This window comes from Microcella indica (assembly GCF_013414345.1).
GTDB classification, from domain to species: Bacteria; Actinomycetota; Actinomycetes; order Actinomycetales; family Microbacteriaceae; genus Microcella; species Microcella indica.
Window position 1 is genome coordinate 841,908 of the sequence record NZ_CP058670.1, and the last position, 229,603, is coordinate 1,071,510.

A 229,603-nucleotide genomic window follows, 5' to 3' on the forward strand; every position below is an offset into this window, starting at 1 on the left:
CCCGGGGGCACTGAGCGGCGACGTCGGCGAGGTCGCCGAATGCCCGCAGGATGTTCTCCGGGTCGACGTGCCCGAGGCCGAAGGAACGCACGCCGGGGGTGTCGATGATCCAACCTCCCTCGGGAAGACGCAGCGAGACGGTGGAGGACGAGGTGTGCCGCCCGCGACCCGTGACGGCGTTGACGACTCCGACGGCCCGGTCGGCGCCCGGCACGAGGGCGTTGACGAGCGTCGATTTGCCGACGCCCGAATGTCCGACGGCGACGGTCGTGCGCCCGCGCAGTCGCTCGAGCAGGGCATCGACGGGGGGATGCTCGGGCGAGCTCGTGACGACCTGCAGGTCGAGGCCCGTGAAGTGGGCGAGGAAGGCGCTCGGGTCGGCGAGGTCGGTCTTGGTCATGACGAGCAGGGGAGTGATGCCCGCGTCGAACGCCGCGACGAGGTAGCGGTCGACGAGCCGGGGCCGCGGTTCGGGGTCGGCCGCGGCGACGACGATGAGCAGCTGGTCGGCGTTGGCGACGATGATGCGCTCGACGGCGTCGGTGTCGTCCGCGCTGCGGCGCAGGAGGGTTCGGCGCTCGTGCACGCGCACGATGCGCGAGAGCGAGCCCTCGTCACCGCTCACATCGCCGACGAGATCGACGCGATCTCCCGTGACGATCGACTGCTTCCGCAGCTCGCGGGCACGCGTCGCCGTGACCGTGCGCTCCTCGGGAGCGCCCTCGTCGACGAGCACGGTGTAGCGGCCGCGGTCGACCGTCGTGACGCGTGCGACGACCGCGTCGTCGTGGGCGGGCCGCTGCTTCGAGCGCGGACGGTTCGCCTTCGGGTTCGGCCGTGCGCGGTAGTCGGCCTCGTCGTATTCGTCGTACGGCTCGACCGAGTCGGGCGGCAGCCAGCTCACGGCGCGGCGACCTCGGAGCCAGCGCCGAGCATGCCGAGCCACAGCTCGGGGAACTGGGGGAGGGTCTTGGCGGTCGTGCCGATGTCGTCGATCTCGACGCCGTCGACGGCGAGGCCAATGATGGCGCCTGCCATCGCCATGCGGTGGTCCTCGTACGTCGACCACAGCCCGCCGTGCAGCGCTCCAGGAGTGAGCGCGAGCCCGTCGTCGAGCTCGTGGGCGCCGCCGCCGAGCGCGGTGATCTCCGCGACGAGAGCGGCGAGCCGATCCGTCTCGTGGCCGCGCAAGTGGCCGATGCCGTCGATCGTGCTCGGGGCGTCGGCGAGGGCCGCAAGTGCCACGAGTGCGGGCGCGAGCTCGCCTCCCGTCGTGAGGTCGAGGTCGACGCCCGGGACTGCGCGCCCTCCGCACAGGCCGAGGCCGCCGTCGACGACGAGCGCCCCCGCCTCGCGATGCACGCGAGCGCCGAAGCGCGGCAGCAGGTGCTCGAGGTCGGCGCCGACCTGTGTGGTGGTCTCGGGCCAGTCCTCGATCGCGACGGTCCCGCCGGCGACGAGCGCGGCGACCAGGAAGGGCGCGGCGTTCGACAGGTCGGGCTCGATCACTGTCTCGGTCGCGGCGATCGGGCCGGGCTCGACGATCCACACGCCGGGTTCGGGGCTCGTGACCTCGACGCCCCGGCGCCGCAGCGATTCGATCGTCATCGCGATGTGCGGCATCGACGGCAAGCGCTCGCCCGTGTGCCGCAGCTGCAGGCCCTGCTCGAAACGCGGTGCCGCGAGCAGCAGGCCCGAGACGAACTGGCTCGACGCCGAAGCGTCGATGGAGAGCTCGCCGCCCCGCACCGAGCCCGCGCCCGCGCCCCACAGGCTGAAGGGCAGCGCGCCTCGGCCGTCGTCGTTGACGTCGACGCCGAGGGAGCGGAGCGCCTCGATCGTCGTGCGCATGGGCCGCCGCCGTGCCGACTCGTCGCCGTCGAAGGCGACGGGGCCCAGCGCGAGCGCCGCGAGGGGCGGGAGGAAGCGCATGACCGTGCCCGCGAGACCGCAGTCGATCGTCGTGCTGCCCGTCAGATCCGCCGGCGGCGTGATGCGCAGGTCGGGTCCGAACGCGCCATCTCCATCCACTCGCTCGATCGAGACGCCGAGCGAGGCGAGCGCGTCGATCATGAGCATCGAGTCGCGCGAGAACAGCGGTCGCCTGAGCACGGAGGTGCCGTCGGCGAGTGCGGCGAGGACGAGCTCGCGATTCGTCAGGCTCTTCGAGCCGGGCAGGTTCACGCGCGCGTCGAGAGGGCTCGTCGCGCGGGGCGCGCGCCAGCCACCGGGCTCGACGGGGGAGTCGGATGCCTCGGATCGATCCTCGTCGCCGTAGGGAGAGAATCGCGGGCTGGAATAGGTGAAGACCTGCATCGGTTGTCTACAGTAACGGCACGCACGATCACTCACCGAAGGGAGCACGTGATGGCCACGAGCCTTCTCGAGGCACCCGCACGGCGCTCGACAGTAGAGTGGGCACCGATGAGCGACGAGTTGAGCGAGAGACGACGGCTGTTTCACGACCAGGCTCTGCCTCTCATGGATCAGCTCTACGGTGCCGCGATGCGCATGACGCGCAACCCGGCAGACGCCGCCGACCTGGTGCAGGAGACCTTCGTGAAGGCGTTCGCCGCCTTCGGGCAGTTCGAGCAGGGCACGAACATCAAGGCGTGGCTCTACCGGATCCTCACCAACACCTACATCAACATCTATCGCAAGAAGCAGCGCGACCCCTATCAGGGCACGATCGACGAGCTTGAGGACTGGCAGCTCGGTGGCGCCGAGTCGGCGACCACGACGGTCACGCGATCAGCGGAGGCCGAGGCGATCGACCGCATGCCGTCGAGCGCCGTCAAGGATGCTCTGCAATCGATCCCCGAAGATTTCCGCCTCGCGGTGTACCTCGCCGACGTGGAGGGGTTCGCGTACCAGGAGATCGCCGACATCATGAAAACGCCCGTCGGAACCGTCATGAGCCGCCTCCACCGCGGCCGACGGCTGCTGCGGGAGCTGCTGGCCGACTATGCCCGCGAGCGCGGCATGACCGCGTCGACGATTCCGGCGAGCACCGCGAGAAAGGGCACGACATGACGGACTGCGGTTGCGACAAGGCCAAGGCAGAGCTCGAGGAGTTTCTGCACAACGAGTTGAGTGCCGCCGAGTGCGCCGACATTCGCGAGCACCTCGCGAACTGCGACGACTGCTCGGCCGAGCACCTCGTGGGGCTCACCCTCAGCAGCAAGGTCAAGGAGGCGTGTCAGGAGACCGCCCCCGACGACCTCAAGGCGATGATTATGGGCTCGATCGAACGCCTCGACGCCTGAGTAACGCCGGGTCCCGGAGGCCGTGCATGAGCGATTGCCGGTTGTGGCTTTATGTGCCGGTTCTTCAGCGTTGTAGTCGCGAGCGTGTTGCACTCTGACAGATCCGCACGCGTCCGAGGGCGCGGCGGATCAGGAGCGAGAAGCCTTTGGCCGACTCTCCCGCAGCTGGTGTGAGGAATTCCACTGAGTCGACCGAGTACGTGTGCTGAGACACCGTTGTCACCCCAAAAACCGCAGAGGCGGAGACTACGACCACGATGAGCCGCGCGTTCTTCTCTGATATGACTGACTCGAGCCGGTGCGGACGCAAGGGTGGAACGTTTCGAGTGAGGTGTCGCTTCCACTGCACCTCACCCAAGAAAAGTTGAGGCGCCGCTGCCCAGCGAGTGGCGTCTTTCGAGCGCTTGACATCCAACCATGTGTCGCGCGAGAGCGGAACCGGGACGCTCGTCTGGCGACCCTCGGGGCCCATAAGGAGATGCGCGCTCACCCGCATCTCCGTTAGCCTCAGATACCTGTTGCGGGGGCGAACGTGGATGCCGTATCGCATGCTGCCGCTAGAATTCTCGGAAGCGAAGACGTGGTCGGCGAACTCAATGTTCGGTCGAGCGATGATGTAGACGACGAGAATGCCCAGCAGTGTCGCGACAACGCCGATTCCCAGATCAGCGAGCTTGTCCGCGGCAACTATGACGCTCGCGGGGAGACCCCAGTCAGTCGCGGGCAATGATCAGTCGATCAACTCAGCGCCGCGTCCATGATGTCGGCGTGCTCCTGCGCGCTGCGCTTGCTCGAGCCCGTCGCGGGTGACGCGGAAGCGTGCCGCGAGACGACGCGCACCGACTTCATGCCGCGCTTGGCGAGCTCGATCGTGAAGAACGGCCAGGCGCCCTGGTTCTCGGGCTCGTCCTGCACCCACACGAGCTCGGCGTTCGAGTAGCGCTCGATGACCGCGCGCAGGGCATCTTCGGGCAGCGGGTAGAACTGCTCGAGCCGCACGAGGGCGACGCCCTTCGTGCCGCGCTTCTCGATCTCGCCCTTGAGGTCGTAGTGGATCTTGCCCGCGTGCAGCAGCACGCGCCGCACCGAGCCGGGGTCGCTGATCGTCGCATCGTCGATCACGGGCTCGAAGCGACCGGAGGTGAAGTCGGAGACCTCGCTCGTCGCGCCACGCAGGCGCAGCATCGCCTTCGGCGTGAACACGATGAGCGGGCGGCGCGGGCGCGCGTAGGCCTGGCGGCGCAGCAGGTGGAAGTACGAGGCCGGCGTGGACGGCCGGGCGATGACCATGTTGTTCTCGGCGGCGAGCTGCAGGAACCGCTCGATGCGTGCCGAGGAGTGGTCGGGCCCCTGGCCCTCGTAGCCGTGCGGCAGGAGGAGCACGACGCTCGAGCGCTGTGCCCACTTCTGCTCGGCGGAGGAGATGAACTCGTCGATGATGGTCTGCGCACCGTTGGCGAAGTCGCCGAACTGCGCCTCCCACAGCACGAGCGCGTCGGGGCGCTCGACGGAGTAGCCGTACTCGAAGCCCATCGCGGCGTATTCGCTCAGGAGCGAGTCGTAGATCCAGAACTTCGCCTGGTTCTCGCTGAGGTTGGCGAGCGGCAGCCACTCCTGCCCGTTGGCCCGGTCGTGCAGGACGGCGTGGCGCTGCACGAAAGTGCCGCGTCGGGCGTCCTGGCCCGAGAGCCGCACGGGCGTGCCCTCCATGAGCACCGACCCGAGGGCGAGCAGCTCGCCGAAGCCCCAGTCGATGCCGCCGTTGCGGCTCATGTCGACGCGCTTCTTGAGCATGGCCTGCAGCTTGGAGTGCACGGTGAAGCCCGCGGGCGGGTTGTCGTGCGCGTCGCCGATGTGGGCGATGACCGCGGCATCGACCCCGGTGGACTCGGGCTCGCCGGCGGGCGAGCCCGCATCCTCACGCCCCGCGGTGCCGCCCACGACGGGAATGGTGCCCGTCTGCGCGGCGTGCGTCTCGGCGAAGGCGACCTCGAGGCGCTCCTGGAAGTCTTTGTGCGCGTTCTCGAACTCTTCCTCGGTGATGTCGCCGCGACCGACGAGGGCCTCCGTGTAGAGGGTGCGCACGCTGCGCTTGGCCTCGATGAGGTTGTACATGAGCGGCTGCGTCATCGACGGGTCGTCGCCCTCGTTGTGGCCGCGACGGCGGTAGCACACGAGGTCGATGACGATGTCGCGCTTGAACTCCTGCCGGTAGGCGAAGGCGAGAGCCGCGACACGCACGACGGCCTCCGGGTCGTCGCCGTTGACGTGCAGGATCGGGGCCTGGATGGTCTTCGCGACGTCGGTCGAGTAGATCGAGGAGCGGCCTTCGCCGGGGGGCGTCGTGAAGCCCACCTGGTTGTTGACGACGACGTGGATCGTGCCGCCCGTGCGGTAGCCGCGCAGCTGGCTGAGCTGCAGGGTCTCGAGCACGACGCCCTGGCCGGCCATGGCCGCGTCGCCGTGGATGAGCACGGGGAGGGTGCTGAAGGCGCCGTCGCCCTTGCGGTCCTGCTTGGCCCGCACGATGCCCTCGAGCACGCCGTCGACGGCTTCGAGGTGGGAGGGGTTCGCGGCGAGGGAGACCTCGATCTGCTGGCCGCTCGCCGAGGTGAAGACGCCCTCGGTGCCGAGGTGGTACTTGACGTCGCCGGAGCCCTGCACCGACTTCGGGTCCTGCGTGCCCTCGAACTCGCGGAAGATCTGACCGTAGGTCTTGCCCGCGATGTTGGCGAGAACGTTGAGACGGCCGCGGTGGGCCATGCCGATCGCGACCTCGTCGAGGCCCTGCTCGGCTGCCCCCTGGAGGATTTCGTCGAGGAGCGGGATGACGCTCTCGCCACCCTCGAGGCTGAACCGCTTCTGGCCGACGAACTTCGTCTGCAGGAACGTCTCGAAGGCCTCGGCCTGGTTGAGCTTGCCGAGGATGCGCATCTGCTCGTCGTGCGTCGGCTTCTCGTAGGGCTTCTCGAGGTGAGACTGGAACCAGCGGCGCTGCTGCGGCTCCTGGATGTGCATGTACTCGACGCCCACGGTGCGGCAGTAGGTGTCGCGCAGCACGCCGAGAATCTCGCGAAGGAGCGCGTTGCGGCGGCCGCCGAAGCCGCCCGCGACGAATTCGCGGTCGAGATCCCAGAAGGTGAGCCCGTGGCTCGCGATGTCGAGGTCGGGGTGCGAGCGCTGGCGGTACTCGAGCGGGTCGACGTCGGCCATCATGTGGCCGCGCACGCGGTACGAGTTGATGAGCTCCTGCACGCGAGCCGTCTTGTTGACGTCGTCGGCGAGGTCGACATGGATGTCCTGGGCCCAGTGGATCGGGTCGTAGGGGATTCTCAGGTCGGCGAAGATGCCCTCGTAGAAGTGGCGGTCGCCGATGAGCAGCTCGTGCACCTTCTTGAGGAACTCGCCGCTGCCCGCGCCCTGGATGACGCGGTGGTCGTACGTGCTCGTGAGCGTGATGGTCTTGCCGACGCCGAGCTCGGCGAGGGTCGCGGCCGACATGCCTTGGAACTCGGCCGGGTACTCGAGCGCTCCCGCGCCGATGATGGCGCCCTGACCGCGCATGAGTCGCGGCACAGAGTGCACCGTTCCGATGCCGCCCGGGTTGGTGAGGGAGATCGTGTTGCCCTGGAAGTCGTCGGCGGCGAGCTTGTTGTCGCGGGCCCGCTTGACGACGTCTTCATAGGCGGTGAGGAACTCGTGGAAGGAGAGCGACTCGCACTTCTTGATGCCGGGCACCATGAGGGCGCGCGTGCCGTCGGGCTTGGGCAGGTCGATCGCGATGCCGAGGTTGAGGTGCCCGGGAGTCACGACGACGGGCTTGCCGTCGACCTCGTCGTAGTAGACGTTCTGGCTCGGGAACTCCTTGAGCGCCTGGATCATGGCCCACGCGATGAGGTGCGTGAACGACACCTTGCCGCCGCGCGCGCGTTTGAGGTGGTTGTTGATGACGATGCGGTTGTCGATGAGGAGCTTCGCGGGGATGGTGCGCACGCTCGTCGCCGTGGGGACGGTGAGGCTCGCATCCATGTTCGTCGCGAGGGCCTTCGCCATGCCCTTGAGCGGCGTCACGGTGTCTTCGGTGGGCGCCTCCTGGTCGTCCGAGGCGACGGGGACCGACGCCGTCGAGGGCGCCTGGGCGGGAATCGGCTGCGGCTGCGGAGCGATCGAGGTGGTGCGCGCGACCGGCTGGCTGCCCGTGACGGGCACAGAGGCCGCGGGCACAGAGGCGGGTGCGGCGGTGGGCGTCGAGGCGGGCACCGGCACGTCGGGGATCGTGACCGTCGTGGTCGGCGTCGGCGGGGAGTCAGAGGTCGCCGACTGGTGGTAGCGCTCCAGAATGGGCCACCAGGAGGGGTCTACTGCGTTCTTGTCGTCCTTGTACTGCTCGTACAGCTCGTCCACGAGCCATTCGTTGGCACCGAACTCGCCCGAGGCTGTGCCGTCGGAGCTCGATCCGGTCACTTGGCTTGACACGGCCGACCGCCCACTTTCGCTTCGCTAGTTGTTGTCGCTGCGCGGTTCACCCGCTGAACCGCCGTGGTGACTAGCTTAACCGCTCACAGGCGGCGTCAGAGCCGCGCAGGCCGTGCCGCTAGCGTTAATATGTGCGATTCCTTACCGAGCGTCCTTCCCACGACCTGACCTACTCCGACGTCTTCCTCGTGCCTCAGCGCTCGAGCGTCGGCAGCAGGCTCTCCGTCGATCTCACGGGCGAGGATGCGTGCGGCCTGCGCATGCCGCTCGTCGCCGCCAACATGACCTCGGTCACGGGGCCGCGGCTCGCGGCCGCGATGGCGCGTCGCGGCGGGCTCGGCGTGCTGCCGCAGGATCTCGCTCTGCAGGATCTCGATGCGGCGGTCCAGCACGTGAAGAGCGCCCCCACCGTGTACGACCCGCTCGTGCCGGTCTCCGCCGAGGCGACGGTCGGGCAGGCCCTCGCGCGCGCCTACGACTCCCCGGGGGCGGTCGTGACGATTCTCGACGCCGAGGGGCGCCCCTCGCGGTGCCTCCCGGTGTCGGCCCTGCGCCACTGGCTGCCCGATGCGCCGATCAGCGACGTGGTGGCCGACGCGATCCCGGCGATCGACGATGAGGATGTCACCGACTCCCGCGCGGCGTTCGCCCTCATCGAGGCCGCGGGCGTCGAGGCGGTCGCGGTGCGGCACCACGGCGAGATCGTGGCGACGCTGAGCGCCCGCAGCGCCGTGCGGTCGACGATCTACCCTCCTGCGCTGGATGCTCACGGCAGGCTGCGCGTCGCCGCAGCGGTCGGCATCGCGCGTGACCCCGCCGAGCGGGCCGCGGCCCTCGTCGAGGCGGGTGTCGACGTGCTCGTGCTCGATACGGCGCACGGCCACCAGGAGCAGATGGTGCAGGCCATTCGCGAGGTGAGTGCGCGCTCGCTCGGCGTGCCGATCGTCGCGGGCAACGTCGTCACCGCCGAGGCGGCCGTCGAGCTCGCGCAAGCGGGGGCAGACGTCCTGAAGGTCGGCGTGGGGCCGGGGGCGATGTGCACGACGCGCATGATGACGGCGGTCGGGCGCCCGCAGTTCTCGGCGGTGCTCGAGACGGCGGAGGCGGCCCGTGAGCACGGCGCCCGGGTGTGGGCTGACGGGGGAGTGCGGTACCCGCGCGACGTAGCCCTGGCGCTCGCGGCCGGCGCCTCGGCCGTCATGATCGGCTCGTGGTTCGCCGGCACTCTCGAGTCGCCCGGCGACATCGAGCTCGACGACTCGGGGCGGGCTTTCAAGAGCAGCTGGGGCATGGCGTCGACGAAGGCGGTCGAGCAGAGGTTCCGGCGACTGGACGCCTTCGAGCGCGCCCGCAAGACCCTCTTCGCGGAGGGCATCTCGAGCTCGCGCATCTACCTCGACCCCGAGCGCCCCTCGCTCGACGACCTGCTCGACATGATCACGTCGGGCCTGCGCAGCTCGATGACGTATGCGGGGGCGTCGACCCTCGAGCAGTTCCGCGACCGCGCTGTCGTCGGCACGCAGTCGGCGGCAGGGTACGACGAGGGCAAGGCCCTGCCGGTCTCCTGGTAGGCGAACGTGCAGGGAGGCAGACTCGCAGGGGGCGAGCCCGTGCGTGGCCCTATACTGGCGCGATAATGGAACCCCCGTCAGCCCCTGCGGAGCCTCCTCATAGTCCGCACTCCCTGATCTCTGCCCGATGCGCGATGGGCCCCGCCCGTGGGCGCTGAGGTCTTCGGCGCCGCCCTCGCTGGCGGTGCGCTCCCGGGGGGCGAGTGGCTACTGCTCGGCATCGGCGTGCTGCTGACGATCGGCACCGGCCTGTTCGTCGCGAGCGAGTTCGCGCTCGTCAACCTCGACCGCTCCGAGCTCGAAGCCCGCCAGGCGCGGGGGGAGAAGCGGCTCGGGCCGACCATCTCGGCGCTCAAGATCACGTCGACGCACCTCTCGAGCGCGCAGTTGGGCATCACGCTCACGACGCTCCTCACGGGCTACACGATGGAGCCCGCGATCTCGAGCCTGCTCGCCGGGCCCCTCACGGCGATCGGCCTGCCCGAGGCCGCCGTGCGTCCGGTCGGCTCGGTGACGGCGATCGTCGCCGCGACGCTTCTGTCGATGATCGTCGGCGAGCTCGTGCCGAAGAACTTCGCGCTCTCACTGCCCCGGCAGACCGCCAAGCTCGTCATCCCGTTCCAGTGGGCCTTCACGACCGTGTTCCGGCCCGCGATCGTCTTCCTCAACAACTCGGCGAACACGCTCCTGCGGGCGATGGGCGTCGACCCGAAGGAGGAGCTGAGCGGGGCGCGCACGGCCGAGGAGCTCGCCTCGCTCGTGCGCCGCTCAGCGAGCGAGGGCAGCCTCGAGGCGGGCACGGCGACTCTGCTCTCCCGCACTCTCGCGTTCTCGCAGCACTCGGCGCAAGACGTCATGACGCCCCGCCCCCGCGTCGCGGCCGTCGAACGCGGCGACTCCGCGCAGGACGTCATCGATCTCGCGCGGCGCACGGGGCACTCGCGGTTCCCCGTCGTCGACGACTCCATCGACGACATCGTCGGCATCGTGCACGTCAAGCAGGCTGTCGCTGTGCCGCGAGAGCGGCGCGCGGATGTTCCCGCGAGCGCGCTGCAATCGGATGCTCTGCGCGTGCCCGAGACCATGAAGCTCGACACCCTGCTCGGTGAGCTGCGCGCCCAGGGCTACCAGATGGCGATCGTCGTCGACGAGTACGGCGGCACGGCGGGCGTCGCGACGCTCGAAGATCTCGTGGAGGAGCTCGTGGGCGAAGTGAGCGACGAGCACGATCGCGCGATCGTCGACGTCGTGCGCTCGCGCGACTGGCTGACCTTCCCCGGCATCCTGCGGCCCGACGAGCTGCGCGACCGCGCCGGGGTGACGGTGCCCGACGACGGGCCATGGGAGACCGTGGGCGGCTACCTCATGGCCGAGCTCGGGCGTCTCCCGCGCGTGGCCGACACGATCGAGATCCCGGAGGGGACCTTCCGCATCGAGCGGCTCGACGGGCGGCGCATCGACCGCGTGCGCTTCACACCGCGAGCCCGTGACGAGGCCGAGACCGTCGAGGCAGGTGAGGTGCGATGAGCGAATCAGACTGGTGGGGCATCGCGTGGCTCGTGATCCTGCTCGCGGGCAACGCCTTCTTCGTCGGCGCCGAGTTCGCCGTCATCTCCGCGAAGCGCTCCCAGATCGAGCCGCGCGCCGAGAAGGGCTCCCGGGCGGCGAAGACGGCGCTCTGGGCCATGGAGCACGCGACGCTCATGCTCGCGACGAGCCAGTTGGGCATCACGGTGTGCTCGCTCCTCATCCTCAACGTCTCCGAGCCCGCCATCAAGCACCTCCTCGAGGTGCCGCTCGAGCTCACAGGGCTGGGCCCGGAGTGGATCGCGGGCATCGCCTTCACGATCGCGCTGCTCTTCGTCTCCTACCTGCACGTCGTGCTCGGCGAGATGGTGCCCAAGAACCTCTCCTTCTCGCTGCCGACGCGCGCAGTGCTCATCCTCGCGCCGCCGCTCGTGACCGTCGCGCGCATCTTCGCCCCCATCATCTGGAGCCTCAACGGCATCGCCAACGGCGTGCTGCGGCTGTTCGGGGTCGAGCCGAAGGACGAGGCCACGAGCGCATTCACGCTCGAGGAGGTCGAGACGATCGTGCAGCAGTCCACGCGGGAGGGACTGCTCATGGACACCTCGGGGGCGCTCACGGCGGCGTTCGAGTTCACGACGAAGATCGTCGACGATGTCGCTCTGCCGCTCGACACGCTCGTGGCCCTGCCGGAGGACGCCTCGGCGATCGATCTGGAGCGCGCGGTCGCCCAGCGCGGCTTCAGCCGGTACCCGCTCGTGGACGAGCGCGGCGAGCCGACCGGCTACCTGCACCTCAAGGACGTCATCGATCTGCCCGAGGACGAGCAGGACGACCCGGTGCCGCCCAAGCGCATCCGTCGCCTCGTCTCGATCCTCGCGACGGCAGACCTCGAGGATGCCCTCGCGATCATGCGGCGCTCGGGTGCCCACCTCGCGCGCGCCGTCGACGCGGAAGGCCGCACGAGCGGCGTCCTCTTCCTCGAGGACATCATCGAGGAGCTCGTCGGCGAGGTGCAGGACGCCACGAGGCGTCGTTAGGGCACTGCTCGCTCCGCGTCGTCGTGAGGTCGCGGCGCAGCTAGGCCGGGTAGGGCCGCGCGCGCTCGTACTGCGGCGGCCAGGGCGCCAGGGCATCCTCGACGCCGAGCTGCTGCGCGAAGCGCATGCCCGCGTGCGGGTCGCGCATCCATTCGCGCCCCATCATGACCGCGTCCGCCTGGCCGCTTGCGACGATGTGCTCGGCCTGCTCGGCGCCGGTGATGAGCCCCACGGCGTTCACGAGTACTCCGCCCGCGGTGCGCACGTGCTCGGCGAGGGGAACCTGGTATCCGGGGCCGACGGGAATGCGGGCCCGCACGAGGCCGCCGCTCGAGATGTCGAACAGGTCGGCGCCCGCCTCGAGGGCCCACGCCGCGACCGTTGCTGTCTGCTGCTCGTCCCAGCCGCCCTCCGTCCAGTCGGTGCCGGAGAAGCGCACGAGCACGGGCAGGTCGGGGCCGACCTCGGCGCGCACGCCGCGCACGATGTCGAGCAGCAGCCGTGCACGGTTCTCGAGGCTGCCGCCCCACTCGTCGGTGCGCTCGTTGGAGAGGGGGGAGAGGAACTGGTGCAGGAGGTACCCGTGGGCGGCGTGCACCTCGACGAGGTCGAAGCCCGCGTCGGCGGCGCGGCGGGCGGCCGCGATGAAGGCGAGCCGAACATCCTCGATGCCCTGCACGTCGAGGGCGACGGGTGGCGCGTATCCTTCGAAGGCGATCGGCGAGGCCGAGACGGTCTGCCACCCGCCCTGCTCGATCGGCATCGTGCCGCTGCCGGAGTGCCCCGCGGCGGTCTGACCCCACTCGGGGTAGACGGAGGCCTTGCGCCCCGCGTGCGCGAGCTGCAGGCCCGCGGCGGCGCCCTGCGAGTGCACGAACTGCACGATGCGGCGCCAGGCGTCGCGCTGGTCGTCGGTCCAGATGCCCGTGTCGTGTGGGCTGATGCGGCCCTCGGGCGTCACGGCCGTGGCCTCCGCCATGACGAGGCCCGCGCCGCCGCGCGCGAAGGAGCCCAGGTGGGCGAGGTGCCAGTCGGTCGGCACGCCATCGGCCTCGGTGACGGAGTACTGGCACAGCGGGGCGACCCAGAGCCGGTTGCGGATCGTGAGCGAGCGGAGGGTCATGGGGCTGAAGAGAGCGGAGGTCACACTCTCATCCAAGCGCACGGAGACGGGGTGCATTCCCGATCGGCGACGCGCACCTGCTCGATAGGGTGGCCCGATGGAGCCGGAGGAGCAGAGCGCGACGAGCGACGACAGCGTCGAGTTCGGGTTGCGCGAGGCGGCCGATCACCTCGCCGAGCCGGGGCCGACCGACGACAAGTACTCCCGCGGCGTGCTCGGCGTCGTGAGCGGCAGCGCCGTGTACCCCGGTGCCGCTGTGCTCACCGTCGAGGCTGCGTTGCGCACGGGAGTCGGCATGCTGCGCTACCTGGGCCCGTCCCGGGCGGCCGAGTTCGTGCTGCATCGCCGGCCCGAGGTCGTCACCGCTCCCGGTCGCGTGCAGGCGTGGCTGCTCGGGTCGGGCATGCCGAGGCCCGACGAGGAGGGCGGGGCTGACTCCGAGGTGACCGAGCACGTGGATCGGGCTCTCAGCAGTGGACTGCCGATCGTTCTCGACGCGGGAGCGCTCGCACGCGCGGAGGGCCGCGTCGGCCCCATGGTGCTCACGCCGCACGCGGGCGAGCTCGCACGGCTGCTCGGGGTGGAGCGGGCGAGCGTCGAGGCCGACCCGGTCACGAGTGCGCGCACGGCCGCGCAGCGCTACGGCGCGACGGTGCTGCTCAAGGGCCACCGCACGACGGTCGTGGGGCCGACGGGCGCGCCGCTGCACGTGGAGCAAGCCCCCGCGTGGCTCGCGACCGCGGGGGCGGGGGACGCTCTCGCGGGCATCCTCGGGGCGCTCGTCGCGACCCACTCCCAGGCGGTGCTCGACGAGCCGGGCTTGCTGGGTCCGCTCGCGGCGACGGCCGCGGTCGTGCACGGTCGCGCTGCGCGAGCCGCCTCGGGCGGTGGCCCCTTCACGGTGCTCGATCTGTGCGGCCGGGTGGGCCCGGTGATCGCCGAGCTTCTCGTGCTGCGAGCGTGAGCATCCGGGGGCGAGGAGCTGAGGGGCTGAAGGGCTGAGCGCCTGAACCCTGCGGGCCTCAGCAGCTGAGCACGGTCGCTCCGGGAGCGGCACTACGCTGACGAGCATGCCGGCCGTCGCACGATTCCTCACGCTCGGGCGGCGCGCTCTCGTGCTGTGGGTGCTGTTCGCCCTCGTGCATGCCTGGCTGGGCATCCTGAATCTGATCGGGCCTGGCCAGCCGTTCGGCGACGTCCTGTACGTCTACCCGTTCTGGGTGGAGCGGGGACTTCTCGACGGCCAGTGGGTCGGCATCACCACCTCGTGGGTGTACCCGCTGCTCGCCCTCGTGCCGATGCTCGCCGCGTACGCTGCGGGGCCCGAGTGGTACGGCGCGGTGTGGCTCGGCATGGTGACGGCCCTCCACGCCGCCGCCTACCTCGCCCTTCTGGGCGCTCGGGCGCGTGTGCCGGCGTCGCGTGCCGCGATCGCCGCGGGCTGGATGCTCTTCCTCCTGCTCCTCGGTCCCGTCGCACTCGGGCGCATCGACGCCGTGACGGTCGCGCTCGCGATCGTGGCCATCGCGCTGCTGCCCGACCACCCCCGGTGGGCGGGCGCCCTGCTCGCGGTCGGTGCCTGGGTCAAGGTGTGGCCGGCGGCGGTGATCGTCGCTGCGCTCATCGCCGTGAAGCGCCGGGCAGCGGTGCTCGTGGGGGCGCTCGTCGTGAGTCTCGCCGTCGTCGGGGTCGGGCTCGCGCTGGGCGCGGGTGCCGCGCTGTTCAGCGCGGTCACCGAGCAGAGCGCACGCGGTCTGCAGGTCGAGTCTCCGGTCGCGACGCCGTGGCTGTGGGCAGCCCTCGCTGATCGGGGCGCGGCGCAGGTGTCGTACGATTCGGCGCTGCTGACCTTCCAGGTCCTGGGTGCGGGCACCGATCTCGCCGCGGCGCTCACGACGCCCGCCCTCGCACTCGTCGTCATCGCCGTCGCCGGTCTCGGAGTGCTCGCGGTGCGTCGCGGCGTCGCCGAGGCGCGGCTGCTGCCCGTGCTCGCCCTCGCCCTCGTGATGTCGCTCGTGCTCGTCAACAAGGTCGGGTCGCCGCAGCTCGCCTCGTGGGTCGTGGTGCCCGTCGTTCTCGGTCTCCTGCTGCAGCGTCGTGGGGGCGAGCCGTTCGTGGTGCCCTCGATCCTCGCGCTCGCGATCGCCGCCTCGACCCAGGTCGTCTACCCGGTGCTCTACGAGCGCCTGCTCGCGCTCGACCCGGCGCTCGTGCTCGTCCTCACCGTGCGCAACCTGCTCTATGTGGCCTTGTGGGCGTGGGCCGTCTCGCGTCTGGCGGGCCTGCTGCGCGACCCGCGCCGGTCGGGCGCGTACGATTCCCGCAAGCTCACGGAAGGAGCATCCTCATGATCGTGGCGTTCTCGGTCGCCCCCTCGGGCGGCACGCCGTCGGATTCCGTGCACGACGCCGTCGCGGCGGCCGTGCGCATCGTGCGCGAGTCGGGCCTGCCCAACCGCACCTCCTCGATGTTCACCGAGATCGAGGGGGAGTGGGACGAGGTCATGGAGGTCGTCAAGCGCGCGACCCTCGCCGTCGCGGAGCACGGCACGCGGGTCTCGCTCGTGCTCAAGGCCGACTACCGGCCCGGGCACACCGGCGAGCTCGACGGCAAGGTGAAGCGGCTCGAGGCTGCGCTCGATTCGCAGGGGAAGGGCTAGAGCCCGCTGCCTCGAGGCCGCACTCGATTCGCAGCGGAACGGCGAGAGCACGCTGCCTACGCCGGTCACTTTGTCGACTGAAGAATGTCGGTGGTCGATGGTGTGATTGCCTCATGAACGCACTCGGGCTCTCGCTTACTGAGCGCCCGCGCCCGTCGACGGTGCTCGACGATTCGCTCGCCGACCTTCTGCAGGCGGCCGCCACTCTGGAGAGTGTCATGGCGAGGGCGCAGGCGATGCGCGCCGAGGTGATCGACCGCGCGCGTCAACTCGCCGAGCTGACTGCCGCCGCAGAGTCTGCTGAGCTGCAGCGTGACGACTCGCCGTCGGCGCGTCGGCAGCTCGCGCACCGAGTCCTCGCGAGTGAGGTGGCGTGCGCGCTGCGCGTGCCTGAGCGCTCGGCCGAGCGGTTGATCGACGAGAGCGACAAGCTCGTTCGTCACCTGAGCGCGACCCACCGTGCTCTGGCCGAGGGCTCGATCAGCTATCGGCACGCCCAGGTGATCATTGACGAGGCTCGGTCCTTGCCTGAGGCGGCTCTCCCCGGCTTCGAGTCCGCCGTGCTGCCGGTGGCCGCGCGACTCACCGCCGCCCGTCTTCGCCCCCGTGCGCGCATCGAACGCGAGCGCTGCCACCCCGAGAGCATCGAGCAGCGTGTGAAGGCGGGTGAGGCGGAGCGGAACGTGAGTCTCGAGCCCGCGCACGACGGCATGGCCTGGTTGAGCGCCTTCTTGCCGGCAGCACGAGCTAGCGCCATCTACGAGCGACTCACGACGGTGGCGCTCGACGTCAAGCGCACGGCGTCGGGCAGCGACGACGATTCGCGCACTCTCTCGCAGCTGCGCGCCGACGTGTTCACCGACCTCCTCGTCGACGGGGTTGTCGATGCGACGGGATGCGGCACGGGGGTTCGCGCGACGGTGCACGTCACCGTGCCGGTCGAACGCCTGCTCGGCGCGGCGGCGACGAACACGTCGCCCGCGCCCACAACCTCAGCGCCCACAACCTCAGCGCCCACAACCTCAGTGCCCATCACCGCCGCGTTCATCCCGCAAGCGGAGCTCGAGGGTTACGGCCCGCTCGACGACGACACGGCTCGAGAACTGGCTGCGCGTGCGCCCTCCTTCACTCGACTGCTCAGGCATCCAGAGTCGGGCGCGGTGCTCTCGGTCGGGCGTGATCGCTATGCGGTGCCCGCTGACCTGACGGCGGCCCTGCGCATTCGCGATCGCACGTGCAGGTTTCCGGGGTGCGGTCGATCAGCACGTCGCAGCGACATCGATCACACGATCGACTGGCAGTTCGGCGGCACCACGTCGATCGACAATCTGGCGCACCTGTGCCCGGCGCACCATCAGTTGAAGCATCGCAGTGCGTGGCAGGTGTCGCAGCAGGGCGGCGGCGTCCTGCGCTGGCGATCACCGAGCGGGTCCACCTACGTGACCCATCCCGAGGGCGGCCCGGCACCGCCGAGAGCGCGAGAAAGCACCGACACCAGTTGAGTGCGCGGTGCTGCGCCCTGGCCTGGTGCATGCCGTTCGCAGCTGGGGTGACGGCTAGAGCCCGCCGCCTCCGCCCGGGGCGTCGACGAGAATGCCGTCGTTGATCGCCTGCTTGCGCAAGCCCACCTTGGTGCCGACGTCGATGCCCGCGATGCGGTACTTCTCGCGGATGCGCTTGAGGTAGCTCTTCGCCGTCTCTTCCGAGATGCCGAGCTGGTACGCGACCGACTTGACCGGTTCCCCGGCGCCGTACAGGGCCATCACACGGCGTTCCTGCGCGCTCAGGCGCGGAGACCCGCCGACGTCGGCGGCGTTGAGCGCGAGGTCGAGCTCGGCGGAGATGAACGACTCGCCCGCATGCGCGGCGCGGATCGCCTCGACGATCATGCCCGCGTCCTCGCTCTTGACGAGGTAGCCGAGCGCACCGGCATTGAGGGCCTCGCGCACGACGTTGGGCTCGCTGTAGGTGCTCATGAGCACGACGCGCACGCCCGTCGACTTGAGGGTCTGAATCTTCAGCGAGACGGGGATATTGTCTTTGAGGTCGAGGTCGAGCAGCACGACGTCGACGGGGAAGGCCGGGTGCGAGAGCAGGTCAGGCCATGTGGCGACCGCGGCGACCATGTCGATGTCGTCGGCTGCCTGGCGAATCCACTCGGTGAGTGCCCCGAGCAGCATGCGGTGGTCGTCGACCAGAGCCAGTCGAATGGGGGTGTCCGTCGCTGCCATCGGTTCCTCCTGCATAGCTCAGCTGGGTCGCGCTGCGTCGACCGGGTTCTCGACCGAGCAGTCCAGCTCGATGCGAAACCTGCCGTTCGCTGTGCTGTCACTGTATCGCCCGACCCGGTCGAGGGCCTCCCACACACCGGGGTCGACACGATTTCGCTTCACGCCCGCCACCGACAGCACGAGCGGGATGATCGTCTCCTGCTGCTCGGAGGCGCTATCCGGGTCGGGAGAGGAGAGCGGGCCGAGGGCCACATCGATGAGTCTCGGAGGCGCACCTGAGGCGGGGTCGGAGGCGAGCAGCCAGATCGCGGCGAGCAGGGCATCCCGCTGGGTGCTGTCGAGCAGTCCGGCGAGCGCGGCGGGGTCGCTCACGGTGACGCGGGGGCCGAGGTGCTCAGACTCGGTGACAGCGTGGAAGAGCCACGTCTCGCGTCGCCCTTCGATGAGGTGCAGCCGCAGCTCGGTGGCGAGCCCGGAGGCGCGTGCGGCGAGAGCCGGCGGCAGCGGCAGGGGGGCGGTGCCCGTCGCGACCGACTCGAGCAGCTCCTCGGCATCCTGGTCGAGTCGGGCGAGCTCTTCGGAGGCGAGCATGCCCACGGCGAGGCGCGGTGCGGTGACCGTCGACTGGACGAGCACGCGGTCGAGCTCGCGCTTGAGCATCCTCTCGAATCCGCTCACGAGCAGGACGCCCGTGAGGCCGGGGCCGACCGCGAGCGCGACGACGACCATCTGGGCGGGGAGCGTCGTGGGGGTGAGGGGCGTCGTGGTGAGGATCGCGACGATGAAGGCGACCGCGAGTGCGCCGGTGGCGAGCAGCACCTCCCACTGGGCGCGCAGCGTGACGATGATGAGCAGCACGAAGCCCGCCGAGATGGAGGCTGTCGCATAGGTGCCCACGTTCTGGAGCGGCGCAATCGCGACGAAGTCGAGCCAGACGACGGCGCCGAGTGCGGCGAGGAAGAAGAAGTAGAGCCAATCGGGCAGCCGCTCACCGGTCGCGGAGATCGTGATGGTGAGGCCGAGGAACGTGACCATGAGCAGCAGCCAGGCTCCGACGACCGGCAGCAGGGTCGGGTAGTCGCCGGCACGCGACATGAACAGGGCGATGCCGAGCATCGACTGCAGGGCGGCAATGATGGCGACGCCGATGCCGAGGAAGCCGGAGCCGAGCGCGGAGGCGTGCGTCGAGGTGGGGGAGCCGCGGCGGTTGGAGGAGCGCGCGCCAGCGGGGCGCACCGACCCGCCGAGAGTGGATTCTTCGGGCAGCTGGTGAGTGCTCATCGCGGCACCTCCAGAATCACGGTCGTGCCGGCGCCCGGGGTGGAGAACACGCGTGCGGAGCCGCCGACGTCGCGCAGGCGGGCGACGATCGACTCGGTGAAGCCGAGGCTGGAGGCGGCGATCTCTTCGGGCGAGAAGCCGACCCCGGCGTCGGTGATGACGGCGCGCAGGGAGTCGTCGGTCTGCGTAATGGTGACGTCGGCGTGCTCGACGCCGGCGTGACGGCGCACGTTCTCGAGCGACTCGGAGAGGGCGAGCAGGAAGGCGTCGAGCACGTCGCTCGGCAGCAGCACTTGGCCGGTGCCGTGCCAGCGCACATCGAGCCCCATGCGACCGAAGCGGTTCTTGACAGACTCGAGGGTCGTGCCGAGCGGCGTCTCGGCGACAGGTTCGAGGCTGTAGGAGCCCGAGAATCGCGGCATGGGGGTCGAGCCGAGCCGCAGCTGGCGCAGCAGCCGTGCGTCTTCCGCTGCCTGCTCGCGCATGGCCTCCTCGGTGACGCCGACGCCCGAGTGGGCGAGCAGGGTGAGGGTGGCGAGCACGGTGTCGTGCAGCAGTCGCGCGCTCTGCCGCCGCTGCGCTTCCGTCTCGCTCGCCTGCCGTTCGACGGTGTGCGCGCGGCCGATGCCGTCGATGCGGCGCAGTGCTCGCTCCACTCCCACGGTGACCCAGGTGCCGATGATGAGCATGATGACCCACGAGGCGAGCGTCGCGATGGCCGGGGTCGAGATGAGTCCGCCCGTTGGGCCCGCGGTTGCGACGAGCAGGCTGCTGCCGAGGGTTCCCGCGGCCCACACGAGCCAGCGCACCGTGCCCTCGCTGAGCACCATGCCGACGCCCGCGAGCCCCGCGGCGCCGAGCGGCGCGAGGGAGAGCGGGAGGGCGAGGGAGGAGCCCTGCCCCCAGGGCAGCTGCGCGAGGGCGAGCGCGCCGAAGCCGAGCAGGATCGTGAGTACGACCCAGCCGAGGTGAGAGCTGCGCCCCACCATGACGAGGGCGCCCGCCTGAGCGATGAGCAGAATGAGCACGCTCGGCAGCACGTCGGCGTCGACGACCCCCGGCAACGAGAGGCTCAACCCTGCGAGCAGCACGCCGCACAGCCCGAAGGCGCGTGCCGCGCGCTGCAGCAGCAGCTTGCGCTCGCGCTCGATCATCGCGGCGTCGCCCTGGTGACATACCTCATCGCGCTCAGTCTGGCACCAGCGTGGCCTGCGAACCGGGAGGCCGCACCGGGCAGGGCAGTGTCCGCGGAATGCTCGGGTCAGATAGGTCGCGATAACCTGGCTGCCATCCGGTCGTAGGTGGCGACAGGTGGACGGGAGTGCTGATGCTTCGGCCTCTCGCCGCGCTCGGGCTCGTGTTGGGCGCGGCTTCACTCTTCACCTCGTGCGGCGGAGTGCCCGCAGATCGAGGCCCGTTCGCTCTTGGCGAGGGAGACGAGGGTCTGGTGGTCGTTGCTTGCGAGGATCTCGAGTTGTCCGAGATGCTGATCTCGCAGGCGGTGGTCGTCGAGGGCGACAGGAAGTACCCAGAAACGATCGCCGAGTGGGACCCTTCGCAGAAGCTAAGCACCGGAGACCCTCTCGCGTACAACGCTGTCTCTCCCGGCAGTGGCTTCGGCGGGGTGGGTTCGATGGAGCCCGACGCAACATACTTTGTCGATTCCTTGGGGTCCGACGGCAACGGAGTCACCGCAACTTTCTACGTGCCCAGTGGCGGCCTTCCGCCCGGAATGTGGCTAGGTTCGGATCAGTCGATCAACGTTGCGCCGTGCGACTACTGGAGGCGTTGACGGGAGGGCCGTCTCCACTCCAGTAACCTCTGACGCACTTGGCCTGGGTCTGGTGCCGTCCTCCGATCCAGGAGGGTAGACCACTCCCAAGGCCTCGTCAGCCCGGGAGGCCGCATGCACGACGGACTGCGTCGTACAGCCCCGAGCGCACATCGTCATCCGCGGCGACGATCACGGTGATCGCGGGCCCGGCGCCACTGTCGAGCCGCACGGTGGCGGGGAACCGCGTGCCCTGCTTGTCCTCCGCGATCGCGTGCGGGTCGCATCGTGCGGGCGTCAGGTTCACGGGCACCACGGTGCGCTCGCCGGGCGAGACGCGCGCATCGATCGGGATGCTCGACCCCCGCAGCCCGTTGCCGTCGACGACGCTCAGCAGCACGGTGCCGCCGATCGACTCGATGATCACGGCATCGTCGGCGGTCTCCGTACCGACGACGATGAGATCGAGCCCGATCACGCTGCTCGCCCCTGCGTCGAGCACGTCGCGCTCGGGGGCACGACGCAGGGTGAGCTCCACGACGGCGTCGACGGCCGCTGCCTCGCACGCCGCTGCGAGCCACGCGGCCCACTGCCCGAGGCGGTCGATGGTCGGCTCGTCGACGACAGCGGTGGAGCCATCGGTGAGCAGAACTTCGAGCCGGGCATCCGGCGCCGCGGTTGTCGGGGCGGGGCAGCGGGCGCCCGCGAGCAGCAACGGCAGATCGCGTGTCGCTCCGGCGGGGATCGTCGTCTCGTCGTCGCGCGTGAGCGGGCCAGTGAGCGCGGGGGAGTCGAGGCTCGCACTCACGACCGTGACGGGCGTCGCACCGGCGTTGCGCACCGCGATCTGCATCGTGCCGCGCTCGGGGTCGAAGCGCGTGCGGTAGACCTCCACCACGAGATCGACCTCGTCACTCGACGCAGGCCCGACAGGGGGAGGCGGCGATTCGGGCGGGTCGGCACCCCGGGAGGTAGCGCACGAGGTGAGAAGGGCGACGAGCAGCACGAGCGCGGAGACGCGCAGGAAGCCCGCCCGGCCGCGCACGTCAGCTCGCGAGCAGCTCGGCGAGGTGGGGGCTCACGAGGTCGTCTTCGATGAGGAAGGAGTCGTGCCCGAACGGCGAGCTGATGACGACCGCCTCGGAGCCGTGGATCGTGCGCGGCAGGTGCGCCGAGAGCAGGTGCTGCGTCTCGACCGGGAACAGTCGGTCGCTGTCGATACCGAGCACGAGGCAGGTCGCGGTCACGCGCGCGAGCGTCTCGGCGAGCGGCCCGCGCCCGCGTGTCACGTCGTGCGAGTTCATGGCCTCCACGAGCGCGATGTAGCTGTTGGCGTCGAACCGGCGCGTGAACTTGTTGCCGTGGAAGTCGAGGTAGCTCTCCACGGCGAAGCGCCCGCCGTGGCCGAGCGGGTCGAGCGTGCCCTGCCAGCTGCGCTCGAAGCGCGCGTTGAGCTCGTCGGGCGAGCGGTAGTTGAGCAGCGCCATGCGCCGCGCGAGAGCCAGGCCGCGGTATGGCCCCTCCGGCTCGTCGTAATAGTCGCCCTCGCGAAAGAGCGGATCCATGCGAATCGCCTCGATCTGCACCGAGTTCAAGGCCAGCTGGTCGGCATTCGAGAACGCGGGCGCCGCGAGCACACCGACGCGAGCGACGCGATCAGGATGCTCCACCGCCCACTCGAGCGCGTGCATGCCCCCCATCGACCCGCCGATGACCGCCGCGAACCGCTCGATGCCGAGGGCATCGGCGAGCATGCGCTGCGCGGCCACCTGGTCACGGATGGTGAGGTACGGGAAGCGCGAGCCCCACTCGGAGCCGTCGGGGCTGAACGACGCCGGGCCGGTCGAGCCCTGGCAGCCACCGAGCACGTTCGGGGCGAGCACGAACCAGCGGTCGGTGTCGATCGCGAGCCCGGGGCCGACGATGCCGCCCCACCAGCCCGCCGTCGCGTGGCCGGGGCCGGGAGGCCCCATGAGGTGACTGTCGCCCGTGAGCGCGTGCGGCACGAGCACGACGTTGGAGTGGTCGGGGGCGAGCTCGCCCCAGCTCTCGTAGGCGAGGCGCACGTGCGGCAGCGAGCGACCCGACTCGAGTTCGAGCGGCCCGAGGTCGACGAAGCGGCGCTCGCCGGGGTCGTCCCCCTCGCGCCACGCGCCCGTCGTGGGAGGTGTGCCGCGCAGCGCGCGGCGGCTCGCCTCGGTGATGAACGCCGAGGGCACCGTGTCTTCGCTCGTCTGCCAGTCCATGCTCAGACCATTCTGTCGCAGTCGCGCCCGGCCACCCGTCGTATGACGACGTGAGACCGGGCGCGGTGCGAAACGGGGTGCTGCTAGCGGGCGCTCGCCGCCGAGACGGCGCGGGCGGCCGCGAATCCCGACTCGAGGTCGGCGATGATGTCGTCCAGGTTCTCGAGCCCCACGGAGAGGCGTACGAGGCCCGGAGTGACGCCCGCGGAGAGCTGCTGCTCGGGCGTGAGCTGCGAGTGCGTCGTCGAGGCCGGGTGAATGATGAGGCTGCGCACGTCGCCGATGTTGGCGACGTGGCTGAACAGGCTCACGCTGTCGACGAGCGCGCGGCCCGCGTCAACGCCGCCCTTGAGCTCGAAGGAGAGCACCGCGCCGACGCCCTTCGGGGCGTACTTCTGGCCGGCCTCGTACCAGGGGCTCGACGCGAGGCCCGAGTAGTCGACCGTCGCAACATCGTCGTGCTTCTCGAGCCATTCGGCCACCGCCTGAGCGTTCTGCACGTGGCGCTCGATGCGCAGGCTGAGCGTCTCGATGCCCTGAATGAGCTGCCAGGCGTTGTCGGGGGAGATGGCCGACCCGATGTCGCGCAGCAGCTGCACGCGCGCCTTGATGATGTACGCGATGCCGTCTCCGAGCACGCCCGTGTAGCTCGCACCGTGGTACGAGGGGTCGGGCTCGGTCAGACCGGGGAACCTCTCGACGTTTTTCGACCACGCGAACTTGCCGCCGTCGACGATGAACCCGCCGATGACGGTGCCGTGACCGCCGAGGAACTTCGTCGCCGAGTGCACGACGATGTCGGCGCCGTGCTCGAGGGGGCGAATGAGGTACGGGGTCGCGATGGTGTTGTCGACGATGAGCGGCAAGCCGGCCTCGTGGGCGACGCCGGCGACCTTCTCGATGTCGAGGATGTTGACCTTGGGGTTGCCGACCGTCTCGCCGAAGAGAAGCTTCGTGTTCGGGCGGATCGCCGCGCGCCATGCCTCCGCGTCGTCCTGGTCCTCCACGAAGGTGACCTCGATGCCGAGCTTCGCGAGCGTGTACGTGAAGAGGTTGTAGGTGCCGCCGTAGACGCTCGAGGAGGAGACGATGTGGTCGCCGGCGTTCGCGATGTTGAGCACCGCGTAGGTGGTCGCGGACTGGCCGGAGGACAGCAGGAGCGCCGCGGTGCCGCCCTCGAGGGCGGCGATGCGCTGCTCGGCGACATCCTGCGTGGGGTTCTGGATGCGCGTGTAGATGTTGCCGAACTCGGCGAGTGCGAAGAGGTTCTTGGCGTGCTCGGCGTCGTTGAAGACGTACGCCGTCGTGCGGTAGACCGGGGTCGCTCGCGCGTTCGTCACCGGGTCGGGCTGCGCCCCCGCGTGAATCTGCTGCGTTTCGAACTTCCAGGTGTCGGACATGGTGGAGCTCCCTCGGGTCTGCGGTACGTGCCGACGCGACGTGTCAGCGCTACGTGTCAGTGACGGTACGGCCACGCGCGCCCGCGGTCAACGGGCCCCGACACACGCCGTAACCTGCGGTGCGCTCGGCCCCGTCGCGACCCGGTGGGGTCGGTGCGCGAAGGACCGAGCCGCATGGGGCCCGTCGTCGTGTCGATCTCCCGGTGGAGCAGCCAGCGCGGGCGCGGCTCGACGAGGGGGCGTGTCGCCCACCGCACCCAAGGGCTCGCGAGGGCGAAGGAGATGCCGACGGAGATCACGGTCATGACGAGCAGCCACGGCCAGCCGGTGATCTCGTCGCCGATGATGCCCGACTCCCGGATCGGGTAGAGCGCGAAGGAGTGCAGCAGGTAGACGTACATGGTCGCCTGTCCGAGCGGCGTGATGACGAGGCGACGGCGCGGCACGAGAACGAAGACGCACGCCGAGAGCAGCACCGCGAGCGCGAGCAGGCTCAGGCGCACAGCACCCGCCCACCACTGGTTCTCGCCGAGCCCGTCGTAGGAGTCGTCGTAGAAGAACCAGAAGCGCAGGTCGGTCGCGCGCCACACGTCGATGAAGGCCCACAGGACGGCCGCCCAGATGGCGAGCACGGCGAGGGCGCCCATGCGCACGAGCGCGGCAGGAGCCTCGGCGAACCGCCATCTCTCGACGACGTCCCACTCACGCAGCTTCCAGCCGAGCACGAAGAAGGGAAGGATGCCGATGGCGCGGGAGAGCGAGAACGTCGAGTCGACGTTCGAGAAGTAGCCGACCCCGATCGAGGCGATCACGGCCCACAGGAGGGGCCAGCGCAGCAGCGCGAGGTAGGGCAGGATCAACCGGAAGATGCCGAGCGCGAGCAGGAACCACAGCGTCCACGACGGCGTCGTCGGGTTGACCGCGACGCGCCCCTCGACGACGTAGTGCAGGAGAGTCCAGATCGACTCGAAGATGACGTACGGCACGATGATGTCCGTGATGACGCGCCGCATCTGGCGAGCCGTCGGCGGCCCCGACTTCGAGAAGTAGCCGCTGATGATCGCGAAGAGCGGCATGTGGAACGCGTAGATGAACAGGTACGCGACGAGCCCGGCATCGGAGTCGTAGGTGAACCTCTGAATGCCGTGCCCGACGACGACGAACGTGATGGCGACGAACCGCGCGTTGTCCCAGACGGGCACGCGCGAGGTCGCGGTCGATGAAGCCCCCATGGGCAGGAAGGGTACGCCGCCCCGCTCGGAGTACCGTAGGCGCATGCACAGCAGACGCGCAGTCATCACGGGGGCGAGCTCGGGCATCGGCGCCGCGACGGTGCGCCGCCTGCGCGACGCGGGCTGGTCGGTGCTCGCCGTGGCCCGCCGAGAGGACCGCCTCGCGGCGCTCGCGGAGGAGACCGGATGCTCGGTGCGGGTCGTCGACGTCACGCGCGAGGACGACGTGGTCGCACTGCGGGCCGCGCTCGCGGACGACATCGCGGCGACGGGTCAGCCGCTCGACGCGCTCGTGCTCAACGCCGGCCTCGCGATCGGCGTCGACCCCGTCGAGGAGGCGGACCCCGCGGACTGGGCGCGCATGTTCGAGGTCAACGTGCTCGGAGCCCAGCGCGTCGCCGCCGCCCTGCTGCCGCTGCTGCGCGAGGGAGCCCTCGAGCGAGGGTTCGCCGATGTGATCGCCGTGACCTCCACGGCCGGTCGGCGCGCCTACGAGGGCGGCGGAGGCTACGCGGCCTCGAAGTTCGGCCTGCGGGCGCTCATGGACACCCTGCGTCTCGAGCTCGCGGGCGAGCCGATCCGGGTCATGCAGGTGGCCCCGGGCATGGTGCGCACCGACGAGTTCACTCTGCACCGACTCGGCGGCGACGCCGAGCGTGCTGCGGCGCTCTACGAGGGGGTCGAGCATCCCCTGACGGCCGACGATGTCGCCCTCGTCATCGCGCAGTCCCTCGCCCTGCCCGGCCACATCAATCTCGACGAGATCACGATGCGCCCGGTCGCGCAGGCCGCGCAGCACAAGCTCATTCGGGGTCCGCTGCGGCCGCGCGAGGCGCCGCGGGAGTGACCGGCGCTGCCTCGCCCGCGACGACCTCGTCGCTGAAGGCGAGCTTCGGCACGGCGAGAAGCAGGATCGCGCTCACGAGCGCCGTGCCGCCGCAGATGGCGAACACCGTGAGGTAGCCCGCGTAGGTTCCCACGGTCTCGAGAGCAGCCTGGCCGCCCGCGTAGATGAGCACGACGGCGAAGATCGCGGAGGCGAAGGAACCGCCGATCGTCTTCGTCGTGTTGGTGAGGCCCGCGGCGATGCCGGTCTGGCCGAGCGGCGCGGCGGCGGAGGCGGCTGCGGGGAGAGCGGCGACGAGCGCACCCGACCCGATGCCGGCGACGACCATGTTGAGGGTCACCTGCAGGGGCGTCGCGTTGAAGGGCAGGAACATGAGGTAGCCGACGGCGATGAAGGTCGTGCCCACGATGAGCGCGATGCGCGGGGTCGTGCGGTTCGACAGCACGGGGAAGAGCAGCGCCCCGACGATCATGGCGATGAGATACGCGCCGATGATGTTCGAGATCGCCGAGGAAGACAGCCCCAGGCCGTATCCGACGACGGGGTCAGTGCCCGCGTACAGGCTCAGAGGGGCCTGGGCGCCGAGGATGCTGATGCCGAGCAGCCCCGCGACGAGCTGGATGGGCCACATCGACGGCTGGCGCAGCACGCGCAGGTCGATCGCCGGGTCGGGGTGGCGCAGCACCCAGCGGCCGAAGGGGAGGAGCAGCAGGACCCCGACGGCCATGAGGAGGTAGACCCACCAGGCCTCCGGCCCGTTGATGCGCAGGAAGGTCAGGCCGCTCGTGATGGTCAGCAGCGCGATCGTGAGCAGCACGAAGCCGACGGTGTCGAGGCGTCGACCGGGGATGGGCGTCGACTCGGGCACGCCGAAGAGGATCGCGAAGAACGCGACCGTCGTCGCCGCGGCGGGCACCGACAGCGCGAGCGGGACGTTGCCGCCGACCGCTTCGAAGAAGCGACCGCCGCCGAGGGCTCCCGCGATGGCGCCCGCCTCGAGGGCGACGACGAGGAACCCGGCAGCGCGACGGGTCTGCGAGGCGCCACGCTTCTCGCTGCGGCCACGGTCGAAGATGAGGGCGACCTCGAGCGGTAGCCACACGACATAGAAGCCCTGCAGCGCCCACGCGAAGAGGAAGCTCCAGAAGTCGGCCGCGAACACGAGCCACCAGCTGGCTCCCGCCGTGAGCACGGTCGAGAGCAGCAGCACCTTCTTGTGCCCGATCATGTCGCCGAGCTTGGCGAGGATCGGCACGACGAGGGCGCTCAGCAGCAGCTGCGCGGCCTCGAACCAGTTGAAGTCGGGGTCGCGGATGCCCAGATACTCGACGATGTCGGGGATGAGCGGAATGTAGTACCCCTGCAGCACTCCACTCACGAACTCGACGAAGAACAGGTATCCCACGAGCCCGAGAGTGATCGCCCCAGACCGTCCGCGCAGCAGCTGTGCCATTCCGCGATGCTAGCGTGCGGCATCCTCAGGTCGGCGCCCGGCCCGCTAGCGTGATCGGATGAGCACGCCCCGACCGCTGAGCGACCTCGTGGCGGCCGACTGGGCGGATGCTCTCGCCCCTGTCGCCGGTCGCATCGAGGAGCTCGGGCAATGGCTGCGGGCCGAGGTCGCCGCGGGTCGTCCGTACCTGCCGGCGGGGCCCGCCGTGCTGCGGGCGTTCACCGCGCCGCGCGCCGAGGTGCGCGTGCTCGTCGTCGGCCAGGACCCGTACCCGACGCCCGGCCACCCGATCGGCCTGAGCTTCGCCGTCGAGCGCTCGGTGCGGCCTCTGCCGCGCAGCCTCGCGAACATCTACCGCGAGCTGCACGACGACCTCGGGGTGACGCCCGCCGAGCATGGCGACCTCTCGGCGTGGCAGAGCCAGGGCGTGCTGCTGCTCAACCGCGTGCTCACCGTGCGCGCGGGTGCGAGCGGCTCGCATCGCGGTCGTGGGTGGGAGGAGGTCACCGAGCACGCGGTGCGGTCGCTCGTCGAGCGCGGCGGCCCCCTCGTCGCGGTGCTCTGGGGGCGGCAGGCCCAGTCGCTCGCGCCGGCGCTCGACGGCATCCCGATCGTCGCGACCGCGCACCCGAGCCCCCTCTCGGCGCACGCCGGGTTCTTCGGGTCGCGCCCCTTCAGTCGCGTCAACGAGCTTCTCGACTCCCAGGGTTCCCCGGGCATCGACTGGCACCTGCCGTCGTAGGCTGGGAGCGTGCTGGAGGAGGAGTACCAACCGCGTCGGCGATTGCCGCGCCACTTGCGCCCCTCACCGCCGCCCGAGCCGACCTTCAGCTTCAGCGTGCGACCCGCGACGGAGGCAGACCTTCCGTACATCCGCGAGATCTACAACCACTACGTCGCCAACAGCACCGTGACCTTCGATGAGAAGAGCTGGACTCTGCGCGGCCTGCGCGCGAAGTTCGCGCACGTGCAGAAGCTCGGGTACCCCTTCATCGTGGCGGTGTCACCGACCGACCAGGTGCTCGGCTTCGCCTACGTCTACCCGTGGAAGGAGAAGGCGGCGTACCGCTACACCGTCGAGAACTCCATCTACCTCGGGCCGGCCTCGACCGGCAAGGGGCTCGGCACGGCACTTCTCGAGGAGCTGATGGAGCGCTCCCGCGAGGCGGGAGTCAAGGAGATCATCGCGGTGATCGCCGACCGAGGCGCGGACGCGTCGATTCGACTGCACGAGAAGTTCGGCTTCCGCCAGACCGGCGCCATGGGGCGCGTGGGCTACAAGTTCGACCGTTGGCTGGGCATCGTGCTGCTGCAGAAGTCGCTCGGGCCGTCGAAGAGCCAGCCGGCGGACGCACGCCGTTGAGCGCCCGCCGACCGCGCTACTGGTAGACCTCGCCGCGAATCTCCTCGACGAACACCACGGCCTCGTCGTAGAAGACCTGACCGCCGAAGGCGCTGATGACCGAGATCCAGCTGTCGATGCGCACCTCGTTGTAGATGGCGGGGGCACCCTGCTCGTCGCCGAGCAGGCCGTAGGTGATCGTGCCGTCCTCGAGGGTGCTCTCGTTGAGACCCTGCGCTGTGAGGTCGTCGACCACGCCGGCGCGCGTCGACGGGGTCAGCGGTGCGACGCTGATGAGCAGGTCGGCGATCTCACCATCGGGGTTCGCCCAGATGCAGCTGATGCCGCCCACCCGCTGCTCGGGGGTGGGGTCGACGAAGACGTCGTTGCCCTCCGTGCTGCCGGGGCCACCGCGCAGCACGAGGTTCTGGCCCTCGAGGTTGTCGAGTCGCTCCTGCGGGAAGATCTCCGTGCAGTCCGCGGGCAGGGCGAAGGCCTCCGGCTCGGGCTCGGTCGTCGGCTCCGGCTCGGGCTCCGACGTCTCGGTGGGCACGACCTCGGGCTCGTCGACCGGCTCCTCCTCGGCGGCGCACGCGCTGAGGCCCGCAACCAGCACGAGGGCGGCGGCGCCGCTCAGCACGCGGTGGCGCAAGAGGGGGCGTCGCTCGAGCATGGATCTCCTTGCGGTTCTCGGTGGTGCCGGGGCCTCGGTGGTGCCGGGCTGATGGGCGAGAATCTATCAGCCGAGCTGTGCCATGAGTGCTCCGATCGGGGGTGCAGGGCGGGGCATCCCGCGTTCGTTGCGCAATCGATACGAAGCCGCCCCGCGTAGGCTCGACGGCGTGTTCGAACTCCACCATCTGACCGCGCTCGAGCAGTGGCAGTGGCTGCACGAGGGCCGTCTCGAGCCCCGCGACCTCGTCGAGCACTACCTCGCGCGCATCGAGCGGATCAACGACGATGTCGGGGCGTTCACCGTCGTGGAGGCGCAGCGCGCTCGGGAGGCCGCGCAGCGCGTGGTGCGGGAGGTTCCCCGCACGGCGCCGCTCTGGGGTCTGCCGATCGCCGACAAGGAGCTCGTGCCGCGCGCGGGCCAGCGCACGACCTTCGGTTCGCGCCTGTTCGCCGAGCACGTTCCCGAGCAGTCCGACGAGCTCGTGCGCCACCTCGACGATGCCGGTGCGATCAGCCTGGGCGCCACGGCGGCGCCCGAGTTCGGTCTGCCCTCCTACACCGAGAGCCTCGTGGCACCTCCCGCGCGCACCCCCTTCGCGCTCGATCGTGGCGCCGGTGGATCGAGCGGCGGGGCGGCGGTCGCGGTCGCGGCCGGACTGTTGCCCTTCGCCCCGGGCTCCGACGGGGGAGGGAGCATCCGCATTCCCGCCGCCGCGTGCGGCCTCGTCGGCCTCAAGCCGTCTCGCGGGCGCATCCCCGCCGGCAGCGGTCTCGACCGGCCCGCCGGCCTCGTCGTGCCCGGTCCCCTCGCCCGCACGGTCGCGGACGCCGCGCTCATGCTGGACGCGCTCGTCTCCGCGGCACCGTGGGAGTTCGCGACGCGCGCGCCGTCCCCGCACGACGGCCCCTTCCTCGGCGCCGCCGTGCGCGGCGAGGGGCGGTTCCAGCTCGGCGTCATGACGAGCACGCCCTGGGAGGGCTTCACCGACATCACGATCGCTCCCGAGGCTCGGGATGCCCTCACGACGGCCATCGCGGGCTTCGAGCGCCTCGGCCACGGCGTGGACGATCTCACGCTGCCCGCCGAGCCCGACTACGCCCGGCACTTCCGCACGGTGTGGATGGCGGGGGCCGCGGGCATCCCCGCCCGGACGGACGAGGAGCTCGCCCTGCTCGAGCCGCTCACAGCGTGGCTCGTCGGCCAGGGCCGGGCGCTGCCCGCTACGGCGCTCGCGGAGGCGCTCGCCTGGCTCACGGGGTTCGAGCGCCGCGTTATCCGCCATCTCGGCACGGTCGACATCGTGGTCACGCCCGCGCTCGCGATGACGCCCCGCCCCCTCGGCTGGTTCGACGCGCAGGACCCGGAGCGCAACTTCGCGCAGCAGGTGCAGTACACGCCGTGGACGAGCTTCGTCAACGTCGCCGGGCTGCCCGCGCTCACTCTGCCGATCGGCCTCACGGGTGCCGACTCCGAGGTGCCGGGCGTGCCCATGGGCGTGCAGCTCATCGGGCGCCCGGGCGGGGAGGCCGATCTTCTCGCGCTGGGGGCGCAGTGGGAGCGGGCGCATCCGGAGCGTCTGCACCCGCCGCAGTGGTAGGCGGCGCTGCGGTGGGCGCCGCACCGGAAGGCGCCGCGGTGGCAGCGCGGCGGCGGTAGCCGCCATCCTCGAGCCCTGCCTCGATCTCGAAGCGGTTGCGCAGCGGGTCGCGGCCCGCCGCGACGTACAGCACGATGAACGCGAGGCCGTACCGCCGCCACTGCTGCCGGTGCACGGCCTCGTGCCGCAGCACGGCCTCGCCCACGCTGCCGTGCGTGAGGTACACGGCGCCGATGGTCGTGCCGCCCCGACCGAAGGCCCACCGCGGCAGTCCCGCGCACACGAGCAGGTCGCCGTGGCGCGCGACGTGGAATCGCGCGAGCGGTGCGCCCCAGACGAGGGCGAGCGCGGTCGCGAGCCAGTACCCGGGCAGCGCGAACACGGCACGCACGAACCGCACGGGCTAGCCCGTCGCGCTCGCGCGGCCGTACTGCTCGAGCAGCCGCAGCCAGATCTCGCTCATGGTCGGGTAGGAGGGCACGGCGTGCCACAGTCGGTCGAGGGTGACCTCGCCGACGACGGCGATCGTCGCGGCGTGCAGCAGCTCGGCGACGTCGTCGCCCACGATCGTGAACCCCACGATCACGCGGCGGTCCTCGTCGACGACCATGCGGGCGGTGCCGCGGTAGTCGTCGGCGTGCACGCTCGCGCCGGCGACGTACCCGAGCTCGTAGTCGACGGCGCGCACGTGCAGTCCGCGCTCGGTCGCCTCGGCGAGAGTGAGGCCGACGCTCGCGACCTCGGGCGCCGTGAACGTCACCTGGGGTACGGCGGCGTGGTCGGCGGTCGCGACGTGCGCGCCCCACGCGGCCTCCTGGCGGGATGCTCCGCTCGCGCGCGCCGCCATCCCGTCGCCCGCGGCGCGCGCCTGATACTTGCCCTGGTGCGTGAGGAGCGCACGGTGGTTGACGTCTCCCACGGCGTAGAGCCACTCGCTCGCGCGCCCGTCGGCGTCGAGGGCGCGCAGGGTGTCGTCGACGTCGATCCACTCGCCGGGGGCGAGCCCGACCGTCTCGAGCCCGAGGTCGTGCGTGGCGGCCCGGCGGCCGGTGGCGACGACGACCTCGTCGACGACGAGCTCGCGGCCCTCGGGTAGCGCGAGGCGCACGGTGCCGTCGGCGAGCCGGTCGACGCGCTCGGGCGTCGTGCCGATGAGCACCTCGGCGCCGTCCGCGCGCAGACGCTCGGCGACGGCATCACCTGCGAACTCCTCGACGCCGGAGAGCAGCCGCCCGCGGCTGAGGAGCGTCACGCGACTGCCGAGCGAGGTGAACGCGGTCGCCATCTCGCAGCCGACGACCCCGCCGCCGATGATCGCGAGCCGGTCTGGCACGGTCTCGGTGCTCGTGATCTCGCGGGAGGTCCACGGGCTCGCCTCCGCGAGGCCGTCGATGGGCGGCACCGCGGCCTCGCTGCCCGTGCAGATCGCGACCGCGTGGCGGGCGAGCACGGTGCGCTGATCGCCGTCGTCCCCCGTGATGATGACGCGGCGGTCGCCGTCGAGCCGAGCCCGGCCACGGGCGAGCTCGATGCCCGCCTTCTCGAGCCACCGCACCTGGCCGCTGTCGTCCCAGTGGCTCGTGAACGTGTCGCGCCGCGCGAGCACGGCGGCGGTGTCGAGCCTGCCCGTGACGGCTTCGCGCGCACCGCCCACGGCGTGCGCCGCGCGCAGCACGCTGCCGGAGCGCAAGAGTGCCTTGGAGGGCATGCACGCCCAGTACGAGCACTCGCCGCCGACGAGCTCGCTCTCGACGATGAGCACGCTCAGGCCGCCCTGCACGGCGCGGTCGGCGACGTTCTCGCCCACGGCTCCGGCGCCGATCACGACCACGTCGTACGACTCTGGCTCGTTCTGGTTGCCGTCCACGGCCGCTGTCGACACCACGCCTCTACCGCCCCACGAACGCGGGGTCGGTGCGGGTGAGGAAGGCCTGCATGCCGATACGTGCATCCTCCGTCTGCGCGAGCCGCACGAGCTCGTGCGGCAGACGCGCCTCCGCTGCCGCGGCTCCTTCGCGCACGGCGAGGCGGGCGTTGGCGAGAGTCGCCTGCACGGCGAGCGGCGCCTGGGCGGCAATGCGCTCGGCGAGTTCGCGCGCTCGCTCGAGCTGCTGGCCCGGCTCGACGACCTCCTGCACGAGACCCATGCGGTGCGCCTCGGCGGCGTCGAAGCGGTCGCCCGTGAGCATCCAACGCATCGCGTCGCCCCAGCCGGCCGTCGCGGCGAACCGGGTCGTCGCCCCGCCGAAGGGCAGGATCGCCCGCGCCACCTCGAGCTGAGCGAACACGGTGTCGGAGGCCGCGATCGTGATGTCGGAGGCGAGAGCGAGCTCGACGCCGAGGGTGAGGCACGTGCCCTGCACGGCGAGAACGACGGGCTTGCTCACGCGTGAGCCGTCCATGCCCCAGGGATGAATGCCGCCCTCGGGCACCATCGAGAGGCCCTCGGGCCCGATGCGGGGGGCCACGTCGGCGAGGTCGAGACCTCCCGTGAAGTGGTCGCCGTGCGCGTAGACGACCCCGACGCGGGCCTCGTCGTCGCGGTCGAGCTCGCCGTAGGCGAGCGCGAGCTGCTCGAGCATCGCGACATCGGCGGCGTTGCGCTTCTCGGGGCGGTTGAGGCCGATGAGCAGGAGGGGGCCGTCGCGGTCGACGGTGACGCGCTTCTCAGTCATGCACGCCAGGGTACTGAGGCAGGGCGCTCAGCGGGTGAAAGCGCCGATGATCCGCAGGATGGCGGCGCTGTCGTCGCCCGCCTCGTCATCGCGCGCTCCCTCGGGCGGGGCGTACTCGCACAACCCTGCACCGCCGAGCGGCAGCGCGCCGCGCGCCGCCCGCAGGGCGTCGCACAACTCCCCGAGCCCGAGCCCGAACGGGGCGGGGAAGCCGACGCCCGCGAAGACGCCGGGGTCGAGAACGTCGAGGTCGACGTGCAGGTAGAGCAGGGCATCCGCTCCGTCGCTCGCGCGCTCCGCGACCGCATCGGCCACCTCGTCAGCGGTTACTCGGCGCAGGCCGACCCGCTCGATCGCGTCCGCCTCCGCGTCGTCGAGGTCGCGCACGCCCAGCAGCAGAACGTCCTCGGGCGCCACGACGCCGTCGTCGAGGAGCGCGCGCAGCACCATGCCGTGGAACGCGCCGCTCGGGGAGGTCTCGGGCGAGTTGAGGTCGGCGTGCGCGTCGGCCCACAGCAGCACGGGTCGTGCACGAGCGGCGACCGCGTCGATGCTCGCGTACTCGACGCCGCAGTCGCCGCCGACGACGATGACGGGCGGCTCGTGCTCGGCGAGGGCGCGGCCGAGGCGCTCGCGCACGAGGCGGATCGAGCTCCAGCGGTGGATGCCCGTGCCCTCGTGGTCGCCGGCCTCGAGCGGCACCTCCACGCGCTCGGTCGCGCCGGCGGGCAGGTCGGCGAGGATCGCCTCGGCCCCTTCCACGAGGCGCATGGCGCGGTCGGAGCCGGAGCCCTGCCACTGCGGGACGACGAGGAAGCGAGCGGCCATGCCGTCAGTCTCGCACCGTGGGCGGCGCGGGCGGTAGCGCCGCGCGGCCGACAGCGGTGGCTGCGGAGCCGAGGAGTGCTTCGAGCGGTCCACGGCGCCCGAGCGCCGAGCACGCAAGACCGAACAGGATGCCCGCCACGACGAGCACGACCACGAGGGTCTCCCCGACCGGGCTCGTGAAGCGCCCCGCGGGCCCGAGCCCGGCGAGGGCCGCGATGACGATGACCTGGCCGACGTAGACCGTGAGGGCGACGCGACCGAGTGCGGTGAGCGGGGCGAGCGCGACGCGTCGCGACCGCGACGGCGTGCCGGGGTCGAGCACGACGAGCAGCAGCCCGATGATCGCGAACGCGAGACCGCCCGAGCCGATGAGCTCGGCGGTCGTGCCGCTGTGCGCCTCGGCCGAGATGCCCGGCAGGAGGGCAGCGGCACCGTAGCCGCCGAGCACGGCGGTGGCGCCTCCGCCGATGAGAACGGCGCGCGTGCGAGCGCGATCGAGCCCCGAGCGCGTCGCGAGCAGACCGAGACCCACGAGCGGCAGCCACAGCACGGCGGGATAGTAGCCCGTGAACAGGTAGTCGACGACGGGTTCGAGCGGGCTCTCGCCGGGCACCCCCGCCGTCACGAGCGCGTCACGGGCGAGTGGCGCGGCGACGAGCAGTGCGAGGCTCATGATGGCGAGCAGCCACCGCGCCGCGAACAGCAGCGGCAGGGCGAGCACGAACAGCACCCCGTAGTAGTCGAGGATGATCGCGATACCGCTGGGGAGCATCCAGAGCAGCAGGCCGATCACGAGCAGGATCGCCGCGCGCACGAGCAGGCGGATGCGCTGCTCCCTCCGCCCATCCGCGGGCGCGCTCGGCTGGGCGGCGCGCGCGGTCACGAGACCCAGGGCGACACCCGCGACGACGACGAACAGCACCGAGGGGCGCCCGTCGACGAGCAGCTCGCCGTCATCCTGCCGCGGCCACGCGTGCGCGGCGATCATGCCGATGATCGCCAGCCCGCGCGCCGCATCGACGCCGTGCCATCGAGCGCCGTCCCCGCCGCGGGTGCGATCGGGGACGGCGACGTCGGATGCTCTACTGATCGATCGCCTGCGGGGCGTTGCCCTGCTTGAGCGCGGCGAGCCGCGCGTCGACCTCGGCCTGCACGCCGACGTCCTCGAGCGCCTCGAACTGCGCGTCGAGGCTCGATGAGGCGAGCTCCTGCTGGCCGAGCACCTTCGCCTCCTCGCGGCGGATCTTCTCCTCGAAGCGGCCGAGCTCGCTCGTCGGGTCGAGGATGTCGATGCTCTTCACGGCGTCGAGGACTTGCGACTGCGCGTCGGCGATCTTCGAGCGCGCGACGAGCTGGTCGCGCTTGGCGCGCAGCTCGCCGAGCTTGCCCTTCATGCCCTCGAGCCCGCTCTTGAGCTTCTCGACGACCTCGGTCTGCGAGGCGATCGTGGGCTCGGCGGCCTTCGCCTGCGACTCGGCCGCAAGCTGCTTGCCGAGCGCGACCTTCGCGAGGTTGTCGAACTTGTCGGCGTCAGCGGTGTTGCCGCCCTCGCGCAGCTCGTCGGCCTTGGCGCTCGCGGCGACGGCTTTGCGGCCCCAGTCCTGCGCCGAGGCGACGTCCTCGGCGTAGTCCTGCTCGAGCAGGCGCAGGTTGCCGATGGTCTGCGCGATCGCCGCCTCGGCCTCCTGGATGCTCGCGGTGTAGTCGCGCACCATCTGGTCGAGCATCTTCTGCGGGTCCTCCGCGGAATCGAGCAGGGCGTTGATGTTGGCCTTCGCGAGCTGCGCGATGCGGCCGAAGATGGACTGCTTGGTCATGACGAGTGGTGCCTTTCTGTGGGGATGTTCCAAGGAGAGCGTCGGTGGTGCGGGGTCAGAAGCGGCCGCCGCGGCTGCGGCCGGAGCGGGAACGGGAGGAGCGGGTCGGGCGTGCGGAGCGCGTGGAGGATCGCGACGTCGAACGGGCGGCCGACCCCGAGGAGCGGGAGCTGGACGAGCGTCGCGAGCCCGAGGAGCCGAAGCGCGGGCGGGAGGGTGCGCCGCCCGAGCCGAGGAGACCGCCGAGCAGCCCTCCGACGAGCGCGCCGCCTCCGCCGGACGAGCCTGATCCGTTCAGGCCACCGATGGCTCCTCGCGGTTCGAGGGCCCCGCGCACGTCGCGTTCCGCTGCCTCGAGGGCGCGTCGGGCGAGATCATGGGCGCCCTGCGCGGTCTCGAGAGCGGAGACCGGGTCGCTCGCGCGCGCGTCGAGAGCCACGTCGAGCTGCGCTTGCGCCTCGGCGAGGCGGGCGCGAGCACTCGCGTCGACGGCGCCGCGGTGGGAGGCGATGTACTCTGCCGCGCTGAGGATCGCACTGCGCGTGGAGGCGAGCGTGCGCTCGAGGGCGGCCTCAGCGGCAGCTCGGCGCTCTGACTCCTCGCGCGCGTCGGCGAGCTCGGCATCGAGTGCCCGATCCGCGGCCACGAGGCGCGTGAGAGTCGCGACCGGGTCACGGTCGTCGACCGCGTCGAGGGCGGACTGCGCGACGGCGACCGCCGCCGTGAGCTCGGGGGAGCCCGCGGAGGTCGACGGGATCGCACGGGCGGCCTCGATACCCGAGGCGAGGTCGGAGCGCTGATCGGCGACCGCCGACCGTGCTTCGCCGAGCTCGGCCGCTCGGCGGTCCACCGCCGCTGCCGTGCTGTGCAGCTGGGCGAGGACGAGCTGGGCAGAGCGCACCTCGACCGCCGCCGCGGAGGGCTCCTGGCGCTCGTGGGCGGCGAGGGCCGCCTGCAGCTCGGCCTCGGCGAGCTGCAGCAGCCGCGGCAGCTGCTCGGGAGCATCCGCGATATCGCTCATGGCGCTCGCCGCGTACTCCTCGCGGAGCCGATCGAGGGTCGCCGTCGCCGCCTCGACGGCCGAGGCGGCCGCGTCGAGGGCACCGCGGGCCGTCGTGATCGAGCCCGAGAGGTCTTGCTCGACCTCGCGCAGCGCCTCGAAGGCGTCCTCCTGGGCCGCGAGCAGAGCGTCCGCCTCGTCGCACTGGGCGATGATGCTCAGCAGAGCCTCGCGTCGCGGGCCCGCCTCGACGGTCGCGTCCTCGAGCGCGCCGCGCGCTCGGAACGCCTCGGTGACGAGCGCGCGTGCGCGGGTGAGGGCGTCGCGGAAGCCCGCCGTGGGCTCGGCGCCGAACTGCGCCTCGGCGAATCCGAGCTCCTGCTCGCTCGTCGCGAGCGCGTCATCGAGCTCCACGAGCCGACGCGACGCCGACTGGTCGAGCTGCTCGAGGGACTGCTTCTCGGGCGCGCGCGTCGCGCTCGCGCCGCGCCGACGCGAGCGCACGACCAGGACGGCGATGACGATGACGACGGCGACGACGAGGGCGCCGATGAGGAGGGGGAGCAGTGAGCCGCCCGGCGAGGCGAGCCGTTCGGCGTAGTCGACGATCGCGTCCGCCCAGCGGTCGTCGCGGAGCGCGGGGATGAGCGCCTCGGCCTCCGCACTCGCGAGGGCGTCGTCGCTCACCGGGAAGTCGAGCCCTGGCGAGATACCGAATGAGCGATCCTGCACGGCGATCGCGAGCAGGGCATCCCGCTCGCCGAGGCCCGAGGCGATCGCTGCGGCGTCGGCCCACTCGGCGCCGTTCTGCGGCGCCTCGAACGTGTCGACGATGACGACGACGAGGGGCGCGCCGATCTCGTCGACGAGGCTCTCGAGGGCCGCCTCGACGCGCGGTGCGTCGTCGCCGAGCACGCCGGCCTCGTCGAGCACGTAGGCGCCGCCGATGTCGAGGGGCTCGGCGGCGTGAGCGGGGCCGGCGCCGACGAGGAGCGAGCCCCCGAGGAGCGCGGCGAGCAGAAGGGAGGCGGGGGTGCGTCGCCGCGTCATCGTCGGCATGGTCGGGCGTGTCCTGATCGATTGCGCGTGCATCGCACCGTCTCTCTCGGCTGGTGCCGTGATTCTAGCCATCGAGTGTGGCGCGGTGTCGAGACATCGTGCGTGGCCGGCGCCTCCGTTAGCCCGTCGGCTCGATGAGCCGGAGGGGTTCGGGCTCGGAGACCAGGGGCACGCGTGCCGCGGAGTCGTCATCAAGAGTGATGTCGAGGACGGCCGACACGGCGTACTCGCCGGGTCGCAGTGGATCGAGATCCTCGTCACCTCCTCGGCCCTCGTCACCGGTCGTGCAGTCGAGCGCGCGCAGCTCGGCATCGACAGTTCGAGACTCACCGGGGTCGAGCGCGATCGCCTGGGGGCCGCGGTCGGACCGCACCGAGGTGTGCCAGACCGTCACGCCCTGCGAGGCGAGGGTGATCGCGGGCGTTGCCGAGAGGAGTCCGCTCACCGGGTCCTCCCCGGTGTTGGTGATGCGCACGGTGCCAGCGATCGCCCCGGTGCCGGTGGGGGCGGCGGTGGGGAAGTCGACCTCCAGCCGCACGTCGATGTCGGGAACATCGGCGGGCGTGATGGGCGCCGCACCGCAGCGGTTCTGCAGCCAGTCGGGTTCGAGTGCGGACTCCCCCTCGGCCATCGTGCCCCCGCCCGTGTCATCGGCGCCACCCTGCTCGATCGCAGACTCCTCCGCGGTCGAGGCGCTGTCTGCCGCAGTGAAATCGTTCGGCACCAGTCCGCTGAGCGCGCCGATCCCGAGCCCACCGATGCCGACGATCACGACGGTGGCGAGCACTCCGGCACCGAGAAGGGCGGGGCGGCGTCGCGCCCGGCTGCGGCGCACGAGGGAGTCGACGTCGAAGCGGGGGTGCGGGGCCGAGCGCTCCGCCTCCTCGGCGAGGCGTGCCGCGAGGTCATCATGCGGGGTCATACACGTCTCCTTCGTGGCGTGCGAGCGCGTCGGCGAGCTTCGCGTGCGCGTCGCTGAGGTACCGCTTCACCGCGCCAGCGCTGATGCCGAGGCGATCGGCGATGTCGTCGACCTTGAGGTCCTCGTAGTAGCGCAGCACGATGCAGGCGCGCTCGCGGGGGCTCAGCGCGTCGAGCTGGGCCCGCACGTCGAGGTGCAGGTCGACAGTGCGGTCTGACGAGTCGACGCTCTCGGGGCGCGCCTGGAGGTGGGCGATCCGCCGCCAGCGCGTCGCGCGCCGACCCCGATCGAGGTAGGCCGAGGCGATCGCCCGGCGCACGTACGACTCGGCACGCTCGAGCGCGAAGCCGTTGCGCAGGCGGCCGAAGGTCGCCACGAGGCCCGATTGCACGAGGTCGGCCGCGTCGTCAGGGTCGCCGCACAGCAGGTAGGCGTAGCGCACGAGGGCGTCGCCGCGCTCGGCGACGAGCGCTTCGAGCACGCCCTCCCAGCCGGCCCGAGCCGTCTCCTGCACGTGTGCCTCCCGATCCCGCACGATCCTGGCGCGCGGCGCCGTCGTGCGCCCCTACCCTCTCAGACGCTCATCGCGCGGTGAGCGTTGGGGTGAGGCGCGAGCAGTCTGCGCCCCGGCTCTATCCGCGCGAGCGAATCCCTGGCACGCTGTGCCCGGACGCCGATCCACCCCCGCGTCGGCGCCATCGTGATCGAAGGAGATATCGATATGGCACGCGTCACCAAGAATTCTGCCAACTGGAGGCTCTTCGGCGGTGGAGGAATGCTCCTCGGGGCGCTGCTCTGGCTCATCGCGCTGCTCGTGGAGGGAGCGGGGTCCGGCGGCGAGCTCACGAGCTGGCTCACGATCATCGGCTTCCTGCTGCTCGGAGCCGGCGGCTTCTTCCTCGCCTTCGGCCAGACCGGATCGAACGGCGTCGTGGGCGGCTCGGTGCTCGGCAAGATCGGCTTCGTCGCCTTCGGCATCGGCTTCCTGCTGCTCGGACTCGTCCCGCTGCTCGGGGTGTTCGGCGTATCGCTGCCCGGGGAGCTTCTGACCGTCGGCGCCGTACTGCTCGCCATCGGCGGCATCGTGGGTGCGATCGTGATCTACCAGAAGGGCGTGGCGCGCGGGGTCGCCCGCTGGTTCTTCTTCGTGCCCGCGGTGCTCGCGCTCGTGTGGGTCGCCACGACGCTGGGATGGATCGCGATCGGCGGCAACATCCTCGTGACGCTCGTCGCAATCGCCTACGCGATCGCAGGGCTCCTGTTCCTCCTCAACCGCCGCTGACCGCGGCCGTGCGAGGCTCCCTCGGCGCCGAGTCGTCTACGCGGCGCCGAGGCGGGCCCGCAGCAGCTCGAGCTGACGGTACAGCTCTGTCGGCAGCCGGTGGCCGAAGGTGTCGAAGAACTCCTCGATGTCGTGCGTCTCGAGATCGAGGGCGCGAGGGTCGATGCGGAACAGCTCGCTGAGCTGCTCCTCGGCGATGTCGAGCCCCTCCAGGTTGAGGCCCGTCGTCGTCGGGACGAGCCCGAGAGGGGTCTCGACGGCGCGCTGAGTGCCCTCGAGCCGCTCGATCATCCACTGCAGCACTCGGGCGTTCTCGCCGAAGCCGGGCCACAGGAACGAGCCGTCGTCGCCCTTGCGGAACCAGTTCACCTGGAACACGCGCGGCACACGGGCGGAGGTGCGCAGTCGGGCGCCGAAGTCGAGCCAGTGGGCGAAGTAGTCCGCCATGTTGTAGCCCGTGAAGGGCAGCATCGCGAAGGGGTCGCGGCGAAGCTCTCCCACAGTGCCCTCGGCGGCCGCCGTCTGCTCGGAAGCGATCGTGGCGCCCATGAAGACGCCGTGATCCCAGTCGCGCGCCTCTACCACCAAGGGCACGTTGCTGGCTCGGCGGCCGCCGAAGATGATGGCGTCGATGACGACGCCCTCCGGGTCCTCCCAATCGTCCGAGATGCTCGGACACTGTCGGGCGGACACGGTGAAGCGTGAATTGGGGTGCGCGGCGGGACGCCCCGACTGCGGGGTCCACGACTCGCCCTGCCAGTCGGTGAGATTCGCGGGCGGCGTCGGGGTGAGCCCCTCCCACCACACGTCGCCGTCCTCGCGCAGGGCGACGTTCGTGAAGATCGTGTTGCCCCACAGGGTGTCGATGGCCGTGCGATTGGTCTCGGGGCCGGTGCCGGGAGCCACGCCGAAGAAGCCGGCCTCGGGGTTGATGGCGCGCAGGCGCCCATCCCGGCCGATGCGCAGCCAGGCGATGTCGTCTCCGACGGTCTCGACCTTCCAGCCGGGGATCGTGGGGGCGAGCATGGCGAGGTTCGTCTTGCCGCACGCGCTGGGGAAGGCCGCCGCCAGGTGGTACGACTTGCCCGAGGGCGCTGTCACCTTGATGAGCAGCATGTGCTCGGCGAGCCAGCCCTCATCCCGCGCGATGACCGAGGCGATGCGCAAGGCGAAGGCCTTCTTCGGCAGGATGGCGTTGCCGCCGTAGGCCGAGCCGTACGACCAGATCTCCCGCGTCTCGGGGTAGTGCACGATGTACTTCGTGTCGTTGCACGGCCAGGGCACGTCCGTCTCGCCCGGCGCGAGCGGAGCGCCGACGCTGTGCACGGCGGGAACCCAGTCGGCGCCGCGGGCGATCATCGCGAGCGCCGCATCGCCCATGCGGGTCATCGTGCCCATGCTCACGACGACGTACGGGGAGTCGGTGATCTGCACTCCGTACTTCGTCATGGGCGACCCGAGGGGGCCCATGGCGAAGGGCACGACGTAGAGCGTGCGGCCGCGCATGCTGCCGGCGAAGAGCTCGCCCAGTTCGGCACGCATCTCTGCGGGGTCGCGCCAGTTGTTGGTGGGGCCGGCGTCGTCCTTCTCGACGGAGCAGATGAAGGTGCGCGACTCGATGCGGGCGACATCGCTCGCGTCCGAGCGGGCGAGGAAGCTGTACGGTCGCAGATCGGGGTTCAGCTGCTGGATGGTTCCGCTCGCGACAAGCCCCTGCAGCAGGGCGTGACGCTCGCGGGCCGAGCCGTCGACCCAGTGGATGGCGTCGGGCTCCATGAGTGCCGCGAGCTCGTCGACCCACGCATCCACGTCCTGCGGCCGGTCCATGCCGATGCCGATGGCGCCCGATTCGGGCGAGGAGGGATCGGGGGTGCGCGGGGTCGAGTCGTCGTCGGAGATCGTTCGCGTGCGCTGGTCGATGAGCGTCATGGTCTTCTCCCGTGTGCGGCGGTGTCGGCGTGTGAGGATCGGCCGCTGTCACCATCTTGAGCGCGAGGGAGGGGTATCTTGCCGGGAAAATGGTGGAAAGAATGGCCATTCTTTCGATATGGTGAATCCATGAACGATCTCATGACCCTCGGCCAGCGCCTGCGGCACTTCCGCAACGCGGCCGGTCTGACCCTCGATGCGCTCGGCGAGCGCGTGGGCGTTGCGGGCAGCCAGCTCTCCCTCATGGAGAACGGTCGTCGAGAGCCGCGGGTGACACTCCTGAGCGCGCTCGCCGAGACTCTCGATGTGACCGTCGCCGACCTGCTCGACGACACCCCTCCGACCCCGCGCGCAGCGCTCGAGATCGAACTGGACCGCGCCCAGCGCAGCGCGCACTATGCGGCTCTGGGTCTGCCCATGGTCCGCGCATCCCGCTCGATGCCGGACGACGTGCTCGAGTCGCTCGTGGGCCTGCATCGGGCGCTCATCGAACGCCAGCGCCAAGCGATCGCCACGCCAGAAGAGGCACGGCGCGCGAACACGGCTCAGCGGCTGCACATGCGCACGCTCGACAACCATCTGCCGGAGATCGAGGAGCTCGCCGAGCGGATGGTCGCCGAGACCGGCCACCTGAGCGGCGCCCTCACGCACCGCGAGGTGGGCCTCATGGCGACGCGCCTCGGCTTCGAGCTCGTCTACGTGAACGATCTGCCGCACTCGGCGCGCTCCGTCACCGACCTCGAGAACGGGCGCATCTACCTGCCGCCGGCGTCGATTCCCGGCGGGCACGGGCTGCGGTCGATGGCTCTGCAGGCGATCGCGCACCGGCTGCTCGAGCACCGCGTGCCGGCGACCTACGCCGAGTTCCTGCGCCAGCGGCTCGAGATCAACTACTTCGCCGCCGCCTGCCTCATGCCGCGTGAGCAGTCTGTCGCCTTCCTCACGCAGGCGAAGGCCGACCGCAACATCGCGGTCGAGGACTTCCGCGACGCCTTCGGCGTCACGCACGAGGCGGCGGCACTGCGCTTCACGAACCTCGCGACGACCTACCTCGACCTGTCCTTGCACTTCCTCCGCGTCGGCGATGACGGCGCGGTGTACAAGGCCTACGAGAATGACGGGCTGAGGCTGCCTGTCGACGTCACCGGTTCGACGGAAGGGCAGCTCGTGTGCCGCAAGTGGAGTGCGCGCGTGGCCATGACGCGCACGAACCGCACGACCGAGTACTACCAGTACACCGACACTCCCGAGGGCACGTTCTGGGAGTCGACGCAGACCGGTACGACGAGCGCGAACGACGAGTTCTCGATCACGGTGGGGGTGCCGTTCGCCGATGCGAAGTGGTTCCGCGGTCGCGAGACGAGCAACCGCGAGCACTCTACGTGCCCCGACCCGGTGTGCTGCAAGCACCCGCCGAGCGATCTCGCGCAGCGCTGGCGGGGCAAGGCGTGGACGAGCGCGAAGCTGCACGCGCACATCCTGTCGCCGCTGCCGAGCGGAACCTTCCCCGGCGTGGACGATCAGGAGCTTTACGCGTTCCTCGACGAGCACGCGGGCGACGGCGAGAGCTGACGACGCCCCGGGGGCGAGCTCAGGAGGAGATCGGGGGCTGCTTGGGGAGCTTGCGCACCGAGGCCCGGCGTCGCCGGCGCGACGGCGTCATCGACCGCATCTCCTCCATCTTGCCGAAGCACAGCAGTCGGTCTCCGGCTTCCAGAACCTGCTTCATGCGGGGGTTCGGAATGACCGTCGCGCCGCGATTGAGGGTCAGCACCGTGATGTCCTTGTCGAGGATGCCCGACTCACCCAGCGTGCGACCCACGACGTCGGCTCCAGCGTGCACGAGAAGCTCGGCCACGCCGTAACCCGTCGACACCGCGAGTCGCTGCCGCACGTCGATGTCGGGGAAGGCGACCTCGTGCGAGATGTAGTCGATGATGGCGCCCGCGATGTCGAGCTTCGTCGCCGACTCGATGCCCTGCAGCCCTGGGGAGGAGTTGACCTCCATGACGAGCGGCCCGTCGTTGCCCTCGAGCATGTCGACGCCCGCGACCCGCAGGCCCATGATCTGGGCGGAGCGCACCGCGGTGCGCACGTACTCGGGGCTCAGGTCGACGGCCTCGACGCTGCCGCCGCGGTGGACGTTGGAGCGGAACTCGTCGCCCTCCGCGGTGCGGCGCATCGCCGCGACGACCCGGTCGCCGACGACGAGGGCGCGGATGTCGCGACCGCGGCTCTCGGCGATGAACTGCTGGATGAGCACGTTCTGGTTGGTCGAGTGCAGCGTCTCGATGATCGCCTCGGCGACCTTCACCTGGGGGGCGAGGATCACGCCGATGCCCTGGGTGCCTTCGAGGAGCTTGATGACGACGGGGGCTCCTCCGACGTGCTCGATGGCGGGGCGCACGTCGGCGCGGTTCCGCACGAAGGCCGTCGCGGGCATCCCGATGCCGTGGCGGGAGAGCACCTGCGTGGCACGCAGCTTGTCGCGCGCGGTGCTGATGCCGTTCGCGGTGTTGGGCGTGAAGACGTCCATCTGCTCGAACTGGCGCACGACCGCGGTGCCGAAGTAGGTGATCGAGTTGCCGATGCGCGGCAGCACGGCGTCGTAGGTCGAGAGGGGACGGCCGCGGAACTGCAGGTCCGGCTCGTCCTGGGAGAGGTCGATGGCGAACCGCAGCGTGTTGAGCACCTTGACGTCGTGCCCGCGCTCGACGGCCGCGGCGCGCAGCCGCTGCGTGGAGTATGACTTCGGTGCGCGCGACAGGATGCCGAGTTTCATGAACTTCCCTGGGATGATGGTCGAGTGACGGACAAGGCCCAGTCAAGCATCGTCGCGGGGTGGCGCGAGTGGGTCAGCCTGCCGGGTGCCGGGGTGCCGTGGATCAAGGCGAAGCTCGATACGGGCGCCCGCAGTTCCTCTGTGCACGCCTACGATGTCACGCTCACCGGGGAGGGCGCTTCCGAGCGGGTGAGGTTCCGGCTGCAGCCGTGGCAGGAGTCGCGCGAGGATGCGGTCGTCGTCGAGTGCCCGATCCATGATCGTCGCCACGTGCGCTCGTCGTCGGGGCATGTCGAGGAGCGCATCGTCGTCATCATGCGGATCGCCCTGCTGGGCCGCGAGATCGAGACCGAGATGACGCTGTCGAACCGCGATGAGATGGGGTTCCGGATGCTCATCGGGCGGCAGGCACTGCGTCAGGGCTTCCTCGTGGACCCCGCCAAGTCGTTCCTCGGCGGCCGTGCCCCGCGCGAGATCCGCCGCCGCAACCGCGACCGCTGACCGCGCTCGCAGCGCCAGCGGCCGCGTAGCAATACGGACAGCCAAGAAGGAATCGGCACAGCGCCCCCGACAGGAATCGAACCTGCGACCTTCAGTACCGGAAACTGGCGCTCTATCCCCTGAGCTACGGAGGCGGGATGCGTCGATCCTACCGGCTTCCGTGCCAGCATGTGCGCATGACGATCCCGGTGAGCGGCTCTGACCACCGCGCGGTGGGCTGCTCGTTGCGCGCGTCGGTGGGGGAGCCGACGAGCATCGTTCTGGCGGTCGCGGTGGCCCGATCGCCGGGTCTGCGGGTGGTCGAGTCGCTCTCGGTCGAGGTCGATGGCCGCCCCGTGGAGCTGCGTGAGCTGGAGGGTCGCGCGGGCACGCGCTGGCATCGGGCGACGGTGCCGGCCGGCGAGCTGGAGGTGCGGTACGGGGCGGAGGTGGAGGGTCGTGCGACTCCGGCGGTGGTCGTGGAGCGGGATCTGGTGGAGGACGTTCGGCCGAGCCGCTACGTGCAATCCGATCTGCTGCCCGGTGCTCTGATGGACGCGGAGGAGGTGGCGGCGTTGGGAGCGCTGGACCCGGCTGCGCGCATCGCTGCGGCGCGCGCGATGGTGGGCGAGCTGCTCGACTATTCGCTGGGGTCGTCCGCGGCGACGGATGGTCTGCCGGAGGTTCTCGCGACGGGCAAGGGCGTGTGTCGTGATTTCGCGCACCTGATGGCCGGTCTGCTGCGGGCGACGGATCTGCCGGCGCGGCTCGTCTCGGTCTATGCGCCGGAGCTGTCTCCTATGGATTTTCATGCGGTCGTCGAGGTCGCGATCGAGGGTCGGTGGTGGGTTGTCGATGCGACGGGGCTCGCGCCCCGCGAGGGCATGCTGCGCATCGCGACGGGTCGCGATGCGGCGGACACGGCGTTTCTGGCGAACGACGGCTCGGCGCTCATGCTGCGGGGATTAAGTGTGCGAGCCGCCGGGGCGTGGGGTGACGCCGTGCAGCCGACGGTCGACGACCCGCACGCGCTGGTCGCGCTCGGCTGAGCTGTCGCCCCGCTGAGGTCGAGCGGGGAGGAGGGTCGTCGGGACCTTGGTCCTCATTCTGGGTCGGGCTCTTGCGGCGGGCTCTTCCCGGTGACAGCGTAAGCATTCGTGTTCGAGCAGGAGATCGCCCCGTTGTTCGGTTCGCTCGCGCTGTCGGCGATCGCGGCGGCTCTGCCGCTACTTTTGCTGTTCGTGCTCCTCGGCGCCCTCAAGGTGCGCGCGCCCTTCGCGGCTCTCGCGGCGCTCGCCCTGTCGATCGTGCTGGCTGTCGTGGCGTGGCGCATGCCGCCCGTGCAGGCGCTGAGCGCGGCGGCCGAGGGCGTGTTCTACGGGCTCTTCCCGATCCTGTGGATCCTGGTGAATGCGCTCTGGATCTACCGGCTGACCGTGGTGACGCCCTGGTTCGAGGTGTTCAGCCGCACGATCCGCTCGGTGAGCGACGACCTGCGCATCCTCTCGATCCTCATCGCGTTCTGCTTCGGTGCGCTCCTGGAATCTTTGGCGGGCTTCGGCGCACCGGTGGCCATCTCGGCGGCGATGCTGCTCGCGGCGGGCATGGCACCGCTCAAGGCGGCACTCGTATCCCTGCTCGCGAACACGGCGCCGGTCGCCTTCGGGGCGCTCGCGGCGCCCGTCATCGCTCTCGCGGGCGTCACGGGCCTGCCGCTCGCCGACATCGCAGCGATGACGGGCCGTCAGACGCCGTTCATCGCGGTTCTCGTACCGCTCATCCTCGTGTTCCTCGTGGATGGCCGACGCGGGATTCGTCAGACCTGGCCGGTCGCTCTCGTGGCGGGCCTCGTGTTCGGGGCCGCGCAGTTCGTGACCGCGAACTTCTTCGCGGTCGAGTTGACCGACGTCGTCGCGGCGGTGCTCACGATCATTGCCGTGCTCCTGATGCTGCGCGTGTGGCAGCCCGTCGAACTCGTCGGCATGAACGGGGCGGTGGAGGTCGGCGCGGTCGCGATCGAGCGGCCCCCGGCGCGCGAGGTGCTCATGGCGGTCGCGCCGTACGCGGTCGTGATCGGCGTGTTCTCGCTGGTTCAGGTTCCGGTCATCGCGCAGTGGCTCGCGGAGATCGGCACCGTCGCCTTCGCCTGGCCCGGGCTCGACGTCGTGACAGCAGCCGGCGAGCCGGCGAGCGCGCAGACGATGCACCTCGACACGCTGCGCGCCACTGGCACGCTGCTGCTGCTCTCGGGCCTGATCACGGTGGGGCTCTACCGCCTGGCGCCTCGCACGGCGCTGCGCGCGTACGGTGCGACGCTGCATCAGCTGCGGTGGACGATCGTGACGGTCACGGCGGTGCTCGGGCTGTCCTTCGTCATGAATCTCTCCGGCCAGGCGACGTCGATCGGGGTGGCGCTGGCGTCTGCCGGCGGCTTCTTCGTGGTGCTGTCGCCGATCATCGGCTGGATCGGTGTGGCTCTGACGGGCTCGGACACGTCGTCGAACGTGCTGTTCGGCCCGGTGCAGGTCGCCGCGGCCGAGCAGGTGGGGCTGCCGCCGGTGCTCATGGCGGCCGCGAACTCCTCGGCGGGTGTTCTGGGCAAGATGCTCTCGGTGCAGAATCTGGCGGTCGGTGCGGCGGCCGTCGGTCAGCCCGGCTCGGAGGGTGCCCTGCTGCGCAAGCTCCTGCCGTGGAGCCTGGGGCTGCTCGCGCTCATCACGGTGCTCATCGTGCTGCAGTCGACGCCCGTGCTCGGCTGGATGGTGCCCTGAGCAGCGCGATGGGCGCGTCGCCCGCCCGATAGGATCGGCAGTCGTGAATCCCGCCGACCTCGCCTCCGCTCTGCTCGCCGTCGTCCAGGGCGCGGTCGAGCGACGAGACGCCGGTCAGGCGACCTCGCTCACGGTCGACGACATCGCTCTGGAGCGCCCGCGCAATCGCGATCACGGCGACTGGGCGACCTCGATCGCTCTCAAGTGGGCGAAACGACTCGGGATGCCCCCGCGCGCGTTCGCCGAGGAGCTCGAGCCGGGCATCCTCGCGATCGAGGGCGTCGCCGCTGTCGAGATCGCCGGCCCCGGGTTCCTCAACATCCGCCTGGAGGCGGGTGCCGCCGGTGAGCTCGCGCGGGCCATCGTCGAGCAGGGAGAGGCCTACGGCCGCAACGACGCGCTCGCGGGCGAGGTCATCAACCTCGAGTTCGTATCGGCGAACCCGACGGGGCCGCTCCACATCGGCCACACCCGCTGGGCGGCCCTCGGCGACTCGCTCCGTCGCGTGCTCGCCGCGGCGGGCGCCGCCGTGACGAGCGAGTTCTACATCAACGACGCGGGAGCGCAGATCGACACCTTCGGCGAGTCGGTGCTCGCCGCGGCGCTCGGCGAGCCGGCGCCGGAGGGCGCATACCCCGGCACCTACATCGCCGAGCTCGGAGCCCGTGCTCTCGTGGAGCGCCCCGATCTGGGCGACCTGCCGCGCGCGGAGGCGATCCTCGTCGCGCGCGAGCTCGCCTACGCGTGGCAGCTGGCCGAGATCCAGTCGTCGCTCGAGCTCTTCAACGTGCACTTCGACGTGTGGTTCAGCGAGCGGACTCTGCACGCTCCCGACCCGGCATCCGGTGCGAGCCCCATCGACGAGGCCGTCGACCGCCTGCGGGTGCAGGGGCACGTCTTCGACGAGGACGACGCGATCTGGGTGCGCACGACCGACTTCGGCGACGACAAGGATCGCGTGATCCGGCGGGGCAACGGCGTCTACACCTACTTCGCCGCCGACGCCGCCTACTACCTGTCGAAGCGCGATCGCGGCTTCGGCCTCACGATCTACCTGCTGGGCGCCGACCACCACGGCTACGTGCACCGCCTCAAGGCGCTCGCGGGCGCGGCGGGTGACGACCCCGAGCGCGACATCGAGGTGCTCATCGGGCAGCTCGTGAGCATCAACGGCGCACGGCTGTCGAAGCGTGCGGGCAACATCATCGAGCTCGACGACCTGCGGGAGTGGCTGGGTACGGATGCTCTGCGCTACTCGCTCGGGCGCTACCCGGCCGACTCCCCGCTCACGCTGGACCCCGAGCTGCTGCGCAAGCGCACGAACGACAACCCCGTGTTCTACGTGCAGTACGCGCACGCCCGCACCCACCAGGTCGCCCGCAACGCGGCGGCAGCGGGGGTCGACGCCGCGAGCTTCGATGCGAGCCTGCTCACCCACGAGACGGAGAGCATTCTGCTCGGAGCGCTCGCCGAGTTTCCGCGCATCGTCGCGCAGGCCGCGTCGCTACGCGAACCGCACCGCGTCGCGCGGTACCTCGAGGAGCTCGCCGCGGCCTTCCACCGCTGGTACGACTCGTGCCGCGTGACGCCGCAGGGCGATCACCCCGTCGAGGCCGTGCACGGCACGCGGCTCGTCCTGAGCGATGCGACCGGCCAGGTGCTGCGCAACGGCCTGACCCTGCTGGGCGTCTCCGCCCCGGAGAGGATGTAACCGTGAGCGACCCGGCGAGGGAGCAGCAGCACGGGCAGCAGGAGCTCGTGGAGCAGGAGCCCGCGGCGCAGGAGCAGTCCGCGGGCGAGACCTCGCCGCACGATCGCCGCCGACGGCGGCGCATCCTCATCGCAGTCGCGGTCGTCCTCGCGCTCCTCGGCGCCCTCGTCGTCGCGGCCGTCGTGGGCGAGTCCATCGCGCGCCAGCAGGGCACGCTGCTCATCGCGACGGAGGTGCGGGAGGCCTTCGATCTCGAGGAGGACCACCCGGTCGAGGTGGGGTTCGTCGGGTTCTCGGTGCTCGCGCAACTGGCCGGCGGTGAGCTCGACGGCGTCACGGTCGACGTGCCCGGCCTCCCGGTGGGGGAGCTGCGCGGCGATCTCGAGATCATCGCATCGGGGGTGCCGCTCGACCTCGAGCAGCCCACCGAGAAGCTCCAGGCCGTCTACCGCGTCGCGGAGGGCGACCTCGCGGGGCTCTCCGGCTTCCTCGCCGGCACTGTCGTCAACGACATCGCGCTCGACGACCGCCTGATCAGATTCGGCACCGGGTTCGAGATCTTCGGTGCGAGCTTCGACCTCGCGATCGGCGTCGAGCCCTCCGTCGACGAGGGCCGCCTCGCGTTCACGCCGCGCAGCATCGACTTCAACGGCCAGAGCATCGACGTCGAGGCGCTGCGCTCGCAGTTCGGAGCCATCGTGGACCCGCTCCTCGACTCCCGTGACTTCTGCGTCGCCGAGCTTCTGCCCGCCGCACTGACCCTCACGTCGGTGCAGGTGGGCGACGAGCAGCTCGTCATCGTGCTCGCGGCCGAGGAGACCGCTCTGGGCGGCCCGGGGTTCGCCGAGCTCGGCTCCTGCGGCTGACGTGCGGGCCGCGCCCGGTGCGACGCGGCTAGACTGGCGGCGGCTTCAGGGACCAAGCCGGGTTCGCTCGCCTCACAACACATGCAGATTTCCCCCGTGAGGTGTTTACCGTGCTCGACAACGCGCTCGCTCCGCCGTGGCTGATCCGCCCCGGTGACGCGAACGCGCTCGACTCGCCGCTCTGGCCGGCTACCGCGCGGCGCACGTCCTCCGGCGAGCTCGAGATCGGGGGAGTCGCGGCGAGCCGCCTCGCCGCCGACCACGGCACGCCCCTCTACATCGTCGATGAGACGGATGCCCGTGCCCGCGCCGCGCGCACGCGCGAGGCATTCGTCTCGGCCTTCGCGGCGCACGGCTCGCGCGCGACCGTCTACTACGCCTCCAAGGCTCTCCTGACGACCGAGGTCGCCCGGTGGATGGTCGAGGCGGGCCTCCGCCTCGATGTCGCGAGCGGCGGCGAGCTCGCGGTCGCGCTCGCAGCGGGGGTGGACCCCGCGCTGCTCGGCCTGCACGGCAACAACAAGTCGCTCGCCGAGATCGACCGTGCGGTCGCCGCGGGCGTGGGCACGATCGTGCTCGACAGCCTCGAGGAGGTCGAGCGCGTCGCCGACGCCGCGCAGCGCCACGACCGCACCCAGTCGGTGCGGTTGCGCATCAACTCTGGTGTGCACGCGCACACCCACGAGTACCTCGCGACGGCGCGGGAGGACCAGAAGTTCGGCATCCCGCTCGTCGACGCGGTCGCGGCGGTCACCGCGATCCGCGCGCGGCCGTCGCTGCGCTTCCTCGGCCTGCACTCCCACATCGGCTCGCAGATCTTCGTCGTCGACGGCTTTCTCGAAGCTGCCCGGCGCTTGCTCGCCGTGCACGCCGAGCTGCTCGCCGGGGGCGACGTTCCCGAGCTCAACCTCGGCGGCGGCTTCGGCATCGCCTACGTCGTCGGCGACGCACCGCCCGCGATCGAGGACATCGCGACGGGGCTCGCCGAGGCGGTGGCGGGCGTGTGCCGCGAGCTGAGCATCCCGATGCCGGCCGTCGCGGTCGAGCCGGGGCGCACGATCGTCGGGCCCGCGGGCGTCACCCTCTACGAGGTCGGCACGACGAAGGATGTCACCGTCGCGCTCGACGACGGCGGCAGCGCCGTGCGCCGCTACGTGAGCGTCGACGGCGGCATGAGCGACAACGCGCGGCCCGCACTGTACGGCGCCGACTACTCGGTGCGGCTCGCGAGCCGCAGCTCGGCCGTCGACCCCGTGCTCGTGCGCCTCGCCGGCAAGCACTGCGAGAGTGGCGACATCGTCGTGCACGCCGACTGGCTGCCGGGCGACGTCGGGGCGGGCGACCTCGTCGCGGTACCCGCGACGGGCGCCTACTGCTTCTCGCTCGCCAGCAACTACAACTACCTCACCCGCCCCGCGGTTGTCGCCGTGCGCGACGGCACGGCCCGCACTCTCGTGCGCCGCGAGACCGAGCACGATCTGCTGCGCCGGGACACCGGCTACGAACTGAACGACTCCGTCGACCCCGCGCGCTGGAGCTCAGAGTGACGCCCATTTCTGGGCGTCACCGCGACGCCAGCGCAGACGACCGTCCCGGTCGTCTAACCCACGATCAAGGAGAGACCGAGTGATCGAGTACCGCAACCTCCGCATCGCCCTCCTGGGGGCCGGCAGCGTCGGCGCCCAGGTCGCCGACCAGCTTCTGACCCACGCCGACGAGCTCGCCGCCCGCATCGGCGCCGGCGTCGAGCTCACGGGCATCGCGGTGCGCGATGTGGATGCTCCGCGCGACGTCGAGCTGCCGCGCGAGCTGCTCACGACCGACGCCGAGTCGCTCATCCTCGGCTCCGACATCGTCGTCGAGCTCATGGGCGGCCTCGAGCCGGCCCGCACGCTCATCCTCCAGGCGCTAGCCTCGGGCGCGGACGTCGTGACGGCGAACAAGGCGCTCATGGCCACGCACGGCCCCGAGCTGTTCGAGGCGGCCGGCCAGGTCGGCGCGCAGCTCTACTACGAGGCCGCCGTCGGCGGGGCGATCCCGATCATCCGGCCGCTGCGCGACTCGCTCGCGGGCGACCGCGTCGAGCGCATCCTCGGCATCGTCAACGGCACGACGAACTTCATCCTCGACCGCATGGACACGCGGGGCGAGTCGCTCGAGCAGGCGCTCGCGATCGCGGGCGAGCTCGGCTACGCCGAGGCCGACCCGACGGCCGACATCGAGGGCTACGACGCCGCGCAGAAGGCCGGCATCCTCGCGAGCCTCGCCTTCCACACGCTCGTGCCGATCGAGTCGGTGCACCGCGAGGGCATCACGGGCGTCACCCTCGACCAGGTGGTCGCCGCGCGCAAGGCCGGCTACGTCGTCAAGCTGCTCGCGATCTGCGAGCGCCTGAGCGATGCCGACGGGGTCGACGGCGTCTCGGCCCGCGTCTACCCCGCGCTCGTACCAGACACCCACCCGCTTGCGGCCGTGCACGGCGCGAACAATGCCGTCTTCGTCGAGGCGGAGGCGGCCGGGCCCCTCATGTTCTACGGGGCCGGAGCGGGCGGCATCCAGACGGCTTCGGCCGTCCTGGGCGACGTCGTCTCGGCTGCGCGCCGGCACGTCGTCGGAGGCCCCGGCGTTGCCGAGAGCACGCACGCCGACCTCCCCGTGCTGCCGATCTCCTCCATCACGACCCGCTATCAGATCACCGTCGAGGTGCTCGACGAGCCGGGCGTGCTCGCCGCGATCGCCGCGGTGTTCCTCGAGCACGGCGTCTCGGTCGAGACGCTCGAGCAGACGGTGCCCGAGACCGAGCCTGGTTCGGAGCCGTCAGCCGCCGCCGCTACCCTGGTGATCGGTACTCACCGGGCCGCAGAGGCCGATCTCGCCGCAACGGTCGCGGCACTGACCAGCAGCAGCGTGGTGCACCGCATCGCGAGCGTGCTGCGAGTAGAAGGGCTCTCATGAGCAGGCAGTGGAAGGGCGTGCTGCGCGAGTACGCCGATCGTCTCGACATCAGCGAGGCGACCCCCATCATCACGCTCGGGGAGGGCGGCACGCCCCTCATTCCGGCGCGGTACCTCTCGGAGCGCACGGGCGCGAAGGTCTTCGTCAAATACGAGGGCATGAACCCCACCGGGTCGTTCAAGGATCGCGGCATGACGATGGCGATCTCGAAGGCCGTCGAGCACGGTGCCAAGGCCGTCATCTGCGCGTCGACCGGCAACACCTCCGCCTCCGCCGCCGCGTACGCGACGCACGCGGGTATCACCGCCGCCGTGCTCGTGCCCGACGGCAAGATCGCGATGGGCAAGCTCAGCCAGGCCGTCGCCCACAAGGCCGAACTCATCCAGATTCAGGGCAACTTCGACGACTGCCTCGACATTGCGCGCGACCTTGCCGCGAACTACCCCGTGCACCTCGTCAACTCGGTCAACCCCGATCGCATCGAGGGCCAGAAGACGGCGGCGTTCGAGGTCGTCGAGGTGCTCGAGGACGCCCCCGACTTCCACATCGTGCCCGTCGGCAACGCGGGCAACTACACGGCCTACCACCGCGGCTACCGCGAGGAGCTCGAGCGCGGCACGACGACCAAGATGCCGCGCATGCTCGGCTTCCAGGCCGCGGGCAGCGCGCCCATCGTGCTCGGCGAGCCCGTCAAGCACCCCGAGACGATCGCGAGCGCGATCCGCATCGGCAACCCGGCATCGTGGGAGCTCGCTCTCACGGCGCGGGATGACAGCCGGGGCTACTTCGGCGCGATCGACGACGCCGGCATCCTCGAGGCGCACCGTCTGCTCTCGCGCGAGGTCGGCATCTTCGTCGAACCCGCGAGCGCCATCTCGGTGGCCGGGTTGCTCGAGCGCGCCGAGGCGGGAGCGATCCCGGCCGGCTCGACGGTCGTGCTCACGGTCACGGGCCACGGGCTCAAAGACCCGCAGTGGGCGCTCAAGGGCCCCGACGGCGTCGACGTGCAGCCCACGGTCGTCGGTGTCGACACCGCCGAGGTCGCCTCGGTGCTCGGCCTGCAGCGGGTGAGCGCGTGACCGCGGTCGACCCCCGGCTCGCGGGGCGCAGCGTGCACGTCAAGGTGCCGGCGACGACCGCGAACCTCGGCCCAGGCTTCGACACGCTCGGTCTCGCGCTCTCCGTCTACGACGAGCTCGAGGTGACGGTGCGTCAGGCGCCCGGCGCGACCGTCGACGTGCGCGGCGTCGGTGCGGGAGAGGTGTCCACCGATGACACGAACCTCGTCGTGCGCGCGATCCGCCACACCTTCGACCACTACGAGTTGCCCATGCCCGGGCTCGACCTCGTGGCGAACAACGTGATTCCGCACGGGCGCGGCATGGGCTCCTCCGGCGCCGCGATCGTCGCGGGCGTCATGGCCGCCAAGGGGCTCCTCGCCGGCATCGTCGACCTCGACTCCGACGCGCTGCTCGCGCGCGCGACCGAGCTCGAGGGCCACCCCGACAACGTGGCCCCCGCGCTCTTCGGCGGCCTCACGATCGCGTGGGTGACTCCCGAGGGGCCGCAGCACAAGCGCCTCACCGTCCACCGCGGGGTCTCCCTCCTCGTATGCGTGCCCGAGTCGAGCACGATGTCCACGGCGCTCGCCCGCTCGCTCCAGCCCGAGTCGGTGCCGCACCAGGACGCCATCTTCAACGTCTCGCGCTCCGCCCTCCTCATCGCGGCCCTCATCCAGAGCCCCGAACTGCTCCACGCCGCCACGGAGGACCGCCTGCACCAGAGCTATCGGGCGAGCGCCATGCCCGAGACGGATGCTCTCATCCAGCTCCTGCGCACCGCGGGCTTCGCGGCCGTCGTCTCGGGTGCTGGACCCTCGATCCTCGTCCTGTGCAGCGATCCGGCGCAGCGGCTGAAGGCCGCCGAGCTCGTACGGAGCCACGCCACCACGCCGTGGGAGTCGCACATGCTGGCCGTCGATTTCAAGGGTGCTACAGTTATCGAACGTCCGGCGGACGCTGCGGCCTAGCCCACGATCCGACCGGAATTCACCCTCAGCTCTGAGTTTCCCCGTCTCGTACGCGCCACGCGTGAACGACACCGTCACCGGTTTCTTCCTCGCGTCGCGTCTCGATCGAGGGGGCTCAATGCAGAGCATCCTCCCTGAGCGCTTCCTCGCCAGTGGAGACGAAAGGAACCTGAACCCCGTGACCGATTCCACAGCACCGTCGTCTGCGACGGGCACCCCCACCGATCTGACCACGCTCAAGCTCGCCGACCTTCAGCGTCTGGCGACCGAGCGAGGCATCCCCGGTGTGTCCAAACTGCGCAAGGGAGACCTCGTGGCCGCCATCCAGAACAGCTCGCCGAACGACTCCGCTAGCGGCGCGTCAACCGAGGCCGCTCAGGCGGCCGACCAGTCGACGCAGGCCGCGCCCGCGGCCAACCAGCCGGAGCAGACCGCACCAGCGGCGGAGACGTCCGAGCAGGCGGCAACGAGCGCGCCGGCAGCCGAGGAGGCCGCACCGCGGCGTCGCTCCTCGCGCCGCGCGACGACCGACACGGTCACGCCGCAGGCGGCCGCCGAGCAGCCCGCGAAGGCCGAGCAGTCTGACAAGAGCCAGCAGTCCGCGAAGGCCGAGCAGTCCGACAAGGCCGAGCAGTCCGACAAGACCCAGCAGTCCGCGAAGGCCGAGCAGTCCGACAAGACCCAGGGCGACGATGCCGACGGCGAGGACTCCTCGCAGGGCGGTCGCGGTCGCGGCCGTGGCCGCAGCCGCAATCGCGGTGGCGAGCGCTCCGAGGGCGACGGCGCCGATGGCGGCGCGCGCGGCGGCCGTGGTCGCGGCGGCAACCAGGGCAACCAGAACCAGGCTGCCAAGGGCGGCCAGGGCGACGGCGGCCAGGACGACGGCAACCAGGGCCGCGGCAACCAGGGCAACCAGAACAACCAGGGCAACCAGAACCAGGGCGGCACCAAGGGCCCCGAGCGCTCTGAGCGTGCCGACCAGGACTCCGAGGGCCGCGGTCGCGGTCGCGGGCGTGACCGCAAGCGCGGTCGCGGCCCGGGTGGCGACGACGCCGAGCCCGAGGTGAGTGACGACGACGTGCTCATCCCCGTGGCGGGCATCCTCGACGTTCTCGACAACTACGCGTTCGTGCGCACGACCGGCTACCTGCCGGGCCCGAGCGACGTCTACGTCTCGCTCGGCCAGGTCAAGAAGTACCAGCTGCGCAAGGGCGACGCCGTCGTCGGCGCCATCCGCCAGCCGCGCGAGGGTGAGAACCAGGGGCGTCAGAAGTACAACGCGCTCGTGCGCGTCGATTCGATCAACGGCCAGACGATCGAGGAGGCCGGTGCGCGCGTCGAGTTCAGCAAGCTCACTCCGCTGTACCCGACCGAGCGACTGCGTCTCGAGACCGACCCGACGATGCTCTCCACGCGCATCATCGACCTCGTCGCACCCATCGGCAAGGGCCAGCGCGGCCTCATCGTCTCGCCCCCCAAGGCGGGTAAGACGCTCGTGCTGCAGGCCATCGCCAACGCGATCGCGAAGAACAACCCCGAGGCGCACCTCATGGTCGTGCTCGTCGACGAGCGGCCCGAAGAGGTCACCGACATGCAGCGCTCGGTCAAGGGCGAGGTCATCGCCTCGACCTTCGATCGGCCCGCCGAGGATCACACGACGGTCGCCGAGCTCGCGATCGAGCGCGCCAAGCGCCTCGTCGAGCTGGGCCACGACGTCGTCGTGCTGCTCGACTCGATCACCCGCCTGGGCCGCGCGTACAACGTGACGGCGCCGACGAGCGGGCGCATCCTCTCGGGCGGCGTCGACTCGGCCGCGCTGTACCCGCCGAAGCGCTTCTTCGGCGCCGCGCGCAACATCGAGGACGGCGGTTCGCTCACGATCCTCGCGACCGCACTCGTCGAGACCGGCTCGAAGATGGACGAAGTGATCTTCGAGGAGTTCAAGGGCACCGGCAACATGGAGCTGCGCCTCTCGCGTCAGCTCGCCGACAAGCGCATCTTCCCGGCCGTCGACATCTCGGCCTCGGGGACGCGCCGCGAGGAGATGCTCCTCGGCGCCGACGAGGTCAAGGTCACGTGGCAGTTGCGCCGCGCGCTCGCGAGCCTCGACACCCAGCAGTCGCTCGACATGGTGCTCGGCAAGCTGCGCGAGACGGGCTCGAACGTCGAGTTCCTCGTCGCCGTGCAGAAGTCTCTGCCGGCGGCGGGCGCGCACAAGGTCGACTAAGCCGTGTTCGAATCCGTCGACGCGCTCATCGCCGAGCACCGCGAGCTACAGAACCAGCTCGCGGACCCGGCGGTGCACGCCGACCCGTCGCGCTCGAAGAAGCTCAACCGCCGGTACGCCGAGCTCAGCCGCATCGTGTCGGCGCACGAGCACTGGCAGCAGGCGGGGGAGGACCTCGCCGCGGCCCGCGAGCTCGCGAAGGACGACGAGGCCTTCGCTGCCGAGGTTCCCGCGCTCGAGACGGAGCTCGTCGACCGCACCGAGAACCTGCGCCGCCTGCTCATCCCCCGCGACCCCGACGACGGGCGCGACGTGATCATGGAGATCAAGGGCGGCGAGGGCGGCGAGGAGTCGGCGCTCTTCGCGGCCGACCTCCTGCGCATGTACACGTACTACGCGGAGTCGCGCGGCTGGAAGGTCGAGCTGCTCGACTCGACGTCGAGCGACATGGGCGGGTACAAGAACGTGCAGGCGGCGATCAAGTCGACCTCGACCGATCCGGCCCAGGGCGTGTGGGCGAGCATGAAGTACGAGGGCGGCGTGCACCGGGTTCAGCGCGTGCCCGCGACGGAGTCGCAGGGCCGCATCCACACGTCGACGACGGGCGTGCTCGTCTTCCCCGAGGTGGATGAGCCCGAAGAGGTCGACATCAACCAGAACGACCTGAAGATCGACGTCTTCCGCTCCTCCGGCCCCGGCGGCCAGTCGGTCAACACGACCGACTCGGCCGTGCGCATCACGCACCTGCCGACGGGCATCGTCGTGTCGATGCAGAACGAGAAGAGCCAGATCCAGAACCGCGAGGCCGCCATGCGCGTCCTGCGCGCGCGCATCCTCGCGAAGCAGCAGGAGGAGCGGGATGCTCTCGCGAGCGACGCCCGCAAGAGCCAGATTCGCGGCATGGACCGCTCGGAGCGCATCCGCACCTACAACTTCCCCGAGAACCGCATCGCCGACCACCGCACGGGGTTCAAGGCCTACAATCTCGACGCCGTCATGAACGGTGCCCTCGGCCCCGTCATCGAGTCGTGCATCGCCGCTGATGAGGAGGCCCGCCTGGCCGCTCTCGGCGACGAGACGGCGTGAGCGATCGCGACGTGAGCACGACCGCCGGGCCGGCGCTGGCCCCCGATCTCGCCGCTGTGCGTGCCGACGCGATCGACCGCTTGCGCGAGGCGGGCATCCCGACTCCGGAGGCTGACGCCGACCTGCTCATCGGCCATGTGCTCGGGTTCAGTCGCGGCCAGGTGCAGGCGAAGGCGCTCATCGCCGCGCCCCTCGACGCCGAGCAGCGCATGATCATCGCCGAGTCGATCGAGCGCCGTGCGAGCCGCGAGCCCGTGCAGCACATCACGGGTCGCGCGGGCTTCCGCACCCTCGAGCTCGAGGTTGGCCCCGGTGTCTTCGTGCCGCGGCCCGAGACCGAGCAGGTCGTGCAGCACGCGATCGACGCCCTCGTGACAGTTGCCTCCCCGCTGCCGCTCGCCGTCGACCTCGGCTCGGGCAGCGGAGCGATCGCCCTCGCCCTCGCGGTCGAGGTGCCGCACGCGCGCGTCGTCGCCGTCGAGAACTCGCCCGCCGCCTTCGTCTGGACGAACCGCAATGTGCGCCGCTGGGGAGACGACCGCGTGCGCACGGTCTTCGCCGACCTCGCGGATGCTCTGCCGGAGCTCGACGGCACCGTCGACGTCGTCGCCTCCAACCCCCCGTACATTCCCCGCGACGCGGTGCCGCGCGACCCCGAGGTGCGCCTGTTCGACCCCGCGCACGCGCTGTACGGGGGAGAGGACGGGCTGGATGCTGTGCGCGCGGTCTCGACGACGGCCCGTCGCCTGCTGCACCCCGGCGGCACGCTCGTGCTCGAGCACGGCGAGCTGCAGGCCGCCGACATCGCCGCGCTCCTGCGCGCCGACGGCTGGAGCGCGATCGCCCACCACCGCGACCTCCTCGGCCGCGACCGCGCCACGACCGCCACCCGCTGAGCAGGGCATCCTCTTTTCGGAGATATAGCGCGGTGATATATTCACCGTATGGCTCGCTTCTTCACGACTCAGCCGGGCGAGCTCATTCGTCGGGCTCGACTCGACGCTGGGCTCACCCAGAGCGAGCTGGCGCGCCGCGCCGGTATCAGCCAGCCGAGTCTCGCGCAGATGGAGAAGGGCACGCGTGCGGCGTCAGACGAGATGCTCGAGAGAGTGCTGCGTGCGGCCGACTATCGCCCGTCACTGCCCCTTGCCGACTTCGCCGATCAGATCACCGCGATCGCGGCACGGCGGGGGATCGAGAGGGTTCGGGTGTTCGGCTCGACTGTCCGCGGAGAAGACCACTTCGACAGCGACATCGACCTCCTCGTGTCGCCTGGCCCGCGCGTCGACCTCTTCGACCTGGCGCTGTTCGGCGAGGAGGTGCGCGCCTTGACCGGGTTCCCGGTCGACGTGGTCACGGACACTGCGGGCTCTCCTCAGGCCGCCGAGGCGACGCTCGAGGCCGTTGCACTATGAGCGACGCGGGCGACTCGCGCCGCTTCGAGCCGCGGCCACGAAGCGACACTGATCGACGCTCGCGCACGGACGCGCAGAATGTTCGCGACGAGCTGCAGCGCATCCAGCAACGATGCGAGTCCGTCATCAAGGCGGGTCGCGAGTCGTTCGCGGAGGGAGCGCCCCACTACGACGTGGCGAGCATGGTCGTCATCCGTCTCGCGGCGCTGCTCGAGCGGTCCGAGTTCGCGGCACTCGCCGAGCGGCTGACTCCGGACGAAGTCACTGCGATCAAGGCGACGCGGATCATTGCCGCGCACGCAGGCTATGTCGGCATGAACGACGACCTCTTCTGGGCGGCAGTCACTGTTCGCATCCCCGAGATCGTCACGCGACTACTCGACTCTGCATCGCCCTGACGTGGGTGGGGACGCCCTCAGGCTGTCGGGTACGGGTATTCCGTCGACCGCCCCTGGAACGTCAGGATCGCCTCGTTGCGCACGCGGCCATCCTCGATCTCGATCGCGCGTCGGATGGTGTCGGACTCGGCCCACGACGCCGGCCCCTCCATCACGGTTCGGAGGAACGGCATGAGCGCCTCGCTGATCTCCCAGGTCGCCGAGTTCCAGAGCAGCGTGGGGGTGTGGTCCACCGCGTAGTAGTTCGTCGAGTCGCCGACCGTGAACATCGGGTCGGCGAAGGACGTCGGCCTCGCCCAGCTGAATCCCATGCCCTCGTCGATCGAGACGTCGACGATGAGGCTCCCGGGGCGAAAGGCGCCGAGATCGTCGAGGCGCAGGTACGTCAGCGGTGCATTCGGGTCCTGCAGCGTGCAGTTGACGACGATGTCGTTCTTCGCCAGGTACTCGGGCAGGGCGACCGGCCCCTCATCGGTGTTCACGGTGCTCGCGGAGGGGGAGGCGTCGTCATGCTCGAACTGCACGATGTCGACCGACGGGATCGGTGAGCTGACGGCGGCGATGTCGCGATTCGTGAGCACGCGCACATCGTGGACGCCGTGCGCATTGAGCGCGGTCACGGCACCGCGTGCGGTCGCCCCGAAGCCGATCACGATCGCGGTCAGGCGGCGGCCGTAGTCGCCCGTCGAGCCGCACAGCTGCAGGGCGTGGATGACGGAGCAGTACCCGGCGAGCTCGTTGTTCTTGTGGAAGACGTGCAGGCCGAAGCTGCCGTCGCTGCGCCAGTGGTTCATGGCCTCCCACGCGATGAGGGTGAGGCTCTTGTCGATGGCGAGCTGCGTGATCTCGGGATCCTGCACACAGTGCGGCCAGCCCCACAGCACCTGGCCCTCGCGCAAGGCCTGCACGTCGGAGGCCTGCGGCTTGGGTAGCAGAACGACGTCGGCCCGATCGAAGATCTCCGCCCGATCGAGCATGCCGCCCACGAGGGGCTCGAGCTCGGCATCGGCGACACCGAAGCGGGCGCCGTAGCCGCGCTCGAGAAACATGCGCGCCCGCAGGTCGGCATCGATGCGCTCGACGTGCGCGGGGTGGATCGGCAGGCGTCGCTCATCGGCCTTGCGCGATGTCGCCATCACACCGAGGCGCAGCAGCTCGGAGGAGGCATCGGGAGGGGTCATGCCTGAAGCCTAGGCTCCGCCGTAAGGGCCCCGCGCCAGAGCCCCGAGCCAGAGCCCCGAGCCACGGCCCCAAGTCAGGGCCGACGCTCGGCGGCGGCTTCGCGCTCCGCGGCGAAGGCCTCGATGGCCGCGAGCAGGCCGGCCGCATCGCGGTAGTGGTGCGCGGTGATGCCGAGCGACTGGGCGCCCTCGACGTTCTCGAGCCGGTCATCCGTGAAGAAGGTGCTCTCGGCGACCGCGCCGTAGTGCGCCATCGCGCGCTCGAAGACGACCGGGTCGGGCTTGCGCGCGCCGAAGAAGGCGCTCGCGTGCAGGTTGTCGCCGCCCATGATGTCGACGAGCTCGGCGGCGACCTCGTGCAGGTGCTCGTGGATGAGGATGCCGTTGTTGGTCAGCAGCGCGACTGTGCCGAGCTCGGCGGCGCGCCGCACGGCGTCGAGCTCGTCGGGCCGCGCTGTCGTCGCCTCGGCGCGGTAGCGCACCCAGTCCTCGCGCGACACCTCCGCGCCGATCGCGGCGCACACGCTCGACAGGTACTCGTGCGCATCGGCGGGGTCGCCCGCCTCGGCCCGCCACTCGAGCCCGTTGATCCACCAGCGCCGGCGCAGCTCGGCGAGGTCGTGCCCGCTGCGCTCCGTGAGCGACGCCATGCGCGCCCGCCAGTCGTAGTCGTACAGAACGTCGTCCATGTCGAAGAGGAACAGCAGGCTCATGAGAGCGCCAGTCTGCCCTACTACGATGAGAGGCATCATGGCCACGGTGTACGACTGCTCGAACGAGAGCGAACTCCTCGAGGGTCTGCGGGCCGCGCGCGGCGCCATCGGACGCGGCGAGCTCGTCGTCCTGCCGACCGACACGGTCTACGGGGTCGCCGCCGACGCCTTCCGCGCTGAAGCCGTGCAGCGCCTCCTCGACGCCAAGGAGCGCGGGCGGGACGCCCCGCCTCCCGTCCTCATCCCGGGCATCCCGACTCTCGCAGCTCTCGCCGAGACGGTGCCCGACGAGGTGACCGCGCTCGTCAAGGAGTTCTGGCCCGGCGGCCTCACCGTCATCGTCGAGGCGCGCGAATCGCTCGCGTGGGATCTGGGCGAGACACGCGGAACGGTCGCCTTGAGGATGCCCGACAATCGCTACACCCTGAATCTGCTCGCCGACACGGGCCCGCTGGCCGTCTCGAGCGCCAACATCAGCGGTGAACCGGCTGCCCGCACCGCTGCCGAGGCACAGGCCATGCTCGGCGATCGCGTGAGCGTCTACCTCGACGCCGGCGAGGTCGGGGCGCCGCCCGCTGACGGTGCTGACCCCGGGTCGACCATTGTCGACGCGACGAGCCTCCACCTGCCCGAGGGCAGGCTGCGCATCCTGCGGCAGGGCGTCATCTCCGCCGAGGAGATCGCGCGCGTCGTCGGCACGGAGCGCCTGGCGTGACCTTCTACGTGCTCGTCGGGCTCATCGCGGCCGTCGTGAGCTTCGGGGCCTCGTGGGCGGTGCTGCGGCTGGGCCATCGCTTCAAGATCTATCCGGGCATCCGCGATCGGGATGTGCACACGACGCCCACCCCCCGACTCGGCGGCATCGCCATCGTCGTCGGCATTCTCGTCGCCCTCGCCGCCGCCTCCCAGATCAGCTGGTTCCGCCTCGTCTACGCCGACCCCTTCCCGCTGCTCGCGATTGTGGTCGGCGCTCTCGTCATGCTCACCATCGGCGTCGTCGACGACCTCTACGATCTCGACTGGCTCACCAAGCTCGCCGGGCAGCTGCTCGTCGGCGGGTTCCTCGCCTGGGCGGGCGTGCAGATCCTCTCCCTGCCCATCGGCGGCATCACGATCCTCTCGCCCAACCTCTCCCTCATCATCACCGTGCTCGCCGTCGTGCTCGTCATGAACGCCGTCAACTTCATCGACGGTCTCGACGGCCTCGTCGCCGGCGTCACGCTCCTCGCCGGTGGCGTCTTCTTCATCTACAGCTACCTGCTGGCGATCAACACTTCGCAGACCGCGTTCAACCTCGCCTCGCTGCTCATGGCCGTGCTGCTGGGGGCCGTCGCCGGGTTCCTGCCCTTCAACTGGCACCCCGCGAAGATCTTCATGGGCGACGGGGGAGCGCTCGTGGTCGGGCTCCTGCTCGCCGTCTCCACCGTCACCGTGACGGGCCAGATCAACCCTGCCGCGGTCGACGCAGGTCAGCTGCTGCCCGCCTTCATCCCGATCCTGCTGCCGTTCGCCGTGCTCGTCGTGCCGCTGCTCGACTTCGGCCTCGCCGTGCTGCGCCGCCTGCGCGCCGGCAAGTCGCCGTTCAGCGCCGACCGCAAGCACCTTCACCATCGGCTGCTCGACATGGGCCACTCGCACCTGCACGCCGTCCTCATCTTCTACGCGTGGACGGCAGTCGTGGCGATCGGCACCCTCCTGTTCATGTTCGTCGCCTGGTGGTGGGCGCTCACCGCGATCATCGTGGGCCTCATCGCGTGCGCCTTCGTGACGCTCGCCCCCCTCACGCGTGAGAAGCGGCGCGCCGTGGAGTCCTACGACGCCGACTCGCTCGACGCGGATGCGATGACCGACGATGACACCACGACCACCACGACCCCCGCGGAGACACCCCGATGACCACGACACCTCCTCGCTCGAGCGCCGCGCCCGTCCTGCGGCTCTCCCTCGTCTACGGCGCGAGCCTGTTCGCGGCGATCGCCGTCGTCGGCAGCGTGGTCGGCGCACTCGTGAGCGAGCTGCCCGGCCTCCTGAGCGCGCTCATCGGCGCCGGCATGGGGTTCGTCTTCCTCGCCGTGACGGCCGTGAGCATCCTGCTGGCCGACCGGATCACGAAGGGCGACCTGCTCTCGCCCGTGTTCTTCGCCCTCGTGCTCGGCGCCTGGCTGCTCAAGTTCGTCGTCTTCCTGGTGCTCGTGTTCACCCTGCGCGAGGCCTCCTTCATCGACCCCGTCGTGCTCTTCGTGACCCTCGTGATCGCCGTGCTCGGCGGTCTCGTGACCGACCTCGTGGCTGTGTCGCGCGGTCGCGTACCCTACGTGAGCGACATCACCCTGCCGGGTTCCTCGGAGCGCTGACCTCGATTCGGCTGGGCGCTCCAACTGTTGGTAGGGTGGAGCTATCGATGCCGATCGCCGCGTCATGACCCCGTGATGCCCCGATTCTGGAGACTCCCCTGAGCGCTGCCGCCCTGATCCCGTTCCTGCCAGTGACGACCGTTGACGGTTCGGACGGGCCGGAGTTCAGTGGTCCCTCGATCGGTGACTTCTTCCCTCCGGCCATCTTCTTCGAAGGCAACGAGTTCTTCCAGATCGACCGCATCATGCTGCTGCGGCTCGTCATCGCGGGGCTCCTCATCCTCATGTTCTGGCTCGGCACGCGCCGCATGAGCATCGTGCCCGGCCGCTTCCAGGGCACGATCGAGATGGCGCTCGACTTCGTGCGCATCAACATCGCGGAAGACCTGCTCGGCAAGGTCGACGGCAAGCGGTTCCTGCCGCTTCTCACGACGATCTTCTTCCTCGTGCTGTTCCTCAACCTCACCGGCATCGTGCCGGGCATCAACATCGCGGGAACCTCCGTGATCGGCCTGCCGCTCGTGCTCGCCGCGGCCTCGTACATCGCTTTCGTCTACGCGGGGCTGCGCAAGCATCCCGTGGCGTTCTTCCGCAACGCGCTCTTCCCGCCCGGCGTGCCGTGGCCGCTCTACATCATCGTGACGCCCATCGAGCTCGTCTCCATGTTCGTGCTGCGCCCCGTCACGCTCACGCTGCGACTGCTCATGAACATGGTCGTGGGTCACCTGCTGCTCGTGCTGTTCTTCTCGGCCTCCGCCTTCTTCATGGTCGACCTCGGTGGGTGGTGGATCATCGCGGGCGTCGGAACGCAGGCATTCGGCATCGTGTTCACGTTCTTCGAGATCCTCGTCTCGCTGCTCCAGGCCTACGTCTTCACTCTTCTCACCGCTGTCTACCTCCAGCTCGCGCTGGCGGACGAGCACTAACAACGCAAGAGCCGGGCAGCCGCTCGGCTCGTCCCTCACCGGAAGGAAACACCCCTCGTGGACGCAAACACCGTTCTCGCCGAGATTAACGGCAACATCGCGACCGTCGGCTACGGCCTGGCCGCCATCGGCCCGGCCATCGGCGTGGGCATCGTCGTCGGCAAGACGATCGAGTCGGTCGCCCGCCAGCCCGAGCTGCAGGGTCGCCTGACCGTGCTCATGTACATCGGTATCGCCTTCACCGAGGCGCTCGCGTTCATCGGCATCGCGACCTACTTCATCTTCGTCTAAGGCTCACTTCATGCTCACTGAACTCGTCATTGCGGCGGAACCGGGGGAGGACGTCAACCCCCTCATCCCGGCGTGGTACGACATCGTCTACTCGATCATTCCGTTCGCGCTCGTCCTGCTGCTGTTCTGGAAGGTCGTCCTTCCGCGCATGCAGAAGATGCTCGACGAGCGCGCCGCCAAGATCGAGGGCGGCATCGAGCAGGCGGAGTCGGCCCAGGCCGAGGCCAAGGAAGCACTCGAGAAGTACAACGCGATGCTCGCCGAAGCGCGCGCCGAGGCCGCGAAGATTCGCGAGCAGGCCCGCGTCGACGGCGGCGCGATCCTCGCCGAGCTCAAGGAGCAGGCCTCGACCGAGGCCGCGCGCATCACCGCGACGGCGCAGGCCCAGATCGAGGCCGAGCGCCAGGCGGCACTCGTCTCGCTGCGCTCAGAGGTCGGCTCGCTCGCGATCGACCTTGCGAGCGGTGTCATCGGGGAGTCCCTCGCGGACGACAAGAAGGCCACGGCGCTCGTGGACCGCTTCCTCGCCGACCTCGAGCAGTCAGAGAAGGCGGCGAAGTAGCGATGGGCTCTGCGACGCGAAGCGCACTCGAGGCGGCACGCTCGGCACTCGCCGCCACGAAGGGCGTCGATCTGACGACGGGCGAGCAGCTGCTCGCGGCGTCGCGCACGATCGGCACATCGACGCAGTTGCAGAGTGCGCTCACCGACCCCTCGGCATCGCCGGAGGACAAGGGAGCACTGCTCTCGGCCCTCTTCGGCAACCTTTCGCCCGCGGCGCTCGCCCTCCTCACCGCCATGGCCCAGCAGCGCTGGTCCACTGCCGAGGAGTTCCTCGCCGGCCTCGAAGAGATCGGCATCCGCGCGGTGGCGTCGTCGACGTCGGCTGATGCGGGCCTCGAGGCGGAGCTGTTCTCGTTCGGTTCCGCTGTCGCGTCGGATGCTGAGCTCGAGCTCGCGCTCGGCAGCAAGCGCGGCTCGGCCGAGGGCAAGCAGTCGCTCGTGGAGAGCCTGCTCGCCGGCGGTGCGAGCGCGCAGGCCGTCGCGATCGCCGGCCACCTCGTGCAGCAGCCCCGCGGCCGCCGCATCGGGGAGCTCGTGCGCACGGGCGCGGCGATCGTCGCCGACTCGTTCGGCAAGGGCATCGCCACGGTGAGCGTGGCTCGTCCGTTGAGCGATGAGCAGCGCGCATCTGTCGGAGCCATGCTGCGAGAGCGCTACGGCCGCGACCACACCCTCAACCAGGTCATCGATCCCGCGCTCGTCGGCGGGGTCCGCGTTCAGGTCGGCGACGACGTGATCGACGGCAGCGTCGCTGCACGCCTGGCAGAACTCACACTTCGACTGGCCGGCTAGGTCCGCTCGAGAACACCAGACGGAGCCCCGCAGAGTCGGGGCTGCGAACGAAAAGGGAAGAACATGGCAGAACTTTCGATCAGCCCGGACGAGATCCGCGACGCGCTCAAGAAGTTCGCGCGCGACTACGCTCCCGGAGCCGCCGCTGCGACCGAGGTCGGCCGCGTGGTCGATGCCGCTGACGGCATCGCGCACGTCGAGGGGCTGCCCGGCGTGATGGCCAACGAGCTCATCCGCTTCTCGGACGGCACGCTCGGTCTCGCGCAGAACCTCGACGAGAGCGAGATCGGTGTCGTCGTCCTCGGCGAGTTCTCCGGCATCGTCGAAGGCATGGAGGTCACCCGCACGGGCGAGGTCCTCTCCGTCCCCGTTGGCGACGGCTACCTCGGCCGCGTCGTCGATCCGCTCGGTGCCCCCATCGACGGCCTCGGCGACATCGCCGACGAGGGCCGTCGCGCGCTCGAGCTGCAGGCTCCCGGCGTCATGCAGCGCAAGAGCGTGCACGAGCCCCTGCAGACCGGCATCAAGGCGATCGACGCCATGATCCCCGTGGGTCGTGGCCAGCGTCAGCTCATCATCGGCGACCGGCAGACCGGCAAGACGGCGATCGCGGTCGACACGATCATCAACCAGAAGGCCAACTGGGAGTCGGGCGACACGAACAAGCAGGTGCGCTGCATCTACGTCGCGATCGGCCAGAAGGGCTCCACGATCGCCGCCGTCAAGGGCGCGCTCGAAGAGGCCGGCGCGATGGAGTACACGACGATCGTCGCGGCTCCTGCCTCCGACCCCGCCGGCTTCAAGTACCTCGCCCCCTACACGGGCTCGGCCATCGGCCAGCACTGGATGTACGGCGGCAAGCACGTCCTCATCATTTTCGACGACCTCTCGAAGCAGGCCGAGGCCTACCGCGCGGTCTCGCTCCTCCTGCGTCGCCCGCCGGGTCGCGAGGCGTACCCCGGTGACGTCTTCTACTTGCACTCCCGTCTGCTCGAGCGCTGCGCGAAGCTCTCGGACGAGCTCGGTGCAGGGTCGATGACGGGGCTCCCGATCATCGAGACGAAGGCGAACGACGTCTCGGCCTACATCCCCACCAACGTCATCTCGATCACGGACGGTCAGATCTTCCTGCAGTCCGACCTCTTCAACTCGAACCAGCGCCCCGCGGTCGACGTCGGCATCTCGGTGTCGCGCGTCGGTGGTGACGCTCAGGTCAAGAGCATCAAGAAAGTCTCCGGCACGCTCAAGCTCGAGCTCGCGCAGTACCGCTCGCTCGAGGCCTTCGCGATGTTCGCCTCCGACCTCGACGCGACGAGCCGCCGCCAGCTGTCTCGCGGCGCGCGACTCACCGAGCTGCTCAAGCAGCCGCAGTACTCGCCGTACCCCGTCGAGGAGCAGGTCGTCTCGATCTGGGCCGGCACGAAGGGCAAGCTCGACTCGATCGCGCTCACCGACGTTCTGCGCTTCGAGCGCGAGCTGCTCGACCACCTGCAGCGGAACACCGAAATCCTCACGACCCTGCGCGAGTCCAACGTGCTCGACGAGAAGACCGAGGGCGAGCTCGAGAAGGCCATCGATTCCTTCCTCGAAGAGTTCCAGGGCGGCGGCGCCGACGGCGTGCAGGCCGGCTCCGAGGAGTTCGACGAGACCGAGGAAGCCGACATCAACCAGGAGAAGATCGTGCGGAGGAAGCGCTAGAGCCCCTGCTCGAGACGCGACCGGCCACACGACGACACCTAAGGAAAGACGACACACATGGGAGCGCAACTTCGGGTCTACCGGCAGAAGATTCGTTCTGCCCAGACGACCAAGAAGATCACGCGCGCGATGGAGCTCATCTCCGCCTCGCGGATTCAGAAGGCTCAGGCGCGCATGGCCGCCTCGGCGCCGTACGCCCGCGCGGTGACGCGCGCCGTCTCGGCCGTCGCGACGTACTCGAACGTCGACCACGTGCTCACGACGGAGCGCGAGAAGCCGACGCGCGCTGCCGTGGTCGTGTTCTCCTCCGACCGCGGACTGGCCGGGGCGTTCTCCTCGCAGGTGATCCGCGAGGCGAACGAGCTGCGCACCCTTCTCGAGGATGAGGGCAAAGAGGTCGTCAACTACCTCGTGGGGCGCAAGGCCGTGCAGTACTTCGCGTTCCGCCGCCGTGCCGCGGCCAAGGAGTGGACGGGCAACACCGATCAACCCGAGTTCTCGACGGCCAAGGACATCGCCGACACTCTTGTCGACGCGTTCATCGCCGGCGGCGAGGGCGGCGAGGGCGTGGACGAGATCCACATCGTCTACAACCGCTTCGTCAATCTCGTCTCGCAGGTGCCCGAGATCGTCCGCGTGCTCCCGCTCGAGGTCGTCGACGGCGTCGACGAGCCCGGCGACGCCGAGATCCTCCCGCTCTACGAGTTCGAGCCCGAGGTCGACCAGGTGCTCGACGGCCTCCTGCCGGTCTACATCGAGAGCCGCATCTTCAACGCCATGCTGCAGTCGGCCGCCTCGGAGCACGCCGCCCGCCAGAAGGCGATGAAGTCGGCGAGCGACAACGCCGACAAGCTCATCCTCGACTACACCCGACTGGCGAACAACGCGCGCCAGGCGGAGATCACCCAGCAGATTTCCGAGATCGTGGGCGGCGCAGACGCCCTGAGCTCGGCTAAGTGAACGCGGCGAGGACGCGTTCACCAGACAGCACAGTGCACTAGACACTATTCGTACAGAAAGAGAGCTCATGGCTACCGCAACCAAGAAGAAGCCCGCCGGAGACACCGCCGTGCACGGCGTCGGCCGCGTCGCCCGCGTGACGGGCCCCGTCGTCGACATCGAGTTCCCCCACGACGCGATCCCGGGCATCTACCACGCCCTCAAGACCGACATCACGATCGGCGAGGAGACCACGACGCTGACCCTCGAGGTCGCGCAGCACCTGGGTGACGACCTGATCCGTGCGATCGCGCTCAAGCCGACCGACGGTCTCGTCCGCGGCCAGGAGGTGCGCGACACGGGAGCCCCGATTTCGGTGCCCGTGGGCGACGTGACCAAGGGCAAGGTCTTCAACGTCATCGGCGAGGTGCTCAATGCTGAGCCCGGCGAGACCATCGAGGTCACGGAGCGCTGGCCGATCCACCGCAAGCCCCCGGCCTTCGACCAGCTCGAGTCGAAGACGCAGCTCTTCGAGACCGGCATCAAGGTCATCGACCTCCTCACCCCCTACGTGCAGGGTGGAAAGATCGGCCTCTTCGGCGGTGCGGGCGTCGGCAAGACCGTCCTCATCCAGGAGATGATCCAGCGCGTCGCGCAGGACCACGGTGGTGTCTCCGTGTTCGCGGGCGTCGGCGAGCGCACCCGTGAGGGCAACGACCTCATCATGGAGATGGAGGAGGCGGGCGTCTTCGACAAGACCGCCCTCGTCTTCGGCCAGATGGACGAGCCGCCGGGAACGCGACTCCGCGTCGCCCTCTCGGCCCTCACGATGGCCGAGTACTTCCGCGACGTGCAGAAGCAGGACGTCCTCCTGTTCATCGACAACATCTTCCGCTTCACGCAGGCCGGCTCCGAGGTGTCGACGCTCCTCGGCCGCATGCCCTCGGCGGTGGGCTACCAGCCGAACCTCGCAGACGAGATGGGCATCCTCCAGGAGCGCATCACCTCGACGCGCGGCCACTCGATCACCTCGCTCCAGGCGATCTACGTGCCCGCCGACGACTACACCGACCCGGCGCCGGCGACGACCTTCGCGCACCTCGACGCGACGACGGAGCTGAGCCGCGAGATCGCCTCGAAGGGTCTCTATCCCGCGGTCGACCCGCTCACGTCGACGAGCCGCATCCTCGACCCGCTCTACATCGGTGAGGACCACTACCGCGTTGCGACGACCGTCAAGCAGATCCTCCAGAAGAACAAGGAGCTGCAGGAGATCATCGCGATCCTCGGTGTCGACGAGCTCAGCGAAGAGGACAAGATCACGGTGTCCCGTGCTCGCCGCATCCAGCAGTTCCTCTCGCAGAACACCTACATGGCGAAGAAGTTCACGGGCGTCGAGGGCTCCACGGTGCCGCTCAAGGACACGATCGAGTCCTTCGACGCGATCGCCAAGGGCGAGTACGACCACGTGGCCGAGCAGGCCTTCTTCAACGTCGGCACCATCAGCGACGTCGAGGAGCGCTGGGCGCAGATCCAGAAGGAGAACGATTAGTCGTGGCCGAGCTCACGGTGAGCGTCGTCGCCGCCGACCGCGAAGTGTGGTCGGGCGTCGCGAAGCAGATCGTCGCGCGCACGACCGAGGGCGAGATCGGCATCCTGCCCGGTCACGAGCCGCTGCTGGGAATTCTCGGCGCCGGTGAGGTGCGCATCACGCCGACGGAGGGCGCTGTCGTCACGGCGCGCGCCGAGGATGGTTTTCTCTCGGTCGAGAACAACACCGTGACGATCGTCGCGGGCGCCGCCGAACTGCTCTAGTGCTCATCGCCATGGCCGGGCTGCCCGGCTCCGGCAAGAGCACTGTCGCGGAAGCACTCGGGGCGCACCTGCGCACCCCCGTGGTCTCGGTGGATCCGCTCGAGTCGGCGATTCTGCGGTCGGGTATCGAGAGCTATCAACCCACGGGCCTAGCCGCGTACCTGGTCGCGGAGACGATCGCCGAATCCGTGCTGCGTGCGGGCCAGGGCATCATCGTCGATGCCGTCAACGCGGTCTCGCCCGCACGTGACCAGTGGGTGCTGCTCGCCGACCGCGTGGGCGTCGAGGTTCGCTTCATCGAGACCGTGTGCAGCGACCCCGCGCTGCATCGGCGTCGTCTCGACGAGCGCAGACGCGATCTCGAGCACCTCGCCGAACCCACCTGGCACGCTGTCGAGCAGCGACTGGACGAGTACGCCTCCTGGTCGGGTGCGGCCGATGCATGCCCCAGGCTCACTCTCGACACCGTCTCCGAGCTCGACGCGCTCGTGGCCGAAGCGATCGCCTTCCTGCGCTCGTGACCCTTCTCCTCCTGCCGCCGTCGGAGACCAAGCGGGACGGGGGAGTGCCGCGCTCGCGCCTCGCCCTCTCGCGATTGGGCTATCCGGTGCTGACCGAGCTGCGCGCGTCGATGCTCGACCAGCTCGCGGCGGTGTCCGCCGACGACGAGACGGGTACCCGGGCCCTGCGGATCAGCGCCCGAGCGGCCTCGATCGAGCTCGAGCGCAACCGGCAGGTGCGCAGTTCGGCCACCTTGCCGGCGCTGGAGCGGTACACCGGCGTGCTCTACGACGCCCTCGCGGTGGAGGCGTGGAGCGAGGACGCTCGCCGTCGCGCTGCCGAGCACGTCGTGATCCAGTCAGCGCTGTTCGGGCTGCTGCGTGCGGACGACCCGATTCCGGCATACCGCCTCTCGCACGATTCCCGGCTGCCCGACGTCAGGCTGGCGCGCCACTGGGCGGACCCCATTGCGCGAATCCTCGCTCGGCGCCACGGCCCCGTTCTCGACCTGCGCTCGGAGGCCTACTCGGCTCTCGGGCCGATTCCCGAGCGCGATGACGCCCGCTTCGTGCGCGTGGTCGCTGCCGGCGACGATGGCGTCACGCGCGCCCTCTCTCACGCGAACAAGTCGGCCAAGGGACGCTATCTGCGCGCGCTCCTCGAGTCCGGCTCGATGCCCACGACCCTCGACGGCCTCGTTGCACGCTCCGCCGACCTCGGGTGGATTCTGCGGCCGGGCGCTCCAGGCGAGCTCGACCTCGTGGTGCCGCGAGCCTGAGAGCCTGCAGGGCAGCAGATCTCGCAGCAGTGCCCGCAGGGCAGAGCCTGCACATCAGGGGCGCGGTGCCGCGGCGCGCCAGCAGCCGACGATGTGGTCGTCGACGAGACCGGCCGACTGCATGAGCGCGTAGGCCGTGGTCGGGCCCACGAAGCGCCAGCCGACGGCCTTGAGAGCCCGCGCGAGGGCGACCGACTCGGGGGTGGTCGCGGGCAGATCGGCGAGCTGGGCCGGGCGCGTCGAGCGCGGCGCGGGGGCGTGCTGCCAGACGAGCTCGTCGAGCCCGCCCGGGTGGAGGGCGATGCGGGTCACGAGCAGCCGCGCGTTCGCGATCGTGGCCTCGATCTTCGCCCGATTGCGGATGATCGACTCGTCGGCGAGCAGGCGCTCCACGTCGTCCTCGCCGAAGCCGGCGACCGTCTCGGGGTCGAAGCCCGCGAAGGCGTGCCGCAAGCCCTCTCTGCGTCGCAGGATCGTGATCCACGAGAGCCCCGACTGGAAGGCCTCGAGGGAGAGCTTCTCGAAGAGTGCGCGGTCGCCGTGCAGGGCCACGCCCCACTCCTCGTCGTGGTACCGGCGGTACTCGGCATCGTCGCCCACCCAGCCGCACCGCGCGAGCCCGTCGTCGGCGATGCGCACATCGCGTGCCGGGCTCATCGGTGCGCGATGCCCTCGTGGTCGAGCAGCCACACCTTGGTCGGCACGCCATCTCCGGCGCTGTAGCCGGTGATGCGCTGATCGCTCGCGAGGACGCGGTGGCACGGCACGATGAGCGGCACGGGGTTGGCGCCCACGGCGCCGCCCACCGCCCGCCCGGCTGTGGCGCGCCCGGTGTCACGACCGAGCTCGCCGTAGCTGCGGGTTGCACCGAAAGGGATGGCGCGCAGGCCCTCCCAGATGGCGCGCTGGAACGGCGTGCCGGTCAGCCGCACGGGCACGTCGATGTCGTGCCGCGACCCCGAGAAGTACTCGCCGAGCTGGTCGACCGCGCGGCGAGTGAGGTCGTCGGGCGCATCGGGCAGGCCGTCGGTGGAGAGCGCACCCGCGCGCTCGATCTCGAGGCGCGTGATCGCCGAGCCGTCGCCCTCGACGACGATGCGCCCGAGCGGTGAGGCCGTCGTGAGGCGGGCGACGGCGCTCGCGGCGGGAGGCTCTGCGACGGAGGGTTCAGCGGGGGAGAGGCGGGCGGGCGCGGTGTCGAGCTGGGTCATACCGAGCAGACTACGGCCCCGAGCATCCCGAGACCGGCGGAAAACAGACACGGGGATCGCTGCCGATGCGCGCTCGGCTGAGGAGGGAGCGCGGAGGCTCGTGCGCGAGGATGGGGGCATGACGACCATGACGTATCGCACCCTGGGGCGCAGCGGACTGCGCGTCTCCGCCGTCGGCCTCGGCTGCAACAACTTCGGCCGACCGGGCACCGCGACCGAGCCCCAGGACGGCACCGAGCGTGTTCTGCACGCCGCGCTCGACCACGGCATCACGCTGCTCGACGGTGCCGACATCTACGGGTACGAGTACGGACGCAGCGAGACCATGATGGGTCGGGCGCTGCAGGGCCGCCGCGACGAGGTCGTGCTCGCGAGCAAGTTCGGGCACGCCGACTACGAGAGCCCGATCCCGCACTGGGGTGCCAAGGGCGCGCGCCGCTACGTCCGCCTCGCCGTCGAGGGCAGCCTTCGACGCCTGCAGACGGACACGATCGACCTGTACCAGTTCCACACCCCCGACCCGCTCACGCCGCTCGAGGAGACCCTCGCGGCGCTGCACGAGCTCATCGACGCGGGCAAGGTGCGCTACATCGGCCACTCCAACTTCGCGGGCTGGCAGCTGGCACGCGCCGACCTGCTCGCCGAGCTGCACGGCCACCCGCGCTTCATCTCGGCCCAGAACGAGTACAGCCTGCTGCGACGGGGCGCCGACTGCGAGCTGCTTCCCGCCGCCGCGGAGCTCGGCGTCGGCTTCCTGCCGTACTTCCCGCTCTACAACGGCCTCTTCACGGGCAAGTTCTCCCGCGAGGGCGGGCCCGCCGACACACGCATCATGCGGCAGCGCCCGCACCTCGTGGAGCACGCGCCGTGGGACCGCATCGAGGCTTTCGAGGTCTTCTGCGCTGCGCGCGGCATCGGGATGCTCGAGGCGACGATCGGCTGGCTGCTGAGCCGCCCGGCTCTCGCGAGCGTCATCGCCGGCGCGACGACCGTCGAGCAGGTCGCGCAGAACGCCGCAGCCGCTCAGGCCTGGACCCCGACGGCCGAGGACCTCGCCGAGATCGACGAGCTCTTCCCGCCCGGGGTCGACCACTCGGCGCCCTCCTCGTAGCCCGGGAGCGCGCCTCTCAGTCGGCGAGGTCGTCGTCGGAGCCCTGCGAGGGCGGCAGCGGCTCGGCGTCGACGTTGATCGCCCGGTTGAGCTCGGCGGCCTCGGCGTTGAGCTCCTCGAGCTCCTCCAGCAGCGCGTTGTAGTCGTCGACGGCCGCGTTGAGGCTCTCCCGCTCGATCTCGAGCGCTGCCTGGCGGTCGAGGAGGGCCTGGCGGTCGGCCTCGAACGCCGACTGGCTCGTGTAGCCGCCGGGTCGCGAGGCCCGCTCGTTGAACGCCGTGATGTCGGCCTCGAGCGCCGCCGCCGCGTCGGCGTACTCCGCCTGATCGGCCTCGAGCGCGGCGAAGCGCGCGTCGAGCTCGTCGCTGAGCTGCTGCAGCCTCTCCTCGAGGCTGTCGAACACGGCGGCGACCCGCGCGTAGAGGTCGGTAGTGAGAGAGCGATCGTCGAAGTAGCGGGCATAGTGCTGCTCGAGCTCGGCCGCGAGGGTCGGTATCTCGGTGCCGAGGATCGCGTAGAGCTCGGGGATGCGCGACGTGGGGTCGAGCGCCTCGTACTCCGCGATGCGCTCGACGAGCTCGTGCTCGGGCCCGAGGGCGGCGAAGTCCGCTTCGAGGAGCACGGCGAGGGCATCCTGCTCCTCGGCGCTCAGGCGGTCCCAGGCGGCGTGCAGCATCTCGTGCGCCGCGACGACGACCTCGTAGCCGTCGAGGTCGTCGTTCGTGACGTCGTAGAGGAAGATGCGGCCGTCGGCGAGCGTGTAGCAGCCGAGCACCCCCAGGCCCGTCTCCTCGAAGGAGCAGAACAGGTCGAAGCGCTCAGGAGGCAGGACCTCGGGCACGCTCGCGTAGAAGAGGAACCGCCCGTGCTCGCTCAGTCCTGCCTGGTCGGCGTACCGCACGATGGTGGGCTCGGGCTCGTAGCTCCAGACCGTGAGCTGGTCATCCACCTGGCGCGGATTCGCCGCCGCCCAGCCGGCGCCCGCGAGGACGAGCCCCTGGCCGACGATGCAGACGGCCGCGACCGCCTGAAGGGCGCCGCGGCCCACCCGCGCGCCCCGATCGCGCCGCGCGTGCCTCGGCTCGGTCGAGAAGTGGCTCATGCCTTCACGCTACTGTCGCGACCGCCCTCAGGCCGCGAGCACGGCGATCGCGGCGTTCAGTGTCGTCGCGAAGAGGGTCCAGAACCAGTAGGGGATCAGCAGGGCGGCGGCGGGCTTGCTGATGTCGGCGAAGCGGATGATCGTGGCGAGGATCGCGAAGTCGAGCGCGACGATGATGCCGAGCGCGATCCACAGACCACTGGCGCCGACGAGCGAGCCGAGCCCGAAGAAGACCGGGGTCCAGAGACCGTTGAGCACGAGCTGCACGACGTACGCGACGAGCGCGCGGCGACGAGCGGTCGACGCAGGGTGGCGCCAGACTAGCCAGGTTGCGACGGCCATGCTCGAATAGAGCACGGTCCAGACGGGCCCGAACAGGGCGTCGGGCGGTGTCCACATCGGCTTGGCCAGATCGTCGTACCACCCGGAGATCGCGGGCGCCGAGAGAGCGCCGCCGATGACGGCGACGAGGAAGGAGGCCGCGAGGAATCCGGTGAGCGCGAAGGCGGACCGAACAGCGGAGTGGTCGCCGGACGCCGCGATAGCGGACTCCTGCGTCCGTGCTCGGATCATGCTCACCTCCCGGCCCCCGATCCTTCTGGACGACGATGCTCCTGGACCAGGTCGAGAGTAGGCGCGAAGGCTCCGAACATCCTGCGCAAATGGCGTGCTCGCGCCGTGCTCGCGACGCGACCGCGCTCAGTGCCCGATGAGCGGCGCCATGACCCGTGCCACGACGGACGAGCGGCCGGTGGCGCGCTCCTCGGCATCCGCCGCCGTCATCGCGAGCAGGCCGGCGTTCGCGCCGAGGAAGCGCAGCGGCTCGGGCTCCCACCGCGGCGAGCGGTGGCCGACCCACGGCAGGCGTGTGAGCTCGGAGTCGGCCCCCGTCACGAGGTCCGCGAGCGTGCGCCCCGCGAGGTTGGTCGTGGCGAGGCCGTCGCCGACGTACCCTCCGGCCCGCCCGAGCCCCGTGCTCGAGTCGTAGTGCACGCTCGCGTGCCAATCGCGGGGCACGCCGAGCGGGCCGCCCCACGCGTGCTCGATGGAGAGCTCGGGCAGCACGGGGAAGAGCTCGCGCAGCGTCGCCGCCAGGTGTGCGAAGACCCCGTCGACGCGGTCGTACTGAGGCCGGATCGCGCTGCCCCAGTGGTAGCGGGCGCCCCGCCCGCCGAACGCGATGCGGTTGTCGGCGGTGCGCTGACCGTAGATGACGAGGTGCCGCCCATCCGAGAACGTCTGACCGTGCTCGATGCCGAGCTGCTGCCAGACCTCCTCACTCAGCGGCTGCGTCGCGATCATGAGCGAGTACAGGGGCAGCACCCGCCGGCGCAGGGGTGCCAGCCGGGCGCCGTAGCCCTCGAGCGCGGCGATCACGTGGCGGGCGCGCACGGCACCGCGCGTGGTCTCGACCCGACCAGGCGACCACGTCGTGACCTCCGTCTGCTCGTGGATGACGGCACCGCGCGACTCAATGATGCGCGCGAGGGCGCGCGTGAGCGCCGCGGGGTGCACGCGCGCGCACGCCGGGTCGTACACCGCGCCGTGCGCGCCTGCTGCGCGAACGCGCTCGGCGCTCCACAGCTCGAGGGCATCGATGTCGAACTCGCGCGCCTCGGCGACCTGGGAACGAGCATCCGCCCACTGCGCGTCCGAACGCGCGTAGACGACCGTGCCGCCGCGGGCGTAGTCGCAGTCGATGCCCTCCCGCTCGACGACCGCGCCAACCTCGTCGACCGTCGCGATCATCGCCCGTCGCATGGCGAGCGCCGCCTCACGGCCGTGCTGCGCGGCGAGGGACGCAGTCGACCGCGGGAAGAGCGCCGAGACCCAGCCGCCGTTGCGGCCGGAGGCGCCGAACCCCGCGATCTCCTTCTCGAGCAGCGCGATGCGCAGACCAGGGTCGCGTCGCTGCAGCTCGTAGGCTGTCCACAGCCCCGTGAGCCCCGCGCCGATGATCGCCACATCGACCTCGGTGTCGCCCTCCAGGGGAGGGCGCGGGGTCAGATCATCGTCGACCGTCGCATGCCAGAAGCTCAGGCCGCGATGGTCCGACCCGGTCACAGTCGGTTCGAGGCCTCGGTGAGCACGCTGCGCAGGATGCCCTCGATCTCGTCGAACTCGGCAGGCCCGATCGTGAGCGGGGGAGCGAGCTGGATGACGGGGTCGCCGCGATCGTCGGCCCGGCAGTAGAGCCCGGCCTCGAAGAGGGCCTTGGAGAGGAAGCCGCGCAGCAGGCGCTCCGCCTCGTCCTCCGAGAAGGTCTCCTTGGTCTCCTTGTTCTTGACGAGCTCGATGCCGAAGAAGTAGCCCTCGCCGCGCACGTCGCCGACGATGGGGAGATCCTTCAGTCGCTCGAGCGCCGCACGGAACTTCGGCGAATTCTCGCGCACGTGCTCGAGGATGCCCTCCTCCTCCATGATGTCGAGGTTCTCGAGGGCGACGGCGGCCGAGACGGGATGCCCGGCGAAGGTGTATCCGTGGTAGAACGCCGTCTGACCGTGGGTGAAGGGCTCGTAGAGCTTCTCGCGCACGATCATCGCGCCGAGGGGGGAGTACCCGCTCGTGAGCCCCTTGGCGGAGGTGATGATGTCGGGCACGTAGTCGAACGCGGTGCACGCGAACATCTCGCCCAGGCGGCCGTAGGCGCAGATGACCTCGTCGCTCACGAGGAGCACGTCGTACTGGTCGCAGATCTCGCGCACGCGCTGGAAGTAACCGGGGGGCGGCGGGAAGCAGCCGCCCGAGTTCTGCACGGGCTCGAGGAACACCGCGGCGACCGTGTCGGGGCCCTCGAAGAGGATCATCTCCTCGATGCGGTTGGCGGCCCACTGCCCGAACTCCTCGAGCGAGCCGTGGAAGCCCATCTCCTCAGCGCGGTAGTAGTTCGTGTTGGGCACGCGGAACCCGCCGGGAGTGAGCGGCTCGAACATCTCCTTCATGCCCGGGATGCCGGTGATCGCGAGGGCGCCCTGCGGGGTGCCGTGGTACGCGACGGCGCGCGAGATGACCTTGTGCTTCATCGGCTTGCCGACGAGCTTCCAGTACTGCTTGGCGAGCTTCCACGCCGACTCGACGGCTTCGCCGCCGCCGGTCGTGAAGAACACGCGGTTGAGGTCGCCGGGGGCGTAGTCCGCGAGCCGGTCGGCGAGCTCGATGGCCTTCGGGTGGGCGTAGGACCACAGCGGGAAGAACGCGAGCTCCTCGGCCTGCTTGCGCGCCGCCTCGGCGAGGCGCTCCCGGCCGTGCCCGACCTGCACGACGAAGAGACCCGAGAGCCCGTCGATGTACTTGCGGCCGTGCGAGTCGTAGATGTGGTGCCCCTCACCGCGCACGATGATGGGCACGCCCTCCCCGGCGGCCATGCCCGACTGGCGGGCGAAGTGCATCCACAGGTGGTCCTTCGCCTTGCGCTGCAGCTCGGCCTCGGCACGCGCCTCGGCGCCGCTCAGGGCGGGCGGCGCGGCGTCGGTGTGGTGCACGGTGGCGTCGGCCTTCTGCTTCTTCTGCTTCTTCTTCAAGAGTGTCATCGTGTTCCCCAGTTGTAGAACTGCTTCTGCAGTCGTAGATAGACGAACGTCTCGGTGGAGTGGACGCCGTCGATGGCGCGGATGCGCCGGTTCAGCAGGTCGATGAGGTCATCGTCGTTCTCGCACACGACCTCGGCGAGAATGTCGAAGCTGCCCGCGGTCAGCACGAGGTAGTCGACGGCGCTGAGCGAGGCGAGCTCGTCGGCGACCGCGGTCGTGTCGCCGGAGACGCGGATGCCGATCATCGCCTGCCGGTAGAAACCCAGCTGCATCGGGTCAGTCACCGCGACGACCTGCATGACGCCCGACTCGGTGAGCTTCTGCACGCGCTGGCGCACGGCTGCTTCGCTCAGCCCGACCGCCTTGCCGATCTCGGCGTAGGAGCGTCGACCGTCGGTCTGCAGCTGCTCGATGATCGCCTTGGAGACATCATCGAGCTGAACGGGCTTCGGGCGGGCGACCATGCCTCGATTCTGGCAGTCTCGAAGGCCGATCACAAGCGGATCCGCAGGAAAAGCGGATTCTCAGCGACGAAATCCGTCGAAATCGACCGGGATGCTCCGCGCGAGCCGCGATACAGTGGACACATGAGCACGCGCATCCTGCAGAACTTCATCGATGGCCAGTACGTCGGGAGCACGGCGGAGGCCCACACCGAGCTCGTGGACCCGGCGACGGAGGAGGTGTACGCCCACTCCCCGGTGAGCACGCCCGGCGAGATCGACGCAGCCTACGCCGCCGCCGAGCGGGCGTTCGCCGCGTGGGGTCGCACGACGCCGGGGGAGCGTCAGCTCGCGCTCTTCCGCCTCGCCGATGCTGTCGAGAGGCGGGCTGACGAGTTCGCCGACCTCGAGTCCCACGACACCGGCAAGCCTCGTGCGAGCCTCGTCGCCGACGAGATCGACCAGTCGGTCGACCAGCTGCGCTTCTTCGCCGGTGCCGCGCGCGACCTCGAGGGCCGTTCGGCCGGGGAGTACCTCGCGGGCCACACCTCGTGGGTGCGCCGCGAGCCGATCGGCGTCGTCGGGCAGGTCACGCCGTGGAACTACCCGCTCAACATGGCGGTGTGGAAGATCGCCCCGGCGATCGCGGCGGGCAACACGGTCGTGCTCAAGCCCTCCGACACGACACCCCAGTCGACGCTCCTGCTCGCCGAGGTCGCGGCCGAGTTCCTGCCGGCAGGTGTGCTCAACGTCGTCGTGGGCGACCGCGGCACGGGTGCGGCTCTCGTCGAGCATCCGACGCCTCAGATGGTTGCGATCACGGGATCGGTGCGCGCCGGCATGGCCGTTGCCCAGTCCGCTGCGCAGAACCTCAAGCGCGTGCACCTCGAGCTCGGCGGCAAGGCGCCCGCGATCGTCTTCCCCGACGCGGACCCCGAGGCGGTCGCGGAGGGCCTCGTGCTCGCCGGCTACTTCAACGCTGGCCAGGACTGCACCGCGGCGACGCGCGTGATCGTGCACGAGTCCGTGCACGACGCCGTCGTCGAAGCCCTCGCCGCCCGCGCGCGGTCGCACGCCCGCACCGGCGCGCCCCACGAGGAAGGCATCCTCTACGGCCCCCTCAACAACGCGAACCAGCTCGCCCAGGTCGCCGGCGTCGTCGACCGTCTGCCCCGCCACGCCGACATCGTCACGGGCGGCCGTCGGCAGGGCGAGAAGGGCTACTTCTACGAGGCGACGATCGTCACCGGCATGCGGCAGGAGGACGAAGCGGTGCAGGAGGAGATCTTCGGCCCCGTGCTCACCGTGCAGACCTTCCGGGACGAGGCCGAGGCCCTCGCGCTTGCCAACGGCGTGCGCTATGCGCTCGCCGCCTCCGTGTGGACGAGCGACCACGCGCGCGCCCTTCGGCTGTCGCGCGACCTCGACTTCGGCTGCGTGTGGATCAACACTCACATCCCCTTCGTCTCCGACATGCCGCACGGCGGTTTCAAGCACTCCGGATACGGCAAGGACCTCTCGCAGTACGGCTTCGAGGACTACACGCGGCTCAAGCACGTCATGAGCTTCCTCGGGGAATAGACCCGTGGCGTCCACGATCGAGCCCGAGGACGAGGACACCGTCCTGCGGGAGCGCCCCCCAGCACTCGGAGCGGGAGGCGCAGCCGCGGAGCATCCCGTCGCCGACGTCGAGGACACCGTGATCGGGCTCATCCAGCCGCACGCCCCGGCCCGCGACCGATCGATGCTCTCCTCGCCGGCGCCGACCGCACCTCTGCCCTCTCACGATCTCCCGCCCGAGCCCGCCGGACCCGAGCCCGAGCGCACGCCCACGATCTGGGCGGTGCGCATCCGCGGCACCGACCTCACGATCCCCCTCGACCGACCGGCGATCATCGGTCGTCACCCGAGCGCGGCACGCATCGACGAGATTCCGCAGCCTCGTCGCGTGCAGATCCCGGCGGAGCACCGGGATGTCTCGGCGCGCCACGCCCGCATTGAGCAGCTCGGCGACACCCTCGTCGTGACCGACCTCGGTTCGACGAACGGCATCGACGTACACTGGTCGGAGGGGCCGGTGCGCCGGCTCCGCCCGGGCGAGACGAGTGTCGTCCTGCCCGACGCCGTCGTCGCGATCGGCGATGCCGTCGTCGTCGACTTCGTGGCCGCGGCGACTCCCTGACGCCGCGCGGCGCCAGCACCCTCGATCGACCGGAGTACCCGTGACCGCCCTCGGACGCAGCAGCGTGCGCCACACCGTGGCCCTGCCCGGCCACGGTGGAACGGTCGAGCTCTCCTGGCACGGTGTGACCCACACGGGCTACCGGCGAGCGGCCAACGAAGACAGCTATCTCGCCGATGTGCCGCTCTTCGCCGTCGCGGACGGCATGGGCGGCCACTCGCACGGCGACCGGGCGAGCGACGCCGTCGTGCGTCGGCTGCAGGCGTGCGTCGAGGGCGACTTCGTGGGCATCGAGCGCGTGCAGCAGGCGCTGCACCTCGCGACGTGGGACATCCACCACCTCGACGAGGAGGAGCGCGGCATCGGCACGACCGTCACGGGCGCCGGTCTCGATGTGCTCGACGGCGGCGCGGTGTTCCGCGTCTTCAACGTCGGCGACTCGCGCGTCTACCGCTTCCAGGGCAATGAACTCACGCAGGTCACGCGCGATCACTCGGTCGTGCAGGAGCTCGTGGACGCCGGGCAGATTCTCGCGGCGGACGCAGAGGCGCATCCCGAATCTAACGTCATCACGCGCGCCGTCGGCTTCTCCCTCGAACCGGAGGCCGATCTCACGACCGTGCCCCTCGCGCCGGGCCTGCGGCTCCTGCTGTGCTCTGACGGGCTCACGAAGGAGCTTCCCGCCGAGCGGATCCGCCTGCACCTCGCCGCACGCCTGAGCGCCCGCGAGACCGCCAACGCGCTCCTGGATGCCGCACTCGCGCAGGGCGGACGGGACAACATCACCATCATCGTCATCGACGTCGTGCACGCTCCGACGTCATCCCCGTCGGAATCCCTAGACTGACGTACGCGCCGTACTGCGGCGAGGGCCGTCTGGGGAGGGGGTAGTCATGGTTCGACGTCGACCGTCCGACCCTCCGATCCTGCCCGGGTTCAGCCACGTGCGCGTACTCGGCTCGGGTGGCTTCGCCGATGTCTTCCTGTACGAGCAGAACATGCCCAGGAGGCAGGTCGCCGTGAAGGTGCTGCTCTCGGACGTCGTGACGGAGCATGTGCGGCAGATGTTCCAGGTCGAGGCGAACCTCATGGCGCAGCTCTCGAGCCACCCGAGCATCCTCACCGTCTACCAGGCCAGCATCTCCGCCGACGGCCGGCCGTACCTCGTCATGGAGCTGTGCTCGGCGCAGCTCGCCACCCGGTATCGCGCCGAGCGCATTCCCGTGGCCGAGGTGCTCGGCATCGGGGTGCGCATCGGCGGCGCGATCGAGACCGCGCATCGCCAGGGCGTCCTGCACCGCGACATCAAGCCCTCCAACATCATGCTCACCGCCTACGGCCACCCCGTGCTGAGCGACTTCGGCATCGCCTCCTCGCTCAGCGCCGCCTCCACGCAGGAGAGCGTGGGAATGTCGATTCCATGGTCGGCTCCCGAGGTGCTGCTCGACGAGACGACCGGCTCGGTGCAGAGCGAGGTCTGGTCGCTCGCCGCGACGCTCTACACGCTCCTGGCGGGCCGCTCGCCCTTCGAGGTCGTGGACGGCTCGAACGCCTCCGAGGCTCTCATCGGTCGCATCAGTCGGGCACGCGTGCCCGCCCTCGACCGCGACGACGTGCCGGAGTCGCTCGAGGCAGTGCTGCGGCGCGCGATGAACCGGGCCCCGGCGCGACGCCACTCGACCGTGCTGGAGCTCGTGCGCGACCTCCAGCGCATCGAGGCGGAGCTCGGTCTCACGCCCACGCAGGCCGACGTCGCGATGGATGACTGGGCGATCGCGAGTGCGGGCAACCCCCATGACCGCACGATCGTGCGAGCGGCGGCGGGCAAGCCTGCCGGGGGTACGCGCGGTCGCCGCCTGCGTCGGCGTCGAGCTGTCGCCGCAGCCGTCTCCGAGCCGGAAGGCGCCTCACCGCGCACCGCGGGGGCACGGCGCGCGCGCCAGTCGCGCATGATCGCGGCGGCGCTGCTCGTCATCGCGATCGTCGTGGTCGGCCTCGGCGCCACCGCGACGCTCTCGGCGCTCCAGGCTGCCGACGGCGGTCTGCCGCGGGTGAGCAACGTCGAGGCAGAGCGCTCGGGGTCGACCATCATCTTCTCCTGGAACGACCCGGGCCTGTCCGAGGGAGACGCGTATCAGGTGCGGGTCGACGGTGGTGCCACGACCCTGCAGCGCACCGCCGAGTTCGCGGTCGCCGTCGTCGAGGGCGACACCGTGTGCGTCACCGTGAGCGTCGCGCGCGAGGGGCGCGTGGGCGCGCCGAGCGACGAGAAGTGCGCGGTCGCGGAGTGATCACCCCATGCGACTGAGAGTGCCGGTTCGACGCTCGACCCTCATCACCGGGGTCGGCGCATCCCTCGTCGCCGCGCTCGTCGCGACGCTCGCCGTCATCGCCCCCGGTTTCGAGACCCAGCGCGTCGACCTCGACGACGGCTCTCTGTGGATCGCGAGCGGTGAGCGCCAGACGGTGGGTCGCGCCAACCTGCAGATCGGCCTTCTCGACTCCGTCGTCGAGAGCGGCGGGTCGCAGCTCGACATCCTGCAGGACAACGACGAGGTGATCGTCGTGGACGCGGTGAACGCGACGGCCGACATCCTCGACGTCGCCAGGTCCGAGGTGCGCGAGACGGTGCCGCTGCCGCCGGACGGCGCCTCGGTGCGCGCGGTCGCGGATTCCATGGTCGTGCACAGTGCGAGCACCGGGGAGACCTGGGTCGTTCCCCGCCTCGGCTTCGACGAGTTCGATGCCGCCTCGAGCGCGTCGTTCGTGTTCGGCGCTGGATCGGCGCTCGCCGAGGAGGAGGGGTACGGCGTCGTCGTCGTGGCTCCGGAGGCGGGAGAGGTCTACCGCCTTCTGCCCGATCGCACCGATCGGGTCGAGCAGACCTGGGCGATCGACATCGACGCATCCGCTGACGCCGCGATCACGATCGTCGGAGACTCGTGGGTCGTGCTGGATCGCGACGAGCGGGTGCTCATCACGGCGGATCGCCGCATCCCTCTCGATGGCGTCGTGCCGCCGGGGTCGACCCTCGCACTGCCGGCGCCGACGCCGCAGGGCCCGGGGCTTCTGCTCGCGCACGACGGCGGCCTGGTCGAGGTGCTGCTCGACTCGGGCGAGTCGCGCTCGCTCGCGGCCGACCGATCCGGTGCTCCTGCCTCGCCCGTGAGGGTGGGCGAGTGCTCCTATGCCGCGTGGACGGATGGCAGCGCCTGGCGGCGCTGCGGCTCGGTGGCCGATGCGCTCGCCCTGCAGGGGATGAGCCCCGCCGCCTTGCTGCGGTTCGAGGTGCGCGACGACCGTCTCGTGCTGAGCGACGCGGCCTCCGGCTCGGCGTGGGCGGTGCAGTCGAACGGCGCGCTCATCGACAACTGGGACGAGCTCATCGTGCAGGACGAGGACGAGCGCGAAGAGCAGCTCGACGACCTCGATGTGCCCCCGGAGCTCGAGCGCGTGCAGGCTCCGCCCGTCGCCGTGGACGACGAGTTCGGGGCCCGCCCCGGACGCTCGACCGTGCTGCCGGTTCTGCTCAACGACAGCGACCCGAACGGCGACGTCCTCGCGATCAGCGCCGTCACGCCGATCGAGCCGGGCATCGGGCGCATCGATCTCGTATCGGAGGGGCAGCAGCTCCAACTCACCCTCGAGCCCTCGGCCGCGGGGCAGATCGAGTTCGACTACACGATCACCGACGGCCGCGGCGGCGCCGACTCGGCGCGAGTGACGGTCAGCGTGCGGTCTCCGGATCAGAACGCTCCGCCCGTGCAGGTGCGTGCCTCCCGCACGACCGTCGCGCAAGGGGGCACGACGACCGCGGCCGTGCTCGGGGAATGGTACGACCCGGACGGCGACCCGATCTACCTCGAGTCGGCCTTCGCACTCGCTCCCGACACGGCGACCTTCCGGCCGGACGGCCGGGTGACCTTCTCGGAGGCGGGCGGGGCCGGCGAGGTGCGCGCGGTCGCGCTCTCCGTCTCCGACGGCACTGCGTCGAGCTCGGGCGAGCTCGCGGTGACGGTGCGCCCCTCCGGTCAGGTGCCCATCATCGCGGAGCCCTTCATGGTGCTCGCGTACGCCGATCAGGAGGTGCGCGTCGAGCCTCTCATCCACGTGCGAGGAGGCTCCGGCACCATCCGGCTCAGCGCGGTGCCCGACAAGGCGGGCGCGACGATCACGACGAGCCTCGACCGCGGCACCTTCCGGTTCCGCAGCACCGAGGTGCGCACCCACTACCTCGAGTACGTGGTCACCGACGGCGCGACGACGGCGACGGGGCTCGTGCGCATCGACGTCGCCGCGCCGCCCGAATCAGGCTTAGCGCCCATCACCGTTCCGAAGACCGCCTTCGTGCGCACCCTCAGCAACAGCACGGTCGCCGTCGCGACGACCGACATCGACCCGACGGGCGGCGTCCTCATCGTCACGGGCATCGTCGACGTGCCCTCCGGGTCGGGCATCCGTGCCGAGATCATCGACCAGCGCGACGTGCGCGTCACCCTCACGCGTCCGCTCGACACGCCGCAGAGCATCCGCTATCGCATCAGCAACGGCGCCTCAGAGTCGGTCGGCACGATCACGGTCATCGAGATTCCCCGCCCCGACCGCCAGCAGCCCCCGATCGCGGTCGACGACAGCATCTCGGTGCGCGTCGGCGACGCGGTGTCGATTCCCGTGCTCGACAACGACGAGCATCCCGACAATGAGCCCATCACGCTCGCCCCCGACCTCATCAGCGGCCTCGACGGCGAATCGGGCCTGCTGTTCGTCGCGGGCGACCGGCTCCGCTACCTCGCTCCCGACCAGCCCGGCGACTTCACCGCCGTGTACGAGGTGCTCGGCCCGCTCGGTCAGGAGCGCGCGCAGGCGACCGTCAGCATCCGAGTGCGGGAGGCGAACGAGGCCACCAACGAGGCTCCCGTCACGAGCACGGTGACCGCGCGCGTCATCGCGGGCGACACCGTCCGCATCCGCATCCCCGTCGACACCATGGACCCGGATGGCGACTCGGTGCAGCTGATCGGCCCGGAGACGAGTCCCGAGCGCGGCTCGATCGTCGAGAGCGGGCAGGACTACATCGACTACGAGGCCGGCAGCTACTCCGCGGGCACCGACAGCTTCCGGTACACCGTCGTCGACGCGCTCGGCGCTCGGGCGAGCGGCACGATCCGGGTCGGCATCAGCCCGCGGCTCGAGGGGGCCCGCAACCCCGTCGCCAACGACGATGCGGTCGTCGTGCGCCCCGGCGTGACGGTGCTCGTGCCCGTACTCGACAACGACACCGATCCTGACGGCTCGCCGCTCGCGGTCGTCGGTGTCGAGCCCAACGACCCCGCGCTCGACGCCGAGGTCGTCGAGGGACGCTTCGTGCGCGTCACGCCGCCTACAGCGCAGGGGACCTACGGCCTCGTCTACACGATCGAGAACCCGCTCGCGGGCCGCTCGCAGGCCTTCGTGACGGTCACGGTCGATCCGGATGCCCCGCTCACGCCGCCCGTCGCGCGCGACACCGTGCTCTCCCTGACCGACATCCTCGAGCAGGAGTCCGTCGCCGTCGACGTGCTCGCGCGCGTCTTCTTCTCCGAGGGGGAGACCGCCGACCTCGGTCTCGAGCTCGTGCCGGGATACGAGTCGGGAGCGGTCATCCAGCCCGACCGCCGCATCCTCGTCGAGGTGCGGGAGGAGCGGCAGATCATCCCGTTCCAGGTGGTGCACCCCGACGACCCCGCCGTGCGCTCGACCGCCTTTGTGTGGGTGCCCGGCACCGACGACGCGCTCCCGCAGCTCGACCGGCGCGCGGAGCGCATCGAGGTCGTGAGCGAGGAGTCGATCCTCATCGACATCAACGACTACGTGATCGCGGTCGGCGGCCAGCCCGTGCGTCTCACCGACACCGCGACCGTGCAGGCCTCGCGCTCCAATGGGGAGGACCCGGTCGTCGACGAGGACACGCTGCGGTTCACTTCCTCCGACCTGTACTTCGGCCCCGCCTCGCTCTCGTTCGAGGTCACCGACGGCGACTCGGCGACCGACCCCGACGGGCGCGTCGCGACGATCGTGCTGCCCATCACGGTCACGCCGCGCGAGAACCAGCCGCCCGTCCTCGTGGGCGCGCGCATCGAGCTCGAGCCTGGCCAGGAGGCCGAGCTCGACCTCGTCCGGGTCACGAGCTACCCGTACCCCGACGACATCGACGAGCTCGCCTACGGCATCATCGACGGCCCGACGCCGGGACTCGAGGCCGACCTGCTCGGGCAGCGGCTGCGCGTGAGCGTGCCGGCGAGCACGCCTCGCGGCACCACGACCGGGGTCACGCTCAGTGTGCGCGATGATGCCGCGCCGGGAACCCCGGGGCGCATCCAGGTGAGCGTCGTGCCCTCCACGCGCCCCCTCGCCGCCCCCGCGACCGATGCGGCCATCGCGCCACGAGGCGAGACCACCATCATCGACGTGCTCGCGAACGACCAGGCGACGAATCCGTTCCCCGGGCAGCCGCTGAGCGTGGTGGGCGTGCGCGGCCTCGACGGCGGTCTGCCTGCCGGCGTGCAGATCGAGCCGGTCAACGACGGTCAGAGTCTCGCCGTCACGGTCGGCGACTCTGCCGCGCCCATCGACACCAACCTCGAGTACCAGGTCGCCGACGCCACCGATGACCCGGAGCGCTACGTGTGGGGGTCGGTGCGCATCTCGGTGCAGGATGTGCCCGACCCCGTGACGAACCTCCGCGTGCAGAGCTACGGCGACCGGCAGCTCACGCTCGCGTGGGCGCCGGGATCATCCAACAACGCACCCATCGAGGGCTTCGAGGCGACCGTGACGACCGTCGAGTCCGGCTCATCGACCGTGGTGACGTGCGCGACCTCGCCGTGCACGGTGCCGACGGAGGGCAACGGCTCGTCGAACCGAGTGCGCGTGAGCGTCGTCGCGGTCAACGCGCAGGGCGACTCCGACCCGACCTCCCTCGCCGACCCGGTGTGGTCGGATCTCGTGCCGCCTGCCCCCTCGCTCCTCGGCGTCGCGCCGCTCGACGGCGGCCTGCGCATCGGCTGGACCAAGCCAGACCAGAGCGCGGGGGCCTCCCCCATTCGCAGCTACCGCATCACCGTGGGCTCCGTGTCGCGCACGCAGACGGTGTCGGCCTCGGACGCGGTCGGCACCGAGTACTGGCTCAACGTCGTGGACGCGGGCGCACTCGCCAACGGAACGTCCTACAGCGTGAGCGTGAGCGCACGCAACGACGCCTTCGGCGCCCTCACGAGCTGGAACTCGGCGCAGACGACCGGCACTCCGGCCGGGCCGCCGATCCCGACCGCGGCACCGACGGCCTCGGGATCGACCTCGGGCATGGGTATCGACGACCACGAGGTGACGGTCGCCTGGCCCTCGGCGTTCGCGGGCAACGGTCGCAGCGTGCAGGCCTACTACGTGTGGCTCGACGACTCGGGCTCCGCACCTGCCTGCACCGTCACGGGGGTCTCCGAGGGCTCGCCGAGCCACAGTGCTCCAGCCGGTGTGCGCGTGCTCGATGCCGGCACCAGCTCGACGGTCTTCACGGGCCTCTCCGCCGGCACCGAGTACCGTGCGGTCGTCTACGCCTACAACGGGCAGGGATGCACGGCGAGCGTCGAGGTCACGGCCGTGCCGCGCGCCACGCCCTCGCAAGTGGTCGCCGCATCGATCACTCCGGGCGTCGAGACCGACACCGGTCGGTGGAACTCCCGCGTGACGGGCGTGACGACCGAGGGCGGCGATCCCGTCGACCGCGTGCGCTATCGACTCGTGGGCGAGGGCGTCGATCCGGCGGAGTCGGCTCCTCTCGAATTGCCGATCGCGCTGACCGCGGGGTCGACCCACTACGGCGCCGTGCTGCAGGTGCAGTTCAGCGGGTGCCGGGTGTACCCCGAGATCACCGTGTGCGGCGAGTGGTCGGAGGCCGTGCCGCTCGAGACCGCGGTGCGCATCGACGCGACCGCGGAGTTCGCCGATATCTCGACCGGACCGCCCGACCGCAGCGTCGACGTCACCTGGTCGACGATCACGCCCGGTGCCGCGTACACGGCGGTGCAGTACGAGTGCCTGGGCGGTGAGGTCACGACCGACCCCGACGCGCCGGGCCAGTGCACCATCACGGCTGCGGCACCCGACGACCCCAGACTGGTCATCACCGTGACCGTCGGTTCCACCATCTACACCCGGGAGTACAGGCCATGACGATGACCGCCGAGCAGGCGCGCTGGTTCGCCGACATCACCGAGCGCGTCATCGCGAACGTCGAGAGAGCGGTTCTCGGCAAGAGCTACGTGATTCGCTTGAGCCTCACGGCGATGCTCAGCGAAGGCCACCTGCTGCTCGAGGATGTACCCGGCACGGGGAAGACCTCGCTCGCGAGGGCGCTCGCGCAGAGCGTGCGAGGCACGACGACGCGCGTGCAGTTCACCCCGGACCTCCTGCCCGGCGATATCACGGGCATCACGGTGTTCGACCAGCGCAGCGGCGACTTCAGCTTCCACCGCGGCCCGGTGTTCGCGACGATCGTGCTCGCCGACGAGATCAACCGAGCGAGCCCCAAGACGCAGTCAGCGCTGCTCGAGGTCATGGAGGAGGGCCAGGTCACGATCGACGGCGTCTCGCACGACGTCGAAGCTCCCTTCCTCGTCATCGCCACCCAGAACCCCATCGAGCAGGCCGGTACCTACCGCCTCCCCGAAGCTCAGCTCGATCGGTTCCTCATGAAGACCGCGATCGGCTACCCCGACCACGCGGCGACCGTGCGCATCCTCGAAGGCGCAGGCGGCCCTCGAGCGCTCGTCGTCGACCCCGTCGTCGAACTGGAGACCGTACGCGACCTCATCTCCGTGGCGCGCACCGTGCACGTCGACCCGACGATCACCGACTACGTCGCACGCCTCGTCGAGGCGACGCGCGCGCACGACGACGTGCGTCTCGGCGCGAGCGTGCGCGGCGCACTCGCTCTCGTGCGCTGCGCGAAGACCTTCGCGGCGACCGAGGGGCGCCACTACGTCATCCCCGACGACGTCAAGGCGCTCGCGGAGCCTGTGCTCGCGCACCGTCTCGGTCTCGACCCCGAGTCGGAGTTCGATGGCGTGACCCCCTCCGCGGTGATCAGCGAGGTGCTCGTCGAGACGCCGCCGCCGAGCGAGCGGATCGCCGTGTGACGTCCCCTCCCTCCGTGCGGCACTCGCGCGGCCGCAGCTCGGAGCCCGGCCGCCGCGGGCCCGAGGAGCACTCGCTCGGTGCCACGGTCACGACGGCCCGCACGCGCATCGTCGGCGCTCGCACGGGCCCCGCGGCGGATGCCGTCGTGGCCATCGTGCGGGTATGGCGCACGGCGCGCGCCGGAGTCTCGCGGGCGATCGCCGCGACGTCCTCCGTCGTCACGCCGCTCGGCTGGGTCGTTGCCGCGCTCGTTCCGCTCGCGCTGCTCGGGGGCTATGCCTGGGGCTGGCAGGAGCTCGTCGTCGCGGGTGTCGTCGGCGCCTCGCTCGCGCTCGTCGCACTTCTCTACGTCGTCGGCAGTCGTCGATGGACGGTCGCGCTCACCCCTCCACCTCAGCGCGTCGCCGTCGGCGATCCGGCGCAGGCGGGCATCCTGGTGCGCAATGACAGCGCGCGGCGCTCCTTCGGCACGATCGTCGACCTGCCCGTCGGCACCTCCGTCATCCCGGTGCCCGTGCCCGGTCTTCCCGCGCACGGGCAGGCCCTGCGCAGCGTCGACATCCCCACCGACCGCCGCGGGCGGCTCACTCTCGGCCCGGTGCGCACGGTGCGCGCCGACCCCATCGGCCTCGTTCGGCGCGAGCGGCTCTGGACGGAGGCGGCGGAATTCGTCGTGCACCCTCGCACGATCGACATCCCCTCCACCTCGAGCGGGCTCGTGCGCGACCTCGAAGGCCAACCGACGCGCGATCTGACGTCGAGCGACCTCGCCTTCCATGCGCTGCGTGAGTACGTGCCCGGCGACGAGCGCCGACACATCCACTGGAAGTCGACGGCGAAGACGGGCACCTTCATGGTGCGGCAGTTCGAGCAGACCAGGCGCAGCCACCTCGTGGTGGCGCTGAGCATCGCCAGCATCGACTTCGGCTCCGACGCCGAGTTCGAACTCGCCGTAAGCGTCACGGGCAGCCTCGGTGCTCGCGCCATCCGCGATGCGCGCGAAGTCTCCGTCGTGGTGAGCGCGATCACTCCGGAGTTCGCCAAGCGCGCGGTGCTCGCCGTCGACACCCTTCCGACCCTCACGCCGAACCGTCTGCTCGACTCCCTCGCCGTCGTCGAGCACAGCCCCTCGGCGCTCGGAATCCTCGACACCTCTCGGCTCGCGGGCGAGAGCGCGCGCGGCATCTCCGTCGCGTTCCTCGTCGTCGGCTCGACCGTCACCGCATCGCGACTGCGCACCGCGGCGGCGAGCTTCCCGCCGGCAGTGGAGGTCGTCGCGCTCCAGTGCGACCCCGATCATGTGCCCGGTCGTCGTCGACTCGGAGCCTTCACGGTGCTCACGCTCGGCTCGCTGAACGACCTGCGCCACGCCATGCGGGGTGGAGACTCGTGACGGCCACGCGCCCGACCCCGGCCATGCCGCGTCCGGCGGTCCTCGTGAGTGCAACGATCTTCACGGTGCTCGCCTGGGCGATCATCACGGTCGCCCTCTGGCCCCTCTACCGCTCCGGCGAGCTCGCGACCCTGGCCGTCATCGCGATCACGGCCGCCACGACGATCGCCCTCGCCTCGACGCTCGGCCGGTGGCCGGCCTGGGGAGTGCTCGGCGCGACCGTCGCGGTGTTCACCGTCGTGGGGGTGCCGCTCGCGGTGCCGGGGCGCACGGTGTACGGGGTGCTGCCCGAACCGCAGGGGCTCGCCGAGCTCTTCGCCGGCGTCGTGCTCGGGTGGCGGCAGCTCGTGACGATCGACCTGCCCGTGGGCGCCTACGAGGCCCTGCTCGTCCCCGCCCTCGTGCTGCTCCTCGTCGGCCCCCTCCTGACGCTCCTCGTCGCACTCCGCGGCCGCCGCCCCGCGCTCGCCGCTCTCGTGCCCATCGTCGGGTACCTCATCGTGATCGCGATCGGCCCGCAGTCACCGCTGCTGCCCATCAGCACGACCATCGCCCTCTCGACGACGCTCCTGCTCTGGATGGCGGCGCGGGCGCGCCACCGCCGCCGGGACGAGCTCGCGGCCTCCGCCGTCGAGACCCGCGGCGCCGGAGCCCGCACCCTTGCTGCGGCGACCGCGCTCCTCCTCCTCGCAGGGGGCGCCGGCGCGGCCGTCGCCGGCCTCATCGCCCCTCCCGAGGACCGCACGGTGCTGCGCACGTCCGCTGAGCGTCCCTTCTCGCCGCTCGAGCAACCGAGCCCCCTCGCGGCCTATCGTGCGGTGTTCGACCCGGCCGTGGCGGAGCTGCCGGCGCTGCGCGTGGAGGGTGCACCCGCGGGCGCGCGCATCCGCATCGCCGCTCTCGACAGCTACGACGGCGTCGTCTTCGCCGTCGGCAGCGACGCGGTCGACTCTGCCTCGGGCAGCTTCGTGCGCATCCCGACCGAGCGCCCGCCCGACATCCTGCCCGGTGAGCGCACGACGGTGACCCTCACCCTCGAGCGAGACCACGGGGTCTGGTTGCCCACCCTGGGTCAGGTCGCGGCGGTGCGCATTCTCGCCGACGACGCCGACGACCTTCGCGACAGCTTCGTGTACAACGCGACGACGGACACCGCGGCACTCGTGGGCGGGGCTCCGACCGGTCTCACGTACGAGCTCGACGTGGTGCTCGACGCGACGGAGTCCGCTGCGGGACTGCGCGCCGCGGCACCGGGACCCGCGGCCGTACCGGGCATCGCGCAGGTGCCCGAGGCCCTCGCCGACTGGGTGGCCGAGGTGACCGAGGGCATCGACGAGCCGGGAGCGCAGCTCGAGACGGCGCTCGAGAGGCTGCGCGAGGAAGGGTATCTCTCCCACGGCGTCGACGAGGACGAGGCGCCGAGCCGCCCGGGGCATTCGCTCGCGCGGCTCGAGGACTTCATCGGCAGCGCGCCCATCGTCGGCGATGCCGAGCAGTACGCCGCGGCGGCGGCGCTCATCGCCCGCGAGCTGGGATTCCCCTCGCGCATCGTGCTCGGCTACGGCCCGCTCGCTCAGGCCGGCCCGACGACCCTGCTCGCGAGTGATCGCACGGCATGGATCGAGGTCTCCACGAACGCGGGCTGGCAGGCCGTCGACGTCGTCTCCGAGCGGCGCGAGCTGCCCCCGGTCGAGCCCGAGGAGCCCGTGCCCGTCGTGCGACCGCAGAACCCCGCGCAGGCTCCCGTCGAGGAGCCGCCTGCGATCGAGGACCAAGCACCGCCGGAGATCGAGCAGAGCGACGACGAGCAGCTCGATCCGTTCTGGGCGACGGTGCTCGCCGTGCTCCGCGTGCTCGGGCCCCTCGCACTCGTCCTGGGCCTGCTCGCCTCGCCCCTCATCGCCATCGCACTGCTCAAGCGGCGCCGGCGTCTGCGGCGCCGGCGGCAGGGCGATCCCGCGCTGCGCATCCTCGGAGGGTGGCGCGACGTGACGGACACGGCGCGCGACCTCGGCCTCGCCCTTCCCGCCACGGGCACCCGGCGCGAGGTCGCCGGCGTCATCGGCCGACCGCAAGCGCTCGTGCTCGCGCGCGTCGCCGATCGTGCGGTCTACGCGCCCGAGGAGCCCGACCACGAGGAGGCGGACCGCGTCTGGGCCGCCGCCGACGGAGTACGGGCGTCGCTGCTGCAGCCGCTCACCCGGCGGCAGCGCTGGGGGGCGGCGCTCTCCACGCGCTCCCTGCGGCGGTATCCTGACCGCATGCGGGTCGAGGCGGGGGTTCGAGAGCCGTGACGTGCCAGCACTGCGGCGCGGCGCTGCCGCCCATCGCGATGTTCTGCGGCGAGTGCGGCCGCTCGGTCACGGCCGCCCAGCCGCCGCCCCTCGTGCGCCCCACCATCCCGCCCGCGCCGCAGCGCGAGGAGGCTCGCCCGGAGCCGGAGCCGGAGCCGCGGGTCTCGGCTGAACCTGAGCGTGCGGCGGAGCCCGCGTCGGAGCCGGATTCCCCATCCTTCCTCGAGGAGTCTCACGAGCGATGCTCCCGGTGCGGCACTCCTGCAGAGCCGGAGGACCTCTACTGCGCCGAGTGCGGCACCTCTCTCGCCTCGCGCACACGCGTCATCGAGCCGGTGAGCTTCCCGCCTCCCGAGCCGGCGGCGCCGCGCGAGCTGGCAGCGCCGCCCGAACCAGCTGCGCCGTCCGAGCCTGCAGCGGAGTCCGGGCGGGAGCTCGAACCGGAGCTCGAACCGGAGCTTGAACCGGAGCTCGCACCGGCGGAGGACACCGAGGCGACGCGCATGGTGCCGCGCACCGCGGAGGGGCACCGCTTCGTGCTGCAGTTCAGCACGGGCGAGAGCGTCACGGTCACGGGTTCGGGGCTGGCCGGCCGGCATCCGCGCGCCGAGCCCGGCGAGTTCGTCGACCACCTCGTGACGATCCTCGACCCGGGCCGTTCTGTCTCGAAGACGCACTTCGAGTTCGGGCACGAGCATGGCACCTTCTGGTTCAGCGACCGTCACTCGGGCAACGGCTCGGTCATCCGGGAGCCGGGAGCCGCGCCGCGACTGTGCGAGCCCGGCCGCCGCTACCGCATCGTGCGCGGCACCCGCATCGATATCGGCGAGCAGTTCGTCGTGGTGAGCTGAGCAGACTCCTCCCCACCCTTCCTCACCTCGTCCGAGACCACGAGATGGCGCTCTCGCGCCCACGCGCGCGGGCGACTCTGCTGTGCTCGGGGCGTGAGCCGCCTCCCGCCCCCGCCCGCCGAGCCGGCCCCGCCGCAGTCACCGTCGTTCCCGTTGCTCGCCGTGATCGCGCCGCTGGGCGGCGCGATCCTCATCGGGGCCATCACGGGCTCGCCCTACGTCCTGGTCTTCGCGGCGCTGAGCCCCGTCATCGCGGTCGCGAGCATGCTCGACGGCCGGCGCACGGCACGTCGGCGCGCTCGCGAGGACGCGTCGCGGTTCGAGGAGGAGTGCCGCGCCTACGCGCGACTCATCGACGAGGCCCACCGGGCTGAGCGTGCCGAGCGGGATGCCCTGACTCCCGCTCGGCCGACCGAGGTCGCCCCGACGGGGAGCGGGGGCGTGCGCGTGGGGGTCGCGCGCGCGCCGAGCGACCGGGCTCCCGAGCGTGCGTCCGCGCACATCGAGGGGTCGCGACCCGACGCGCACGCACACGAGCGGGAGGTGCTTCTCGCCCGCGCGAGCTGGCACCCCGCGCTGCCGGTGCTCGTGCCGCGCGGCGCTATCGCCGTCCGCGGCGACGGGCCCGCTGCGCGTGCCATGGTCGCCCGCCTGCGACTCGAGCCCGGCGTCACGGTGCTCGCCGCGCTCGACGGCCCTCACGACGACTCCGGTGTCGACGCGGATGCTCGCGCTCCCCGCCCCGACGTCGAGATCGAGGTGCACGCGGCGAGCAGCATGACCGTGCGCATCGCGGGGCAGGCTCCCGTGCGGGCTCGGCCCGAGTTCTGGAGCGCGCCCGAGCGCGAGCGCCGCCGTCGAGCGATCGAGGCGCACTCGGCGCGCCTGCCCGATCACGTGGCGTGGTCGAGTCTCGAGCCCGCGCGCGAGTCGTCGTCGGGCATCCCGGTCGGATGCTCCGAGGCCGGGCAGTGCGCGATCGACCCCCTCGCGCAGGGGCCCCACATCCTCATCGGCGGCACGACCGGCAGCGGCAAGAGCGAGTTCCTGCGCACCCTCGTGCTGGGCTGGGCGCACCGGTCGTCGCCCGCCGAGCTCTCCCTGCTCTTCGTCGACTTCAAGGGCGGGGCGAGCTTCCCCGACCTCGCCGAGCTCCCGCACGCACTCGAGGTCATCACCGACCTCGACGAGTCCACCGCGTCGCGGGCGATCACCTCGCTGCGCGCTGAGATCCAGCGCCGCGAGCGATGGCTGCGCGATCGTGGCGCGCGCGACGTCCGCGATCCCGCAGCGTCGCTCGACCGACTCGTGATCGTCATCGACGAGTACGCGGCGCTGCTGGCGGCCCTCCCCGAGCTGCACTCCACGATCATCGACCTGTCGGCGCGGGGCCGTTCGCTCGGCATCCACCTCGTGCTGTGCACGCAGCACCCCGGCAGCGCCGTGCGCGATGCGATCGCGGCGAACTGCGCGATCCGCGTCTCCTTCCGCATCGCCGACAACGCCGATGCGGGGATGCTCGGGGCAGGCCTCGCCCCCCGCCTGCGCGCTCTGCCGCCCGGGAGAGCACTCGTCACCGACGCCGAGGGCACGCGCGAGCTGCAGACCGCGCTCATCGCGCCCGAAGATGTCCGGGCGGTGCGCGAGCGCTGGCGAGACTCTCCCGCCGTGGAGCGCCTCTGGCAGCCGCCCCTGCCGACCATCGTGACACCGCGCGAGGTCGCCCGGGAGAGTGCCGACGACGCGGTCGAGGCCGGGTGGGCGTTCGGGGTAGCGGATCGACCAGAGCAGCTGCGGCGTACTCGCGCCGTCTGGTGGCCCGAGCGCGACGGCGCGCTCGCCGTCGTCGGCGCACCCGGCAGCGGACGCACGAGCGCCCTCGCCGCGATCGCCGAGGCGGCCCAGGAGGACGGGAGCGCCATCGTGACGCTCCCGGCAGACTGGGTGGACGCCGAGGCGACGCTCCTCGCGCTCCGCGATCGAACCCCCGATCGCACGATCCTGCTCGCTGACGACCTCGACGACGTGCTGCGGCAGTGCGGCGATGAGCGTGCGGAACTCCTGAGGCTGTGGGACGACGTCGCGAGTGCCCTGCGGCGGCGCGGGGGAGCGGTCGTCGCCGCGCTCGCGTCGGGCGGTCTGCAGCAGGGCCTGACCGGCGGGCGCTTCCCGAGCTCGCTCGAGCTCGGCACCGAGAGCAGCAGCGCGACCTCCCCCTCCAGGGTCTCCGCGGTCTCGGAGCGTCGCGCGCCTCCCGGCCGCGCTCACTGGCGCGGTGCGGCGGTGCAGATCATGGCTTCGCGCCCGCTGCCCGCGCCGCAGCCGCCCCCCGTGCCCGACATCGTCGCCCCGGGTCCCCGGCCGTGCGTCGTCATCGCTCGACGACCGCGCTGGGTCGGCGATCGACTGCGCCGTGCTCACCCCGACCTCGTCCTCCACTCGGCCGAGGAGGCTGCGGGGCTGGGCAGTGCCGCGGTTCTCGAGCCGCGCGTCATCCTCGACGATGTCGAGGGTTGGACGACCCGCTGGAGCGCTCTGCAGGAGCTGCGGCGCACCTGCTCGGTCATCCTGGCCGAGGTCGGCCCGTCTGAGCTGCGAGCCCTGCTCGGCCTGCGCGAGCGGCCCCCCTCGCTGCACGCGCACGGGGGAGAGGTGTGGCTCCTGCAGCCCGAGGCGCCCCTCGTCCGCGCGCGGTGGCGAGAGCTCGCCGACGACGCGGCCGGCGCATCCGAGCCCTAGGCGAGGATCGCCGAGAGCTCCACCGACTCGAGGCCGTGCGCGGCGCCGATGGCCTCGTTGGTCACGAGGCCCCCTTGCGTGTTGAGACCGAGCGCGAGGGCCCCATCGGCGCGCAGGGCGTCTCGCCAGCCGTGGTTCGCGATCGCCCGCACGTACGGCATCGTCGCGTTCGTCAGCGCATTGGTGGAGGTCGCCGCGACGGCACCCGGCATGTTCGCGACGCAGTAGAACGTGCTCTCGTGCACCGTGAAGGTGGGCTCGGCGTGGGTCGTCGGCCGGGAGTCCTCGAAGCAGCCGCCCTGATCGACCGCGATGTCGACGAGCACGCTGCCGGGCTTCATGCGCGAGACGAGGTCGTTGCTGACGAGCTTCGGCGCGCGCGCACCCGGGATGAGCACCGACCCGATGAGCATGTCGGCCTCGACGGCGGCCCGCTCGATCTCGTAGCCGTTCGACACGATCGTGCGGATGCGCCCGGCGTACAGCGCGTCGAGCTCGCGAAGGCGCTGCAGGTTCGTGTCCAGCACGGTCACCTCGGCTCCGAGTCCGACCGCCATGGCGACAGCGTTCGTCCCGGCGACGCCGCCGCCGAGCACGACGATGTTCGCGGGGTCGGTGCCAGGAACACCGGGCACGAGGAGCCCGGGGCCGCCGTAGGGCCGCAGCATGGCGTTCGCGCCGACGATGGGCGCGAGGCGACCTGCGACCTCGCTCATCGGCGCGAGCAGGGGAAGGCTGCGCGTGGGAAGCTGCACGGTCTCGTAGGCGATGCCCGTCACGCGGGCATCGAGCAGGGCCCGGGTGAGCGCCTCCTCGGCGGCGAGGTGCAGGTAGGTGAAGAGAACGAGATCCTCACGGAAGTACGGGTACTCCGCGGCGACCGGCTCCTTGACCTTGAGCAACAGCTCCGCCTCGCCCCACGCGGCCGCGGCGTCCGGCACGATGCGCGCGCCCTGCTCGGCGTACGCATCGTCGGTGATGCGCGACCCGAGGCCGGCGCCGGCTTGCACCAGCACCTCGTGCCCGTGGGAGACGAGATCGTGCACTCCCGCGGGGGTGATGGCCACGCGGTACTCGTTGTTCTTGACCTCGGCCGGAACGGCGATTCTCATCAGTTCTCCTCGCGACGGTATCGGTGCGCGCGTCGCGCGGGGAGCATCCCGACGCCACGCTGCGCTGCGGCACCACTGTAGCGGCCCAGAACGATGGATTCCGCACTCATCTTTGCCGATATGTGCTGATTTCGTGACAATCGTGTTTCAGAATAGACGAATCCCGCGTCGGGTAGTGCAGTGAGCGCGGTCCATATGTCAGTATCGACCTGTCACAGCACGCAAGGACACCGACGTACCTGACCGCGAATGCAAGGAGCAGAGCCATGAACCGTCCGCTTCCCGAAGACCCGATGATCCGCACCCTCATCCAGCAGGCCAAGCGCGCCCAGGTCAGCCGACGCGCGATGCTCGCCGGTGCGGGTGCCGGTGCCACCGCTTTCGCCCTCGCCGCCTGCTCGACCGATGCGGGCGGGGAGCTCACTCCCGCCGAGGACACCTCCGCCGACGACAAGACGCTCAACTGGGCGAACTGGCCCTTCTACATCGACGAGGATGACGACGGCAACTACCCGACTCTCCTCGCGTTCCAGGAGCAGACGGGCATCGACGTCAACTACCTCGTCACGGTGGACGACAACAACTCCTACTTCGCGACGGTGCGCGATCAGCTCGCGCTCGGCCAGGACATCGGGGCGGACACGGTCTGCCTCACCGACTGGATGGTGAGCCGCTGGATCCAGCTCGGCTACACGCAGCCCCTCAACAAGAGCAACATCTCCAACGCCAGCAACCTCACGCCCAGCCTGCAGAACCCGGCATTCGACCCGGGCCGCGAGCACTCGCTCCCGTGGCAGTCGGGCTTCGCCGGCATCGCCTACAACACCGAGCAGACCGACCCCGTCGGCGCGGTGAGCGACCTCTGGCGCCCCGATCTCGCGGGTCGCGTGGGTGTGCTCTCCGAGATGCGCGACACGATCGGCGTGATCATGCTCGAGAACGGCGTCGACATCTCCGGCGACTTCACGGCCGAGGAGTTCAACGCCGCCCTCGACGTCTTCCGCGAGCAGGTCGAGTCCGGCCAGATCCGCAACGTGCGCGGCAACGCCTACACCGAGGACCTCGTGAACGAGGACACCCTCGCCGCGATCTGCTGGTCAGGCGACATCACGGTCCTCAACTTCGAGGCCGGCTACGAGAAGTGGAAGTTCGTCCTGCCCGAGGGAGGCGCCACGCTGTGGAGCGACAACTTCCTCATCCCGATCGGCTCGCCGCGCAAGACGAACGCCGAGACGCTCATCGACTACTACTACCAGCCGGAGGTGGCTGCTGAAGTCGCCGCGTGGGTGAACTACATCACCCCCGTCGTGGGCGCTCGCGAGGCGATGTTCGACATCGACGCCGACCTCGCCAACGACCCGCTCATCTTCCCGGATGAGGCGACTCTCGCGCAGACCAAGATCTTCCGCGGCCTGTCGGCCCAGGAGGAGAACGAGTACCAGGCGGCCTTCCAGGCGATCCTGCTCGGCGCCTGACGACCACCCCCGCGCAACATTCCCCAAGGAGCACCACCGACGTGACGAACAACGAGGTTCCGCAGGGTGGATTCGCTGAGGCTGGTGCCGACCTCGAGCTGGTCGGCATCAGCAAGCGATTCCCCGGGTTCACTGCCATCGAGGAGCTCGATCTGACCATCCCGGCCGGATCGTTCTTCGCTCTGCTGGGCCCGTCCGGCTGCGGCAAGACGACCACCCTGCGGCTCATCGCCGGGCTCGAGGAGCCGACGACCGGTCGCATCCTCATCGGCGGTCGGGACGTGACGAGCATTCGGGCCTACCAGCGGCCGGTCAACACGGTGTTCCAGAGCTACGCGCTCTTCCCGCACATGACGATCATCGAGAACGTCGCGTTCGGGCTCAAGCGCCGCGGGATCAAGAACGCCGATCCGCTCGCGCACGAGGCGCTCCAGCTCGTCGAGCTCGACCACGTCGCGAACCGCAAGCCCGCGCAGCTCTCTGGTGGTCAGCAGCAGCGCGTCGCTCTCGCCCGCGCTGTCGTCAACCGCCCCGCTCTGCTCCTGCTGGACGAGCCGCTCGGGGCGCTCGACCTCAAGCTGCGCCGCCAGATGCAGATCGAGCTCAAGGACATCCAGAGCGAGGTCGGTCTCACCTTCCTGCACGTGACACACGACCAGGAAGAGGCCATGACCATGGCCGACACGGTCGCGGTCATGAACAAGGGCCGCATCGAGCAGATGGGCAACCCGCAGGAGCTCTACGAGCTTCCGCACACGGCCTTCGTCGCCACCTTCCTCGGGCAGTCCAACCTGTTCACCGGTGAGGTGACGTCGAGCGGCTCATCCTCGATCTCCGTCGACGTCTCCGGCACGACGATCGACGTGCGCTCCGATCGAGCGCAGCGGCACCGCGGGCGCATCACCGTGGGCGTGCGCCCGGAGAAGGTCACGCTGCACGACAGCGCTCCGAAGCAGTCCAGCGACCGCAACGTCGTCGGGCCCGGCCGGGTGACGGATGTCTCCTTCAGCGGCGTGAGCACGCAGTACGAGGTGACGCTGCCCACGCACGGGGTCGTGACCGTGTTCTCCCAGAACACGAGCATCACCGCGATGCACCACGATGGCGATGAGGTCTGGCTCAGCTGGGACGTCGGCCACACCTTCGGGCTCGCGGACGAGTCCTACACGGCAGCCGGCTCGCGCTTCCAGGACGACACCGACACCTCGATGATCGCCACCCAGTCGCGCGAGAAGCTCGAGGCAGAGCTCGGGGCGGACTGAGCCGTGGCCTTCACCGCCTTCTCCGCTCAGACGAGCGCGGCCGAGCCCGCGGCGAAGCGGCGCAGCCCCATCGCGCTCTTCCTGCTTCTGCCCGGTGTGCTCTATCTCGTGCTCTTCTTCGTCACGCCGCTCATCTCGCTCATCATCACGAGCTTCCAGGCGCCCGACCCGCTGCAGTTCGGGATCTACACGAACGCGTTCCGGTGGGAGAACTACGTCACGGTGCTCGAGACCTACGGCGAGCAGTCACTGCGGTCGGCGGGCTACGCGGCGCTGGCGACCCTCTTCGCGCTCCTCATCGGCTTCCCTCTCGGGTACTTCATCGGCATCACGCTGCGGCCGTACCCGTTGCTGCAGGGTCTCGCCCTCGTGCTCGTGATCGCGCCGTTCTTCATCTCCTTCCTGCTGCGCACGCTCGCGTGGAAGCAGATCTTCTCCGATGAAGGCCCCATCGCGGGTGTCCTCGGCGCTCTCGCGATCCTGCCGCCGGGGCAGGCGATCACCGGCACGGCGTTCTCCGTCATCTTCGGGCTCACCTACAACTTCGTGCCGTTCATGACCCTGCCGATCTACGCGACGCTCGCGAGCCTCGACCTGCGTCTGCTCGAGGCCGGCAACGACCTCTACGGCAGCCCCGCGGTGACCTTCCGCACGGTGACCCTTCCGCTCTCGGCGGCGGGCGTCATGTCGGGCACGCTCCTGACGTTCATCCCCGCCGCTGGTGACTACATCAATGCCTCCCGCGAGTTCCTCGGATCATCCGAGACGACGATGATCGGCAACGTGATCGAGACGAACTTCCTCGTGCTGCAGAACTTCCCCGCCGCCGCGGCGCTCTCGATCGTGCTCATGGCCGCGATCCTCATCCTCGTGAGCCTCTACGTGAAGCGCTCGGGAACGGAGGAGCTGCTGTGAGAGGCTTCGGCAAGTGGGCCATCTGGGTCTACGCGGGCATGGCGTTCGTCTTCCTGCTCATCCCGATCGTGTACACGATCGTGTTCTCGTTCAACGACGCGCGACGCACGAACATCATCTGGCGCGGGTTCACGCTCGACAACTGGCTCACGGTGTGCGAGGCGCAGACCGTGTGCCAGGCGTTCGGCAACAGCATCCTCATCGGTGTCGTCGCGACCGTGCTCGCCACGACCCTCGGCACCATGATCGCGATCGCGCTCGTGCGGTACCGCTTCCGGTTCCGCAACACCACGACCCTGCTGATCTTCCTGCCCATGACGACGCCGGAGGTCGTGCTCGGAGCCGGTCTCGCCGCGCAGTTCCTCCAGGCGGGCGTGCCCAAGGGGCTCGGCACGATCATCCTCGCGCACACCCTGTTCTGCCTGAGCTTCGTCGTCGTGACCGTGCGCGCCCGCGTGGCGAGCATCGACCCGGCGCTCGAGGAGGCGGGCCGCGATCTGTACGGCAACCCGCGGCAGGTGTTCTGGCGCATCACGTTCCCGATGCTCCTGCCCGGCGTCGTGGCCGCTGCGCTGCTGTCGTTCGCCCTGAGCTTCGACGACTTCATCATCACGAACTTCAACCGGGGTGCCGAGGTGACCTTCCCGAGCTTCGTCTACACCGCGGCCGCGCGAGGGATCCCGCCTGAGGCGAACGTCATCGCATCCGGCGTGTTCTTCCTCGCGATCGCGCTCGTGCTCATCGCTCAGCTGAGCGCGGCCGCGCGGCGGCGCAAGCTCGCCACGACCACGTAGGACGGCCGGACGGCGCTAGACGCTCACGACGAGGCCGCCGACGACCTCGCCGCCGCCCAGCACGGGCGGCGCGAGCGAGGCGACGACCTCCTCGGCTGCCTCGGCGTCGACGACGCCCTCTGCCACGAGGAGCGCCAGCGCCACGGGCGTCGTGGCGCGCATGCCGCCGTCGAGCACCTTGACGGCGACGGCGACCCCCTCGGGGGTCGCGAGCACGACGAGCCCTTCCGCACCGATCTTCGCGAGCAGCCCGAGTTGCTCGATGACGACAGTGTTGGCGCGCCCGACACCGTCGATGGCCCAAGGCTGCGCCCGCACGGCGGCCATGAACGCGGCGGCGTGCGCCGACTCTCCTGCCGCGACGCGGGCGATGCCCCGCGCGAGAGCCGCGAGGGAGGTCGCGTGCAGGGGAGCCCCGCAGCCGTCGACGGCCGTGCGGTGCACGGCCTCACCGGTCCACTGCGCGATCGTCTCGACCACGCGCCGCTGCACCGGATGCTCGACGTGCAGGTAGTGCCGGGCATCCGCCCCGAGGGCGTCGCTCGCGCGCAGGAAGCCCGCGTGCTTGCCGGAGCAGTTCATCGTGACGCGCGTGGCAGCCAGCCCCGCCGCGCGTCGTTCCGCGCGCTCGCGGGAGCCGAGCGGCGGCTCGACCGGGCACTGCAGGTCGTCGGGCGACCGGCCGTCCTCGGCGAGCATGCCCTCCACGACGGCGAGGTGCGCGGGCGACCCGCAGTGGCTCGCGGTCGCGAGCACGAGCTGCTCGTCGGTGAAGCGCGCTCCCGCCTCGAGCATCGCGATCGCCTGCAGCGGCTTCAGCGTCGAGCGCGGGTAGATCGTCGCGCGCACGTCGCCGACGGCGCGCAGTACGCGTCCGGAGGCGTCGACGACGGCTGCTGCGCCGAGGTGGCGCGACTCGACGAGCCCCGATCTCTCGAGCCGCGCGAGCTCCACGCAGCCCGCGGGCTCGAGAGCGCGCTCGGTGCCGGCCATCCCGCTCAGGAAGCGGAGAGCGCCGCGTCGAGCACGCCGACCGCGTCGAGCAGCAGCGCGTCGCTGATGACGAGGCTCGGGAGGAAGCGGATCACGTTGCCGTACGTGCCCGCCGTGAGGGCGAGCACACCCTGCTCGGCGGCGGCGGCGGCCACGCGCGCGACCGTGGCCGCATCCGGCTCGCCCGTCTCGGGGTCGGTGAACTCGATCGCGAGCATCGCGCCCATGCCGCGCACATCGCCGATGACGGGATGCTGGCGCTGCAGCTCGAGCAGGGCGGGCTTGAGCACTCCCTCGATGCGGCGCGCCTCGGCCAGCAGGTCGCGGCTGACGATCTGCTCGAGCACGGCGACGGCGGCCGCGCACGCGACGGGGTTCCCGCCGAACGTGCCGCCGAGCCCTCCCGCGTGGGCCGAGTCCATGATCTCCGCACGCCCCACGACTCCCGCGAGCGGCATACCGCCCGCGATGCCCTTCGCGGTCGTGATGAGGTCGGGCACGATGCCGAAGTGCTCGCTCGCGTAGAACGCACCGGTGCGCGCGACACCGCTCTGCACCTCGTCGGCGACGAACACGATGCCGTGGGCGCGGCACCACTCGACGAGCGCCGGGAGGTAGCCATCGGCGGGGACCATGAACCCGCCCTCGCCCTGGATCGGCTCGACGACGAGGCACGCGAGGTCGGCGGCGCCGACGCGCTTCTCGAGGTAGCTGATCGTGCGCTTCGCGGCCTCGGGGCCCGAGAGCTTGTCGAGATACGGGTAGGAGCTCGGGGCGTGGTGCACATCGCCCGCGAAGGGCCCGAAGCCCGTGTTGTACGGAGCGGCCTTGAAGTTCATCGCCATCGTGAGGTTCGTGCGCCCGTGGTAGCCGTGGTCGAGCACCGCGACGCCGTTGCGCCCCGTGTGCTTGCGCGCGATCTTGACGGCGTTCTCGAGAGCCTCAGCGCCCGAGTTGACGAGCACGACCTTCTTCGCGTGGTCGCCGGGGGAGTGCTGCACGAGCAGCTCGGCGACGCGCACGTACGGCTCGTACGGTGTCACGGTGAAGAGCGTGTGGGTGAGACGGCCCACCTGCTCGCGCACGGCCTCGACGACGGCATCGTCGGTGTGGCCGACCGTCGTGACACCGATGCCGCCGCCCAGGTCGATGAAGTGGTTGCCGTCGACATCGACGGCGATGGCGCCGTGCGCCCGGTCGATGTAGACGGGCAGCGTCGTGCCGACGCCGGCGGAGACGACGGCCAGCCGGCGCTCGTGCAGCTCGCGCGAGCGCGGGCCCGGAATCTCGGTGACGACGCGGCGCTCCTGGGCGATGTCGGTGCCCGGCGCGAGGCTCGCGGAGGAGGCGGAGAGGGTGTCTGTCATGGTGGGATGAGTGTACTCCGCGACACTGATCGACCGAAGGGGCGCGACATGGGCAGCGAGCACGGCTACGCGGTGAGCATCCAGTGGACGGGCAATCGGGGCGAGGGCACGGCCACGTACCGTTCCTACGGTCGCGACCACCGCATCCTCGCCGAAGGCAAGACCCACGAGATCGAGGGGTCGAGCGATCGCACCTTCCGCGGTGATGCCGAGCGCTGGAACCCCGAGGAGCTCGTCATCGCAGCCCTCAGCCAGTGCCACCTGCTGAGCTACCTGCATGTCGCCGCGAGCAACGGCCTCGTCGTCGTCGACTACCGCGACGAGGCGAGCGGGACGCTCGAGCAGGAGGGTGAGGGCGGCCGGCTCGTCGAGGCGACGCTGCGCCCGCGCGTGACGCTCGCCGCCCATCACAGCGAAGAGGATGCGCGCCGGGCCGCGCACCTGCACGAGCGGGCGAGCGAGCTGTGCTTCATCGCCAACTCGGTGAGCTTCCCCGTCGCGCACGAGCCGGTCACGCTCGTCGCCGGCGCGCAGGGGGCACCAAGACTCTGATGGCAGGATGGAGACTTCGTGCCCGTCCCCGACCGCTACCGGAGCTTCCTCGTGCGCCGTACTCCCTTCGCCCTGCTGACCGCGGGCCTTCTCGTCTCCCTCGCCGCGTGCACCCCCGGCGACGGTTCACCGGACGCCGCCCTCGAGGGCTGCGTCGAGGCCGGTGACGCCTCGCAGGCCGTCGCGGTCGACGGCGCTGCCGGGTCGGCGCCCGAGATCAGCTTCGAGGCTCCGCTCGTGGCCGAGTCGACGCAGCGATCACTGCTGACCGAGGGCGAGGGCGATCGCGCCGAGAACGGCGACACCGTCCTCATCGAGTACTCCGTGTTCAACGGGGAGACCGGCGACGAGCTCGCGTCGACGGGCTTCACGGGCGAGAACGCCGAGGCCTTCCCCATCGACACCGCGAGCGAGCAGCTCGTCGGCTTCTCGCTCCTCCTCGAGTGCGCCGCACCCGGCGCCCGCATCGCGGGCGTCATCCCACCCGCTGAGGGCTTCGGCGAGGCGGGTATCCCCGAGCTGCAGCTCGCGGGCACCGAGTCCCTCGTCTTCGTGATCGACGTCGTCGAGATCCTCGACGCGCCCCTCGACCGCGCCGAGGGCGCGGCGGGCGAGGCGCCCGACGGCTTCCCCGAGGTCACGCTCGACGACGACGGCGCGCCGACGATCGTCATCCCCGACGAGGCGCCGCCCGCCGAGTTCGGCCTCGCCGTGCTCATCGAGGGAGAGGGCCCCGTCGTCGAGGAGGGCGCCGAGGTGACCGTGCACTACACGGGCATCAACTGGAACACGGGCGACGTCTTCGACTCCAGCTGGCAGCGCGGCGCCCCCGCCACGTTCCCCACCGACGGCGTCATCCAGGGCTTCCGCGATGCGCTCGTCGGCCAGGCCGTCGGCTCCCAGGTCATCGCGATCATCCCGCCCGACCTCGGCTACGGCCCGCAGGGCGGCACGCCAGACGGCTCGATTGGCGCGGAGGACACGATCGTCTTCGTCGTCGACATCCTCGGCACGCGCTGAGCGCACGCGGCAGGATAGGGCGCATGCGCGACATCATCGTCCTCGGCTCCACGGGCTCCATCGGGGTCCAGGCCCTCGAGGTCATCGCCGCGAACCCGGAGCGCTTCCGCGTCGTCGGGCTCGCAGCCGGCCGCAATCGCGAGCTCGTGGAGCAGCAGGCACGAGACCACTCCGTGCAGCACGTCGCCCTCGGCGCCGAGGCCGCAGCCGAGCTCGTGCGGGATGTCGCCTGCGACGTCGTGCTCAACGGCATCACCGGGTCGGTCGGTCTCGCGCCGACGCTCGCGGCGCTGCGCGCGGGGCGCATCCTGGCCCTTGCCAACAAGGAGAGCCTCATCGTCGGCGGGTCCCTCGTGACGGACCTCGCGGCGCCCGGCCAGATCGTGCCAGTCGACAGCGAGCACTCCGCGATCGCGCAGTCTCTGCTCGCGGGCGAGCACCACGAGGTGCGCCGGCTCGTGCTCACGGCGAGCGGCGGCCCGTTCCGCGGGCGAACGCGTGCCGAGCTCGCCGACGTCACGCCCGCGCAAGCGCTTGCGCACCCGACGTGGGATATGGGGCGCGTCATCACGACCAACTCGGCCACGCTCGTCAACAAGGGCCTCGAGGTCATCGAGGCGCACCTGCTCTTCGACGTCCCCTACGAGCGCATCGACGTGACCGTGCACCCGCAGTCGATCGTGCACTCGATGGTCGAGTTCGTCGACGGCTCGACGATCGCGCAGTGCTCGCCGCCCGACATGCGCCTGCCGATCTCCCTGGGCCTCGACTGGCCGCATCGCGTCGCCGGTGTCGGTGCGCCACTCGACTGGAGCACGGCGAGCACGTGGACTTTCGAGCCGCTCGACGAGGTGGCCTTCCCGGCCGTCGCGCTCGCCAAGCAGGTGGGTGCTGCGGGGGCGACGTTCCCGGCGGTGTTCAACGCGGCCAACGAGCAGGCCGTGCACGCCTTCCATGACGGGGCGCTCGGCTACCTCGAGATCCTCGATACCGTGCGCGCGGTCGTCGATCGGCACGAGCCGCACGCCATGACCCTCGACGGCGTGCTCGACGCCGAGCGCTGGGCGCGCGCCGAGGCCGACGCGCTCATCGGCTCACGCTGAGCGCGCGGCACTAGAGTTACCGCTCGTGGAGACCGTGCTGCTGTACATCGTCGGCATCCTCGTCGTCGTCGTCGGCCTCGTGGTGTCGATCGCCCTGCACGAGCTCGGCCACTTCGTGCCCGCGAAGCTCTTCGGCGTGCGCGTGGGCCAGTTCATGGTCGGCTTCGGGCGCACGATCGTGTCGTGGCGGCGTGGCGGCACCGAGTACGGGTTCAAGTGGATCCCGCTCGGCGGCTACATCTCGATGGCGGGCATGTATCCGCCCGCCGCCGGCTCGGCGGAGCGCTATGCGACAACGGGCTTCTTCCAGACCCTCGTGCAGGACGCCCGCTCGGCTTCCGCCGACACGATCGTCGAGGGGGAGGAGCACCGTTCCTTCTACCGGCTGGCGGTGTGGAAGCGCGTCATCGTCATGCTCGGCGGCCCGCTCATGAACCTCGTCATCGCGGTCGTGCTCTACGCGGTCGTGCTCATGGGCTTCGGCCTCGCGCAGCCCTCGACGACGATCGGCAGCGTCAACGAGTGCGTGCTGCCGGCGACGAGCGAGCGCCAGGAGTGCGCGCCGGGCGATCCGCTCGCGCCGGGTGCGGAGGCAGGGCTGCTGCCGGGGGATCGCATCGTCGCGATCGACGGCGCCCCGATCGATGAGTGGGATGCCGTGCTCACGACGGTGCGCGACGCAGCCGGCGAGCCCCTCGACTTCACCCTCGACCGCGGAGGCTCGGCGGTGTCGACCACGCTCACACCGCTGCTCACGGAGCGCTACGTGATCGACGAGCGCGGTCAGCTCGTGGAGGGCGCGGACGGCGAGCTGCTCACGCAGCAGGTCGGGTTCATCGGCATCGGCGCAGCCTTCGAGACGGCCCAGCAGCCCGCGAGCGAGGTTCTCCCCGCCGTGGGCGACAACATCGTGCGGGTGGGCGAGATCATCCTGACGCTGCCCCAGCGCATGATCGACGTCGCCGAGGCCGCCTTCGGCCCGGGGGAGCGCGACCCCAACGGCCCGATCAGCGTGGTGGGCGTCGGCCGTATCGCGGGCGAGATCGCGAGCATCGACACGCTGCCCGTCGTCGAGCGCATCTCCGCGCTCACGGGTCTCCTCGCCTCGCTCAACGTCGCCCTCTTCGTGTTCAACCTCATCCCGCTCCTGCCGCTCGACGGCGGGCACATCGCCGGGGCATTGTTCGAGGGTGCGCGCCGTCGTCTGTGGGCGCTCTTCGGCAAGCCCGACCCCGGGCCGGTCGACACGGCCAAGCTCGTGCCGATCACGCTTGCCGTGGTGGTGGTGCTCGGCGTCATGAGCGCTCTGCTCATCTACGCCGACATCGTCAAGCCGATCACCCTGTTCTAGGTGTAGTGCCCAGGGACGTTGTTTGATCTGGACGTCCTGACATGGCGAGAACCTCCGAGGCAGAGTGGAGCTGCTTACTGCATCCGCTCTGAACCAAGGAGGTTCTCGTGTCCCACGGTAATGCCGCCCTGACGCCTCGCCAACGTCTTCGCCTTGCCCGGCAGGTTGTCGATGATGGCTGGTCGATCTCGGCCGCGGCTGACTACTTTCGCGTGTCCTATCCGACGGCAGCGAAATGGGCCAAACGGTATCTCGAGCTCGGCCCTGAAGGCATGGCCGATCGCTCCAGCCGACCCCACACGCATCCCAACAAGACGCCGCAGGCGGTGGTGAAGAAGATCGTGCATTTGCGGATCAAGAAGCGTCTCGGGCCGGTTCAGATCGCTGGCCTGCTGGGCGTGCCCTCCTCGACCGTGCACGCGGTGCTGGTGCGCTGCAAACTCAACCGCCTCTCCCACGTGGACGTGAAGACCGGAGAGCCGGCTCGCCGCTACGAGCATGACAGGCCGGAGGCGATGATCCACGTCGACGTGAAGAAGCTGGGCAACATTCCCAACGGCGGAGGGTGGCGGTTCGTGGGCCGCGAACAGGGCAGACGAAATCGTCAGTCAACACCCGGTCTCGCACGCAGCAGACATCACAACGAGCTGATGCGGCACGCCTTCGTTCACACCGTCATCGATGACAACTCTCGCGTGGCCTACGCCGAGATCCACGACGACGAGACCGCAGCCACCGCAATCGGGGTGCTCCGGCGAGCAACGTCCTGGTTCGCCGATCGTGGCGTCACCGTCGAGCGCGTGCTCTCTGACAATGGCTCCGCCTACCGATCCCATGCATGGAGGGCCGCCTGCCGTGAGTTGGGGATCACGCCGAAGCGAACCCGCCCCTACCGGCCGCAGACCAACGGAAAGATCGAACGGTTCCACCGCACCATGGCCGACGGATGGGCATTCACGAAGCACTACAACTCCGAGTCAGCCCGCCGAGCAGCCCTCCCGGCATGGCTCCATCACTACAATCACCATCGGCTGCACACGGCCATCGGCAAGGTCCCACCCATCAGCCGGCTAAACAACCTGCCTGGGCACTACAACTAGGGCACCGCCGCGCGCTGCTCGCTCGTCAGCGGGCGGGGCGAACCGCCGTGTCGCGTTGACATCGTCGTGACACGCACGATACGTTTCCTGAAACCTGAACCACCTGTCAGGTCACAGCCCCGAATCCTTCTACGGCAGCAGGAAAGGCACGCACATGCGCACCCAGAAGTTCTTCGTCCCGGCGATCCTCGCGATCGCCGGCCTCACGCTCGCGGGCTGTGCGCCCACGGCGAGCGATCCCGGCACCGACGGTGAGGCGCAGCCCGCCGTTCCCGTCGCGGTCATCACCTCCGAGACCGGCCCGCTCGCCGCCTACGGCGGCGCATACCTCGCCGGCTTCGAAGCCGGTCTCGACTACGCGACCGACGGCACGGGAGCCGTCGACGGCCGAGAGATCGACGTCACGGTCTACGATGACGCCGGTGACACCGACACCGCCGTCAACCTCGCTCGCGACGTCATCGGTCAGGGTGTCCAGATCCTCGCCGGCACCGTGTCCTCGGGCATCGCCCTCTCGCTCGCGGAGCAGGCCGAGCAGAACCAGATCCTCTACATCGCGGGCCCCTCGGCGGCAGACGCCGTGACGGGCATCAACGACTACACCTTCCGCTCGGGACGCCAGACCTACCAGGACGTCGCCACGGCGGGAACGTTCATCGGCGACCCGGCCGGTCAGAAGGTCGTCGTCTTCGCGCAGGACACCGCATTCGGTCAGGGCAACCTCGCCGGCGTCGACGCGGTACTCGGCGGAGCGGGAGCGGAGGTCGAGGGAATTCTCGTCCCCGAGGACGCGACCGAGTTCACTCCCTTCGCCCAGCAGATCCTCTCCGCCGACGCCGACCTGGTCTTCGTGGCCTGGGCCGGTGCGACGAGCGCGGCCATGTGGCAGGCGCTCGACCAGCAGGGCGTGTTCGACGCGATCCCCGTCGTCACCGGTCTCGGTGACGTCGCCACCTACGGCGCCTACGCCGAGGCGAGCGACCAGATCAGCTTCCTCAACCACTACTTCGGCGGGGCCGCGGGCACCGAGGTCGAGGCGGCCATGATCGAGCGCCTCGAGGCCGCGGGCGCCACGCCGGACCTGTTCTCCCCCGACGGCTTCGTCGCCGCGCAGATGGTCGTGCAGGCGATCCGCGAGGGCGGCGATGACGTCGACGGCATGATCGCGGCGCTCGAGGGCTGGACCTTCGAGGGGCCGAAGGGCACGACGACGATTCGAGCCGAGGACCACGCTGTGCTGCAGCCGATGTTCCAGGCCCGCCTGGTGGAGCAGGACGGCTCGTGGGTGCCGGAGCTCATCGAGATCGTCGAGGCCGACACGGTCGCCCCGCCGGTCGTCGGCTAGTCGCCCGGCCCACGGCACAGAGAGAGTTCGCACCATGACCGACCAGCCCGTGCTCGCCGTCGAGCACCTCGAGCTGCAGATCGGGGGCGCACGCATCATCGATGACGTGACGCTCTCGGTCGGCCGCGGCGAGATGCTCGGCGTCATCGGCCCCAACGGCGCCGGCAAGACGACACTGTTCAACCTCATGAGCGGCATCATGACCCCCACCGGGGGCCGGGTGCTGCTGCGCGGGGACGACGTGACGCGCCTGACCGTGCAGCGCCGCGCACGGGCTGGTCTCGGTCGCACTTTCCAGACCTCGAGTCTCTTCACGGGGCTCTCTGCGCTCGAGAACGTTCGCCTCTCCGCTCAGGTGTCGATCGGGCACGAGCTCTCGGTGCTCGCCCGTCCGAGGCGGGGTGACGCCGCGACGAGCGCGGCCGAGGAGAGGCTCGAGGAGGTCGGGCTCACGCACCACGCCGAGACGACGGCTGGCGTGCTCTCGCACGGCGACAAGCGCAAGCTCGAGATCGCCATGCTGCTCGCGACCGAGCCGAGTGTCATCCTCCTCGACGAGCCCATGGCAGGAGTCGCCTCCGGCGATGTGCCCGAGCTCGTCGAGGTCATCCGCCGGGTCCACCGCAGCGGCCGCACGGTGCTCATGGTCGAGCACCACATGGACGTCGTGCTCGGGCTCGTCGACACTGTCGCGGTCATGCACCACGGCCAGGTGCTCGCGTGGGATACCCCGCAGGCCGTCATGGCCGACCCGACCGTGCAGTCCGCCTATCTGGGAGAGAGCCTGTGAGCGCCCCGTCCAGCACCGCACCGCTTCTCCGCGTGAGCGGCCTGAGCGCCCTCATCGACGGCCAGCAGGTCGTCGAGTCCGTCGACTTCGAGGTGCCTCCCACCGGCGTGACGGCCGTCCTCGGTCGCAACGGCGTCGGCAAGACGAGCACCTTGCGCGCGATCATGGGTCTGATCACCCGCTCCGGCACGGTCGAGTTCGAGGGCGAGCGCATCGACGGCCTGCCCACGCACCGCATCGTGCAGCGCGGGGTCGGCTACGTGCCGGAAGACCGGGAGGTCTTCTCGCAGCTCACGGTCGCCGAGAACCTCAGGCTCGCCACGCGCGGCGGCGCGCCTCATCGCGACCTCGTCGACGAGCTCTTCCCCGACCTCGTGCAGCGCAGTGCTCAACGGGCCGGGTCGCTCTCCGGCGGCCAGCAGCAGATGCTGTCCCTGGCTCGCACGCTTCTCAACGACAACCGCATCCTGCTCGTCGACGAGCCCACCAAGGGCCTCGCGCCGATGATCGTGCAGGATGTCGCCGCCGCGCTCGAGCGCGCCGCGGCCACGACTCCCATCCTGCTCGTCGAGCAGAACCTGCCGATCGTGCGCCGCCTGGCGGACACCGTCGTCGTGATCGAGGGCGGCCGCGTGGTGCACACGGGAGACGCGGGCGAGCTCCTCGACGACGACGAGCGCACCCAGCGCCTCCTCGGCGTCCACACGACGGGCGACGACGACGACGCGCGTACCGACTCGGAGGTCGACCGATGAGCACCGTGATCCTTCTTCTCATCACGGGTCTCGGGCTCGGGGCGCTGTACTTCCTCGTGGCGAGCGGCCTCTCGCTCATCTACGGCCTCATGGGCGTGCTCAACTTCGCTCACGGCTCCTTCCTCACCCTCGGCGCGTTCCTCGGCTGGGAGTTCGCGCGCCGCATGGACGACGGGTCGTGGGGCACCTTCCTGCTCTCGATCCTCGTGGGCGCGATCGTCGGTGCGACCGTCGCGGCGCTCACCGAGCTGCTGCTCATCAGACCGCTCTATCTGCGGCACATCGAGCAGGTGCTCGTGACCGTCGGCCTCTCGCTGGCGACCGTCGCGCTCTTCGAGGGAATCTGGGGCGTCGACCCGATCTTCATCGTCGGGCCCGAGTGGCTCGCGCAGACCACCGACATCGGGGGTGCGCTCATCCCCAACGACCGGTTCATCCTCATCGCGGCGGCACTGCTCGTGCTTCTCGCGCTCGTGCTCTTCCTTAAGTTCACGCGCTACGGGCTCATCATCCGCGCGGGCGTCGAGAACCGTGCGATGGTGACGGCGCTCGGCATCGACGTGCGCAAAGCCTTCACCCTGGTCTTCGCGATCGGCGGCGCGGCGGCGGGCATCGGCGGCGTTCTCGCCTCGCACTACTTCGGCTACGTCTCCCCGCTCATCGGCGGATCGCTGCTCATCTTCGCCTTCATCGTCACGGTGATCGGCGGCCTCGGCTCGCTCACGGGGGCGGCCATCGCCTCGGTCGTCGTCGCCGTGCTGCAGCAGTTCGCCAACTTCTATCTGGGGGGAACGGGGGACTTCATGGTCGTGGTGCTCTTGGCCGTCGTCCTGCTCGTCCGCCCCACGGGACTCCTCGGGAGCAAGGCATCATGACCCTCATCGACCGCATCCGCACCGCTCGCGCGACCCCGTGGGTCATCGGCGGGGCGCTCATCCTGGTGTTCGCGCTCCTCCCGGTGCTCAACCTGAGCCTGCCCGGCATCCTGCCCGGTGCGACGTACACGCCGGGCACCCTGCAGCTGCTCGCCTTCGCGATGGTCTTCGCGACCCTCGCCCTCAGCTACCACCTGCTGTTCGGAGTCGCCGGCCTGCTCTCGTTCGGCCACGCGCTCTACTTCGCGGTCGGCGCCTACGGCCTCGGGATCGTGCTGCGGGACACGCAGCTCGCCCTCGTGCCCGCCATGGGCGTCGTGCTGCTCGGCGCGGTCGTGCTCGCCGCGGCACTCGGCGCGCTGAGTCTGCGCGTCACGGGTATCGCGTTCGCGATGGTGACGCTCGCCTTCGCCCAGGCCGGCTCGGTGCTCGTGCGCCGCAACGCGGCGATCACGAACGGCGAAGAGGGGCTGCCTCTCGAGGTGGCGAACATCCCGACCGAGCTCGTGGGCGTCATCAATACGCGCAACCTGTATTGGATCGCACTCGGGATGCTCGTGGTCGTGTTCCTCATCGTCACGTGGTTCGAGCGCTCCCGCGCCGGCCACGTCGTCGTCGCGGCACGGGAGAACGACCTGCGGGTGCGCGTGCTGGGCATGACGCCGTTCACCGTTCGACTCATCACCGTCGTGCTCGCCGGCTCGCTCGCGGCGCTCGTGGGCATGGTCTACCTGCTCCTGCAGAGCGGCGTCACGCCGGCCGTGACGACGCCCGACTTCACGCTCACCCTGCTCGTGATCGTCGTGCTCGGCGGTGTCGGGTCCCGCTGGGGAGCGGTCGTCGGTGGCCTCATCTACACGCTCCTCGACCAGCGCCTCACGGCCCTCTCGCGCTCCGAGACGATCGCCGACCTGCCCGATGTGTTGCGCATTCCGCTGAGCGAGCCGCTGTTCATTCTCGGCACCCTCTTTATCCTGGTGGTGGTGCTTCTGCCCGGTGGCCTGGCGGGCCTCGCGCGTCGGGCGACCGCGCGCCTGGCGCGACGGCGTCCTGAGCCGGAGCGCCCGCTCGAGGAGGCGCGATGACCGAGACCCACCCGCTCGACCCCCACCCGCACGACACCCAGCACGACGGCCTGCACACTCTCGGCCGCTGGACGGGGGATCGTGCCAGGGCGACCCCGGAGCGCATCGCGATCGACGACCGCGGTGTCGAGTTGAGCTATCGCGAGCTGCACGATCGAGCATCCCGACTCGCCCGTCTGCTGCGCAGCGCCGGGTACGGCGTCGGCGACCGCATCGCGACCCTCACGGGCAACAGCGCCGACCACGTCGTGCTGTTCTTCGCGTGCGCGCAGGCCGGGCTCGTGCTCGTGCCCATCTCGTGGCGCCTGTCGCCCCGCGAGATCGCGCAGCAGCTCGAGCTCTCCGACCCCGCCCTGCTGGTCGTGGAGGACGAGTTCGCCTCCCTCGCCTCCGCGTCGCTCGAGCGGCTTCTCGCCCCGCCGCCCCGCGCGAGCGTCGGTTCTCGAGGCGTCGAGCGCGCGGTGCCTGCGCCGCTGCGCGGCCGCCTCGCGGATGCCCCGCCGCAGCGCCCCGTGGGCGACGACGACGCCCTGCTCCTCATGTTCACCTCGGGCACCCTCGCCGCCCCGAAGGGCGTCATCCTCACCCACGCGAACTGCTTCTGGACGAACCTCGCGCTCTCGCGCACCGCCGAGATCACGAGCCAGGACACCGTGCTCGCCGTCATGCCGCAGTACCACGTGGGCGGCTGGAACGTGCAGCCGCTGCTCGCCTGGTGGATGGGGGCCACCGTCGTGCTCGAGCGCACCTTCGACCCCGGTCGAGTGCTGCACCTCATCGCCGACCGCGGCATCACGACGACCATGGGTGTGCCCGCGAACTACCTGCTGCTCGCCGAGCACCCCGACTTCGCGAGCACCGACCTGTCGACGTTGCGGCACGCGATCGCGGGCGGCGCTCCCATGCCCGAGCCGCTCCTGCGCACCTGGCACGCTCGCGGCGTCGCGCTCACGCAGGGCTACGGCCTCACCGAAGCCTCGCCGAACGTGCTGTGCCTGCCCGATGAGGACGCTCGGCGTCGGGTCGGGTCTGCGGGGCGGCCGTACCCCCACGTCGAGGTGCTGCTCGTCGACCCGGTGACGAGCGAGCCGATCGAGGGCGCCGGCACGGGAGAGCTGCTCGTGCGGGGGCCGAGCGTCTTCACGGGGTACTTCCGCGATGCGGCGCAGACCGCGGCGACGCTCACCGACGGCTGGCTGCGCACCGGCGACCTCATGGCGCGCGATGACGACGGCTACTACCGCGTGATCGATCGCATCAAGGACATCTTCATCACGGGTGGGGAGTCGGTCGCGCCCGCCGAGATCGAGGCGGTGTTGTTCGAGCACCCCGCGGTCTCCGACGTCGCCGTCATCGGCGTGCCGGACGAGCGATGGGGCGAGGTGCCGGTCGCCTACATCGTGCCGCGCTCGGGCGTCCCTCGGGACGAGACGGCGCTGCGCGAGCACTGCGCGGCGCGACTGGCACGGTTCAAGGTGCCCACGCGCATCCTCGAGATCGAGTCCATTCCCCGGTCGGGCGCCGACAAGGTGCGCCGCCGCGACCTGCTCGAGGCCTGGGGCGGCGCCCAGCTCGCCGCGACGGGCGGTGCCTCGTGAGCGCGGCACCGCGCACGGCGCGCGGCGAGCGCACCCGCCGGGCGATCCTCGACGCCGCCGAGCATGTCTTCGCCGAGCTCGGCTACGCCGAGTCGTCGATCGTGCGCATCACGGAGCGCGCAGGCGTCGGGCAGGGCACGTTCTACCTCTACTTCGACTCGAAGCTGCAGGTCTTCGAAGAGCTCGTCGACGACCTCAACCGCCGCGTGCGGCACGCGATGACGGAGCACGCGACCGACGACATGAGCCGCATCGAGCGCGAGCGCGAGGGCTTTCGCGGCTTCTTCCGCTTCACGGCCGAGCATCCGGCGCTGTACCGCATCGTGCGCGAGGCGGAGTTCGTCTCCCCGCGGTCTCTGCGCCTGCACTACTCGCGCATCGTCGACGGCTACATCGAGGGCCTCACGGCTGCACGCGAGCGTGGCGAAGTGGGCGACATCGATCCGACGGTCGCGGCCTGGGCGCTCATGGGCGTCGGCGAGATGATCGGCATGCGCTGGGTGCTGTGGGGCGAGGAGGGGGCGAGCGGGGCGAGCGCGGATCCGCTCGCGAGCGGCACGACCGACGTGCCCGACGCCGTCTTCGACAGCATGATGCGCTTCATCGAGAACGCGCTCGCAGCGCGCGGAACCCAGGAGGGGGCACCATGACGCAGGTCGTGCAGGGAGAGCTCGACGGTCGCAGGGCGGTCGTCACGGGCGGCGCGAGCGGCATCGGAGAGGCGTGCTCGCGCGCGCTCGCCGCGGCCGGGGCGCACGTCGTCATCGCCGACCGCGACGGCGAGGGCGCCGCGCGCGTCGCTGCGGCGATCGGCGGCGAGGCGTGGGAGGTCGATCTGAGCGATCTGGATGCTCTCGCCGAAGTCGAGCTGCGCGCCGACATCCTCGTCAACAACGCGGGGGTGCAGACGGTGAGCCCGATCGCCGAGTTCGACCCGGCGCGCTTCCGCTTCATCGTCGACCTCATGCTCGTCTCGCCGTTCCTCCTCACGCGCGCCGCCCTGCCGGGCATGTACGAGCGCGGCTGGGGTCGCATCATCAACATCAGCTCGGTGCACGGGCTGCGCGCGAGCGCCTTCAAGTCTGCGTACGTCTCGGCGAAGCACGGTCTCGAGGGCCTGTCAAAGGTCACCGCGCTCGAGGGCGGCCCGCACGGCGTCACGAGCAACTGCATCAACCCCGGCTACGTGCGCACGCCGCTCGTCGAGAAGCAGATCGCCGACCAGGCGCGCGTGCACGGCATTCCCGAGGACGAGGTCGTCGAGCGCATCATGCTCACCGAGAGCGCCGTCAAGCGGCTCGTCGAGCCCGACGAGGTCGCCTCTCTCGCGGTGTGGCTGTGCGGCGCGGCGGCGGGCATGGTCACGGGCTCCTCGTACTCGATGGACGGCGGGTGGAGCGCACGATGACCGAGTTCGCCCCCGCCACGATCGCGGTCCCCGTCCTCGGGGGAGCGCTCACGGTCGGCATCTGGAACGACTCTCCGGATGCGCCCGCGGTGCTCGCGATCCACGGCATCACCGCGAATCACCGGTGCTGGCCGCTCCTGGCAGACCATCTCCCCGGCGTGCGGCTCATCGCTCCCGACCTGCGCGGTCGCGGCCGATCACGCGACCTCGGGGGTCCATACGGCCTCGAGCAGCACGCCCGCGACCTTGTCGCCGTGCTCGACCACCTGGGGCTCGAGAGCGTCGCCGTCGTCGCCCACTCGATGGGGGCGTTCGTCGCGGTGCTGCTCGCGGCGCGCTTCCCCGACCGCGTCTCCTCCCTGACCCTCGTGGACGGCGGGCTGCCGCTCGACCCGCCCGAGCGCGCGGGGTCGGGCGACGAGGCGCACGGTGCTGCGGTACCGGACGGCACGGCTGTGCTCGGGCCAGCCGCGCGGCGCCTCTCGATGACGTTCGCCTCGGTCGAGGAGTACCGCGACTTCTGGCGTGAGCATCCCGCCTTCCGCGACCGCTGGTCGCGCGCTGTCGAGGCCTACGTCGACTACGACCTGCACGGTGAGCCCCCGGCCCTGAAGCCCTCGGGCGACCTGGCGGCGGTCGGCGCCGATGTCGCTGAGCTGTACGGCGGGGAGAGCTACCGCCGGGCGCTCGAGAGCGTGCGCCAGCCGACGACCTTCCTGCGCGCACCGCGCGGCCTCCTCGATGAGCCCGAGGCGCTCTACCGCCCCGAGCGCACGAGCGAGCAGCCGACGATCTCGGGCATGCGCGTCATCGAGGTCGACGACGTCAACCACTACACGATCGTGCTCGCCGAGCCGGGTGCGCGCCGCGTCGCGCGCGCGGTGAGCGACGCACTGCACGTCCCCTCCGCTGCGGCGCCCGCCGCGACCGTCCACGACTGAAAGGCCCGATCATGACCGAGATGCTTCTGCCGGGCATCGTTGCCCACTCCGTGCCTGCACCGCGACTCACCGCGGCGGTGCTCGAGCGCCCCGCCGAGGGAGAGCCCGTCGGCACCGTCGTCTTCGTGCACGGCAACGTGTCCTCCTCGCACTCCTACCAGCCGACGATGCTCGCGCTCCCGCCGCAGTGGCGCGCGCTCGCGGTCGACCTGCGCGGCTTCGGCGGCTCCGAGGTCAAGCCGGTCGACGCGACCCGCGGGCTGCGCGACTTCTCCGACGACGTCGCGAGCGTGCTCGAGACGCTCGGCACGGGCGCCGTGCACCTCGTGGGCTGGAGCATGGGCGCGGGTGTCGTGCTGCAGTACCTTCTCGACAATCCCGACGCCGTGCTGAGCGTCACGCTCGAATCGCCCGTCTCGCCATACGGCTTCGGCGGCACCGCCCTCGATGGCTCGCTCCTGACCCCCGACGCCGCCGGCACGGGCGGGGGCGGCGGCAACCCCGACTTCATCGCACGGCTCGCCGCGGGCGACCTCGGCGGCGAGGAGCAGACGTCTCCGCGGTCTGTCTACCGCACCGCCTATGTGGCGCAGCCCGATGGCCTGCCCCACGAGGATCTCTGGGTCGCGTCGATGCTCACGACGGCGACGGGGGAGGACAACTACCCCGGTGACAGCGTCCCGTCGGAGAACTGGCCGGGATTCGCTCCAGGGCCGCGCGGCGTGCTCAACACGATGGCGCCCACGCACCTGAACCTGTCCGGCATCACCGAGCTCGAGACGAAGCCCGCGATCCTGTGGATCCGCGGCGACGCCGACGCGATCGTCTCCGACACCTCGGCCTTCGACCTGAACTTCCTCGGCCAGCTCGGGGCGATCCCCGGGTGGCCCGGCGCCGAGGTCGCACCTCCGCAGCCGATGGTGAGCCAGACGCGGGCCGTGCTCGAGCGCTACGCGAGTGCCGGGGGATCCCTGCGCGAGGTCGTGTTCGAGGGGTGCGGTCACTCGCCCCACCTCGAGCAGGCCGAGAGCTTCGTGGCCGCCCTCCTCGAGCACCTCGACGCTGCGGGCTGACCGGGTGGCGCGAGGGTTCGGTGGGCGAGGGTTCTCTGCTCAGCCTCGATGCGTACACTGAGCATCGTGCCTGCTGTGAACCTCGGAATGCCCAAGATTCCCGAAACCCTCGCCCCCCGCCGCGTCAGCCGCCAGATCAAGGTCGGCAAGGTGCTCGTCGGTGGTGACGCCCCGGTCAGCGTGCAGTCGATGACGACGACGCCGACGACGGACATCAACGCGACGCTCCAGCAGATCGCCGAGCTCACCGCGACGGGCTGCGACATCGTGCGCGTCGCGGTACCGACGCAGGACGACGCCGACGTGCTGCACATCATCGCGAAGAAGAGCCAGATCCCCGTCATCGCCGACATCCACTTCCAGCCGAAGTACGTCTTCCAGGCGATCGACGCCGGCTGCGCCGCAGTGCGCGTCAACCCGGGCAACATCAAGAAGTTCGACGACAAAGTCGGCGAGATCGCGAAGGCGGCCAAGGATGCGGGCGTGAGCCTGCGCATCGGCGTCAACGCCGGCTCGCTCGACCCCCGCTTGCTGCAGAAGTACGGCAAGCCGACGCCCGAGGCGCTCGTCGAGAGCGCGGTGTGGGAGGCGAGCCTGTTCGAGGAGCACGACTTCCACGACTTCAAGATCTCGGTCAAGCACAACGACCCCATCGTCATGGTCAAGGCCTACCGCCAGCTCGCCGAGCGCGGCGACTGGCCGCTGCACCTCGGCGTGACCGAAGCAGGCCCCGCCTTCCAGGGCACGATCAAGAGCGCGACGGCCTTCGGCATCCTACTCGGCGAGGGCATCGGCGACACCATCCGCGTCTCCCTCTCGGCGCCGCCGGCGGAGGAGATCAAGGTGGGCCTCAAGATTCTCGAGTCGCTCAACCTGCGCGAGCGCAAGCTCGAGATCGTCTCCTGCCCCTCGTGCGGTCGCGCGCAGGTCGACGTGTACACGCTCGCCGACGACGTGACGGCGGGGCTCGAGGGCATGACCGTGCCTCTGCGCGTCGCCGTCATGGGCTGCGTCGTGAACGGTCCAGGCGAGGCCCGCGAGGCCGACCTCGGCGTCGCGAGCGGCAACGGCAAGGGCCAGATCTTCGTCAAGGGCGAGGTCATCAAGACGGTGCCGGAGTCGGAGATCGTCGCGACCCTCATCGAGGAGGCGAACCGCATCGCGGCCTCGATGCCGGATGCCCCGGTCGGCGAACCGCAGGTGCTCACGAGCTGATCGCGCCTCCGAGGGGCCGATGCGAGAGAAGTGACCCCACATCGGGGGACTGACCGCGACGTGCCCCCGGTCAGTAGGCTCAAGTCATCGACTGGGGGAGTCGACACTGAGAAGCACCGGGGGGCGGTGCACGTTTCGCACGAGGCGATCAGGGGAATCTTCCGTCGTGCAGGTTTCCCTCTCACGCCGCATCGCGGGTGGGCGGGAAGGGCCTGCGAGCGACCCAAGCCCCCCTTGCCGCCGCTCGCAGGCCTATTTTCTATTCTGGCCCCCGAACGGGGGGTTCGGCCAGCGCATCCGGCGCGACGCGCCGAGGCCAGTAGTCTGAACCGGTGACGACGCGACTGACCCAGCTCTTCCTCCGTACACTTCGCGACGATCCCGCCGACGCTGAGGTGGCCAGCCACCGCCTCCTCGTGCGCGCCGGGTACATCCGGCGCCAGGCGCCGGGCGTCTTCGCCTGGCTGCCGCTCGGCCTGCGCGTTCGGCGCCGGGTCGAGGCCGTCATCCGGGAGGAGATGCACGCGATCGGCTGCCAGGAAGTGCACTTCCCCGCCCTCCTGCCGCGCGAACCCTACGAGGCGAGCGGCCGCTGGGAGGAGTACGGCGACGGCATCTTCCGTCTCAAGGACCGCAAGGGCGCCGACTACCTCCTCGCGCCCACGCACGAAGAGGTCTTCACGCTCACGGTCAAGGACCTCTACGGCAGCTACAAAGATCTTCCGCTGTCGATCTACCAGATCCAGGACAAGTACCGGGATGAGGCGCGCCCGCGCGCTGGCCTGCTGCGCGGCCGCGAGTTCTCCATGAAGGACGCATACTCCTTCGACGTGACCGATGAGGGTCTGGATGCCTCGTACCAGGCGCAGCGCGACGCCTACGAGCGCATCTTCTCCCGCCTGGGGCTCGAGTACGTCATCGTGCAGGCGGATGCCGGGGCCATGGGCGGCTCGCGCAGCGAGGAGTTCCTGCACCCGACGCCCATCGGTGAGGACACCTTCGTGCGATCGGCCGGGGGCTACGCGGCGAACGTCGAGGCCTACCGCTCCGTCTCGCCCGCCCCCCAGCTGATCGACGGACACCCCGCTGCAGAGATCATCGACTCACCGCAGACGCCGACGATCGCGACGCTCGTCGCGCTCGCGAACGAGAAGCACCCGCGCGAGGACCGCCCGTGGACGGCGGCGGACACACTCAAGAACGTCGTGCTGCGGCTCACGGCGCTCGACGGCACGAAGGAGCTCGTGGTCGTCGGCCTGCCCGGCGACCGGGAGGTCGACCTCAAGCGCGCCGAGGTGGCCTTCGCTCCCGCCGAAGTCGCGGCGGCGACCGAAGAGGACTTCGCCGCGCATCGCGGCCTCGTCAAGGGCTACATCGGCCCCTGGGCGCCGAGCGGCGCCGTTCTCGGGAAGGGCTCGAGCACGGGCATCCGGTACCTGGTCGATCCTCGCGTCGTCGACGGCACCGCCTGGGTGACCGGCGCGAACGAGCACGAGAAGCACGTACTGGGCCTCATCGCGGGTCGCGACTTCACCGCCGACGGCCTCGCCGACATCGCTGAGGTGCGCGAGGGGGATCCCGCCCCCGACGGCTCCGGGCCGATCGAGACCGCGCGCGGCATGGAGATCGGGCACGTCTTCCAGCTCGGCCGCAAGTACGCCGAGGCGCTCGGGCTGCAGGTTCTCGACGAGAACGGCAAGCTCGTGACCGTCACAATGGGCTCGTACGGCATCGGCGTGACGCGCATCCTCGGCGTCATCGCGGAGGCCAACCACGACGAGCGCGGTCTCGTGTGGCCGCGCAACGTGGCCCCCTTCGACGTGCACATCGTGGCGACGGGCAAGGATGCCGCGGTATTCGAGGTCGCCGAGACGCTCGTGAGCGAGCTGGACGGAGCGGGGTTCGACACGCTCTTCGACGACCGGCCGAAGGTCTCGCCCGGCGTCAAGTTCGGCGATGCCGAGCTCATCGGTGTGCCACTGATCGTCATCGTCGGTCGTGGCGCTGCCGAGGGACGCGTCGAGTTCCGGGATCGCCGCACGGGCGAGCGCGAGGAGATCGCGCTGCACGAGGTGCTCGACCGCCTGCGCGACGCACCGCAGTGAGAGCGCGTCGCTTTCTGCGCTCGTCCGGGTTAGGGTGAAGAGTCGCCGGGTCGGTTGACCTGTCGCGGCCGCGAGCGCCTTCCCACCCCTCCCGAGCCCCTGGAGCACCATGTTGTCCACCCCCGCCCCTGCCCTCCGACGCACGGTCATGGCGGGCGGTGTGGCCCTCGTCTTCGCGCTCGGTGCGGTGGCCCCCGCGACTGCCGCCGACATCGTCGAGGGCGACACTCCCGTCGTCCTCAGCAGCGACCAGAGCACCTTCGGGGCGATTCCGGAGGTCTTCCCCGCGGACGGCGACGAGGGGCCCCCGCCGGAGATCGAGCTGCAGCTGTTCGGCGGCCCGACGACGCCGGAGATCACGCCGTGGACGACGACGGCGCTGAGCTTCGACTCAGAGGACCGCGTCTACGTGGCGCTCCTCTCCGCAGGGCAGATCTTCGGCGAGAGCGTGCAGTACCTGTGCGCGATTCGGGTGTACGACGAAGACGGCGTGCCCTTGGGGTCGCCGCTGCCGGTGGCGAACCCTGACGGTGGCGAGACCGGCCTGTGGCCGGTGGCGTGCACGGGCCTCGCTCTGCTCGACGTGCTCAGCGCGTACGGTCTCGATCTCGATTTCGAGAGCGGCGTCAGCCAGGAGGCTGCGCCGAGCACGGCGGCGTTCGTGTACTTCAGCGACGGAACAGCCGTTCGCATCGACGCGCGTACCGGAACCGTGACGGAAGTCTTCACGGGCTCCTCCGGGTCCTTCGGCGATTTCGAGTCGCTCGCGATCTCGGCCGGTCCGGCCGAACTGCTGGATCCGGAGCGCAGCGGTATCGCTGTCATCGTCGCCGGATTCACCGACGAGGCCCTCATCGTGAGCGTGCTCTGGGAGGGCGGCGAGACCGAGTCGCGGTTGGCGTTCTTCCCCGTGACGGTGAACGGTGCAGAGTTCGACAGCGAACTCAACCTCTGGATCGTGTCGCCCGACATCGAGCAAGGTCAGATGGCCGTCTTCAGCTTCGGCTATACCGACCTGAGTGAGTTCGGCACGCAGCCCACCTCGGCCTCGGAGCCCGGTGTCGATCTGCTGGCCCCTCTGGACGCGGCGGGCGACCTCTCCGCGGTGACGCAGGATTCGCCGCAGGGGGGATTCGACGCAGCCGCGATCAGCGGAGGTTACCTGGTGAGCGGCCTTGGGACGTTCACCGCCGGCGGCATCGCGATCGAACGCGCCGCCGTCGAGCTCGCCGGAGACGCGGAAGAGCAGCTCGCGGCGACCGGTGCCGACGACCAGCTCGTCCTCGCGATCGGGGTCATCGCCGGTGCGCTCCTCCTCGGCGGCGTCGTCATCACCGCGGTCGGTGCCTCGCGGCGTCGCATGCGCCGCGACTAGCGCCGGGCACCCCGCGTGCCGCGCACGAGCGGAATCGGGCCCGTCACCGAGTCCTCGTCGACCCACAGCTCGATGCCGGAGACGTCGGGCAGCTGGTCGCGCGTGAAGACCGGGTCCTTCCCCGCCGCGCGCTGGTCCTGGTAGTTCGTGAGCACGCGGAAGGCGACGCCGCCGAGCAACGCGATGGCGACGAGATTGATGATCGCCATGATGCCCATCACGCCGTCCGCGGTCGTCCACACGAGCGTGGTCGAGGCCACAGAGCCGCCGAGGACGGCGAGCACGACGAGACTGCGGTAGACGATGAGCGCGGGCCGGCTCGTCGTGATGAACTCCAGATTCGATTCCCCGTAGTAGTAGTTGCCGAGGATCGAGCTGAAGGCGAGCAGCAGGATCACGACCGCGAGCAGCACTCCGGCCCACTCGCCGAGGGAGGAGACGACGGCCTCTTGCGTGAGGTCGACGCCGCGCTCGGCGGCCGCGAGGTCGGGATTCGTCACGAGGATGATGAAGGCTGTGATCGAGCAGACGAGGAAGGTGTCGAAGTAGACGCCGAGCGTCTGCACGAGGCCCTGCTTCGCCGGGTGCGTGACCGCGGCAGCTGCGCCGGCGTTCGGCGCCGAGCCGAGACCTGCCTCGTTCGAGAACATGCCGCGCTGGATGCCGACGAGGATGATCGTGCCCACCGCGCCACCCGCGATCGACTGGAACCCGAAGGCGCCGGCGTAGATCTGCGCGAACACGCGCGGCACCTCCTCGATGTTCATCGCGACGATGACGATGCCGATGAGGAGGTAGAGCAGCGCCATCGCGGGCACGAGCGACTGGGTCACGCTCGCGATGCGACGGATGCCGCCGAAGATGACGAGGCCGGTCGCGAGGGCGAGAACGCCGCCGATAGCCCAGGGGAGCATCCCCGGGTCCTCCAGGCCGGCTGCGCCCCCGACGGCGCTCACGATCGTGTTCGCCTGCAGGCTCGAGAAGGCGAAGGGAAACACGACGATGAGGACGACGGCGAAGAGGATGCCCATCCACCGCTTCCCGAGGCCGCGCTGCATGTAGTACGCGGGGCCACCCCGAAAGCCGTCCCTGTCCTTCGTCTTGTAGACCTGCCCGAGCGTCGACTCCACGAAGGAGGACGCGCCGCCGATGAAGGCCATCGTCCACATCCAGAAGATCGCGCCGGGGCCGCCGAGGGCGAGCGCCGTCGCCACACCCGCGATGTTGCCGACGCCGACGCGGGAGGCGGCCGAGACGGTGAACGCCTGGAACGCCGAGACCGACTGCGGCTTGCCGCCGGCATCGCGCGGCGTCACATCGGTGAGAGTGCGGAACATCGCGGGAATGAGCCTCAACTGCACGACCCTCGTGCGCACCGTGAAATACAGGCCGAGCCCGATGACGATCGGCAGCACGATCCACTGCCAGAGCGAGCCGCCGAGAGAGGCGATGAGGTCGTTGACAGCGTCGATGGCGTCCATTCAGACACACTAGCGATGTCCGGTACCGTGGGGGTCTGCAATCGAATAGAGGAGCGACACCGTGGACATCGACCTGACCGTCTTGAGGATGATGGAGCGCGAGCGGGAGATCCCGTTCGACGAGCTCGTGCAGATCATCGAGCAGGCCATCCTCACCGCCTACCTCAAGCACACGGAGCAGGACGATCACCGCGGCTCCGACCGCCCGCAGCCTCGTGCCGAGCTCGATCGCAAGTCGGGCCACGTCACGATCTACGTGCCCGAGTTCGATGAGGAGGAGAACCTCATCGGCGAGGCCGTCGACAGCCCCGACGACTTCGGCCGTATCGCCGCGTTCGCGGCCAAGCAGGTCATCAACCAGCGCCTGCGCGACATCGGCGACGACCGTGTTCTCGGCGAGTTCAAGGGGCGCGAGGGCGACATCGTCGCCGGCGTCATCCAGCAGGGACCCAACCCGCGCATGATCCACATCGATCTCGGCACGGTCGAGGCGATCCTCCCGCCCGAGGAGCAGGTGCCGGGGGAGGACTACGCGCACGGCCGTCGCATCCGCGTGTACGTGACGAGCGTCTCGAAGGGTCTCAAGGGTCCGTCGATCACCGTCAGCCGCACCCACCCCTCGCTCGTGCGCAAGCTCTTCACCCTCGAGGTGCCCGAGATCGCGAGCGGGCTCGTCGAGATCACCGCGATCGCACGCGAGGCGGGGCACCGCAGCAAGATCGCCGTGCGCTCGCTCGAGCCCGGCGTCAACGCGAAGGGCGCGTGCATCGGCGAGCTCGGGCAGCGCGTGCGCGCGGTGACGGCCGAGCTCGGTCAGGAGAAGATCGACATCGTCGACCACTCCGACGACCTCGCGACCTTCGTGAAGAATGCGCTGTCGCCCGCGAAGGTCTCCGACGCCTTCGTCATCGACGCCGACACGAAGGCCGTGCGGGCCCTCGTGCCCGACTACCAGCTCTCCCTCGCCATCGGCAAGGAGGGCCAGAACGCCCGCTTGGCGGCCAAGCTGACTGGCGCCAAGATCGACATTCAGCCCGACTCCGTCATGGAGGAGTAGGCCAGGGGCTACAATGGAACCCGTCAGAACCTGCATCGGCTGTCGCCAGCGTGCTTCCCGCTCCTCACTTCTGAGGGTCGTGGCGCGCGAGGGGAGGGTCGAGGCGGATGCCCTGGCCCGCTTGCCGGGACGGGGCGCGTGGGTGCATGCCACCCTCGACTGCGTCGAAGCCGCCTCGCAGCGGCGGGCATGGGCGCGCGCACTGCGCGTGAGCGGTCCGCTCGACGCAGACCACGTACGACACACCATCGGAGCAACCGGCTCCACGAGAGAACAGGCTGATCGGCCAATGGACAACTAATGAGCGGCTCGAAATGAGACCCGTCCACCACTAGTGATCCGCCCCTGTCTGGGTGCGGATCCAGACAGGAGAATTGTGGCTGCAAAACCACGCGTGCACGAGATCGCGAGCGAACTCGGCATCGAAAGCAAGGTCGCCCTCGAGAAGCTCAAAGAGCTCGGCGAATTCGTCAAGGGGCCGTCGTCGACGATCGAGCCCCCCGTCGCCCGCAAGCTGCGCAAGGCGGTCGAAGAAGCAGGCCTCGGCGCGCCGAAGGCGGAAGAGAAGCCCGCGGCGAAGGCTCCCGCAAAGGCCGCGCCCAAGCCGGCTCCGAAGCCCGCCGAGACGGTCGAGACGGCTCCCGAGTCGGCCGAGAAGCCGGCTCCTGAGGCGCCGGCTGCTGAGGCTCCGGCTGCTCCGCAGCAGCCCGCCGAGGGCGACGCGCCCGCGCGCCCGGCGGCATCCGGAGGCCCCCGGCCCGGCAACAACCCCTTCGCTTCCCAGCAGGGCATGTCGCGCCCCGGCGCGCCGCGGCCCGGCAACAACCCGTACTCGTCCTCCCAGGGCATGCCCCGCCCCGGTGGCGTGGGCGGCGCCGTTCCGCGCCCGCCGCGCCCCGGCGCACCCCGCCCGGGAGCGCCTCGCCCCGAGGGCGGCCCCGGCCGTCCCGGCGGCGGTCGCGGCAACGCGCCGTTCCAGACGCGCCAGGGCGGCCCCGGTCGTCCTGGAGGTGCCGGTGGACCCGGTGGCGCGCCCGGCGGCTTCCGCCCCGGTGGCGGCTTCAGCGGCCCGCGCCCCGGTGGCGGTGGCCGTGGTCGCGGCCCCGGCGGCGGCACCGCAGGTGCCTTCGGTCGTGGCGGCGGCAAGTCGCGCGCGCGCAAGTCGAAGCGCACGAAGCGGCAAGAGTTCGAGATGCGCGAGGCGCCGTCGGTCGGCGGCGTCAGCGTTCCCCGCGGCGATGGCAAGAAGGTCATCCGTCTGCGTCAGGGCGCATCGATCAGCGACTTCGCCGACAAGCTCGAGCAGGTCAGCGGCATGAGCGTGCCTCCCGGCAACCTCGTGACCGTGCTGTTCCACCTCGGTGAGATGGCGACGGCGACCGAGTCGCTCGACGGCGCGACCTTCGAGGTGCTCGGCGAGGAGCTCGGGTGGAAGATCGAGATCGTCTCCCCGGAGGACGAGGACAAGGAGCTCCTCGAAGCCTTCGACATCGACCTCGAGCAGGAGGACGACGAGGAGGACCTCGTCATCCGCCCGCCGGTCGTGACCGTCATGGGCCACGTCGACCACGGTAAGACCAAGCTGCTCGACGCGATTCGCGAGGCGAACGTCGTCGCGGGCGAGTCCGGTGGCATCACGCAGCACATCGGCGCTTACCAGGTGTGGACGGAGCACGAGGAGATCGAGCGCGCCATCACCTTCATCGACACCCCGGGTCACGAGGCGTTCACCGCCATGCGTGCTCGTGGTGCGCAGGTGACGGACGTCGCGATCCTCGTGGTCGCCGCGGACGACGGCATCATGCCGCAGACCGTGGAGGCGCTCAACCACGCCCAGGCGGCGAACGTGCCGATCGTCGTCGCGGTCAACAAGATCGACTCCGAGGGCGCGAACCCGGCGAAGGTGCGCCAGCAGCTCACCGAGTACGGGCTCATCGCCGAGGAGTACGGCGGAGACACGATGTTCATGGACGTCTCGGCGCTCAAGAACATCGGCATCACCGAGCTGCTCGACGCCGTGCTGCTCACCGCCGACGCGGGTCTCGACCTGCGCGCGAACCCGCAGCGCGACGCCCGCGGTGTCGCCATCGAGGCGAAGCTCGACAAGGGCCGCGGCTCGGTCGCGACCGTGCTCATCCAGGCGGGAACCCTGCGCGTCGGCGACCCGATCGTCGCGGGCACGGCCTACGGCCGCGTGCGCGCCATGACGGACGAGAACGGCGAGAAGGTCGACGAGGCCTACCCGTCGCGCCCCGTGCAGGTGCAGGGCCTCTCGAGCGTTCCGCGCGCCGGAGACACCTTCATCGTCACGGAGGACGACCGCACGGCGCGTCAGATCGCGGAGAAGCGCGAGGCCGCCGAGCGCAACGCCCTCCTGGCGAAGGCGCGCAAGCGCATCAGCCTCGAGGACTTCACGAAGGCGCTCGAAGACGGCAAGGTCGAATCGCTCAACCTCATCATCAAGGGTGACGTCTCGGGTGCCGTCGAGGCGCTCGAGGAGGCCCTGCTCAAGATCGAGGTGGACGACAGCGTGCAGCTGCGCATCATCCACCGCGGTGTGGGTGCGGTGACCGAGAGCGACGTGAACCTCGCGACGATCGACAACGCGATCATCGTGGGCTTCAACGTGCGCCCCGACACGAAGGCGCGCGAGCGCGCTCAGCGCGAGGGCGTCGACATCCGCTTCTACTCGGTCATCTACGCGGCTCTCGAGGAGATCGAGGGCTCGCTCAAGGGGATGCTCAAGCCCGAGTTCGAAGAGGTGCAGTCGGGCGTCGCCGAGATCCGCGAGATCTTCCGCTCGTCGAAGTTCGGCAACATCGCCGGTGTCATCGTGCGCAGCGGAACGATCACGCGCAACGTGAAGGCCCGCGTCATCCGCGACGGCGTCGTGGTCGGCGACGGTCTGGCGATCGAGTCGCTGCGCCGCTTCAAGGACGACGTCACCGAGGTGCGCACGGACTTCGAGGCCGGTATCGGTCTCGGCAAGTTCAACGACATCCAGATCGGCGACGAGATCGAGACGATCGAGATGAAGGAGAAGCCGCGCGAGTAGCGCGCGCCAGCTCCCTCAACCCCGGGGTGCCCGCCCGCACGGGCGGGCACCCCATCCCTCTTCTTTCGAAGGAGACAGCACCATGGCGAACCCTCGCGCACGCAAGGTGGCCGACCGCATCAAGGAGGTCGTCGCGAAGCGCCTCGACAAGGGGCTGCGGGATCCGCGTCTCGGCTTCGTGACGATTACCGACGTGCAGGTGACGGGCGATCTGCAGCACGCCTCCATCTTCTACACGGTGTACGGCACCGATCAGGAGCGCGCGGACAGCGCTGCCGCCCTCACGGCGGCGACGGGGATGCTGCGCACCGAGGTGGGGCGCAACCTCAACACGCGCCTCACGCCGTCTCTCGAGTTCATCCCCGACGGGGTGCCCGAGAACGCCGCCTCGATCGAAGCCCTTCTGCGCGAGGCACGGGAGCGCGACGAGCTCACACTCAGCTCAGCGGCCACCGCGCAGTACGCGGGCGACCCGGACCCGTACGTCAAGCCGCGGGAGCACGTCGACGAGGTCGATGAGGACGAAGAGCTCGAGGTCGACGAGGAGACGGACGCCCCCGACGCCGACGCCGACCGGGGCTGACCGCCCTGGCCGCTCGTGGCCGAGTTCGCTAGTGACCGAGGTCGATCGCGCCGGTCGCCACGATGGAGACGACCGACAGCAGCAGTGCGCCGCCAATGATGAGCGCGCCCATGGCGACGATCACGGCGAGGCCGAGCTTGCCGACGATGTCGGTGAACCGATTGCGGGGGGCTGACTGCATCTCGCTCATGAGCACAGTCTCGCAGTATTCGCTGACGGTCGGGTAGTCGCGCCTCAGGCTCCGCCGCGGCGGTTCATGCGCTGCACCTCGGCGTCGATCGCCGACTCGGTGATGACCGTGCCCGGTCCGAAGGCGTCGATCGCCATGAACATGGCGGCGATGCCCATGCCGCCGATCGGGAAGAGCGGCCAGAAGAAGGTGTTCGGCGTCGCGAGCGCCCACACGGCGATGACGATCGCCGAGACGGCCGCCCAGACGAGCAGGAAGCGGAAGAAGTCGCGCTTGGCCCGAAGGCGACGGTAGGCCTGCTTGCGGACTCGTTCCGACTCGGTCGCGGGATCTTTCATGCTCATGGGGTCGAGAGTACGCCCGCGACGCGTGGTTGTGCATCCACCGACCGATGGACGCGCGAGGACAGTGCGGACCGGCGACTGTGCGGCAGGGCGTCAGTGCGGCAGGGCGTAGCCCGCGCGCGGGTCGCCGAGCGCGAGCCCGTCGGCGAGGAGGCTCGCGAGGGCGCGCTCGCGCTGCACGGCCACCGGCCAGAGCGACTCGACCACCTCGGCGGGAACAGGGGTGTCGCTCTGCCGCAGCTCGCGCATGATGAGCCCCCGCACCTGGCGGTCGCTGCCCGCGAAGCGTGCCTGCCGTGGGGCCGTGGGGCCGTCGTACTCGGGGTAGCCCGCCGCGCGCCACGCGCACAGCCGCGCGAGGGGGCAGCTCGCGCAGCGCGGGGTGCTCGCCGTGCACACCGTCTGGCCGAGCTCCATCGCGCCCGCGTTGAACCGCTGCGCCTCGGCCGGGTCGCTCGGCAGCAGCGCCTCCATCGCGGCGAGGTCGGCGCGCGTGCGCGCGGGCCCCGCCTCGCCCTGACCCGCGACCGCGCGGGCCAGCACCCGACGGGTGTTCACGTCGACCACCGGGGTGCGCACCCCGAAGGCGAAGGCTGCCACGGCGCGGGCCGTGTACTCGCCGATGCCGGGGAGGGCGAGCAGAGCATCCACGTCGCGGGGCACCTCGCCGCCGTGCCGCTCGCTGATCGCCACGGCGGCGGCGTGCAGGCGCAGGGCGCGGCGGGGGTAGCCGAGGCGGTCCCAGGCCCGCACCGCTTCGGCGGGGGAGTCGGCGGCGAGAGCGTCGGGGCTCGGCCAGCGCGCGAGCCACTGCTCGAGCCGCGGAATGACGCGCGCGACGGGCGTCTGCTGCAGCATTATCTCGCTCACGAGCGTGCCCCACGGCGTGAAGCCGGCTCGCCGCCACGGCAGATCACGAGCGTGCTCCTCGAACCACAGGCCCACGCTCCGCGCAATGTCACTCACCCTCCCCAGAGTAGGCGGCCCCGTTGGTGCCAGATCTGGCGCGAATGGGCGCTTGGGTTCACTCGTAACCCACATGTGCGGCAAGTCTGGGCCGTGCCGCGCATCGCCGTGGCGTGGCGCGGCGCATGCCGCGGCACGGGATGGCGCGGCGTGGCGCATGGCGCGCGGCACGGGTTGGCGCGGCCCGGCGCGGCTCGCGCCCAGCAACGCGACCTAGCGTGGCTGCATGCGCATTCTCGTCACAGGAGCGACCGGATACATCGGCGGACGACTCGTGCCGCGCCTGCTCGAAGCGGGCCACGAGGTGCGCGTGATCGTGCGCGACCCCGCGCGCTTGCGCGACGTGCCGTGGGCGGGCGACGTCGAGGTCGTGCAGGGCGACCTCGCGAACCCCGGCGAGGTGCGCAGCGCGGTCGAGGGCGTCGAGGTGCTCTACTACCTCGTGCACTCGATGAGCGGCAAGGGCGACTTCGAGGCCGTGGAACGGCACGTGGCGACGACGGTCGCCACCGCGGCGAAGGATGCTGGGGTCGCCAGGATCGTGTATCTGGGCGGTCTGCATCCCGACGGCCCTCTCTCGCGGCACCTGGCCTCCCGCAAGGAGGTGGGCGACATTCTGCTCGCCTCCGGTGTGCCGACGGCCGCGCTGCAGGCCGGGGTCGTCATCGGCTCAGGGTCGGCGAGTTTCGAGATGATCCGACACCTGACCGAGGCGCTGCCGTACATGCCCGCGCCGAAGTGGGTGCGCAACTACATTCAGCCGATCGCGGTGCGCGACGTGCTGCACTACCTCATCGGTGCGGCAAGCCTGCCTCCCGAGGTGAATCGCGCCTTCGACATCGGAGGGCCCGACGTGCTGCGCTACGGGCAGATGATGAACGGCTACGCGGTCGAGGCGGGCCTCAAGCAGCGTCCCATCGCGAGCCTGCCCGTGCTCACGCCGTACCTCGCGAGCCAGTGGGTGAACGTCGTGACGCCGATTCCGCGCTCGCTCGCGGTGCCGATCATCTCGAGCCTCCAGTACGACGCGGTCGTCGGCGAGTCCGACATCGACGAGCACATCCCGCCGCCCGAGGGCGGCCTCACCCGCTACCGCACGGCGGTGCGGTACGCGCTCGCGAAGATGCGCGAGGGCGAGGTCGAGACGAGCTGGCGCAACGGCGCCGTCGAGGGGGCGCCGAGCGACCCCCTGCCGACCGACCCGCAGTGGAGCGGCGCGACAGTGTTCACCGACCTGCGCGAGGTGGAGTCGGAGGCCGAGCCTGAGGATTTGTGGCGCATCGTGGAGAGCATCGGCGGTGACAACGGCTGGTACTCGCTGCCGATGGCGTGGGCCGCTCGTGGGCTGCTCGACAAGCTCGTCGGGGGAGTGGGGCTGCGCCGCGGGCGCCGCCACCCTGAGATGCTCGCCCCGGGCGACGCGCTCGACTTCTGGCGCGTCGAGCAGCGCGACCGTGGTCGATTCCTGCGCCTGCGAGCCGAGATGAAGGTGCCGGGCCGCGCCTGGTTGGAGTTCACCGTGGAGCCTCGCGAGGGCGGCGGATCGCGCCTGCTGCAGCGCGCGATCTTCTTCCCCTCTGGTCTCGGCGGGCGCCTCTACTGGTTCGCGATCCTGCCGTTCCACGGCGTCATCTTCGCGGGCATGGCCGCCTCCATGGCCGCAAAGGCCGCGGCGACACGGGTCGACGAGAAAGCAACGAAACGGTAACGACTGCGCTAGGGTGGGGAGACCGCAATGAGGCGGCACCCATGAGACTCACCCGAAAGCGATGTCGATGGCGCACCCCAGCAGGACCCACCCCGCGGGCTACTCCGCGCGTCGCATCGCCGCCTGCTTCACCGCCACGGTCGCCCTCGTCGCCGTGCTCGCGATCGACCACACCGCGGCGACCGTGCACGCCGCGCAGCCTCTCGGCTCTGCCCGCCTGAACGACGGCATGCCGCTCACGATCGCCCACCGCGGCGACCCGGCGAGCGCGCCGGAGAACACCCTGCCCGCGCTCGAGGCGGCGCTCGCGAGCGGAGCCGACATCGTCGAGCTCGACGTGCGCCTCACGCTCGACGGCCACGCCGTCATCGTGCACGACGAGCTGCTCGACCGCACGACGAACGGCGCGGGCTCCGTCGCCGAGCACACGCTCGCCGAACTGCGCGCCCTCGATGCGGGCACCTGGTACGGCAGCGCGTGGAGCGGCACGGGCATCCCGACCCTCGGCGAGTTCCTCCCGCTCCTGCAGCGCTCCGCCGCGCGTGCGCTCATCGAGCTCAAGGGAGTGTGGCCCGAGGAGGGCCTCGCGCCGCTCGCGGCGCAGATCTACCGGCACGGCGTGCAGGATCGCGTCGTGATCGGCAGCTTCGAGGAGGAGACGCTCCTGGAGCTCTGGCGCACGGCGCCCAGTCTGGCCCGGGCGGCGGTCGTAAGGAGACTTCCCGCCGACCCGGTGCGCTTCGCCGAGCGCGTGGGCGCCTCGACCGTCGTGACGAGCCTGCGCTCGTTCGAGGTCGAGCCGCACGCGGTCGACGCCCTGCACGACGCCGGCATCACGGTCGTCGTCTACACCCTCAACAACCCGCGGCTGTGGCAGCGCGCGATCGCGCTGGGAGTCGACGCCGTGGTCACGGATGCTCCGCGCCGGCATGCCCACTGGCAGCCCTCCCCGGCCGAGGCCTGAGCGCGCGGCACGGCGCGAGCGTCACCGCCGCGCGAGCAGCGCCCGGTACACCTCGATGCCGTCGAGGAAGGCGGTCACGCGCATCCTCTCGTCCTTCGCGTGGAGGCAGGCGCGCTCCTCGCCGCTCATGCGGAACGGCGCGAACCGGTACACGTGGTCGCTGACGGCCGTGAACCAGCGCGCGTCGCTCGCCTGCATCATGACGTAGGGCGTCACGAGCAGACCGGGGTGCACGGCGCGGATCGCCGCGACGAGGTCGTCCCACGCAGCACCGCGGTCGGGGGAGACGGGGGAGGGCTCGCTCGCCTCGACCACGTCGATCTGCACGGTGTCGTCGTTGATCGCTCGGCGCACCTCCTCGACGGCCTCCTCGACGCTCGACCAGGGGGCGATGCGCATGTTGAGGGTCGCCTCGGCGAACTCGGCGAGGGCATTGTGGGCGTGCCCGGCGCGCAGCTCGGTGACGGCGCGCGTGGTGCGCGTGAGGGCGGCGGTCTCGGCGCCGCGCCGCACGAAGACGCGCGTGAGCAGGGGGGCGAGCACGTCGACGGCGCCGAACACGGCGCGCAGCGGCTGCCGTGCTCGCGCACCGAGGGTGCGGATCATGGTGCGCGTCGTCGTGCCGAGCCGCGCCGTCGAGGGCCGGCGGTTCAGGCGCAGGATGGCGCGCGCGAGCCGCTCGGTCGCCGCGAACGCTGGAGGGCTCGCCGCGTGGCCGCCGTGTTCGTCGACCCGCAGCCGCAGGGTCGTGATGCCTTTCTCGGTGACGCCGATCACGGCGTAGTCCTCGTCGACGCCGGGGAAGATCTCACGCACGATCGCGCCACCCTCGTCGAGCACGAGGGAGGGCCGGATGCTCCGCTCCCGCAGCACGTCGACGATGCTGCGCGCCCCGGTGCCGAAGACCTCCTCGTCGTTGCCGAAGCACAGCAGCACGTCGCGCCGGGGCGTGTGCCCGGCGACGAGGAGGCGCTCGACGGCGCTGAGAATCGCGACGACGCAGCCCTTGTCGTCGAGCGTGCCGCGCCCCCACAGCACGGCCGCGTCGCCGGCGCCGACGATCTCGGCGGCGAACGGCAGATGCTGCCAGCCCTCGTCGGTCGCCGGCACGACGTCGTAGTGCGCCATGAGCACGGTGGGTTCGGCCGCGCCGGCTGGGTCGGTGCCGCGCCACCGGTAGAGCAGCGCGTAGCCGGGGTCTCCGCCGACGCGCTCGAGCTCGAGCGTCGCGTGCACGTGGGGGAAGAGCCCGGGCAGCGCGGCGATGAACTGCTCGAAGGGGGCTGGGTCGGTGCGCGGCCCCGGCCCGGTGGCGGGGCGGGAGATGGTGGGGATGCGCAGCAGCTGTCGCAGTGCCTCGAGAGCCTGGTCGTCGCTGAACCCGGCGGTGACCCCGGCGCTGACCCGGTCTGGGTACTCGTCGCGCGAACGGTTTGCGGATACGGTCGAAGCCATGCGCACCATCGTCGCACTCCTCTGCCTCGGAATCCTCACGCCGCTCGCGGCGGCCGGCCCCGCGCAGGCGGCGCCCCCGCCGCTGGGGAGCCCCGCGAGCACCGCAACGGCACCGCTCGCCGCGGTCGGCGGTGCGATGCTCCCGGCCGACGTCAACGACTTCGGGTTCGACAGCTTCGAGGCGCAGTACGTGCTCGGGCGGGACGACGACGGCCACTCGACGCTCACGACGACGGAGACGATCGTCGCCCGGTTCCCCGAGTTCGACCAGAACCGCGGCATCCGCCGCGCCATCCCGGCCACCTACCAGGGGCACACGACGAGCCTCGAGGTGGTCTCCGTCACCGACGAGTCGGGCGATCCGCGACCATACAGCGTCGACGCCGATTCGGGCATCGTGACGGTCACCTCCGCCGTGCCGGAGGGCAGTTTCGTGCGCGGCGTGCAGACCTACGTGATCACGTACACGCAGCGCGACGTGGTCGACTACTTCACGACCACGACGGCCGAGGAGTTCTACTGGAACATCAACGGCACCGACTGGCAGCAGCCCTTCGGCGTGGTGCGCGGCACGCTGCTGCTCGAGGACGGCCTCGAGGGTGCTCTCATCGAGGGCCAGCTCGCGTGCTACCAGGGCTACAGCGGGTCGCGCGACACGTGCTCGATCACCACAGACGGCGACACGATCGTGGCGGAGGGTCGCGACCTGCTCCCGTTCCAGAACGTGACGCTCGCGGTCGCCTTCGAGCCGGGCACGTTCACCCTCTTCGACGATTCGCCGCTCGCCTCGCCGTGGGCGTGGGTGCAGTTCGCGGCCGTGGCGATTGCCCTGGCGGCGGCGATCGCGGCCATCATCCTGCGGCGCACCCGCTTTCGGGATGCTCCGGGCCGACCCGTGATCGTGCCCGAGTACCTCCCGCCGAAGGGAGTGTCGCTGCTCGATGCCGCGGTCCTCACGCACCGCAAGTCGCGCGGCGTCGCCTCGCAGCTCGTCGACTTCGCAGTGCGCGGCGTCATCACGATCATGGAGGTCGACAAGGGCGGCCTCTTCAAACGGCAGCAGTGGCGCCTGCGGCTCGAGTCGTCGCTCGGCGTCGAGGGGGAGGAGCGCCGGCTGCTCACCTACTTCTTCGGCGGCGGGCTCGTCGGAGGCACCGAGCACACTCTGAAGGCGCAGAACACGACGCTCAGCACGAAGATTCAGAAGCAGCTCGCGCGCGTCGCGAAGTCGGTGCTGTCGCGCGGCTGGAGGCGGAGCATCCCGGCCAAGTACTCGTTCGGGCTCACGTCCCTCACGGTGGGGGCGATCGTGCTGTCGTTCATCGGCGCGGTCTCGCTCGACGACGAGGGACGCGCGGGTCTCGTGACGTTCGCGCTCATCGTCCTGACGATCCTGTGCTTCTTTATCGTCGGCGGCAACCTGTGGAAGCAGCCGCTCACGGCCGAAGGCTCGGAGATCGTCGACCATCTCAAGGGCCTCGACGACTACCTGGAGCTCGCGGAGGCCGATCGCATGCGCGTGCTGCAATCGCCCGAGGGGGCGCTGCGCGAGCCCGTGAACGCGGCCGACAGCGGCGAGCGGCTCAAGCTCTACGAGCGCCTGCTGCCGTGGGCGGTGCTCGGCAAGCACGAGAAGGAGTGGGCCGAGGTCATCGGCGAGTACTACGGCGAGGGTCAGCAGCCGGGCTGGTACACGAGCTCGCGCGCGTTCAGCGTGGGCGCCTTCGCGGCGGGGGTCTCCTCGGTGAGCACGACGCTGTCGTCGAGCTACTCGGGCTCGAGTTCGAGCGGTGGTTCGGGCGGCGGCGGGTCGTCCGGCGGCGGCGGTGGCGGCGGAGGCGGCGGCGGGGTGTAAACTCTTCCTCACGGCATTCCGCTCACCGATCGTTCCTCGATCGGGTCAGGGCGTCGGAGTGCTGCATCACGTTCGGCGGTACCGCAGCTTCAGTGGGCGGTATCGCGCAGTCACCGTTCGGCTGGCACGCACGCCGTGTTCCAGCCTTGTCGAGGAGGGGCATGGCCCAGACCGGCCAGCGTCAGAGGAAGAGCTCGTCCAAGTCGAGCGGCAACGGTTCGCGCCGTCGTCGCCCGCTCGATGAGCAGGGGATCATCCCGATCCTCGCCCGCGCCGTGCGCGAGGTGGAGAACGCCGCCGAGCGCGGCAAGGCGAGCCCCTCGAACCGCACGAAGTTCCAGGTCGCGGCGCTGCTCGTGCGCGAGGAGCGGGCCCGCGTCAAGCAGGATGCCGAGGTCGGCGACAGCGAGCGCGCCGAAGTGCTCAAGCGCCTCGACGGGCTCGCGAGCATCATGGCGAAGACCGCCGCCCGCGACACCTCCCTCATCGCCCTGCTCGCTCCCGAGGCGAAGGTCTCCGACGCCGCGAGGGCGCTGCGGCGCGACATGCTTCTCGCGTCGGGTGCTGAGCTGGAGCCGGATGACCTGCTCATCGTGAGCGAGCCCACGCCCGTCACGGCCGAGGTGGCGAAGCAGGTCGTGCCGCCGAGCGTCAAGCAGGCGCAGCTCGCGAACCCCTTCCTCGCCCCCGATCTGAGCGCGCTCTCGGCGGCGGCGTCGTCGACGGGCTCGCGGCTGTCGAACTGGGAGCTCATCGACCCGCTGTTCCGCTCGTTCGAGTACGGCGCGGGCGGCCAGGCCGCGTCGATGGAGCTGCCCGAGGCGGGCTCGCTCGTCACCCCCGGCGGCATGGAGCTCATGCGCCACCAGGCTCGCCTCATCGAGGCCGTGCGCGCGGGTCACCGCTCCTTCCTGCTCGCCGACGAGCCGGGGCTCGGCAAGACCGCGCAGGCGCTCATGGCGGCGAACGTCGCCGGTGCCTTCCCGCTCCTCGTGGTCGTGCCCAACGTCGTGAAGACGAACTGGGCACGCGAGGTGCAGCGGTGGATCCCGCAGCGCACCGCGACGGTCGTGCACGGCGACGGCGACGACCTCGACGCGTTCAGCGACGTCGTCATCGTCAACTACGAGATTCTCGATCGTCACGTCGGCTGGCTCGGCCGATTCGGCTTCAAGGGCATGGTCGTCGACGAGGCGCACTTCATCAAGAACGCCACCTCGCAGCGCACGCGCCACGTGCAGTCCCTCGCGGCCGCGCTGCGCGTGCTGCACCCGAAGGCGCTCATGATGGCGCTCACGGGTACGCCGCTCATCAACCAGATCGAAGACTTCCGCATGATCTGGAAGTTCCTCGGCTGGATCGACGACAAGAAGCCCACGGGCCGCCTCATGGCCGCGCTCGAGGAGACCGAGCTGACGCCGGCCGACCCGGGCTTCTTCGCCGCCGCTCGGCAGTGCGTCATCGACATGGGCATCGTGCGGCGCAAGAAGGTCGACGTCGCCTCCGACATTCCGGCCCGTCGCATCGCCGATATCCCCGTCGAGCTCGACGATGATCTCGGGCGGTCGATCCGCGCCTCCGAGGCCGCGCTGCTCGCCCGGCTCGTCGACCGCTACCGCCGCGTCGTCGCGGCGCGCGACGTGCCGCCGATCGGCATCGACCACGATCTCGTGCGGCTCGTGGCGCACGCCGAGCTGGAGGAGTCGAAGGGCGCCTCGAACGGCGACAACGTCTTCACGATGGTGCGCCAGATCGGTACGGCGAAGGCCGTCCTCGCGGCGGACTACACCGCACAGCTCGCCCGCAACGTGGGCAAGGTCGTGTTCTTCGCCAAGCACATCGACGTCATGGACGCGGCCGAGCGGCACTTCGCCTCGGTCGGCATGCGCTCGGTGAGCATCCGCGGCGACCAGAGCCCGAAGGCGCGCCAGGAGGCGATCGACGGGTTCACGAACGACCCTGACGTGAGCGTCATCGTGTGCTCGCTCTCGGCGGCGGGCGTGGGTATCAACCTGCAGGCCGCGTCGAACGTCGTCCTCGCCGAGCTGTCGTGGACCTCGGCCGAGCAGACGCAGGCGATCGACCGCGTGCACCGCATCGGCCAGGAACTGCCCGTCACGGCATGGCGCATCCTCGCCGCGCAGACGATCGACCTGCGCATCGCCGACCTCATCGACGCCAAGGCGGGCCTCGCGGCGCGCGCGCTCGACGGCAGCGACGTCGAGGTGACGGCGGAGGGCACCGTGCAGGTGCAGGCGCTCAGCCAGATGCTCGCCGAGGAGCTCGAGAAGAGCCTCTAGCGCGCACCTTGCCCGCGTCGCCCCCCCCCGTGACCCGGGTGGCCAGTCACGCCGTGTGTGACGACTCACGCCGAACGTTTCGCGTGATGTGTCACGAATGGAGTGACTCGGGCGACGTCGTGCGTCAGCGACGGGCGGCGAGCCGCTCTTCCGAGACGAGGTAGCGGATGCCCGCGAGCGGGATCGGCAGCCAGGCCGGGCGGTTGCGCGCCTCGTACATGGCCTCGTAGACGGCCTTGTCGAGCTCGAAGGCGTCGAGCAGCTGCCGGTGCGCGCGCAGGTCGACCTCGCTCTCGGCGATGTATCCGTCGAGGAACCCCGCGCGCGCGGCACGCGCCCACTCGGGGTCGACCGCGTCACGCGCTGCCTCATCGGCCGCCGTGTTGCGCCGCGCGCCCACGACGTAGTCGAACGAGCGCAGCATGCCCGCGACGTCGCGCAGGGGGGAGTCGGCGCGCGTGCGCTCCGAGAGGGGTCGCAACGGCTCGCCCTCGAAGTCGACGAGCAACCACTCGCCGCTCGGCCGCCGCAGCACCTGCCCGAGGTGGTAGTCGCCGTGGATGCGCTGCAGCTTGGGCCACGGCGCGTCCTGCGCCGAGTCGTACACGGCCTCGATCGCGGGCCGCAGGGCGCGCAGCTCGGGCACGTCGGAGGTCGCGATCGCGAGGCGCTGGTGCCACCCCGCGACGAAGCCCACGATGTCGCCGAGGGTCGCCTCGCGCGTCGGCAGGCATGCTGCGAGACCCGTGTGCACCTCCGCGGTCGTGCGGCCGAGGCGCTCGGCGTGCGCGGTGAAGTCTTCACCGTCGGCCGACGACTGCAGGGCGATCTGCCAGCCGTCCTGCACGCCCGGGATGAACTCCTGCGCGAACGCGAGGTGGCCGACCGACCGCTCCTCGTGCTCGTAGGGGTCGTGCCAGGCGCCGGACAGGTAGCCGAGCATCCGCGGAACCGAGCGATAGCCGGCGCTCGTGAGAGCGGTCTGCAACGTGACATCCGGGTTCTCGCCCGTGTGCACGAGGCGGAAGATCTTCGCGACGACCGCGGCCTCCGAGCCCTGGTCGTAGATGATCGACGTGTTCGACTGCTCGCCGCCGTGCACGCGCGACCGCGTGTCGGCGCGCGTCACCGACAGGCGGTGCAGCAGCTCGGTCGTGTAGAGCGGGTCGAAGGCGCCATCGAAGAGGTAGCGGTCGTCATCGGTGCGCCCGATGAGGTACGGGCCCGCACCCTTCGGAATGGTCGAGCGCTCGACCATCGGCACGTGATAGAGCGAGGGCGGATTGTTGGCGAGGTCGCGCACGAGGAGCACGATGATGCGGGCGTCCTCATTATCGGAGGCCTGGGACGTGGCAGGTGCTGCGGGCTCGCTCGACGGGTCGCCGTCGTGCGGCGTCACTGCGCGTGCCTGCCATTCCTCACGGAAGACCTCGACGAGCTGCGGGATGCGCCCTTTGCCGGCGTACCACCGCTGTCGCGTCATCCAGTCGGTGAGGCACTCCGTCGTGCTGTCCATGCGACCCACCGTACAAGCCCCGCCTAGGAGAGTCGTGCGTGGAGGTACCCGTTCCAGGCGGCACTCAGGCTCGCGTCGATCGGCCGCTCGACGCCGTCGACCGCGCGGATCGGCGTCACGTGCCGAACGCTGGAGACGATCCACGCCGCCTCGGCGGCGTGGAGGTCGTCGGGTGTGAGCGGTTCCATGACCGCCTGCAGGCCCCACTCAGGTGCCGCGGCGAAGAGGTCGCCCTGCGTCGTGCCGGGCAGAATGCCGAAGTCGACCGGCGGGGTCGAGAGGGTGTCGCCGCGCCGCAGCACGACGGTCGAGTTGGGCCCTTCGAGCAGGAAGCCGTCGGTCGAGACGAACACGACATCGTCGGCCCCGCGCCGCTGCGCCTCCCGCACGGCGGCGCGGTTCACCGCGTAGGAGAGGGTTTTGGCTCCCGCGAGCAGCCAGGGGCTCGTCTGCGCGACGTCGCTGCGCAGCCCGCGGTCGAGCAGGACGACGCGCAGGCCCTCCGTGCGCTCGCGCCGGTAGTCGGGCGAGGGGCGGCCCTGCGCCCAGCCGGTGAGCATGTCGTGCCCTTCGATGCCGCGCGTGAGGATCGTGCGCACCCACGCCTCCTCGTGGTCGGCGAGGCGCTGGCCGATCTCGAGCACCGCGTCGCGCCAGACTCCCAGGTCGGGCTGAGGCAGGTCGAGCATGCGCGCCGAGCGGGCGAAGCGCTCCAGGTGGGCATCGAGCGCCTGCACGTGGCCGCGGCCGATGCTGTAGGTCTCGAAGATGCCGTCACCGCGCGTGACCCCGAGATCGTGCACGTTCAGGTGCGGATGCTCGGCATCGGCCTCCACGAAGCCCGTCGCCGCACCCGAGCCGTCGTGGGTGATGAGCAGGAGCGGGTGGTTCGCGCTCGAAGGCGGGGTCCAACTCGAGGGCGGGGTCGAACTCGAAGGCTGTGTCGCGCCGTGGGTCATGCCCTCGATGATGGCAGGTCGATGGGCCCTGTGCCTCGGCGCCCGTGGGTCACTCCGCGCACGCCGCGCGTGTGCACGCGGTTGATCGTGACCGCGATGATCGCGAGCACGATGATCGCGGCGGCGATCGCGACGACGTACACGACGACGCCGAGTACACCCGCGGGCCCGTCGGGGTTGAGGAACGGGTAGGGGAACCACCCGTCGAGAAACTTGATGCGCAGCAGCGTCACGGCGACCCAGATGAGCGGGTAGCTCACGGCCAGCCACAGCGTCGACCAGCCGATGCGCACGCGGCCGGGCGTCAGCAGCCAGTCGAGTGCGAAGTAGATCGGCACCCACACGTGCAGAGCCTGGTTGGCCCACACGGGCCCGACGTAGCCGTCGGCGTTGAGGACGTCGCGCAGTAGCAGGTTGTAGACGGCGCCCGTGACGAGCGCGTAGGTGAAGGCGGAGGCGCGAATCGCCGTGTAGAGGCGCGTATCGCGCTCCACGGCGAAGGCGAGCACCCCGCCGGTGATGAGCACGACGACGTTGATCATCGCCGTCTGAATCGTGAAGTAGGCGAAGTACTCGGTCGGCTCGAACCGACCGAACTCGAGTTGGTCGGTGATCTGGGTGATGAGCGCGACCAGCACGAGCAACCCGACGATGATGCTGATGACACCCGCGATGTGGCGGAGGGTATGGAGTCGGGCTGACGCTGCGGCCTCGCCGAGGGGGGACGACGGAGTCACCCGACCGACGTTACCAACCCGTGACCTGACATATCCAGATGCATGGTTGACAATTCGGGGTACATACCGACCTGTCTGCGTGTCGGGATGCTCAGGCACGGGTCGATAGCCTGGGTGGATGACGTCTTCCGCATCCTCTGAGTTCGGCCCTCTCGTGCTGGGAGGCAACGTCTTCGGGTGGACGGCCGACGAGTCGGCGAGCTTCGCGGTGCTCGACGCGTTCGTCGAGGCGGGCGGCACGGCCATCGACACGGCCGACTCGTACTCGATCTGGGTGGACGGGCACGTCGGCGGGGAGTCGGAGCGCGTCATCGGCGCCTGGTTGAGCGCGCGCCCCGGCATGCGCGAGCGGGTCAGCATCGCGACCAAGGTGTTCGCCAAGCCCGACCGGCCCGGGCTCGCGCCGGCGAACGTGCGCGCGGCGCTGAACGAGTCGCTCGAGCGCCTGCAGACCGACTACGTGGACCTGTACTACGCCCACCGCGACGACCCCGAGGTGCCGCAGGATGACGTCGTCATGACCTTCGGCGAGCTCGTCGCGGAGGGCCTCGTGAGCCGCATCGGCGCGAGCAACTTCTCGGCCGATCGCCTGCACTCCGCGGTCGATGTGGCCAAGGCGCACGGCGTGGAGCCCTTCACCGTCTCGCAGGACGGCTACAGCCTCGTGCACCGCGATATCGAGTCGGGTCTCGTGCCGACCCTGAAGCAGCTCGACATCATCGAGCTGCCCTATGGCGCGCTGCAGGGCGGGTTTCTCACCGGCAAGTACCGGGCGGGTGCGACGGTCGACTCGCCGTGCGCCGGCGCTGCCTCACGGCTGCTCGAGACGCCGCGCAACGTCGAACTGCTCGACGCGCTCGAATCGGTCGCGTCGGACCGCGGCGTGAGCATGGCGGCCGTCGCTCTCGCCTGGCTGCGGCAGCAGCGACGCGTGGCCGCCCCGATCGCGAGCGCGCGCAGCGTCGAGCAGCTGCAGAGCCTCATCGAGTCCTTCGATCTCGTCCTGAGCGAGGACGAGCTCGCGCGCCTGGCCTAGCCAGGCTCGCGCCTCGCCGGCTCGTCTGTTTGCCTGCTCGGCTACTCCGCGGGGTCCGCGGGGTCGGCGGAGTCGGCGAGGCCGAGCACGTCGAGCATCCACGCGAGCTCGATGGCGCGCTGCGTCCACGCCGCGTATCGGCCGCTCACGCCGCCATGGCCTGCCTCCATCTCGCAGCGCAGGAGCGCATCCGCCCCCACCTCGCGCAGGCGGGCCACCCACTTCGCCGGCTCGACGTACAGCACGCGCGTGTCGTTGAGCGAGGTGACGGCGAGGATGCGCGGGTACCGCTGCTCGGTCACGTTCTCGTAGGGCGAGTAAGCCTTCATGTACTCGTACACCTCGGGATCCTCGAGCGGGTTGCCCCACTCGTCCCACTCGATGACGGTGAGCGGCAGCTCGGGCATGAGGATGCTCGTGAGCGGGTCCACGAAGGGAACGTCGGCGAGTATGCCGGCGAAGAGGTCGCCCGCAAGGTTCGCGACCGCGCCCATGAGGAGGCCGCCAGCGCTGCCGCCTTCGGCGACGAGACGCTCGGGCACCGTCACGCCCGAGTCGACGAGGTGCTGTGCGCACGCGACGAAGTCGGTGAAGGTGTTCGTCTTGGACGTCGTCTTGCCCTGCTCGTACCAGGCGCGGCCCAGCTCGCCGCCGCCGCGCACGTGCGCGATCGCGAACACGACGCCGCGGTCCAGGAGCGACAGGCGGGGGATCGAGAAGCCAGGGTCCATGCTCGCCTCGTAGGAGCCGTAGCCGTACAGCAGCACCGGGGCGGGTTCGACGCTCACCTCGGCGCGAGACGACCCGGCGGCCGAATCGACGTCGAGGGCGGGGACGAGACCGCGCTTCCACACGAGCGAGATCGGCACGAGCGTGCCGTCGTCGGCGCGCGCCCAGTCGCGGCGCTCCTCGTACTCCTCCGTCGCGAAGTCACCCAGCACGGGCTGCCGCTTGAGCACCGTGATCGCTCCGGTTGCCACGTCGAGCTGGCCGATGGTCGTCGGCTCGATGAAGCTCACCCAGCCGATGCGCAGCGTCGGCTGGTGCCATTCCGGGTTGCCGCGGGTGCCGACACTCGCGAGCGCGTCGGGGCCGCCGTGCACGGGCACGACGAGCTCGTCCCAGTGCAGCTGCTCGGCCAGCGAGCGGTGCGGCTGCACGTCGGCGAGGCGCGCGATCGCGGTGCGCGGCAACCCCTCGCGGCGGTAGTCGAGGGTGAGGAACGCCGCGTAGGCGTCGACGCCCTCGACCCGGCGACCCGGCTCGTGCGGGATGAGCGTCTCGGGCTCGCTGAGCGGAGCATCCACGGGTACGGAGACGACCGTGAAGTCGGGCGCCTCGCGGTTGTGGGTGATGAGCCAGCGGTCCTCCCCGCCGATCACCGCGTGGTCGAGGTCGTAATCGACGCCGTGCTCGCGCGCCCACACGACGGTGAACTCGCCGGTGGGGTCGGCGGCGTCGAGCACGCGCGCCTCGCTCGTGATGCTGCTCGAGGCCTCGATGACGAGCCAGCGCTTCGAGCGGGAGCGCCCTGCGCCCACCCAGTAGCCGTCGTCCGGTTCGTGGAAGACGCTCACGTCGTCGGCGGTCGGCGTGCCGACCTCGTGCCGCCACACGGTGTCGGGGCGCCAGGACTCGTCGACGGTCGAGTAGAAGACGTAACGCCCGCTGGGGTCGAAGAAGGCGCCGGCCGCGGTGCCGGGAATCTCGTCGGCGAGCTGCTCGCCGGTCGCCAGGTCGCGGATGCGCAGCGTGTACCGCTCGTCGCCGACCGTGTCGACGCCGAACAGCAGCATCGTGCCGTCGTCGCTCACGTCGAAGGAGCCCATCGAGAAGAAGTCGTGCCCCTGGGCCTCCACGTTCGCGTCGAGCAGGAGCTGCTCGCCTTCGCGCGGCTGGGAGGGGTCGTCGAGGGGCGGCGGGGGAGCCCACACTGCCGGGTCGAGCGGGTTGGCGGGGTCGATCGGGGCGGCGGGCACGCGGCACTGCAGCCCGTACTGCTGACCCTCGATGGTGCGCCCGTAGTACCACCAGTCGCCGTCGCGCACGGGGATGCCCATGTCGGTCTCCTGCGTGCGCGACCTGATCTCCTCCACGATGCGGTCGCGCAGCGGGTCGAGGTGCCGCATGCGCTCGTCGGCGTAGGCGTTCTCGGCGTCGAGGTGCGCGACGACCTCGGCGCTGTCCTTGTCGCGCAGCCACTCGTAGTGGTCGACCACCACATCGCCGTGGTGGCGGCGCTCATGCGGCTTGCGGGCGGCGACAGGTGCGGGGGTGGGGGCGGGTGCAGGAGGCGTAGTCATCGCCTCCAGGGTAGGGCGGCGGGCTGACAGCGGGAGTCCGTGAGGGGCCTGACTCGCGCCGACCGCTGTTTATGGGGGGCTGGCGGGGAGGTGCAAACCGTGTCATGCTCTCGCCATCGTCTGATGCTTCCGTTGTCTGGTGGCTCTCAGACGTGAGGGTGCGTATCGAGCACCCCGTCCCCAGACCCCGGGCGAACGCACTGAGTGCGTGACGCAGCTCGTCGGCTGCGGAGAGTCGAGTGTCGTCTCTCCGCCGATCGTGGGTAGGGGAGGGGATATGTGGTGATGCGCAGTGTTGCCGTGATGAACAGTGTCGCAGGACGGCTTCTCGGGTCACGGAGTTTTCGGTGAAGCCCCCGCATCGCGTGTGGGAACACGTGCTCGCGGTCGTGAGCATCCTCGTGTTCCTGTGCGCGGCGGTGTCGGTCGTCATCATGCTGGGGCTGCTGCCGGCGGATGAGGTCGAGCGGTTGCGAACCCTCGTGGAGTAGGGCTCACACTCATGGCCGCCCGGGTAGCCTGGGACGGCTATGTCAGAGTCCCCCCTTGCCGCCGGCCCGTACGAGGTGCTCGGCGTGAGCCCGACGGCGAGCGATGAGGAGCTGAAGCGCGCGTATCGGGCGCGGCTGCGTGCCGCGCATCCGGATACCGGGGGGTCGGCGGCGGAGTTCGATCGCGTGCAGCAGGCCTGGCAGCGTGTCGGCACGCCCGCGGCGCGGCGCGCCTACGATCTGGGCGCCGATGCGGAAGCGGGCTCGCCAGGGTCGACGTGGGCGCAGTCGTCGTCGGGTGGCGGCATGCGGCGCGGCGACACGCGCCCGGGCGCGAAGGCGCACGGCCACCCGGGCGGCTGGTACCGCGAGCAGTTCCTCGATCTCATGAACGAGTGGATCGGCCGCGGCGACGGCGACGTCGACCCGTTCGACCCGCAGCTGGTGCGGCGCGCGCCCCGCGAGATTCGCCACCTGCTGGCGGCGGCGATCGCGGAGGAGAAGTCGGCGACGGCGCTCACGACGCTCGGCATGGGCTTCACGATCTGGCACGACGTGCTGGCGGGGGCGACGCGCGACGACAAGCTCGACCACATCGTGCTGGGCCCGACGGGCCTGTGGGCGGTGTTGAGCGAGGACTGGGGCGAGCCGGTGCGCGTCAAGCGCGGCGAGCTGATCGGCGAGGGCCTCGCCTCGGGCGAGCGGCCCCTGCACCTGCTGGCGCAGCGGGCGAAGGTGGTGGCGCGGGCGGCGAAGGTCAAGTTCTCAGCGCTCGTGATCGTGGTCGAGGATGCTCAGGCTCCTGCTTCTCTCACCGAACTCAGCTCGATCCGCGGGGCGCAGGGGCTGCTCGTGCAGCGGTCGCGCCTCGTGAACCTCATCCGCACGGGCCTGCCGGGTGTCGGGGTGGGCGGCACCGACCTGTTCGAGGTGCGCACGCGCCTGCAGCAGACTGTGCGCTTCGTGTAGCGGCGTCTCCACCCACGGCGCAACCCCCTTCCGTGGCGGCACGGTTCGCGCCACGGTGGAGTCATGCCTCGATTCCGCGCGCCTGCAGACCGTTCCCGCTCCGCCGACCGCGCCTTCGATCGCGCTACCGCGCGGGCGGGCTCGCCGAGTCTCGTCGCGGAGCCTGGTCGTCGTCGCCTGGTACTGCCGGCGTGGGTGGGGCGCGCTGACCGCGCGATCGTCAAGCGCCTGAACCGCGGGCAGTACCACCCGCGGGTCGACACCGGTCTGCGCGCCCTGTCGCGCGCCGCCGATCGCGGACTGCAGTGGTTCGGCATCGCGTTCTCGCTCGCGGCGGCGGGGCGCTGGCGCGCCGGGATTCGCGGGGTCGGCAGTCTGCTGACGGCGAGCGCGGTGGCGAACCTCATCGGCAAGCGACTGTTCGGCGGGCAGCGCCCCGACCACACGCTGCTGCCGGCGGCGCGGCGCATCCGCCGGCTGCCGACGTCGCCGTCGTTCCCCTCCGGCCATTCGGCGAGTGCTGCGGCGTTCGCGGCGGGGGTCGCGATCGAGCGCCCGGTGGCGGGCGCGGTCATCGCGCCGGTCGCGGCGGCGGTGGCGTACTCGCGCGTGCACACGGGAGCGCACTGGCCGTCCGACGTGGTGGGCGGCACGCTCATCGGTCTCGGTGCGGCGGGGGCGTCGGCGGCGGTCGCGCGGTCGGCGCGCTCGGGTCGGCGGGCGGTCGGGCCGGCGGCCCCGAGCATCCCGTTGCCGGCTCTGCCGCAGGGGCGCGGTCTCATCGTCATCGTGAACCCGGCGGCGGGGCTCGGCGGCGATGCTGGGCGCGAGATCGAGCGCCGGCTGCCGCGGGCGCACGTGGTGCGCACGACGCCCGACAGCGATGTGGCGGCGCTCGCGCGGCGGGCGCTGCGGCGGCGCGGCTGGTCGCACGCCGTGCACGCGCTCGGCGTGGCGGGTGGCGACGGCACGGTGTCGGCGGTCGCGCAGGTGGCGCGCGAGCACGGCGTGCCGCTCGCGGTGTTTCCGGCGGGCACGCGCAACGCGTTCGCGCGCACGGCGGGCGTGGCGTCCATCGCGGATGCTGCGCGCGCGATCGTCGAGGGCGCGGGCCTGCTGACCGATGTCGCCGAGGTGCGCATCGGGGGTGGGCCGTGGTCGACGGCGCTCAACACGGTGTCGCTGGGGGTGTATCCGCAGCTGGTGGAGGAGCGCTCGCGTCTGGCGAAGCGGGTGGGCAAGCCGCTCGGGGCGGTGCTCGCGGCGCGGCGGGTGCTGCGCCGGTCGACGCCGTTCACGGTGTCGGTGAACGGCGAGTCTGCGCGTGTGTGGTCGGTGTTCGTGGGGGTGAGCGACTACGGCACCCTCGAGCAGGGGCCGCTGTGGCGGGGCCGGCTCGATGATGGCGCGCTCGATGTTCGCATCCTGCACGCGGGGCGGCGGCCGCGGATGGCCATGCAGTCGTTCCACGCCGATGAGGTGCGCATCGCGCTGCACGACCGGTCGACGAAGCCGGGCTTCGCGTGCGACGGCGAGGCGTCGGTGGAGCAGCTGGCCGGTGTCGTGGAGGTGGCGATGCGGCGGGGCGGGTTGCGCGTGTACGCGCCGGGCGGTGCAGCAGCGCGCTGACGGGCCGGGGCGGGCCGGACGTTCGGGTGGGCGCGGTAGCCTGGGGTGACGGGCCGCGGCATTCGCGCCGGCCCGGTAAAGGAGTGCAGTGCCTGAGGAGTGCGTCCACGGTTTCGAGCCCGGCATGTGCGCCACGTGCTATCCGCCGCCTGAGCCGGAGAAGCCGCTTGTGACTCGTCGGTCGCCGCGCACGGCGGCGAAGAGTCTGCGCAGTCCCGCGCCGGGCGCGACGGGCAAGGCGGCGGAGGTGCGGCCGCCGAATCTGCCGCACCGCATGTTCCACGTCACGCACGTGTCGAACCTGCCGGCGATTCTGGAGGCGGGGGAGCTGCGACCGTCGTCGGCCGCGACACCGGCGCTCAAGCTGGCGAGTGCGATCACGGATGAGCTGCGCTCGACCGCGCCGGTCGATGATTCGGTGTCGGTGGCGGACTGCGTGCCGTTCTCCTTGAGCCCGCTCGCGACCTGGTGGGGCGAGGTGCAGGACGGCGCTGCGGGCCCGACGTGGAGTGATGAGGCGCGGGCCGCATCCACGGTCGATTTCGTCGTGCTGGGTGTCGACCTGTCGTCGGTCGATGACGACCTGGTGGTCTCTGACGGTGATGCGGCTGCGGTGGTGACGTCGCTGGCGCGGTCGCCGGAGGATCGTAAGCGGATGCTCGCCCGCGCGGCCTCGGATGCCGCAGTCTTGCAGGCCGCGGAGGCGCTCGTGCCCGGCTCGGTGCCGCTGTCGTCGGTGGCGCTCGTCGCCGTGGCGAACGACCCGCGCCGCGATCAGGTGCGCGCGCTGCTGAAGTCGGCCGGAGTGTCGATCAAGGTCGCCGTCTACCCGCCGTGGTTCGTGCCGGTCGTCGCCGAGTAGGTCGCGCAGCACCGCCAGTTTCCTGACAATTGCTTGCGCCTGGGCGCGCTCTTGGGGAAAGTATGTCGTGTACGCATAGCGACATGTCTGTACTCGGGAGGGTGTCTGATGACGGTGAAGGACGTTTCTGAGCGGCTGGTGCCTGGCTTCGTGCCGCTCATGGTGGGGGCGCTCGTGGTCGCCCTGGCGGGGTGCGCCGGCGGTGCGGGTGAGGCTGAGGCTCCGGCTGCGGGCGAGGAGGTCGAGGCGCCGGCCGAGGCTGATGGCGGCGAGTCGGAATCGTCTGAGGGTGATGCTGAGGCCGGCGCTGGTGCCGATCTGGGCACGATCACGGTGGGCACGACGAGCTACCGCGTGATCGAGGCCGTGAACTGCGAGCCGGTGCAGTCGAATGAGCTCACGACCGAGGTCTTCAACTCGATCGCGTTCGGTCAGTCTGCGGAGGGCGAGGATGTTCTGTTCTTCGCGTACACGCAGGAGCAGTCGGGTGCGCGAGCGAACTTCATCGACTATCAGGGGCCGGAGGGCACATGGTCGACGCAAGAGGGCAACGCGACGTTCACCTACGACGGTGGCGTGCTGTCGGGGGCGAGCGCCCTCGTCAACGATGACCTCTCGGAGTCGATCATGATCCAGTTCACCTTCGATCTGCCGGAGGAGCTCGTCGGGTGCTAATGGTGGGCCGCCTCGGTGGGTGGCCGGGGTAACGCGGCGCAGGGCGCGTGCGTTCGCGCTGTGTGCCTCCCACGGCACATGCCTCGAGAGGCACACTGCGTTGTCGTCACTTCGTATCGCCGGCGCCCTCCACTGCCCGCACCATACGCTGGCAGCACTGGTCTCCTCTCACGCCGAGTAGCTCTACACGCGGCTGCGCGGCAGCAGCTCCACCGAGGTGGGCGAGTCTGCTCCGACTCGGCCGACGGTGATCTCGGCGGTGCGCTGCGCCCACGAGCCGGCGCGGCGCAGGATGTGCGGGGCGAGCGTGCTCAGGGTGTCGCGCCCGGTGGCGCGGAAGAGGCCGACGACGTCGAGCCCGGCGATGAGGCCGGCCATGAACGCGTCCCCGCCGCCGATCGTGTCGACGACTCTCGGGTGGTGGCCGGGAATGTGCAGCTTGCACTGCGCGGTGGCCATGTCGATGCCGTGCTCGGCGCGGGTGATGACGACGAGCGAGGTGCCGGCGGCGAGCCAGCGCGCGATGGTCGACTCGATCATGGCTTCGCGCACGTCGTCGGCGATGTCTGCCGGGTCGGCGACGAGTTCGGGGTGCAGGTAGGCGAGGTCTTCGTCGCTCGCTTTGACGATGTCGCTGAGCGCGGCGTGCCGGTCGACGCGCGCGCGGGCGGCGTCGCGGTCGGGGTCGATGCGCGGGCGGATGTTGGGGTCGTAGGTGACGAGGGCGTCGCCACGGTACTGGGCGACGAGCTCGTCGACTTGGTCGGCGCCGGGCTGCAGGGCCGAGCCGAGTGAGCCGAAGTGCACGACGTCGGGCACTCCTGCGGGAGTGTCGGTGTGGTCGAGCATCCACGTGAGGTCGAAGTCGTAGCTGGGTGTTCCTCGGTCGTCGAGCGTGGCCGTGGCAGTGCAGGTGCGGCCGGCGCGCCGAGGCGTGTACACGTCGACGCCTTCGTGCACGAGTCGGCGCTCGATGGTGTCGGCGTGCCGGTCGGCGCCGAGCGACGTGATGAAGGCGACGTCGATGCCTTGGCGAGCGAGGCCGATGCTGAGGTTCATGGGGCTGCCGCCGGGCACCTCGGTGCGCGTGTGGCCGTCGACGATGATGTCGATGAGCGATTCGCCGAGCACGAGCGCGCGTGTCGCCCGCCGTCGTTCTTCGGTCATTAGCGCCCCCTCATGTGCTGGCGCATCCCCGAGCGCCGTTGACTTCCACCGTATCCGGGTATTCGTAGCCGTGCTTCGACTCGGAGTGACGTTGTCGGGGCAGTCCGCCGATGGCTACACGCTGAAGGCGGCGTACCGCTCGGCGACGAACTCGCGGTCGGGCGCGTCGTCCCGCCGCGACGGCAGCTCGAGCCGCTTGCCGTCCATCGCCTGCAGCCCGTACTCCAGCATGGGCCCGTCGCGGTCGGCGAGCAGCCGCTCGTTGATGTGCACGGTGTAGTCGGGGCTGACACCGAGGAAGTTCTGGTCGTAGGCGCGGTGGTGAATCGTGCACATTGCCATGCCGTTCGTCACGACCGGAAGGCCGCGCTCGTCACTGTCGGGCAGGATGTGCGCAGCATCCAGAAGCTCGGCGTATTTGAGGGTGCAGATGGCGCACCGCTTGCCGTACGCGTTGAGGACGCGCGCGCGGAACACGGGCTGGTGCACGCGCTGCCGCACGAGGCGCTCGACGTAGCGCTTGTCGAGGGTCGTGGTCGGGGATGCTCGCACTCCGCTGTCGTCGAGGTCGATGACGAACTGCCGCTGGTCGGGCAGCACGTCGATACTGCATCGCCTAAGGCGCGAGCACCCCGATCGCGGGCACGTACACGCTCGGGGTCAATCGCTCGGAGGTGGGCAGCCTAGCTGGTGGGTGCGACGCCTCCGAAGCGTTGCTGCGCCGCTTGCTTGCTGATGCCGAGCACGATGCCGATGTGACCCCAGCTGCGGCCAGAAGTTCGAGCGGCCGCAACCGCGGCCCGGAGCTCGGCCTCCGCGTCGTGCACCGCTTGCTTCGCGCGCCCGATTCGCCTGAGGTCGACAGGGTCGTCGACCGGCAGCTGACTGAGGTCGAGTGCGTCGAGTCGCGCTTCGATGTCGTCCGGGGTCGTGGTGGACTTCATGGCTGTTCTCTTCCCTTCAGGTATCGAGCGAACGTTGCCCGCAAGGGCATCGCGTGGATGATGCGCGCGTCTCCTTCCGGTTCCGCAACGACGACTTCGAGGAGCGCTCCTCGACTGTCGGGGCCGATCACGAGCACCTCATCCTCATCGAGCGGGTAGTGACGTAACGGAAACTCGATCGCGTGCACAATGTCGGCATCTCGCACCCTGTGCTTGCGCGCCGAGGCGATGATCCGTGGCAACACTGTAGATGTCGTCCCTTCGATCGTCAACCTATGATTGACGCGCTCCGTGAAGTCTCAGTGTCGTCACACCTGCGAGCCTGCAGTGGTTGTATCGCGAAACCCGGGAAGGTCGGCTGGCTGGGGGCGGTGTGGAGGAGCGCCCTAGGTCCGGTCGAGCAACGCCCTGAGCGCGACGAAGTCGTGCGCGACGGTCTGCCACAGCAGGTCGGTGTCAATGCGGTGGTAGTGGTGAGCGACGATGTCACGGTTGCGGGCCGCCGCCGACCAGATGGGTGCGCTGAAGCGGTCGGGGTCGAGTGCGATAAGACGCTTGGCGAGGTCGCCCACGCGGTTGCTGAGCGCTTCGAAGGCGAGTCGCAGGGCTGGGTCGTCGTCGTAGGCGGCGCGGCCCCGCGCGGCGAGCTGTGCGGCAGTGTCGAGGGTGGAACGCAGCTCGGTCATCCACCGCTCGATCTGGCTGCGTGGGTCGCCCTTCACAGCGGTACGGCGTCGGTGAGCACGTGGGCGTCGGTGACGGGGTCGAGGGATCGTGAGCTGAGTACGTCGACGGGATGGCCGAGCAGCTGCTCGAGGTCGTCGCCGAACTGAGCAAGGTCGAGAAGGCTGGCGCCGGCCTGTGGGTCGACGATGAGGTCGATGTCGCTGTGAGCCTCCGCCGTGCCTCGTGCCACCGATCCGGTGACGCGAACGCCGTCGAGGTGGGCCACCTCGGCGAGCCGCATGATGAGGCGCCTCTTGCTGCGAAGGCTTTCGAGCGTGGGGGTGGGCGAATCGGTGGCAGCTACTCGGTACGTCGCATACGGCAGGATGACCGCCTCGGGCTTGCGGTGCGAGCCGAGCACGACCGGCTCAAGATCTCCGCCGCGAAATCGGCGCAGGGTGCGGCTGAGCTCGTCGCGCGCGAGCGCCACGGTCGTGACGGTGCCGGTAGCGGTCATGACTGCAGGGTAGCCCACCTCGGGCAAAAATTGTACGTAAACATGTACAGATTTCTCAGGGTTCGCGCACGTGACAGAAGGTGCGTGGCGAGATCGCTCTCTCAGCTGGCGACTTTGGCGCTGACGAGGCGATTGAGGCTCACGCCTTGCTCGGCCGCTTCGAGGGCGAGGGCGCGGTGCAACTCGGGTGGAATGCGCAGGCGGAACTCGCCGCTGTATGTCCGGTCTGAGATGGGCTCGGGCACCGGGTCTCCGGCTGCGCGCAGATCTTCGACGACCTCGGCGACCAGTGCGCGCAGCCCGAGCAAGGCGCCCGCGGGATCAGGTGCGAGCCAGGAGAGTGACGTGAACTCGACGACCGAAGCGACGAACTCGCTGTCTTCGGGCGACCACGAGATGCGATAGGTGTAGTGGTCGTCACGCATCGTTGTCTTCCTTCTCGTTCTCGGTGTCGTGAGCTCCAAGGCGTTCGACTGCCGCGAGCACTTGACGAACCTGGTACGGCTTGGCTGAGCCACGGTTGTTCTGAATGTTCACGCGCGGGTCCCCTCGCCAGGGTGTCGCGTAGATCCGGTGGCTTCCCGACGACACCCGAGGCGGCCCGAAGTGGTGACGGCACACCGCCTCGAGATCGCGGAACGACACGGAGGCCGGCGAGGAGCGCATCAAGGCGATGACGTGATCGATCTTTCGTTGTGGTGTCACTAATGGTACCGCCTTGTGGCTCGCATTGCCACAATCTGCCAGTGGCCCCAAGGACACCCGCCCCAGAACGCACCGTCGTGGAGAGACGGCGGGCACTCCTCTCGTGGGGAGGAGACCGAGGGCCCTCAGGTCACGGGGCCAGGGGATGCAAAGCACACCGCGCACAACGCCCACATGAGGTAGCTTCACTCGGAACACGAGGAGGCCCCATGCCCGGTCCCGGATTCGCCGTCGTCGACCTGGAGACGACAGGCCTCTCACCTGGCGCCCACGAGCGCGTCGTCGAGATCGCCATCGTGCACGCCGACAAGTACGGCAGCGTGACGGGCCAGTGGGAGACCTTGGTGAACCCGCAGCGCCACGTCGGTGCCGAGCACATCCACGGCATCCGTGCGGGCGACCTCATCGATGCCCCCGCCTTCGCCGACATCGCCGATGACGTCATGGACCTGTTGAGCGGTCGGGTGATGGTGGCGCACAATGCGCGATTCGATCGCGGCTTCCTCACCGCCGAGTTCGGCCGCGCCTCGCGCGCCTTGCCCGACGACGCTCCGACCCTGTGCACGATGCAACTCGCCCGCGAGCTCATTCCCGGCGCGGGCCGCAGTCTGGCGGACTGCTGCGCGGCCTTCGACATCGCGCTCGAGGAAGCCCACCGAGCCGCCGTCGACGCTCGCGCGACGGCCGAACTCCTCGGCGGCTACATCGCGAGTACCGCCCGCGAGTTCTGGTTCTCCCACATCGATCGGGCTCTCAGCGTTGCGTGGCCGTCGCCGGCGAGCTCCGGGGCGAGCGCCCTCGCGCGGTGGGTGGCGCGCGGCTCGAGCGCAGCATCCGTTCCGTTCTTGCAGCGCATTGCCGACCGCATGCCCGACTTCTCGGGGCCAGCCGAGCACGTCGAGTACGTGGCGTTGCTGGATCGCTGCCTCATCGACCGGCACCTCTCTGAGCACGAGTCGCGCCAGCTGGTGGCGCTCGCCGAGGAGCTGGGAATCGGCCGCGACACGGCGGCCGGCCTGCACGCGCAGTACTTCGACCAGTTCGCCGCGGTCGCCTGGGCTGACGGGGTGCTGACGTCGACGGAGGTGGCAGATCTCGCCGCCGTCGCATCGCTGCTGCACATTCCGGACACACGGCTCACGGCAGCTCTCGCCCCGCCCGCCGCAACGGCGGCGGCCCAAGCGGCGACGACGGATGCTCCGCCGCCGCCCGGCGCGTTCGTGCTGTCGCCCGGCGACACGGTGGTGCTGACCGGCGACATGTCGCGCCCCCGAGCCGACCTCGAGGCTGAATTGGTCGCGGCGGGGTTCCGCGTGGCATCGGCCATCTCGAAGAAGGTTGCGCTCTTGGTCGCCGCCGACCCGGACTCGCTGTCGGGCAAGGCCCGCAAGGCGCGAGAGTACGGCATTCCGGTGGTGGGTGAGGAGTACCTTCAGCGGATGCTCTAGTGATCTAGCCGCTCACAAGGTTGCTCCCTAGCCTCGCCGTCCAGCGCTGTCGGTGTTCACTCTTCTAGACGATCTCAGCACGGCTCGGTACACTAAACGCGTCGCCCGATACGTCGGGAGTGAAAGTGAACCCCGGGAGATCCTGTGTTGCCACAGGGCCCGGGGTTTCGCGCATCACGGGGCGAGGGTGATGAGCGTGTATCGCGTGAGTTGCTCGATGTACCGCTCCTCGCCCTTGATGCTCGCGGCTACAGCACCCACCACAGCGTCGGCAGACCACAGCGCGGGATCCTGCGGGCCTGGCTTGTGATGAATGCGAATTGTCGCGCCGGGGAGTTGTCGTGATTGCATCCTCACGAAGTGCTCAACGTCTCTCTTGTCGTCAGCTCGCCCTCGAGACTCAGCAATGATCTCTTCGACTCGGAGCTCGTGGAGCGTCTGCACGAGCCGTTCCATGCACTTGCGTCGTTGGCGTTCTGGGCGTTCGTTGGCGTTGCCCGCTCTCGCCACCACCACGCTCATGAGCGACAGAGTGTTGAGCGCTGCGAGCCAGTGCGCTCTTCTCGCGGGTTGCCGCGAGAGGCCGTGCCAGTGGAGCTTGCGAGCGCCCCGAGGCTGAAGGTTCTGCATAACCTGCCGCAACTCGTCAAGCTGACTTCGGTTGCACACGACCGCGCACAGCAGGTAAGTACCTGGACCCTTCTCGTCGGAGATCGCCGATTCGTCGAGGAAGGCGAAGATCTGTGATGGCTCAGTCATTCGCCTCCCGTTCGTTGCGTGATGCTGGTGATGCAGGTCCATCAGAGTGTCAGAAGTCGAACGTCGCCTTGTGAAACTGCTCACGTTGCGCGTCGCGACACTGCGCGGCACTCGTGAGTGACATTCCGTTCTGCCGCACCCGCCGATAGCGTCAAGTCATGCCCCGCATGCACCCCACCCATCTGCCCGAGAAGGCGAACCGCAGCGAGCGCCAGCTCTTCACCGCATTCGAAGGCCTCCAAGACCGGGACGACTGGGTCGTCATGACCGGGCTCACGGTCGGGCAGCATGTGGCCGGCCTGAGCGGCGAGGTCGACGCGGTCGTCATTGCGCCCGGGAGGGGCATCCTGCTCATCGAGGCGAAGACGGCGGAGCATGTGGAGTACCGCGACGGGCAGTGGTTCCTCGCCAAGAATCCGCGGCCCACGAAGAACCCGCTCGTGCAGCTGGACGGTGCTCGCCGCAGCATTCGCGGCTTCCTGCGCCAACGAGACCTACTCAAAGGCGACGAGCCAATCGCCCGCCTGGTGTGGTTCACGAACCTGGGGCGCTGGCAGTTCGACAACGGCACGCCGCACGATCTGACGTTCTTCGAGTGGGAGCTGGCGTGGAGCGACGACCTGGCGAAGCCGGCCGAGACGGTCGAGCGCGTGCTGGCCGAGCACAGCGCGTGGTTCGGTGAGGCGGAAGGGGTGAGCGTCGACCCGGCATCCCTGACGGCTGAGCACGCGACCGACATCGCGGATGCCCTGCTCGCCTCCTTCACCGCCGCCAGCAGCGCGGCCGACCGTCGGCGTGCCCGGCTGATCGACGAGCGCGCCCTGCTGGAGGACCAGGAGCTCGTACTCGACCTGCTCGAGACCAACCCGCACCTGTACTTCGACGGCCCGGCGGGCTGCGGCAAGAGCTGGCTCGTCGCCGTGGCCGCGCGGCGGGCGGCGCGCGCGGGCCGCCGAACCCTGCTGACGTGCTGGAACATGCTCATGGCCGAGTCGCTGCGCGAGCTCGTCGGCGAGAGCCCGTTCGACATCGAGGTCGCCGACCTCAACGCGGTCATGCTGCGCGTCTGCGGGCTGGAGGAGAACCCGGCGGGTGCCGACGACAGCTGGTACCGGCACGAGCTGCCCGAGTTGACGCTGCAGGCTCTGGCGGAGCATCCGCAGCGGGGCGGTTTCGCCACCATCTGCGTCGACGAGTTCCAAGACGTGGCGGGCGTGCCCTTGCTCATGGACGTGCTGCGCGCCCTCGCGGTGGGCGGCGACCCGGCGCAGGCCCGCTTCGTGCTCGCGGGCGATGCCGGCCAGCAGATCATGCGGGCGGCGGGGGAGCGCGCCGAGCCGCTGCCGGCGGCGCGCGAGCTGGCGCCGGGGCTCGTACACGTGCGGGTGCGCCGCAACTGCCGGGTGGCGCCGCGTCTGCTGCGCGCGGTGAGCGGCCAGCTGGGGCGCCCCCTCGATCATGCGGGCGACCGGATGCCCGACTCGACCCCCGGCGCGCTCGACGTGGTTCCCGTGGCGGAGGGGCGCGAGTTGCCCGCCCTGCTCACCGCGCTCAAGGCCCAGCTGGAGCACTTCGGCCCCGACGAGGTAGTCGTGCTGAGCCCGTTCGGCGCGCAGTCGTCGCTAGTGGGCCGCTTTCTGGCCCGCGAGCCGGCGAACAGGGAGGAGCGGCAGTTGCGAGACCTGCTTTCGGGGGAGCGCGCGGTCGCGTGGCGGTCCATCTTCAAGGGCAAGGGCTTGGATGCTGCTGCCGTGGTGCTGACCGACATCACGCCCGACGCCGCGGCCTGGGCTGATGAGCGCCGTCTCAGTTGGAACGACATGCTCTACGTCGGCATGACGCGGGCGCAGTACGGCTGCACGGTGCTGAGGTCGGAGGGTGCGCCGTGGAGCGGCGAGCTCGACGCCGAGCTCGGGGCGGCGCGCGTCGAGGCCGCGCGGCCAGGGGTGCGGGTGGTGGGTGGCGCGCAGAACGCTGGCGCCGCTGCCGCGATGGTCGCGATGGCCGGTCGGTCTGGAGGTGGCAACTCTAAGGGTTAGGCGCTGCCGGAGGTGGCGTACAATGTTCTCAGCCGGCGACTTTGGCGCTGACGAGGCGGTTGAGGCTCACCCCTTGTTCGGCTGCTTCGATGGCCAGGGCACGGTGTAACTCTGGCGGAATGCGGAGGCGGAATTCGCCGCTGTACTGCCGGTCGGAGAGGGGCTCGGGCACGGGGTTGCCCGACGCGTGCAGGTCATCGACGACGTCGGCGACGAGCGCGCGCAGCCCGAGCAAGGCGGCTGCGGGGTCGGGTGCGAGCCAGGAGAGTGACCTGAACTCGACGACGGAAGCGACGTACTCACTGTCTTCCGGGGACCACGAGACCCGATAGGTGTAGTGGTCGTCACGCATCGTTGTCGCCCTCCTCGTTCGTGTTGTCGTGAGCTCTCAGTCGCTCGAGTGCGGCCAACACTTGGCGCACCTGGTACGGCTTGGCCGACCCGCGGTTGTTCTGAATGTTCACGCGCGGGTCTCCTTGCCAGGGTGTTGCGTAGATTCGGTGGCTCCCCGACGAGACTCGAGGTGGGCCGAAGTAGTGCTGGCACACGCGCTCGAGGTCCCAAAACGACACCGAGACCGGCGAGGCGTGCATCGTGCCGATGAGGCGATCGATCTTCCGTTGTGGTGTCACTAATGGTACCGCCAAGTCGCTCGCATGGCGTTACAGTGCACGTTCGGGTTTTGCGCACGTGCCCGTCGTGGCCTGGCGGTGAGCAGACACCTCCAGTTCGGCTCCTGGGGAGGAGGCACTCTCGCGTGCGGTCTGCGGTCGGCTTGGCGGCGGTCGCGCGGAGGGTTAGGCGCTGCCCGAGATCTGGTCGAGCAACTCTTTGAGCGTGACGAAGTCGTGGGCGACGGTCTGCCACAGCAGGTCGGTGTCGATGCGGTGATAGTGGTGGGCAACGACGTCTCGGTTGCGAGCTGCGGCCGACCAGATCGGTGCGCTGAATCGCTCGGGGTCGAGCGCAACGAGTCGCTTGGCGAGGTCGCCGACGCGGTTGCTGAGCGCTTCGAAGGCGAGCTGCAGGGCCGGGTCGTTGTCGTAGGCGGCGCGGCCCCGGTCGGCGAGCCGTGCGGCGGTCTCGAGGGTGGTGCGCAACTCGGTCGTCCACCGGGCTATCTGCTCGCGCGGGTCGCCTTTCACAACGGCACAGCGTCGGCGAGCAGTTCGGAGTCGGTGTCGCGGTCGAGGGATCGTGCGCTGAGCACGTCGACGGGGTGGCCGAGCAGCTGTTCGAGGTCGTCAGCGAACTGGGCGAGGTCGAGCAGGCTGGCGCCAGCCTGGGGGTCGACGATGAGGTCGATGTCGCTGTCAGCCTCCGCGGTGCCTCGCGCGACGGATCCCGTGACGCGAACGCCGTCGAGGTGGGCCGCCTCGGCGAGCCGCAGGATGAGACGTCTCTTGCTGCGAAGCGTTTCGAGAGTGGGGGCGGGTGTATCGGTGGCTGTCGCCCGGTATGTCGTGTAGGGCAGGATGACCGCCTCAGGCTTGCGGTGTGAGCCGAGCACGACCGGCTCGAGGTCTCCGCTGCGAAATCGGCGCAGGGTACGGCTGAGGTCGTCGCGTGCGAGCGTCACGGTCGTCACGGTACTGGTAGCGGCCATGGCCGCAGGATAACCCACTGAGCAGAGAAAACGTACGCATTCATGTACATAAATGGATATCACGTCTCACCGTCAGTTCGCGCAGGGGGCGGGCCGGCTCGATCACATGAGCGTTGCGCACGCAGGGCGCTGATATGAGGTAGCTTCACCCCCAACATGAGGAGGCCTCCATGACCGGACCCGGTTTCGCCATCATCGATTTGGAGACGACAGGGCTCCTGCCCAGCGCGCACGAGCGCGTCGTCGAGATCGCGATCGTGCATGCCGATCAGTACGGCACCGTGACGGGCCAGTGGGAGACCCTGGTGAACCCGCAGCGCCACGTCGGCGCCGAGCACATTCATGGCATCCGCGCCGCCGACCTCATCGATGCCCCCGCCTTCTCCGACATCGCCGACGACGTCATGGAATTGTTGAGCGGTCGGGTAATGGTGGCGCACAATGCGCGGTTCGATCGCGGCTTCCTCACCGCAGAGTTCGGCCGCACTTCGCGCGCACTGCCCGACGATGCTCCGACGCTGTGCACGATGCAACTCGCCCGCGAGCTGATCCCCGGTGCGGGCCGCAGCCTGGCGGACTGCTGCGCGGCGTTCGACATTGCCCTCGAGGATGCGCACCGTGCCGCAGTCGACGCTCGCGCGACGGCGGAACTGCTGGGCGGATACATCGCGAGTACCGACCGCGAGTTCTGGTTCTCCCACATCGAAAGGGCTCTCAGCGTCGCGTGGCCGTCGCCGGTGAGCCCCGGGGCGAGTGCTCTGGCGCGGTGGGTGGCGCGCGGCTCGAGCGCAGCATCCGTGCCGTTCTTGCAGCGCATTGCGGAGCGCATGCCCGACTTCTCGGGGCCCGCCGAGCATGTCGAGTACGTGGCGTTGTTGGATCGCTGCCTCATCGACAGGCACCTCTCTGAGCACGAGTCGCGCCAACTGGTGGCGCTCGCCGAGGAGCTGGGCATCGGCCGCGACACTGCTGCCAGCCTGCACGCGCAGTACTTCGACCAGTTCGCCGCGGTCGCCTGGGCTGACGGCGTGCTGACGTCGACGGAGGTGGCCGATCTTGCCGCCGTCGCCTCCCTGCTGCAGGTGCCGGACGCACGCTTGACCGCGGCTCTCGCCCCGCCCGTCGCGCCGGCGGCGCACGCGGCGTCGACGGATGCTCCGCCCACGCCCGGCGCGTTCACACTGTCACCCGGCGACGCGGTGGTGCTCACCGGCGAGATGTCGCGCCCGCGAGCCGACCTCGAGGCGGCGCTGGTCGCGGCGGGTTTCCGCGTGGCATCGGCCATCTCGAAGAAGGTCGCGCTCTTGGTCGCCGCTGACCCTGACTCGCTGTCGGGCAAGGCCCGCAAGGCGCGGGAGTATGGCATCCCGGTCGTGGGGGAGGAGTACCTTCAGCAGTTGCTCTAGGAACCCGCCGAACGGCTGCCCGCAGCACGGGGCAGTCGGCGCTCAAGAACCGTTTCCTTCTCTCATGACATCAGCGCACTGTGGAGGTCTTGGGCGGTGCGCTGTGCCAGGCGCAGGGTGTCCTGCGGGGCTTGAGCGCCGACCAGCGGCCGTTCTTCGAAGGCCCGGAGCATGTGAACGAGCCTTTTCCGGTCGGAGCCTCGCAGGTCGGTCACGATGGGTTCGACGTCGATGATGCAGGCGAGCAGCGTTGCGGCATCCAGCAGATGCCGGCCGCGATCACGCGAGTCGACCATGTACGCAGCTGCTTTGAGAACGAGAGCGCCGTGAAGAGTGGGCACGGGCACGGCAACTTGTGCGCCGTCGTGATGGAAGTGCATGAGCTGCAGCCTGCCCATTGCCTGTTGCCCCGCCGTCACCCGCATGACGTCCCGGCGTGCGTGGCGCGGCACCGGTCGCTCGTGATCGGGGACCATCAGGTCGACGACGTGGGTTCCGCGCGTGAAGCGGTAAGCAAGAGTCGTCGACTGGTCGAGTTCGTATCCGAGTCGCACGAGCACCGCGGCCGCTTCCGCGTAGTTGAACGCACCTGCTTCGACTCGCACTGCGGCGTCGACGTCGACGGTGACGCGGGTGGTCTCAACCTCTGCGGCCAGTGCGTGCGCCTGCACCATGAGTCCGCCGACGAGTGCCCAACGCTCGATGGGCAGCACGCTGGCCAGCTCGAACACTCTGGGCCAGGGTTCGCGCCACCCACCAATCGGCTCCGCGACTGTGGGGTTGTCACTCACGAGAGTGCCGCCTGTCTGGCCTGGATCCGCTGCCGGGCCGCGCTGCTCGTGCGCTCATCCCCGTAGGCGTACAGCGCGATGTCGGTGACGACGGCGGGTGCATCCGTGTCGAGCTCGATGAGGAGTGTCTCGCCGTCGGCGTCCTCCAGCAGGCGTAGTCGCCTGGCGAGCGTGGCGGCGTCTCGGCTCACCTTGATGTCGAGACCTTCGCCGGTCGAGCTCAGGCCGTCGGCTACCTGGCTGCCCGAGTTCACGTTGCGCCGGGTGCTGCGCCAGAGCGTCGCCCGATTACCGAGCACCTGGTACGCGAGTTCGGCGACAGTCATGGCCCGCAGTCGGCCTCTCAGTCGGCTCCGTTGACTGCCGTCGATCAACTGGGTCGAGCCGCGGTCGAGCAGCTCGCAGGCGGCCCGGACCGTCTGTTCATCCCAGCGACGGCCGCGGGCGGCTGATCGGCTCACGGCGATCAGCGAGCGTCCGGAGACGACCGTCCGCCCGGCCACTGCGCGATGGATGACGCGCCCGTTCTGCGCCAGACGCTGAACTTGCCGCTGACTCAGACCGAGCTGCGTCGCAGCCGAGCGGGTCTCGATCTCCATGACGTATATAGTCGCGTGAGCGACCATATCTGTCAATAGGCCCGCTTCGTGCTCGCGGGCGATGCCGGCCAGCAGATCATGCGGGCGACCGGATGCCCGACTCGACCCCCGGTGCTCTCGAGGTGGTGCCCGTGGCGGAGGGTCGCGAGCTGCCCGCCCTGCTCACGGCTCTCAAGGCCCACCTGGAGCACTTCGGCCCCGACGAGGTGGTCGTGCTGAGCCCGTTCGGCGATCAGTCGTCGCTCGTGGGGCGCTTTCTCGCTCGTGAGCCCGCGAACAAGGAGGAGCGGCAGCTGCGCGAGCTGCTGTCGGGGGAGCGCGCGGTCGCGTGGCGTTCCATCTTCAAAGGCAAGGGTCTGGATGCTGCTGCCGTAGTGCTGACCGACATCACGCCCGACGCCGCGGCCTGGGCCGACGAGCGCCGCCTCAGCTGGAACGACCTGCTCTACGTCGGCATGACGCGCGCGCAGTACGGCTGCACGGTGCTGAGGTCGCAGGGCGCGCCGTGGAGTGGCGAGCTCGACGCCGAGCTCGGGGCGGCGCGCGTCGAGGCCGCGCGGCCCGGCGTGCGCGAGGGGATGCGAACCGTCGGCGGTGCGTCGAGTGCTGGCACCGCGGCGGCGATGGCTCGGATGGTGGCGCGCACGGGCTGAGTCACGGCGGGCGAGCTACCTCGACGTGCTCGACGCGCTGCTCGTGGTCGGGCTGGCGCAGTCTCCGGTCTTCATCACCGGAGACTTGGACCACCAGGTGATCTACCGCCGCCACGAAGGCACCGATGAGGCGACGGATGCTCCGTCCGCCCCGCGCGCAACCATCCTGTGCCGCGTGCCGGGCCTCATGCAGCTGCGCCTGACCTCGAACGTGCGCACGACTCACGAGGTGGCGCGCTTCGTGGCCGAGCTCATCGGCGAGCCGACCCTCTGCAGCGAGCACTGTCGCAGCGACGACGATCAGGTCTCGGTCGAGCGTCACACCTTCGCGACCATGGATGAGCAGCAGCGTCTGCTCGCCGACGCCGTCGAGCGCATCCTGTCGGAGCCGTTCACGGTGCGCGAGCTGGTGATTCTGTCGCCCTACGCCCGCGAGCGGTCGGCTGCCGGCCAGGCGCTCGCTGACCCGACGGCGGATGCCCGCCTCACCTCACGCCTCGGTACGAGCATCGACGACGCGACGCGCATTCGGTGGGGGAGCATCCACGAGTTCAAGGGTCTCGAGGCGCCCGCGGTGATTCTCACGGACGTCGACCTGTCGAAGGGCTACCACCACGATCTGCTCTATGTGGGGGCGTCGCGCGCGACCGATCGGCTGGTGATGCTGGAGGAGCCACTATCCTGACACTTCAGATGCGTTCAGGCATCTCGTTCTTGACGTAGACCGGGTTGGCATTCGTTGCGTAGTACGCCAACCACGCATCACGGAGAGCCTCGTCCTCCACGTCGCGACCAACAAAGATGTACCCATTGCCGCTGTGAGTCTCGATCGCGCCCCACCCGCCATGTGCGTCCGCGAACGCCTGCGTCAGCTCGCCCCAGGTGGGTTTGAGGTGCTGGGTGTCTGCCTGGTGCTTTTGATTGATCAGTTCACCAGTTCGCGCGCAGTACACGGGAGGCATGCCATCAGCGAAGTCTGCATCTCGCCGTCGAATACGCCCCGAGTCGAGGGCAAAGGCGAGCGCGCTCTTCACATTCGCCGCCTCCGAGGGGCTGTCGATAACGTGGCGATAGCTCCAGTCTCGTTCCGTGCCATCAGACCGAACCACGATGATCGCTCTTTGGCTCCGAGACACCGCCTCCTTGCCCGGCAGGCGCCAGGTCTCTTCGACATAGAAGTGGTCGATCCCAGGGCCGATCTTCTCCGCAGCATCAGAATGAAGTTCCAGCACCTCACGAAGGACCTGGTCATTCGTCCCTGATGGGATGGGCGTCCTCACCGGGTAAGTGTGGAGGATTTCGTCCCGAATGTAGTTCTTCGCCTCGGTTCGGCTTCGAAACGTTCTCGACGGAATCACGAACGGTATTGCCATCAGGCCCTCATTTCATTGCTCGAAGGTGGGTGTTCTTGGGCTCGGGAAGTCGCGGCAAACTTAGTTCGAATCGCGCAGAGAACTCGTCTTGATTCAGTGCAACCACTCGCGCAAGTTCGTCGAACGAGTAGCCATGTTCAGTGAGATGGACAGTAATCAGCGACGACATCACTGTGGGATGGTCGTGCGGCACGTCCACAGGCTCCGCCTTTCGCCAGCCCTTTTGGGACATAGAGACCATCAGACTCTTGTAACGATTTTCATCAATCACGCCTAGATCTCGAGCACGCCGGATCAATGCACTGATGGCAACGCGCCAGACGACCTTCAATTGCGCGGCGCGCGCGAGAGTGATTCCCTTCAACGCGGTACGAATCTCCGCAGCAGGCATCAAGAATTCGGCAGCGAATGAATCCGCCTCTCGCTCGGCCTCGTCGGTTGTCACCAGCACGGAGTGCATGACGAGGTGACCGAGTTCATGGGCAAGCGTGAATCGCTCGCGATCGGCTGGCAGTCCCTTGTTCAGGATGATGAGCGCAGGATAAGTCCCGACGTTGTCGAGGCTTATCGCGGCAATCTTGGGGGATTCAAGATTGCCGCGAACCACGATGACTCCGGCAAGTTCCAGCGCAGCCGCCATGTCGCGAATAGGCCCCATTGGCAGACGCCACAGTGCACGAACCGCCCGAGCGACCTCGGCCGGGCTACCGTGCTCCTCGACGTCAAGCGACGGCACCACATACTGGGAGTCGATCTCAATCGAGCGCAGCAGCCTATCGAGGCGCATCCGGGTGAGATTCACCTGCGCCTGGATCTTCCGAAGCGTGGTCTGCGGAAGCGCCTGCTGTTTGCGGTGGTAGAAGGCGGCACTCCCGAAGCCGTAAATCGGGTCTGTCCAGCTGAACGCTTCCAAGGGGTAGTCCAGCGCATCGGCGAGCTTCTGAAGCCTGGCCTCGTCAATCGCTGCCAATCCATTCTCCATCTTGGAGAGGGTCGGCTGCGGTATTCCAGCCAGCTTCGCGAGCTGCGCTCCGCTGTATCCCCGTGATTCGCGCAGAAGAGTCAACATCTGCGGATTCATTGGTCCTACCCTTCGACTTCTTCGCGTGCTGCGGGTCGCGTGCTGCGGACCGGGGGGCCCTGTGGCTGGTCAACGCGAACCGGCAAGACCGGCGCGAGACCCTCATCCCGCAGGTCGATCTGCCAGATGACACGTCCGTCGTAGGTACAGGCGATCGCGAGCACATCGAGACCGATGCCGAGTTCGTCGGGGAGATACCCGGCGACGATGTAGGTAGCAGCGGTCCCATCGAGAACGACCTGCTGTAACTCGAACTCGAGGCGCTGCTGGGTCGGGATGCCGGCCGTCCCGAGCTTTCGGCTGCGGAATTTCTTGAAACGAAGGATCAGGCGTCCATCGTCTAGTGAGACAGTAAGCATCTGCCCCTTGCGGACGGCGGGGATATTCTGTGCGTCGAAGTATGCCTCGGCGTGGAAAGTGATCCGGTCGTAGACCATGTTCGCTCGGGTGGTTGCTCGCGACGTCGCGAGCATAGGCGCAGCAGCAACCGACTCGTGCCAGTCGACCCAGCCCTGTTCGAGGAAACCACGGAGGGCGCCGAGGTGAGGCGCGAGGATGGCTTCGGCATCCTGTCGGGAGAGAAGTTCGTCGATCACGGTCCGATTCTGGTGTATAAATTCTTGCCTGTCAAATATTCGTGAAGTATTCGGGTGTGTCCAGGACCTGGTTCACCGTTGGTGGGCCGAACTATGAGGGGAGCGCCGCGCCGACGGAATCTGGAACAGGCGCATTAGCAATCAGGGCCGGCGCGGGTTGTTGCCAAAGTGCTTACAGGACAGCGATCCGCGGGTCGGACTCGTCGATCGATGAAGCTCGCGCGAAGAAATTTGAGCCCTTGTCGTTGAATAGCCCCGCTTCGGCGCCACACCAAGGTAGGTTCGAATCCAACTAGCTGCACCAGAGGAGAAGTGATGGCTCGTATTCATGAGCTACTGGCCCAGCTTCGGGCACAAGCCCCAGCCCTCGCGCAAGATATCCAGCGGGAGGTTGATGCCCTGCAGGATCGTCGTGCATTCGGACTGAATTTCGAGCGGCACGCTCCGGAAGCGGTTGAGCTACCCGGGCGGCGGGTGCGGGTGGGGGACAAGGTTCGAGTGCTCTCGCCACGCGGTGAGACACCGACCGCCGCCAACCGGTCACTGTTCCGGGTCACCTCGATCGGACGGAGCGAACGCGGACGGCTTGCGTCGCTAGTGCCTCTTGGTCCCGAGTTCGAGGGCTTGGACGAGGCTGAGATCAAACATGCTGTGGCTGTCGATGACCTCGTCGTCGTCGCGGAGTTCCGTGATCCTATCTACCCAGGACTGGTCTCGACCGGCAAGGTCGAGCGCGGAGGTGGGTCCCAGGGCGAACCCGGCAACAAGCCTTACCACGCGGTCATCAGCGCCGAGAACTTTCACGCCCTTCAGTCGCTGCTATTTACCCACCGGGGCAAGGTTGATGCAATCTATATCGACCCGCCGTATAACACCGGCGCGCGCGACTGGAAGTACAACAACGACTATGTCGAGGGTGATGACCTTTACCGTCACTCCAAGTGGCTTGCGTTCATCGAGCGTCGCCTACTTCTTGCCAAAGAGCTGCTGAACCCAGACGACTCGGTTCTCATAGTGACCATCGACGAGAAGGAGTACCTCCGTCTAGGACTCTTGCTGGAACAGGTGTTCCCCGAAGCTCGAATCCAAATGGCCACAGACGTCATCAATCCGCGCGCGGGTGTCGCGAGACCGGGGGCCTTCACTCGGACCGAAGAGTACGTTTACTACGTCTTGGTTGGCGAGCAGTCTGCCGTGGTTCCGGCCATTCAGAGCACGGGGGAGCCGCTCCCGCAAAGAAACACGGCACCAATCTGGTTCTCGCTTATGCGCACTGGATCTAACAGTGCAAGACGAGACCGACCCAATCTGTTCTATCCCGTGTGGGTTCGTGGAGATGGCTCACTGCATTCAGTAGGTGACTCCACCCCTCTATCAGTCGAACGAGACTCGGTAACCAAGCCAGACGCTGAAGAAAGTCTTACTGCGGTGTGGCCCATCCGGCCAAGTGGTGACGAGAACACTTGGCAGCTTGGGCCAGCGGCACTGCGCCTTGCGCTTGCCGAAGGCACCGCGCGCATCAACGCTTCCGGCTCCCGGTTCACGATCAACTATCTCCGAACCGCGGAGAAGAAGCGGATTGAGGCCGGTGAAATCGAGGTTCTTGGGAAGGACGAACGGGGTGCACTCATTCTTCGTCACAAGGAAGGTGTTGTGCGAATGACTGCACCGCGATCCGTATGGCAACTCCGCTCTCACGATGCGGGCCTATACGGGTCGTCCCTTCTTTCGGCTCTCATCCCAGGACGGAAGTTTCCATACCCGAAGTCCCTCTACGCAACCGAGGACGCTCTGAGGTTCGTCATTGGTGCGAAGCCTGAAGCGATAGTTGTGGACTTCTTCTCCGGCTCTGGCACGACTGCCCATGCGGTTATGCGCCTAAATCAGCAGGACGAGGGCCGCCGCGTTTCAATCTCGATCACGAACAACGAGGTCAGTGCCGACGAACAGGCGGATCTGACGAAAGAGGGCTTCCGTCCTGGGGACCCAGAGTGGGAGCGCTGGGGCATCTGCGATTACGTGACCAAGCCGCGAATCCGCGCAGCGATAACTGGAACCACCCCCGATGGCCGCGATGTATCGGGCGACTACAAGTTCGCACATGAGGCCCCGATGGCCGACGGCTTCGAGGAGAATGTGGAGTTCTTCACCCTCACATATGAGACCCCGATGCGGGTGCAGTCGAATCGAGAGTTCTCGCGGATCGCTCCCTTCCTATGGCTACGCGCCGGGTCGCGTGGCAGACGAATCGACTCACTTGTCAACGGGTGGGACGTCACTGACGCGTACGGGGTGCTTGAAGATCTCGACAGGGCCGACGAGTTCCTCGAGGCGATGAACTCCGCGCCAGACGCGCGTATCGCGTACATCGTCACTGATGAAGATCGGCTATTCGAAGCAGTTACCCGCGACTTGCCTATTGGGGTCGAGCCCGTCCGTATGTACCAGTCCTAGCTTTCCAACTTTGAGATCGACGCGATGCGGAGAGTCCGATGAAATTCTCGCTGAAGGACTATCAGCGCGACGCGGTTATTCAGGTGCTTGACAACCTTGAGCGCGCGAAGAGGAAGTACCACGAGGACCACAAAGAGACCTCTTTCACGCTTACCGCGACGACGGGCGCGGGCAAGACCGTGATGGCCGCCGCGGCGATCGAGGCGCTCTTCTATGGAAACGACGAGCTTGATTTCGACCCCGACCCGGGCGCTGTAGTCATCTGGTTCTCGGACGACCCGAACCTCAACGATCAGACCCGCATGCGGCTCATGCAGGCCTCCGAGAAGCTCGACCACAGCCGACTCGTGACTATCGAGTATCCCTTTTCCATGCCGCAGCTCGAGGCGGGCAAGGTGTACTTCTTGAACACCGGAAAGCTCACCGCAAACTCGAGACTCACGCAGAAAGCTGCCCGAGCTCGCGCTGTTGAGGCGACCGGGCAGTCGTCCTTCCTCGCCCCTGACGACCTTGCGTGGACGATTTGGGAGACTCTCGCGAACACGATCGACGATGACGGGCTGTCTGTCTACTTGGTCATCGACGAAGCACACCGCGGCTTCAACACAAGGGCTAGCAGGGACAAGCCGACGATCGTCAAGGGCCTCGTCGACGGCACCGAGACCGGTCTGCCAATCCCGGTCGTTTGGGGCATCTCTGCAACGAGCAAGCACTTCGACGAGGCAATGAGCGAGGCAGACCTGGCCGCCGAACGGGAACAGCTGCCAGCCGTCACCGTCGACCCGGCCCGCGTCCAAGCGTCCGGCCTCATCAAGGACAAGATCGTCCTCGATATCCCAGCTGAAGCCGGCAACCTTGCGACCGCGCTCGCGAGTCACGCCGCCCAGAAGCTTAAGCACTCAGCCGACCGCTGGGGGAAGTACCTCGAGGCGCAGGCGAAGCTGCCGGGCGAAAAGTCGCCCGAGGCGGTCGTGCCGCTCCTTGTCATGCAGATCCCGAACGACGCTGCCGAGGAGCATCTCGACGAGGTCGGCCTCTGGCTCGACACGATCGCAGCTGGCCTCGGTGACATCAGCTCGATCCATGTCCGCCACGTGCTCGGCGACCACAGGACGATGACGTTTGGCTCCTGGGACGTTGAGTGGATTGAGCCACAGCGAGTTCAGGAGGCCACCCAGGTTCGTGTCCTCATCGCGAAGGACGCGATCTCGACTGGCTGGGACTGCCCGCGGGCCGAAGTTCTGCTGTCGTTCCGGCCGGCGAGGGACCACACACACATCGCGCAGCTCCTCGGCCGGATGGTCCGCACCCCGCTCGCACGCCGCATCCCCGGTGACGAACGACTCAATTCCGTCGACTGCATCCTGCCGCATTTCGACCGCACCACCGCGGGCAATGTTGCGAAGTTCCTGACAGGCCTCATCGACGAGATGCCCGGAGGGCCAACGATTGAGGTGTTGCTCGATGGGCGCGAGCTCGCGCCGAATCCGCACGTGCCCGCCGCGGTTTGGGAGCGCCTCGACGCTCTGCCGTCGTACGTCGTACCGCAGCGCGGCGCACGGCCTGTCAAGCAGTTGGTGAGCCTCGCGCAGGCGCTCGCTGCCGATGGGCTGAAGGGCGGCGCGATCAAGTCGGTGGAGAAGCAGATGCATATCACCCTTGATGGCTTCGCCGAGCGCTACGACGGACAGCTGCGAAATGCCGAGGTTGAAGTGCGCACCGTCCGAGGAATGTCGATCGCCGGACGATTCGGCGGCGACAAGCTCACTTACGCCGACTTCACGATTCGGGCAGACGAGCGGGCGATCCGCGTCGCATTTGAGGATGCAAAGCGTGCCTTCGGTGCGGACATTGCACAGTCGTACGTTGACCACCTCGCTGGCGAAGATGACCCGGACGCGGACGACGATGGCCTTCGCGGCGCCTACGTGAGGGCCGCGGCACTAGCGACTATCGCGATCGTGCGCGAGAAAGTGGACGTCGCAGCGAAGGACCTCGTCGACGAGTGGTTCGCCGACCATCGCGTGGCACTTCTTGGCCTCTCCGACGAGAGACGAGAGGTGTACGACGAAATTCGCGCACAGGCTGTCGAACCGCAGTTGCAGCCTCTCCACCGGCCACGAAACCGTATGGCCGACTTCAAGGAGCTCGATGGCGACCAGATACGTGACGCGGATACGATAGACAAGCATCTGATGTCGGACGAGGCTGGCTGGTACCCGATCACGAAGCTGAACGACTGGGAGAAGGCGGTCATCCAGAAGGAGGTTGCCCGCCTCGATTGCGTCGGCTGGTACCGAAACCCTTCTGTCTCCTCCGCCGATTCCCTCGGCGTCACATACCGCGACGGGGTCGGCAACTGGCGTGCCATGCATCCAGACTTCATGCTCTTCAACGACGTAAATGGTCAGATCAAGCCGTCCATCGTTGACCCTCACAGCACCCACCTCGATGACGCGTTAGTGAAGCTGAGAGGCCTCGCGGGATACGCGCAGACGCACGCCAACGACTTTCATCGGATCGACTCAATCGCAAACGGGACAGGTGGCGAACTCCGCGTCCTCGACCTGAAGGACGAGGCAGTCCGAGACTCGGTCATGCACTCGAAGCTCTCCGCCGCCGAAATCTTCGCCGCCCAAGGGAGGAAGTACGCGTGACCATGCCAGCTTCGATTGGATTCACGACTGCCCAGGCGGACGCAATATCTGAGGTGTCGAACCCCCTGCAGCTCATCGCCTGCGCCGGATCTGGGAAGACCGAGGTGCTCGCCCAACGGATCGCGAACATCCTCCAGCAGCCGGGCGTTCAGCCAAGGAACGTCATCGCCTTCACGTTCACCGAAAAAGCCGCGGCAGAGTTGAAGGAGCGCATTCACCGCACGGTTAACGCGGCGATTCCGGACATAGTCGGCATGGCCGAAATGTACGTCGGCACCATGCACGGCTATTGCCTCGACATGCTCCAGACGTACATACCAGAGACATTCAAGTACGGAGTGCTCACCGACATTACGCAGCAGCTGCTCATCGATCGGATGAGTGTGAAGTCTGGGCTCACCACCTGCACAAAGGCCGTCGGCGGTACCGTCTCCACATTGTCCCGATTCAAGGACACCCGCTACTACAAGGGCGCACTATCTATCCTTCAGGAAGACGACGTCACCTTCGGGCTAGTACCTGACGCGGTCAAAGCTTCGCTCGCGTCGTATCAGAATCTGCTGACTGAGCAGCGCTACTTCGACTACACGTCGATGATGGTCGAGGCCGTCCGGTTTCTGGAACGATCTCAGACTGGCCCGATTCTTGACACAGCAGAGCAGTCTTTGCGGGATCACATTGAGCGCGACGTCAAGTTTGTGATCGTTGACGAGTACCAGGACGTAAATCCGATCCAAGAGAAACTCGTCCAACGACTCGTTCACTTTGGCGCGAACCTCTGTGTCGTTGGTGATGATGACCAGACGATCTATCAATGGCGTGGATCCGAGGTGCGCAACATCATTGACTTCACCTCCCGATATGCGGGCGTGCGGTCCATCCGACTCGAAGAGAACTTCCGCTCCTCGAAGGGCGTTGTCGAGCTCGGCCGCTCGGTGGCCGAGAGGCTTGACTCTGCCGAGCGGCTGCCGAAGAAGATGCTTTACGCCTCTCACCAGACCTGGGAACGCGGGGACATGCTTGCCCTCCAGTTCGAGGACGCCCGCGAGGAGGCTGCCTGGATCGCCGAGCGGATCCAGGACCTTCAGGGGCTGCCGTTTCAGGATCGCCCCACCAGCGAACCTCGTGGCCTCTCATGGTCCGATTGTGCGGTCCTGTTCCGGTCGGTGAAGGACGCCGACGCACTAGTTGACGAGTTCCGCCGACTGAATGTTCCCTTCATCATCAAAGGTCTTGCGCGGCTCTTCGATGGAGTCGAGATTCAAGCCTGCGTGGGGATCTTCCGTTACGTGCTCGGGAAGATTGGCGAGCCTGAGCTGCGTGACCTGTGGGATGCGGCATCGCTCATTCCGGGCCCGTCTCTCTGGCCAGGCGCCATGAAAGTTCTCGATGACGGCGCCGACTTCACAAGGAGCACCGCGTGGGGCGCCTACAACATCCAGCGGCTGTTCCTGAAGTTCCTGGAAGCTCTCGACCTTCACGAAGGAACGATCGCTCCTGCGGACTCGAGACGGGCCGAGCTTGTCATGTACCAGCTCGGCAAGTTTTCGCAGGTGATTTCCGATTTCGAGGCAATCCATTTCTCCTCAGACCCCGCGCGCAAGTACGAGTCCTTCGAGGGATTCCTGACCTACCAAGCCCCGAACGTCTACGAGGAGTCGGACGAAGACGCCGGCTATGTCGCTCCCGACGCCGTAGTGATCTCCACCGTTCACCGCGCCAAGGGACTCCAATGGCCAGCTGTCTTCGTGCCGTTTCTTCGCGCCAACCGCTTCCCAATGAAGGCGCCCGGCGGAACGCAAACGATCCCACACATCATTCCGATCGAAGCGGTTCCGAACGGTGCTCGATACAAGACGAACCGGTCGGACGAGACGCGACTCTTCTACGTCGCGGTGACCAGGGCCCAGAAGTACCTTTACTGCACCTACTCTCCAGGCGACTCGGCCATGTATCGACGAGCCTCTGAGTTCTACCTTCACTGCACCGCTTCAGCTTGGATGTCCACAACTGACGAGGGGCTTCCCACCGCGGTTCGACTCGACCCGACGCCCAAGAGGGATACCCCCAACATCGGGGTGTCGTTCTCCGAACTGAAGTACTTGATCGAATGTCCCTACCAGTTCAAGCTCCGATTCATGTACGGCTTCAATCCGCCAATTCATGAGGCACTCGGCTACGGCAAGGGGCTCCATGACGCTCTTGCCGAGATGCACAAGAGGGCGCTTGCTGGCGATGTTCCTGACCGGTCAGAGGCGGAGTCGCTCGTTGACCGACACCTGCACACTCCGTATGCCTACCCGACGCTTCGAGCGGAGCTCCGACGCGCAGCAGTCGATGCCGTCGAGCGTTACTTCGACCGGCATGGTGCAGATCTCACGCGAACAATCCACTCTGAGAAGGTCATCGAGGTCGAGATTTCTCCCGGCGTCACCGTCAACGGTCGTATCGACCTGATCAAGTCACTTGAGACCGGTGAGACTGCAATCGTGGATTTCAAGTCCACGAAGGATTCGCAGTCAGAGAGTGTGACAAGGGACCAGCTGTCGATCTACGCGCTTGGCTACCAACAGCTCACTGGAGAGGACGCTGATCGCGTTCAGATCCTGAACCTCGATGATCAGGGCAAATCCACCAACGATCCCGTGAGCCCTGACCTCGTAGCTGCCATCAAGGCGAAGGTTGATGGTGTCGCCGAGGACATCCGAGCAAATCACTTTGCCTGTGATCACGATCACGCGAAGGAGGCCGCCTTTGACGACTTGGTGTGGCTCACGGCAGGTGGTCAGTCCTTCTGACGCTCACGGAATGGACGGTCAGCGCGGAGGATTCATCATTTGCCTGGGGCTGGCAGGGCCCCCGGCTCTCGCGGTACTTCATGAGTCTCTCGATCAGCGCTATCCCAGCCCGGTCTGGCGTCACGGTGGCAGCCTCCAGCGGTTCAAAGACATCAAGGCGCGGTTGTCGACCAAGATGGACGACGATGGCTTGAGCAGCACTGCGAGACGGAGTTCGACCGCATTCGGGGCTCTTCGCAATCAAGCGGGTAGGTGGGGTCTGAATCCGCCGCTTTCGAGCAGGCTGCGGGCGATGTAGTTGCTGAGGTTGCGGAAGCCGAGCGCACTGCCGCGGAGGTGTTCGAGTCGGCCGTTGATCGCCTCGGTTGGACCGTTCGAGGTGCCGGGCAGGTCGAAATAGGCCAGCACGTCGCCGGCGCGGCGATGCAGGGTGCGGCCGAGCTTGCCCAGCTCGACGAGGACTTCGGGAACGCCGTGACGCAGCGAGTCGATCACCGCTTGCAGGGCTCGGCGCCCGGCGGCTCGGTCGGGGTGCCGGTAGGCGGCGACGATGCTCTGGTAGACGGCCCAGGTGGTCTCGACCTCGACATGCTCGTCGATGGCGAACACCGCCTCGATGCGGGCGCGCTGTCGGTCGGTGAGGAACGCTTCCCCGGTGTGCAGGGCGCGGCGAACACCATAGAGCGGATCGCCGGCGTGGCCGCGGTGGCCGAGGGTGTGCTGTTGGACGCGTTGCCGGGTGCGGTCGAGGGCGTCGCCGGCGAGCTGGACGACGTGGAACGGGTCCATCACCTCGATCGCGTCGGGGAGGGCTTCGGCGGCGGCGGTCTTGAAGCCGGTGAACCCATCCATCGCGACCACCTCGATCCCGGCCCGGAACGCCGGGGACTGCTGCTCGAGCCAGGTCTTGAACACCGGCTTCGATCGGCCCTCGACCATGTCCAGCAGCCGCGCCGGACCCGTCCCGTCACGCACCGGGGTCAGGTCGATGACCACGGTCACGTAGCGGTCCCCGAACCTCGTGTGCCGCCAGACGTGTTCATCGACACCGATCACGGTGACCCCATCGAAGCGGGCCGGATCGCCGATCAGCCTCCGACGGCCTTCCTCCAAAACAGCACTGTTGGCCGTGTGCCAGGACACCCCGAGCCGAGCTGCGACTCGGCTGATCGTGAGATGGTCCACGACGAGCGCGGTGAGCGCCCAGGTGAGCGCTCCACGGGACAGCTTCGACCTCGGCTCAGCCGCCGCGGTGCTGTCCTGCCGCCACGACCTGCCGCATCCCGAGCACCGGTAGCGGCGCACCCGCACCAGCAACGTCGTCGGCCGCTCGCCGAACGGGACATGCGCGAGCCGTCTCGCCTCGGTGCCGCGCGAGACACCCTCCGCCCCGCACCACCGGCACCACTGGTCCGGCTCCACGATCCGGCACTCCAACACCGCCCGATGTGCCTCGATCCGCTGCCCGGCGACCACGAGTCCGAGCTCCTCGAGACGGCAGAAGACAGTCAGATCGGCGGGGTCGAAGGTAGCGTTGAGCACGTCGAGGTCTTTCTCGGATGGTGAGCCTGAAGAACTTCCATCCTGGAAGACCTCGACCCTGTCTCCAGACCCCGACGCGCTACCGACCTACCCCCTCAACTGCGAAGAGCCGCATTCGGGTATAGGGCTTTTCCGCGGGCGTGCTCCGGGTGAGCCAGCGGCGCCTAGAACCCGCGCCCGATCTGCTGCAGCCGCTCAACTCGCTCCGCCACCGGCGGGTGCGAGCCGAGCCACTGCGCCAGCACACCCGAGCCGATCGTGTTGACGAAGAACAGCCCGCGCACCTCGAACGACGCGGCCTGCGCCGTCGTCGGGTGCGCCTGAATCGGGCTCATCCCAATCGGGGGTGTAGGAGTTGGGGTCTGAAGCCGCCGGTCTCGAGCAGGCTTCGGGCGATGTAGTTGGTCAGGTTGCGGAACCCGAGTGCGGAGCCGCGCAGGTGTTCGAGCCGTCCGTTGAGCGCCTCGGTCGGCCCGTTGCTGGTGCCGGGTCGTTCGAAGTAGGCGAGCACGTCAGCGGCTCGCTTCTTCAGGGTCCGGCCCAGGGTGGTGAGCTCGGTGAGCACCTTGGGGACGCCGGCGCTGAGGTCGGTGATCAGCTTCTCCATGAGCTCGCGGCCACGTTGCCGGTCCTCGTGGCGATAGGCGGCGATCATGCGCTGGTAGACACCCCAGCTCGCCTCGACCTCGACGTGAGCGTCATCAATGAACAGCGCGCGTAGCCTGTCGCTCTGCTTGTCGGTGAGCAGGTCCGCGCCGGTGTGCAGCGTGCGCCGCGACTTGTAGAGCGGATCGTCCCTGAACCCACGGTGCCCGTGGATCGCGAGTTGGACCCGGCGCCGGCACCTGTCGAGGGCGTCACCGGCCAGGCGCACGACGTGGAAGGGATCCATCACCGTGACCGCGTCCGGGATCTCCTCCGCAGCGGCGGTCTTGAACCCGGTGAAGCCGTCCATCGCGACCACCTCGACCGCGTCACGGAAGGCGTCGTCGCGGTCGGCGAGCCAGGTCTTGAACGCCGCCTTCGACCGGCCCTCGACCATGTCCAGCAGCCTTGCTGGGCCGGCGCCATCGCGGACCGGGGTGAGGTCGATGATCACGGTGACGTACTTGTCGCCACGCCTGGTGTGGCGCCAGACGTGCTCATCGACGCCAATCACCTTCACGCCCGCGAACCGCGTGGGGTCGTTGATCAGCAGCCGCTTGCCTTCGGCCAGGACCGCGTTGTTGGCGGTGTCCCACGCGACCCCGAGTCCCTCGGCGACACGGGCGACGGTGAGGTGTGCGACCACGATCCCTTCCAGCGCCCACCGCAGCCCGGTGCGCGAGAGCTTCGCGCGTGGCTCCGCCGCGGCGCTGGTGTCTTGGCGCCACACGTGTCCGCAGTCTGCACAGCGGTAGCGGCGCACTACAACTTCCAGCACGGTCGGTCGCCAGCCCAGCGGCTCGTGGGCCAACCGCCGGATCACGGTGTCACGAGCGGCGCCTTCGCTGCCGCACCGCCGGCACCACTGATCTGGTTCCACCACGCGGCACGCGAGGACCGCACGATCCGGTTCAAGTCGTTGCCCGATCACGCTCAGACCGAGGCCGTCGAGTCGAGCGAAGGCGGTCAGGTCAGGGCGGCCGAAGCCGGGCGGCGGGGTAGCGTCGGGCACGTCGAGGTCTTTCCGATGGATGGCGTAGGAACCTCCATCGTCGGGAGACCTCGACGTCTATCTGCGGACCGACGCGCCCGGCCGACCTACACCGTCATCTGAGAAGACCCCTGAATCGTCGTAAGCGCCCGCACGAGCCCCTCCGGAAAGCGCGTGAGCTCGACGCCGCTCGCGTCGGCGAGAAACTCGCGGCGACGCGACACCGCCGAGCTGATGAGGGGGCCGAGCACGAAGGCCACGACCGCGAAGGCGGTGCCGATGACGATCATCACGAGGCCGAGCATCCCGAGAATGAGACCCAGGCCGAACTTGAACTCGCTGATCACCGACTGCACCATTGCCCAGCCGAGCATGAGCAACACGCCGGCGAGCGAGGCGATTGAGCCGACGAGGGCGAAGGTCGTGAGGGTGACGCGTCCGTCGTGGTTGACGATGTGCGCCACCTCGTGTGCCACCACCGCCTCGAGCTCGCTGTCGTCGAGCAGGTCGAGGGCTCCGGTCGTGACGCCGATGACCGCGTTCTTCGGGCTGAGCGACGCGGCGAAGGCGTTGGGGGCGGGGTCGTCGATCACTCCGACGCGCGGCATCGGGATGCCCGCTCGAATCGCTGTCGTCTCCACCACCCGGTGCGGCCGGGGTTGTTGCTCGGCGTCCGCGGCCGCCCACCCGGCGGTGCTCGCGGCCGACGTCGTCGCGGTGCTGAGCGCCCACCACGCGTAGAGGGGACAGAAGATCAGCAGCAGCCAGAACGGCCACACCTCGCCGACCACCCACGCGCTGAACAGCCCGAGCCCGACCACGGCGACGCAGTAGAGCGCGATGAGCAGGATGCTCCACCGCTTGTTGCGCGCGATCTGCCGGTACATGGGATGAATCTACTTCGCTAGTGAGGTGGGGGCCGTGTCGAACCCCGCACGGATCACCGAACTCCCGTCTGGTGCTCGCCTCCAGCAGCCAATGTCTGGGGACAGCCGTAGCCTGGGCACAGCCCTTCCCGAGGAGAACCCGTGTACCTGACCATGAACGAGCACGGCGAGCGACTGCTCGTCACTTCGGCGAGCGACCTCAGTCGCGCCGCCGAGTGCGAGTTTGCCGTCGCGCGCGACCTGGACGCGCGGCTCGGGCGACTGCCCGCCGTCGAGCAGCCGCACGACGCGATGCTCGAGCGCACCTCCACTATGGGCGACGCACACGAAGCCGCGATCATCGCCGACTACCGCGCTCGCGCCGACCACCCCGACGACGTGCTCGAGATCGACCGCGCCGACAGCGCCGAGCTCGACGCCATCGAGCCCTACGCCGAACAGACCCTCGACGCGCTGCGGCGCGGCGTTCCCGTCATCGTGCAGGCCACCTTCGTCGACCGCGATCACAACACGGGGGAGTCGGGCGACCTGCCGATCGCCTTCGTCGGGTACGCCGACTTCCTCGTGCGGATGCCCGACGGCGCCTACCGCGTGCAAGACAGCAAACTCGCACGCCGCGCCAAAGTGACCGCACTGCTGCAGCTCGCCGCCTACGCCGAGCAGCTCGAGCGGCTCGGCATCCCCGTCGACCGGGAGGTGGAGCTGATCCTCGGCAACCGTGAGCGGAGCATCCACCGCCTCGACGACATCGCTCCAGTACTGCGCGCCCGACGCGCCCGCCTGCACCAGCTGCTGCGCGACCGCCACGCCGCCGACGCGCCCATCGCGTGGCGCGACCCCAGCGTCACCTACTGCCGCAGCTGCGCCTGGTGCGAGCACGAGATCGCCGCCTACGACGACGTCAGCCAGGTCGCCGGGCTCAACGGAGCCCAGTGGACCAAGCTCGGCACCGCCGGCATCGAGACCCTCGCGCAGCTCGCCGAGAGCCGTGGCCCAGTAGAGGGCATCGCCGCGAGCACGCTCGACACCCTGCGTCTGCAAGCCGAACTGCAGCGCCACGCCGCCGGAGCCGAGCCCGGCACCGCCCCGCCCGTGCGCGTGCGCGACCCCGCCGTGCTGCACGCCCTGCCCGCGCCCAGCGCCGGCGACCTCTACTTCGACTTCGAAGGCGACCCGCTCTACGCCGAGCACGACCCCGCCCGCTGGGGCCTCGACTACCTCTTCGGCATGGTCGACACCGAGAGTCAGTTCACCGCGTATTGGGCGCACAGCTTCGCCGACGAACGGGATGTCCTGCTCGACTTCCTCGCCGACGTGCAAGCCCTCCGCGCCCTCCACCCCGACCTGCATGTCTACCACTACGCCGCCTACGAGCGCACGCACCTGCGGTCGCTCAGCGCCCGGCACGGGGTGGGGGAAGAGGTCGTCGACGAGTGGCTGCGCAGCGGCCTGCTCGTCGACCTGTACCCGGTCGTGCGCAAAGCCCTGCGTGTGGGCAGCCCCAGCTACTCCATCAAGTACCTCGAACCCATCTACTGGCCCGAAGCACGCGAAGGTGCAGCCGTCGCGCGGGGCGACGACTCCGTCGCCGAGTACGTGCGCTCGCGCGAGCTGCGGGCCGCGGGCGACACCGCCGCCGCGCAGCAGATACTCGACGACATCGGCGACTACAACCGCGTCGACTGCGTCAGCACGCTGCGGCTCGCCTCGTGGCTGCGCGAGCTCGCGGCCGAGCATCCCGCGCCGGCACCCGCCCTGCTCGATGACGACGCCGTCGACGACGGGCCCGACATCGACGACTCGCCTTTGCGCAGCGCCCTGCTCGAGCTCGCCGCCAACGCCGACGGCACCCCCGCGACCGAGCCCGACCGTAGCCCCGAGCAGCGCGCCCTCGCCTACGCGGCGGCCGCCATCGACTACCACCGCCGCGAGCACAAGACCTACTGGTGGGAGCACTTCGACCGCCTCGTAGCACCCCTCGACGACTGGGCCGACGTGCGCGACGTCTTCACCGTGGCGCCGGATGCTCCGCACGAGTCCACCCCGTGGAGCAAGACCGGCAAGCAGCGGTCGCTGCGCCGCACGCTCACGCTCTACGGAACGTGGGCCCCCGGCTCCCGCCCGACCGTCGGCGGCATGAGCGGCCCGTTCGCCGTGTACGACCAGCCCGCGCCGATGCCGTCGAGCAACCGCGACCGGCTCGCGCGCTCCACCCGCAGCGTCTCGATCGCGGCAGTCGCCGACGACCACGTCGTCGTCACCGAGACACTCTCCGACGGAGTCGACGAGTACGACGACCTGCCCGTCGCCCTCACGCCCGGGCCGCCCCCGCCCGCCGGGCAGCAGAAGCCCGCCATCGAGGAGTGGGGAGCCGCGCTTCTCGATGCGGCCTCGACGACGCTCCCGGAAGAGTGGCCGCGCGATGCTGCGACCGATCTCCTCCGCCGCGTACGGCCGCGCATCCAGGACGCGCCCGAAGGCACCGTCTTCGACTGCCGGTGGCCGGGCATGGCGGCCCGACCAGCCGAGGGTCACTACATGATCGCGACCGTCGTCGCGCACCTGCTCGACCTCGACCGCTCCTACCTCGCCGTGCAAGGCCCGCCCGGCACCGGCAAGACCTACCTCGGCTCCCACGTCATTGCCACCCTCGTGCGAGAGCACGGCTGGAAGGTCGGCGTCGTCGCGCAGAGCCACACGACCGTCGAGCACGTGCTCACCGGCGTCGTGCAGGCCGGGCTCGACGGGCGACGCGTCGGCAAGGCGCCCAAGGGTGGCGGCGACCCCGCCGACTACGCGACCGCGCGCTGGACGGTACTCGGCAAGGCCGACCAGCTCGCCTCCTTCACCGCCGACCGCGCTGTTGACGGACACGGGGGCTACGTGATCGGCGGCACCGCGTGGGACTTCGCCAACCCCAAGCGCGCCGGCCGCCGCAGCCTCGACCTGCTCGTGATCGACGAAGCTGGCCAGTTCTCCCTCGCCGCCACCATCGCCGCGAGCATGAGTGCGAAGAATCTGCTGCTGCTCGGCGACCCCCAGCAGCTGCCCCAGGTCAGCCAGGGCACGCACCCTGAACCGATCGACGGCAGCGCCCTCGGCTACCTCAGCGAGGGGCACGACGTGCTGCCCGAGGAGTTCGGCTACTTTCTTGCCGAGACCCGCCGACTGCATCCCGCCCTCGTCGAACCCGTGTCGCTGCTCAGCTACGAAGGCCAGTTGTTCGCGCACGAGAGCACCTCAGAGCGACGGCTCGAGGGCGTCGCGCCCGGGCTGCACCCCGTGCCCGTCGAGCACCACGGCAACGCCACCGAGTCGGTCGACGAAGCCGACGAGGTCGTGCGCCTCGTGCAGCAGCACCTCGGCGCAGCGTGGTTCGACGGCGAGCAAGTGGGTGCACCCACACGGCCCCTCGAGAGCCGCGACATCATCGTCGTCACCCCCTACAACGCGCAGCAGCAGACCATCCGCGAACGGCTCGACGCCGCCGGGCTGCACGACACGCGCGTCGGCACCGTCGACAAGTTCCAGGGGCAGGAAGCCGTCATCGCGATCGTCTCGCTCGCCGCCTCGAACTCACGTGACGCACCCCGCGGCATGGAGTTCCTCCTCAACCGCAACCGCCTCAACGTCGCTATCTCGCGGGCCCAGTGGGCGGCCTACCTCGTGTACTCACCCGGGCTGCTCGACTCGCTGCCCGCCACACCAGGGGGAGTCGCCGAGCTCAGCGCCTTCATCCGCCTCACCGAGGAACGGCCCGATTGACCGGCACCGGGAGTGCCACCAACCTCTCCTCCCCGTGAAGCTGTCGACGTAGCGAGTCCACGGTCGCCCCTCGAGCATGCGCACGAAGTGACTTAGTAAGGCACTCTTCCTCGAATGATCTCCACTTCATCCACCCGCGATTGATTCGGCCACTTCTGTGAACTATGGTTGGCGACAGATAGAGGTGAGAAAGACGGCCATCTTCGACCGGTGGTTGTCGAATGTCAAGGACATGCGCGCCGTCGCACGCATCCTGGTGCGCATCGATCGACTCGCACAGGGGAACGCAGGCGACGCTCGATCGATAGGTTCAGGACTATGGGAACTGCGCATCGACTGCGGGCCCGGGTACCGGGTCTACTACCTGCGACGCGGAAAGGCTCTCGTGCTTCTGTTGTGCGGCGGTGACAAGTCGACGCAGTCGCGTGACATCGAGCGGGCGTACGAGTTGGCGAGCGAGTGGAGAGGGCGGCACCATGAAAGCTGAGACGGTGAGTCGCTTTGATGCGGCCGACTACCTACCGGACGTGGAAACGGCGGCGGCGTACCTGGAAGCCGCGATCGAAGAAGCCGGAGACGACCCGGCTGTGATCGCTACGGCTCTTGGCGCCATCGCGCGTTCCGGCAACCTCAGCGAGTTGTCACGTCGAACAGGGATAAGCCGCGAAGGTCTGTACAAGGCGCTCTCCGCCGAGGGCAATCCCAGCTTTGCGACGATCGTCAAGGTAGCTAGGGCTCTCGGGCTCTCCATCGAGTTCCACGCCAGCGCACCGTAGGACGCATGCACACAGCCTGTGCCATGGCTTCAGACAGTCAACTATCGCCGTCGCGGCGCGGGTAATTTCGTCATACGATAATGCGCATGGAGAGAGGCGAGACGGTCGTTGGCGAACCGGTCGCCGACGAGCAGATCGTTGCATGGGCCGCCGAGGCTGAGTCCGGCTACGGTGTGGACGCTCTCAAGAAACGTGGCCGCGGTCGACCCGGTCGCGGGGCGGTTGCCTCGCAAGTAGTCGCACTGCGCCTCACCGAGGAGGAACTCGCCGACATCGATGCGCGTGCCGCGCGTGATGGAAAGACGCGCTCTGACGTGATTCGAGAGGCATTGCACAACGCAGTCACGTGAGATCCAGGCTCGCTGCGTCTCTCGCTACCGTGGAGCCATGCGCGTACGACTCCGCCTCGCAGACTCCGCGCCCTTAATCTGGCGCACGCTCGACATCGATCCGAGCACACCCCTCGACGTCATGCACCTCGTGCTGCAGCGGCTCTTCGACTGGCAGAACGTGCACCTGCACCAGTGGCGCACCCTCGACCCCTGCTCTCGCGCCCACGACGGCGTCGACCTCGCGTGGCTGCCCGCCAACCTGCTCGACGAGATGGACGGACTGCCCGACACCGACGAGACGATCGGCGACGCGCTCGCCCTCGCCGACGGCACGCTCCACTACGAGTACGACTTCGGCGACAGCTGGCACGTCGCGATCGAACGGCTCGACGACGAGAGCGACGACATCAAACGCAGCAACGATGCCCGGCCCATGCCCGCGGTCGACGGCGCAAGGCGCGGCCCGCTCGACGACGTCGGAGGTATCCACGCCTGGAACGAGGCCGTCGCCATCCCGCAACGTTCTCGCATGCCCGTCGACCCGGCGCAGTTCGACCCGGCAACGGCGACCGCGTCGGTGCGCCGACTGCTCGACGTCACGACCGAGCTGCCCGCGCTGCGGCCACTGCTGACGCGCGTGAACTCCGAAGTGGGACAGAAGTGGCTCGAGCGCGCTGCGGCGGCGGCCGAACATCCACCGATTGCCACCGACGCCGCAATCGAGGCGAGCATCGCGCCCGTCCGCTGGATGCTCCGCCGTATCGGCCCCGAGGGCACAGCCCTCACCGCTGCAGGCTGGTTGCCGCCCGCCCTCGTGCGCGAGGCCATGCGCGAGCTCGGCGGGGAGCACCGCGATGTCGGGAAGATGAACCGGGAAGATCTCACTCCCGACATCTCCGACCTGCGTGCCCGGATGCGCTGGCTCGGGCTGCTGCGCGTTGCGAAGGGCCGCATCGCGTTGACGGCGGTCGCGCGGCGCCTTGTCGGCGACCCGGGCGGGCTGTGGCGGCACGTCGCCGAGAACCTCGTTTCCCGGCAGACGAGCGACGTCAGCCGCGACCTCATGCTGCTGCTAGCCCTGCACCTGGTCACGGGCCGAACGCTCGACGAGCGGCAGCTCGCGGCGCAACTCGCGCTCGACCTCACCGCTCTCGGCTGGCGCGATCCGGGTAGGGGAGTCCCCGGCGATCAGCTGGAAGGCACCGTGTCGACAGACTCGGTGCGGTACATGCTCTACGAGGTGCTCCCGGCGCTGCACGACCTCGGCGCGTTCGCAGAAGGCCGCAAGCGCTGGGAGTGGAGTGGCGAGCTGACCTCTACTGGTCGTGCGCTGGGCTGGCAGATGCTTGGCAGAATGCTGCCCGCCTAGAGCCGCCTCCTCGGGTTGCTCCTCCCCAGCAGGTCGGGCGGGTTGCCACCGCACGGATGTTGGCACGATCGACATGCGGAGTCGACTCGCGCGGCATCCTTCACGGCATGACCGGCGCCTTCCGCACCTACCGCCCCGTGGCCGCCGACGACCTTGAGCGACTCGAAGCGCGCATCGCCTCCGTGCTCGGCCCCGCCATCCGCTGGCAGCTGTGGTTGTTCTTCCCGCCCAGCGCGTTCGGCGGCGACGGGCTCAGCATGCCGTGCAACGACCTGCCGCGGCGCCCGCCCGCCGACGCGGCCGACATGCTGTTCACGGCGATCGATGAGATCGCCCGCCACACCGCGCACACCGAGCTTATTCTCGCGCTCGAGCGGCGCGGGTCGCCCGACCCCGGTCGCCTCGACCGCGACTGGATGCGCGTCGTCGCCGACGCCTGCGACCGGGCGGGCGTGCACCTGCGGTCCGTCCTCATCAGTCACACGCGCGGCGTACGCGAGCACGCGCCGCCCGAGTCGACCCTCGTCGAAGCCTGATCCGTGAAAGTTATACCCGGTTATACTTTCGGCATGAAGACCGCGATCTCGGTTCCCGACCCGCTGTTCGAGAAGGTGGAACGTGCGCGGCCCGATCTCGGCATGAGCCGCTCGCAGTTCTACGCGACCGCGGCGAAGCACTACCTCGACAGCGTCGAGCGTGAGGCTCTCACGAGCGAGATCGACGCGGCACTGCAGACCGTGCGCGGCGACTCCCACGCGCAGGCTGCGGAGGAGCACGAGCGCGCCGACCTCTCGCAACAGTCGCTGCGTCGGCTGGAGCTCCTCACTGAGGATGACGACTGGTGATCGCACGCGGCGACGTGTGCTGGGTCGATCTCGGGCCCATCGTCGATCGGGGCCCGGCAAAGCACCGCCCCGTCGTCATCGTCCAGAGCGACGACTACACGCGCTCCCGACTCGGCACGGTCGTCGTCGCGGCGATCTCGAGCAGCACAGCGCGTGCGGGCATCCCCGGGAACGTTTTCGTCCCTACGAGCGCGAGCGGGTTGCCGAAAGACTCCGTCGTGATCGCCACTGAGGTGCTGACGCTCGACCGAGACCACATCGGCGAGCCGATCGGCCGGCTGCCGACGCCCCTCATGCGGGAGATCGACTCGGGGCTGCGGCGCGTGCTCAGTCTGTAGGGCGGCTCGGCTCGCGCTGAGCATCCCGAACCGCATCATGACCGGGCTTCGCCTGCCACGGCCAGCGGCCCGTGATCTCCAGCTCGAGCACGAAGCTCAAGCCGGTGCGCACGAGCACGATGATGGCGAGCACTCCCACGTTCTCGAGGGTCGGCTCGACCGCGACCGTGCGCACGATGTCGCCCGCGACGAGGAACTCGAGGCCCAGCAGGATCGACCGGCCCAGGTGTCGGCGCAGCGACTCGAAGACGTCACCTGACCGTCGCACCAGGTTGGGCACCGCGAGGGCCGCCGAGACCAGTACGCCCACGAGGACGGCGACGATGCCGACCCCCTCGAGCACGTTTGCGGCCAAAGATGCCCATTCGCGAAACTGTTCATCGATCAGCATGCCGACAGCCTAGGTGTACTCGGTCATGACGTTGGTGACACTCGGGTGATCGGGGGTTTGCCTCCGCAGGCGGTGTGGGCTCGAGTGTAGTTGTAGTGCTCCAGCCAGGGCTCCAGGGCGTCGTGGCGGGCCTGGTTCGAGGTGAAGGGGTGCCGGTATGCCCAGCTCTTTTGCATGGTCCGGTTGAAGCGCTCGGCCTTGCCGTTCTGCCACGGGCAGTGCGGTTTGGTCAGCACGTGGCGTGCGCCAAGCACCGTCAGAACGTCTTGGAAATCGCGGGAGCGGCGGTAGTTCCACGCGTTGTCGGTCATCACTCGGCGGATGGTGATGCCGTGGGCGGCGAAGAACTCGGCTGCGGCTTTCAGGAACGCCGCGCAGGTGGCGCCGGTCTCATCGGGCAGGATCTGCGCGAACGCCAGCCGGGAGTGGTCATCGACGGCGACGTGGACGTAGTCGAACCCGAGGCGGCGTTGCCGCCGACCGTGATGATCGATCGTGTCGGGCCCCTCGATGCGCCACCCGCCGCCGAAGGGGATACGGCCCAGCTTCTTCACATCGATATGGATCAGGTCCCCAGGCTTGTCGTGTTCGTAACGGTGCGAGCTGCGGCGGGATGCTCGGATCTGCACCCCGGTGACGGGGTCGAGCTCAAACAGTTTCGGCAGACCGGCGCGGGCGACGATGCGGGAGGCGGTGGAGGCACTCACCCCGCAGGTGACAGCCAGATCGGTCGGCCCCACGCGTTGCGCTACGCGCACCGCTATCACCGCTGCCGCCTGCGAAACCGGTGTTCTGGTCGGCGACCGTCGCGGCCGTGAAGACCTGTCGTTCAGGCCTGCGAGGCCCTCGGACCGGTATCGAGTAACCCAACGGTGAGCGCACTGCCGGGACACGCCCAGCTCTTTAGCGACATGCGCCACGGGGCGTCCGTCGAGCACGCGTTGAGCGAGAAGGTGACGACCACGAGGAGTGATGTCGACAACGCTCGAAAATTGGACAGTATCGACGCTTGAAATGTGAACACTCGACGATTGGAGAGTGATCACTTTGGAAGATTGGGCATTGATTCGGAGGTTGGCTGCGGAGGGCGTGCCGAAGGCGCGGATCGCGGCGCGGTTGGGGATATCGCGGACCACGGTGGTGAAGGCGGTGCAGTCAGATTCCCCGCCGAGGTATCAGCGCAAACCTGCCTCGTCGTCCTTCAGCCCCGTCGAGGCGCGGGTGCGGCAACTGTTGGAAGACAATCCCGAGTTGCCGGCTGTGGTGCTCGCGGAGCGGGTCGAGTGGACGGGGTCGATGAGCTGGTTCCGTCAGAACGTGAAGCGGCTGAGGCCGGATCATCGCCGGATTGATCCCGCGGACCGGCTCACCTGGGAGCCAGGAGATGCTGCGCAGTGTGATCTGTGGTTCCCGCCGCGGAAGATCCTGTTGGAGGACGGCACGCTGAAGCTGCTGCCGGTGCTGGTGATCACCGCCGCCCATTCCCGGTTCACCGTCGCCACGATGATCCCGACTCGCAAGACGGAGGATCTCTTGTTGGCATCGTGGGAGCTGATCCAGCAGTTGGGTCGCGTGCCGCGCAGACTGATCTGGGATAACGAGCCTGGCATCGGCCGGGGTCGGTCTGGCGCCGATGGTGTTGCCTCCTTCATGGGCACGTTGGCGACGAGGTTGGTGTTGTTGCCGCCCAGAGATCCGGAGTCCAAGGGCATCGTGGAGCGACGCAACGGCTGGTTCGAGACCTCATTCATGCCCGGCCGTTCCTTCATCTCCCCGGCGGACTTCAACACTCAGTTCTCCGACTGGCTCACTCGCGCGAACTCGCGGGTGGTGCGCACGATCAAGGCGCGCCCGATCGAGAGGATCGATGCTGATCGTGCCGCGATGCTGCCCCTGCCGCCAATCCCGTTGCATTTGGGGTGGCGCTCCAGGATCCGGTTGGGACGCGACTACTACGTTCGGTTGGACACCAACGACTACTCCGTCGATCCGAGCGTGATCGGTCAACTCGTCGATGTCACCGCGGACCTGCACCGCGTCCGGGTTCGCGCCGCGGGACGCTTGGTCGCCGATCACCCCCGAGCGTGGGCGCGGGGGATGACGATCACCGATCCGGTCCACGTTGAGCGTGCGGCACGCTTGCGTCAACAGTTTCAGCAGCCACGCCCGGTTCGCGTTGCTGATGATCTGGCCCGCGACCTTGGCGACTACGACCGCGCATTCGGCCTGACCGGTGAGGTCAGCTGATGGCAACCTCGAAGACGTCCTCGGAGTCGGTGAAGCAGATCACCTATCTCGCCGCCGCGCTCAAAGCGCCCCGGATCGTGGAGGCCGCCACGCGCCTGGCTGACCAAGCCCGAGATGCCAGCTGGACGCACGAGGACTACCTCGCCGCCGTGCTGGAGCGCGAGGTGTCCGCTCGGAACGCCTCCGGAGCAGAGCTGAGGATCAAAGCCGCAGCCTTGCCGACCCGCAAGACGTTGGAAGACTTCGACTGGGACGCTCAACCGGCAACACGTCAGCAGATCGCAGCACTGGCCTCGGGGGCCTTCCTCACCGAGGCTCGCAACGTGGTGCTGTTGGGCCCGCCCGGCACCGGCAAAACGCACCTCGCGACAGCGCTCGGGATCGTCGCGGCCCGCGCCGGGCATCGCGTGCTCTTCGCGACAGCGACGGACTGGGTCACCCGCCTCACCGACGCCCACCGGCAAGGTCGCCTCCCGCAAGAGCTCGCGCGGTTGCGGCGTTACGGGCTGATCATCGTCGATGAGGTCGGCTACCTCCCCATCGAGCAAGACGCCGCGAACCTGTTCTTCCAACTCGTCTCTTCCCGCTACGAACACGCCTCGCTCATCTTGACCAGCAACCTGCCGTTCTCCAGCTGGGGCAACGTCTTCGGCGACCAAGCCGTCGCCGCGGCGATGATCGACCGCATCGTGCACCACGCCGACGTGCTCACCCTCAAGGGCGCCAGCTACCGACTGCGCGGCCGAGGCATCGACAGTCTCCCCAGCAGCCGCACCACGACCGACAACACCGCTGGCTAGACTGCCCGCAACCGTTCACTTTTCCAGCGTCGGAACCGTCCAGAACTCAAGCGTCGTCGACAAGTGAGCCGCGCATTACGGTGGGTCATAGAGAAGGCCTCCACTTCGGTGACGTTGAACACCACCAATGTTGGAGGCCTTCTCCCTACAGAAGTGTCACCAACCTGCTGACCGAGTACACCTAGGAGACTGCTGAACAAGGGGTCTTGACCGTGGTCGGCTGGGCCGTGTCGGTTCTCTGGGCGGGCGTCGGTGGCTCGGTTCTTGGTCTGCCGTGCCAATAGTTGTCTGCCCGGAAGGCGGCGTTGCGGCACTGTTGGCGGGGGTTCCGCCGAGCTGCGACCGTGATTGGGCGCACTGGCTGGCTCTATCCGAGCGCCCAGTTCCCGTTGTGGAAGGTGAGGCCGAGGTTGAGAAGTCGTTTGAGGTTGATTCCGGCGGCGCGGGTGACCCACCAGGCGTTGTTCTTCGCGACGCCACGGAACGGCACGCGTCTGGCGTCGCGGGTGAGCCACGCGATTGAGCGTTCGACCATTGGCCGGTGTTGCCGGTAATCGGCTTGGAAGCCAGGATCTGAATCCCCCCGGCGTGTTCGGAGACTCGATTCCTTGGAAGGATCAGTCTCATGGCACGACCCAACAAGTATCCGCGCGAGCTTCGTGAGCGCGCAGTCCGCATGGTCGCCGAGGTGCGGCCTGACTATCCCAGCGAGCACGCCGCGATCACCGCGGTCGCCGGCATGCTCGGCATCGGCTCGCCCGAAACGGTCCGAACCTGGATTCGGCGGCAGCAGGTCGATGTCGGCCAACGGCCGGGGGTGACCACCGAGGCGCAGGCGGAGATCAAGAAGCTCAAACGAGAGAACGCCGAGTTGCGGCGGGCGAACGAGATATTGAAGGCGGCTTCGGCTTTCTTCGCGGCCGAACTCGACCGGCCAGCGAAGCGATAGTCGCGTTCATCACCGACCACAAGGACCGCAATGATGGTGGCCTGCGATGGGGTGTCGAGTCGATCTGCGCCGTGCTCACCCAGCATGAGGTGAAGATCGCCCCATCGACCTACTATGACGCCCGCAAGCGTCGACCCTCAGCGCGGCAGGTGTCCGATGAGCGGTGGAAGCCGATCGTGCTGGGCTGCTGGCAGCGGCAACGGCGCGTGCTGGGCGCTCGGAAGCTCTGGTTGCGTCTGCGCCGCGAGGGCCACGACATTGCCCGTTGCACGGTGGAGCGCCTCATGCGCGAGCTCGGCATCGCTGGCGTGCGACGTGGGAAACGCACCAATCCGGTCGATGCTGACCCGCGCGAGACCAGACCTGCCGACCTTGTCGATCGGCATTTCGCCAGGTTCCGCACGAACCAACTCTGGGTCGCTGACTTCACCTACGTGTGGTCGTGGTCCGGATGGGTTTACGTCGCGTTCGTGTTCGATGTTCACTCCCGCCGCATCCTGGGCTGGCGGGCGGCGACGAGAATGACGACGCCGCTGGTGCTCGACTGCCTGGAGATGGCGTTCTGGACCAGGCGCCGCGAGGGCGTCGCCGACTTCGCCGGACTGACGCATCACACCGATGCCGGCAGCGTCTATACGTCCATTGCCTTCACCGACCGCCTGATCGAGGAAGGCATCGACCCCTCGGTTGGATCCGTCGGCGACGCCTACGACAACTCCCTCGCGGAGTCCCAGATCGGACTCTATAAGACCGAGTTGATCCATCACGAAGGGCCCTGGCGAAACGTCGATCAGGTCGAGGCCGCGACCGCGGACTGGGTGCAGTGGTTTAACACCGAACGCATCCACAGTTCGATCGATGACCTCACCCCGATCGAACTGGAGCAGCTCGAATATGCTCTGACCGAGCCCCTCGAACAAGCGGGCTGACACCAGCAATACGCTCTCCGAACACGCCGGGGGGATTCAATCCGCGGCTCGGGCCCGGTGTTCGCGTTTGATCCGGTCATGCGCAGTCACGGTCATCTTCCGTCCTCGCGCCGCCGTGGTGCATCGAAGCTTCAACGGACAGGAGGAGCAGACGCTGCCGAAGGTCACTGTTCCCTTGGCGGCGATCGGTCGGGTGACTCCGGCCGGGCAGGTCATCGTTCCCGCGGTGTCATCGACGGTGAAGTCATCGATGGTGAACCCGTCAGGAACCGCCCGGGCCAGCGGCATCGGCTTGATAATCGCGGTGTGACCGGCGGTTCCGATCTGGTCGAGCAGCTCACCGCTGCCGTAGGCCGAATCGGCCAGCACGTCGACCGGTTCCTCGCCGATGCTGGTATCGGCGGTGAGCAGCTCCGCCCCGCGGGCCGCGTCGCTGTTCGCCGCCCCGGACGCCTTCGTGAGGGCGGCAGCGGTGACCAGACCGGTGTCCGGCTCGATCACAACGTGGGCTTTGAAGCCGTCCTGCTTCTTCTCCCGCGACTTGTGCGCATGCCGGGTGTCCGGATCAACGGTTGAGATCATCCGCGGGGCGACCTTCCGGGCGATCCGCCACCGCCCATCGGTGCCATCGGAATCCTCCGCCGGCTCAACGTCCTGCCCTGCGACCAGTGCCAGCAACGCCACCGTTTCCTGCTCCTTCTCGCTCAGTTCGACACCGTCGAGCTCCGCCAGCAGCGTCAACGCGTCGTTCACCAACGCTGAGACGAGCAGATCGCGGGCGGCCGGGTCATCCCAGGCAATGTCCGGCTTCCCAGGCGTGGAGTAGTCATGCCCGGGCAGGCCCGCGATGAGCTCCGCCGTTGCGGGGACCTCCCGCCCGACTCGGCGGATCTGCGCGATCAGCTGGGTCACCGTGTCCTGCCGGGCAACCGCATCGTCGAGGATCGTGGAATCGATCGCCCGTCGCCGTCGACCGGTCAACGCCCCCGACTGAGCGATGACCTCGGCCACGGCATCGAAGATGCGATGCGGCCGCTCACTGCCAGCCAGACGGCGCCGCCAATACGTCAACACCGACGGGTGGAACGCTGTCTGGGCCACCGCGAACCCACAGGCCGCTTTCCAGCGCAGATCAAACGTGACCGCCTCCGCAGTCTCCCGATCGGAGAGGTTATGAATCGTCTGCAACACCAACACCGACGCGATCACATCCGCCGGGATCGAGGGACGACCCCGCCCGGACGGGAACAGATCCGCGAACGCGTCATCCGGGAACAGTTGCCTCCGGTGAGCGGCCAGGAACGCGAACACCGACCCCCGCGGGAGCAAATGACCCGCCCAGGACTGAACATCCAACAGTTGACGCTGACCATCGTCACTACCCTGCATGAACCAAGTCTTAACCCGCAGCCCGGACCAGTCCGCAGGCGCGCCTTAAACCCCCGAATTGTTCAGCGGTCTCCTAGGCGCGGTGCGGGCGAAGGCCGAGGCCGTTCCTCCACACTCGCTGGGACTGTCGTGAGGTACCGCGACCGCACCGAGAACCATCGCCAAGCTCCTCCACCTGGCAGTGTTGACTTCATGGTTAGTCCACTACGCTTAGTCCACATGGGCGAGCAGGTGAACGTGCACGAGGCGAAGACGCGCCTGTCGGAATTGCTCGCGCGCGTCGAACGCGGCGACGACATCGTCATCGCCCGCGGCGGAGTCCCCGTCGCGAGACTCGTTGCCGTCGAACCGTTGGCAGAGCGGGCCCTCGGATTCCTGCCCGGTCTCGACACGACACCTGCGTTCTTCGAGCCGCTGCCGAACGACGAGCTCTCCGCCTGGGAGCCCTAGTGGCGTTGCTGCTCGATACCCACGCTCTGCTGTGGGCGCTCGGGGCGCCCGACCGACTCCCTCCGAGGGTGCGTGCGATCCTCAGCGATCGTCGAGAGCGCATCGTCGTCTCCGCGGCCAGCGCATTCGAGATCGCCACGAAATACCGCCTCGGCCGCCTCGACTCCGCCGAACCGCTTGTGCGCGACTTCACCGGCATCGTCGAGCGCCTCGGCGCCGACCAGTTGCCGATCAGGTCTGCGCATGGCATCGCCGCCGGGCTGCTGAGCTGGGCGCACCGGGACCCTTTCGACAGAATGCTCGCGGCGCAAGCCTCAGCAGAGGGGCTACCCCTCGCCACCGTGGACCGCGTCTTCGACGAGGCGGCCGGCGTCACTGTCGTCTGGGATTGACGACGACCGCCTCTCCAGCCCGACTCCGCCGAGAGGGTCCGGCCATGCGAACGAACCCGCAGTCGCCCCGCGGTGGACCGGCCTCACCCGCACACGGTGCTGCGCGAGAAGACCGAGGCTGGGCACTCGTCGAGCGCCGCGACACGCCCGAACCCTTGCCGACCCTGCGCGAGCGAGAGTAGTGTGCCACACACTCGGAGGAGGCCCCCATGCCCGATTCGCTCCGCACGCCCGACCCTGACGTTCCCCAGCCGACCGACGTCGCCGAATACAGCGACCCGCCAGAGCTGCGCGTCGACACGGATAGCGGCCACACCTACAGCCCGCGGTACGAGAAGGAGAAGGTCTGGACCTCGAGCCGTGTCGCCGCCGACGACCGCGACAAGCACGACATCGTCTGGGCGTTCTATAACCGATTCCGCGTCGACGAGCTCGACGTCGACCACACCGAGTGGCGGGTGACCGACAGCACCGACGAGTTCCGCGTCACCCGACTCTCTGACGGGCGCTGCCAGCGCGAGCAGAAAGTGACCGAAGCCGAGCATCGGTTCCAGTACGTCATGGTGTCGCAGTTCTACGAGCTTTGGCGCATCGACAAGAAGCTCGAGACCTACTATGAAGGCCTCCTCGGGCCTGTCGTCAGCGGCGGCGGATCGGTCGGCCTCGTCGGCGCAGGGCTCTACGGAACCCTCAAGTACGACGCCGCCGTCGTCGCCCTGCAGTCGGGTGCCGCCACGACCACGACCGGCACGCTCGGCGGCATGACTGCCGGCGGCAGCCTCGCCGCCGCGGGAGGCGCAGCCGCCGTGCTCGCCACCGCGACCGGCGCCTTCCTCGGCACGACCACCATCATGCGCGCCGTCAAGAATGAGCTCGACGTCGAGACCGACGGCTTCGCCCCCATCGGCAAGTTCCGCACCCCCGAGGTCGCGACGGGCGAGACGCGCACGGCCTGGCGTGCAGTCGGCGAGCCCTACGACTGCCCCGACGCGGTGCTTCCGCCGCCGCCGCCGCTGCTGCAGCGACTGCTCCGCGCCTGGTGGTTCTGGGCGGGCCTCATCGCCGTCATCGTGCTCATCCTGCTCATCATCGCGCTGCTCAGCGCCCGCGGCACACCCGGTGTCGGCCCAGGCGACGAGTCGACCACGGGAGGTGATGTCGGCGAAGAGGTGAGCACGGGCATCCCGCCGCTCGCCGCCATCGACACCACGTGTCGGGCCATCACGCACAGCCCCTCCCGGCTCTACCCCGACAGCCCGTCCTGGTTCCTCGTCGCGCTGCTGCTCGCGGCGGTGAGCGACGAGGCGCTGCCAGCCGACTCCGTTGCGACCGTCACGATCGAGGGCGCTGACCAGCCGACGCTCAGCAGCGAGATCGCCGACGACGGCTCTGTCGTGCTCGCCGTACCCATCTCGAGCTACGGCACCTACGCCATCACCGACGTGCGGGTTGACTCGGGCGACGAGACCGCCAGCGTCCCAGGAGCTCTCCCCGTCGTCGACGTGACGTCAGATGAAGAAGCCGTCGTCTGCACAGGACCCGGAGCGGACACCCTGCGGGCCGCCACCGGCGAGACAGGCTGACGTCTCGCTGGCCGCGAACGGCGCCGGCTCGCGCACCGCACGGGCTCGCGCACCCCGAGAAACCGAGTACAGCTAGGAGCCGGGCAGAGACAGGGGCGACAGTAGGCCAGGCACGAAGGCGAGCATGAGCAGCACAGTGCCGGCGCCCACGAGCACCGACACACCCAGGTACACCCACAGCGGCGCGGAGCCGCGCCCCGTCGCGCGGTGCACGTGCACGGTGCGCGAAATCAAGTACGGCAGGGGGCCGAGGATGATCCACAGCACGGAGGGGCGCGAAGCGTAGCCGAGGGCGCCCAACCGCCGAAAGTCGGCGACAACGGCAAGCACAAGCCACGCGAGCGTCAGCCCGCTCGCCACCCACGCCGCGATCGCCGCGACCGGCGACAGCGGGTCAGAAAGCACGAGCGCGCCCACTCCCGCAGCCAGCAGCAGGGTCAGTACAGGGGAGAGCGCGAGCAACCAGGCGCCCGCCGTGCCCGTCGCCTGCGGCGTGCGCCGCGCAGGTGCGGCCGTGGCCGACGGCGCCCACGACCGCTCCATCGGCGCGTAGTCCACCGACTCGAGGTCCGCAACCGACGACGGGGCGGCGAACGACCCCTCCACCGACGGCGCGGCCACACTCGACGCCGCCCACGGAGGAGTGTCGGTGCGCCACGAACCACCCACCGCTGCCGACCCCACCGACGACACCGGCTTGGTGCCCTCCAGCTCCGACGGCACCGCGAACGTCGTCGCCTCCGACACCGCAGGAGCCTCGGCCGAGCTCACCGACGCGGCAGGCGTTGACCTGCGCAGCGCGCCGAGCCCGAGCGCAGCATCCTCGTCGGGGCGCACATGATCCGTCCACGCCGTGCCGTCCCACCAGCGACGCGTCGCCGGCAGCGACGGATCGCGGTACCAGCCCTCGGGCAGAGTCGTCTCGGGCACGCCGATCCTCTCGCTGGGGAATGCTCACACGGTGCGGCCAGCGTACGCGCCCCCAGCCGACCTCGCTAGGGTCGAGCCGCCATGACCCAACCCCGCCACACCGCCGACGAGCCGGGCCCTGCACGCCGCCTCGGCGTCGTGCGCAGCGCTGCCGGGCTCGCCGCAGACCTCGCCTACATCGCACGATCGCGGCTGGCGCCGCTGCGGTACGGGATGCTCCCGCCCCCGCCGAGCACCCCCTCGAGCGACCCGGCGCGGCCGCCCGTGCTGCTCATCCCCGGCGTGTTCGAGTCGTGGCACTACCTGCGCGCCCTCGGCGAGCGGCTCGCCGCCCGCGGGCACCCCGTGCACCGCGTCGCCGAGCTCGGCCTCAACCACCGACCCATCGACCAGGCCGCGCGCCTCCTCGGCGACTACGTCGTCGACCGCGACCTGCGCGACGTCGTGCTCGTCACCCACTCCAAGGGCGGGCTCATCGGCAAAGTGATGCTGCTCGCCGATGCCGACGCTGCGGCCACACCGCCGAAGCGGCGCCTCACGCGCCTGATCACCGTCAACACGCCGTTTCGCGGCACGCCCGTCGCGCGCTGGGGGCTCGGGCCGTGGCGGGAGTTCCGCCCCGAGGCGGCCATCATCCGATCACTAGATGCCCGCACCGAGGTCAACGACCGCATCACGTCGCTCGTGAGCGCCGTCGACCAGTATGTGCCGCGCGCGATCGCGCACCTCGACGGAGCCGAGAACGTCGTCCTCGACCGGGTCGGGCACTTTCGGGTGCTCGGGCTGCCCGACGTCATCGACGAGATCGAGCGTCGCCTGCCCTGACACCCGGGGGTCTTGACCGGCCCGGTGTCCGTGTGGGGGGACCGTCAGCAGACGGCGCTCGCGCCGCGGTCAGCGGTCGGCGTTGCCGCCGTTCACTGACGTGGCGTCTTCGCCCGGGTCGCGATCGACGAAGTCCTCCAGGTCGGGAGCGAACTCGTCGTCCTCGTCCAGTTCGGGGTCCGTCTCGTCGGCCTCGGCCTGCCCGGCGCCGATGTCACCCTGCGCGCCGGGGTTGTCGCCCTGCGTGGGTTCGTCAGCGTGGTCACCGTTCGTGTGCTTCGCCATGGTCGTGCTCCTACTCTGTCGTCTTCTCGTCGGCACTACTCGTCGATACCCGGAACGGGCTCGTCTTCTCCCGCGGCATCCGGTTCGTCGTTCGCGCCCATGCCGTCGTCGATGGGCTCGCCGTCCTCGTCGGTCTGGTGCGGGTCGCTGCGCGGGTCGATGCTCGTCGTGTCGTCGCGCGAGTTCTCGGCATCGCGCGAGCTCGTGGCCTCGCGATCCTCGCCGGGCGGCGGGCCCTCGGGGATCAGCGGGTTGAACTGTCCGTCATCAGCATTGGTTCCTTGGCTGGTGTCGCTCATGCTTCATCTCCTTCGGTCTCGTCTTCGTCGATCTCGGCGCCGATCGCACCGCCGCCGAGTTCGCCCCCCACGTAGCGGTCGTCCGCTCCTTGACCGCCGGACTCCTCGGTGTCGCTCGCGCCCGGCACCGTCAGATCGGGGTCGGTTCCCTCAACACCGCGGTCGTCGGTGCCGCTGAGGTCGACCTGCTCGTACTCGTCGGAGGTCATCTCGTCCCCGAAGCCGGAGGGGTCGGTGGTGGGGTCGTCGTCACGGCGATCGCCGTGGTGGTTCTCCCGTGCGGTGTCTTCAGTCATGCGGCCAGTGAATCGAGGTGCGAGCATCCGCACAACGGGGTTGACATTGCGCGCATAGAGGAGATGATCGACGCCCCGCGGCCGGGGAGCACCTGAGAGGATGCTCGTATGCCCGTCGCCCAGACCAGCCCCGAGATCGCCGCCCCGAAGCCGCTGTGGAGCTGGAAGCTCGCGCCAGCGTTCATCGTCGTCACGAGCGCGATACCGCTCTTCGGCTTCGAGAACCGGCTCGTCGGTTACCCCTGGCTCGTCATCGGCCTCGTCGTGGCCTACTTCGTCGACCGCGAGCTCACACGTGACCTCGGCATCATCGCCGCGGGCCTCATCGTCGTGAGCACCGTGAGCGTCAAGGCCGACATCTCGTGGCCCAACTTCTTCCTGCTCGGCTTCGTGCTGAGCCTCGCGGTCGCCGTGCCCTTTGTGCTCGACCGGTTCGTGTTCCGGCGCCGGGTGATTCGCTTCCCGTGGCGCAGCGGGCAGAAGTGGCAGCCCTGGGAGAAGTCGTACCTGTTCGCCGTGCCGTTCCTCGGCTGGCTCATCCTGCCGTTCTACTTCATCTCCTCGGGCGCGTACCTCAACTGGCCGGCCGTCTCCGAGTTCTCCGAAGTGGCGCGGCTCTTCGTCGGCGTCAACGCGGTCGGCATCTGGGACGAGTTGTTCTTCATCTGCACGTGCTACGTGCTGCTGCTGCGGCACTTCCCCGTGCTCTTCGCCAACATCCTCCAGGCCATCGTGTTCGTCTCGTTCCTGTGGGAGCTCGGCTACCAGGAGTGGGGGCCGCTCATGACGATCCCCTTCGCGCTCCTCCAGGGTTGGATCTTCCACCGCACCAAGTCGCTCACCTACGTCATCATCGTGCACCTGCTGTTCGACCTCGTGGTGTTCCTCGCGATCGTGCACGCCCACAACCCGGGCGTCTTCCCGTTCTTCCTCATCCCGGCGCCGCAGTAGCGCGCCGCAGCAGGGCCCTCGCGCCTCGAGCGCGCGGGCATCTCCACAATTCAGGAGTTCGGGATGCTCGCACCCCGTCGACACGCCGTGCGAACATCCCGAACCGCTGTTGGAGAGTGCCGACTCCTGAATTGTGGAGGCCGGCCCGGTGTCCGGCTTCACACGCGTGGGGACGGTTCAGAGGTGGACCAGTAGCCCAGAACACCGCCCAGGGGCTTCTGCTGCTCCCCTGACCGAGGTATTGCTCGCGCCAGGGCGACTATTGGTCGCTGAGCCGCGCTTCAGTGATCGGGTCGAATAGGTGCGCAGCTGTGGCGCGGACGGCGAGGTCGACTGGCGTGCCGACAGAGAGTTGTGAGAGACCGGCTGCGTCGACGACGCTCGTAAGGCGATCATCACCGGAGTCGACGTGAACGATCGCCCGAGGACCGAGCAACTCGATCAACGCCACACGAGCCGAGGCTGAGTCCGTGGGCGACAGCACGAGATCATCAGGCCGCACACCGAGGATCACAGAATCTCGTGTCGTCACACCTGCTGCGCGGATGCGGCTGCCTCCCGATGAGCGAAAGTCGCCGTCACTGATGGTGCCGGTGATGACATTCATCTTGGGGCTACCGACGAATGTCGCCACGAACACACTGTTGGGGCGAGCATAGATCTCGTCGGGGCGGCCGCTCTGAGCGACCCTGCCGTCACGCATGACGACCATGCGGTCGGACATCGTCATCGCTTCTTCCTGGTCGTGCGTGACGTACACCGCAGTGATTCCCAGTCGACGCTGAATCTGCATCAGCTCGAATCGCGTCTCGACGCGAAGCTTCGCGTCGAGGTTGCTCAGCGGCTCATCAAAGAGGAAGACGGAAGGCTGGCGGATGATCGCACGACCAATCGCGACGCGCTGTTGTTGCCCACCCGAGAGGTCTTTCGGCTTGCGAGACGTCAAGGCACCGAGGCCGAGCGAGTCGGCAACTTCCTGCGCGCGTGCGAGAGCATCCGACCGAGGTGATCGCGTAGCACGCAAGGGAAACGCGATGTTCTCCAGTACCGAGAGGTGCGGGTACAGGGCGTAATTCTGGAACACCATGGCGACGTCACGATCTTTCGGCTCCAAGCCATTCACGACGCGTCCGTCGATCGTGATCTCACCACCGCTGATCTCCTCCAGGCCGGCGAGCATGCGAAGGGAGGTTGACTTTCCGCAGCCGGAGGGACCCACCAGAACGGTGAGCGAGCCGTCGGGAAAGTCGATGTCGACATCGTCGACGATCACCGTGGACCCGTACTGCTTGCGCACTTTGTTGAATCGGACCTCTGCCATGACGACGAACCTCTCGTGAGAACTAGAACTTGACTGCGCCGCCGCTGATGCCTTGCACCAGTCGACGTTGAATGAAGAAACTCGCGATCACCACGGGCACCACGGCGATGATGATGGCAGCGCTCATGGCGCCGAGCTCCACTCCGCGGAAGGTATTGAACGCCGCGATGGCCACCGGGAGGATCGTTTCGCGGGTGGGGGCCAGGATCAGGCCGTAGAACATGTCGTTCCACGACAGTGTGAAGCCGAAGATGGCGGCCGCACCGATTCCTGGCAATACCTGGGGGATCACCACGAGGCGGAACGCGGCGAATCTCGAGAAGCCGTCGACGCGGGCCTGCTCCTCTAACGACCGCGGAACCGCATCGAAGAATCCGATGAGGAACCACGTGATGACCGGCAAGACGAAGCTCAAGTGAGCGAAGATGATCGGGACGTAGGTGTTGTCGATTCTCAGGGCGTAGGCCATCGTCAAGAACGGGAAGACCAAGACCGCGGGCGGGAGCACTTGAGCGGCGAGAATGCCGAATCGTGTGGCCGAGCCACCGGCCTTGTACGCAGAAATCGCGTAGGCGCCCATGGAACCGGCGACGACACTGATCGACACCGTCACTGCGGCGACGAACGCGCTGCGTCCCGCCGCATCAAGGATCCCCGCTTCGAAGACGCGTGCCCAGTTGTCGAGATTGGGAGAGAACAAGAACAACCCGGGGTCGTTGAGCTGCGCTGGCGACTTGAAGCTAGCCAGGGCCACCCAGATGATCGGGAAGGCGACCGTTACGGCGGCCGCCCACAGCAGCAGAGTGCGGGCGATGCCCCACGGGCTGACGCGTCGGGTCATCGTGCGGCGCTCCTTTGCAGTCGGCGGAACAAGAGCACGATCAGGGTCAGCACGATCGCGAGCAGGACGAAAGCAACGGCGGATGCTTCGCCGAGTCGGAAGAACTGGATACCTGTCTGATAGGTGAAGTACTGGATCGTCTCGGTCTCGGTGCCGGGCCCGCCGCGAGTCGTAGCGTAGACATATTCGAACACTTTGAGGGCATCAAGAGAACGCAACAGCACGGCAACGGTCAGTACCGGGGTGAGCAACGGCAACACCACGCGGCGGAAGGCATACCAGGCACTCGCACCGTCGACCTTCGCGGCCTCGAGAGGCTGGCGCGGTACCGATTCCAGTCCGGCCAGGAGCAGCAACACCATGAACGGTGTCCACTGCCAAACGTCCATCAAGGCGAGGGTGAAGAGCGCGTTGCCGGGGCCGAAGAAGTCGTAGTCGATTCCGAGAGATCGCAGCATCGCCGGGAGAGCGCCGAGCTGATCGTTCAGAAGAAATCGGAAGGTCAGGCCGACGGCGATCGGGGTGATGAACATCGGTGCAAGCAGCATCGCCCGGGTGAGGTCGCGTGCCCATTGCTGCTTCTGCAGGGCGAGAGCAATGGCGAGACCCAGCAGGGTCTGCAACGCCACCGCGATGATCACGTAGGTGGCGGTGTTCGAGAAGGCGTTCCACATGCGGGGGTCCGTGAGCACGAAGAAGTAGTTCTCGAGGCCGACCACATCGGGAGCCCCGCGGCTCGTAAGTCGGTAGTCCGTCAGGCTCAGATAGAACGCGTACCCGAGGGGAAACCCGACAGCGACGCCTGTAATGGCCAAGACGGGTGCGAGCATTCCCCACCGGAATCTCGTCATTCGCGTCACTGTCGGGTTCCTTTCCTCAGTTGGTGTGGTGCGAGTCGCTAGCGCTGAATACGCTCGACGGCAGCCTGAGCGTCAGCCAGTGCCTGCTCGACCGTCTTCGTTCCGGCGACCGCTTCACTCAGTTCGGTTCCCACGGCCTGGATCATCTCCTCGCCACCGAGACCCTGCGACAGAGGCGCGGCATCCGACAGAATCTCGATGATCGCCGCGTAGTAGTCCTCCCCGAATCCCGACTCGAGCACCGTCGGGTCAGTCAGCGTGCTTTCACGAATGGCAGCGCCACCGGCCACGACGCGCTCGACGTCGACCTCGGTGGAAGTGATCCAGGCTGCGAAGGCCCAGGCCGCATCGGAGGCCGCGGAGTTTGCCGGAATCGCCCAGCTCCAGGAACCCAAGACCTGCTTGCCGCCGGGCATAGGTGCCAGGGCAAATGACCCCGCGAGGTCGCCGGAAGCGCCCTCGGGGTCGTTGAGCCCTGGCAGGTTCCAGTTGTAGCTGATCATCGCTGCCGACTGATCGCCCGACACCGACCGGAACGCCTCATCGAATGCCCAGTTGGAGCTGTTTGCCGGCGCGGCGGTCGTGAAGGCCTCGATGTACGCCTCGAGCGCAGCCTGGGCCTCCGGGGTGTTCAGGGTGGGTGCCCCCGATTCGTCGTAGATCGAGCCGCCGGCCGCAAAGAGCCAGTTCGCCCATTCTTCGAAAATCTTGTAGCCGCGCTGCGGTTGCATCGCGATGCCTGTCCGCTCGCTCGTGGTGAGAGCCTGCGAGTTGGCGACGAGCTCGTCGAGCGTCGACGGCACGGAGAGCCCGGCCTCTTCGTAGAGGTCGGTGCGGTACAGGTAGCCGAGAGCGTAGTTGTAGAACGGAACGCCGTAGCGCACGCCGTCGACCTCAGTGATGTCGACGAGCGGCTGGAAGAAGTCTTCTGCTGCGTAGTCGGTGGTCGTGGTGATCCTGTCATCGAGAGGCTGCAGGAACCCCGCGTCGACGAAGTCGTCCATCCAGGGGTTGTCCACGACGATCAAGTCGTAGGTCGGCTCGCTCGACTGGAACGAAGCGATGAGCTTGTCGCGCATCTGGTCGAAACCGAGCGTCTCGATCTCCACCGCGATGCCCGGGTACTCCTCGTTGAACGAGTCGACCAGATCTACGACGATGTCGGTGTCGGGAACGCTCTCCATCAAGATACGGACGGTGCCCTCGGTGTCGGAGGGGATGTCGCCCTGCCCGGAGGAGGCGGGGGCTTCCGTGCCACCGGTTCCTGCGCATCCTGAGATGGTCAGGGCGAGTGCTGACGTGAGGCCGATAGCGGCCAGTAGCGCGTTGCGTCGAATACTCATTGCGTCACTTCCTTTCTATGTTGGTGTGGTGCGGGGTCTGCCGCTGACGGTCAGCGGGTCAGTCCATGTAGGCGCCGCCGTTGATCGACAGCGATTCGCCGGTGATGAAGGAGGCGTCATCAGAGAGCAGGAAGGCGACGCCGCGCGCCACGTCTTCCGGCTGCTGTAGGCGGCCAAGCGGAGTCGCGGCAACCCACGAGTCACGAACGGCCTCGGGGGTGGAGTTGCTGAGCTCGGCTTCCCAGGCCAGTTCGCGCTCTTGCATGGCGGTGGCGACGAAGCCAGGGCAGACGGCGTTCACGGTGATCTTGTGCTCCGCCAGTTCGAACGCCATCGCCTGAGTCAGGCCCACGACACCGAACTTGGAGGCCACATAGTCTGCCAAGAATGGGACGCGTCCCTGCTTGCCCGCCATCGACGCGGTGTTGACGATGCGGCCCTCTCGACCGGTGCGGATCATGGCGCGGGCGGCCGCTTGACCGCAGAGGAAGACACCTTTGAGGTTGACGGCCAGTGTGAGGTCGAGCTTCTCCAGAGAGATGTCGACGAATGGCTGCATGAAAGAGACACCAGCGTTGCTGACCCAAGCGTCGAGCCCCAGGGTGTCGGCGATCTCGTCCGCGACCGCCGTCACAGCCGCGGCGTCGGTGACATCGAGCTGTCGGCTCATGTGCTGTTGCCCCCCTGCCGTCGACAGCAACTTGGCGGTCTCGGCGGCGGCGGCCTCGTTCAGGTCGGTGGCGACAACGCTCCAGCCACGGTCGGCAAGCGAGACGGCGATTGATCGGCCGATACCGGATCCGCTTCCGGTGATGACGACGACGGAGGTCATGAGTGTGCCTTTCGAGAGAGGGAGTGGGAGAACGGGGTGAGGGCGACACTGAGTTTGCGCCATTCGCGGTACGCGGCGTCGTACTGTGACACGCGAGCCGGGTCGGGATGAACTATCGGACCGAGGGAGACGTACCGGTCGACATCGGTCCACTCGTCAATCAGGCCGACGCCGATCGCAGCGATGACGGCAGCACCGAAGGAGGCCCCAGGATGATCGACAATCGGGTTGAGGTCGGTGCCGAGAACGTCCGCGTGGATCTGTTTCCAGAGCGTGGATTTCGACCCCCCGTTCGTGACCATAGCCCGGGAGAGGGGCAAGCCCAGGTCACCGAAAACGTCAGCATGGTGTCGGAATCCGAAGGCGATCGATTCCAGTACCGCGCGATACATGGCTCCGCGCGAGGTGCCGAGATGGAGTCCGACGAAAGCCCCGCGGAGGTCGGGGTCGTGGAGGGGGCTCTTCTCGCCGAGGAAATAGGGGAGGCAGAAGAGCGCGCCAGCTGGCTCCATATCAGCTTCATCATCTAGTCGGAGGAGCTCGGCTCCGCCGGTCAATGCTTGGAACCACCGGATGAGACTTCCCGATGTCGCCATACAGCCGTTGGGAAGCCAGAGTCCAGGAACAGGATGCGCATCAAGGTAGAGGCGTTCGTCGACCAGAGCCTTCTCGCTCGCAACCAGGATGTCGCCTGCTCCACCGAGCTTGATGAGCCAGTCGCCGGAAGTCCGCACGCCGGCTGAGTAGGCCGAGAGCACATGATCGGCACCACCGACGACGAGAGGAATTCCGGCGGGAAGGCCGGTGCGCTCCGCCATCTCACGCGACAGCGAGCCCACGACGGTTCCGGGTGCGGCGATATCGGGAACCCTGTCCTGCTCGATCTGCGCTGCCGAGAAGGCCTGCGCAAATTGCTCTCCCGCGATCGTGAATAGACCAGATTCGAGTGCCCAGTTCTGCTCGACGTGCGGTCGACCGCCGAGGTGCATGAGAATCCAGTCGTATCCACCGACGACGACTCGTGTGCGGGACCAGATCTCCGGTTCATGCTTCTGAAGCCAGAGGAGCGTGGGGGCGACGGACTGCTGGCTCACGGCACTGCCGGTCGTCTCCACGGGGGAGAATGGTTCGAGGTAGTCGGCCACCTGCGCAATCTCGTCGACAGCTCGAGCGTCGCTCTGCAGGATGGCGCGCCGAAGCGGCATGCCATCATCACCTAGCAGGAGCACGGCCGGCACCATGCCGGTGGTCGAGATCGCCGCAACGCGGCGGGCATCGAGCTGATGGTGGGCGAGCAAGTCAGCGATCGCTGAAATCGTGTTCTCGATCCACTCCCGAGGATCAGCCTCTGCGATTCCAGGGCCGTCGGCGTTCGCGGTGACGCTTCGACTCACGGCTGTGAGGCGGCCGTCGGCCGCGTCGAAAGCGACCACCTTCGTGCCGGTCGTGCCGATGTCGATCCCGAGCGTGATGCTGGCCTTCATGTGAGCTGCCCCTTCATCGACGAGGCGGGCGGTTGGACACAGATCACGGTGACTCCTGCTGATTGGGCGCTGCGCAACGCGGGGTGCTCAGGAGGCCCATCTGTCACGAGGGTGTCGAGGTCGGCGAGGTCGGCGATTGAGATCAGCTGCACCCGCCCGAGCTTGCTCGAGTCGGCGACCACAATGATGCGCTGGGCCGATCGTGCCGCGGCGCGCTTCACGTGCGCCTCGTCGTAGTGGTAGTCGGTGACGCCAGCGCCCTCGTCTACGCCGGCCACGCCCATCACGAATGTGCTCGCGTTGAATCGATCGAAGCTCTCTTGAGCTCCCGCTCCGATGAGGCTGAGCTCGCCCGGGCGCAACTGGCCGCCGGTGACGTAGACCTCGGAATCGACTTCCGAACTCAATTCCGTCGCGACCAACAGGCTGGGGGTGATGACCGTGAGGGGCAGGTGCCGCGATCGGATCTCTCGAGCTACGGCGAGCGCCGACGAGCCACTGTCGATGATCACCGTTTCTCCTTCATGGAGGAGATCGACCACGGCGGAGGCGATGTGTGCCTTCTCGGTCGCAGCCAGGGCGGCTCTCGCTTCAAAGGAGGGTTCCGCGGCAGCAGACCCGACCGAGATCGCACCGCCCATGACGCGTCGCAACACGCCTTTGAGCTCCAGTGCCTCGATGTCACGACGAATCGTCATTTCCGACACGCCGAGCTCAGTGGCGAGACTGGTGAAGTCGATCTCGCCCTCGTCGAGTACGCGCTGTTCGATCAGCGCTCGTCGCCCTTGAACTGACATGTGACCACAGTAGACGCAAACTGTGATCTTGTAACACCTTTTTGGTTACATTTCTGTAAAAGGTTCCCAGTAGTGCGAGGAATGTGGGAACATTTGACATGTCGCGGGATGACATCTCATCCGCCTTGCGCACTCGATCACGCCGACTCTGATTGTCGGGCAGCAGAAAAGGAGCATCATGACCACCTGGTTGGACGACATCTTCGCGGTGAAGAAGCCTGTGATCGCGATGCTGCACTTGTCTGCGCTGCCGGGCGACCCCGGGTACGATTCGTCAGCGGGCCTCGACGCAGTGATCGCGCGTGCTCGTCAGGAACTACACGACCTGCAGGCAGGCGGTGTCGACGGCGTCATGTTCTCCAACGAGTTCAGCCTTCCGTACCTGACGCAGACCGAGCCAATCACTGCCATCACCATGGCGCGCGTCATCGGGGAGCTGCGCTCGGAAATCACTGCGCCGTTCGGCGTCAACGTGCTCTGGGATGCTCGAGCATCGATCGACCTGGCAATGGCGACCGGCGCCCAGTGGGTACGCGAGATCTTTACTGGGGTCTACGCGAGCGACTTCGGGCTGTGGAACACCAACGTCGGCGAGGTGGCGCGTCACCGCGCTCGGATCGGTGCCTCGCACGTCAAGTTGCTGTTCAACATCGTTCCTGAGTCGGCACAGTACCTGGCCGACCGCGACCTCGCCTCGATCGCCAAGACCACCGTGTTCGCTACTCTGCCCGATGCGCTGTGCGTCTCGGGTGCGACCGCGGGAGCGCCGACTGACACACAAGCCCTTTCGATCGTGAAGAACGCCGCAGGCACCGTTCCGGTATTCGTGAACACGGGTGTTCGGGCCGAGAACGTCGGCGAGCAACTGTCGATTGCTGATGGTGCGGTGGTCGGCACCTACTTCAAGCGAGAGGGCCGCTTTGAGAACACGGTCGACCCTGCACGTGTGGTGCAGTTGATGACGGCCGCCCGCGAATTCCGCGCCACCCTCGCCTAGCGGCGACAACGCGCTCTCGCGCTCGCCCCACTACAACTCCGTCTCCACAATTCAGGAGTTCGGGATGCTCGCACCCCGTCGACACGCCGTGCGAGCATCCCGAACCGCCGTCTCCGAGCAGGCACTCCTGAATTGTGGAGACGAAGCCGGTGTCGGTGAGTCCTGAGCTGTGGAGACTGTGACCCGGGCGGGTGGGGGAGACTGGAGGCGATGACCTCCTCGCTGCTAGACCGCATGCCCGCCCCCTACGAGGCCGGTGCTGCCTTCGACGCGATCGAGAACTGGGCGACCGACGAAGGCCTCACGCTCTACCCCGCGCAGGAGGAGGCGATCTTCGAGCTCGTCGCCGGCGCGCATGTGATCCTCGCCACCCCGACCGGCAGCGGCAAGAGCCTCGTCGCGGTCGCCGCCCACGCGATCGCCCTCGCGCAGGGCCAGCGCAGCTACTACACCGCCCCCATCAAGGCGCTCGTGAGCGAGAAGTTCTTCGCCCTCGTGGAGATCTTCGGCGCGGAGAACGTCGGCATGGTCACGGGCGACAGCAGCGTCAACGGGGATGCGCCCATCGTCTGCTGCACGGCCGAGATTCTCGCGAATCAGGCTCTGCGCCACGGGACTGATGTGGAGGCGGGGCTCGTCGTCATGGACGAGTTCCACTACTACGCGGACCCCGAGCGGGGCTGGGCGTGGCAAGTGCCGCTGCTGGAATTGACCCACGCGCGGTTCCTGCTCATGAGCGCGACGCTCGGCGACGTCACGCCCATCGCCGAGGACCTCGAGCGCCGCACGGGCCACCCGGTGAGCGAGGTGACGCACGCCGAGCGGCCGATTCCGCTCACGTTCGACTACGTGAAGACTCCCGTGCACGAGACCGTGCAGACGCTGCTCGACGACGGGCAAGCGCCGATCTACGTCGTGCACTTCAGCCAGGCGGCCGCGATGGAGCGCGCGCAAGCGCTGTCGAGCATCCGCATCATCACGCGGGAGCAGCGCGACGAGATCGCTGAGGCGATCGGCGACTTCCGCTTCACCACCGGATTCGGCACGACGCTCAGCCGTCTCGTGCGCTCGGGCATCGGCGTGCACCACGCCGGCATGCTGCCCAAGTACCGCCGACTCGTGGAGGTGCTCGCGCAGCGCGGACTGCTGCGCGTCATCTGCGGCACCGACACGCTCGGGGTGGGCATCAACGTGCCCATCCGCACGGTGCTGCTCACGGCGCTCAGCAAGTTCGACGGCGAGAAGATGCGGCAGCTGAGCGCGCGCGAATTCCACCAGATCACGGGGCGCGCCGGTCGCGCCGGGTACGACACCGCCGGGCTCGTCGTCGTGCAGGCTCCCGACCACGAGGTCGAGAACCACGCCGCGACCACCAAGGCGGGCAGCGACCCGAAAAAGAAGAAGAAGATCGTGCGCAAGTCGGCACCCGCCGGCTTCGTGACGTGGAGCGAGACGAGCTTCGAGCGGCTCATCGGCGGAGCGCCCGAGCCGCTCGAGAGCCGCATGCAGGTGTCGGCGGCCATGCTCATCAACCTCATCGCGCGCGGGGGAGACGTCTTCGCAGGCGCCCGCGCACTGCTCACGCAGAACCACGAGCCGCCGCACCGGCAGCGCGAGCTCGTGCGCCGCGCGCTCGGCATCGCCAAGACCCTCGTGCGCGCGGGCGTCGTCGTCATCGAGCCCGTCGGGCGCATCACGCTCACCGTCGATCTGCAGCCGAACTTCGCACTCAATCAGCCGCTCAGCCCGTTCGCGCTTGCCGTGATCGAGTCGCTCGACCCGGAGGACGACACCGCGACGGTCGCGCCGCCCGCGCCCGGCGTCGTTGACGAGAACACGGTCCCCGGCGCCGAGCTCGAGGCCGCCCCGCACTACGCGCTCGACGTCGTGAGCGTCATCGAGGCCACGCTCGACGACCCGCGCCCGGTGCTGCGCCAGCAGGAGCACAAGGCGCGCGGCGAGGCGATCGGCCGCATGAAGGCGCAGGGCATGGAGTACGACGAGCGCATGGAGGCGCTCGACGACATCACGCATCCGCGCCCGCTCGCCGACCTGCTCGAGGCCATGTTCGAGACCTACGCGGCCACCCAGCCGTGGATCCGCGACGTCGAGCTGCGCCCCAAGGCGGTCGTGCGCGACATGTTCGAGAAGGCCATGAGCTTCACCGAGTACGTGAGCCACTACCAGCTGGCCCGCAGCGAGGGCCTCCTGCTGCGCTACCTGAGCGACGCCGACCGCGCGTTCCGCCAGACCATCCCCGACGACGCGAAGACGCCCGATGTTCTCGACATCATCGAGTGGTTGCGCGAGCTCGTGCGGCAGGTCGACTCGAGCCTGCAAGACGAGTGGGATGCCCTCACCAACCCCGTCGACGACCCGAGCACCCCGATCGCACCGCCGCCCCCGCCCGACGTCACGACGAACCGCCGCGCGTTCACCGTGCTCGTGCGCAACGAGCTGTTCCGCCGCGTGCAGCTCGCGGCGCTGCAGCGCGACGACGACCTCGTCGAGCTCGACCCGGAGGCGGGCTGGCCCGAGGCGCTCGACGCCTACTACGCCGAGCACGAGACCATGGGCACGGCGGGCGGCGCGCGCGCAGCATCCCTGGTTCAGATTTCGGAGAATGATCCGGATGCTGGGCCCGGCTTCTGGAGCGTGCGCCAGGTCATCGACGACCCGGCTGGCGACCACGACTGGGGCATCCACGCGACCGTCGACCTCGCGCAGAGCGCGGAGCGCGGCGAAGCGGTCGTGCGCGTGGAGGGCCTGAAGCGCCTGTAGCCGGGGTGCCCCGCGCTACTGGATGGGCGTCATGAAGACGAGGAACAGGGCGGGGGTGAAGATGCCGAGGCTCACGAGCCCCGCGGTGAGCAGCAGGGTGACGATGAGCGGCCACCAGCCGCGGCCCGCTTGGCGCTGCACGACGATGCCTCGTGCCGCGAGATAGCCGACGTTGCCGAGAAGCGCCCACCATCCGGAGGCGCGCTCGAGGTGTCCCCACTCATGCAGCTTCTCGCGGTCGCGCCGCACCCAGACGATGATCCACATGATGGGCAGAAGGCTCGCGGCGAGCACCCAGAACCAGGGCGTCGACTCGATGCCGGTGAGCACCGTCACGGCGAGCTGGGCGAGGAAGGCCACGAGGGGAGTGGCAGCGAGCATCCACGCTGACACGGTCGTCGTGCGCTCGGGCGTGTAGTCCATGGACTGCGCCGTCGTGTTCCACAGGTCGCTGCGGGTCACCGAGCGCGTGCCGAAGGTGCCGAGCGGGGTGGATCGCGCCTCGCCGCCCTCGGTCGTGGTCGAGGGAGCCGAGGTCGGCGTGGCGGAGTAGGGCACGGAGTACGAGTACGGCTCTTCGCCGACGGGGGCCGCGACGGCTGCTCCGCTGAGGTCGGTGGTCGTCGTCGCGGACGCAGCCTCGGTGGCCGTGCCGCCCTGCGCGACCGCGGCGCCGGGGGAGGCGGGCTCGCCGTGCGCGATCGGCTTGGGTCGAGTGTGCTGGGTCCACCGGGCGCCGTCCCACCAGCGCAGCCGCAGCGCGATCTCAGGGTCGTCGTACCACCCGGCGACGGGGAGGGTCGAACCTTCGGTCATGGGGATCCTCGGGAAGGGCGGGAGCTCGGCGGGGGTGCGGGTGTCACGATGCGCTGCGCGGCGGGGGTGGCCGGGGGTGAACGCAAGGCTCGTTGACGGCAAGTCTAGGGCGCGGGTGCGCGCGAGCCTACGACCATACAGTCCCCAGTAAGGGGGACTCGATGGGGTACAGGCCGACAGGCTGCTCCGCCGCCGAACAGGTCAGCCCGCGTCGCGCTCCAGGGCGCCGAGCATGCGCCACACCGTCGTCGTGAGTGCCGGATGGTCGAGCGCGATCTGACGCAGCACGCGATAGTTGCGGGCCGGCGAGGGCAACCGGTCGTGGTCGGCGCGGATCGACTCGGCCCGGAGCATCCACACCACCAGTTCATCGACGGTGGGGAGCTCCGTCATGAAGTCCCACGGGTCCTCGCCGTCACGGCAGCGAGCGAGGATGACCGTCTGCAGCTCGTCGTGTGCCTCGGCGCGCAGAACCTCGAGGCTCGCGCCTCGGGGCCGGTCGCGTTCGCTCACCCTTCGACCCTACGTCGAGGGAGGTGGGCGAAGGGTCAGAGCAGAGGCTCGATGGTCGCGAGCACGCCGGCGGGGTCCAGAGCCCACCACGTGCCGATGACGGCCGCCTGGGCGACCAGCCACACGTACAGCGGCCACGCGATGGCGCCGGTCGTGCGACCGATGCGCACACTGCGCACGGCCAGGTACACCGGCGGCACGACCAGTGCGGTCAGCCAGGGCGCCGTGCGCAGGTGGCCGGCGAGGGCCATGAGACGCGTGTCCTGCCCCGCGAGCGCCGCGTAGAGGATGAACGGAAGGATGACGGTGAGCCCGCGGGTCCAGGCGGAGCTCTCGGGCGGCAGGCTCGTGAAGACGGCGAAGATCAGGAGGGCCTGGGGGATGGGCATCGTCGCCATGAGCCAGACGGAGGCGGTGTAGACGCGCTGGCGCGGCTCGAGGGGCTCGGAGATGACGGCGCTGTCGCTCTCGCGACGCCGACGGGGCCGTGCCGTCTCGAGGTCGACGGCGCTCACGGGCGTCCGTGCGGAGCGGCGACCCGTGGGGGCCGGGCTCGGGTACGCCACCGAGGGCACGCTCGCCGAAGAGCTGGAGTACGCGGAGTCGGTGCTGGGGGAGTGCAGCGACATGCGGTGCGCAGCGCGCGCGGAGTCGCGCGGCGTGAGCGTCACGGGCGCCGACCCTGCGGGTGTGTACACGCTCGGCGCCGCGACCTGGTCGTTGATCTCCTGCAGGGGCTCACGCGAGACCGGCGCCTGCACGGGCGCGAGTGCCTCGACGTGCTCGGTCCACTGCGCGCCATCCCACCAGCGCCGGTGCGACGCCTCGCCGCCGTGGGCTGTGGCGATCGGGTCCGGATACCAGCCTGCTGGCACCTGAATCGCGGTCGTCGTCATGATGTGGTCCCCCTGTGTGCTCCCGGCCCCCCGGCCGGGTTGCGATGCTTCACCCGCAGCGTTCGGTGCTGCGGGGCTGTCGCGAAGCTGTTCGGGTTCCACGCGACGTTCGGTGTGCGATCTTCAGTTGTGCGGTGCTGCTGGGTAGGTGGTGCGGTGGTACGTGTTCGGTTGTGAGTATGCCGGGCCCGCGAGGTCGGTGCAGGCGCGCCGTTCGCTTAGCGAACGACTGCGCTATCGAACAAACGAGAAGATGCCCCAATCGTCGACCTGCCAGGTGATCCAGCCGTTGGCGCGCTGCAGGCTCACGGTGACGACGAGGTTCTCGCCGGAGGAGTTGGTGGCGGGGCACCGCAGCTGCTGGCCGATGAACAGGGGCGGTGATGCTGGACAGTCCACGTCGAGCATCGTGCCGATGGAGCGCGCATTCGCTTCGATCGTGGACGCAGCCTGGTCGGCGAAGACGCCGGGCATCGCGGCGATGATGAGGCCGGGAACAGCGAGAATGGATGCCCCCACCAGACCCGAGACGAGCAGCCACACCGCGACGGGGCCGAACCCGGCACCCGAGATGCGGCTCAGTCGCACGGCACGCGCGGCCAGGTACACGGGCGCGGTACCGAGGGCCCACAGCCAACTGGCGGGGGCGTCGATGCCGCGGCGGCGCAGGGTTCGGGCGTCGAAGTAGGCGAGTGCGGCCACGATCGGGTAGGGCACGATCCAGATGGCGGCCATGAAGATGAGGCTCGGGCCGGTCGTGAATGCGGCGACGACGAGCAGACTCAGCAGCAGCTGCATCATGGGCAGCAGCGCGATCGCCCAGGACTCGACGGTCTGCACGTTGCCGCTCGGGGCGCCGAGCGACTGGTGGGTGCCGGAGCGGCGCGTCTCGGACGCCGCGAGGGGCGACTCCTGCGAGTAGGGGGCGTACTGCGGTGCCCCGGGGGCCGAGGCGAACCCGGGTGCGGAGCCGTACTGCGGTGCGGAGCCGTACTGCGGCGCTGAGCCGTACTGCGGCGCTGAGCCGTACTGGGGTGCTGAGCCGTACTGCGGAGCGGAGCCGTACTGGGGCGCGCTCCCGTACTGGGGTGCCGAGCCGTACTGCGGCGCCGAACCCTGCTGGGGGGTGGAGCCGTAGTGCGGCGCGCTGCCCTGCTGCGGCGCGGAACCTGCGCCGAGATCCCACGGTGCGCTGCCGCTCGCCGAGACGGGGCCGGGCGTCGATCCTGGAGCGGAACCGGGCGCGCTGCCGCTGTCGCGCTGCAGCGGGACCCACGGCGAGGGCGCCGGGTCCTGCGGCGGCTTGAGCTCGGACTCGGCCTGAAGGTCGGCGAAGGCGGCTGCGGCGAAGGCCTCCGCCGCTGAGTTCGCGGGTCGCCCGCCCGCGGGAGCCGAGGAGGCGCTGCGGGGCGCGGCCGACTGCTGCGCCGCGGGCTGCTCGGCCTGGTCGCCGGGCTCGATGAGCTGCGGCACGGCGCCCGTCGTCGGCGGAGCGAGCTGGCGCAGGACGTTCGCCGTGGGCTGCTGCACGGCCGGCTGCTCGGGCTCGGAGCCCTCCCGTGCGGGGTCGTCGAGCGGAGCATCCTCGGGGGTCGACGCGGTACGGAGGTCTCGACGCCGGGGGAGGTCGTCGTCGGCGAACATCGTCGGAGCCGCGGGAGCGGTCGGTGCCTCCGTCGGCACCATCGGCTGGCGGGCGTCGGAGACGTGCTCGGTCCACGCGGTGTTGTCCCACCAGCGCAGCTGCGGCAGTCCGAGCGGGTCGGGATACCAGCCCGCCGGCACGCGACCGTAGTCGTCTTCTGCCACGATTATCGTTCCCCCTTGTTCGCCGGTTGTGGAACACCGGCCCCCGTCAGTGTACGGGGCGAGGGGCTCAGGAGCGATGATTCGTCATCCCCCCGTCGTGGTGTCCCCCGTCGTGGTGTCCCCCACTCGGGGGCCCCGCGCAGCCGCTCGTCGCATGCGCACCGCGTCGATCACGAGACCGACCGCGATGGCGACCACGATCGACACGACGACGGCGACCACGGGGTAGTCGCCGAGCCACGCGCCGAAGGCCGCACCCACCCCCACGTTGTAGACCGCCCAGGCCGAGCAGGCGAGCAGGCTCAGGGGCAGGTAGCGGCGGTACGGGAAGCCTGTGGCGCCCGCCACGAGGTTGACGGCGACGCGACCGAACGGAATGTAGCGGGCGATGAGGATGACGAGCGCCGCGCGCCGCTGCAGGTTCTCGCCCGCCCACGCGAACACGGCCCGCACACGGGCGTGCCGCACGCGGGCGAGGAGCGGGGTCCCGAGGCGGCTGCCGAGAAGGAAGGTGAGACTGTCGCCGACGACGGCCGCGAGGGCGGCGACGAGCACGAGCAGGAACGGGTTCGGGGTGCCCTCCGACACGGCGAGAGAACCGAGAGCCACGACGACCGTCTCGCTCGGCACGACCACGAGAAACGCGTCGGCGACGGTGAGGAGAGCCGTGACGGGCAGCGCCCAGGGCGATGCGGCCGCGGCGACGACCCACTCGGTGAGGGCATCCACATGCCCTGGTGTACTCCGCTCAGGTGAACAGCGGGCGACGCGCAGCGCTCAGGGGAGCAGCGGTCGACGCGCGGCGCTCAGGGGAGCAGCGGTCGACGCGCAGCGTCGAGCCACGCGCGCCCTCGCTCGGCGCGCCCCGGCTCGACGACGAGCCGCGGCCCCTGCACCCACTCGGTCGCGACCCGCAGGCCGTGCAGGGCGCTCAGCACCCACAGCTCGGCCCCATCGAGGTCGCGCGGGTGCGCCTGCACCGCGCGCACCTCGACGCCCTCCGCCGTCGCCGCGTCGGTCACGATCCGCTCGGTGACGCTCGGGATGCGCGGCAGAGCGTCATCCACGCGATGCAGCACCCCATCCCGCCACCACACGAGCGAGCTGTACGCGCCCTCGACGACCTCCGCCGTGGGAGTGAGGATGATCGCCTCCTGCGCGCCGTGCGGCTGCACGAGCGTGCGCAGGCGCTGCAGAGACTCCAGGTCGGGGCCCTTGATGCGCGGCTGGATGCGAGGGTCGTGCGGTGCCGTGGCGACGACGGCCTCCGTGCTGGTCGGCGGGGTGGGGCGCACGCGCAGGGAGAGCTGCGCGCCCTCGCCGCGAGCCCGCAGCTCCACGCGGGGAAACCAGTCGCCCTCGCTCGGGATGAGGGCGAGCGCGGCGCTCCAGAACGCCTGCGGCTCGGTCGCCTCACCGAGCAGTGCGGCGACACTGCCGAGGAAGCGGTCGTGGTGATGGTGCAGGCCGCGCGTTGCGCCGTCGACGACGCGCCACGAGTCGGCCGCGAGCACGGCGCCCGCGTGCGGGTCGCACCAGTCGACCGGCTGCCACGGGCCGTCGGTCGCGGAGGACCCGCGCCAGACCTGCAGTGCCTCACTCATAGGATTCAGCGTATGGGTCACGGTCTGCTCGTCGAGCCCCTCGGGCGCGTCGGCGCCGTCGATGGCGTGGATGACCTGCCCGCCCTCGACGCCGAGGCCCTGCTGCTGCGCCTCGACGCGGCACACCCCGACGCCGACGGACTCGTGTGGCTCGACAGCGGTGTGGGGGCGCGCACCGGCCGCAGCCTCCTCGCCGTCGGCGAGCGCGTGCCCCTGCTGGAGGAGGAGCCCGTGCTGCCCGTGCTGCGGGCGGCGCTCGCCGCGATGCCCGCGCTCGGTCGGCAGCCCGACAGTGGCGGCGGCAGTGGCGGCGACAGCCTCGGCGACGACGCGGTGCCGCTCGGGCTCGTCGGCTGGTTCGGCTACGAGCTGCGGGGCGAGACCATGGGCATGCCCGTTCCGCCCGTGCCGGGTCACCACCGTGCGGCCTGGCTGCGCGTCGACCGCGGCGTGCTCATCGACCACGAGGCGGGCACCGTCAGTCTCGTGGCGCTCGACGATGCAGGTACGGGGCAGTGGAGCGGCGAGCTCGCCGACTGGCGGCACCGGATGCTCGAGCTCGTGCGCGGCGCGAGCGCAGCATCCCCGCCCCCCGTCGCCGACCCGCAGCCGGCCACCGCCGTGTGGCGCGATGACGACGCCCACTACGCGGCGCTCGTGGCCCGCTGCCAGGAGGCGATCCGCGAAGGGGAGGCGTACCAGCTGTGCCTCACGACGCAGGCGAGCGTGACGGGCGCCCACGACGCGGACCACGACCCCGTGGAGGTGTACCGCCGGCTGCGGCGCGGCAGCCCCGCCCACCACGGCGCGCTGCTGCGCATCGGCGGCACGGCACTGCTGAGCGCGAGCCCCGAGACGTTCCTGCGCGTGAGCGACGGCACGGTGAGCACGCGCCCCATCAAGGGCACGCGGCCGCGCCACGCCGACCCCGTGCGGGATGCGGCGCTCGCCGCGGAGCTGAAGGCGAGCGACAAGGAGCAGGCCGAGAACCTCATGATCGTCGACCTCATGCGCAACGACCTCTCCCGCGTGAGCGACGTCGGCACGGTCGCCGTCACGGGGCTGCTCGAGGTGGAGAGCTACGCGCACGTGCACCAGCTCGTCTCCACCGTGCAGGGGCGGCTGCGGGAGGGCCTCGACGCGCTCGACGCGGTCGCGGCGTGCCTGCCCGCCGGATCGATGACGGGCGCGCCCAAGCGGCGCGCGATCGAGCTGCTCGCCGAGTGGGAGGCGGGGCCGCGCGGCGTGTACTCCGGCGCCTTCGGCTACCTCGGGGCGGACGGCTCGGCAGACCTCGCGATGGTGATCCGCAGCATCCTGCTCGAGGGGCAGACAGCGACGATCGGAGCGGGCGGCGGCGTGACCGCGCTGAGCGAACCGGAGGCCGAGACGGCCGAGATGCACCTCAAGGCAGCGGCCCTGCTGCGAGCGCTCGGCGCGCAGGCTCAGCCGGTACCCTGAGAGTTCGCGCCCGCAGCGGTCATTCCCGCCTGCCGTTGTGCGAGCCCCCACCCCCCTGCACTACCGCGAGTGAGAGAACTGTGAGCAGCGTGAGCCACCACGACGAGCACGACGAGAACGACTACGACTTCCGCCGTATCGAGGCGCACTGGGCGCCCGTGTGGGAGGAGCTAGCGCCCTTCTCGACCGCCGACGCGCCCGAGTCCAAGCCGCGCAAGTACATCCTCGACATGTTCCCCTACCCCTCGGGCGACCTGCACATGGGGCACGCCGAGGTCTACGCGCTCGGCGACATCGTGGCCCGCTACTGGCGCCAGCGCGGCTTCACGGTGCTGCACCCGATCGGCTGGGACTCGTTCGGCCTGCCCGCCGAGAACGCCGCCATCAAGCGCGGCGCCGACCCGCGCGAGTGGACGTACGAGAACATCGAGCAGCAGAAGGCGTCGATGAAGCGCTACGCCGCGAGCTTCGACTGGGACCGCGTGCTGCACACCTCCGACCCCGAGTACTACCGCTGGAACCAGTGGCTGTTCCTCGAGATGTACAAGAAGGGACTCGCCTACCGCAAGGACAGCTGGGTCAACTGGGACCCGGTCGACCAGACCGTGCTCGCCAACGAGCAGGTGCTGCCCGACGGCACCTCCGACCGCTCCGGCGCCGTCGTCGTGAAGAAGAAGCTCACCCAGTGGTACTTCAAGATCACCGACTACGCCGACCGCCTGCTCGACGACCTCAACCAGCTCGAGGGCTCGTGGCCCGCCAAGGTGCTGTCGATGCAGCGCAACTGGATCGGCCGCTCCGTCGGCGCCGACGTCGACTTCGTCATCGAGGGCCACCACTCGCCCGTGACGGTGTTCACGACGCGCCCCGACACGCTCTTCGGTGCGACCTTCATGGTCGTCGCCCCCGACAGCGACCTCGCCGCCGAGCTCGCGGCCGGGTCGACGCCCGACGTGCGCATGGCGTTCCAGGACTACCTCGAGCAGGCGCAGAAGAAGAGCGAGATCGACCGGCAGGACGCAACGCGCGACAAGACCGGCGTCTTCCTCGACCGCTGGGCGATCAACCCTGTGAGCGGCGAGCGCATCCCCGTGTGGGCCGCCGACTACGTGCTCGCCGACTACGGCCACGGCGCCATCATGGCCGTGCCCGCGCACGACCAGCGCGACCTCGACTTCGCCCGCACGTACGACCTGCCCATTCGCATGGTCGTCGACACGACCGCGCCCATGACGGGCACGATTCCCGTCATCACCGAGGAGATGCTCAACGAGGAGCCGCCGACGATCGACCCCGCCGTGACGGGAGAGGCCCTCACGGGCGACGGGCGCCTCATCAACTCGGGCCCCCTCGACGGCCTCAGCAAGTCGAACGCCATCAAGCGGGCGATCGAGCTTCTCGAGGAGCGCGGCACGGGCCGAGCATCCAAGACCTATCGCCTGCGCGATTGGCTCATCAGCCGCCAGCGGTACTGGGGCACACCCATTCCGATCATGTACACGGAGGACGGCGAGGAGGTGCCCCTGGCGCAGGATGCTCTGCCCCTCGAACTGCCGTGGGAGAAGGGCATGGACCTCAAGCCGAAGGGCACCTCGCCCCTCGGCGGCCTCGAGGAGTGGGTCGCGACGACCACTCCCGACGGCCGGCCCGCGCGCCGCGACACCGACACGATGGACACCTTCGTCGACTCCTCCTGGTACTTCCTCCGCTTCCTCGACCCGCACGACTCGACGAAGGCCTTCGACCCGGCGCAGGCCGAGAAGTGGGCACCCGTCGACCAGTACGTCGGCGGCGTCGAGCACGCGATCCTGCACCTGCTGTACGCGCGCTTCATCACGAAGGTGCTCTTCGACCTCGGCTATGTGAGCTTCACCGAGCCGTTCAGCGCGCTCCTCAACCAGGGCATGGTCATTCTCGACGGCGCGAAGATGTCGAAGTCGAAGGGCAACCTCGTGTACTTCACCGAGGAGCTCGACCAGTTCGGCGTCGACGCCGTGCGCCTCACCATGGCGTTCGCCGGCCCGCCGGAGGACGACATCGACTGGGCCGACGTGTCGGTCACGGGCTCGCAGAAGTTCCTCGCCCGCGCCTGGCGGCTGTCGGGCGAGGTCACCGCGCCCGTCGGCGCCGACCCGGAGACGGGCGACCAAGCACTGCGCCGCGTGACCCACAAGTACCTCTCGGAGGTGCCGGGGCTCATCGAGGCGTTCAAGTTCAACGTGGGCGTCGCGCGCACGATGGAGCTCGTCAACGCCATCCGCAAGGCGATCGACTCGGGCCCCGGCGCGGGCGACCCCGCCGTGCGCGAGGCCGTCGAGGTCGTCGCGGTCGGTCTCTCGCTCTACGCGCCCCACACGGCGGAGGACATGTGGCAGCGCCTCGGCCACTTCGACGGCACCAAGGAGACCCTCGTGGCCTTCGCGGGCTGGCGCAAGGCCGACCCGCTGCTGCTCGTCGAAGACCAGGTGACGGCGGTCGTGCAGGTGGACGGCAAGGTGCGCGACCGGCTCGAGGTGAGCCCCAAGATCGGCAACGACGAGCTCGAGGCGCTCGCGCGGGCGTCCGCGGCCGTGCAGCGGGCCATCGGCGACCGCGAGATCGCGCAGGTCATCGCGCGCGCCCCGCGCGTCGTCAACATCGCGACCAAGAAGTAGGGCTCTCCCCGGTTTGCCGCGGGGCGCTCGTGAGTGTCGGGGGTGCGCCTAGCCTCCGTGCGTGAGCGACCTCGCCCCTGCGCAGCCCGGCGGGCCGCCGCGACGCGGCGTGCGTGTGCGGGCGGCCGTCACGGGCGTCCTCGTGCTCGCGCTGCTCGGGGTTGGGTCCGCGGTCGTCGCCGCGATCGTGACGCCCGGCGGCGAGGTCGTCGCGGTCGGCGACGCGGGTTCCGCTGACGGCGGGTCGGCTGACGAGATCGGCCGGGATGCTGCGCTCGCGCCGCCCGGCGAGCCGGGCATCCTCGATCCGTCGACCCAGGCCGCGCGGCTCGTGCTGCACGTGCACGGCGCAGTCGTCGAGCCCGGCATCGTCGAACTGCCCGCAGGCTCCCGCGTCGTCGACGCGATCGCGGCCGCGCGCGGGCCCAGCGACGACGCCGACCTGGGCGGGGTGAACCTCGCGCGCGTCGTCGCCGACGGGGAGCAGCTGTACGTGCCGCGGGTCGGCGAGGTGCCGCCGCCGGGCGCTGGCGCGGCGAGCGGTGCCGGCGCGGGCACAGGGCCGGGGCTCGTGAACATCAACACCGCCGACGCGGCCGCGCTCGAGACCCTGCCCGGCATCGGTCCCGCGCTCGCGAGCCGCATCATCGCGTGGCGAGAGGCCAACGGAGGCTTTCGCGCCGTCGATGAGCTGCTCGCCGTCTCGGGCATCGGGGAGAAGACCCTCGACGGATTCCGCGACCAGGTGACCGTGTGACCGACGCGCGCCTCGCCGTGCCGGTGCTGCTCGGGTGGGTCGTCGTGATGGTGGTCATCGGGCTGCCCTGGGCGGGAGCGGTGGGGTTCGGGGTCGCCACGGCCGGGGTGCTCGGTGCGCTTGGGGTGGTCGTGCTCGTGCGGCGTGGGCGCAGTCGTGCCGGCGCGCCCGCCGGGCTCCGCGCCGCATCCCTCGTCGTGCCCGCGCTGCTCGTCATCGCCGCGCTCGGTGCCGCGGTGGGCGTCGCCGCGGGGTCGCGCGAGCCGGCGCCCGTGCGCGATGCCCTTGTCTCGGGGGAGCGGCTCGAGGTCGTCGTTGTGCTGGAGCAGACGATCGCCGGTGCCGTGGCCGGTGAGGTCGGGGGTGGGGCGGGCTGGCGCGGAGCATCCGTCGATGGCCGCCTGGATCGCGTGACCGATCGTGATGGCGCCACCTACGCGGTGAGCGTGCCGGTGCGCCTGCTCGGGGTCGAGGCGCAGGGGCGCTGGCCGCTCGGCCTGCGGCTCGAGGGGGCGGTGCGGCTCATCCCGGTGGAGCCGGGTGACGACCGGGTGGCGCTCGCGCGCGTGCTCGGCGAGCTGCAGCCGGTGCGGGGTGCGCCGCCGCTCCTCGGTGCGACGGATGCGCTGCGCGAGCGCTTCCTCGACCTCATGAAGTCCTTCGCGGGCGACGGAGCCGCGCTGCTGCCGGGTCTCGCGATCGGGGACACCTCGGCGGTGTCGGACGAGCTCGACGCCGCGATGAAGCGCAGCGCCCTCAGCCACCTCACGGCGGTGTCGGGGGCGAACTGCGCGATCGTGGTCGGCCTCGTGCTCGGGGTCGGCGCGCTGCTGCGGTGGCCGCGGCCCGTGCGCATCGGCGTCGCGCTCGCGGCGCTCGGCGGCTTCGTGCTGCTCGTGACGCCCGAGCCGAGCGTCGTGCGCGCCGCCGTCATGGCCGCCGTCGTGCTGCTCGCCCTCGCGAGCGGGCGGCCCGCGCAGGGTCTGCCGGTGCTCGCGGTCGCGGTCTTCGGCATCCTCGTGCTCGACCCGTGGATCGCGCGCTCGTACGGCTTCGTGCTCTCGGTGCTCGCGACGGCGGCGCTCCTCGTCCTGGCCGGGCCGCTCGCCGAGCGACTGCGCGCAGTGATGCCCGCCGGGCTCGCACTGTGGGTCGCCGTGCCGCTCGCCGCGCAGCTCGTGTGCCAGCCGGTGCTCATCCTGCTGGCCCCCGAGGTGCCGCTCACGGGCGTGCTCGCCAACGTGCTCGCGGCCCCCGCGGCTCCGGTCGCGACGATTCTCGGGATGATCGCGTGCCTGCTCGCGCCCCTCGTGCCGCCGCTCGCGACGGTCGTCGCGGCGGTCGCCTGGCTGCCCTCCGCGTGGATCGCGGGCATCGCGACGGTCGCCTCCTCGCCGCCCGGGGCCGTGCTGCCGTGGCCGGAGGGCGGTCTGGGTGCCCTGCTTCTCGCGGTGCTGACGGCGGTGGGGCTGCTTGCCCTCGGCGTGCCCGCGCGGCTCGGCTCGGTGCGGCTGCGTCGACATCTTGCGCTCTCGGGCGCCGTGCTGCTCGTCGTCGTCGCAGGGTCGACCGCGGGCGCGCACGCACTCGCGATCCTGCAGCGCCCCGCCGACTGGCGCGTCGCGCAGTGCGACGTGGGGCAGGGCGACGCCCTCCTCGTGCGGCACGGCGGGCAGGTCGCGCTCATCGATACGGGGCGGGATGCTGCGCTCCTGCAGCGCTGCCTGGACACCCTTGGCATCCAGCGCCTCGACCTGCTCGTGCTCACCCACTTCGATGACGACCACGTCGGCGCTGTCGAGGTCGTGCACGGTCGCGCCGACCGTGTTCTCGTCGGGCCAGTGGGGCGGCCGGACGACGAGGCCGTGGTCGAGGGGCTTCTCGCCGCGGGTGCGACAGTGCACGAGGTCGCAGCCGGGGAGGTCGGGGCGCTCGGCGGCTACACCTGGCGGGTGCTCGCGCCACCCGACCACCGCGGGGTCGAGCCGGGCAACGACGCGAGCATCGTCCTCGAGTGGCGCCCCGGGCCGCAGTGCGCGGGCTGCCCGAGCCTGCTGACTCTCGGCGATGTGGGGGCGGCTGGCCAGCGCGCGCTGCTCGGTGCCGTGCATCCCGTCGATGCGATCACGGTCGCGCACCACGGCGCGGCCGACCAGGAGCCCGAGCTGTACGCCCGCGCCTCGCCCGCGCTCGCACTCATCGGGGTCGGCGCCGACAACGGCTACGGCCACCCGACGCCCGAGGCGCTCGACGCGGTCGCCGGGGCGGGGGCGCTCACGGCGCGCTCCGATCTCCACGGTCTCGTGCTGCTCGCGCCGGGGGAGCAACCCGGGTCGTGGTTGCTGTGGACGGAGCGCGGCGCTGTCGGCCGACATGCCATGGCCGGGGTGGCCGGTCAGGCGGCCGGCGTCGGCGGCGCTCAGTAGGCTAAGGGGGTCGCAGGCGGCACCCCGCCTGCCTCTACCCGCATTGCCCGCACTCGAGCGCCGAAGGAGCGTGATGGCCGCCACGAAGAGGTCGTCAGGCTCCGCTCGGGCCAAGGCGAGCATCCCGCAGATCGCGTGGCATGAGATCAGGTCGGCGCCCGTCGTCCTCGTGACCGGCCCCGAGTCCTTCCTCGCCGACCGCGCGTCGACGATGCTACGGGATGCCCTGCGCACGCAGGACCCGAGCCTCGAGGTGCACGACCTGGGCGCCGACACCTACGCGCCCGGCGAGCTGCTCACGCTGGCGAGCCCCTCCCTGTTCGGCGAACCGCGGCTGATCCGCGTGGCCAACGTCGAGAAATGCACCGACGCGTTCCTGGAGGACGCGCTGTCGTTCCTCGAGCAGCCTGCCGACGACACCGTCGTGCTGCTGCGCCACGGCGGGGGAGTGCGCGGCAAGAAGCTGCTCGACGCTATCCGCGGCGGTTCCGGCGGCGGCATCGAGGTCATCTGCGCGGAGCTCAAGCGCGACAACGACCGCGCCGACTTCGCGGCCGCCGAGTTTCGCCACGCGGGCCGCCCGATCGCGCCGCTCGCCCTGCGCGCGCTCGTCTCGGCGTTCGGCGACGACCTGAGCGAGCTCGCGGGGGCGTGCCAGCAGCTCATGGCCGACACCGAGGGCGAGATCACCGAGCAGACCGTCACGAAGTACTACGGCGGCCGTGTGGAGACCAACGCCTTCGCCGTCGCCGACGCCGCGATCGCTGGGCGCCACGGCGAGGCGTTGGGGCTGCTGCGGCACGCGCTCGACACGGGAGCGGACCCCGTGCCGATGGTCGCCGCGTTCGCCATGAAGCTGCGCACGATGGCGAAGGTCGGCGGCGCACGCGGGTCGGGGGGTCAGGTCGCCTCGCAGTTGGGGCTCGCACCCTGGCAGGTCGACCGCGCCCGCCGAGACCTGCAGGGCTGGGAGGAGGCGGGGCTCGGCCGCGCGATCCTCGCCGCCGCCGAGTGCGACGCGCAGGTCAAGGGCGCGGGCCGCGACCCCGTCTTCGCCCTCGAGACCCTCGTGCGCGTCGTCGCGACCCGCGGCGAGGGCCACTAGCGCGCGCGCTCGCCCCGAGCCGAGCATCCCGCCCCGCCGCCTGGCGCCCGGCGCCCACCGCCCACCCGCCCCGCGCCGGGCGTCAGCCCACGCCGCGCCGTCTCCGCAATTCAGGAGTTGCGATGCCGCAGGGCTCCTCGACACCCCGAAGCGCCCGCTTCCAGGGCGCTGGACGAGGGCGCGCTCCTGAATTGTGGAGATGGCGTTCCCGGATAGAAACGAGCGTCGACATGCCCGTGAGCGAGCGCCGGTTCTCCACAATTCAGGAGATCGAGTCCATGCGGGCCCGCCGACACGCCGGTGGAGCGCTCTCACGCCCTGATGCAGCACACTGACTCCTGAATTGTGGAGATAGAGCGCCGGGCGGGCGAGCGCCGGGCGGGCGAGCGCCGGGCGGCGGTACGGGATGCTCCGCTCGAGCCGGTCGCAGACAGCACGAGGCCCCGCCGACCCTGGTGGGTGCGGCGGGGCCTCGAGTGCTGTGGTGCGGCGCGGAACGCGCGTGAGGCAGCGAGAGCGCTAGAGCGCGGCGACCTGCTTGGCGA

Annotated in this window: 206 protein-coding genes, 1 tRNA gene and 2 pseudogenes (2 of these 209 only partly in view); 121 read left to right on the forward strand and 88 right to left on the reverse strand. The window is 69.7% G+C overall.

Translation table 11 applies throughout. The annotated features are described in order from the left end of the window. A protein-coding gene (gene rsgA, locus HUJ41_RS04190) for a ribosome small subunit-dependent GTPase A (protein WP_179873472.1) crosses the window boundary here: on the reverse strand, positions 1-904 show its 5' portion. The gene continues 164 nt to the left of window position 1, outside the view; the window shows 904 of its 1,068 coding nt (coding positions 1-904); the start codon lies at positions 902-904; its stop codon lies off the left edge, out of view. Further along, a complete protein-coding gene (gene aroA, locus HUJ41_RS04195; protein WP_179873473.1) occupies positions 901-2,316 on the reverse strand; it encodes a 3-phosphoshikimate 1-carboxyvinyltransferase in 1,416 nt (471 codons plus the stop codon). Before aroA ends, rsgA begins: the two co-directional genes overlap by 4 nt. Positions 2,317-2,424: 108 nt before the next feature. Here aroA and HUJ41_RS04200 point away from each other — a divergent pair, with 108 nt between their 5' ends. Next, entirely contained in the window at positions 2,425-3,033 is a 609-nt protein-coding gene (locus tag HUJ41_RS04200) for a sigma-70 family RNA polymerase sigma factor (protein WP_179873474.1), read from the forward strand. Further along, positions 3,030-3,266: a zf-HC2 domain-containing protein gene (locus HUJ41_RS04205; RefSeq protein ID WP_179873475.1), complete on the forward strand. Its 237-nt coding sequence runs from the start codon at positions 3,030-3,032 to the stop codon at positions 3,264-3,266. Before HUJ41_RS04200 ends, HUJ41_RS04205 begins: the two co-directional genes overlap by 4 nt. Before the next feature lie 738 nt (positions 3,267-4,004). On the opposite strand, the gene HUJ41_RS04210 is transcribed toward HUJ41_RS04205, so the two are convergent. Next, a complete protein-coding gene (locus tag HUJ41_RS04210) occupies positions 4,005-7,742 on the reverse strand; it encodes a multifunctional oxoglutarate decarboxylase/oxoglutarate dehydrogenase thiamine pyrophosphate-binding subunit/dihydrolipoyllysine-residue succinyltransferase subunit (RefSeq protein ID WP_179873476.1) in 3,738 nt (1,245 codons plus the stop codon). A gap of 131 nt (positions 7,743-7,873) precedes the next feature. On the opposite strand from HUJ41_RS04210, the gene guaB1 reads away from it, so the two are divergent. From guaB1 to HUJ41_RS04225, 3 genes are all read left to right on the forward strand, one after another. Then, the gene (gene guaB1, locus HUJ41_RS04215; protein ID WP_179873477.1) at positions 7,874-9,313 is read left to right on the forward strand and encodes a GMP reductase; all 1,440 of its coding nucleotides are present in this window, start codon (positions 7,874-7,876) and stop codon (positions 9,311-9,313) included. Positions 9,314-9,523: 210 nt separating this feature from the next. Next, positions 9,524-10,840, forward strand: a complete 1,317-nt coding sequence (locus tag HUJ41_RS04220) for a hemolysin family protein (RefSeq protein ID WP_179873862.1) — start codon at positions 9,524-9,526, stop codon at positions 10,838-10,840. Continuing rightward, positions 10,837-11,880, forward strand: a complete 1,044-nt coding sequence (locus HUJ41_RS04225) for a hemolysin family protein (RefSeq protein ID WP_179873478.1) — start codon at positions 10,837-10,839, stop codon at positions 11,878-11,880. Before HUJ41_RS04220 ends, HUJ41_RS04225 begins: the two co-directional genes overlap by 4 nt. A gap of 40 nt (positions 11,881-11,920) precedes the next feature. Here HUJ41_RS04225 and HUJ41_RS04230 read toward each other — a convergent pair whose 3' ends face one another. Next, entirely contained in the window at positions 11,921-13,003 is a 1,083-nt protein-coding gene (locus HUJ41_RS04230; RefSeq protein ID WP_246299350.1) for an NADH:flavin oxidoreductase/NADH oxidase, read from the reverse strand. A 97-nt stretch (positions 13,004-13,100) separates the two neighbouring features. Between HUJ41_RS04230 and HUJ41_RS04235 the strand changes: the two genes are divergently transcribed. The 4 genes from HUJ41_RS04235 to HUJ41_RS04250 all read left to right on the forward strand — a co-directional run bounded on the left by HUJ41_RS04235 (position 13,101) and on the right by HUJ41_RS04250 (position 17,164). Next, positions 13,101-13,967, forward strand: coding sequence for an ADP-dependent NAD(P)H-hydrate dehydratase (locus HUJ41_RS04235; RefSeq protein ID WP_179873480.1), 867 nt, complete (start codon positions 13,101-13,103; stop codon positions 13,965-13,967). A gap of 106 nt (positions 13,968-14,073) precedes the next feature. Further along, positions 14,074-15,354 carry a glycosyltransferase 87 family protein gene (locus HUJ41_RS04240; RefSeq protein ID WP_179873481.1) on the forward strand — a complete coding sequence of 427 codons (1,281 nt, stop codon included), beginning with the start codon at positions 14,074-14,076 and terminating at the stop codon, positions 15,352-15,354. Further along, complete coding sequence (locus HUJ41_RS04245; protein WP_179873482.1) at positions 15,351-15,662, forward strand: thiamine-binding protein; 312 nt, start codon at positions 15,351-15,353, stop codon at positions 15,660-15,662. The genes HUJ41_RS04240 and HUJ41_RS04245 overlap by 4 nt, the downstream gene beginning before the upstream one ends. Positions 15,663-15,775: 113 nt before the next feature. Further along, positions 15,776-17,164, forward strand: coding sequence for an HNH endonuclease signature motif containing protein (locus tag HUJ41_RS04250; protein WP_179873483.1), 1,389 nt, complete (start codon positions 15,776-15,778; stop codon positions 17,162-17,164). A gap of 54 nt (positions 17,165-17,218) precedes the next feature. On the opposite strand, the gene HUJ41_RS04255 is transcribed toward HUJ41_RS04250, so the two are convergent. From HUJ41_RS04255 to HUJ41_RS04265, 3 genes are read right to left on the reverse strand one after another with little or no spacing between them, the layout of a single operon-like run. Next, a complete protein-coding gene (locus tag HUJ41_RS04255) occupies positions 17,219-17,893 on the reverse strand; it encodes a response regulator (protein WP_152581863.1) in 675 nt (224 codons plus the stop codon). An 18-nt stretch (positions 17,894-17,911) separates the two neighbouring features. Then, positions 17,912-19,174 carry a hypothetical protein gene (locus HUJ41_RS04260; RefSeq protein WP_179873484.1) on the reverse strand — a complete coding sequence of 421 codons (1,263 nt, stop codon included), beginning with the start codon at positions 19,172-19,174 and terminating at the stop codon, positions 17,912-17,914. Further along, positions 19,171-20,328 (reverse strand): sensor histidine kinase, encoded by a 1,158-nt coding sequence (locus HUJ41_RS04265; RefSeq protein ID WP_179873485.1) that lies wholly within the window; start codon positions 20,326-20,328, stop codon positions 19,171-19,173. Before HUJ41_RS04265 ends, HUJ41_RS04260 begins: the two co-directional genes overlap by 4 nt. Positions 20,329-20,648: 320 nt before the next feature. Between HUJ41_RS04265 and HUJ41_RS04270 the strand changes: the two genes are divergently transcribed. Beyond that, positions 20,649-20,966: a hypothetical protein gene (locus HUJ41_RS04270; protein ID WP_179873486.1), complete on the forward strand. Its 318-nt coding sequence runs from the start codon at positions 20,649-20,651 to the stop codon at positions 20,964-20,966. 97 nt (positions 20,967-21,063) lie between these two features. Here HUJ41_RS04270 and HUJ41_RS04275 read toward each other — a convergent pair whose 3' ends face one another. The 4 genes from HUJ41_RS04275 to HUJ41_RS04290 form a co-directional block, all read right to left on the reverse strand. Then, positions 21,064-21,990 (reverse strand): hypothetical protein, encoded by a 927-nt coding sequence (locus tag HUJ41_RS04275; protein ID WP_179873487.1) that lies wholly within the window; start codon positions 21,988-21,990, stop codon positions 21,064-21,066. A gap of 1 nt (position 21,991) precedes the next feature. Further along, on the reverse strand, positions 21,992-23,191 hold the full coding sequence (gene metX, locus HUJ41_RS04280; RefSeq protein WP_179873488.1) for a homoserine O-acetyltransferase MetX: 1,200 nt from the start codon (positions 23,189-23,191) through the stop codon (positions 21,992-21,994). 83 nt (positions 23,192-23,274) lie between these two features. Beyond that, the gene (locus tag HUJ41_RS04285) at positions 23,275-24,591 is read right to left on the reverse strand and encodes a bifunctional o-acetylhomoserine/o-acetylserine sulfhydrylase (protein WP_179873489.1); all 1,317 of its coding nucleotides are present in this window, start codon (positions 24,589-24,591) and stop codon (positions 23,275-23,277) included. A 56-nt stretch (positions 24,592-24,647) separates the two neighbouring features. After that, positions 24,648-25,823 carry an acyltransferase family protein gene (locus HUJ41_RS04290; protein ID WP_179873490.1) on the reverse strand — a complete coding sequence of 392 codons (1,176 nt, stop codon included), beginning with the start codon at positions 25,821-25,823 and terminating at the stop codon, positions 24,648-24,650. Positions 25,824-25,866: 43 nt separating this feature from the next. On the opposite strand from HUJ41_RS04290, the gene HUJ41_RS04295 reads away from it, so the two are divergent. Continuing rightward, entirely contained in the window at positions 25,867-26,670 is an 804-nt protein-coding gene (locus HUJ41_RS04295; RefSeq protein WP_179873491.1) for an SDR family oxidoreductase, read from the forward strand. On the opposite strand, the gene HUJ41_RS04300 is transcribed toward HUJ41_RS04295, so the two are convergent. Continuing rightward, on the reverse strand, positions 26,627-28,123 hold the full coding sequence (locus tag HUJ41_RS04300; RefSeq protein ID WP_179873492.1) for an MFS transporter: 1,497 nt from the start codon (positions 28,121-28,123) through the stop codon (positions 26,627-26,629). The two genes, HUJ41_RS04295 and HUJ41_RS04300, sit on opposite strands and share 44 nt — an antisense overlap. Positions 28,124-28,181: 58 nt before the next feature. Here HUJ41_RS04300 and HUJ41_RS04305 point away from each other — a divergent pair, with 58 nt between their 5' ends. Continuing rightward, entirely contained in the window at positions 28,182-28,865 is a 684-nt protein-coding gene (locus HUJ41_RS04305; protein WP_179873493.1) for a uracil-DNA glycosylase, read from the forward strand. Positions 28,866-28,874: 9 nt separating this feature from the next. Beyond that, complete coding sequence (locus HUJ41_RS04310; protein WP_179873494.1) at positions 28,875-29,486, forward strand: GNAT family N-acetyltransferase; 612 nt, start codon at positions 28,875-28,877, stop codon at positions 29,484-29,486. A 16-nt stretch (positions 29,487-29,502) separates the two neighbouring features. Here the strand turns inward: HUJ41_RS04310 and HUJ41_RS04315 are convergent, their stop codons facing one another. Next, the gene (locus HUJ41_RS04315) at positions 29,503-30,138 is read right to left on the reverse strand and encodes a hypothetical protein (RefSeq protein ID WP_152583475.1); all 636 of its coding nucleotides are present in this window, start codon (positions 30,136-30,138) and stop codon (positions 29,503-29,505) included. Between the two features lie 169 nt (positions 30,139-30,307). On the opposite strand from HUJ41_RS04315, the gene HUJ41_RS04320 reads away from it, so the two are divergent. Next, positions 30,308-31,738, forward strand: a complete 1,431-nt coding sequence (locus HUJ41_RS04320; RefSeq protein WP_179873495.1) for an amidase — start codon at positions 30,308-30,310, stop codon at positions 31,736-31,738. Here the strand turns inward: HUJ41_RS04320 and HUJ41_RS04325 are convergent. The 9 genes from HUJ41_RS04325 to HUJ41_RS04365 form a co-directional block, all read right to left on the reverse strand. Beyond that, positions 31,644-32,138 carry a hypothetical protein gene (locus HUJ41_RS04325; protein ID WP_179873496.1) on the reverse strand — a complete coding sequence of 165 codons (495 nt, stop codon included), beginning with the start codon at positions 32,136-32,138 and terminating at the stop codon, positions 31,644-31,646. The two genes, HUJ41_RS04320 and HUJ41_RS04325, sit on opposite strands and share 95 nt — an antisense overlap. Positions 32,139-32,141: 3 nt before the next feature. Beyond that, complete coding sequence (locus HUJ41_RS04330) at positions 32,142-33,623, reverse strand: dihydrolipoyl dehydrogenase family protein (protein ID WP_246299318.1); 1,482 nt, start codon at positions 33,621-33,623, stop codon at positions 32,142-32,144. Between the two features lie 4 nt (positions 33,624-33,627). Beyond that, positions 33,628-34,413, reverse strand: a complete 786-nt coding sequence (locus HUJ41_RS04335) for a crotonase/enoyl-CoA hydratase family protein (protein WP_179873498.1) — start codon at positions 34,411-34,413, stop codon at positions 33,628-33,630. 27 nt (positions 34,414-34,440) lie between these two features. Continuing rightward, positions 34,441-35,241 (reverse strand): arginase family protein, encoded by an 801-nt coding sequence (locus HUJ41_RS04340; protein WP_179873499.1) that lies wholly within the window; start codon positions 35,239-35,241, stop codon positions 34,441-34,443. 4 nt (positions 35,242-35,245) lie between these two features. Next, complete coding sequence (locus HUJ41_RS04345; protein WP_348531844.1) at positions 35,246-36,331, reverse strand: acyltransferase family protein; 1,086 nt, start codon at positions 36,329-36,331, stop codon at positions 35,246-35,248. After that, positions 36,324-37,058, reverse strand: a complete 735-nt coding sequence (locus tag HUJ41_RS04350; protein ID WP_179873501.1) for a PspA/IM30 family protein — start codon at positions 37,056-37,058, stop codon at positions 36,324-36,326. The genes HUJ41_RS04345 and HUJ41_RS04350 overlap by 8 nt, the downstream gene beginning before the upstream one ends. 55 nt (positions 37,059-37,113) lie before the next feature. Continuing rightward, the gene (locus HUJ41_RS04355; protein ID WP_179873502.1) at positions 37,114-39,108 is read right to left on the reverse strand and encodes a TPM domain-containing protein; all 1,995 of its coding nucleotides are present in this window, start codon (positions 39,106-39,108) and stop codon (positions 37,114-37,116) included. 127 nt (positions 39,109-39,235) lie between these two features. Then, positions 39,236-40,039 (reverse strand): hypothetical protein, encoded by an 804-nt coding sequence (locus HUJ41_RS04360; protein WP_179873503.1) that lies wholly within the window; start codon positions 40,037-40,039, stop codon positions 39,236-39,238. Continuing rightward, positions 40,026-40,553: an RNA polymerase sigma factor gene (locus HUJ41_RS04365; protein WP_179873504.1), complete on the reverse strand. Its 528-nt coding sequence runs from the start codon at positions 40,551-40,553 to the stop codon at positions 40,026-40,028. The genes HUJ41_RS04360 and HUJ41_RS04365 overlap by 14 nt, the downstream gene beginning before the upstream one ends. Positions 40,554-40,760: 207 nt before the next feature. Here HUJ41_RS04365 and HUJ41_RS04370 point away from each other — a divergent pair, with 207 nt between their 5' ends. After that, positions 40,761-41,321, forward strand: a complete 561-nt coding sequence (locus tag HUJ41_RS04370) for a hypothetical protein (RefSeq protein ID WP_179873505.1) — start codon at positions 40,761-40,763, stop codon at positions 41,319-41,321. A gap of 36 nt (positions 41,322-41,357) precedes the next feature. Here HUJ41_RS04370 and HUJ41_RS04375 read toward each other — a convergent pair whose 3' ends face one another. Next, the gene (locus HUJ41_RS04375; RefSeq protein ID WP_179873506.1) at positions 41,358-43,250 is read right to left on the reverse strand and encodes a phosphoenolpyruvate carboxykinase (GTP); all 1,893 of its coding nucleotides are present in this window, start codon (positions 43,248-43,250) and stop codon (positions 41,358-41,360) included. Positions 43,251-43,379: 129 nt separating this feature from the next. Here HUJ41_RS04375 and HUJ41_RS04380 point away from each other — a divergent pair, with 129 nt between their 5' ends. Next, complete coding sequence (locus HUJ41_RS04380) at positions 43,380-44,822, forward strand: XRE family transcriptional regulator (protein ID WP_179873507.1); 1,443 nt, start codon at positions 43,380-43,382, stop codon at positions 44,820-44,822. 19 nt (positions 44,823-44,841) lie between these two features. Here the strand turns inward: HUJ41_RS04380 and HUJ41_RS04385 are convergent, their stop codons facing one another. Next, a complete protein-coding gene (locus tag HUJ41_RS04385) occupies positions 44,842-46,032 on the reverse strand; it encodes a RimK family alpha-L-glutamate ligase (protein ID WP_179873508.1) in 1,191 nt (396 codons plus the stop codon). A gap of 24 nt (positions 46,033-46,056) precedes the next feature. On the opposite strand from HUJ41_RS04385, the gene HUJ41_RS04390 reads away from it, so the two are divergent. Continuing rightward, positions 46,057-46,533 carry an ATP-dependent zinc protease family protein gene (locus HUJ41_RS04390; protein ID WP_179873509.1) on the forward strand — a complete coding sequence of 159 codons (477 nt, stop codon included), beginning with the start codon at positions 46,057-46,059 and terminating at the stop codon, positions 46,531-46,533. Positions 46,534-46,594: 61 nt separating this feature from the next. On the opposite strand, the gene HUJ41_RS04395 is transcribed toward HUJ41_RS04390, so the two are convergent. Beyond that, positions 46,595-46,667: transfer RNA gene (locus HUJ41_RS04395), tRNA-Arg, on the reverse strand. Positions 46,668-46,709: 42 nt separating this feature from the next. Here HUJ41_RS04395 and HUJ41_RS04400 point away from each other — a divergent pair. The 13 genes from HUJ41_RS04400 (at position 46,710) to HUJ41_RS12640 (ending at position 61,970) form a co-directional block, all read left to right on the forward strand. Continuing rightward, the gene (locus tag HUJ41_RS04400) at positions 46,710-47,561 is read left to right on the forward strand and encodes a transglutaminase-like domain-containing protein (protein WP_179873510.1); all 852 of its coding nucleotides are present in this window, start codon (positions 46,710-46,712) and stop codon (positions 47,559-47,561) included. 108 nt (positions 47,562-47,669) lie between these two features. After that, entirely contained in the window at positions 47,670-49,283 is a 1,614-nt protein-coding gene (locus HUJ41_RS04405; RefSeq protein WP_179873511.1) for an L-lactate permease, read from the forward strand. 43 nt (positions 49,284-49,326) lie between these two features. Continuing rightward, entirely contained in the window at positions 49,327-50,994 is a 1,668-nt protein-coding gene (locus HUJ41_RS04410) for an arginine--tRNA ligase (RefSeq protein WP_179873512.1), read from the forward strand. Between the two features lie 2 nt (positions 50,995-50,996). Beyond that, positions 50,997-51,860 (forward strand): LmeA family phospholipid-binding protein, encoded by an 864-nt coding sequence (locus HUJ41_RS04415; protein ID WP_179873513.1) that lies wholly within the window; start codon positions 50,997-50,999, stop codon positions 51,858-51,860. 110 nt (positions 51,861-51,970) lie between these two features. Further along, the gene (gene lysA / locus HUJ41_RS04420) at positions 51,971-53,407 is read left to right on the forward strand and encodes a diaminopimelate decarboxylase (RefSeq protein WP_179873514.1); all 1,437 of its coding nucleotides are present in this window, start codon (positions 51,971-51,973) and stop codon (positions 53,405-53,407) included. A gap of 79 nt (positions 53,408-53,486) precedes the next feature. Beyond that, positions 53,487-54,815: a homoserine dehydrogenase gene (locus HUJ41_RS04425; RefSeq protein ID WP_179873515.1), complete on the forward strand. Its 1,329-nt coding sequence runs from the start codon at positions 53,487-53,489 to the stop codon at positions 54,813-54,815. Further along, positions 54,812-55,894 carry a threonine synthase gene (thrC, locus tag HUJ41_RS04430; protein ID WP_152583455.1) on the forward strand — a complete coding sequence of 361 codons (1,083 nt, stop codon included), beginning with the start codon at positions 54,812-54,814 and terminating at the stop codon, positions 55,892-55,894. The genes HUJ41_RS04425 and thrC overlap by 4 nt, the downstream gene beginning before the upstream one ends. Next, positions 55,891-56,844, forward strand: coding sequence for a homoserine kinase (thrB, locus tag HUJ41_RS04435; RefSeq protein ID WP_179873516.1), 954 nt, complete (start codon positions 55,891-55,893; stop codon positions 56,842-56,844). Before thrC ends, thrB begins: the two co-directional genes overlap by 4 nt. A gap of 118 nt (positions 56,845-56,962) precedes the next feature. After that, positions 56,963-59,071, forward strand: a complete 2,109-nt coding sequence (gene rho / locus HUJ41_RS04440; protein WP_179873864.1) for a transcription termination factor Rho — start codon at positions 56,963-56,965, stop codon at positions 59,069-59,071. Positions 59,072-59,074: 3 nt separating this feature from the next. Next, positions 59,075-60,157: a peptide chain release factor 1 gene (prfA, locus tag HUJ41_RS04445; protein ID WP_179873517.1), complete on the forward strand. Its 1,083-nt coding sequence runs from the start codon at positions 59,075-59,077 to the stop codon at positions 60,155-60,157. Continuing rightward, positions 60,154-61,053, forward strand: a complete 900-nt coding sequence (prmC, locus tag HUJ41_RS04450) for a peptide chain release factor N(5)-glutamine methyltransferase (RefSeq protein WP_431356476.1) — start codon at positions 60,154-60,156, stop codon at positions 61,051-61,053. Before prfA ends, prmC begins: the two co-directional genes overlap by 4 nt. A 48-nt stretch (positions 61,054-61,101) precedes the next feature. Next, complete coding sequence (locus HUJ41_RS04455) at positions 61,102-61,572, forward strand: helix-turn-helix domain-containing protein (protein WP_179873518.1); 471 nt, start codon at positions 61,102-61,104, stop codon at positions 61,570-61,572. Beyond that, entirely contained in the window at positions 61,569-61,970 is a 402-nt protein-coding gene (locus HUJ41_RS12640; protein WP_218925643.1) for an antitoxin, read from the forward strand. The genes HUJ41_RS04455 and HUJ41_RS12640 overlap by 4 nt, the downstream gene beginning before the upstream one ends. Before the next feature lie 17 nt (positions 61,971-61,987). Here HUJ41_RS12640 and HUJ41_RS04465 read toward each other — a convergent pair whose 3' ends face one another. Together HUJ41_RS04465 and HUJ41_RS04470 are read right to left on the reverse strand one after the other, a co-directional pair. Next, a complete protein-coding gene (locus HUJ41_RS04465) occupies positions 61,988-63,151 on the reverse strand; it encodes a N(5)-(carboxyethyl)ornithine synthase (protein WP_179873519.1) in 1,164 nt (387 codons plus the stop codon). A 74-nt stretch (positions 63,152-63,225) separates the two neighbouring features. After that, on the reverse strand, positions 63,226-63,864 hold the full coding sequence (locus HUJ41_RS04470; protein ID WP_179873520.1) for an HAD family hydrolase: 639 nt from the start codon (positions 63,862-63,864) through the stop codon (positions 63,226-63,228). A 37-nt stretch (positions 63,865-63,901) separates the two neighbouring features. Between HUJ41_RS04470 and HUJ41_RS04475 the strand changes: the two genes are divergently transcribed. The 13 genes from HUJ41_RS04475 (at position 63,902) to HUJ41_RS04535 (ending at position 74,522) form a co-directional block, all read left to right on the forward strand. Next, on the forward strand, positions 63,902-64,579 hold the full coding sequence (locus tag HUJ41_RS04475) for an L-threonylcarbamoyladenylate synthase (RefSeq protein ID WP_179873866.1): 678 nt from the start codon (positions 63,902-63,904) through the stop codon (positions 64,577-64,579). Further along, entirely contained in the window at positions 64,576-65,760 is a 1,185-nt protein-coding gene (locus HUJ41_RS04480) for an MraY family glycosyltransferase (RefSeq protein WP_179873521.1), read from the forward strand. Before HUJ41_RS04475 ends, HUJ41_RS04480 begins: the two co-directional genes overlap by 4 nt. After that, positions 65,757-66,218, forward strand: a complete 462-nt coding sequence (locus HUJ41_RS04485; protein ID WP_179873522.1) for a Cg1360 family ATP-synthase-associated protein — start codon at positions 65,757-65,759, stop codon at positions 66,216-66,218. Before HUJ41_RS04480 ends, HUJ41_RS04485 begins: the two co-directional genes overlap by 4 nt. 131 nt (positions 66,219-66,349) lie before the next feature. Continuing rightward, on the forward strand, positions 66,350-67,144 hold the full coding sequence (gene atpB, locus HUJ41_RS04490) for a F0F1 ATP synthase subunit A (protein ID WP_348531841.1): 795 nt from the start codon (positions 66,350-66,352) through the stop codon (positions 67,142-67,144). 57 nt (positions 67,145-67,201) lie between these two features. After that, positions 67,202-67,435 carry an ATP synthase F0 subunit C gene (atpE, locus tag HUJ41_RS04495; protein WP_055860391.1) on the forward strand — a complete coding sequence of 78 codons (234 nt, stop codon included), beginning with the start codon at positions 67,202-67,204 and terminating at the stop codon, positions 67,433-67,435. A 10-nt stretch (positions 67,436-67,445) separates the two neighbouring features. Then, entirely contained in the window at positions 67,446-67,997 is a 552-nt protein-coding gene (locus tag HUJ41_RS04500; protein WP_179873523.1) for a F0F1 ATP synthase subunit B, read from the forward strand. Between the two features lie 2 nt (positions 67,998-67,999). Then, positions 68,000-68,791 (forward strand): F0F1 ATP synthase subunit delta, encoded by a 792-nt coding sequence (locus HUJ41_RS04505; protein WP_179873524.1) that lies wholly within the window; start codon positions 68,000-68,002, stop codon positions 68,789-68,791. A 63-nt stretch (positions 68,792-68,854) separates the two neighbouring features. After that, positions 68,855-70,489, forward strand: a complete 1,635-nt coding sequence (atpA, locus tag HUJ41_RS04510) for a F0F1 ATP synthase subunit alpha (protein ID WP_179873525.1) — start codon at positions 68,855-68,857, stop codon at positions 70,487-70,489. A 57-nt stretch (positions 70,490-70,546) separates the two neighbouring features. After that, positions 70,547-71,449 carry a F0F1 ATP synthase subunit gamma gene (locus tag HUJ41_RS04515; RefSeq protein ID WP_179873526.1) on the forward strand — a complete coding sequence of 301 codons (903 nt, stop codon included), beginning with the start codon at positions 70,547-70,549 and terminating at the stop codon, positions 71,447-71,449. A gap of 67 nt (positions 71,450-71,516) precedes the next feature. Next, the gene (atpD, locus tag HUJ41_RS04520) at positions 71,517-72,980 is read left to right on the forward strand and encodes a F0F1 ATP synthase subunit beta (RefSeq protein WP_179873527.1); all 1,464 of its coding nucleotides are present in this window, start codon (positions 71,517-71,519) and stop codon (positions 72,978-72,980) included. Between the two features lie 2 nt (positions 72,981-72,982). Beyond that, positions 72,983-73,243, forward strand: coding sequence for a F0F1 ATP synthase subunit epsilon (locus HUJ41_RS04525; protein ID WP_152583436.1), 261 nt, complete (start codon positions 72,983-72,985; stop codon positions 73,241-73,243). Next, positions 73,243-73,764, forward strand: a complete 522-nt coding sequence (locus tag HUJ41_RS04530) for a P-loop nucleotide/nucleoside kinase family protein (protein WP_179873528.1) — start codon at positions 73,243-73,245, stop codon at positions 73,762-73,764. The genes HUJ41_RS04525 and HUJ41_RS04530 overlap by 1 nt, the downstream gene beginning before the upstream one ends. After that, positions 73,761-74,522 carry a YaaA family protein gene (locus HUJ41_RS04535; RefSeq protein WP_224744576.1) on the forward strand — a complete coding sequence of 254 codons (762 nt, stop codon included), beginning with the start codon at positions 73,761-73,763 and terminating at the stop codon, positions 74,520-74,522. Before HUJ41_RS04530 ends, HUJ41_RS04535 begins: the two co-directional genes overlap by 4 nt. Positions 74,523-74,576: 54 nt before the next feature. On the opposite strand, the gene HUJ41_RS04540 is transcribed toward HUJ41_RS04535, so the two are convergent. Then, positions 74,577-75,179, reverse strand: coding sequence for a DNA-3-methyladenine glycosylase I (locus tag HUJ41_RS04540; protein ID WP_179873530.1), 603 nt, complete (start codon positions 75,177-75,179; stop codon positions 74,577-74,579). Beyond that, positions 75,176-75,733, reverse strand: coding sequence for a methylated-DNA--[protein]-cysteine S-methyltransferase (locus tag HUJ41_RS04545; protein WP_179873531.1), 558 nt, complete (start codon positions 75,731-75,733; stop codon positions 75,176-75,178). Before HUJ41_RS04545 ends, HUJ41_RS04540 begins: the two co-directional genes overlap by 4 nt. A 118-nt stretch (positions 75,734-75,851) precedes the next feature. Here HUJ41_RS04545 and HUJ41_RS04550 point away from each other — a divergent pair, with 118 nt between their 5' ends. Further along, a complete protein-coding gene (locus HUJ41_RS04550) occupies positions 75,852-76,844 on the forward strand; it encodes an aldo/keto reductase (RefSeq protein WP_179873532.1) in 993 nt (330 codons plus the stop codon). Between the two features lie 16 nt (positions 76,845-76,860). Here the strand turns inward: HUJ41_RS04550 and HUJ41_RS04555 are convergent, their stop codons facing one another. From HUJ41_RS04555 to HUJ41_RS04575, 5 genes are all read right to left on the reverse strand, one after another. After that, a complete protein-coding gene (locus HUJ41_RS04555) occupies positions 76,861-77,946 on the reverse strand; it encodes a hypothetical protein (protein WP_179873533.1) in 1,086 nt (361 codons plus the stop codon). Between the two features lie 27 nt (positions 77,947-77,973). Continuing rightward, the gene (locus HUJ41_RS04560) at positions 77,974-78,519 is read right to left on the reverse strand and encodes a TspO/MBR family protein (protein ID WP_179873534.1); all 546 of its coding nucleotides are present in this window, start codon (positions 78,517-78,519) and stop codon (positions 77,974-77,976) included. A gap of 126 nt (positions 78,520-78,645) precedes the next feature. Continuing rightward, positions 78,646-80,010 carry an NAD(P)/FAD-dependent oxidoreductase gene (locus tag HUJ41_RS04565; RefSeq protein ID WP_179873535.1) on the reverse strand — a complete coding sequence of 455 codons (1,365 nt, stop codon included), beginning with the start codon at positions 80,008-80,010 and terminating at the stop codon, positions 78,646-78,648. After that, positions 80,007-81,335 (reverse strand): aspartate aminotransferase family protein, encoded by a 1,329-nt coding sequence (locus tag HUJ41_RS04570; protein WP_235923812.1) that lies wholly within the window; start codon positions 81,333-81,335, stop codon positions 80,007-80,009. Before HUJ41_RS04570 ends, HUJ41_RS04565 begins: the two co-directional genes overlap by 4 nt. A 137-nt stretch (positions 81,336-81,472) precedes the next feature. After that, the gene (locus HUJ41_RS04575) at positions 81,473-81,940 is read right to left on the reverse strand and encodes an Lrp/AsnC family transcriptional regulator (protein ID WP_152583427.1); all 468 of its coding nucleotides are present in this window, start codon (positions 81,938-81,940) and stop codon (positions 81,473-81,475) included. 123 nt (positions 81,941-82,063) lie between these two features. On the opposite strand from HUJ41_RS04575, the gene HUJ41_RS04580 reads away from it, so the two are divergent. From HUJ41_RS04580 to HUJ41_RS04625, 10 genes are all read left to right on the forward strand, one after another. Then, positions 82,064-83,500, forward strand: a complete 1,437-nt coding sequence (locus HUJ41_RS04580; protein WP_179873537.1) for an aminobutyraldehyde dehydrogenase — start codon at positions 82,064-82,066, stop codon at positions 83,498-83,500. A 4-nt stretch (positions 83,501-83,504) separates the two neighbouring features. Continuing rightward, positions 83,505-84,101, forward strand: a complete 597-nt coding sequence (locus HUJ41_RS04585) for an FHA domain-containing protein (RefSeq protein WP_179873538.1) — start codon at positions 83,505-83,507, stop codon at positions 84,099-84,101. 40 nt (positions 84,102-84,141) lie between these two features. After that, the gene (locus HUJ41_RS04590; RefSeq protein WP_224744577.1) at positions 84,142-84,948 is read left to right on the forward strand and encodes a PP2C family protein-serine/threonine phosphatase; all 807 of its coding nucleotides are present in this window, start codon (positions 84,142-84,144) and stop codon (positions 84,946-84,948) included. Positions 84,949-84,994: 46 nt separating this feature from the next. Beyond that, positions 84,995-86,392 (forward strand): serine/threonine-protein kinase, encoded by a 1,398-nt coding sequence (locus tag HUJ41_RS04595; protein WP_179873540.1) that lies wholly within the window; start codon positions 84,995-84,997, stop codon positions 86,390-86,392. A 7-nt stretch (positions 86,393-86,399) separates the two neighbouring features. Continuing rightward, the gene (locus HUJ41_RS04600) at positions 86,400-92,309 is read left to right on the forward strand and encodes an Ig-like domain-containing protein (RefSeq protein WP_179873541.1); all 5,910 of its coding nucleotides are present in this window, start codon (positions 86,400-86,402) and stop codon (positions 92,307-92,309) included. Continuing rightward, positions 92,306-93,274 carry an AAA family ATPase gene (locus HUJ41_RS04605; protein ID WP_179873542.1) on the forward strand — a complete coding sequence of 323 codons (969 nt, stop codon included), beginning with the start codon at positions 92,306-92,308 and terminating at the stop codon, positions 93,272-93,274. Before HUJ41_RS04600 ends, HUJ41_RS04605 begins: the two co-directional genes overlap by 4 nt. Further along, positions 93,271-94,668 carry a DUF58 domain-containing protein gene (locus tag HUJ41_RS04610; RefSeq protein ID WP_246299320.1) on the forward strand — a complete coding sequence of 466 codons (1,398 nt, stop codon included), beginning with the start codon at positions 93,271-93,273 and terminating at the stop codon, positions 94,666-94,668. The genes HUJ41_RS04605 and HUJ41_RS04610 overlap by 4 nt, the downstream gene beginning before the upstream one ends. Further along, positions 94,665-96,962 carry a transglutaminase-like domain-containing protein gene (locus tag HUJ41_RS04615; RefSeq protein ID WP_179873543.1) on the forward strand — a complete coding sequence of 766 codons (2,298 nt, stop codon included), beginning with the start codon at positions 94,665-94,667 and terminating at the stop codon, positions 96,960-96,962. The genes HUJ41_RS04610 and HUJ41_RS04615 overlap by 4 nt, the downstream gene beginning before the upstream one ends. Further along, the gene (locus tag HUJ41_RS04620) at positions 96,959-97,813 is read left to right on the forward strand and encodes a zinc-ribbon domain-containing protein (RefSeq protein ID WP_179873544.1); all 855 of its coding nucleotides are present in this window, start codon (positions 96,959-96,961) and stop codon (positions 97,811-97,813) included. The genes HUJ41_RS04615 and HUJ41_RS04620 overlap by 4 nt, the downstream gene beginning before the upstream one ends. A gap of 93 nt (positions 97,814-97,906) precedes the next feature. Beyond that, the gene (locus tag HUJ41_RS04625; protein WP_179873545.1) at positions 97,907-100,552 is read left to right on the forward strand and encodes an FtsK/SpoIIIE domain-containing protein; all 2,646 of its coding nucleotides are present in this window, start codon (positions 97,907-97,909) and stop codon (positions 100,550-100,552) included. Here the strand turns inward: HUJ41_RS04625 and ald are convergent. After that, entirely contained in the window at positions 100,549-101,664 is a 1,116-nt protein-coding gene (gene ald / locus HUJ41_RS04630) for an alanine dehydrogenase (RefSeq protein WP_179873546.1), read from the reverse strand. The two genes, HUJ41_RS04625 and ald, sit on opposite strands and share 4 nt — an antisense overlap. Before the next feature lie 266 nt (positions 101,665-101,930). Between ald and HUJ41_RS04635 the strand changes: the two genes are divergently transcribed. Genes HUJ41_RS04635 through HUJ41_RS04650 form a run of 4 tightly spaced genes read left to right on the forward strand, consistent with a single transcriptional unit; the run spans position 101,931 to position 106,110 of the window. Next, entirely contained in the window at positions 101,931-103,139 is a 1,209-nt protein-coding gene (locus HUJ41_RS04635) for an ABC transporter substrate-binding protein (protein WP_179873547.1), read from the forward strand. Between the two features lie 41 nt (positions 103,140-103,180). Then, positions 103,181-104,401, forward strand: coding sequence for an ABC transporter ATP-binding protein (locus tag HUJ41_RS04640; protein WP_179873548.1), 1,221 nt, complete (start codon positions 103,181-103,183; stop codon positions 104,399-104,401). Positions 104,402-104,404: 3 nt separating this feature from the next. Further along, complete coding sequence (locus HUJ41_RS04645; RefSeq protein ID WP_179873549.1) at positions 104,405-105,316, forward strand: ABC transporter permease; 912 nt, start codon at positions 104,405-104,407, stop codon at positions 105,314-105,316. A gap of 38 nt (positions 105,317-105,354) precedes the next feature. After that, on the forward strand, positions 105,355-106,110 hold the full coding sequence (locus HUJ41_RS04650) for an ABC transporter permease (RefSeq protein ID WP_179873869.1): 756 nt from the start codon (positions 105,355-105,357) through the stop codon (positions 106,108-106,110). Between the two features lie 15 nt (positions 106,111-106,125). Here the strand turns inward: HUJ41_RS04650 and HUJ41_RS04655 are convergent, their stop codons facing one another. Both HUJ41_RS04655 and gabT read right to left on the reverse strand, forming a co-directional pair. Then, positions 106,126-107,103 (reverse strand): asparaginase, encoded by a 978-nt coding sequence (locus HUJ41_RS04655; RefSeq protein ID WP_179873550.1) that lies wholly within the window; start codon positions 107,101-107,103, stop codon positions 106,126-106,128. A 5-nt stretch (positions 107,104-107,108) separates the two neighbouring features. Further along, complete coding sequence (gene gabT, locus HUJ41_RS04660) at positions 107,109-108,470, reverse strand: 4-aminobutyrate--2-oxoglutarate transaminase (RefSeq protein ID WP_179873551.1); 1,362 nt, start codon at positions 108,468-108,470, stop codon at positions 107,109-107,111. A gap of 48 nt (positions 108,471-108,518) precedes the next feature. Between gabT and HUJ41_RS04665 the strand changes: the two genes are divergently transcribed. The 18 genes from HUJ41_RS04665 to HUJ41_RS04750 all read left to right on the forward strand — a co-directional run bounded on the left by HUJ41_RS04665 (position 108,519) and on the right by HUJ41_RS04750 (position 128,161). Further along, positions 108,519-109,022, forward strand: coding sequence for an OsmC family protein (locus tag HUJ41_RS04665; protein ID WP_179873552.1), 504 nt, complete (start codon positions 108,519-108,521; stop codon positions 109,020-109,022). 18 nt (positions 109,023-109,040) lie between these two features. Further along, a complete protein-coding gene (locus HUJ41_RS04670) occupies positions 109,041-110,042 on the forward strand; it encodes an FKBP-type peptidyl-prolyl cis-trans isomerase (protein WP_224744579.1) in 1,002 nt (333 codons plus the stop codon). Positions 110,043-110,065: 23 nt separating this feature from the next. Next, on the forward strand, positions 110,066-111,145 hold the full coding sequence (dxr, locus tag HUJ41_RS04675; RefSeq protein ID WP_179873553.1) for a 1-deoxy-D-xylulose-5-phosphate reductoisomerase: 1,080 nt from the start codon (positions 110,066-110,068) through the stop codon (positions 111,143-111,145). Between the two features lie 25 nt (positions 111,146-111,170). Then, positions 111,171-112,496 carry a M50 family metallopeptidase gene (locus tag HUJ41_RS04680; RefSeq protein WP_218925644.1) on the forward strand — a complete coding sequence of 442 codons (1,326 nt, stop codon included), beginning with the start codon at positions 111,171-111,173 and terminating at the stop codon, positions 112,494-112,496. Positions 112,497-112,603: 107 nt separating this feature from the next. Continuing rightward, entirely contained in the window at positions 112,604-113,596 is a 993-nt protein-coding gene (locus HUJ41_RS04685; RefSeq protein ID WP_179873554.1) for an IS481 family transposase, read from the forward strand. Positions 113,597-113,750: 154 nt separating this feature from the next. Further along, positions 113,751-114,941, forward strand: coding sequence for a substrate-binding domain-containing protein (locus HUJ41_RS04690; RefSeq protein ID WP_179873555.1), 1,191 nt, complete (start codon positions 113,751-113,753; stop codon positions 114,939-114,941). Positions 114,942-114,975: 34 nt separating this feature from the next. Beyond that, positions 114,976-115,731, forward strand: coding sequence for an ABC transporter ATP-binding protein (locus tag HUJ41_RS04695; protein WP_179873556.1), 756 nt, complete (start codon positions 114,976-114,978; stop codon positions 115,729-115,731). Then, positions 115,728-116,486 (forward strand): ABC transporter ATP-binding protein, encoded by a 759-nt coding sequence (locus HUJ41_RS04700; RefSeq protein WP_179873557.1) that lies wholly within the window; start codon positions 115,728-115,730, stop codon positions 116,484-116,486. Before HUJ41_RS04695 ends, HUJ41_RS04700 begins: the two co-directional genes overlap by 4 nt. Further along, positions 116,483-117,361, forward strand: a complete 879-nt coding sequence (locus tag HUJ41_RS04705) for a branched-chain amino acid ABC transporter permease (protein ID WP_179873558.1) — start codon at positions 116,483-116,485, stop codon at positions 117,359-117,361. The genes HUJ41_RS04700 and HUJ41_RS04705 overlap by 4 nt, the downstream gene beginning before the upstream one ends. Further along, a complete protein-coding gene (locus tag HUJ41_RS04710; protein WP_179873559.1) occupies positions 117,358-118,446 on the forward strand; it encodes a branched-chain amino acid ABC transporter permease in 1,089 nt (362 codons plus the stop codon). The genes HUJ41_RS04705 and HUJ41_RS04710 overlap by 4 nt, the downstream gene beginning before the upstream one ends. Beyond that, on the forward strand, positions 118,443-120,044 hold the full coding sequence (locus tag HUJ41_RS04715; protein ID WP_179873560.1) for a class I adenylate-forming enzyme family protein: 1,602 nt from the start codon (positions 118,443-118,445) through the stop codon (positions 120,042-120,044). Before HUJ41_RS04710 ends, HUJ41_RS04715 begins: the two co-directional genes overlap by 4 nt. After that, complete coding sequence (locus tag HUJ41_RS04720; protein ID WP_179873561.1) at positions 120,041-120,694, forward strand: TetR/AcrR family transcriptional regulator; 654 nt, start codon at positions 120,041-120,043, stop codon at positions 120,692-120,694. The genes HUJ41_RS04715 and HUJ41_RS04720 overlap by 4 nt, the downstream gene beginning before the upstream one ends. Beyond that, positions 120,691-121,452, forward strand: a complete 762-nt coding sequence (locus tag HUJ41_RS04725; protein WP_179873562.1) for a 3-hydroxybutyrate dehydrogenase — start codon at positions 120,691-120,693, stop codon at positions 121,450-121,452. Before HUJ41_RS04720 ends, HUJ41_RS04725 begins: the two co-directional genes overlap by 4 nt. Beyond that, positions 121,449-122,393 carry an alpha/beta hydrolase gene (locus HUJ41_RS04730; RefSeq protein ID WP_224744581.1) on the forward strand — a complete coding sequence of 315 codons (945 nt, stop codon included), beginning with the start codon at positions 121,449-121,451 and terminating at the stop codon, positions 122,391-122,393. Before HUJ41_RS04725 ends, HUJ41_RS04730 begins: the two co-directional genes overlap by 4 nt. A gap of 11 nt (positions 122,394-122,404) precedes the next feature. Beyond that, on the forward strand, positions 122,405-123,466 hold the full coding sequence (locus HUJ41_RS04735) for an alpha/beta fold hydrolase (RefSeq protein WP_179873564.1): 1,062 nt from the start codon (positions 122,405-122,407) through the stop codon (positions 123,464-123,466). Positions 123,467-123,553: 87 nt separating this feature from the next. After that, positions 123,554-124,681: a flavodoxin-dependent (E)-4-hydroxy-3-methylbut-2-enyl-diphosphate synthase gene (gene ispG / locus HUJ41_RS04740; protein WP_179873872.1), complete on the forward strand. Its 1,128-nt coding sequence runs from the start codon at positions 123,554-123,556 to the stop codon at positions 124,679-124,681. 332 nt (positions 124,682-125,013) lie between these two features. Then, positions 125,014-126,786, forward strand: a complete 1,773-nt coding sequence (locus HUJ41_RS04745) for a proline--tRNA ligase (RefSeq protein WP_179873565.1) — start codon at positions 125,014-125,016, stop codon at positions 126,784-126,786. Positions 126,787-126,895: 109 nt separating this feature from the next. Continuing rightward, positions 126,896-128,161, forward strand: a complete 1,266-nt coding sequence (locus HUJ41_RS04750) for a hypothetical protein (RefSeq protein ID WP_179873566.1) — start codon at positions 126,896-126,898, stop codon at positions 128,159-128,161. Here HUJ41_RS04750 and HUJ41_RS04755 read toward each other — a convergent pair. Continuing rightward, entirely contained in the window at positions 128,158-129,642 is a 1,485-nt protein-coding gene (locus tag HUJ41_RS04755; RefSeq protein WP_218925645.1) for an alanine/glycine:cation symporter family protein, read from the reverse strand. The genes HUJ41_RS04750 and HUJ41_RS04755 overlap by 4 nt on opposite strands. A gap of 61 nt (positions 129,643-129,703) precedes the next feature. Between HUJ41_RS04755 and nusA the strand changes: the two genes are divergently transcribed. The 4 genes from nusA (at position 129,704) to rbfA (ending at position 134,337) form a co-directional block, all read left to right on the forward strand. Continuing rightward, positions 129,704-130,699 carry a transcription termination factor NusA gene (nusA, locus tag HUJ41_RS04760; RefSeq protein ID WP_152583398.1) on the forward strand — a complete coding sequence of 332 codons (996 nt, stop codon included), beginning with the start codon at positions 129,704-129,706 and terminating at the stop codon, positions 130,697-130,699. A gap of 13 nt (positions 130,700-130,712) precedes the next feature. Further along, positions 130,713-131,000, forward strand: coding sequence for a YlxR family protein (locus HUJ41_RS04765; protein WP_179873567.1), 288 nt, complete (start codon positions 130,713-130,715; stop codon positions 130,998-131,000). Between the two features lie 75 nt (positions 131,001-131,075). After that, positions 131,076-133,754: a translation initiation factor IF-2 gene (gene infB / locus HUJ41_RS04770; protein ID WP_246299322.1), complete on the forward strand. Its 2,679-nt coding sequence runs from the start codon at positions 131,076-131,078 to the stop codon at positions 133,752-133,754. A gap of 82 nt (positions 133,755-133,836) precedes the next feature. After that, positions 133,837-134,337: a 30S ribosome-binding factor RbfA gene (rbfA, locus tag HUJ41_RS04775; protein ID WP_179873568.1), complete on the forward strand. Its 501-nt coding sequence runs from the start codon at positions 133,837-133,839 to the stop codon at positions 134,335-134,337. A gap of 28 nt (positions 134,338-134,365) precedes the next feature. Here rbfA and HUJ41_RS04780 read toward each other — a convergent pair whose 3' ends face one another. From HUJ41_RS04780 to HUJ41_RS04790, 3 genes are all read right to left on the reverse strand, one after another. Further along, entirely contained in the window at positions 134,366-134,527 is a 162-nt protein-coding gene (locus tag HUJ41_RS04780) for a hypothetical protein (protein ID WP_179873569.1), read from the reverse strand. 44 nt (positions 134,528-134,571) lie between these two features. Continuing rightward, positions 134,572-134,871, reverse strand: coding sequence for a 2TM domain-containing protein (locus tag HUJ41_RS04785; protein ID WP_152584196.1), 300 nt, complete (start codon positions 134,869-134,871; stop codon positions 134,572-134,574). A gap of 93 nt (positions 134,872-134,964) precedes the next feature. Continuing rightward, entirely contained in the window at positions 134,965-135,837 is an 873-nt protein-coding gene (locus HUJ41_RS04790; protein WP_246299323.1) for an HhH-GPD family protein, read from the reverse strand. Positions 135,838-136,063: 226 nt separating this feature from the next. On the opposite strand from HUJ41_RS04790, the gene HUJ41_RS04795 reads away from it, so the two are divergent. Continuing rightward, a complete protein-coding gene (locus HUJ41_RS04795; protein ID WP_179873571.1) occupies positions 136,064-137,545 on the forward strand; it encodes an SDR family oxidoreductase in 1,482 nt (493 codons plus the stop codon). 61 nt (positions 137,546-137,606) lie between these two features. Continuing rightward, complete coding sequence (locus HUJ41_RS04800; RefSeq protein WP_179873572.1) at positions 137,607-138,509, forward strand: glycerophosphodiester phosphodiesterase; 903 nt, start codon at positions 137,607-137,609, stop codon at positions 138,507-138,509. A 21-nt stretch (positions 138,510-138,530) separates the two neighbouring features. Here the strand turns inward: HUJ41_RS04800 and HUJ41_RS04805 are convergent, their stop codons facing one another. Beyond that, a complete protein-coding gene (locus HUJ41_RS04805; RefSeq protein ID WP_179873573.1) occupies positions 138,531-139,964 on the reverse strand; it encodes a M20/M25/M40 family metallo-hydrolase in 1,434 nt (477 codons plus the stop codon). Between HUJ41_RS04805 and HUJ41_RS04810 the strand changes: the two genes are divergently transcribed. Both HUJ41_RS04810 and HUJ41_RS04815 read left to right on the forward strand, forming a co-directional pair. Then, the gene (locus HUJ41_RS04810) at positions 139,963-141,819 is read left to right on the forward strand and encodes a DUF2207 domain-containing protein (RefSeq protein WP_179873574.1); all 1,857 of its coding nucleotides are present in this window, start codon (positions 139,963-139,965) and stop codon (positions 141,817-141,819) included. The genes HUJ41_RS04805 and HUJ41_RS04810 overlap by 2 nt on opposite strands. Positions 141,820-141,980: 161 nt before the next feature. Continuing rightward, the gene (locus HUJ41_RS04815; RefSeq protein WP_152584201.1) at positions 141,981-144,119 is read left to right on the forward strand and encodes a DEAD/DEAH box helicase; all 2,139 of its coding nucleotides are present in this window, start codon (positions 141,981-141,983) and stop codon (positions 144,117-144,119) included. 124 nt (positions 144,120-144,243) lie between these two features. Here HUJ41_RS04815 and HUJ41_RS04820 read toward each other — a convergent pair whose 3' ends face one another. From HUJ41_RS04820 to HUJ41_RS04830, 3 genes are read right to left on the reverse strand one after another with little or no spacing between them, the layout of a single operon-like run. Further along, positions 144,244-145,635 carry a maltokinase N-terminal cap-like domain-containing protein gene (locus HUJ41_RS04820; protein ID WP_179873575.1) on the reverse strand — a complete coding sequence of 464 codons (1,392 nt, stop codon included), beginning with the start codon at positions 145,633-145,635 and terminating at the stop codon, positions 144,244-144,246. A gap of 23 nt (positions 145,636-145,658) precedes the next feature. Continuing rightward, positions 145,659-146,594, reverse strand: a complete 936-nt coding sequence (locus HUJ41_RS04825; protein WP_179873576.1) for an aminotransferase class IV — start codon at positions 146,592-146,594, stop codon at positions 145,659-145,661. Further along, positions 146,591-147,331: a Pr6Pr family membrane protein gene (locus HUJ41_RS04830; protein ID WP_179873577.1), complete on the reverse strand. Its 741-nt coding sequence runs from the start codon at positions 147,329-147,331 to the stop codon at positions 146,591-146,593. The genes HUJ41_RS04825 and HUJ41_RS04830 overlap by 4 nt, the downstream gene beginning before the upstream one ends. A gap of 118 nt (positions 147,332-147,449) precedes the next feature. Here HUJ41_RS04830 and HUJ41_RS04835 point away from each other — a divergent pair, with 118 nt between their 5' ends. Continuing rightward, complete coding sequence (locus tag HUJ41_RS04835; RefSeq protein WP_179873578.1) at positions 147,450-148,367, forward strand: aldo/keto reductase; 918 nt, start codon at positions 147,450-147,452, stop codon at positions 148,365-148,367. Positions 148,368-148,408: 41 nt separating this feature from the next. Here HUJ41_RS04835 and HUJ41_RS04840 read toward each other — a convergent pair whose 3' ends face one another. After that, positions 148,409-150,670, reverse strand: a complete 2,262-nt coding sequence (locus HUJ41_RS04840; protein WP_179873579.1) for a S9 family peptidase — start codon at positions 150,668-150,670, stop codon at positions 148,409-148,411. Positions 150,671-151,017: 347 nt separating this feature from the next. Here HUJ41_RS04840 and HUJ41_RS04845 point away from each other — a divergent pair, with 347 nt between their 5' ends. The 5 genes from HUJ41_RS04845 (at position 151,018) to HUJ41_RS04865 (ending at position 155,296) form a co-directional block, all read left to right on the forward strand. Next, positions 151,018-151,161: a hypothetical protein gene (locus HUJ41_RS04845; RefSeq protein WP_179873580.1), complete on the forward strand. Its 144-nt coding sequence runs from the start codon at positions 151,018-151,020 to the stop codon at positions 151,159-151,161. Between the two features lie 39 nt (positions 151,162-151,200). Beyond that, positions 151,201-152,130, forward strand: a complete 930-nt coding sequence (locus HUJ41_RS04850) for a J domain-containing protein (RefSeq protein ID WP_179873581.1) — start codon at positions 151,201-151,203, stop codon at positions 152,128-152,130. 63 nt (positions 152,131-152,193) lie between these two features. Beyond that, positions 152,194-153,759 (forward strand): bifunctional phosphatase PAP2/diacylglycerol kinase family protein, encoded by a 1,566-nt coding sequence (locus tag HUJ41_RS04855; protein ID WP_179873582.1) that lies wholly within the window; start codon positions 152,194-152,196, stop codon positions 153,757-153,759. Between the two features lie 169 nt (positions 153,760-153,928). Then, complete coding sequence (locus tag HUJ41_RS04860; RefSeq protein ID WP_179873583.1) at positions 153,929-154,621, forward strand: DarT ssDNA thymidine ADP-ribosyltransferase family protein; 693 nt, start codon at positions 153,929-153,931, stop codon at positions 154,619-154,621. 108 nt (positions 154,622-154,729) lie between these two features. Beyond that, positions 154,730-155,296 (forward strand): hypothetical protein, encoded by a 567-nt coding sequence (locus HUJ41_RS04865; protein WP_179873584.1) that lies wholly within the window; start codon positions 154,730-154,732, stop codon positions 155,294-155,296. Between the two features lie 183 nt (positions 155,297-155,479). Here HUJ41_RS04865 and HUJ41_RS04870 read toward each other — a convergent pair whose 3' ends face one another. The 6 genes from HUJ41_RS04870 to HUJ41_RS04895 form a co-directional block, all read right to left on the reverse strand. Then, on the reverse strand, positions 155,480-156,463 hold the full coding sequence (locus HUJ41_RS04870; RefSeq protein WP_179873585.1) for a PfkB family carbohydrate kinase: 984 nt from the start codon (positions 156,461-156,463) through the stop codon (positions 155,480-155,482). A gap of 114 nt (positions 156,464-156,577) precedes the next feature. Continuing rightward, positions 156,578-157,063, reverse strand: a complete 486-nt coding sequence (locus tag HUJ41_RS04875; protein ID WP_179873586.1) for an HNH endonuclease — start codon at positions 157,061-157,063, stop codon at positions 156,578-156,580. An 83-nt stretch (positions 157,064-157,146) separates the two neighbouring features. Continuing rightward, on the reverse strand, positions 157,147-157,407 hold the full coding sequence (locus HUJ41_RS04880; RefSeq protein WP_179873587.1) for a hypothetical protein: 261 nt from the start codon (positions 157,405-157,407) through the stop codon (positions 157,147-157,149). Between the two features lie 386 nt (positions 157,408-157,793). Beyond that, the gene (locus HUJ41_RS04885) at positions 157,794-158,093 is read right to left on the reverse strand and encodes a HepT-like ribonuclease domain-containing protein (protein ID WP_179873588.1); all 300 of its coding nucleotides are present in this window, start codon (positions 158,091-158,093) and stop codon (positions 157,794-157,796) included. Positions 158,094-158,125: 32 nt separating this feature from the next. Continuing rightward, a complete protein-coding gene (locus HUJ41_RS12645) occupies positions 158,126-158,590 on the reverse strand; it encodes a nucleotidyltransferase family protein (RefSeq protein ID WP_218925646.1) in 465 nt (154 codons plus the stop codon). 101 nt (positions 158,591-158,691) lie between these two features. Further along, complete coding sequence (locus tag HUJ41_RS04895; RefSeq protein WP_179873589.1) at positions 158,692-159,015, reverse strand: type II toxin-antitoxin system HicB family antitoxin; 324 nt, start codon at positions 159,013-159,015, stop codon at positions 158,692-158,694. Between the two features lie 489 nt (positions 159,016-159,504). Here HUJ41_RS04895 and HUJ41_RS04905 point away from each other — a divergent pair, with 489 nt between their 5' ends. Beyond that, positions 159,505-160,743: an exonuclease domain-containing protein gene (locus HUJ41_RS04905; protein ID WP_179873590.1), complete on the forward strand. Its 1,239-nt coding sequence runs from the start codon at positions 159,505-159,507 to the stop codon at positions 160,741-160,743. Between the two features lie 174 nt (positions 160,744-160,917). On the opposite strand, the gene HUJ41_RS04910 is transcribed toward HUJ41_RS04905, so the two are convergent. Then, positions 160,918-161,502 carry a hypothetical protein gene (locus tag HUJ41_RS04910; protein WP_179873591.1) on the reverse strand — a complete coding sequence of 195 codons (585 nt, stop codon included), beginning with the start codon at positions 161,500-161,502 and terminating at the stop codon, positions 160,918-160,920. Positions 161,503-161,660: 158 nt separating this feature from the next. Here HUJ41_RS04910 and HUJ41_RS04915 point away from each other — a divergent pair, with 158 nt between their 5' ends. Then, positions 161,661-163,541 (forward strand): NERD domain-containing protein, encoded by a 1,881-nt coding sequence (locus tag HUJ41_RS04915; RefSeq protein ID WP_179873592.1) that lies wholly within the window; start codon positions 161,661-161,663, stop codon positions 163,539-163,541. Positions 163,542-163,569: 28 nt separating this feature from the next. Here HUJ41_RS04915 and HUJ41_RS04920 read toward each other — a convergent pair whose 3' ends face one another. The 3 genes from HUJ41_RS04920 to HUJ41_RS04935 all read right to left on the reverse strand — a co-directional run bounded on the left by HUJ41_RS04920 (position 163,570) and on the right by HUJ41_RS04935 (position 165,147). Then, on the reverse strand, positions 163,570-163,893 hold the full coding sequence (locus HUJ41_RS04920; protein ID WP_179873593.1) for a type II toxin-antitoxin system HicB family antitoxin: 324 nt from the start codon (positions 163,891-163,893) through the stop codon (positions 163,570-163,572). A gap of 445 nt (positions 163,894-164,338) precedes the next feature. Next, positions 164,339-164,686 carry a HepT-like ribonuclease domain-containing protein gene (locus tag HUJ41_RS04930; RefSeq protein WP_179873594.1) on the reverse strand — a complete coding sequence of 116 codons (348 nt, stop codon included), beginning with the start codon at positions 164,684-164,686 and terminating at the stop codon, positions 164,339-164,341. Further along, positions 164,683-165,147, reverse strand: coding sequence for a nucleotidyltransferase family protein (locus HUJ41_RS04935; protein WP_179873595.1), 465 nt, complete (start codon positions 165,145-165,147; stop codon positions 164,683-164,685). Before HUJ41_RS04935 ends, HUJ41_RS04930 begins: the two co-directional genes overlap by 4 nt. Positions 165,148-165,317: 170 nt before the next feature. Here HUJ41_RS04935 and HUJ41_RS04940 point away from each other — a divergent pair, with 170 nt between their 5' ends. Then, on the forward strand, positions 165,318-166,553 hold the full coding sequence (locus HUJ41_RS04940; protein ID WP_179873596.1) for an exonuclease domain-containing protein: 1,236 nt from the start codon (positions 165,318-165,320) through the stop codon (positions 166,551-166,553). A gap of 62 nt (positions 166,554-166,615) precedes the next feature. On the opposite strand, the gene HUJ41_RS04945 is transcribed toward HUJ41_RS04940, so the two are convergent. Continuing rightward, complete coding sequence (locus HUJ41_RS04945; RefSeq protein WP_179873597.1) at positions 166,616-167,344, reverse strand: hypothetical protein; 729 nt, start codon at positions 167,342-167,344, stop codon at positions 166,616-166,618. Beyond that, on the reverse strand, positions 167,341-167,943 hold the full coding sequence (locus HUJ41_RS04950; protein WP_179873598.1) for a hypothetical protein: 603 nt from the start codon (positions 167,941-167,943) through the stop codon (positions 167,341-167,343). Before HUJ41_RS04950 ends, HUJ41_RS04945 begins: the two co-directional genes overlap by 4 nt. Positions 167,944-168,035: 92 nt before the next feature. On the opposite strand from HUJ41_RS04950, the gene HUJ41_RS04955 reads away from it, so the two are divergent. Then, entirely contained in the window at positions 168,036-168,596 is a 561-nt protein-coding gene (locus tag HUJ41_RS04955) for a hypothetical protein (protein ID WP_179873599.1), read from the forward strand. Between the two features lie 25 nt (positions 168,597-168,621). Beyond that, complete coding sequence (locus HUJ41_RS04960; protein ID WP_179873600.1) at positions 168,622-169,281, forward strand: ATP-binding domain-containing protein; 660 nt, start codon at positions 168,622-168,624, stop codon at positions 169,279-169,281. Positions 169,282-169,285: 4 nt separating this feature from the next. Here the strand turns inward: HUJ41_RS04960 and HUJ41_RS04965 are convergent, their stop codons facing one another. Genes HUJ41_RS04965 through HUJ41_RS04975 form a run of 3 tightly spaced genes read right to left on the reverse strand, consistent with a single transcriptional unit; the run spans position 169,286 to position 171,646 of the window. Further along, complete coding sequence (locus HUJ41_RS04965) at positions 169,286-169,969, reverse strand: DCL family protein (protein ID WP_179873601.1); 684 nt, start codon at positions 169,967-169,969, stop codon at positions 169,286-169,288. A gap of 7 nt (positions 169,970-169,976) precedes the next feature. Next, positions 169,977-171,050: an XRE family transcriptional regulator gene (locus HUJ41_RS04970; protein WP_179873602.1), complete on the reverse strand. Its 1,074-nt coding sequence runs from the start codon at positions 171,048-171,050 to the stop codon at positions 169,977-169,979. A gap of 5 nt (positions 171,051-171,055) precedes the next feature. Then, entirely contained in the window at positions 171,056-171,646 is a 591-nt protein-coding gene (locus tag HUJ41_RS04975) for a hypothetical protein (protein ID WP_179873603.1), read from the reverse strand. Positions 171,647-171,961: 315 nt separating this feature from the next. On the opposite strand from HUJ41_RS04975, the gene HUJ41_RS04980 reads away from it, so the two are divergent. From HUJ41_RS04980 to HUJ41_RS04990, 3 genes are read left to right on the forward strand one after another with little or no spacing between them, the layout of a single operon-like run. Further along, positions 171,962-174,100 (forward strand): site-specific DNA-methyltransferase, encoded by a 2,139-nt coding sequence (locus HUJ41_RS04980; protein ID WP_179873604.1) that lies wholly within the window; start codon positions 171,962-171,964, stop codon positions 174,098-174,100. A 38-nt stretch (positions 174,101-174,138) separates the two neighbouring features. Further along, positions 174,139-176,757 (forward strand): DEAD/DEAH box helicase, encoded by a 2,619-nt coding sequence (locus HUJ41_RS04985; protein ID WP_179873605.1) that lies wholly within the window; start codon positions 174,139-174,141, stop codon positions 176,755-176,757. Between the two features lie 2 nt (positions 176,758-176,759). Next, a complete protein-coding gene (locus tag HUJ41_RS04990; protein ID WP_179873878.1) occupies positions 176,760-179,555 on the forward strand; it encodes an ATP-dependent helicase in 2,796 nt (931 codons plus the stop codon). Positions 179,556-179,795: 240 nt separating this feature from the next. Here the strand turns inward: HUJ41_RS04990 and HUJ41_RS04995 are convergent, their stop codons facing one another. The 4 genes from HUJ41_RS04995 to HUJ41_RS05010 form a co-directional block, all read right to left on the reverse strand. Beyond that, entirely contained in the window at positions 179,796-181,097 is a 1,302-nt protein-coding gene (locus HUJ41_RS04995) for an ISL3 family transposase (RefSeq protein ID WP_179872018.1), read from the reverse strand. 164 nt (positions 181,098-181,261) lie between these two features. After that, a complete protein-coding gene (locus tag HUJ41_RS05000; RefSeq protein WP_179873606.1) occupies positions 181,262-181,432 on the reverse strand; it encodes a hypothetical protein in 171 nt (56 codons plus the stop codon). After that, positions 181,429-182,754, reverse strand: a complete 1,326-nt coding sequence (locus HUJ41_RS05005) for an ISL3-like element ISPfr2 family transposase (RefSeq protein WP_179873607.1) — start codon at positions 182,752-182,754, stop codon at positions 181,429-181,431. Before HUJ41_RS05005 ends, HUJ41_RS05000 begins: the two co-directional genes overlap by 4 nt. Before the next feature lie 86 nt (positions 182,755-182,840). After that, a complete protein-coding gene (locus HUJ41_RS05010) occupies positions 182,841-183,620 on the reverse strand; it encodes a M48 family metalloprotease (RefSeq protein WP_179873608.1) in 780 nt (259 codons plus the stop codon). A 141-nt stretch (positions 183,621-183,761) separates the two neighbouring features. Here HUJ41_RS05010 and HUJ41_RS05015 point away from each other — a divergent pair, with 141 nt between their 5' ends. The 8 genes from HUJ41_RS05015 to HUJ41_RS05050 all read left to right on the forward strand — a co-directional run bounded on the left by HUJ41_RS05015 (position 183,762) and on the right by HUJ41_RS05050 (position 191,045). Next, entirely contained in the window at positions 183,762-187,385 is a 3,624-nt protein-coding gene (locus HUJ41_RS05015) for a TM0106 family RecB-like putative nuclease (RefSeq protein ID WP_348531842.1), read from the forward strand. 184 nt (positions 187,386-187,569) lie between these two features. Next, on the forward strand, positions 187,570-187,872 hold the full coding sequence (locus HUJ41_RS05020; protein WP_224744606.1) for a type II toxin-antitoxin system RelE/ParE family toxin: 303 nt from the start codon (positions 187,570-187,572) through the stop codon (positions 187,870-187,872). Further along, positions 187,862-188,161 carry an addiction module antidote protein gene (locus HUJ41_RS05025; protein ID WP_152583106.1) on the forward strand — a complete coding sequence of 100 codons (300 nt, stop codon included), beginning with the start codon at positions 187,862-187,864 and terminating at the stop codon, positions 188,159-188,161. The genes HUJ41_RS05020 and HUJ41_RS05025 overlap by 11 nt, the downstream gene beginning before the upstream one ends. Before the next feature lie 86 nt (positions 188,162-188,247). Next, entirely contained in the window at positions 188,248-188,511 is a 264-nt protein-coding gene (locus tag HUJ41_RS05030; RefSeq protein ID WP_152583105.1) for a ribbon-helix-helix protein, CopG family, read from the forward strand. Between the two features lie 37 nt (positions 188,512-188,548). Then, positions 188,549-189,862: a plasmid pRiA4b ORF-3 family protein gene (locus HUJ41_RS05035; RefSeq protein WP_179873609.1), complete on the forward strand. Its 1,314-nt coding sequence runs from the start codon at positions 188,549-188,551 to the stop codon at positions 189,860-189,862. Positions 189,863-189,969: 107 nt separating this feature from the next. Further along, positions 189,970-190,398, forward strand: a complete 429-nt coding sequence (locus tag HUJ41_RS05040) for a hypothetical protein (protein ID WP_179873610.1) — start codon at positions 189,970-189,972, stop codon at positions 190,396-190,398. Positions 190,399-190,431: 33 nt separating this feature from the next. Further along, the gene (locus tag HUJ41_RS05045) at positions 190,432-190,707 is read left to right on the forward strand and encodes a hypothetical protein (RefSeq protein ID WP_179873611.1); all 276 of its coding nucleotides are present in this window, start codon (positions 190,432-190,434) and stop codon (positions 190,705-190,707) included. After that, positions 190,704-191,045: a type II toxin-antitoxin system PemK/MazF family toxin gene (locus tag HUJ41_RS05050; protein ID WP_246299325.1), complete on the forward strand. Its 342-nt coding sequence runs from the start codon at positions 190,704-190,706 to the stop codon at positions 191,043-191,045. The genes HUJ41_RS05045 and HUJ41_RS05050 overlap by 4 nt, the downstream gene beginning before the upstream one ends. Here the strand turns inward: HUJ41_RS05050 and HUJ41_RS05055 are convergent. Both HUJ41_RS05055 and HUJ41_RS05060 read right to left on the reverse strand, forming a co-directional pair. After that, on the reverse strand, positions 191,035-191,436 hold the full coding sequence (locus HUJ41_RS05055; protein ID WP_152583100.1) for a DUF1622 domain-containing protein: 402 nt from the start codon (positions 191,434-191,436) through the stop codon (positions 191,035-191,037). The two genes, HUJ41_RS05050 and HUJ41_RS05055, sit on opposite strands and share 11 nt — an antisense overlap. Before the next feature lie 23 nt (positions 191,437-191,459). Then, on the reverse strand, positions 191,460-192,410 hold the full coding sequence (locus HUJ41_RS05060) for an IS481 family transposase (RefSeq protein ID WP_179873881.1): 951 nt from the start codon (positions 192,408-192,410) through the stop codon (positions 191,460-191,462). A gap of 64 nt (positions 192,411-192,474) precedes the next feature. On the opposite strand from HUJ41_RS05060, the gene istA reads away from it, so the two are divergent. Beyond that, positions 192,475-193,683 carry an IS21 family transposase gene (istA, locus tag HUJ41_RS05065; RefSeq protein ID WP_179873612.1) on the forward strand — a complete coding sequence of 403 codons (1,209 nt, stop codon included), beginning with the start codon at positions 192,475-192,477 and terminating at the stop codon, positions 193,681-193,683. Then, positions 193,683-194,483 (forward strand): IS21-like element helper ATPase IstB, encoded by an 801-nt coding sequence (gene istB / locus HUJ41_RS05070; RefSeq protein WP_152584343.1) that lies wholly within the window; start codon positions 193,683-193,685, stop codon positions 194,481-194,483. Before istA ends, istB begins: the two co-directional genes overlap by 1 nt. Positions 194,484-194,850: 367 nt before the next feature. Here the strand turns inward: istB and HUJ41_RS12845 are convergent, their stop codons facing one another. Beyond that, positions 194,851-195,198 carry a transposase gene (locus HUJ41_RS12845; protein ID WP_218925647.1) on the reverse strand — a complete coding sequence of 116 codons (348 nt, stop codon included), beginning with the start codon at positions 195,196-195,198 and terminating at the stop codon, positions 194,851-194,853. Between HUJ41_RS12845 and HUJ41_RS05080 the strand changes: the two genes are divergently transcribed. Beyond that, positions 195,109-196,361 (forward strand): IS3 family transposase gene (locus tag HUJ41_RS05080; RefSeq protein WP_179872076.1). Its coding sequence is split into 2 segments (ribosomal slippage): positions 195,109-195,391 and positions 195,391-196,361, totalling 1,254 coding nucleotides; the frame shifts between segments, so codons are not numbered across the junction. The two genes, HUJ41_RS12845 and HUJ41_RS05080, sit on opposite strands and share 90 nt — an antisense overlap. A 45-nt stretch (positions 196,362-196,406) precedes the next feature. Here HUJ41_RS05080 and HUJ41_RS05085 read toward each other — a convergent pair. After that, positions 196,407-197,750 (reverse strand): annotated as a pseudogene (locus HUJ41_RS05085) (IS1182 family transposase); the annotation flags it as partial. A gap of 219 nt (positions 197,751-197,969) precedes the next feature. Here HUJ41_RS05085 and HUJ41_RS05090 point away from each other — a divergent pair. The 3 genes from HUJ41_RS05090 to HUJ41_RS05100 all read left to right on the forward strand — a co-directional run bounded on the left by HUJ41_RS05090 (position 197,970) and on the right by HUJ41_RS05100 (position 200,175). Continuing rightward, entirely contained in the window at positions 197,970-198,200 is a 231-nt protein-coding gene (locus HUJ41_RS05090; RefSeq protein WP_179873614.1) for a type II toxin-antitoxin system Phd/YefM family antitoxin, read from the forward strand. Next, positions 198,200-198,592, forward strand: a complete 393-nt coding sequence (locus HUJ41_RS05095) for a type II toxin-antitoxin system VapC family toxin (RefSeq protein WP_179873615.1) — start codon at positions 198,200-198,202, stop codon at positions 198,590-198,592. Before HUJ41_RS05090 ends, HUJ41_RS05095 begins: the two co-directional genes overlap by 1 nt. A gap of 209 nt (positions 198,593-198,801) precedes the next feature. Continuing rightward, a complete protein-coding gene (locus HUJ41_RS05100; RefSeq protein ID WP_179873616.1) occupies positions 198,802-200,175 on the forward strand; it encodes a hypothetical protein in 1,374 nt (457 codons plus the stop codon). A 72-nt stretch (positions 200,176-200,247) separates the two neighbouring features. Here HUJ41_RS05100 and HUJ41_RS12655 read toward each other — a convergent pair whose 3' ends face one another. Further along, positions 200,248-201,105: a DUF2510 domain-containing protein gene (locus tag HUJ41_RS12655; protein ID WP_218925648.1), complete on the reverse strand. Its 858-nt coding sequence runs from the start codon at positions 201,103-201,105 to the stop codon at positions 200,248-200,250. An 81-nt stretch (positions 201,106-201,186) separates the two neighbouring features. Between HUJ41_RS12655 and HUJ41_RS05110 the strand changes: the two genes are divergently transcribed. Then, the gene (locus HUJ41_RS05110) at positions 201,187-201,930 is read left to right on the forward strand and encodes an esterase/lipase family protein (RefSeq protein WP_179873617.1); all 744 of its coding nucleotides are present in this window, start codon (positions 201,187-201,189) and stop codon (positions 201,928-201,930) included. A gap of 69 nt (positions 201,931-201,999) precedes the next feature. Here HUJ41_RS05110 and HUJ41_RS05115 read toward each other — a convergent pair whose 3' ends face one another. The 3 genes from HUJ41_RS05115 to HUJ41_RS05125 are packed head-to-tail and all read right to left on the reverse strand — an operon-like array spanning position 202,000 to position 202,810. After that, positions 202,000-202,215, reverse strand: a complete 216-nt coding sequence (locus HUJ41_RS05115) for a hypothetical protein (RefSeq protein ID WP_152583097.1) — start codon at positions 202,213-202,215, stop codon at positions 202,000-202,002. 35 nt (positions 202,216-202,250) lie between these two features. Further along, complete coding sequence (locus HUJ41_RS05120) at positions 202,251-202,514, reverse strand: hypothetical protein (protein WP_179873618.1); 264 nt, start codon at positions 202,512-202,514, stop codon at positions 202,251-202,253. Further along, positions 202,511-202,810, reverse strand: a complete 300-nt coding sequence (locus tag HUJ41_RS05125; RefSeq protein WP_152583095.1) for a hypothetical protein — start codon at positions 202,808-202,810, stop codon at positions 202,511-202,513. Before HUJ41_RS05125 ends, HUJ41_RS05120 begins: the two co-directional genes overlap by 4 nt. Before the next feature lie 108 nt (positions 202,811-202,918). On the opposite strand from HUJ41_RS05125, the gene HUJ41_RS05130 reads away from it, so the two are divergent. After that, positions 202,919-203,761 (forward strand): CPBP family intramembrane glutamic endopeptidase, encoded by an 843-nt coding sequence (locus HUJ41_RS05130; RefSeq protein ID WP_152583094.1) that lies wholly within the window; start codon positions 202,919-202,921, stop codon positions 203,759-203,761. Positions 203,762-204,020: 259 nt separating this feature from the next. Here the strand turns inward: HUJ41_RS05130 and HUJ41_RS05135 are convergent, their stop codons facing one another. The 8 genes and pseudogenes from HUJ41_RS05135 to HUJ41_RS12930 form a co-directional block, all read right to left on the reverse strand. Continuing rightward, positions 204,021-205,082 carry an ABC transporter ATP-binding protein gene (locus HUJ41_RS05135; RefSeq protein WP_152583093.1) on the reverse strand — a complete coding sequence of 354 codons (1,062 nt, stop codon included), beginning with the start codon at positions 205,080-205,082 and terminating at the stop codon, positions 204,021-204,023. A 22-nt stretch (positions 205,083-205,104) separates the two neighbouring features. Further along, positions 205,105-205,923 carry a carbohydrate ABC transporter permease gene (locus tag HUJ41_RS05140; protein ID WP_152583092.1) on the reverse strand — a complete coding sequence of 273 codons (819 nt, stop codon included), beginning with the start codon at positions 205,921-205,923 and terminating at the stop codon, positions 205,105-205,107. Next, positions 205,920-206,753: a carbohydrate ABC transporter permease gene (locus HUJ41_RS05145; protein ID WP_152583091.1), complete on the reverse strand. Its 834-nt coding sequence runs from the start codon at positions 206,751-206,753 to the stop codon at positions 205,920-205,922. The genes HUJ41_RS05140 and HUJ41_RS05145 overlap by 4 nt, the downstream gene beginning before the upstream one ends. Before the next feature lie 68 nt (positions 206,754-206,821). Then, complete coding sequence (locus tag HUJ41_RS05150) at positions 206,822-208,126, reverse strand: ABC transporter substrate-binding protein (RefSeq protein WP_152583090.1); 1,305 nt, start codon at positions 208,124-208,126, stop codon at positions 206,822-206,824. A 58-nt stretch (positions 208,127-208,184) separates the two neighbouring features. Beyond that, positions 208,185-208,958, reverse strand: coding sequence for an SDR family NAD(P)-dependent oxidoreductase (locus tag HUJ41_RS05155; protein WP_152583089.1), 774 nt, complete (start codon positions 208,956-208,958; stop codon positions 208,185-208,187). Next, complete coding sequence (locus tag HUJ41_RS05160) at positions 208,955-210,442, reverse strand: FGGY-family carbohydrate kinase (RefSeq protein WP_179873619.1); 1,488 nt, start codon at positions 210,440-210,442, stop codon at positions 208,955-208,957. Before HUJ41_RS05160 ends, HUJ41_RS05155 begins: the two co-directional genes overlap by 4 nt. Then, positions 210,439-210,954 (reverse strand): DeoR/GlpR family DNA-binding transcription regulator, encoded by a 516-nt coding sequence (locus HUJ41_RS12740; RefSeq protein WP_246299327.1) that lies wholly within the window; start codon positions 210,952-210,954, stop codon positions 210,439-210,441. The genes HUJ41_RS05160 and HUJ41_RS12740 overlap by 4 nt, the downstream gene beginning before the upstream one ends. A 168-nt stretch (positions 210,955-211,122) precedes the next feature. Then, positions 211,123-211,239, reverse strand: a pseudogene (locus HUJ41_RS12930) (DeoR family transcriptional regulator); the annotation flags it as partial. 220 nt (positions 211,240-211,459) lie between these two features. On the opposite strand from HUJ41_RS12930, the gene HUJ41_RS05170 reads away from it, so the two are divergent. Next, positions 211,460-212,236, forward strand: a complete 777-nt coding sequence (locus tag HUJ41_RS05170) for a BtpA/SgcQ family protein (protein WP_281363117.1) — start codon at positions 211,460-211,462, stop codon at positions 212,234-212,236. A gap of 210 nt (positions 212,237-212,446) precedes the next feature. Then, positions 212,447-215,017, forward strand: a complete 2,571-nt coding sequence (locus HUJ41_RS05175; RefSeq protein ID WP_179873620.1) for a DEAD/DEAH box helicase — start codon at positions 212,447-212,449, stop codon at positions 215,015-215,017. Between the two features lie 15 nt (positions 215,018-215,032). Here HUJ41_RS05175 and HUJ41_RS05180 read toward each other — a convergent pair whose 3' ends face one another. The 6 genes from HUJ41_RS05180 to HUJ41_RS05205 all read right to left on the reverse strand — a co-directional run bounded on the left by HUJ41_RS05180 (position 215,033) and on the right by HUJ41_RS05205 (position 220,655). Beyond that, on the reverse strand, positions 215,033-215,833 hold the full coding sequence (locus HUJ41_RS05180; RefSeq protein ID WP_179873621.1) for a DUF2510 domain-containing protein: 801 nt from the start codon (positions 215,831-215,833) through the stop codon (positions 215,033-215,035). Between the two features lie 201 nt (positions 215,834-216,034). Then, a complete protein-coding gene (locus HUJ41_RS05185; RefSeq protein WP_179873622.1) occupies positions 216,035-216,346 on the reverse strand; it encodes a tryptophan synthase subunit alpha in 312 nt (103 codons plus the stop codon). A 35-nt stretch (positions 216,347-216,381) separates the two neighbouring features. Continuing rightward, a complete protein-coding gene (locus tag HUJ41_RS05190) occupies positions 216,382-217,242 on the reverse strand; it encodes a DUF2510 domain-containing protein (RefSeq protein WP_179873623.1) in 861 nt (286 codons plus the stop codon). A 234-nt stretch (positions 217,243-217,476) separates the two neighbouring features. After that, positions 217,477-219,051, reverse strand: a complete 1,575-nt coding sequence (locus tag HUJ41_RS12750) for a DUF2510 domain-containing protein (protein ID WP_246299331.1) — start codon at positions 219,049-219,051, stop codon at positions 217,477-217,479. 84 nt (positions 219,052-219,135) lie between these two features. Continuing rightward, positions 219,136-219,780, reverse strand: coding sequence for a DedA family protein (locus HUJ41_RS05200; RefSeq protein ID WP_179873624.1), 645 nt, complete (start codon positions 219,778-219,780; stop codon positions 219,136-219,138). Between the two features lie 77 nt (positions 219,781-219,857). Further along, on the reverse strand, positions 219,858-220,655 hold the full coding sequence (locus tag HUJ41_RS05205) for an aminotransferase class IV (protein WP_179873625.1): 798 nt from the start codon (positions 220,653-220,655) through the stop codon (positions 219,858-219,860). A 12-nt stretch (positions 220,656-220,667) separates the two neighbouring features. On the opposite strand from HUJ41_RS05205, the gene HUJ41_RS05210 reads away from it, so the two are divergent. The 5 genes from HUJ41_RS05210 to holA all read left to right on the forward strand — a co-directional run bounded on the left by HUJ41_RS05210 (position 220,668) and on the right by holA (position 229,058). Next, entirely contained in the window at positions 220,668-222,116 is a 1,449-nt protein-coding gene (locus HUJ41_RS05210; RefSeq protein ID WP_179873626.1) for an anthranilate synthase component I family protein, read from the forward strand. Positions 222,117-222,205: 89 nt separating this feature from the next. Then, positions 222,206-224,770 carry a leucine--tRNA ligase gene (leuS, locus tag HUJ41_RS05215; protein ID WP_179873627.1) on the forward strand — a complete coding sequence of 855 codons (2,565 nt, stop codon included), beginning with the start codon at positions 222,206-222,208 and terminating at the stop codon, positions 224,768-224,770. Positions 224,771-224,831: 61 nt separating this feature from the next. Further along, complete coding sequence (locus tag HUJ41_RS05220; protein WP_224744589.1) at positions 224,832-225,527, forward strand: ComEA family DNA-binding protein; 696 nt, start codon at positions 224,832-224,834, stop codon at positions 225,525-225,527. Continuing rightward, complete coding sequence (locus HUJ41_RS05225) at positions 225,524-227,953, forward strand: ComEC/Rec2 family competence protein (protein ID WP_179873628.1); 2,430 nt, start codon at positions 225,524-225,526, stop codon at positions 227,951-227,953. Before HUJ41_RS05220 ends, HUJ41_RS05225 begins: the two co-directional genes overlap by 4 nt. Positions 227,954-228,026: 73 nt before the next feature. After that, positions 228,027-229,058, forward strand: a complete 1,032-nt coding sequence (gene holA, locus HUJ41_RS05230) for a DNA polymerase III subunit delta (RefSeq protein WP_179873629.1) — start codon at positions 228,027-228,029, stop codon at positions 229,056-229,058. Positions 229,059-229,577: 519 nt separating this feature from the next. On the opposite strand, the gene rpsT is transcribed toward holA, so the two are convergent. Then, a protein-coding gene (gene rpsT, locus HUJ41_RS05235) for a 30S ribosomal protein S20 (protein WP_179873630.1) crosses the window boundary here: on the reverse strand, positions 229,578-229,603 show its final stretch. The gene runs 235 nt beyond the window's last position; only the last 26 of its 261 coding nucleotides appear in the window; the start codon falls outside the window, past its right edge; it ends in the stop codon at positions 229,578-229,580.

Excerpts from the sequence above, each read along its gene's own strand:
- HUJ41_RS04665 (WP_179873552.1), top strand. The coding sequence starts at position 108,519 with ATGGGCAGCGAGCACGGCTACGCGGTGAGCATCCAGTGGACGGGCAAT.
- HUJ41_RS04335 (WP_179873498.1), bottom strand. The coding sequence starts at position 34,413 with ATGACTGAGAAGCGCGTCACCGTCGACCGCGACGGCCCCCTCCTGCTC.
- HUJ41_RS04695 (WP_179873556.1), top strand. The coding sequence starts at position 114,976 with ATGACCGACCAGCCCGTGCTCGCCGTCGAGCACCTCGAGCTGCAGATC.
- HUJ41_RS05000 (WP_179873606.1), bottom strand. The coding sequence starts at position 181,432 with ATGAGCCCGATTCAGGCGCACCCGACGACGGCGCAGGCCGCGTCGTTC.
- HUJ41_RS04795 (WP_179873571.1), top strand. The coding sequence starts at position 136,064 with ATGCGCATTCTCGTCACAGGAGCGACCGGATACATCGGCGGACGACTC.
- ispG (WP_179873872.1), top strand. The coding sequence starts at position 123,554 with ATGCCCAAGATTCCCGAAACCCTCGCCCCCCGCCGCGTCAGCCGCCAG.
- HUJ41_RS04570 (WP_235923812.1), bottom strand. The coding sequence starts at position 81,335 with ATGCACTTCGCCCGCCAGTCGGGCATGGCCGCCGGGGAGGGCGTGCCC.
- HUJ41_RS04295 (WP_179873491.1), top strand. The coding sequence starts at position 25,867 with ATGCACAGCAGACGCGCAGTCATCACGGGGGCGAGCTCGGGCATCGGC.
- HUJ41_RS04950 (WP_179873598.1), bottom strand. The coding sequence starts at position 167,943 with ATGGAGATCGAGACCCGCTCGGCTGCGACGCAGCTCGGTCTGAGTCAG.
- HUJ41_RS04380 (WP_179873507.1), top strand. The coding sequence starts at position 43,380 with ATGAACGATCTCATGACCCTCGGCCAGCGCCTGCGGCACTTCCGCAAC.
- HUJ41_RS05030 (WP_152583105.1), top strand. The coding sequence starts at position 188,248 with ATGGAGAGAGGCGAGACGGTCGTTGGCGAACCGGTCGCCGACGAGCAG.
- HUJ41_RS04300 (WP_179873492.1), bottom strand. The coding sequence starts at position 28,123 with ATGGCACAGCTGCTGCGCGGACGGTCTGGGGCGATCACTCTCGGGCTC.
- HUJ41_RS04980 (WP_179873604.1), top strand. The coding sequence starts at position 171,962 with ATGGCTCGTATTCATGAGCTACTGGCCCAGCTTCGGGCACAAGCCCCA.
- HUJ41_RS04835 (WP_179873578.1), top strand. The coding sequence starts at position 147,450 with ATGACGTCTTCCGCATCCTCTGAGTTCGGCCCTCTCGTGCTGGGAGGC.
- gabT (WP_179873551.1), bottom strand. The coding sequence starts at position 108,470 with ATGACAGACACCCTCTCCGCCTCCTCCGCGAGCCTCGCGCCGGGCACC.
- HUJ41_RS05135 (WP_152583093.1), bottom strand. The coding sequence starts at position 205,082 with ATGGCAGAGGTCCGATTCAACAAAGTGCGCAAGCAGTACGGGTCCACG.
- aroA (WP_179873473.1), bottom strand. The coding sequence starts at position 2,316 with ATGCAGGTCTTCACCTATTCCAGCCCGCGATTCTCTCCCTACGGCGAC.
- HUJ41_RS04575 (WP_152583427.1), bottom strand. The coding sequence starts at position 81,940 with ATGGTCGCCCGCCCGAAGCCCGTTCAGCTCGATGATGTCTCCAAGGCG.
- HUJ41_RS04905 (WP_179873590.1), top strand. The coding sequence starts at position 159,505 with ATGCCCGGTCCCGGATTCGCCGTCGTCGACCTGGAGACGACAGGCCTC.
- HUJ41_RS05145 (WP_152583091.1), bottom strand. The coding sequence starts at position 206,753 with ATGCTCGCACCCGTCTTGGCCATTACAGGCGTCGCTGTCGGGTTTCCC.
- HUJ41_RS04985 (WP_179873605.1), top strand. The coding sequence starts at position 174,139 with ATGAAATTCTCGCTGAAGGACTATCAGCGCGACGCGGTTATTCAGGTG.
- HUJ41_RS04895 (WP_179873589.1), bottom strand. The coding sequence starts at position 159,015 with ATGCGTGACGACCACTACACCTATCGCATCTCGTGGTCGCCCGAAGAC.
- HUJ41_RS05125 (WP_152583095.1), bottom strand. The coding sequence starts at position 202,810 with ATGACTGAAGACACCGCACGGGAGAACCACCACGGCGATCGCCGTGAC.
- HUJ41_RS05025 (WP_152583106.1), top strand. The coding sequence starts at position 187,862 with ATGAAAGCTGAGACGGTGAGTCGCTTTGATGCGGCCGACTACCTACCG.
- HUJ41_RS04225 (WP_179873478.1), top strand. The coding sequence starts at position 10,837 with ATGAGCGAATCAGACTGGTGGGGCATCGCGTGGCTCGTGATCCTGCTC.
- holA (WP_179873629.1), top strand. The coding sequence starts at position 228,027 with ATGGCCGCCACGAAGAGGTCGTCAGGCTCCGCTCGGGCCAAGGCGAGC.
- HUJ41_RS05010 (WP_179873608.1), bottom strand. The coding sequence starts at position 183,620 with ATGTACCGGCAGATCGCGCGCAACAAGCGGTGGAGCATCCTGCTCATC.
- HUJ41_RS04550 (WP_179873532.1), top strand. The coding sequence starts at position 75,852 with ATGACGACCATGACGTATCGCACCCTGGGGCGCAGCGGACTGCGCGTC.
- HUJ41_RS05180 (WP_179873621.1), bottom strand. The coding sequence starts at position 215,833 with ATGACCGAAGGTTCGACCCTCCCCGTCGCCGGGTGGTACGACGACCCT.
- HUJ41_RS04755 (WP_218925645.1), bottom strand. The coding sequence starts at position 129,642 with ATGGACGCCATCGACGCTGTCAACGACCTCATCGCCTCTCTCGGCGGC.
- HUJ41_RS04800 (WP_179873572.1), top strand. The coding sequence starts at position 137,607 with ATGTCGATGGCGCACCCCAGCAGGACCCACCCCGCGGGCTACTCCGCG.
- HUJ41_RS04290 (WP_179873490.1), bottom strand. The coding sequence starts at position 25,823 with ATGGGGGCTTCATCGACCGCGACCTCGCGCGTGCCCGTCTGGGACAAC.
- HUJ41_RS05055 (WP_152583100.1), bottom strand. The coding sequence starts at position 191,436 with ATGCTGATCGATGAACAGTTTCGCGAATGGGCATCTTTGGCCGCAAAC.
- HUJ41_RS04815 (WP_152584201.1), top strand. The coding sequence starts at position 141,981 with ATGGCCCAGACCGGCCAGCGTCAGAGGAAGAGCTCGTCCAAGTCGAGC.
- HUJ41_RS04750 (WP_179873566.1), top strand. The coding sequence starts at position 126,896 with ATGTTGTCCACCCCCGCCCCTGCCCTCCGACGCACGGTCATGGCGGGC.
- HUJ41_RS04555 (WP_179873533.1), bottom strand. The coding sequence starts at position 77,946 with ATGAGCCACTTCTCGACCGAGCCGAGGCACGCGCGGCGCGATCGGGGC.
- HUJ41_RS04485 (WP_179873522.1), top strand. The coding sequence starts at position 65,757 with ATGACCACGACACCTCCTCGCTCGAGCGCCGCGCCCGTCCTGCGGCTC.
- HUJ41_RS04505 (WP_179873524.1), top strand. The coding sequence starts at position 68,000 with ATGGGCTCTGCGACGCGAAGCGCACTCGAGGCGGCACGCTCGGCACTC.
- HUJ41_RS04240 (WP_179873481.1), top strand. The coding sequence starts at position 14,074 with ATGCCGGCCGTCGCACGATTCCTCACGCTCGGGCGGCGCGCTCTCGTG.
- ald (WP_179873546.1), bottom strand. The coding sequence starts at position 101,664 with ATGAGAATCGCCGTTCCGGCCGAGGTCAAGAACAACGAGTACCGCGTG.
- HUJ41_RS04500 (WP_179873523.1), top strand. The coding sequence starts at position 67,446 with ATGCTCACTGAACTCGTCATTGCGGCGGAACCGGGGGAGGACGTCAAC.
- HUJ41_RS04785 (WP_152584196.1), bottom strand. The coding sequence starts at position 134,871 with ATGAGCATGAAAGATCCCGCGACCGAGTCGGAACGAGTCCGCAAGCAG.
- HUJ41_RS04580 (WP_179873537.1), top strand. The coding sequence starts at position 82,064 with ATGAGCACGCGCATCCTGCAGAACTTCATCGATGGCCAGTACGTCGGG.
- HUJ41_RS12645 (WP_218925646.1), bottom strand. The coding sequence starts at position 158,590 with ATGACCGCTACCGGCACCGTCACGACCGTGGCGCTCGCGCGCGACGAG.
- HUJ41_RS04935 (WP_179873595.1), bottom strand. The coding sequence starts at position 165,147 with ATGGCCGCTACCAGTACCGTGACGACCGTGACGCTCGCACGCGACGAC.
- HUJ41_RS04355 (WP_179873502.1), bottom strand. The coding sequence starts at position 39,108 with ATGACGCGGCGACGCACCCCCGCCTCCCTTCTGCTCGCCGCGCTCCTC.
- HUJ41_RS04360 (WP_179873503.1), bottom strand. The coding sequence starts at position 40,039 with ATGACCCCGCATGATGACCTCGCGGCACGCCTCGCCGAGGAGGCGGAG.
- HUJ41_RS04855 (WP_179873582.1), top strand. The coding sequence starts at position 152,194 with ATGCCTCGATTCCGCGCGCCTGCAGACCGTTCCCGCTCCGCCGACCGC.
- HUJ41_RS04235 (WP_179873480.1), top strand. The coding sequence starts at position 13,101 with ATGGAGCCGGAGGAGCAGAGCGCGACGAGCGACGACAGCGTCGAGTTC.
- HUJ41_RS12640 (WP_218925643.1), top strand. The coding sequence starts at position 61,569 with ATGAGCGACGCGGGCGACTCGCGCCGCTTCGAGCCGCGGCCACGAAGC.
- HUJ41_RS04455 (WP_179873518.1), top strand. The coding sequence starts at position 61,102 with ATGGCTCGCTTCTTCACGACTCAGCCGGGCGAGCTCATTCGTCGGGCT.
- HUJ41_RS04600 (WP_179873541.1), top strand. The coding sequence starts at position 86,400 with ATGCGACTGAGAGTGCCGGTTCGACGCTCGACCCTCATCACCGGGGTC.
- HUJ41_RS05045 (WP_179873611.1), top strand. The coding sequence starts at position 190,432 with ATGAAGACCGCGATCTCGGTTCCCGACCCGCTGTTCGAGAAGGTGGAA.
- dxr (WP_179873553.1), top strand. The coding sequence starts at position 110,066 with ATGCGCGACATCATCGTCCTCGGCTCCACGGGCTCCATCGGGGTCCAG.
- HUJ41_RS04340 (WP_179873499.1), bottom strand. The coding sequence starts at position 35,241 with ATGGCCGCTCGCTTCCTCGTCGTCCCGCAGTGGCAGGGCTCCGGCTCC.
- atpD (WP_179873527.1), top strand. The coding sequence starts at position 71,517 with ATGGCTACCGCAACCAAGAAGAAGCCCGCCGGAGACACCGCCGTGCAC.
- HUJ41_RS05155 (WP_152583089.1), bottom strand. The coding sequence starts at position 208,958 with ATGACCTCCGTCGTCGTCATCACCGGAAGCGGATCCGGTATCGGCCGA.
- HUJ41_RS05035 (WP_179873609.1), top strand. The coding sequence starts at position 188,549 with ATGCGCGTACGACTCCGCCTCGCAGACTCCGCGCCCTTAATCTGGCGC.
- HUJ41_RS05160 (WP_179873619.1), bottom strand. The coding sequence starts at position 210,442 with ATGAAGGCCAGCATCACGCTCGGGATCGACATCGGCACGACCGGCACG.
- HUJ41_RS05090 (WP_179873614.1), top strand. The coding sequence starts at position 197,970 with ATGGGCGAGCAGGTGAACGTGCACGAGGCGAAGACGCGCCTGTCGGAA.
- HUJ41_RS04780 (WP_179873569.1), bottom strand. The coding sequence starts at position 134,527 with ATGAGCGAGATGCAGTCAGCCCCCCGCAATCGGTTCACCGACATCGTC.
- HUJ41_RS04305 (WP_179873493.1), top strand. The coding sequence starts at position 28,182 with ATGAGCACGCCCCGACCGCTGAGCGACCTCGTGGCGGCCGACTGGGCG.
- HUJ41_RS04910 (WP_179873591.1), bottom strand. The coding sequence starts at position 161,502 with ATGACTGAGCCATCACAGATCTTCGCCTTCCTCGACGAATCGGCGATC.
- HUJ41_RS04735 (WP_179873564.1), top strand. The coding sequence starts at position 122,405 with ATGACCGAGATGCTTCTGCCGGGCATCGTTGCCCACTCCGTGCCTGCA.
- HUJ41_RS04595 (WP_179873540.1), top strand. The coding sequence starts at position 84,995 with ATGGTTCGACGTCGACCGTCCGACCCTCCGATCCTGCCCGGGTTCAGC.
- HUJ41_RS04385 (WP_179873508.1), bottom strand. The coding sequence starts at position 46,032 with ATGAAACTCGGCATCCTGTCGCGCGCACCGAAGTCATACTCCACGCAG.
- HUJ41_RS04605 (WP_179873542.1), top strand. The coding sequence starts at position 92,306 with ATGACGATGACCGCCGAGCAGGCGCGCTGGTTCGCCGACATCACCGAG.
- HUJ41_RS04205 (WP_179873475.1), top strand. The coding sequence starts at position 3,030 with ATGACGGACTGCGGTTGCGACAAGGCCAAGGCAGAGCTCGAGGAGTTT.
- HUJ41_RS04885 (WP_179873588.1), bottom strand. The coding sequence starts at position 158,093 with ATGACCGAGCTGCGTTCCACCCTCGACACTGCCGCACAGCTCGCCGCG.
- HUJ41_RS04400 (WP_179873510.1), top strand. The coding sequence starts at position 46,710 with ATGACGATCCCGGTGAGCGGCTCTGACCACCGCGCGGTGGGCTGCTCG.
- HUJ41_RS04255 (WP_152581863.1), bottom strand. The coding sequence starts at position 17,893 with ATGGCAGCGACGGACACCCCCATTCGACTGGCTCTGGTCGACGACCAC.
- HUJ41_RS04850 (WP_179873581.1), top strand. The coding sequence starts at position 151,201 with ATGTCAGAGTCCCCCCTTGCCGCCGGCCCGTACGAGGTGCTCGGCGTG.
- HUJ41_RS04715 (WP_179873560.1), top strand. The coding sequence starts at position 118,443 with ATGACCGAGACCCACCCGCTCGACCCCCACCCGCACGACACCCAGCAC.
- rho (WP_179873864.1), top strand. The coding sequence starts at position 56,963 with ATGCAGAGCATCCTCCCTGAGCGCTTCCTCGCCAGTGGAGACGAAAGG.
- HUJ41_RS04475 (WP_179873866.1), top strand. The coding sequence starts at position 63,902 with ATGGCCACGGTGTACGACTGCTCGAACGAGAGCGAACTCCTCGAGGGT.
- HUJ41_RS04230 (WP_246299350.1), bottom strand. The coding sequence starts at position 13,003 with ATGACCCTCCGCTCGCTCACGATCCGCAACCGGCTCTGGGTCGCCCCG.
- HUJ41_RS05120 (WP_179873618.1), bottom strand. The coding sequence starts at position 202,514 with ATGAGCGACACCAGCCAAGGAACCAATGCTGATGACGGACAGTTCAAC.
- HUJ41_RS04690 (WP_179873555.1), top strand. The coding sequence starts at position 113,751 with ATGCGCACCCAGAAGTTCTTCGTCCCGGCGATCCTCGCGATCGCCGGC.
- HUJ41_RS05130 (WP_152583094.1), top strand. The coding sequence starts at position 202,919 with ATGCCCGTCGCCCAGACCAGCCCCGAGATCGCCGCCCCGAAGCCGCTG.
- HUJ41_RS05140 (WP_152583092.1), bottom strand. The coding sequence starts at position 205,923 with ATGACCCGACGCGTCAGCCCGTGGGGCATCGCCCGCACTCTGCTGCTG.
- HUJ41_RS04825 (WP_179873576.1), bottom strand. The coding sequence starts at position 146,594 with ATGACCCACGGCGCGACACAGCCTTCGAGTTCGACCCCGCCCTCGAGT.
- HUJ41_RS04200 (WP_179873474.1), top strand. The coding sequence starts at position 2,425 with ATGAGCGACGAGTTGAGCGAGAGACGACGGCTGTTTCACGACCAGGCT.
- HUJ41_RS04730 (WP_224744581.1), top strand. The coding sequence starts at position 121,449 with ATGACCGAGTTCGCCCCCGCCACGATCGCGGTCCCCGTCCTCGGGGGA.
- HUJ41_RS05040 (WP_179873610.1), top strand. The coding sequence starts at position 189,970 with ATGACCGGCGCCTTCCGCACCTACCGCCCCGTGGCCGCCGACGACCTT.
- HUJ41_RS04865 (WP_179873584.1), top strand. The coding sequence starts at position 154,730 with ATGACGGTGAAGGACGTTTCTGAGCGGCTGGTGCCTGGCTTCGTGCCG.
- HUJ41_RS04265 (WP_179873485.1), bottom strand. The coding sequence starts at position 20,328 with ATGATCGAGCGCGAGCGCAAGCTGCTGCTGCAGCGCGCGGCACGCGCC.
- HUJ41_RS05175 (WP_179873620.1), top strand. The coding sequence starts at position 212,447 with ATGACCTCCTCGCTGCTAGACCGCATGCCCGCCCCCTACGAGGCCGGT.
- HUJ41_RS04970 (WP_179873602.1), bottom strand. The coding sequence starts at position 171,050 with ATGAATCCGCAGATGTTGACTCTTCTGCGCGAATCACGGGGATACAGC.
- HUJ41_RS04250 (WP_179873483.1), top strand. The coding sequence starts at position 15,776 with ATGAACGCACTCGGGCTCTCGCTTACTGAGCGCCCGCGCCCGTCGACG.
- HUJ41_RS04880 (WP_179873587.1), bottom strand. The coding sequence starts at position 157,407 with ATGAAGTCCACCACGACCCCGGACGACATCGAAGCGCGACTCGACGCA.
- HUJ41_RS04655 (WP_179873550.1), bottom strand. The coding sequence starts at position 107,103 with ATGGCCGGCACCGAGCGCGCTCTCGAGCCCGCGGGCTGCGTGGAGCTC.
- HUJ41_RS04840 (WP_179873579.1), bottom strand. The coding sequence starts at position 150,670 with ATGACTACGCCTCCTGCACCCGCCCCCACCCCCGCACCTGTCGCCGCC.
- metX (WP_179873488.1), bottom strand. The coding sequence starts at position 23,191 with ATGGACTGGCAGACGAGCGAAGACACGGTGCCCTCGGCGTTCATCACC.
- HUJ41_RS04245 (WP_179873482.1), top strand. The coding sequence starts at position 15,351 with ATGATCGTGGCGTTCTCGGTCGCCCCCTCGGGCGGCACGCCGTCGGAT.
- HUJ41_RS04940 (WP_179873596.1), top strand. The coding sequence starts at position 165,318 with ATGACCGGACCCGGTTTCGCCATCATCGATTTGGAGACGACAGGGCTC.
- HUJ41_RS04260 (WP_179873484.1), bottom strand. The coding sequence starts at position 19,174 with ATGAGCACTCACCAGCTGCCCGAAGAATCCACTCTCGGCGGGTCGGTG.
- HUJ41_RS04465 (WP_179873519.1), bottom strand. The coding sequence starts at position 63,151 with ATGACCCCTCCCGATGCCTCCTCCGAGCTGCTGCGCCTCGGTGTGATG.
- HUJ41_RS04470 (WP_179873520.1), bottom strand. The coding sequence starts at position 63,864 with ATGAGCCTGCTGTTCCTCTTCGACATGGACGACGTTCTGTACGACTAC.
- HUJ41_RS05210 (WP_179873626.1), top strand. The coding sequence starts at position 220,668 with ATGGGTCACGGTCTGCTCGTCGAGCCCCTCGGGCGCGTCGGCGCCGTC.
- HUJ41_RS04820 (WP_179873575.1), bottom strand. The coding sequence starts at position 145,635 with ATGGACAGCACGACGGAGTGCCTCACCGACTGGATGACGCGACAGCGG.
- HUJ41_RS04810 (WP_179873574.1), top strand. The coding sequence starts at position 139,963 with ATGCGCACCATCGTCGCACTCCTCTGCCTCGGAATCCTCACGCCGCTC.
- HUJ41_RS05190 (WP_179873623.1), bottom strand. The coding sequence starts at position 217,242 with ATGACGACGACCGCGATTCAGGTGCCAGCAGGCTGGTATCCGGACCCG.
- HUJ41_RS04315 (WP_152583475.1), bottom strand. The coding sequence starts at position 30,138 with ATGCTCGAGCGACGCCCCCTCTTGCGCCACCGCGTGCTGAGCGGCGCC.
- HUJ41_RS05205 (WP_179873625.1), bottom strand. The coding sequence starts at position 220,655 with ATGAGTGAGGCACTGCAGGTCTGGCGCGGGTCCTCCGCGACCGACGGC.
- HUJ41_RS04990 (WP_179873878.1), top strand. The coding sequence starts at position 176,760 with ATGCCAGCTTCGATTGGATTCACGACTGCCCAGGCGGACGCAATATCT.
- HUJ41_RS04915 (WP_179873592.1), top strand. The coding sequence starts at position 161,661 with ATGCCCCGCATGCACCCCACCCATCTGCCCGAGAAGGCGAACCGCAGC.
- rbfA (WP_179873568.1), top strand. The coding sequence starts at position 133,837 with ATGGCGAACCCTCGCGCACGCAAGGTGGCCGACCGCATCAAGGAGGTC.
- HUJ41_RS04560 (WP_179873534.1), bottom strand. The coding sequence starts at position 78,519 with ATGATCCGAGCACGGACGCAGGAGTCCGCTATCGCGGCGTCCGGCGAC.
- HUJ41_RS04805 (WP_179873573.1), bottom strand. The coding sequence starts at position 139,964 with ATGGCTTCGACCGTATCCGCAAACCGTTCGCGCGACGAGTACCCAGAC.
- HUJ41_RS04710 (WP_179873559.1), top strand. The coding sequence starts at position 117,358 with ATGACCCTCATCGACCGCATCCGCACCGCTCGCGCGACCCCGTGGGTC.
- atpA (WP_179873525.1), top strand. The coding sequence starts at position 68,855 with ATGGCAGAACTTTCGATCAGCCCGGACGAGATCCGCGACGCGCTCAAG.
- HUJ41_RS04545 (WP_179873531.1), bottom strand. The coding sequence starts at position 75,733 with ATGACCCAGCTCGACACCGCGCCCGCCCGCCTCTCCCCCGCTGAACCC.
- HUJ41_RS04765 (WP_179873567.1), top strand. The coding sequence starts at position 130,713 with ATGGAACCCGTCAGAACCTGCATCGGCTGTCGCCAGCGTGCTTCCCGC.
- HUJ41_RS04635 (WP_179873547.1), top strand. The coding sequence starts at position 101,931 with ATGAACCGTCCGCTTCCCGAAGACCCGATGATCCGCACCCTCATCCAG.
- HUJ41_RS04870 (WP_179873585.1), bottom strand. The coding sequence starts at position 156,463 with ATGACCGAAGAACGACGGCGGGCGACACGCGCGCTCGTGCTCGGCGAA.
- HUJ41_RS05115 (WP_152583097.1), bottom strand. The coding sequence starts at position 202,215 with ATGGCGAAGCACACGAACGGTGACCACGCTGACGAACCCACGCAGGGC.
- HUJ41_RS05100 (WP_179873616.1), top strand. The coding sequence starts at position 198,802 with ATGCCCGATTCGCTCCGCACGCCCGACCCTGACGTTCCCCAGCCGACC.
- HUJ41_RS04515 (WP_179873526.1), top strand. The coding sequence starts at position 70,547 with ATGGGAGCGCAACTTCGGGTCTACCGGCAGAAGATTCGTTCTGCCCAG.
- HUJ41_RS04370 (WP_179873505.1), top strand. The coding sequence starts at position 40,761 with ATGGCACGCGTCACCAAGAATTCTGCCAACTGGAGGCTCTTCGGCGGT.
- istB (WP_152584343.1), top strand. The coding sequence starts at position 193,683 with ATGGCAACCTCGAAGACGTCCTCGGAGTCGGTGAAGCAGATCACCTAT.
- HUJ41_RS04285 (WP_179873489.1), bottom strand. The coding sequence starts at position 24,591 with ATGTCCGACACCTGGAAGTTCGAAACGCAGCAGATTCACGCGGGGGCG.
- HUJ41_RS04920 (WP_179873593.1), bottom strand. The coding sequence starts at position 163,893 with ATGCGTGACGACCACTACACCTATCGGGTCTCGTGGTCCCCGGAAGAC.
- HUJ41_RS04540 (WP_179873530.1), bottom strand. The coding sequence starts at position 75,179 with ATGAGCCCGGCACGCGATGTGCGCATCGCCGACGACGGGCTCGCGCGG.
- HUJ41_RS04725 (WP_179873562.1), top strand. The coding sequence starts at position 120,691 with ATGACGCAGGTCGTGCAGGGAGAGCTCGACGGTCGCAGGGCGGTCGTC.
- HUJ41_RS04375 (WP_179873506.1), bottom strand. The coding sequence starts at position 43,250 with ATGACGCTCATCGACCAGCGCACGCGAACGATCTCCGACGACGACTCG.
- HUJ41_RS05150 (WP_152583090.1), bottom strand. The coding sequence starts at position 208,126 with ATGAGTATTCGACGCAACGCGCTACTGGCCGCTATCGGCCTCACGTCA.
- HUJ41_RS04650 (WP_179873869.1), top strand. The coding sequence starts at position 105,355 with ATGGCGTTCGTCTTCCTGCTCATCCCGATCGTGTACACGATCGTGTTC.
- HUJ41_RS04955 (WP_179873599.1), top strand. The coding sequence starts at position 168,036 with ATGCCCGACTCGACCCCCGGTGCTCTCGAGGTGGTGCCCGTGGCGGAG.
- HUJ41_RS05110 (WP_179873617.1), top strand. The coding sequence starts at position 201,187 with ATGACCCAACCCCGCCACACCGCCGACGAGCCGGGCCCTGCACGCCGC.
- HUJ41_RS04705 (WP_179873558.1), top strand. The coding sequence starts at position 116,483 with ATGAGCACCGTGATCCTTCTTCTCATCACGGGTCTCGGGCTCGGGGCG.
- HUJ41_RS04350 (WP_179873501.1), bottom strand. The coding sequence starts at position 37,058 with ATGACCAAGCAGTCCATCTTCGGCCGCATCGCGCAGCTCGCGAAGGCC.
- thrC (WP_152583455.1), top strand. The coding sequence starts at position 54,812 with ATGAGCAGGCAGTGGAAGGGCGTGCTGCGCGAGTACGCCGATCGTCTC.
- HUJ41_RS04965 (WP_179873601.1), bottom strand. The coding sequence starts at position 169,969 with ATGGCAATACCGTTCGTGATTCCGTCGAGAACGTTTCGAAGCCGAACC.